Source organism: Tepidicaulis marinus (assembly GCF_000739695.1).
GTDB lineage: Bacteria > Pseudomonadota > Alphaproteobacteria > Parvibaculales > Parvibaculaceae > Tepidicaulis > Tepidicaulis marinus.
Genome location: NZ_BBIO01000002.1, coordinates 56,044 through 280,112 on the forward strand (window position 1 = coordinate 56,044; position 224,069 = coordinate 280,112).

The window sequence follows — 224,069 nt, forward strand, 5'->3', positions numbered from 1 at the left end:
TGTTGCCGAGCAGAATATCCGCACCGGTGCCGCGCACTTGCTCCGTATAAAGCGCTTTGACGGTTGCCGCCGTCCCCACCGGCATGAAGGCGGGCGTGCGGATGACCCCGCGCGACGTATGCACGGCGCCAAGGCGCGCCTTACCGTCTGTGGCGCGAAGGTCGAAACGGAACTCACTCATCGTCTTGTTCTTTCGGCATCAGCAAGCAGGCATCCCCATAAGAATAGAAACGGTACTGCGCGCCGATGGCATGGGCATAGGCCGCTTTCATTTCTTCCGTTTCCCGGAAGGCGGAAACGAGCATGAAAAGCGTCGATTTGGGAAGGTGGAAATTCGTCATGAGAATATCCACGGCTTTGAAACGGTAGCCGGGCGTAATGAAGATATCCGTCTCGCCGGACCAGGCGGCAAGGTGGCCATCTTCACTTGCCGCCGATTCCAGCAGCCGCAAGGAGGTCGTGCCGACCGAAACGATGCGTCCGCCTCTCGCACGCGCCTCATTGAGCTTGGCGGCGGTCTCAGCGCTGACCTCGCCCCATTCGGCATGCATTTTATGAGCGTCCGTATCCTCCGCCGTCACCGGCAGGAACGTGCCTGCGCCGACATGCAAGGTGACGCGGGCGCTCTCCACGCCGCGCCCCGCGAGCGCGTCGAGCAGCGCTGGGGTGAAGTGCAGCCCCGCCGTTGGCGCGGCGACGGCGCCCGGCCGGTCGGCAAAGAGAGTCTGGTAATCCTCCTTGTCCTCCTCATCCGTCTTGCGCTTCGAGGCAATGTAAGGCGGCAAGGGAAGTTCGCCTGCCGCGGCAATCGCCGCATCGAGTGCGGGACCGGAGGCGGAAAATTGCAGTACGGTTTCCGCCCCGTCCCGGCTTTCGGTAAGGGCATGAAACCCCGCCGTGAAATCCACACGGTCGCCGGGCCTCAGCCGTTTGGCAGGCCGGGCAAAGGCTTTCCAGCGGTCCGGCCCAAGGCGCAGATGCAGCATGATCTCGACCTGCGCTTCTGCTTCTTCGCGTTTGCGGGTACCGCGCAGGCGGGCGGGAATGACTTTCGTGTCGTTGAAGACCAAGACGTCGCCCGGCTTTAAAATTTGAGGAAGATCGCGCACGCCGGCATCTTCCAGCCGGCCTTTATCCGGGCCGACCACCAGCATCCGCGCCGCATCGCGCGGGCGCGCCGGGCGCAGCGCGATGCGCTCTTCGGGTAATTCGAAATCGAAAATGTCCACCCGCATGAGGCAGTTCTCTATTGTCTCTGTTTAAAAAAAGCGGGACACAATGAAAAAGCGGGCCGGGGCCCGCTTCCTCAGCTTCCGAAATCTCTTAGCGCCGATTAGGCGTCCGCGGCAACTTTCATCGAGACGATCTTGTCCGGATCCGGCACCGGTTCGCCGCGCTTGATGCGGTCCACATGTTCCATGCCGTCGATCACCTTGCCCCAGACCGTATATTGCCCGTCGAGGAAGGTGGCATCGTCGAAGCAGATGAAGAACTGGCTATCGGCGGAATTCGGGTCCATGGCGCGGGCCATGGAGCAGACGCCGCGCAGATGCGGCTCGCTGCTGAATTCGGCGGCCAGCTTCTTGCCGGAACCGCCGGTGCCCGTACCCGTCGGATCGCCCGTTTGGGCCATAAACCCATCGATCACGCGGTGAAAAACGATCCCGTCATAAAAGCCGTCACGGGCCAGTTCCTTGATGCGGGCGACGTGGTTCGGCGCCAGGTCCGGCCGCAAGCCGATGGTGACACGGCCCCAATCGAGATCGAGAAAGAGCGTGTTTTCAGGGTCTTTGATATCGGTCATTCAATCCTCAGAGTTTAATAATTGGCCGCGTCGGCGACATCCGCTGCGACGACCATCCGTACGATTTTATCGGGATTTGCAGGCGGCTCGCCGCGCGCGATCTTGTCGACATGCTCCATGCCTTCCACGACCTGGCCCCAAACCGTGTACTGACCGTTCAGGAAAGAGGCGCTGTCGAAGCAGATGAAGAACTGGCTATTGGCGCTATCGGGATGCTGCGAGCGGGCCATGCCGAGCGTGCCGCGCTCGAAGGGAATGCGGGAGAATTCGGCGCGCAGGTCCGGATAGTCCGACCCGCCCATGCCGGTGCCCGTCGGATCGCCCGTCTGCGCCATGAAGCCTTCGATCACGCGGTGAAAGATAATGCCGTCGTAAAACCCTTCACGCGTCAGCTTCTTGATGCGCTCGACATGTTTCGGCGCCGCATCGGGCAGAAGCTCGATCACGACCCGGCCGTCTTTCAGATCGAGATAAAGCGTGTTCTCAAGGTCCCGGGCCTGTGCCGGAAGGCTGAGAATCGCCATGCCCGCCAGGGCGAGAAAAAATGCTTTCAATCGCATATGTGCAACCTCACTTACGGTACGCCCCAGCGCCCCGGTTCTCTTAACTCAGTCGTCGTCTTCCTCGAACCGCTTGTGCAGCGCGGCGGCCACCCGTGCAGGTACGAATTTTTCCAGATCCCCGCCCATCGCGGCAATCTGCCGGACAAGCGTCGAAGAGATGATCTGCAATCCGGGCGCTGCCGTCAAAAACACGGTTTCGACATCCGGTGCCAAAATGCCGTTCATGCCGACCATCTGCGCTTCATATTCATAATCGGCAGGGCCGCGAAGTCCACGGATAATGATCTTCGCATCGGCCTTGCGCGCGGCTTCCACCACGAGGCCGCTGAAGGAGGTGACGCTGACGCGGCAGCCTGCCTCCCGGGCCATCTCGGCGGTTTCCTCCTCGATCAGCCGGGCCCGGTCTTCAAAGCTCAGCAGTGCCTTTTTCGTGGCGCTGACGCCGATGCCGACCACCACATGATCGACCAGACGGAAGGAACGGCGGATCACATCGAGATGGCCATAGGTCACCGGATCGAACGATCCCGAATAGAAGCCCACACGTTCCATAAGCACCCTCGTTTATTCTTGTTCTTCGTCTTCGTCGGAGCTTTCATCGATATGTTCCACCGAGACGACGCGCTCGTCTTTGTTCGTGCGGAAAATAACGACGCCCTGCGTGGAGCGTCCGGCAATGCGCACATCGTTGACTGGGCAGCGGATAAGCTGCCCGCGGTCGCTCACCAGCATGATCTCATCATGATCCTCGACGGGGAAACAGGCGGCCAGACGGCCGTTCCGTTTCGTCACGGCCATGGCGATGATGCCTTTGCCGCCGCGGCCCGAGGTCCGGTATTCAAGCGAGGAAGAGCGCTTGCCATAGCCGTTTTCGCTGACGGTCAAGAGGAACTGCTCCGCCGCACCGATCTCCGCATAGCGCTCGGCGCTGAGCGCCACGTCGCCTTCTCCGGCTTCATCGCCCTCTTCATCCGCCGCGATTTCCTCCGGCACGTCTTCGTCCCCGGCCGCCCGGCGCATGGCGTTCGACTGCTTGAGATAGGCGCGCGCTTCGGCAGGCGAGACGTCGAGATGCCGCAAAATGGCCATGGAGATGACCGTGTCGGAAGCATCAAGACGGATACCGCGCACGCCGGTCGAGGTGCGGCCGGAAAAGACACGCACATCCGTCACGGGGAAGCGGATGCAGCGCCCATTGGCGGAGGTCAGCACGATATCATCGTCTTCCGAACCGATCCGCACCGCGACAATCCCGTCATCGCCTTCGATCTTCATGGCGATCTTGCCATTGCGGTTGATCTGCACGAAGTCCGACAGCTTGTTCCGGCGCACATTGCCCGAGCGCGTGGCAAAGAGCACATCGAGCTCGTGCCAGGTATCCTCGTCTTCGGGCAGCGGCATGATCGTGGCGATCGTCTCACCCTGCTGCAGCGGCAGAAGATTGACGAGCGCCTTGCCGCGCGCCTGCGGCGTTGCCAGCGGCAGGCGCCAGACCTTCATCTTGTAGACCATGCCGGTCGAAGAGAAGAACAGCACGGGCGTGTGGGTGTTCGCGACGAAAAGACGGGTGACGAAATCCTCGTCCCGCGTCGACATGCCCGAGCGGCCCTTGCCGCCGCGCCGCTGCGCCCGGTAGGCGGAAAGCGGCACGCGCTTGATGTAGCCGAGATGGCTGACGGTAACGACCATATCCTCACGCTGGATAAGATCCTCGTCCTCCATTTCGTTGGAGGCGTCGGTGATCTCGGTACGGCGCGGGGTGGCGAATTCTTCGCGGACTTTCGTCAGCTCATCCCGGATGATTTCCAGCACACGGGCGCGGCTCGACAGAATTGCCAGATATTTGGCAATCTTTTCGCCCAGCGCGTTGAGCTCGTCGCCCACCTCGTCCCGGCCGAGCGCCGTCAGACGCTGCAGGCGCAGATCGAGGATCGCGCGGGCCTGGGTCTCGGAAAGGCGGAACGTGCCGTCTTCCTTGATCAAGTGCCGCGGGTCATCGATCAGGCGGATCAGCGGCGCCACGTCATGGGCGGGCCAGTCCCGGCTCATCAGGGCATCGCGCGCCGCGCCGGGATCTGGCGCCGTGCGGATGAGCTGAATGACCTCGTCGATATTTGCCACCGCAACGGCAAGGCCGACCAGCACATGGGCCCTGTCGCGCGCTTTGTTCAACTCGAACTTGGTGCGCCGCGTCACGACCGTCTGGCGGAACTCGACAAAAGCCTCGAGCAGTTCCTTGAGGTTCATCGTTTCCGGGCGGCCATGATAGAGCGCCACGGTGTTGCAGCCGAAGCTCGTTTGCAGCGGCGAGAAACGGTAAAGCTGGTTGAGCACCACGTCGGGCACCGCATCGCGGCGCAGCTCGATCACGACACGCATGCCCTGCCGGTCGGACTCATCGCGCAGATCGCCAATCCCCTCGATCCGCTTTTCGCGGACGAGTTCGGCAATCTTTTCGATCATCGAGGCTTTATTCACCTGATAGGGAATTTCGGTGATGATGATCGCCATGCGGTCCTTGCGGACTTCCTCGATCTCCACCTTGCCGCGCATGACGACGGAACCGCGGCCCAGATGATAGGCGCTGCGGATGCCCGCCCGGCCGAGAATGAGGCCGCCTGTCGGAAAGTCCGGCCCCGGCACGATTTCCATGAGCTGGTCGATGGAAAGATCCGGGTTCTCGATCAGCGCGATACAGGCATCCACCACTTCGCCCAGATTGTGGGGCGGAATATTGGTGGCCATGCCGACCGCGATACCGCCGGCACCATTGACCAGAAGGTTGGGAAATTCGGCCGGCAGAACCTTCGGTTCGCGCTCGGAATTGTCGTAGTTGTCCTGATAATCGACCGTGTCTTTGTCGATGTCGTTGAGAAGCGCATGGGCGGCTTTGGCCATGCGCACTTCCGTGTACCGCATGGCGGCGGGCGGATCGCCGTCAACCGAGCCGAAATTGCCCTGCCCGTCGATCAGCGGCAGGCGCAGCGAGAAGTCCTGCGCCATGCGCACCAGCGCGTCATAGATCGAAGAGTCGCCATGAGGATGATATTTACCGATCACGTCCCCGACCACGCGGGCGGACTTGCGGTAAGGCTTATTCCAGTCGTAGCCGTTTTCGCCCATCGAGTAGAGAATGCGCCGGTGCACGGGCTTCAGCCCGTCCCGCACGTCCGGCAGCGCACGGCTGACGATCACGCTCATCGCATAATCGAGATAGGAGCGTTTCATCTCCTCCTCGATCGCGATCGGGCTTACATCGCGCTCCGGCGGAATGCCGCCGCCAGTGCCGCCAGGGCCTCCGCCCGAACCATCGGAGCCCCCTCCATTGCCCAAATTTCCACCGCCTTCCGGGAGAGGTTCATCGCCCGGTGCTGTCGTGTCATGCGTGTCGGACAAACTTGCTTACCTTCAAAAAACTGCCCCGGAAGCAGGATGCGCCGGGGCACATAATCGAACCCAGAAACGGATAAGGACGGCTGCCCGAATCCCCTGAAATATGAGACGCGAAGAATAGCATTTCACCCCTTCAAGGGCAATGATCATATGCCCTTGAAAGGACCCCTTAAGTCCCTGACTTTCAAAGAAAAAATGCCTTCAGGAAAAGAGCCCCGCGCGCGCTCTTTGCCGCCTCGGAAACAAAGCCCGAAACGGGCGCGTTAAAACACGAAGGGCGGCTTGCGCCGCCCTTCAAAACCTTGCTTCGGAATGACCGTCAGAACGGAATTTCGTCGTCCATGTCCTGATTGAAGCTGCCGCCGCCGCTCTGGCCGCCGCCGAAATTGCCATTGTCATAACCGCCCGAGGAGCCGCCGAAATCGCCCCCGCCGGAACCGCCGCCGCTGCGCCCGTCCAGCATGGTCAGCGACGAGTTGAAGCCCTGCAGCACGACTTCCGTCGAATAGCGGTCCTGGCCGGACTGATCCTGCCATTTGCGGGTCTGCAATTGGCCTTCCAGATAGACCTTGGAGCCCTTTTTCAGATATTGCTCGGCAATCTTGCAGAGCCCCTCATTGAAGATCACAACCCGGTGCCATTCGGTGCGCTCGCGCCGCTCGCCGGTATTCTTGTCGCGCCAGCTATCGGAGGTAGCAACGCGCAGATTGCAAATCGGCCGGCCGTCCTGGGTGTGGCGGATCTCCGGATCGGCGCCCAGGTTCCCGATCAAAATGACTTTGTTGACGCTCCCGGCCATATGTTGCTTCTCCTCGTATTGCAGGCCCCGCGGGCATCGCAGCTTAAAACAGGCGGCGCGCGGAACGGAATAATCTGGACGCGACCCTAAAGGAAAGCCCAGAGCGGGGCTATAGGTTCGGCGGAAATGGTCCCGCTTTACCTGTGGACAGAATGGGCCTGGCGGCTCTTGCCAGACTCAACGCCGCGTGGCATTTGTTCTTATTATGTTCCATAAGTGGCAGGAAGGGTCAAGAAGCCGTGTCCGCCCCCTCGCGCAGGGGTGAAAAATTCCCCGATGCGCTATATGAACGGCCAGACGGTTTTCACCCGCCCCGACGCCCACACGAAGCCAGTTAGGATTTTGACGCGCCATGCAGAAGTTCATCACCGTTTCCGGCGCCCGCGAACACAATCTGAAAAACATCACCGTGCAGATCCCGCGCGACAAGCTGGTGGTGATCACGGGCCTGTCCGGGTCGGGTAAATCTTCGCTGGCGTTCGACACGATCTATGCGGAAGGCCAGCGGCGCTATGTGGAGAGCCTCTCGGCCTATGCGCGCCAGTTTTTGGAGATGATGCAGAAACCGGATGTGGACCAGATCGACGGTCTCTCCCCCGCCATTTCCATCGAGCAGAAAACCACCTCGCGCAACCCGCGCTCCACGGTCGGCACGGTGACGGAAATCTACGACTATATGCGCCTGCTTTGGGCGCGTGTCGGCATTCCCTACTCCCCGGCCACGGGCCTGCCCATCGAAAGCCAGACGGTCACGCAGATGGTGGACCGCATTATGGCGCTGCCCGAAGGCACGCGGCTTTACCTCCTCGCCCCCATCGTGCGCGGGCGCAAGGGCGAGTACCGCAAGGAATTCGCCGATCTGCAAAAACGCGGCTTCCAGCGCGTGAAGGTCGACGGGAAGTTTTATGAGATCGACGAGGTGCCGGCCCTCGACAAAAAGTACAAGCACGATATCGATGTGGTGGTGGACCGGCTGGTGGTGCGCGGCGATCTCGGCAACCGGGTAGCGGACTCCCTTGAAATCGCCCTGCCGCTGGCCGACGGCATCGCCGTCGCCGAGCTCGCCGATGCCAAGGAAGGCGAGACGCCGGAGCGCATCATCTTTTCGGAGCGTTTTGCCTGCCCCGTTTCCGGCTTCACGATCGACGAGATCGAGCCCCGGCTCTTTTCCTTCAACAATCCTTTCGGCGCCTGCCCCGCCTGTGACGGGCTCGGCACGCAATATATTATCGATGCCGATCTTGTGGTGCCTGATCCGGGATTGAGCCTGCGCCAGGGAGCCGTTGCGCCCTGGTCCCGCTCGACCTCGCCCTATTACACACAGACGCTCGACAGCCTGGCGCGCAAATACAAGTTCTCCATGACCAAGCCCTGGTCGGAGCTTCCCAAACAAGCGCAGAACGTCATCCTCTATGGGTCCGGCAATGAGGAAGTCACCTTCAATTATGACGATGGCTTGCGCTCCTATCAGACGCGCAAACCCTTCGAAGGTGTCATCCCCAATCTGGAACGGCGCTGGCGCGAGACGGACAGCAGCTGGGCGCGCGAGGAAATCGAGAAATATCAGAACGTCACGAATTGCGAGACCTGTAACGGCTACCGCCTGAAGCCGGAAGCGCTGGCCGTGAAGATCAGCGGACGCCATGTCGGTGAAGTCTCTCAGCTTTCCATCAAGGAAGCGGACAAATGGTTCGCCGAACTCGACGGCTATCTCACCGACAAGCAACTCGAAATCGCCAGCCGCGTATTGAAGGAAATCCGCGAGCGCCTTCACTTCCTCAACAATGTCGGGCTCGATTATCTCAGCCTCTCGCGCAATTCCGGCACGCTGTCGGGCGGGGAATCTCAGCGCATCCGTCTTGCCTCGCAAATCGGCTCGGGCCTCACCGGTGTGCTTTACGTGCTCGACGAGCCCTCCATCGGCCTGCATCAGCGCGACAATGACCGCCTGCTCGCCACGCTGGAACGGCTGCGCGATCTCGGTAATACCGTCATCGTCGTGGAACATGATGAAGATGCCATCCGCGCCGCCGATTATGTGCTCGATATCGGCCCTGGTGCGGGCATCCATGGCGGCCATGTCGTCGCGGAAGGCACGCCGAAAGACATCATGGCGAATACCGAAAGCCTGACGGGCCGGTATCTCACCGGCTTCGAGCAGATCGATATTCCCTCCGAGCGCCGGCCCATCTCCGATACCAGGCGTCTGAAAGTGACCGGCGCGCGGGGCAACAATTTGAAGAACGTAACGGCGGAAATTCCGCTCGGCACGTTCACCTGCGTCACCGGGGTATCGGGCGGCGGCAAGTCCACCCTTCTCATCGAGACGATCTATAAGTCCGTTGCCCGGCGGCTGACGGGTGCGCGCGAACATGCCGAACCGTTCGACCAGATCGAAGGACTGGAGTTTCTCGACAAGATTATCGATATCGACCAATCGCCGATCGGCCGCACGCCGCGCTCGAACCCGGCGACCTATACCGGCGCCTTCACCCATATCCGTGACTGGTTTGCAGGCCTGCCGGAATCGCGGGCGCGCGGTTATAAACCCGGCCGCTTCTCCTTCAATGTCAAAGGCGGGCGCTGCGAGGCGTGCCAAGGCGACGGCGTCATCAAGATCGAAATGCACTTCCTGCCGGACGTCTATGTGGAATGCGACGCCTGCCACGGGCATCGCTATAACCGCGAAACGCTGGAGGTGAAGTTCAAGGACAAATCCATCGCCGACGTTCTGGAAATGACGGTGGATGAAGCGGCCTCTTTCTTCAAAGCCGTTCCGGCGGTACGCGAGAAGATGGAAGTGCTGCAGCGTGTCGGCCTCGGCTATATCAAGGTTGGTCAACAGGCGACGACGCTGTCGGGCGGCGAAGCCCAGCGCGTCAAACTCGCCAAGGAACTTTCCCGCCGCGCCACGGGCCGCACGATCTATATTCTCGACGAGCCGACGACAGGTCTGCACTTTCATGATGTGAAAAAGCTGCTCGATGTGCTGCATGAGTTGGTCGACACCGGCAACACCGTTGTCGTCATCGAGCACAATCTGGAAGTGATCAAAACCGCCGACTGGATCCTCGATCTCGGCCCGGAGGGCGGTAATGGCGGCGGCGAGATCGTGGCTGCGGGACGCCCCGAAGAGGTGGCCGAGGAAAAACGCTCCTACACGGGCCATTACCTCAAGGAAATTCTGAAACGCCAGAAGAGCCGCGGCCCCGCCCGCAAGGCCCCGAAACGCATCGAAATGCCCATGCCTCCGCGCAAGGAAAAACCGGCGCCAAAAACCAAAGCGAAAGCCAAAACGAAAACCAAGACGGCGGAAAAACCAAAAACAGCAAAGGCACCGGTCAGGAAGACGGCGAGCAAAAAGACAGCCGCTAAAAAAACCGCCGCAAAGAAAACCGCCGGTAAAAAGAGCCCGGCAAGCAAGACCCGCCGCGCGGCCGCCGAATAAGCGGCTTGGTGCAGAATGCGAAGATGACCCCGTTCCGGCGTTGCGCCCGCGCGCCGGGCGGGCTAATCATGGCATGGGCTCTTTAGGCTGCGCGGACGTAGGGGAGCGTTGGCACAGGCTGGGTTCTGCGGCTTGCGTAATGGGGGGTAATGTGAGGGATATCAGTCGGCGCCGTTTTCTCAAATGGTTCCTGGCCGGCGCGGGCGCCTATGCGGGCATGGCCGCGCTGCCATTCACGCCCCGCTTTTCCGCGGCCCTCGCCGAACCGGGGTTGGGGCTTTATCATTTCCCGCAAGGCCTTGCCTCCGGCGATCCGCAGCCCGACGCGCTGATGCTCTGGACGCGGGTCGAAGCATTGAGCGGCGCGGATGATCCCATCGATCTTTATGTTCAGGTCTCCGAACAGGAAGACTTTTCCAATGTCGTGATCGAACAGGCTCTCCGTGCACTGTCCGAAGCAGATCACACGGTGCGCTTTTTTGCGCAAGGATTGAAACCCGATACGCGCTATTTCTACCGTTTCTTCGCCGGCCCTGATGTCACACCCTTCATTGGCCGCAGCCGCACGGCACCGGAACCGGGCAGCAAGCGGCCCGTGCGCTTTGCCATCGCCTCCTGCCAGAATTACGAGCAAGGCTATTTCAGCGCCTGGCGGCATCTCGTGCGCGAGGATAGGCGCGTGCCCGAAGAAGCGCAGATCGATTTCGTTCTGCATCTTGGCGACTTCATTTACGAGGTAACGGGCGATGTGCCGATGGACCGCACCCCTGCCCGGCTCGTGCCGAAGCTGCCCGATGGCAGCCCGCCCTGGGTGCCGGACGGCACGCGCACCTGGTGGCAGCCGGGCGCACAAGCAGCGGTGACGCTTGCCGATTACCGCCACCTTTATAAGGTCTATCTTTCCGATCCCGATTTGCAGGCGGCCCGCGCGCGCTTTCCCTTCATCTGTACCTGGGACGATCACGAATTCACCAATGATGCCTGGCAGGCCCACGACACTTACTTTGGCGAGGGAGAACCGGCACAGCGGCGCAAGGTTGCCGCCAACCGCGCCTGGTTCGAATTCATCCCCGCGATCTTAAGCGATGGACCCGGCATTGGCGGCGTTGAGAATGCCGCTACTGATTTTGTAGATGCCGCGGTCGAGGATGCGCCCTTCGAAACATATGATGACGCGTATCTGTTTGATGGTGACAACAAGACGGCACTTGAAACGCTGACCATCTACCGCGCTTTTTCCTGGGGCAGCCTTGCCGATCTCATCGTCACGGACACGCGTTCTTACCGCAGCCCGCCTGTGGTAAGCGGCGCGGTCGAAGCCCTGCTCGCCGAGGCGCCCTTGCCCCCCGTCGATATCGTCAAGACACTGGATGCCGGACGCACCGCGAATAATGGCGCGCCGCCTGAAACGATTACCTATAAGGAAACCTCCATCCCCAATCCGCGCCGCGCGGCCCCGCCCGGCACCTGCCTCGGCGCGCAGCAAAAAGCCTGGTTCAAAGAAGTGATGAAACAGTCGGGCGCGCGCTGGAAAATCTGGGCGAATTCCATTCCGGCTCTGCCGCTGCGCCTCAATCTCGGCTCCATTCCCTTCGCGGGCCTCGATACGGGCTATCTCGGCACCGATGCCTGGCAGGGCTATCCGGGTGAGTTGACAGAACTCATGGGTTATTTGCGCGAGGAAAAAATCGCCAATGTCGTTTCTTGCGCGGGCGATTATCATACCCACGCCGCAGGCCGCCTGCCCGTCGATCCCGATGCTGAGAAAACGGAATTTGCCGCCGTCGAATTCGCGGTAACGAGCATCAGTTCCGGCAATCTTTATGAAGGCGTGGAGGCCCGCTCGCGCGGCAGTGAGAGCTTGCGCCGCCTCGTTGTTTATGAAACCCCGGAAGGGCCGGTCGAGAACTGGAACAACAGTCTGGTGAACGGCGTGTTGGCGGGCCTTGCCGCCTCCGTCACCGGCAGTCCCAATGTGTCGGGCGTCTTTGCGTCGAAAAGTGCCAATCCGGGCCTCAATTTCCTCGATTCCAACAGCCATGGCTATGGGCTGGTGGATTTGACGGAAGAAGAGATTTCCGTGCGCCTCATTAATGTGGGCGATGTCAGCCGCGATGAAGGACCGGAAGGCACCGAGCTCCTGCGCACTGCACTTTTGCGTGTGCCTGCCTGGAAAGAAGGCGAAGAGCCCGCGGAATTCTCCCCCGCCATCCAAGGCGCGCCGCTTTTTCCATTCGCATGAAAGCTGACAAAGCGCCGCAGACCTGACTATCATCCCTCATAAGAAAAGAGAGGGAGCTCATGGCGTTCAACGAATATGCAGATTATGACGGGCTCGGCCTGGCGGCACTTGTCGCCAAAGGCGAGGTCAGTGCAAGCGAGCTGGCGGAAGAAGCGATCACCCGCATCGAGAAACACAATCCCACACTCAACGCCGTCGTCACCAAGCTTTACGATATGGGCCGGGACGCGGCAAAGGCTCCGGCCAAAGGCCCCTTCTCCGGCGTGCCTTTTTTGTTGAAAGATATTCTCGGCGATGTGGCGGGGGTGGAAACGCGCTCCGGCTCGCGCCTCATGCAAGGCCTGCCTGCCCCTGCTGACAGCACGCTGACACAGCGTTTCAAGGCATCAGGCGTTTCCATTCTCGGCAAAACCAATGTGCCGGAATTCGGCCTTTTGCCGATCACCGAATCCGAACTTTACGGGCCTGCGCGCAATCCCTGGAACCTGGATCATTCCACAGGTGGGTCTTCCGGCGGTTCGGGCGCGGCAGTTGCCGCCGGCATCGTGCCCATGGCGCATGCGAATGATGGCGGCGGCTCCATCCGCATTCCCGCTTCCTGCTGCGGGCTTGTCGGGCTGAAGCCGACCCGCGCGCGCAATCCGCTCGGGCCCATGCTGGGCGATATTATGAGCGGGTTGATCAGCGAGCATATCGTCTCGCGCAGCGTGCGTGACAGCGCGGCCATGCTCGATTGCACGAGCGGGCCGGAACCGGGCGATCCTTATATGGCGCCGGTGCCTGAGCGCCCCTTCCTTGAGGAAGTAAAACGGCCCGCAGGCAAACTGCGCATCGCATTTTCCACCAAGGATCTGGGCGGCAACAGCGTCCACCCTGAATGCGTGAAAGCGGTGCAGGAAACGGCAAAACTTCTCGAAGAGCTCGGTCACGAGGTTGTGGAAACGGCGCCCAATCTCAACATGGAAATGATGTCCGGCGCCTTCATGGCCGTTTGGGCCGCCGGTCTTGCCATGCAGATCGATGCGACCGCGCAATTCACAGGCAAGGTGCCGGGCGAAGAAAACCTCGAAGGGTTGACCTGGGGCCTTTACAAAGCCGGGCAAAGTATCACCGCTTCGCAATATCTCATGGCCGTGAGCGCCTTTCAGATGCTGGGGCGCGAGATGGCGCGGTTCCATGCCACCTATGATGCCTGGATGACGACCACGCTGGGCGCGCCGCCACTTCCCTTGGGCTCGGTCGATATTCATGAAACCGATCCGGAGAAAGCGTTCGCGCCCGTGCAGGCTTACGTGCCTTTCACGGCTATCGAGAATGCTACCGGCCAGCCCGCCATTTCGCTGCCGCTGCATTGGACGCCGGAAGGGCTGCCCGTCGGGGTTATGTTCGCCGGGCGCTTCGGGGAAGAAGGTTTGCTGCTGCGCCTTGCCGCGCAGCTCGAAACGGCCCGCCCCTGGAAGGAAAGAAAGCCGCAGGTCTGGAACTGACATCCGGCTGACACCGGTCTTTGGGAGGAGACGGAATGAAAAATTATGCAGACTATGACGGGCTCGGCCTTGCCGCGCTTGTTGCAAAAAAAGAGGTCACGCCGCTCGAACTCGTAGATGCCGCCATCGAGCGCATTGAAAAGCACAACCCGGCTTTGAACGCCGTTGTGCATGAAGCCTTTGATGAGGCAAGACAGACGGCGAAAGGCGCGTTGCCGGACGGCCCCTTTCAGGGCGTGCCGTTTCTCATCAAGGACCTTGGTCTGAAAGTCGCGGGCCTGCCGCGCACCGATGGCAGCCATTTCATCGGCACGCGTGTGGACAGTGAGGACAGTGAGCTCACCCGCCGCTTCCGTGCATCCGGTATCGTCATTCTGGGGAAAACCAACACCCCGGAATATGGCATCACGGGCACGACGGAATCTGCCCGGCTCGGTCCCTGCCGCTCTCCCTGGAACGAGAAGCATATTGCGGGCGGTTCTTCCGGCGGCGCGGCCTCGGCCGTGGCGAGCGGCATGGTGCCCTTGGCTCATGCAAGCGACGGGCTCGGCTCGATCCGTATTCCCGCTGCCTGCTGCGGGCTTTTCGGCATGAAGATCACCCGCGACCGCAACCCCAATGGGCCGGACGATTTCGACCGGGCCATCGGCTTCAGCGTGGATCATGTCGTCTCGCGCAGCGTGCGCGACAGCGCGGCGATGCTGGATGCGACGGGCTATCCGGAAGCTGCCTCCCCTTATGCCCCGCCGCCCAAGGCCCGCCCATATTTGGAGGAAGTGGGCGTTTCACCCGGCAAGCTGAAAATCGCCGTCTCCACGGAAACGCCGAACGGCAAGCCGATCGATCCGGAAGTTCAGCAGGCCTTCGAGAAGACGGTGGAGCTTCTCAAGTCGCTAGGCCATGAAGTGGTGGAACGCGGCCTCGGCGTCGATTACCGCCGCCTTTACCGCGCGCAAGGCATGGTCTCCGCCTCGAACTTTGCCGCAGGTATGCGCCGCCGCGTGGAACTCATCGGGCGGGAGCCGGAAGAGCACGAACTTGAAAAACTGACCTGGGCCGCTTACCGCAACGGCGCGCGCGTCACCGGTGAAATGGCGCTTTACGGCTGGCAGGAGCTGCGCCTCTTGAACCGGCAGGTCCTCTCGCTCTTTGAGGAATTCGATGTGCATCTTTCCCCGGTCATGGGCACGCCGCCGCCGGAGATCGGCTATGTCGATCCCGTCAATCTCGACCCGAAGGAAGTCAACAAACGCCAGGGCAAGGTCTTTCCCTTCACGCCGCCTTTCAACTTCACCGGTCAGCCCTCCATGTCCGTGCCGCTTTGGCAAAGCGCGTCGGGGCTTCCCATCGGCATGATGTTCACCGGGCGCTACGGCGATGAAGGCACGCTCTTCCGCCTTGCCGGGCAGCTAGAGAAGGAATGCCCCTGGAAAGACCGCCGCCCGAAACACTGGAATTAAGGGCGCCTCTTCCCTGGCATGGGGCATCAAAATTACGGCGCTTGCCCCTTTCCAGCGGTCCGGCAGAGTGCTATTTCCCGTTTATGAGCAATAAAAGCATTCAGCCCGTTCACGTTATCGGCGCCGGCATGGCAGGGTCGGAAGCTGCCTGGCAGCTTGCCAGTGCCGGCACGCCCGTCATTCTGCACGAAATGCGCCCCGTGCGCGGCACCGACGCCCATCAGACGGACGGGTTCGCCGAGCTTGTCTGCTCGAATTCTTTCCGCTCCGATGATTGGGAAAATAATGCCGTCGGGCTTTTGCACGAAGAAATGCGCCGGGCGGGCTCCATCGTCATGCAGGCCGCGGAAAAGGCGAAAGTTCCGGCGGGCGGCGCCCTCGCCGTCGACCGGGATATTTTTTCCGGCGCGGTGACGGAGGCGCTCGAGAACCATCCGCTCGTCACCGTGGAGCGCGGCGAGGTAGACCGCCTGCCACCGGAAGACTGGCACTCGGTCATCATCGCGACCGGTCCCCTCACCTCGCCCGCGCTTAGCGAAGCGGTGAAAGGCCTGACCGGCGCGGACGAGCTTGCCTTCTTCGATGCGATCGCGCCGATTATCTACAAGGACAGCATCGACTTCGACATTTGCTGGTACCAATCCCGCTATGACAAACCGGGTCCCGGCGGCACGGGCAAGGACTACATCAATTGCCCGATGAAAAAAGAGCAATATGCCGCCTTCATCGACGCGCTATTGACCGGCGATAAAACCGAATTCAAAGACTGGGAAAAGAACACGCCATATTTCGAAGGCTGCCTGCCTATCGAAGTGATGGCGGAGCGAGGACCGGAAACCTTGCGTCATGGTCCCATGAAGCCCGTCGGCCTGACGAACCCGCATAACCCGGACGTGAAGCCTTACGCCATCGTGCAGCTGCGCCAGGACAACGCGCTCGGCACGCTTTACAACATGGTCGGCTTTCAAACCAAACTGCGTCACGGTGAACAAAAGCGGGTGTTTCAGATGATCCCGGGGCTTGAGAAAGCCGAGTTTGCCCGCCTTGGCGGTCTGCACCGCAATACGTTCATCAATTCGCCGCGTGTGCTCGATGCCTCGATGCGGCTGAAAGCCGATCCGCGCTTGCGCTTTGCAGGTCAAATCACCGGCGTGGAAGGCTATGTAGAAAGTGCGGCTATGGGGCTTTTGGCCGGCCGCTTCGCAGCAGCTGAGGCGCGGGGCGCTCAGCCCGTACCGCCGCCTGTTACCTCGGCGCTCGGCGCGCTTCTCGGCCATATTACCGGCGGCGCGGAGGCGGAAACCTTCCAGCCGATGAATGTGAATTTCGGGCTTTTCCCGGAAATCGAACCGCCTAAGTCACCGGACGGCAAGAGACTGCGCGGTAAGGAAAAAGGCCGCGCCCGCAAACAGGCGCTCACCGCCCGCGCGCTGCGCGATATCGAAACCTGGCTGAAAGGTCAGGAAATGGCCGCCGCCGAATAAGTTAAAACTAAATCCGCCCGCGCCACTGTGCCGTCAAAAAACGCCATTGCAGCCGGAAGGCAGGCACCTCCACCCGTTCGCGGAAAGGATGGTCTTTCCGGGCAAGATAGCGTTTCTGATAAAGCGGCAGGACGGCGAGCGGCAAAAAGACCGGCAGACAGCTTTTGGGCACATCGCCCATATGACGGCGCATCTCATTCAGCGCCTCTTGCGAAAGCTCCGCCATCTCGCGCATCGCTTCATAAAGGCCGGGCCGCGCCACGCCGTTGAACAGGTCTTCCAGTTCCACTTCATGTTTGGCGAGCAGCGATTGCGGCAGCATCATGTAGCCTTGTGAGGCGTGATAAGGCAGCGCCCGCAAAAAACCCATATAGGCATAGGCCCGCGCACCCGCTGTGATCGCTGCGTCCAATCCGGGCTCTATTTCTTTTCCGGCGAGCAGTTTCGCGCCAACGCGCATGAGCTGTCCTTGCGTCGCCTCCACATAAGCATCGAGATCGCCGAAATCCTGAAAGAGCCCGGCTTCCAGATCGCGCGAGCGCCCGTCGATAAGGTCGATAAGATCTCCGGCGCCGAGAAGGCTTCCAGGGAGAAGTTCGGCCAAACAGGCGGCAACGTCATGGCCGCGTGTCTCGCCTTCAAAAAGATGTTCCGCCGTTTCCCGCCACCATTGCAGGCGGATTTCGCCGAGCATGGGTTCGCTGACAAGTTCGCGGACCTTGGCGATTTCCGCATTCAATCCGTAAAGCGCGGTGAGCGCCCGGCGCGGTTCTTCCGCAATGACGAGCAGGCTCAGATAGCGCTCGAAATCGAGGCTGCGCAGCTCTTCCAGAACCCGGTCGAAGGGCGTCTCGCTCACCTTTCACCTCACAAATAAAGGGGCCGCTGCAAGAGCGGCCCCTTTGCTTTACCGGCCGGGGCCGGTGCTTATCAATAGATGTTCTGTGCCGACACCATGGCAAAGAGCATCGGGATCGACAGAAGCGTGTTGGTCCGCGAGAACAGCATGGCGGTCCGGGCCGCTTTTGCTTTCGCATCGGCTTCGGCATCTACCATGCCGAGGGCGATTTTCTGGTTCGGCCAGATAACGAACCAGACGTTGAACCACATAATGGTGCCGAGCCACATGCCAATACCGATGGCAATATTCTTCTCGACGGCAAAGCCCTCGATAATGCCAAGCGTATAGGCTTCAAGCAGATAGCCGTTCATCGACGCCAGAATGATACCGGTCACGATCGTGGCCATGGCGCCCCAGCGGAACCACCACAGTGCCGCCGGCGCAATAACTTTGCCGATAGCCGGTTTCTGTTCGTCGGGAATGTTCGGCATGTTCGGGATCTGCACGAAGTTGAAATACCAGAGCAGACCGATCCACATCACCCCGCTGATGACATGCAGCCAGCGGAAAATGAATGCCCAGAAGCCGTGACCGAAATCACCGCCCCAATTTAAATACATTGCAACAAGAACCGCCGCGAGGACGAAACCGGCAATCACCGTGTTCCGAAGCGACGTGAGAATGGCAGCCATAATAGCCCTCCCCAAAAAGTTTCACACCCAAAGGCCTCAAGACCCGGCCCCCTGCCAAATGCCGGGAGTTATGCGACTCACTTCGAAGCGACTCGCAAAAACCAAAGCAACCCTAGGCGCATCAACTGCAAAAGCCAAGTAAAGCGTGGGGAGATCGGAAACTAGTCCACAGCAATGAAGGCACCGGCGACAGGCCTGTCCTCACTTGCAAGAATATTATACGTCCGGCAAGCAGCCGGCGTGATCATGACGTCGAAGGATATGCCGTGCCCGGAAAGATGCTCGCGAATCACTTTCGGTAAAAACGCCATCTGCCTGCCGCAGCCGATCAGCAGCACATCGAAATCGCTCTTCATGGCGATGAGCGGCCGGAAAACATCCGGGCCCGACACGCTCAAGTCTTGTACCGGCCAAGGCTGCATGCGGGCAGGAAGCAGAAGAATAGAGCCTTCCACCCGCTTGCCGTCCACGCGGAACCCGCCATCGCCGTAAGCATCGACGGGCGGTTGGCGGAAGGCGGGATTGGAAAATTCCATTGACGTCTCAAGCGCCCTTTTTGCCGGGCTCGGGGCTGCTTGCCGTTGCGCTCCAGTCGCGTTTGACACCGAGAAGCAGAAGGATCGGCGCCGCAACGAAGATGGAGGAATAGGTGCCGACGACAACGCCCCAGATCATGGCAAAGGTAAAACCGCGAATGACCTCGCCGCCGAACACATAGAGCGCGCCGAGCGCCAGTAAGGTCGTCAGCGCAGTCATGGTGGTGCGCGTCAGCGTTTCGTTGATCGCTTTGTCGATCAGTTCGCCCAGATCCATGCGCTTGTATTTGCGTAAATTCTCGCGCACGCGGTCGTAGACGACGACGGTGTCGTTCATGGAATACCCGACAATGGTCAGGATGGCCGCGATAATGGGCAGGCTGAATTCGATTTGCAGGAGCGAGAATATACCGATCGTCGTCACGACGTCATGCACCAGCGCCAGGACCGCACCGATGGAAAACTGCCACTCGAAGCGGAACCAGACATAAATAAGCATCAACGCGACCGCCAGTACGACCGCTGTCACGCCGGAATTGACCAGTTCGCCGCTGACCTTGGGGCCTACCACTTCGACGCGGCGGTATTGCACCTCATCGCCGAGTTCCTGTTTGACGAGCGCCACCACCTCCTGGTCGCTGCCCGGTTCACCACCCTGGCTTTGAATGCGGATCAGCACATCATTGGGCGCGCCGAAAGTTTGAACCTGCACATCCCCGAGCCCCAGCCCGTTCAGCTGGCTGCGGATCGCGCCAATATCGGCAGCTTCCGGCGTTTCGATTTCGATCATCGTGCCGCCTTTGAAGTCGATGCCGAAATTCAGCCCCTTCGTGAAGACAAGCGCGAGCGAGACCGCAACGACGAGAATCGAAAACGCATAAGCGATATTCCGATAGGCGACAAAGGGGATCGAGGTATCTTCCGGAACAAGTTTCAGTCTCATGCTCGTTCCCCTTAAACCGTAAGTGCCGACGGGCGGCGGGATTTGTACCAAAGCGCCACGAACATCCGCGTCAATGTGAATGCCGTGAAGACGGAAGTCAGAATGCCGATGCCCAGCGTTACGGCGAAGCCGCGCACGGGCCCTGCGCCGAGCTGGAACAGGATGGCCGCCGCGATAAAGGTCGTGATATTGGCATCGAGAATGGTGCCGAGCGCGCGGTTATACCCGTTCTCGATCGCCACAAGCGGTATCTTGCCCGCTTTCACCTCCTCGCGGATGCGTTCGAAAATCAGCACATTCGCATCGACCGCCATACCGATGGTCAGCACGACCCCGGCAATCCCCGGCAAGGTCAGCGTCGCGCCGAGCACCGAAAGAACGGCGCCGATCAGCATCACGTTGGTGATGAGCGCCACATTGGCAAACCAGCCGAAAAGTCCATAGGCAAGGCCCATGTAAAGAACGACCGCCGTAAACCCGATAATCGCCGCGATCTCGCCGGCGGCAACCGAGTCGGCGCCAAGGCCGGGCCCGACCGTGCGTTCTTCAAGGATAGTCAGCGGCGCGGGAAGCGCGCCTGCGCGCAGCAGGATGGCCAGATCGTTTGCCTCTTTCACCGAGAAACCGCCGCTGATTTGGCCACTGCCGCCCAGGATCGGTTCGCGGATCACCGGCGCGCTCAGCACGACATCGTCGAGAACAATAGCGAAGGGTGAGCCCACATTCTTCGTCGTGACATCGCCAAAACGGTTCGCCCCGCTCGTGTCGAGCCGGAAGGTGACGATCGGCTCATTCGTTTGCTGGTCGAAGCTTGCCTTCGCATCGACAAGGTTTTCCCCGCTCAGCATGGCCCGCCGCTCGATCAGAACGCCCTGGGGCGGATCGGTGTTTGCCAAAGGCAGGATTTGCGAACCTGCGGGCACGCGCGTGGCTTGCGCCTGCGCCGCCGTCATCGAGCGGTCGACAAGATGAAAGCTGAGTTTGGCCGTCTGTCCGAGAAGCTCCTTCAAGCGCTGGGGATCGTCGAGCCCCGGCACTTCCAGCACGATGCGGTTTTCTCCCTGGCGCTGAATGGTCGGCTCTGTGGTGCCCAGTTCGTCGATACGCCGGCGTACGATCTCGATGGATTGGGAAACCGCGGATTGCGCCATCGATGTACGCGCCGCCTCGGAAAAGGCGACGGTGATTGCATCTTCGCCTTCCGGATTGATCACGATATCCTTCTCCGGCAGCCCCCCGAAGAGATTGGTATCGACGAAGCTGGCAAGCTCTTCCAGCGCAGCGATCGACCGTTCCCGGTCCGCAGGGTCGTTCAGCGCAACCGTCACCCCTTCGCTGGTTTGGCGCACGCGGAAGCGGACCCGCGGATCGTCGATCTGGCGCAGCGTGTTGCGCACATCCGTGCGCAGCGTTTCCAGCCGCTCCTTGTAAAGCACATCCGTTTCCACTTCGAGCAGCAGGTAAGACCCGCCCTGAAGATCGAGCCCCAGAACGAGCTGGCTTTGCGGCACCCAGCCGGGAAGCCCGCTCAAGCTTTCTTTGGAGAAAAAGTTAGGGGCGGTGTAGATGAACCCCAGCACCGCAATCAGCGTGACGAGGGTAAGCTTCCAAGGAGGAAAACGAAGCATGAAACGGTCCCGTTTCTTGAGGCTGGCTCAATTAGTTGGAGTTGGCTGCCTCAGGCGCCGGCTCTGTCTTGGAGCGCACGGTGGTGATTGTGCCCTTTATGATGCGGACACGCACATTCTCAGCAATCTCCACCTGGATTTCGTCTCCTTCATTGACCTTCGTCACCTTGCCGACAATGCCGCCAGCCGTGACGATCTCGTCACCCCGGCGCACCGCATTGATCATGGCCTGGTGTTCCTTGACCCGCTTTTGCTGCGGGCGGATCATCAGAAAATAGATGATGACGAAAACCAGAATGAACGGAAAAAGCGAAATCAGCAGATCGCTGCTGCCGCCGCCGGTGCCCTGGGCATAAGCCGGGGTAATGAACATCTTTGTCTCCTGAAGGAGGCGCATGGCGCCGCTTGAAATCCTGAGGCCGGACTATACCGGCGCGCTGGCGCTTTGCAAACCCTGTCTCGGCCCGAAAACCGCCCCAAACCTTTGAAATAACGCCGCTTTCGCTGCGTTGACCATTTTCCGGCAGCGCCCTAATGTCCGCCCGTTCCAGGGCCAGCGCCATCTGGGCTGTGCCGCCTTAAGAGCGCGACAAGGGAGTTAGCCGCATGACCAAAGACCCAGAGCTCTTAGCCGTCCTGGAACGCATTGCCGTTTCCCTGGAAAAGCTGGCACCGGCGCCTGAGGCGGTGCCTTCGCTCGAGGGAGCCGATGCCTTTGTCTGGGAACCGGAAACCGGCCGGCTCTTGCCGGTCGAAACCGTCTCGCGGGTGGATATTTCGCTTTTGCGCGGCGTCGACAATGTCCGTGATATTCTTCTGGAAAACACCCGCCGCTTCACGCAGGGCCTGCCCGCCAACAACGCGCTGCTTTGGGGCGCGCGGGGCATGGGTAAAAGCTCGCTGGTGAAAGCCGCCCATGCCGAGATGAACAAGGCAAAGCCGGGCTCGCTGGCACTCATTGAAATTCACCGGGAAGACATCGGCACCCTGCCCCGCCTCATGACGGCGATCCGCGAAAGCGGCCGGCGCACGGTCATCTTCTGCGACGATCTTTCCTTCGACCATGACGACACCAGCTACAAATCGCTGAAAGCGGTGCTGGAAGGCGGCATCGAGGGACGGCCGGCCAATGTGATCTTCTATGCCACCTCGAACCGGCGCCATCTCATGCCGCGCGACATGATGGAAAACGAACGCTCGACCGCCATCAACCCGTCGGAAGCCGTGGAAGAGAAAGTCTCGCTCTCGGACCGCTTCGGCCTCTGGCTCGGTTTTCACAAATGCTCGCAGCAGGATTATCTGGAAATGGTGGCGGGTTATGCCGCGTTTCTAGAGCTGGATATCGGGCCGGAAGAATTGGAGGCAGGCGCCGTCGAATGGGCGGCGACGCGCGGCGGGCGCTCAGGGCGCGTTGCCTGGCAGTATATTCAGGATGTGGCCGGGCGGCTTGGAAAGCCGTTGATCTGATTTTTCTTCAAACCGCTTAAGCGCGCACGATGCGCTTGGGGTCCACGGGCTTCGTGCCCTTGCGCACTTCGAAATGGATCTGCGGCGTGCTCACGCTGCCCGACTGGCCGGACAGCGCAATCGTCTGGCCCTTCACCACCTTGTCCCCGCGCTTGGCGAGAATTTTGCCGTTATGGGCATAAGCCGTCATCCAGCCATCGGCATGGCGCACCAGCACGAGATTGCCATAGCCTTTCAGCTCGTTGCCGACATAGGCAACCACCCCGCTTTGGGCGGCGCGCACGGGCGTGCCTTCGGGCACGGCGATGTTGATGCCGTCATTATGAAGGCCGCCTTCCTTGGAGCCGAAGCTGGAAAGCACACGGCCTTCCGCCGGCCAGATGAAACCGCCGGCAGGCGGCGGCGGCGCGGGCAGCGGCGGTTTGACATAAGGGCGCGGGGCGCCGGGCGACACCGTACCGGTTTGTCCCGGCCGGGCCTGCGGATAGGCGGAGGCCACTTGCACGGGCGTGCCTTTAAGGCGCAGTTTCTGGCCGACTTCGATGTTGTAAGAAGAATCGAGCCCGTTCAGCCGCGCAAGTTCCTTGACCTGCATCCCATGCATTTTTGAAATGCGGTACACCGTCTCTCCGCGTTTGACGACGTGATATGTGCCGCCGGAGCGGGCGGCCGTTTGCACCGGCGGACGGCGCGGCGTGCTCACGCTCGGGCGCGGCAGGGGCGCGGGCGCATTGCGCCGGGCGCTCGATGAATAGTTTTTGGAACCGCCGCCCGGGGAGCCATTGCGGTAATCGTATTGCGCGTCCCACCAGGCAGGCTGGCTGGCGCAGCCGGAGATGAAGGCAAAACTCAGAACAAGTACAAAAAGGCGCTTGATAAGCGGTGCGCGCTGCACAAGGCCGAGCCCCGCACCGCTCTGCCGTGCCCGACTGGTCTTCATATCTGCCAGTCCCATTGCCACTTTCCGCCTCTTCAGCTCTCCCGTGCGACGCCCTCGACAAGGGGAACGAAACGCACGTCGATCATATCTTCCCGCTCGATGCCTGTCTCGGTGCGTGTCACGCGCACCAGCTTTTGCTCGCGCGGCCTGCCGGGAATATCGACCGGCAAAACCATGATGCCGCCCACCTTCAGCTGGTCCACCAGCGTCTGCGGCAATTCGGGGGCGGCGGCGGTAACCATGATCCGGTCGAACGGTGCTTGTTCCGGCCAGCCGGACGCACCATCGCCCACCTTTGTAGTAATGTTGTGCAGATTTAAGGTTTCGAAACGGTTAACGGCATCGCGCATCAGCGTCCGATAGCGCTCAATTGTGTAAACGCGGCGGCATAAACGGGACAGGATTGCTGCCTGATATCCAGAGCCCGTTCCCACTTCCAGAACCTTCATCCGGTCCCCGACCTCCAGCTTTTCCGTCATATAAGCAACCACGAAAGGCTGGGAAATCGTCTGCCCGCATTCGATGGGCAGAGCGTGGTCCTCATAGGCCTGTTTCGAGAAGGTCGTGGGTACAAAGCTGTCCCGCGCCACGCGCTCGATGGCGGAAAGCACCGCTTTGCTTTTGATGCCGCGCCTACGCAGTTCCATGATCAGCGAAATTTTCGCCGGATCGGCCGCGCCAAACCCTTCTCTTTCCTCCTCCGGCATCCTGCCCCCTAACCGAATGCCTTGAGCAGCGCGCGCCGGGAGCGGTCATGCGTCAGCGTCATGTGGAGCGGCGTGATGGAAATGAAGCCATTATAGATCGCGTGCAGGTCCGTGCCCTTGGGCGGGTTGGATTTCTTCGCTTCAAAACCGATCCAGTAATAAGGCCGGTGGCGCGCGTCGATGCGTTCTTCCACTTTGACCAGCGACTGGTCGCGCCGGCCCTGCGCCGTCACCTCGATGCCTTTGACATGATCATGGGCGACATCGGGGAAGTTGATATTGATCAGCACTTCCTTCGGCCAGCCTTCTTCCAAAAGCTGCAGGATAAGTTTCGGCGCGTGATGCTCCGCCGTCGCCCATTTGACGTTCTGCTTGCCGTCGAACCCGTAAGCCTGGCTGAGCGCGATGGAAGGAACGCCAAGAATGGTGCCTTCCATGGCGGCAGCGATCGTGCCCGAATAGGTCACATCATCGGCAATATTCTGGCCGCGGTTGACGCCGGAAAGCACAAGGTCCGGCGCTTTATCTTTCAGCACATGGCGCAGCGCCATCATCACGCTGTCGCTCGGGGTGCCGGAAACGGCGAATTTGCGCGCATTGACTTTGCGCAGCCTCAATGGATCGGCCAGCGTCAGCGAGTGCGACGCCCCGCTCTGCTCCGTTTCCGGCGCCACGATCCACACATCATCGGAAAGCTGGCGGGCGATCTTTTCCAGCGTTTTGAGGCCGGGCGCATGAATGCCGTCATCATTGCTGAGCAGGATGCGCTTGCCCGCAAGCGGCAGTTTCTTACTCGTGCGTTTTGCGTTCGCCATCAGCCGATCACCTCAAGCCCGCCCATATAGGGCTGCAGCACGGCAGGCACCGCCACCTTGCCGTCTTCCTGCTGATAATTTTCAAGGATCGCGACGAGCGTGCGGCCAACGGCAAGCCCGGAGCCGTTCAGCGTATGCACAAAGCGCGTCGCACCCTTGCCCTTCTTGTCGCCGTCGCCTGGGCGGTAGCGCGCACCCATGCGCCGGGCCTGGAAGTCGCCGCAATTCGAACAGCTCGAAATCTCCCGATAGGCATCCTGCCCCGGCAGCCAGACCTCGATGTCATAGGTCTTGCGCGCGCCAAAGCCCATATCGCCCGTGCACAGCGTCATCACCCGGTAGGGAAGTTCGAGCCGTTTCAGCACTTCCTCGGCACAGGAAAGCATACGTTCGTGTTCCTCCGCCGATTTTTCCGGCGCGGTGATGCTGACAAGCTCAACCTTGGAGAATTGATGCATACGGATCATGCCGCGCGTGTCGCGCCCCGCGGAACCTGCTTCTGAGCGGAAGCACGGGGTGAACGCCGTCATGCGCAGCGGCAATTCTTCTTCTGCCAGAATGCTTTCGCGCACCAGATTGGTGAGCGGCACTTCGGCGGTCGGCACCAGCCAATAACCGTTTTCCGTGCGGAAAGCGTCTTCGGCGAATTTCGGCAGGTTGCCCGTGCCGAACATCGCCTCATCGCGCACCAGCACGGGCGGCGCGACTTCCATATAGCCGAACTCGCTCGTATGCAGATCGAGCATGAAATTGCCGATCGCCCGCTCAAGCCGCGCCATCTGGCTTTTCAGAACGACGAAACGCGCGCCGGAGAGCTTCGCCGCCGCCTCGAAGTCCATGAAGCCCATGCCTTCGCCGAGATCGAAATGCTGTTTCGCCTCGAAGTTGAAGCGGCGCGGCTCCAGATGCTTGTGCCGCTCGACATTGTCTTCCTCGTCCTTGCCGACCGGCACATCCTCATGCGGCAGGTTGGGAATGCGCGAGAGCATGTCGTCAAGCTCGGCGGATATCCGCTTTTCTTCTTCCTCGCCCTTCTGCAGCGCCTCTTTCAGCTCGGCGACTTCCTTGATGAGCGCGTTCGCCCGCTCTTCATCGCCTTTCGCCTTGGCCGCGCCCACTTCCTTGGAGGTGGCGTTGCGCCGGGTCTGGGCTTCCTGGGTGCGGGCAATGACGTCGCGGCGCTTGGCGTCGAGCGCGATCAGTTTTTCGGCCTGGGGCTCGGCGCCCCGTTTGGCCAGAGCGGCATCGAAAGCCTGCGGATCATCGCGGATCAGCTTGATATCGAACATGGATCGTCCGCCGTGTCAGATGTGGCTTCCGGCGCGACTCGGGCCACGCCGGACAACAATGATTTGGCTGCCTGTATAAGCGTTGGGGCAAGGCCCGTCCAGCGGGGCCGCCCCCTGCCGCCAATGCTGGAGAGCTGCGGAAGGATAACCGGAAATCAGACCTTTTCGTCCTCGTATGGCTCGTCTTCCTCGTGCTCCTTACGCCGCCGCTCGATCATGGCGACGGAGAGGATCGAAATTTCATAGAGGAGCAGGGTCGGCAGGCCGAGGCCGACCTGGCTGATGATGTCCGGCGGGGTCAAAATGGCCGCCGCGGCAAACACCGCCACAATCGCGTATTTACGGCCCGAGCGCAGCTGGGCTGCGGTGACAAGCCCGGCCCGCCCCAAAAGACTAAGCACCACAGGCAGTTGGAAACAGAAGCCGAAAGCCAGGATCAAGGTCATGATCAGGCTGAGATATTCGCTCACCCGCGGCAAAAGCTCGATGGCGATTTTCCCTTCACCGCCGCTTTGCTGCATGGAAAGGAAAAAGCCGAGCGCCAGCGGCATGATCAGGAAATAGACAAGCGCCGCCCCGAGCGCGAAGAGTACCGGCGTTGCCAGAAGATAAGGCAGAAAAGCGCCGCGCTCGTTTTTATAAAGGCCGGGCGCGACGAACATATAGATCTGCGAGGCAAGCACCGGAAAGGCAAGGAACGTCGCCCCGAAAAGCGCGAGCTTGAGCTGCGTGAAGAAATATTCCTGCGGCGCAGTGAAAATCACCTTCAGATTAGCCGCATCGTCACCGGCGGCAATCTCATAGGGCAGCAGCAGGATATTGTAGATCACATCGGCAAAATAGAAGCAGATGGCAAAACCGATGGCGATGGCCACGACCGAATAAAGCAGCCGGGTGCGCAGCTCGATGAGATGCGTGATAAGCGGGGCGCGGGACGCCTCGATGTCGTCATCCGGCTCGTCGCTACGCTCACTCATAAATCGGATTTTCCGTCTAGGGGGCCGGCTTTGCGTTCGGGCTTTTCTTGAGGCACCGGCTCTGTTTCCGGCTTGGGTCCTTCATGGCCTTCATAGACCGGGGTTTCGGCGGCAGGGGCTTCGGCGGTTTTCTCCGGCTCGGATTTTTCAGAAACGCTCACGCGATCCTTGTCACCTTCTGCTTCGGCGGCGATCTTATGGGCTTCTTCCGGCGGTACGCCCTCCATGATCGCCTTGTTCACCGCATCGACCGGATCCTTAAAGCTGTCCTTTAACTTATTGACCGGGTTGGCTTTGCGGATGTCCTGCACTTCCTTGCGCAGTTCCTCCAGTTCCGCCTCGCGTGCCATATCGTCGAAAGAGCGCTGAAACTCCCGCGCCATCGCGCGGATCTTCCCGGCATATTGGCCGACAACCCGCATCATGCGCGGCAGGTCTTTCGGACCCACCACGAGAATGGCAATCACGCCTATCAGAAGAAGTTCAGACCAGCCAATATCGAACATGATGCAGATGCCGCTCCGCCCGGCGCCGCCGTGCGTGAAGGTCAGCTATTGACCTTGCTGTCCTTTTCCGCATCCGCAGCCCGCTCGCCGGCAGGCTGCTCCTGTTTGTTTTCCAGGCTTTTCGCCTCAGCCTGCTCGTCGGCTTCTTCTTCCGTCAGCCCTTTACGGAAGCTGCGAATACCTTTGGCGACATCACCCATAAGCGCGGAAATCTTGCCGCGCCCAAACAAGAGCACGACGAGCACCACAACGATGATGATCTGCCACGGACCGATCTGTCCCATTCAATAATCTCCACATACGTCTTAAGAGACGAAGCTAACTTCTTTTATCATCTCAGAATCCACTCTTCGCCGCAACGCATGACCAAGAATAGAGATTCAGTCGTCTTCACCTTCGCCCGAAGCGCTCTGGGCGACGTGATCGTCCAGCGCCTCCCCATATTCTTCATGTAAGGGGTCGTCATCGAATTCGCCATCCCCATCGCCGCCCGCATCGGAGGGAACAGGCACTTCAAAGCCCGGCGGCAGGTGCCCTTCAAGCATGCCGGAAGCTTTCAGCTCATCGAGACCGGGCAGGTCGGAAATGTTTTCAAGGCCGAAATGCACCAGAAACTCTTCCGTCGTGCCGTAAGTGACGGGGCGGCCCGGCACCCGGCGGCGGCCGCGCAGGCGCACCCAGCCGGTTTCCATCAAAACGTCCACCGTGCCCTTAGAAACGCTCACGCCGCGGATTTCCTCGATTTCCGCCCGCGTCACCGGCTGGTGATAGGCGATGATCGCAAGCGTTTCGAGCGCCGCGCGGGAAAGCTTCTTCTGCTGCTTGGCCTCCCGGCGCATCAGGAAGGAGAGGTCTTCAGCCGTGCGGAACATCCATTTATTGGCCACACGCACCAGATTGACGCCGCGCTCGGCATAAAGCGCCTGCAAATCCTCGATCAGCGCGCCGACATCCGCCCCTTCCGGCAGGCGGGCGGCAATGCTGTCCCGGTCCAGCGGCTCGGCGGCGGCGAAAAGCAGCGCCTCGACCATGCGCAATTGCTGCGCGGGGTCCTGCACGGGGAAAGCCTCGACATTGCTGTCCTCGCTCTCTCCAGCGTCCGCTTCGCCGTCCTCGTCTGCGTCCTCATCGGAGGTGTCTTCAGAGGTTTCGTCAGCTGCTTGCTCAGCGCCCTCTTCTACCTCATCAGCCGGGGCCTCGCTCACAGCTTCTTCGACCTCGGCCGCATCTTCTTCGGCGGCTTCCGTTTCCACGGCTTCCAGCTCGGCCTCGTCTTTTTTCACTTCGCTATGATCCATCATCTACTCGTTCGTGCCGGGAGCGGCGCCGGACGGCCTGCCCGCCTCATCCCCGCGCCGCCTGACATAGACGGGCTGGAACGGGCCGGTTTGCCGGATTTCCAGCTTGCCGTCCTTCACCATTTCCAAAGTCGCGCTCAAGGTGCTTGCAAGCGCGGAGCGCCGTTTCTTCCCGGTGCCGAAATCGGGCGGGAAAAAACTATCGATCCGCCCCCAATCCATCGCCGCGCCGATCAGGTTTTCCAGCCGCCGCCGCGCATCCTCAATCGCCAGGATCGGGAGTTTCTTCACCTCATAATTCTCGGTGAAGGTGCCACGTACGCGCTGCACGGAATAGGCTTTCAAAAGTTCATAAAGGTCCGCCTGCCATTCGGGCGTGCGGATCACGCGTACCCCTTCCGGCTTGCCGCGCGCGAATACATGAATGCCCATGCGGGTGCGGTTTGTGAGCTGCTCACTCGCCTTGCGCATCGCCTCCAGGCGCTGCAGCTGGAAGGCAAGACGCGCGGCCATTTCCGCGCCCGAAAGCTCGCCCTCTTCGTCTTCAGGCGGCGGCAGCAGAAGCTTCGACTTCAAGAAGGCAAGCCAGGCCGCCATCACCAGATAATCGGCGGCAAGATCGAGCTCCAGCTTCCGCGCTTCCTGAATGAATTGCAGATATTGCTCGGCGAGTTCCAGAATGGAAATCTTGGTCAGATCCACCTTCTGGTTGCGGGCCAGCGTCAGCAGAACGTCGAGCGGGCCTTCATAGCCGCTAATATCGATCACCAGCCCGTCTTCACGCTCGCTTTCGTCCGGATTGACCCGAACGGGCGCATCAAAGTCCTCCGCCGCGCCTTTATCCTCGGCGGCGGATGCTTCGGCGGCGCTCTCCTCCTCAGGCGGAGCAGCGTTGGGGTCGGTCGGCGGCTGGGTCATGTATTGGCAACTCGTTGAAGGAACCGGACGGCGGGCCGCGCCGCAGGCTGTCTGCCCTTATAACGCGCCTTGGGATTCGGGGCACGGGCTTTTGCCCCGATCCGGCAATTTCCTGTGGGCGAATTGGCGGATGCGTCTGCAAGCATCTAGGAATAGTTTCCAATAAGCGCCTGAAAGGCCTCCCAGCCTGCTTCCTCGTCGAAAGGTTGCGGCGGGCGGTAGCGGCCAAGGGCGTTTTCGGCCCGAAGCAGCGCCTTGCCGCCGAGCCGGGGCACCTCGGCCATGATGGCCTCCATCTCACCCGGGTCGCCATTGCAGTGAAGCACCATGTCGCAGCCCGCCGCAAACGAGGTCCGGGTCCGCGCGCCGAAATCCCCGCCCAGCGCCTTCATGGACAAATCATCGGACATAAGCAGCCCGTCAAAGCCGATATCGCCCCGGATCACCTCCGCGATCACCTTGGACGAGGTTGTGGCAGGGGCCTCCGCATCGATGGCGCTGTAAATGACGTGGGCGGTCATGGCGAGCGGCATGTCCGCCAGCGCCCGGAACGGCGCAAAATCGGTTACCTGCAGAACCTCCAGCGGGGCATCCACCACGGGCAGCGCCTCGTGGCTGTCCACCCCCGCCCGGCCATGGCCCGGAATATGTTTGATGATGGGCAAGACGCCGTTTTGCAGCAGTCCCTCGCAGGCCGCCCGGCCGAGGGCAATGACAGGTTCGGGCGTCAGCCCATAGGCCCTGTCGCCGATCACGTCATGAGCGCCCGGCACCGGTACATCGAGCACCGGTAGGCAATCGACCGTCACCCCGGCGCGGGCAAGCTCCCCGGCGATAAGCCGCGCGCCAAGCCGCGCCGCCTCCAGCCCTTTTTCAGGATCGGCGCTGTAAAGCGCGCCGTAGGCTGCGCCCGTTGGATAGGAACGCCAATGCGGCGGGCGCAGACGCTGCACCCGGCCCCTTTCCTGATCGATCAGGATGGGCGCATCCCGGCCCACAGCCTCCCGGTAGCTTTGGGTCAGGGCGGCCAGCTGGTCCGGATTTTCGATATTGCGGGCAAAAACGATAAAGCCCCAGGGACCGGCCTCTTTGAAAAAGGCGCGTTCCCGTTCGCTCAAAACCGGCCCCTTGGAGCCGAATATCACCGCACCGGGCGTGCTCATGCGCGCTTAGCGCTCCCGCACAAGGCAGTCGAGGCCGCGCGATTTCAGCTTGGAGCAGAGACTGTCGGCGCTCGATTTGCTGTCCAGATAGCCGATCCGAAGCCGGTAATAGACCCCCTTGTCACCAAGATCGGCCCGCTGGATATCCGCCTGCGTACCGCTCAGGAGGTCGCTATGCTGCTTCTGCAAGCTGGCGAAGCGGGATTTGGCATCCGCCTCGCTGCGAAGAGCAGCGATCTGCACCACATAATTGCCCGAAGAACCGGAGGAAGCAGCAGCAGGTGCCGGCTTGCTGGCGCTCTCCGCGGGCTTGGCCGCCGGCGTGCGCGGCGCAGCGCCGGGAATAACGGCTTCCTCGGGGCTGGAAGGTTCGGAAGCCGTTTCCTTTTCAGCGGCGGGCTTTTCTTCCGTATCCCCGTTCGGCAGCTTCATGGGCTCCTCGGCGCGGGGCAAGAGCCGTTCGACGCCCTCTTCTTCGCTTTCCGCCCCGGCGATGCGGTCATAAATACGCTTGTCCTGATGCGGAATTTCCATGCCGCCCGGGTCCTGCGGCGTCACTTTCGCCGGGCCCTGCTCGGCGCGGATCAGCGGCGGGGCGCTGCGCATCCCCTCTTTCACGCCTTGCTGATAGGCAAAGAACAGAACGCCCCCAAAGGCCGCGAGCAGCAGAATGATCCCGGCGAGCAGCAAGGGCCCGCGCCCGCGCTCTTCTTCCTCATCCGTCGCGTCATAAGTGTGGAATTCCTCGTCGGACGGATGCGGCACGAAACGGCCATGTCCTTCATCATCCCGATCGGACATCAGCGCATCTCCTCTATTGCTTCTACCCCCAATATGCCAAGGCCCGCCTCCACCACATAGGCGGCAGCGCGAATCAGAGCCAGCCTTGCAAGCGTAACACTCTTGTCATCGGCGAGGATAAATCTGAGCGAGGGATCGTCCTTGCCCTTGTTCCAGAGCCCGTGGAAGGCCGAGGCCAGCTCATAGAGGTAAAAAGCGATGCGGTGCGGTTCATGGGCCTCCGCCGCCGATTGCACCATGCGCGGGAACTGCGCCATTTGCTTGATCAGCGTCAGCTCCGCCTCATCGCGCAGGAGCGCCATATCGGCCTTGGCAAGCGCGCTGTCGGATAGGTCAATACCGCTGACCTCAGCTTGCGCATTGCGCAGCACCGAATGAATGCGCGCATGGGCATATTGCACGTAGAAAACCGGGTTCTCGCGGGACTGCTCTTTCACCTTCGCAAAGTCGAAATCGAGCGGCGCATCGTTCTTCCGGTAGAGCATCATGAAGCGCACCGCGTCCCGGCCGACTTCCTCCACCACATCGCGCAAGGTAACGAAGCTGCCCGCGCGCTTGGACATGCGCACCGGCTCGCCGTTCCGGTAGAGCTTCACGAGCTGGCAGATCTTCACATCGAGATCGGCCTTGCCGTCGGTGACGGCGGCAACCGCCGCGCTCATCCGTTTGATATAGCCGGAATGATCCGCGCCCCACACATCGATGAGATGCGCCGCGCCGCGTTTATATTTGTCGTAATGATAGGCGATGTCGGGCGCGAAATAGGTCCAGCTGCCATCCGACTTCTTCAGGGCCCGGTCCACATCGTCGCCGAACTCCGTCGACTTGAAGAGCGTTTGCGGGCGCGGTTCCCAATCTTCCGGCGTCTTGCCCTTGGGCGGCTCCAGCACGCCGGTATAGATAAGGCCTTTGCTTTCCAGATAGGCCAGCGTTTCCTCGACCGCGCCGTTTTCATGCAGCGAGCGTTCGGAATAGAAAACCTCGTGCTCGATGCCGAGCGCCGCGAGGTCCCCCCGGATCATTTCCATCATGGCCTCGATCGCCCGTTTGCGGACGATCTCCAGCCAGTCGGCTTCCGGCATGGCTTTCAGCTTATCGCCATATTCCGCCGCAAGCTCCTTACCGATAGGCACGAGATAATCGCCGGGATAAAGCCCCTCGGGAATATCGCCGATATCCTCGCCCAGCGCTTCGCGGTAGCGCAAGAAGACGCTGCGGGCCAGCACCTCGATCTGCCCGCCCGCATCGTTGATGTAATATTCCCGGCAAACCTTATAGCCGGCTTTTTCCAGCAGGTTCGCCAGCGCATCGCCGAAGACCGCGCCGCGCGTATGCCCCACATGCATGGGGCCCGTCGGGTTGGCGGAAACATATTCGACATTGACGAGTTCACCCCGCCCCGCATCCACTTCCCCGTAGGTGTTTCGCGCATTGAGAATATGTGCCACCTGGGCGCGCCAGAAGTCCGGCTGAAGCGTTAGATTGATGAAGCCGGGACCGGCCACATCGACCTTGGTGAAATGCCCGGCCGCCTCCAGCTTGGCGGCAAGCAATTCAGCCAGATCACGCGGTTTCATTCCCGCCGCCTTGGCCAGCACCATGGCGGCATTGGTGGCAAGATCGCCATGAGCTGCATCGCGCGGCGGCTCGACCGTGATCTTGGAAAAATCGAGCCCCTCGGCAAGCTTGCCCTCGGCGCTCAGCGCGCCAAGTTGATCGGTGATGATGGTCTGAAAATGCGAAAAAATATTCATGATGCTACTAGATATTTGCGGTGCGGGCGGAATGTAACGGTAGAAGCCGCGCCTTGCTAGTGCGAACTATACTGCCAATGAAAGCGGGCTTCGAAACGCCCTTCATACCCCGCATGGCGCGTCCTCAGAGCATCTGATCAGCTCATCCGCTCGTCATGCAGATCGAAGAGGCGCTTGTGCTCGCTGATGGCGAAACGGTCCGTCATGCCGGCAATGAAATCGCAGACCCGCCGCGCGGTGCGCATGCCTTTGGGCCCGTCGCACCCCTGCTGCCATTCCGGCGGCAGAAGATTGGGCTCGGCATGGAAGAGCGCAAAGAGCTCCTGCACGATCCGCCGTGCCTTGCTCATCGAGCGGTTGACCTTGTAGTGGCGGTACATGCGTTTGAAGAGAAAGCCCTTCAGCGCTGCATCGTTCTCACTCATCTCGGCGCTGAAGGCCGCAACGGGCTCGCTCGCCCCGCGCACCTCTTCCACGCTTTGCGGTTTGATCCGCGCGATGCGGGTTTTCGTTTCGCCGATCAGATCGCCCACCATCCGCCCGATCATGCCGCGCACAGCCTCGTGCTTGACGAGCTTGGGGTCGAGCCCCGGATAGGTGTCATAGACGTCCTTGAACACCGCGCCGACCAGCGGCACATCCAGCAAGTCCTCGAAGGTGAAAAGCCCGGCGCGCAATCCGTCATCAATGTCGTGGTTGTTATAGGCAATGTCGTCGGCGAGCGCCGCGATCTGCGCTTCGGCAGAAGCAAAGGTGTGAAGCTCAAGATCCTGCACTTCCGCGTATTCAACGATAGCGCGCGGCAGATCTTCAAGGCCCCGCCCATTGCCGATGAGCGGGCCGTTATGTTTGACGATCCCTTCCAGCGTTTCCCAGGTCAGATTGAGGCCGGTCCAGCGCGGATAGCGCCGCTCGAGCTTGGTGAGAATGCGCAGCGTCTGCGCGTTATGGTCGAAACCGCCATAACCTTCCATGCAGGCATCAAGCGCTTCTTCCCCGGCATGGCCGAAAGGCGTATGGCCGAGATCGTGCGCCAGCGCCAGCGCTTCGGCGAGGTCTTCATCGAGGCCCAGTACCCGGGCGACGGAGCGGGCAATCTGCGCCACCTCCAGCGAATGGGTCAGCCGCGTGCGGTAATAATCGCCCTCGTGATAGACGAAGACCTGCGTCTTGTGTTTCAGGCGGCGGAAGGCGGCGCAATGGATGATCCGGTCCCTGTCCCGCTGAAAGGCGGTGCGCGTCGCGCTTTCCGGCTCCTCAAAGAGCCGCCCCCGTGAACGGGCGGCCAGGCTCGCAAAAGGCGCGGTAGCTGCCGGATTGGATAAGGCCAAAGAAACCCCCTGCATTTTGTGCCTATTTGCCTGAACATCGCCGGATGGGAGGCAATATTTGACAAATCGGCCCTTCTTCTTACATCTGTTTAGAGTATTTCCAGGCTATAATACCAGCCATGAGTAAACCGGCCGATGCAAACCGGCAAGACCGGCAGGTGGCTAAGCCGGTAGACAAAGAAGCGGATGGATCAAATGAGCGAGAGCATGGAATTGGAACTGCCCGGTGTGGGACAGCCCATTACCCTGTCCGAACGCGCGGCAAAGCAAATCTCCAAAATCCTCTCCGGTGAGGAGCCCGGCGTGATGCTGCGCATCGCGGTGACAGGCGGGGGCTGCTCCGGCTTCCAATATGCTTTCACCTTCGACGACGAAAAACAGGATGACGATCTGGTGCTGGAGCGGGGCGGCGCGACCGTCCTCATCGACGAGCTTTCGCAGATGTATCTCGGCGGCTCGGAGATCGATTACGTGGACGATCTGATCGGCGCGGCCTTCAAGATCAACAATCCCAATGCCACGGCCAATTGCGGCTGCGGCACCTCCTTTTCGATCTGACTGCGATCGCTGAGACAAGCCCGCCCAAGCATGATAAAAAGCCCGCTGCCGCTCAGCGGGCTTTTGCTTTGGAGGTCTTATGAAAATCGCCACATTCAACGTCAATTCCATCAAGGTCCGTCTCGGCCATCTGAAAGACTGGTTGAAGGAATCCGAAGCGGATGTGGTGTGCCTGCAGGAAATCAAATGCGTCGATGACGCATTCCCTGCCGGAGAGATCGAAGACCTTGGCTATAACGTCGCCGTGCACGGCCAGAAGACCTATAATGGCGTTGCCATTCTCTCCAAATACCCGCTTGAAGATGTGACCTGCGGCCTGCCCGGCAATGACGGGGATGAACAGGCCCGTTATATCGAGGCCGTGGTGCCCGCGGGCGGCACCGTGCTGCGCGTCTGCGGGCTTTACCTGCCGAACGGCAATCCGGTCGATACGGAAAAGTTCTCTTACAAGCTGGAATGGATGGACCGGCTCATCGCCCGCGCAAAAGAGCTGCTGCTGCTCGAAGAGCCTTTCGTGATGATGGGTGATTACAACATCATTCCCCATGAAGACGATGTGCACGATCCGGACGCTTGGCGGAACGATGCGCTGTTCCGGCCGGAATCACGCGCGAAGTTTTACGAGCTGCTCAATCTCGGCCTGACGGAAGCCTTCCGCGCCTGTCATTCCGAGCCCCATAAATACACGTTTTGGGATTATCAAGCCGGGGCCTGGCAGAAGGACAATGGCATCAGGATCGACCATTTGCTTCTCTCGCCGCAAGCCGCCGACCGGCTGCGCGCCTGCGACATCGACAAGGCAATGCGCGGGAGGGAAAAGCCTTCCGACCACGTGCCGGTCTGGGCGGAGCTTGAGTTTTAGGCCTCAGCGCACCGGCTCGCCCGGAAAGACATCGCCGCCCGGCATCAGCCGCACCCCTGCCCGCAAGCGCTTATATGGCAAGAGCGTATGGTCCGCCGGGTTCGGGCCGGGGCTTGCGACCACCAGCACCTCTTCGGCAATGGGCTCGAAATCGGCGCGGAAATGCACCGAGCTTTTCACCGCGACGACGCGGTAGCTTGAAGGTTCCGCGCCAAGATGCGTAAACATCGCCTGATCCGCGCATTGCACCTTGCGCTCGGCCACAACGACATCGACCGCGCCGTGCCGCAAGAGCGCGGCCTTGCCGAGCGAGATCTGCGAGCCTGCATAAAAAGGCCCCGTCGCGGCAAAAGGCGCATCCGACAGCCGGATCACTTGCCAATCGGTATGAATGGGCTCTTCCGGCGCCCCGCCGGTTTTCGCGCCAAGCGGCAGGGAGATTGCCGCGCCTTCGCCTGCCTCATGCGCGGCGCGGGCAACTTCCGGATCGTAAATCACGCCCATCAGCGATTTTTCCAAATTGCTATCCAGTATGGTTTTCAGAAGCTCGACCGTATCGCCATTGCCGCCCGCGCCCGGATTGTCCTGAGTGTCGGCCAGGATGAAGGGGCCCGGCTTGCCCGTTTCCGTCACATAGGCAAGGGCGGCTTGCGGCGCCCAGAGCGCGCCCGCGAACCGGTCTTCCAGCGCATAGAGCCGGCGGGCAAGTTCGTCCGCAACACCGTCCGCTTCCTCTTGAGCTGCGGCATAGACAAGAACCGAGGGCCCGCAAAAGGAAATATCCGCCGGTGAAAAGCCGGTGGCGAGCGAGACGGATTTCACCGTCCCGCGTTCAAGATCGCCGAGCCCGCCGTAAATTTCTTTCGCCGGGTCCACCAGCGTGCAGGAAGCGGTGAGCGGAATAAGAAAATCGATTTTCCGGAAGGCGCACGCCGCGCGCGTTCCCTCGCGCAGCCGCGCTTCCAGCGCTTCGGCAGCACGCTGGCCGGTCTCGGCCATATCGACATGGGGATACGTCCGGTAGGTGACGAGCATGTCCGCATGGGCATGCATGGTCTCGCTTATATTCGCATGCAGATCGAGGCTGACGATAATAGGAAGCGAAGGCCCCGTCAGCGCCCGGATACGGGTGAGAAGTTCGCCTTCCCCATCTTCCAGATGCTCGCAGACCATTGCCCCGTGCAGATCGAGATAAAGCGCGTCGATGCCTTCTTCCAATGCCATTTCGAGTTTCGACAGCATGGACTGTGCAATGCGCTCGAAAGCGTCTTTCGTCACCGGACCGGAGGGCGTTGCCGAACACCATAAAAGCGGCACGAGCTCATGGCCGAGCGCTTTTGCCTGATCCATGAAACCGGAGATGGGGATATTCATGCCGCCAAACGCATTCAGCAGCGCATTGCTTTCCTGCAGCGCAGGCCAGGAATCGGCTTGCTCGAAAGCGGCAAAATCCGCCTTCATCGGCGCGAAGGTATTCGTTTCGTGCTGAAAGCCGCCAATGGCGATCTTCATGTCCCTTCTCCTTACTCTCTCGATCGTGACGCCCCCCGCCTCGCACATCGGGCAGGGCTCAGGTTAGACTAGCGCCCACACAAACTGAATATAACGAGGCCAAAGGGATCTTTATGATCAAACTCACATTCTGCCTTACCCGTAAAGACGGTATGACGCGCGAGGAGTTCCAGGATTATTGGTTGAACAGCCACGGGCCGCTGGTGCGCAAGCACGCCAAGGCACTGCATATCAAACGCTATGTGCAGTTCCATAGCCGCGATCTGCCGGACACGGACCCGCTGCGCGCCTCCCGTGCCGGATCGCTGGAAAAGGCACCGGCAACCTATGACGGGGTGGCGGAGCTTTGGTGGGAAAACCTCGATGAACTGCGCGCCGGCACGCAAACGGACGAAGGCAGGGAAGCCGGACGGGCGCTTTTGGAAGACGAAGCAAAGTTTATCGCGTTCAAGACCTCCCCGCTCTGGTTCGGCGAGGAAGAAGTGATCGTTGGTTAGCCCCGGCTCTTGCGGGCCTCAAGCCATTGGCGGGCCCGCGCTTCGCCTTGCAGGCGCACGTCGGCGCTGAAAATACCTTTGAGCTGATCCTGCAGCGCGTTCGCCTGTTCGCGCTCCTCGTCCGTGCCGAGTTTCTTGGCAAGGTTGAGATACATGGCCCCTTCGACGGGTTCCTCGGCAATGCCCTCACCCTTGGCATAGATGCGGGCAAGCTCAAGAAAGGCAGGCACATAGCCTTTCTTGGCCGATAGCAGCAGCCAGCGCATCCCTTCCACCCGGCTGCGCGGCACGCCGAGGCCGTTTCGGTGCATCTTGCCGAGATAATATTGCGCTTCCGGATTGAATTTCAGTGCCGCCTTGTCGAACCAGTCGAGCGCTTTCAAATAATCCCGTTCCAGCTCGATATCCGGAATGCCGGTCAGGTAATACTGCGCAAGGCGCACCTGCGCATCGCTATTGCCCATTTCCGCAGCCTGCGTGAAATAGGAAAAGGCCAGCGCATCCGAGGCGGGCACACCCCGCCCGTTCATATAAAGATTGCCGAGCAGATAGGCCGAAAGCGCATGGCCGTCCGCCGCGCTTGCCTTCCATTCTTCAACCGCCGTTTCCACATCGCCGGAACGGAACGCGGCAATGCCCCGCTCGAAATCGGCAGCGGCGGTGGCGGGCAGCCCGCCAAGGCCGAGCAATGCGGCAGCTAGAGTGAGCGGCAATTTGCGCATTTATGCGCCTCCTTCAACTCGGTCATCGCGCCGGGGTCAGCCCGGCAGAAAATCAGCGTAGATGAAACCTTCCCGTTCCACCACCTCTCCGGGCTGGCAAGCAATGGACTTGGTAAACATCGGTCCTGCCGTAACAACGGTATGAAACTCGCCCCGTTCCCCGCAAGGATCGACGCTTGCAGGAAGACCGGCAAGCAGAGCAGCATCGAAGCGCCGCCCGGCAACCTCTTTGGGCGCCTGCCGGGGATCGACGCAAACAAGATGCGCCTCGAGCCCGCCATCGATCATCTCGCGGGCAAGCGCGGCCGTTTCTTCGCCCCAAAGCGGAAAGACGGGGGTGAGGCCCGTACCTTTCAGCTTTTCCTCCCGGTAGGCGCGTACATCTTCCAGAAAAAGATCGCCGAAAATCATATGGGTGACGCCTTGCGCCTTCAGGGCGCTCACCGCTTCTTCCATCCGCGCTTCATAAGTCTCGTTCGGGCAGGGCCATGGAATGGAGACTTTATGACAAGGCAAGCCGAGCGCTGCGGCCTGCAGGTCCAAAAGTTCCTCACGCACGCCGTGCATGGAAACGCGCGAGAAGGTGCCCGTCACGGTGGTCAGGATGCCTGTGATGTCAAACTCGCCCGCCTGGCGCGCTTTATGAAGCGCCCAGGCGGCATCCTTTCCCGAGCTCCAGGAGACATAGGCCTTCGGTTTTTTACTCACGTCTCAAATATCCGCATAACAATGTTTCTCGGCCGCGCCGCCCGGATGGGTCACCGCGCCCTTGCGCGCCGTGCCGACAAGCTGGGCATATTTCCAAAGCGCGCCCGAAGCGTAATCGGTTTCGCGCGGTGCCCAGTTCTTCCGCCGCGCTTCCAGGACATCGTCATTGACTTCGAGATCGATGCGGCCTTTTTCGGCATCGATAGTGATCATGTCGCCGTTTTCGACCAGCGCGATGGGGCCGCCAAGGGCTGCTTCCGGCCCCACATGACCGATGCAGAAACCGCGCGTCGCGCCGGAAAAGCGTCCGTCGGTGATGAGCGCCACTTTATCCCCCATGCCCTGCCCGTAAAGCGCCGCCGTGGTGGAGAGCATTTCGCGCATACCCGGCCCGCCTCTCGGGCCTTCATAGCGGATGATCAGAACCTCGCCTTCTTCATATTGCCGGTTCTCGACCGCCTCGAAGGCTTCTTCTTCGCAGTCGAAAACCCGTGCCGGACCTCTAAACCGCAAGGTCTGCATGCCCGCGACTTTCACGATTGCCCCATCCGGCGCAAGCGTGCCCTGCAAGCCGACAACCCCGCCGGTAGGTGAAAGCGGGTTCGTCACCGGATAGATCACTTTCTGGTCTGTATTGAAGGTGACGCCTTCCAGATTTTCTTCCAGCGTCTTGCCCGTCACCGTCAGGCAGTCACCGTGCAGATAGCCGCCGTCGAGCAGCGTGCGCAGCAGCATGGGCATGCCGCCCGCCTCATACATATCCTTGGCGACATATTGCCCGCCAGGTTTGAGGTCCGCGATATAAGGCGTTTTCTTGAAAATCTCCGCGACTTCCAGAAGGTCGAAATCGATCCCCGCCTCATGAGCCATGGCAGGCAGATGCAGCCCGCCATTGGTGGAGCCGCCCGTTGCGGCAACGACGACGGCGGCATTTTCAAAGGCCTTGCGGGTGCAAATGTCGCGCGGGCGGATATTCTGCGCGATGAGGTTCATGACCGCCTTGCCCGAGGCTTCGGCATATTCGTCCCGGCTTTCATATGGCGCGGGCGCCCCGGCGGAGTTGGGCAGCGCAAGGCCTATCGCCTCTGAAACGCAGGCCATGGTGTTTGCCGTGAACTGCCCGCCGCAGGCCCCGGCACTGGGGCAAGCCACGCATTCGAGCGCCAGCAGCTCTTCATCCGGCAAATTGCCCGCCGAATGCTGACCAACCGCCTCGAACACATCGAGCACCGTCACGTCTTTATCCTTGTAGCGGCCCGGCAGAATCGAGCCGCCATACATGAAGACGCTCGGCACATTGAGCCGGAGCATGGACATCATCATGCCCGGCAAGGACTTGTCGCAGCCGGCAATGCCCACAAGCGCGTCATAACAATGACCGCGCATGGTCAGTTCCACGGAATCGGCAATGACGTCACGGCTTGCGAGCGAGGATTTCATCCCCTGATGGCCCATGGCAATGCCATCCGTCACGGTGATGGTAGTGAATTCGCGCGGTGTGCCATGAGCCTCGTTGACGCCTTTCTTCACGGCCTGGGCCTGGCGTTGCAGCGAAATGTTACAGGGCGCGGCCTCGTTCCAGCAGGTGGCGACGCCGACAAAGGGGCGGTGAATTTCTTCATCGCTCAGCCCCATTGCATAATAGTAGGAGCGGTGCGGCGCCCGCTCCGGCCCTTCCGTCACGTGACGGCTCGGCAATTTCGATTTGTCGAAACGTTTGGCATCCATGGGAGCACTCCTTTTGGCGAACCGGCAGTCTTGCGCGCGATAGTAGGCAGCAAAGGCGGGGGGAACCACCCTGTAAACGGTATTTTTCCGACTATCGGCCCGCTTCGCCTAGGGTGAAGTCTTTCTCCAATTGACCCTCGCGCGCCCCGGGGCCAAGATTTTCCCAACGCACGGGCTCACGTGCGACGCATAAGCGGAAATAAACAGGGAGAAAGCCATGAAAGCGGCCGTATTGCGCGAAGTGGGGAAACCGCTTCAAATCGAAAATGTACAGATCAACAAACCAGGCCCCCATGAAGTGCTGATCCGCACTGTGGCGGCGGGCGTCTGCCATTCCGACCTTCATTTTCTCGAAGGCAAATACCCCTATCCGCTGCCGGCCATTCTCGGCCATGAAAGCGCGGGTGTCGTCGAGCAGGTCGGGTCGGAAGTGCGCACGGTGAAACCCGGCGATCATGTCGTCACCTGTCTTTCGGCCTATTGCGGGCATTGCGAGCACTGCCTGACGGGGCACCTTTCCCGCTGCATGAGCCCCGAAACCCAGCGCCAGGCGGAAGAAGAGCAGCGCCTGAAAGCTGCCAACGACGCGGCGATGTTCCAGTTCCTCAATCTTTCGTCCTTTGCCGAGCAGATGCTCATTCACGAACATGCCTGCACGCCCATCCGCAAAGACATGCCGCTCGATCTTGCCGCCCTTATCGGCTGTTCGGTGACCACCGGCGTCGGCGCGGTCATTCACACATCAAGCGTGCGTCCGGGCGAAACGGTGGCCGTTATCGGTTGCGGCGGCATCGGCCTTGCCGCGATCAACGGCGCGGCGATTGCCGGCGCCGGGCGCATCATCGCCATCGATGCCATCGGCTCGAAGCTCAATCTTGCCAAGGAATTCGGCGCGACGGATGTGATCAACGCAAAAGACGGCGATCCGGTGCAGCAGGTGCTGGACCTGACGGGCGGCGGTGTGCATCACTCTTTCGAAGCGGTCGGCCTCAAGCAAACCGCCGAGCAGAGCTTCAAAATGCTGGGTAAAGGCGGCACCGCCAACATCATCGGCATGATCCCCGTCGGCGTGCATATCGAACTGCACGGGGCGGAGTTTCTGCAGGAAAAACGCATCCAGGGCTCCAACATGGGCTCGAACCGTTTTCCCGTGGACATGCCCCGCTATGTCGATTTTTACATGAACGGCAAACTGAAACTCGATCAGATGATTTCCCGCCGCATCAAATTGGAGGATGTGAACGAGGCCTTCGAGGAGCTTAAAAAAGGCGAGATCGCCCGCTCGGTCATCATGTTCGATCAGTAAACGGGACTCTCATCCCGGGGCAGGAAAAGGCGGCGCGGTTTCAGCGCCGCCTTTTGCATGTCCGCCGCACAACGGGCGTAAAATGCTCCGTTTCCGCCATTTTACAAATTGTAACAACGTTCTCCCGCGGCTTGAAACGGGCTGCATCCCCGCACATTTCCAAAAGGTCACCAACGGAGGACACCCATGTCTCACTCTGCAAACGCCGCCTCATCCAGCAGTCCCCTTGCAGCCATCGGCCTTGAACGGATGGACGATTGGCCGAAAGGCGCCTGGATCGCGATGATGATCGGCGGGTTCATCGTTTTCTGGCCACTCGGCCTTGCCATTCTCGGTTACATGATTTGGAGCGGAAAAATGCGCGGTTGGAAGAATAGCTGCAGACACGCGGGCAGCCGGCACCGGTCCCGCCCGACAGGCAATACTGCCTTCGATGCCTACCGGGAAGAAACCCTGAAACGGCTCGAAGAAGAGCAGCACGCCTTCGAAGAATTTCTCGACCGCCTGCGCCGCGCCAAGGACGAGAAGGAATTCGAGGACTTCATGGCCTCGCACAAAGAACAAAGTGCTTAAAACAAAAACCCCGGCAGGTCACTGCCGGGGTTAATTCGTGATCGGTACAAATTAGCTTGTGGGTGTGGACTGAGCGGAGGTAACGGGTTTAGGTGTCTTTTCATTTACATTTGCCACCGGATCTTGCGGTACAAGCGTAATATTCACCGGGCTGGTGTACTTATTATCTGCGCCAGAAGCGGAATCGATCGCCCAACCGATCCCCCCACCCAAAATCACATTACCAACCGTGGCACCTGCCACATCCGACTTGTTAAAGTAGCTTGCTTCTTGATAACCGTCTTTCAGGCAAACTATCGTAATGTCGTGTTTTGTTTTCCGAATAGTGACGGCGCCTGGTGTCGGGGACACACGCCCAATAGCGACCCCTTCCCGTTTCAGCTCACAATTCGCACCGGTCGGATTTGTGTTCACCACAATCTCCTGCGATGTGCCTTCAATGATCGACGAGCACCCCCCCCAAAAGGAAAGTCGCTGCAACAACGGCAAAAATAGTTTTCATGGAACCCCCAAGATAGAATTGGAAGTTTCAGCTTATAGATAGAAAATTACAAAGAAAACTGAATCTTTTAGCTTACTTCGTTTCTGCAATTTTTCTGAGCGCGTCCGACAGCTTGGCCTGTTTGACCAAAGCGTCTTCCCGGCGCTCGCGCTGTTCCTCGACCACATGTTCCGGCGCCTTGGATACGAACTTCTCGTTCGCCAATTTCTGATCGATTTGCTTGATGTCTTTTGCAAGCTTGTCGATTTCCTTTTTCAGCCGGTCCATTTCCGCGGCCAAGTCCATGACGCCGGCAAGCGGCAGCAGGATCGCCGCTTCATCGAAGACGATCTGCACCGAGCCCTTGGGTGCCGGGCCGTCCAGCACTTCGGCGCTTTCAAGGCGGGCAAGCCGCGTGATGATGTCTTTATGCCGCTCGAGCCGGGCAAGGCTCGTTTCATTTGCGCCGGAGATGAGCAGCGGAATTTTCGCGCCCGCCGGCACGTTCATTTCCGCCCGCACCGAACGTATATCGGTGATAAGGCGGATCACCCAATCCATCTCGCTTTGCGCGGCCTCATCGGTGAGCCCTTCCAGCGCGGGCCAGTCGGCCACGATAAGCATGCTGGCGCGCGGTGCGCCGGTCTCGCCCGTGCGCTGCCAAAGCTCTTCGGTAAGGAAGGGCATGAAGGGATGCAGCAGTTTCAAAATCTGATCGAGCACCCAGGCCGCCGTTGCCCGCGTTTCCGCTTTCGCTACGTCATCATCACCGTTCAGAAGCGGTTTTGAGAATTCCACATACCAGTCGCAGAAGACGTTCCAGACGAAACGGTAAAGCGCGCCCGCCGCCTCGTTGAAGCGGTAGCCCTCAAGCTCTTCGGTCACCTTGCGCGCGGTCTGTTCGGCCTCGCCCACGATCCAGCGGTTCAGCGTGTGCTTGACGGTACCCGGATCGAACCCTTCCTGGCGCACGCATTCGTTCATCTCGCAGAAGCGGGCGGCGTTCCAGAGCTTCGTGCCGAAATTGCGGTAGCCTTCCACCCGGCTGGTCGCAAGTTTGATGTCGCGGCCTTGCGCGGCCATCGCCGCCAGCGTGAAGCGCAGGGCATCGGCGCCGTATTCATCGACAAGGCTCAACGGGTCGATGACGTTGCCTTTCGACTTCGACATCTTCTGGCCCTTCTCGTCGCGGACAAGGGCATGGATATAGACATCGCGGAACGGCACTTCTTTCATGAAGTGCAGCCCCATCATGATCATCCGGGCAACCCAGAAAAAGATGATGTCAAAGCCCGTGACGAGCACGCTCGTCGTGTAATAGCGCTCGAGCTCCGGCGTCTTGTCCGGCCAGCCGAGCGTCGAGAAAGCCCAGAGCCCGGATGAGAACCAGGTATCGAGCACGTCCGGATCGCGCGTCAGCTCGGTTTCCTTGCCGTAATGAGCCTTGGCAAGCGAGGCGGCTTCCGCCTCGTCATAAGCAACGAAGATTTCCCCGTCCGGCCCGTACCAGGCCGGGATCTGATGCCCCCACCAAAGCTGGCGGGAAATACACCAGGGCTGAATGTTGCGCATCCATTCAAAGTAAGTCTTTTCCCAGTTCTTCGGCACGAAGCGGGTTTTGCCCTGCTCGACCGCTTCCACGGCGGGTTTGGCGAGCGTTGCCGCATCCACATACCACTGGTCCGTCAGCCAAGGCTCGATCACCACATCCGAGCGGTCGCCATAAGGCACCTGCAAGGTGTGATCGTCGATCTTTTCCAGAAGCCCGAGCTCGTCGAGATCGGCAACAATGCGCTTGCGCGCCTCGAACCGGTCGAGCCCCTGATATTTCTCCGGCACGTTTTCGTTCAGTTTCGCATGCTGATCGAAAATATTGATCATCGGCAGATCGTGGCGGCGGCCGACTTCAAAGTCGTTGAAGTCATGGGCGGGCGTGATCTTCACCGCGCCCGAACCCTGTTCCGGGTCCGCATGTTCATCGCCGACAATAGGAATGAGCCGGCCGACCAGCGGCAGCACGACGTTCTTGCCGATCAGATGCTTGTAGCGCTCGTCTTCCGGGTTCACGGCAACGGCGGTGTCCCCCAGCATGGTTTCGGGCCGCGTGGTGGCGACGGTGATGAACGTGCCCTCCTCGCCTTCTACCGGATAACGGAAGTGCCAGAGGCTGCCCTTCGTTTCCTTCTGCACGACTTCCAGGTCCGAAATCGCGGTCAGGAGTTTCGGGTCCCAGTTCACAAGCCGCTTGTCTTTGTAGATGAGGCCGTCGCGGTAAAGCTCGACGAAGACTTTCAGCACCGCCTTGGAGAGCCCCTCATCCATGGTGAAGCGCTCGCGGCTCCAATCACAGGAGGCGCCGAGGCGGCGCAGCTGATTGATGATCGTGCCGCCGGATTCGCCCTTCCACTGCCAGACGCGCTCGACAAAGGCCTCGCGGCCCATATCATGCCGCGTCACATTCGCGCCTTCCGCCGCCATTTGGCGCTCGACCACCATCTGGGTTGCGATACCCGCATGGTCGGTGCCCGGCTGCCAGAGCACGTCCTTGCCGCGCATACGCTCGAAACGGATGAGGACATCCTGCAGCGTGTTGTTGAGCGCATGCCCCATATGCAAGGAGCCCGTCACATTGGGCGGGGGAATGACTATGCTGTAGGTAGGCGCGCCCTCGCCCGCTTTGCCCGCGCCGGCGCGAAACGCCCCGCTCTCCTCCCAGGCCCGGTAAAGCCGTTCTTCGGCCTCTTGCGGTTGGTAGGTCTTGTCCAGCATGTCGTCCTCGTTGCTCAAAAAGCTGCGTGAAAAACAGGATGCGGAGCCTCATCCGCAATCATGAAAGGCGCGCCCGGTTTAGAGCACAGCCGCCCGAAGGCATCAAGCATGGCAAAGAAAAGGGCCGCCTCGCGGTAATCACGAAGCGGCCCAGAACTCTGTCATGCAGGAGTGGTTACGGCCGCCGCCGCGATACCCGTTCGATCTCCTCGCGTACCATCTGCTCGACCATTTCCGGCAGATTGGCGTCCAGCCAGTCCTTCAGCATGGGCTTGAGCATATCGGCCACCAGATCCTCCAGCGTGCGGGAATTGCCCGACGAGGTGAGAATGGAACTGGCCAGCGCGCCGAAAGCAGCAGACGCCGCGCTTTGAGCTTCATTGGAAAGCAGGCGGTCATCCGTCATTTCCCGGCGGGGCGCCGGTGCAGGTTCAGGCTCGAAAGCGACTGGCTCGGGCTCCGGCTCTTCTTCCATGAAGGCAACATCGGCTTCTTCTTCCGCCGGTTCTTCCACATCGAAAGAAACTTCAGGTTCAGGTTCAGGTTCCGGCTCTGGCTCAGGTTCCGGCTCTGGCTGAGGTTCAGGCTCGGGTTCCGGCGGCGCCTCGGGCGCCGCTTCCAGCGCTTCTGTCAGCTCCAGAATGTCTTCTTCGAAGGACTCATCGCCCGCTTCAGGCTCAGGCTCGGCCTCCGCTTCCGGCGCCGGCGCATCGCTCTTGCTACCATCCTCGGAAATGATCCGGCGAATAGACGCCAGAATCTCTTCCATGGTCGGTTCCTGACCGTCGCTATTGCTACTCATCTATCGCACCTGTCCGGTTGATCGGTTCGCCAGCTTATGGCCCTTGGTCGTTCTTGGCCATATCTCCTGCATAACATGCAGTTTGCTAACAAACGTTATGCCGGCCCCCTCTTATTCGTCCTCGATACCCCAGCCGATCCATTTATCGGCCACCTGCTCATAATTGCGCTGCGGATCATAGCGCTCGACATCGAGCCCGATCTGATCCACCGAAAGCCCCCCAATGGCGGCCAGAAGCGAGAAACCGGCGACATATTCGTTCCGCTGCGCGGAAACGAGCTGCACTTGGGAATCCAGAAGCTCCTGCTCGGCGTCCAGCACATCGAGCGTGGTGCGCGCGCCCACTTGCTCTTCCTGGCGCACACCGTCCAGCGCGATTTCGTTGGCGTTAACCTGCTCCGTGCTCGAGCGGATCACCGCTTTCGAGGCCCGGTACTGTTCCCACGCGTTCTGCACGCTCTCATCCACCTGACGCAGCGTATCGGCCACTTGCAGGCGGTTTTGCGCATGGATTTGCTTGGCCTCGCGCACCCGCGAATATTCCGCGCCCGCCTGATAAAGCGGGATCGTCAGGCGGCCCGTCACGCGGGTTTCATCCTGGCGCGCCGTCGTCGAGGACGGCTCCTCGGCATGGGTGTAACCCGCCTCGAGCGAGACTTGCGGGAAAAGTGTGCCCTTGGCCGCATCGATCGCATGATCGGCGGCCCGCTCGGCATGGCGGGCGGCCTGCAGAACCGGGTTATTGGCCCGGGCGATCTCGATGGAAGCCGCTTCGCTTTCCGGGAAAGCAGGCAAGGCGGGCGGCGGGTCGAGCGAGGCCGGCGCATGGCCGATCACCCGCTGATAGGCGGCCCGGCTCGCCGTCAGATTGGCTTCGGCTTGAATGAGATTGGACTGGGAAAGGCTGAGGCGTGCTTCGGACTGAGCCACGTCCGTGCGTGTGATCTCGCCTACATTGAAGCGGTCTTGCGCGGCCTCAAGCTGGCGGCGCAGCACGGCGACGTTCTTCTTACGCAGCTCGACAACCGCCTGGTCGCGCAATACGTCCATATAGGCCGTCACAGCATCGAGCAGCGTGTTCTGCTCGGCATTGCGCAGGTTTTCCCGGCCGGCCATGACGCTTTCCTTGGCCCGCCGCGTGCCGTAAATCGTCTGCCCGCCGCGGAACAGCGGCTGGGTGACGTTAACGGCCCCGGTAATCGGGTCCACCGTCTGTTTGCCGCCGAACTGGGGGATGGGAACGGCCGAATCCGTGTCCGTTTCCACCGTGCCGACAGTACCCGTCGCGGTGATGGTCGGCCGCCAGCCGGCCTTTGCCTGGGCAACACCTTCGTCCGTGGCGCGCAGGCGCGCGCGCTCGGCAGCGAGGGCGGGATTGCTGTTATAGGCCGCGGCCATCGCGTCATAGAGCGATTCCGCCGAGGCCGGCAGGCACCAGGCCTGACTGACCAGAAACGTTGCCCCCATAAGACCGATCAAGGGCTTGCGGCGCGTCCCTTTAAAAGTGGTTCGCATCATTCAACTCCGGACGGTAATCCCCTGCACCCTCGGATGGAAACGGAGTAGGCCGAAAGGCCTATATTCCTCAGTTTCCGAAAAAAACGTGAGTGCCACCTTAACGTTATCGAAAAGTAGTCGCGTTTGCGGACATTTAGAAGACCCGCCGCTGATAATTCGTCAGAAAACGAACCCTTCGCTGCGCTCAAAGCCCGGCAGAAGCTCGGCAGAACCGTCGAAAGCGTCCCGGAACGTCACCGTTCCGCGCCTTTTCGTGTAAATCCGCCCACGGCTACGGCCATTTTCGTGGAAAATCGTCACCAGACGGCCGTTTTCCTTGAGCTGATCGAGAAGATCCGCCGGAAGCCGCTCCACGGCGCCCTCCAGGACGATCACATCGTAAGGCCCGCCTTTGGCATATCCAGCTTCCAGGGCCCCTGTAACGACGGCGGCGTTGGTAATGCCCAGTGTGTCGAGATTGGCGGTCGCCTTGCCGGCCAGCTCCTCGTCGCTTTCCACCGCCACCACGGTTTCGGCAAGCTTTGCCAGCACGGCCGCCGAATAGCCCGTCGCCGTGCCGATATCGAGCACCACATCGTCTTCGCGGATGATTGCAAGCTCCAAGAGTTTGCCAAAGGAATAGGGCCGCATCAGAAAGCGCGGCGTCTCGCCAGCGCCCGTGACCCGCAAATCCCCGTCCAGATAGGCAACCGGGCGCAAGGCAGCGGGCACGAAAATCTCCCGGGGGACTTCCTGCGTTACGTCCAGCACACGCGGGTCCGTAACACCGCTGGTCCGCAACTGGCTATCCACCATGTTCAAACGGGCATCAGTATAGTCGGCCATGAGATTTCCTAGGAGTTGGGTCGGGCGCCGCGCCCATTGCTGCTGTCTTGGAGCGGGTTATAAAGGTCTGACACGGCAAAGACAATTCGCGATAGCCTATTCCACCCTGAGGCGCGTTTCCACATTGTCCTCAGCCAAAACTCTTGCTATATCCCCGGCCTGCCCTGAGGGTGGCCCGGCTGGACCGGGCACCCGGCGGCAAAAGAGGCCACGTGGCGGAGTGGTGACGCAGCGGATTGCAAATCCGTATACCCCGGTTCGATTCCGGGCGTGGCCTCCAAATTTCCCCTGAAATCATGCGGAAAACGCAGGCAAAGCCCGATCAGGCGTGAAATCCGTCGGCCATCACAGGCTGGCGCGTGGCAGCAACCTGCCACTGCTCTACCTCCTCCCGCGCCTCGCGCGCCGCCAAGGCGATGCCCCCCCAGCACAGGCCGAAAATCAAAAAGAGATGCCGCCAGTTATCGACATCGATGATGAGCGATTCGGCGGCATGGCCGACCAGCGCCGCCACGGCGACGAGGAGATAGGGCTGATAGGCGCCGCGCTGGCGCAGCACCGCCTTCGTGCCCCGCACCAGCGTGAGCCCGATAAAGGCAAGATAGGACAGAAACGAGAGATAGCCGCCCGCGATCAGGATGTTGAGATAGACATTATGCGGGGCAAGACCGGTGATCTCTTCCCATTGCGCCGGACCCATGCCGAGCGGCGCGGTCAGCCCCTGCTGGAGCGCATTGATCTGCCGGTCGAAACGCCCGCCCTCGCCCACATCATAAGACTGGGAAAGCGAGAAGCGCTGGGCAAAGAGATCGGAAACGGATTCGCTGGACAGCGCCCAGGCGATAATGGCCACACCGCAACCCGCCGCCAGCGCCGTCACCAGAATGAGGCGGAAGCGTTGCACCGGCGAGCGGCTGGTGATGAAGGCCAACATCATGAAGACCGCACCCGAGAGCAAAAGATTGCCCCAAGCCCCGCGCGAGAAGCTGAGAAAGATGCCAAGCACCAAAATACCCAGCACCGGCAGCAGCAAAAGATCCTTGAATGAAGTCGAAAGGCTGAGCCGGCAGGCAACGAAAAGCGTTGGCGCGACAAGGAACGCGCCATAGACGTTCGGGTCATTGAAGAAGCTCGTGACGCGCCCGAACCGCAGATAAAACTCGCCAGATGCCAAAAACCCGAAATAAGCCGCGATGCCCGTCAAAGAAGCGATGAGCGCCGCGCCCACATACCCCCACCAAATGGCGGGCAAGCGCCGCTTCGGATCGTCATAAACCATGGCGGTGAAAAAGACGAAAGAGACGATGAGATAACTCATCACCAGCATGAAATCGCGGGCGCGCTGCGGCAAAAGCGCATCGAGCGCGCCGAGCCCGTAGCCCAGCATCAAAAACAGCCAGAGCAACACCGGCCAGCCAAGCTCTTTCGGAAAGCGGATACGCAGGATGACATGCAACGCAACGGTCGCCGCCATCAGAAAATCATAAACGGCAGGCTGAGCGACTTTCGACACATCGCTCTTCAAATAAGAGCTGAAAAGAAGCAGCAGAAAAATCAGCGCGGCACTCGCCCATTCCCAAGGATTGCGCAACACCGCCTCGCGCGCCCTTGCCGAATGATCGATGTTCCAGCCGTCGCTCATCGCCCGGCCCTTTAGTAAGCGTTCTCTCCCTTGAGCAAGGCCCAAGGGGTTTTGATCAAGATGTAGAGATCGAAAAGCAGCGACCAGTTCTCGATATAATAAAGATCGTATTCGGTGCGCTTGGCGATCTTGTCATGGGTGTCGGTTTCCCCGCGCCAGCCATTGATCTGCGCCCAGCCGGTCATGCCCGGTTTCACGCGGTGACGGGCGAAGTATCCATCGACCGCCTCGCCGTAAAGATCACCCGCCGCCTTGGCAAGTACCGCATGGGGGCGCGGGCCCACCATCGACATCTCGCCTTTGATGACGGAGAAAAGCTGCGGCAATTCATCGAGGCTCGTGCGGCGCAAGAAACCGCCGACCTTCGTCACCCGGTCATCATCCGCCGTCACGAGTTTCGAGGCATTGGCATCGGCATCTTCGTGTTTCAGGCTGCGGAACTTATAGACTTCGATCAGCTCGTTATTGAATCCGAAGCGGCGCTGCTTGAAAAAAACCGGCCCCTTGCTGTCGAGTTTGATGGCTACGGCGATGACGAGAAACAGCGGCGCGGTCAGAAGCAGCGCCAGGATGCCCAGCACCCGGTCCTCGACTGTTTTGACGGCCAGATCCCAGCCGCTCATGGGCTTGTCGTAGAGGCTTTTCAGCGCCAATTCGCCAAGGCGGGAGGACTGAACTTCTTCATCCGCATCCGGCAAGGCAAGGCGGATATCGACGGGCAGCACCCAGAGTTTGGAGACAAGCTGACTGACCCGTTCCTGCGCGGCCTGGGGCAGCGCCACGATCAGAAGATCGACACGGTTGGAGCGGGCGAAGCGCAAAAGCTCATTGACGGTGCCGAGCTTCGGCAATCCGTTCACTGCACCCTCGCTGCGCTCATCCTGGCGGTCATCGAAAAAACCGCAGACTTCGATGTCCCCGCGCCCGGATTTTCGAATAAGTTGCGAAAGCCGGTCCGCGTCCTTGCCGCCGCCGACGATTACCACCCGGCGCGTCAGCCGGTGATCGCGCTGGCACTGAGCGATATAGCTTTGCGAGAGCGCGCGCGTCGCCACGAGGCCCGCCAGGCCGATAAAATACCAATCAACAAGCCAGCGCAGTGCGGAAGGGCTCGCCCCAAGCGGGAAGAACAGCGCCATGCAGGCGATACCGGCAACCGCCGACCAGGCAGAGACGAGCGGGCCGAGACCACGGTAGATATGCGCAAGCACGCGGATTTTATAGAGCGAGGAAAATTCCGCGCCCGCCGCAAAACAGAGCGTTACCGCCAAGACCAGCCAAGCAAAAGCCGATGCGCCGAAGACTTCGCCGAGCCGGTCACCGTGAAGCAGAAAAATCACCGCGCCGCCAAACGCGATGGCGCCCGCTTCACCCAGCCGCGCGGCAGTCTGGATAAAAAGCGGGGGTACGCGGGATTTGACGGGCTTGCGCCGTTCGACGCGCGGAATGGCGCCGGTGGGTTTGCCCTCCCGGTAATCGCTTTTTTTGGGGTGGTTGGAAGGCGCTGCATCCGGCGCATTTGGTATACTCATCCCTTTGCCCCCGTCAGTGCATGGCCCGGTGCTCGCGCCGGTTTGGCCGCGCGCCGCGCTTCCATCGCCGCGAGATAGACTTGCCCTACCCCTTCCGCCATGGCGTTCAGGCTGAACGTGCCGCGCACATGTGCCTGAAGACGTTGCGCTTCGGCTGCGGTTTTTTCAGACCCCTGGCCAAGCTTGTGTTTCATTGCCTCGCATAGCGCCGCAGCATCACCTGCCGGTAAGAGCCGGCCAGCCTCCGCGCCGAAAATTTCCGCCATGCCGCCAACCCGTGTCGCAATCATCGGCACGGCGGCCGCGGCCGCTTCCAGGGCAACATAAGGCAGCGACTCTTTGTATGACGGCATGATCAGGCAGCGGCCGAGCGCGAAAGCCTCGCGCGCCGGCATCGGCGCATGCCAGGAAAGGCGCGCCTCGAGACCGAGTTCCCTCGCGCGGGTTTGAAAGCGGTCTTTGTCCGCCCCCGCGCCAATCAGCGCCAAACGGCTTTGCCCGCCAAGCTGCGCCATCGCTTCCAGCAGCGTGGACACGCCTTTCAATTCGCGCATTTCCCCGAGATAGACAAAATCGGCTGCATCGGACCGTGCGGTGACCGGTACGAACTCGTCTTCCCGCAGCCCGTTGTGAACGACCGCATGGCGCGGCGGCGTGCCGCCTACTTGATGGCGGTAAGTTTCAAGTCCGTATTCGGATTCGAAAATAATCCCATCCGTGCGCGCCCAGAGCACCCGTTCGACAGCATGGAAAACAAGACCCGCCGGGCTCACCCGGCTGTAATGAAGCGCGCCGCCATGAGGCGTGTAAAACCGGAAGACCCGTTTGCCGCCCCCGGCAAGGCGCGCATAAAGCCCGCCTTTCGCGCCATGTCCATGCAGAACATCGGCGCCAAGCTCATTTGCGATCGCGCCTGCCTGACGGATTGCGCCGATATCGCCGATCCCCGGCAAGCGGCCCATCCGCACCCGGTGCAGGCCCAGCGCGCAATGATGCTCGAGCGCGAGAAGACGGTCCTCGCTCAAGGCATCGCCCGCCTCGCGCGCGCAAATCACGCCGACCATGGCGCCCGCTTCCGCCTGCGCTTCCACAAGATCGCGCACATGGCGGAAAAGCCCGCCCATGGGCGCGCGGAAGCAGTGCAGTATCCTCAATCCTTTCAAGCTGGCGGGCAGGCGCTCTGTCATCAGAAATACCGCTCCGTCACATAGATCGTATCGCCAGGGCGGATGAGTTCGTCCATTGGCAGCTCAAGCTCGATGAGCTTGCCGTCCCGTTTACGCGTGACGCGCACATAGCTTTGATCCGCGCGGTAGGTGAACCCGCCGGCAATCGCAACCGCCGTGCGCGCCGTCATCCCGTTCACATAAGGATATTGGCCGGACTGCGTCACCTCACCCAGAATGAAGAACGGACGGAACGAGATGACCTGCGCCGAGACATTCGGGTTGCGCAAAAGGCTTTCGCCCAAGACCCGTGCCACTTCCGCTTCGAGCTCCTGAATGGTCAGCCCGCGTGCCTGAATGCCGTTGACGAGCGGCATGGAGATTTGCCCGCTGCCGTCGATCGTGTATTCACCTGTCAGATCTTCCTGGCCGAACACAACAACACGGACCTGATCGCCGGAATCGAGTTGATAGGGACCGTCGTTCCCGGCAAGCGGGCGCTCGCTGATCACCCCGCCCGCAGAACAAGCCTGCAGAGCAAGTGCCATGAACGCCGTCAGAAGAAGACGCAGCATCGTTAACCCCATATCCCGCCGTACCGGCGGAGGACGGTAAAAGTCTTCGCGTTTTCGTGAACTTACCGAAGAGTGGTTAATGAATTCCAAGGCCGGCGCGGATTTGGCGCCTGCCTTCCCCTGGCGATCCTGTTGAAACCCTTGCCGAAATTGCGCGTCTGCCTATCGCTGTTAAATCTTCCGTTACCTAAACAACGTCTACTGGTGCCTTAAATGGGGACATCCGCCACATGTGGCCGGATCGACTGTGACGCTGGCTGGAGGGCCTTTTGGGGGCCGTCCTTTTCGATGGACGCATATGTCAACGCCGAGCCTATCATCCCAGGTGATCTTCGGAGACCGCCGCCGTCCGGCGGGCGGTTCGGGGGACGATACCGTCAACCCCTGGGACCTGCTGCGCGGCATCTGGGCCCGCAAGGCCGTTGTCGGCGGCACGGCGCTAGCCATTCTTCTGATCTCGGTTGCCTTCATCGCAATCATGACGCCCACTTACACCGCTGAAACTCTGCTGCGCATCGAACCGCGTGCCGGTGAAATTTCCCGCTTCGACGACCTTTCCCCATTGTCCTTGCCCGACCAGGGCGCGGTGGAAAGCGAAATTCAGGAGCTCACCTCCTATTCCATGATCGCGAGGCTAGTGAGCGAAACAGGGCTCGACAAGACAGCCGAGTTCAATCCTTCCTTGCGCAAAGAAGAAGGACTGGGGGCGCTTTTCGGCAGCGGCAAAAAGAAGAACGTGGCGCTCACCGAAATCGTCGAAGATGTCCAGGGCCGCCTCTCGATCTACCGCAAGGGCGAATCCCGCGTCATCTCCATCAATTTCACCTCGCAAGTTCCGGCCCGCGCGGCATTGGTCGCCAACCGGCTGGCGGAGCTTTACATTCAAAAACAAATCGAAACCCGTCAGGCGCTGCATGGCGAAGCTACGGGCTGGCTGCGCGAGCAGATCGACACGCTGCGCGAGGAAGTGCGCAAGTCCGAGGCGGCTGCCGAGCGTTTCCGCTCCAAGCACGGCCTCTTCATGACCGGCGAATCCTCGGACCGGGCAACCCTGCCCCAGCGCGAACTATCCGAGCTGACGAGCCAGCTGGTTCTGGCCGAAGCCACCTATTCCGAAGCCCAGGCCCGATTGAGCCTCGCGCGCGATCTGGCAGCGGGCGAGCGCGATATCGACACGGTTGGTGAAGTGCTGAACAGCGCCCTGATCCAGAACCTGCGCCAGCAGGAAGTACAGCTTCAATCGCAGATCGCCGAAATGTCGGCGACGCTCCTGCCCTCGCACCCGCGCATGCAGCAGGCCAATGCCAATCTGAAGGATTTGCAGACGCAGATTTCTCAGGAGATCAAGAAGATCAGCGGCGCGCTTGAAAACGAAGCGCAGATCGCCCGTTCCCGCGTTTCCACCATCAAGGCCAATCTGAACAAGCTGAAACGCCAGATGGGCGCGCTCAATCAAAACGAAGTGGAGCTGCGCGCGCTCGAGCGGGAAGCCGCCGCCAACCGGCAACTGCTGGAAAGTTTCCTGACCCGTTATGAAGCGGCCTCCTCGAAAGCCGAGGCCGATGCGCGCGCCGCCGATGCCCGTATCGTTTCGCTGGCAGAGCCGCCCTCTCAGCCTTCCTTCCCGCAAAAGGGCGCGCTTGGCGTGCTTGCCGTTGCCGCTTCCCTGATCGGCGGTATCGCCGCGGCCTTCATCGTGCAGGTGCTCGCGCCGGGCTTCCTGACGCCGGAGCAGCTGGAACGCACGACTGGAACGCCTTTCCTCGGCATCGTTCCCGCGCCGGGAAAACGCACCCCGCTCGGCCAGCTCACCTCCAATCTCGTTTACCGGCCGCACACGCCTTTTGCCGAAAGTTTGCGCAACCTGCTCGGTCATCTTATGACGGCGCGGGTCAACGGCCGCCCGGCTAAGAGCGTCACCATTACCTCGTGCCTGCGCGGCGAAGGGCGCACGGCGCTGGCGCTTGGCCTGGCGCGCACCATCGCCCTTGGCGGACGGAGCGTCATTCTGGTGGAAGCGGATCTTTTTACACCCTCCGTGCACCGGGCGCTCGGCGATCAGGCCCGCTGGGGCCTCAGCGAAGTGCTGACGGGCCGCGCCTCCTTTGAGCACGTCATTCACCGGGATACGATGACAGGCGCGCATATTCTGCAAGCCGGTACACCGCTCACCAACCCCACGGCGGCGCTCGGCTCGGAACGCATGATCTGGATCTTGCAGGCGCTTGCCCAGACGTATGATTATGTGATCGTGGACACCCCCGCTTTAAGCGAAAGCGGCGACGGACAAATCCTCTCCCGGCTGACCGATGTCACGATCCTTGCGGTGCAATGGCGCCGCACGGGCCGTCTTGCCGTCTCCCGCGCTGTCAAACAGCTTGCCGCGGCAACAAGCCGCCGGGTCGGCACGGTGCTCACGCAAATGAACGCCAAGGAATACCGCGCTGTGACGGGCGATGAGTCCCGCGGATAAAGCTGCCGCTCTTTCCTTCGTTTCAGTCTTTCCGGAAACCTTGAAGCTTAACGGGCGAAGACGAAAGCCCGCACACCCAGCATCCGCCAGGCCGTAACGCTGAGGATCAGCGTCAGGAGGATGCGCGAGACGGCTGTTGCGACAGCCGCGCCCAAAATGCCCCATTGCGGAATGAAGGCGATGTTGAGCACGAGGTTCGTGCTCGCGGCAATGCCGTAAGCAATTGTGGCATGCTTCTGGTGGCCGGTCATATTGAGCAAATAATCCACCGGTCCGCCCGCCGCGCGCACCAGCATGCCCGTGAGCAGCACGAGAAGCGCAGGATAAGCCGCGCCGAAATCGCCGCCGAAGAGCCCGAGCAGGAAGGGTCCCAGCACGACAAGCCCGAGCACCACACCGAGCGTTGGCCAGAAAATCATATGCGTGACGCGGGACAAGAAGCGGCGCAATGCCTCCTTGTCGCCGGATGCATGAAACTCGGCGATTTTGGGCGTTGCTAGCGCCATCACCGAAAAGAGCACGAAGCCGGCCAGGCTGTTGATGCGCACGCTGGCGTAATAGATACCGACGCTTTCCGGCGTCAGATAATGGCCGATCATCATCGTATCCATATTCTCGATGACGAGCTCGAAGCCCTGGATCATCAGGAACGGCAGCGCGATCAACAGCCAGATACGGGATTCGATGATCGGTTTCGGGCGCGGAAAATGCTTATGCAGACGCCATTTCAAAACGACGAATTGCCCGGTCGAGGCAGCAACCACGGCGCCGAATAGCGCGGCGACGGCGCTTACCCCCGTCGGGCTCATGCCGGAAAACTCCATCGTGCCGACAATGAGCAGGATGCCGAGAGGGCGGAAAATATAATGCGGCATATAGGCAAGGTTCACCCAGCCATTGGCCCGCGCCATACCGCCATGTACATCCGCCGAGGCTTGCACGGGCACACATAAAAGCCCGATCGCAAAAGGCGCTACATAGTATGAATCGATGAGCGGCGTTCCGGCGTAAAGAAACAGCCAGCCCGCTCCCATCAACAAAAGCCCGAAAGAAAAAGCCATGCGCCGGCTGGCGACAAGCACACCGCGGATGCGTTCCCAATCAGTGTGCGCCCGGTACTGCGCATGCAGTTTCATAATTGCATCGGGAAGCCCGAGCCCGGCGATGAAGCCAAGCAGCGTCACCCAGACCCAGACATAGGCAAAGACACCGTATTCGAAGACGCCCATCCAGCGCGCGAGCAGCACCTGTGAAACGAGCGCAACCGCCGCGCCGCCCACCCGGATACCCATGGCGAAAAAGGCGCCCTTGGCGACAGCGCCGAGATCGGCGTCGCCCATAAACCGGCCTACAAGTCTGGTAAGAGCGTCCAGCAGCGACGCGCCCCCTTTATGATCGCCCATTTTCTCTCGGACTGATTGCATGGCCCCGGACTGTCTGAAAATTCACTGCCAGAATGCACGGGGGGTACTTGATGAATAGTTAGGATTGCGGATTGGCCTTGCGTTTTCCCGCCCCCATATCCCTAACGGAAACGAAAGGTTTTATGAACAAAATCGAAGGGTTGTTGAGGGAGAGTGAGATCGACGCGCAATTGCAGGTCTGGAGGGAAAGCATGAAGACGGCGCTGCTGAAGCAGGCTCTTCACGCATTGAACTGGATAGGCGCCCCGTCTTGGGCGCCTGCGGCTTTGCGTGGAAACGGCGCTATATTCATGTTGCACCGCGTGCGGGCGGCACCGCTGCCGGACTTTGCGCCGAACCGCATTCTCGAAATCACCCCTGACATGCTCGACCGCGTGCTGCACCGGGTGCGCGATCTCGATTATGACATCGTCACGCTGGATGAAGCCATGCATAGGCTGCGTCACGGCGCCAAACGCCGCTTTGCCGTTTTCACGTTCGACGACGGCTATAAAGACAATCTGACCGAAGCGCTGCCGGTGTTCGAAAAACACGGCGCGCCCATGACGGTTTATGTGTCCGCCGGAATGCCGGACGGCACGATGGAAATCTGGTGGGTGGCGCTCGAGGAAATCATCCGCAAGGCGGATCATCTGGAAACCGAGCTTGGCGGCCGCAACATTTCCATGCCTGCGAAGACGGCCCGGCAGATGGAACTGGCCTTTGCGCGGCTATACTGGCCGCTGCGCGCCATGGATGAAGACGCATTGCGTGCCGCCATTCGCCAGCTTGCCGCGCAGCATGGCATCTCCGTTCCCAAAATCACCGAAGAAAGCGCCCTGAGCTGGGAGGATGTGAAAACGCTGCACGCCCATCCGCTCGTGACCATCGGCAGCCATACGGTGGACCATTTTGCACTCTGCAAAGTCAGCGAAGAGCGCGCCCGCATGGAAATGAAACGCGGCGCGGAGGCGATCGCCAGCCATACCGGTGAAATGCCCCGCCACTTCGCGTATCCCTTTGGCGATGCGAGCTCGGCTGGCGAGCGCGAATTCCGCCTTGCCCGTGAGCTTGGTTTTGAGACCGCCACGACGACGCGCAAAGGTCTGATTTTCGAGCAACACCAGGATCAGATGACGGCCCTGCCGCGCATCTCGCTGAATGGCGATTATCAGGATATCCGCCTCGTCGATGTGCTGATGAGCGGCGTGCCGTTCCCGTTTGCCCGGCTCTTCCCCTCGCTTGGCGTCGCCTGAGGCCTATTCTGCCGGACGCGCGGCCCGTTTTTTCCGCTGGCGGCGGCGGCCCCACCAGACCTCCAGCTTGCGGCGCTGGCGGCGGATGGGCGCAAAATCAACCGAGAGAATCACCAGCCCGAGCGGCACCATCCAGAAGCCCAGGACGGGCAGAAAACCGAATATGCCGCCCACCACCAGCGCAAGCCCCAAGGGCAGCCGGATGAAGGGAGAGCCCGGCAGCGGATACCGCTGCCCATTGATGGTTACATGCGCCATAATCGCAGCATAATCCCTGTTTTGAGCCTGGCCATTAAGCCCCCGGAAAATATTCAACAGATATGATCATCTGGGTGGAAAAAACAGACGAAAGAGGGCTAGCATTGCCCGGAATCCTTTGATATATGCAACCTCCATCGGCGCAAACACGCCGATCTGATCCCCGGTAGCTCAGTTGGTAGAGCAATCGGCTGTTAACCGATCGGTCGCTGGTTCGAGTCCGGCCCGGGGAGCCAATTAAAACCGGTCCTGCTTTAGAGCAGGGCCGGTTTTTGTTTTGCCAGGCGTCTTATTCCGCTGCCTCGGCGTTTTGCGCGCTCATATCGAGCCCGATAAAGCCGCCGGATTGGCGCTTCCAAAGATCGGCATAAAGCCCGCCGCGCTCCAGCAATTCCTCATGGGTGCCGGTTTCCGCAATCCGACCGTCATCCATGACGACCAGCCGGTCGAGCACCGCAATGGTCGAGAGCCGGTGGGCGATGGCGATCACGGTCTTGCCTTCCATCAGGCTGTAAAGCTGTTCCTGAATGGCCGCCTCGACTTCGGAATCCAGGGCGGAGGTCGCCTCATCCAGAATGAGGATCGGCGCGTTTTTGAGCAGCACCCGGGCAATGGCGATACGCTGGCGCTGCCCGCCGGAAAGCTTGACCCCGCGTTCACCCGCATGGGCCTCAAGCCCCCGCCGTCCCTGCTCGTCCTCAAGCTGGCCGATAAAGCCATCCGCATGCGCCTGACGGATGGCCGCTTCAATCTCTTCTTCTGTCGCATCCGGCTTGCCGTAGCAGATATTGTCTCGGATCGAGCGGTGCAGCAGCGAGGTATCCTGGGTCACCATACCGATTTTCCGGCGCAAGGATTCCTGGGTAACCTGCGAAATATCCTGTCCGTCGATGAGAATGCGCCCGCCTTCCAGATCGTGGAACCGCAGCAGCAGATTGACGAGGGTGGATTTGCCCGCGCCCGAGCGCCCGACAATGCCGACTTTCTCTCCCGGATGAATTGTCAAAGAGAGATCGTCGATCACCTTTACGCCCTGGCCGTAATTGAAGCGGATATGATCGAAGTCGATCCGCCCCGCATTCACATCAAGCTCGCGCGCGCCGGGAACATCGCGGACCGTTTGAGACTGCGCGATCGTGTTCATTCCGTCCTGCACGGTACCCACATTCTCAAAGAGCCCGGCGACCTCCCAAAGAAACCAGTCGGACATCGCGCGTATACGCATGATGAGCGCGATAGCAACCGCGATCGACCCCAAGGAGATGGCGGAAATATACCAGGCGTAAATGGCAACACCGCCAATACCGGCCAGAAGAAAGGAGTTGAGCGTTTGCAGGCAGATAGTCAGCAGCGTCACCAGACGCATTTGCGGATGCACCGTGCCCATGAATTCCTGCATGGCGCCGCGGGCATAATCCTGCTCGCGCTGGGTATGCGCGAAGAGCTTGACCGTTTGCACATTGGTATAACTGTCCACCACACGCCCCGTCATCTGGGCGCGCGCATCGGCCTGTGCCATGGAAACGCGCTGCAAGCGCGGCACGAAATAAATCAGCAAACCGATATACCCCGCCAGCCACAATATTAGCGGCACCAGCAGCCAGAGATCCGCTTGCCCCATCAGCACCATGGCGCCGGTAAAATAGACACTGACATAGACGAAGACATCCACCATCTTCATCACCGTCTCGCGAATGGCGAGCGAGGTTTGCATGACCTTTTGCGAGATACGCCCGGCAAACTCGTTCTGGAAGAAACTCATACTCTGCTGCAGCACATGGCGGTGCATGAGCCAGCGCCCGATCATCGGGTAATTGCCGAAAACGGTCTGGTGGGTAAAAAGCGACTGCAGCGCGATGAGCAGCGGAAAGCCCAACACGATCAGCGCGCCCATGCCAATAAGCTCCAGGCCGTAGTCGGCAAAGAACGTCGTGCGGTCGGCCTCGCCCAGCCAGTCCACCAACGTGCCCATGTAATTGAGAAAAACGACTTCCAGCACCGAAAGCACGGCCGTTAGAAACCCCGTCACCAAAAGCCACGGCAGGATGGGCCGCGAATAATGGCGGATGAAAGCGCCAAGCCGGCGCGGCGGTGTTTGCGGCTGTTCCGCTGGAAAAGGATCGACAAGATTTTCGAAGAAGCGGAACATGAGACCTGCAATCGGCTGGAAGCTACGCGGTTCTCCCATATAAGGACCGCAGCTCACATGTTAAAGCCCGGATTTCCGCCCTATCCTTGATTAAATTTCACCGGTATTGGGAAAAATAATCCTGATCTTCGTACCCGGCCGTTCGTTCGAAGCCTCATCCAGTTCCAGCCATTCCACATCTCCGCCCAGCGCCGCCGAAAGCCGGTCGACAATCCGGGTGCCAAGTCCGCCCCGCCCGCCCTTATAGGCATCGGTGCGGATACCGATCCCATTGTCCTCCACAACAAGCGAGAGTGTATCGCCCAAATGCTCCTGAGTGAGACGGACCTGGATATAACCGGTCATATTGTCCGGAAAAGCGTATTTAAGGGAATTGGTCACAAGCTCCGTAACGATCACGCCCAGCGTCACGGCATCCTTCGAGAGGATTTGAATATCCTCCGCGTTACACTCGATGGAAAGCGCGCCGCGGGCGGTCAGATTGGTTTTGAGATCATCGACAATCGAACAGAGGAAGGCATGGGCATCCACACTTTCGCCTTCTTCCGTAAGCCGCAGGCGGCGCTGGGCAGAGGCTATGGCAAGCACCCGCTCGCGCGCCCGGCGCAGCGCAACCGCCGCCTCGTCATTTTCCGTCTGATTGGCCTGAAGGCCAAGGAAAGAGGCAACGAGCTGCAAAGAATTACCCACGCGGTGATGGAGGTCCCGCAAAAGCGATTCCGCCCGCATGAATTCCGTTTCCAACTTGAGCTTGGCCGCTTCAAGATCCGAGGTGCGCTCGCTGACGCGCCGCTCCAGTTCCATATTGATTTCGGACAGTGCCGCCCGGCTTTCCTGCTCGGAAAGAAAACGGCTGCGGGCGACAAAGGCCGCGGCGACGGAAGAGATCGCCGTTAAAAGAAGCGCCGTAAAAATGGTGACGATCAGCCAGAAGCTGTTGGTATCGTAAACCAGTTGACGTTCGCGCAAGAGCCGGTCTTCTTCGGCAATGATGCGGGAAATTTCCGTGCGGATATTATCGAGCGTTTCCTTGCCGTGGTCTTTTTTTACGAGCGCGGTCGCCGCGCCATAATTGCCCGACAAACCGAGCTGCACCGTCTCGCGCAATTCCTGCAGCTTGATTTCCATCTGCCGGTCGAGCACGTCGAGCCGCACTTGGTGGATTGGGTTGTCCTTGGTCAGTTCCTTCAGCTCGCTCTGCGCCTCGTCCACGGCGGCAAGGGCGTTCGCATAAGGTTGAAGGTATTTACGCTCCCGCGTGACGAGGAAGCCGCTGCGCCCCGTTTCGGCATCCTGAAGAATGCCGAAAAGCCGCCGCGCCGCATTTTGCACCTCAATAGTGCGTTGCACGTCGCGCGCGGCATCGCGCCCCTCGATCGCAAGGTAAGAGGCAAGCCCTGCCGTCACCAGCAGCAGAATGAGCCCCGCCCCCAAGAACAGGGCAACCGTGTCGACGGCGCGGCCATTGATCCTGAAATAACGAAAGGGCATGAACCTTCTTCTTTTTATCCCGGGGGCGCAGATACCGTCAGCCGCCGTCTTCGGGTGTGCCTGTCCCTTGCCGCCAACGCTCCAGGCTTTGTTCAAGCAAAATGCGCACGGCCTCGGAACGGGACGGCACCCTGTTGCCGTAACGGTAATCGTCGATTTCCTTCAACTCCGAATCCGTCAGCAAAAGCTGAAGCTTAACCACCCTCTTTTCCAACCGAAGTCCCCCTTACTCCACAAGCACGGCGCGCGGCTTCGTCAACGCTTGCCAAAGCGCCGCCTTGATAGATTGATCACGATAGGGCTTCGTGACCACAAAAGCAGGCTCAAAGTCTTCACCGGTCAGCACATCGTCCGGATAGGCGGTAATGAATATCGCAACCGTATCCTGTTCGGCAGTAATTTCCTTCACCGCATCAAGGCCGGTGCCGCCGGTTCCCAGGTCATAGTCCGCCAGCAAAAGATCAGGGCGCACGCGCTCGGCAAGAGCCACGGCTTCGTTTTTCGTGCGGGCTTTGCCCAAAACCTTCACACCCTGCGCGCTTACCAGATCGGCAATCTCCTCGGCGATCAAGGGTTCGTCTTCGATAATGATGGCGGTCCCTTCCAAGGTCACGTTGGCGCGCTCGCGGGCGGTATCCAGAAAAGCTTCTGTGACCTCAAGCGATTGATTGACGATCTGCGCGGCCAGCTGAATGGGAAATCCCAAGACATCGACCATCAGCAAAACCTGCCGGCTGAGATCCTGCTCCGGCGATACGCTCTGTAAAAGGGCGGAATTGGAGAAAACCCGGGCCGATTGAGGCGCGGCATGCGCGTTGTTCCATATCTCGTAAACCGATTGGAAAAGCAGCGGCAGGCGCGCCGATTCCGGCATCGCCTCGAACGGTTCCAGGTTGATTTCTGCAAGGGCGCTGCGGGCAACCTCATCGCCAAGAAGCTGGTCATTGGTCAGTGCCCGCAAATATTGCCGCAGGATATTGACTTCCTTTGTCAGCATGATGCCGCCCCTAACCCGTCGAGCCTGTGCGCCGCGCAAAAATGGCAGAGCCGGCCCCTAGGGTCAACTAATTGAAAAACAAAAGTTTTTACGACTAACGGCACCAAAACCAGCGCCCTAAGTTGAGCAGAAACCCGGGAAGATAACGCCGGATATGATCTTTTGTTCGCATTTGTTCGTAAATGACACAATAAGCGGGTTCACAAACCGATGAGCGCGCAGAAAATCATGGTGTTAGCGAAGACCCGTTTCTTCTAGACTGACCTGTGATGTTTGGGAGGGCTTTGGTATGACCGGGTTCCAGGTTCCTGTAGACGTCACGGCGGCTGATTTGTCCGCCATGAAAGACATTCCGTGGCTGACCCGCGCCATCTTGCGAATCGCAACGCGTATCTCTGCCGGCAGCTTGACCGTGGAACTGCCGAACGGCCGCAAGATCCGCTTTTCGGGCCCCCAGCCCGGCCCCGACGCCGAACTGCATATCCGGGACTACAATTTCGCAAAATACATCGTGACGGGCGGCGATCTGGGCGCGGCGGAAGCCTATTTGCGCGGCCTCTGGGAAAGCCCCCGTATCGAGGTGTTTCTCCAGCTTTTCGCCGCCAACCGGCAGGCCCTCTCCCAAACGCGCAACGGCCTCAAACTCGCCCGCCTTATCGGGCGCATCGGCCATCTCTTGCGCCACAACAACCGGCGCAACGCCAAAAAGAATATCGAGTATCACTACGATCTCGGCAACAGCTTCTATATGCGCTGGCTGGACCCGACCATGACGTACTCCTCGGGCAAGTTCGAAACACCGAATGACGATCTCACCGCCGCCCAGCTCAATAAATACCGCTCGCTCGCCAAACGCATCGACCTGCGCCCCGAACATCATGTGCTTGAAATCGGCAGCGGCTGGGGCGGCTTTGCCGAGTTTGCCGCAAAGGAAATCGGCTGCCGCGTCACCGGCATCACCATCTCCAAGGAGCAGCTTGAATTCGCCCGCGCCCGCATGGCGCGCGAAGGGCTTCAGGACCGGGTGGAAATCCGCTATCAAGATTACCGCGACGTGCCGGAGAAATATGACCGCATCGCCTCCATCGAAATGTTCGAAGCGGTGGGCGAGCGCTATTGGCCGGCTTATTTTTCCAAGATCGGCGAATGCCTGAAACCGGGCGGCCTTGCCGGCCTGCAGATCATCACCATCGACGATAAATCCTTCCCTTCCTACCGCAGCGGCGTCGATTTCATTCAGCGCTATATCTTCCCAGGCGGCATGCTGCCTTCCATAAAAGCGCTGCGCGATGAGGTCACCTCCGCCGGGCTCGACTGGAAGGACAATCTGAATTTCGGGCTCGACTATGCAAAGACGCTCGCCCATTGGCGCGACCGTTTTCTGGAAGCCTGGCCGGAAATTCAGCCGCTGGGCTTCGATGAACGCTTCAAGCGCATGTGGGAATATTACCTGGCCTATTGCGAGGCCGGTTTCCGCGCCGGGAACATCGATGTGACCCAGCTCACCCTCGCAAAAAACTAGACTTGGCCTCACCCCGCAGGCAGCCTGCCCTTACATGGCACGCAGCGGAGCGATGAGGCAGGTATGGATTTGAAGCTCACCCCGGCAGAATATGGCCCCGGCGACGTGGAAGTGCTGCGCGAAGACACAGTCTGGCGCGAATGGGGCCGCGTGGTGATCTATGAATACCGCCACAAGCGCCATGACGGCACCTGGTCCGGCATTGTCAGGCGGGAGATGCACGCGGTGCGCAACACCGCAAGCGTGCTGCCCTGGGACCCGGCGCTCGATGCCGTGGTCCTGACCGAGCAGCTGCGGATGGTCGGCCTTTTTCAGCGGGCGGAGCGCCCCTGGGTCATCGAATGTATTGCCGGGATGATCGACGAGGGCGAAGACCCCGGCGAAACTGCCCGGCGCGAGGCGGAAGAGGAAACCGGCGCGCGCATCGGCAAACTCGTCCCCGTTATGAGCGGCTATACCTCACCCGGCGCCTGGGGCGAGAAGAGCCATCTCTTCGCGGCCACAGCCAATCTCTCCCAGGTCGGCGGATTTCACGGCCTTGCCTCGGAAAACGAAGACATCCGGGCGCTCGTCGTCCCCTTTGATGAGGCGTTTGCTGCCGTGAGCGACGGGCGCATCGAGGACGTCAAAACCGCCCTTCTTCTTCACTGGCTTGCAGTCAATAAGGACAAATTGCTGTGAGCACCGCCCAGCCTTGAAGCGGGCGGAAACGAGGGTTACTTTCGGGAAAGCAAAATCACGAAGAACCGGCCGCGCCGGCCCTCTAAGGACGATCTCATGAAAATAAAAAACGGATTGATCGATTCCATCGGCAATACCCCGCTGATCCGCCTGAAAAAAGCCTCCGAGGAAACCGGGTGCGACATTCTGGGCAAGGCGGAATTTCTGAACCCCGGTCAATCGGTCAAGGACAGGGCCGCGCTTTTCATCATCAAGGACGCGATCGCCAAGGGCACCTTGCGCCCGGGCGGCACGATCGTGGAAGGCACGGCGGGCAATACCGGCATCGGCCTGGCGCTGGTCGGCAATGCCATGGGCTTTAAAACCGTCATCGTCATTCCCGAGACCCAGTCGCAGGAAAAGAAAGACATGCTGCGCCTTTGCGGCGCCGAGCTCATCGAAGTCCCGGCGGTGCCGTACAAAGACCCCAATAATTACGTGAAATATTCCGGCCGTCTGGCCGAAGAGCTGGCTGCAAAAGAGCCCAATGGCGCGATCTGGGCGAACCAGTTCGACAATGTCGCCAACCGCCAGGGCCATATCGAAACGACGGGCCCGGAAATCTGGGACCAGACGGACGGCAAGGTGGACGGCTTCATCTGCGCCGTCGGCACCGGCGGCACGCTGGCCGGCATCGGCATGGCGCTCAAAGAGCGCAACAAGGATGTGGTGATCGGCCTTGCCGACCCGATGGGCGCCGCGCTTTACAATTATTATGCCCATGGCGAACTGAAAGCCGAAGGCAGTTCCATTACCGAGGGCATCGGCCAGGGCCGCATCACCGCCAATCTGGAAGGCGCGCCCATCGACGAGCCGTTCCAGATTCCGGATACCGAGGCCCTGCCCATCGCCTTCGATCTTCTCCAGCATGAGGGCCTTTGCATGGGCGGCTCGACGGGCATCAATGTCGCCGGCGCCATCCGCCTTGCCAAAAAGATGGGGCCCGGCCACCGGATCGTGACGATCCTCTGCGATTACGGGAACCGCTATCAAAGCAAGATGTTCAACCCGGCCTTCCTGAAAGAACAGGGTCTGCCGGTACCGCCATGGATGGACAAATGAGCGGCGCCGCTGAGACCCGCACCATCCCCGCGCTCGTGGCAACCGAGTGGCTCGCCATTCATTTGAGCGAGCCCGACGTCAAACCGGTCGATGCGTCCTGGTATCTGCCGCAAATGAACCGGGACCCGAAAGCCGAGTTCGAGGCAGCGCATATTCCCGGCGCCGTCTTCTTCGATATCGACGCCGTCAGCGACACCAAAAGCCCCTACCCGCATACGCTGCCCGCGCCTGAAGATTTTGCCGAAGCGGCGGGCAAGCTCGGCCTTTCCAATGAAGATCACATCATCGTCTATGACACGGCAGGCCTGATGAGCGCGCCGCGCGTCTGGTGGATGTTCAAGACCATGGGGCATGAAAAAGTTTCCGTGCTGAATGGCGGCTTCAAGAAATGGCAGGCCGAGCACCGCCATGTCAAAGCCGGCTGGCCGGAGAAAAAGGCGAAACGATTCACCGCGCGCCTTCGCAAGGAGAACCTGCGCACGCTGGATGAGATGCGCGGTCTTCTGGAAAGCGGCAACGCGCAAATCCTGGATGCCCGCTCCAAAGGCCGCTTTGAAGGCACGGCGCCGGAGCCGCGCCCCGGCCTTGCCTCGGGGCACATGCCCGGAAGCCTCAACCTGCCTTTCGATGCGCTGACAGCGCCGGATGGCACGGTGAAGGCGAAAAGCGAGCTGAAAGCGCTTTTCAAGCACGCAGGGCTTGCGCTTGAAAAGCCGGTCGTCACCACTTGCGGTTCGGGCGTAACGGCTGCCGCCCTCTATCTGGCGCTTACCCATTTGGGAAAAGACGACCTTGCCTTATATGATGGTTCATGGGCGGAATGGGCGGCGCAGCCGAATGCGCCGATTGAAACAGGCTGAAAATGCCAAAACGCTACCGAACGACAGTGACCCACCTTGAAATGCGCGAGGACCCGCGCGTGCATTGCCCGCCGCCATTCGGGCATTACGCGCTTTTTCGCGCCGTCGATATGCCCATCCACTTTTACCGCTACCTCTATCACGTCGTGGGCCATAATCACGTCTGGGTGCACCGCAAGAAGTTGGATGATGAAGCCCTTGCCGCCATCGTCCATTCGCCCAATGTGGAAATCTACGTACTTTATCTGGACGGCAGCCCGGCCGGATTTTTCGAGCTGGACCTGCGGCACCTGCCCCGTGCCGAGCTTTCCTTTCTCGGCATCGTGCCGGAATTTATCGGGCGCGGGCTCGGGCGTTTTCTCTTATGCGAGGCCATTCGCACGGCCTGGGACCGCAACCCGAGCAAAGTTACCATCCAGACCTGCACGCTCGATCATCCGCGCGCCCTGCCGCTTTATCAGCGCCACGGCTTCGTGCCTTACGCGCAAGAAGAAGTTGAGCTGGAAGATGACGGCGAAGGGCCGGGCTTCTGACACTTAGCCGATGATTTGGCTGAGGAAGGCTTTCGTCCGCTCGCTTTGCGGGTTCGTGAAGAAAGTTTCCGGCGGTGCGATTTCGATAATCTCGCCCTCATCCATGAAGATCATCCGATCCGCCACTTCCCGCGCAAAGCCCATTTCGTGCGTTACACAGAGCATGGTCATGCCGGACCCGGCAAGGTCCGTCATCACATCTAGCACTTCGCGGATCATTTCCGGGTCGAGCGCGGAGGTCGGCTCGTCGAAAAGCATGATCTTGGGGTTCATGCACAGCGAACGGGCAATCGCCACGCGCTGCTGCTGGCCGCCGGAAAGTTGGCCGGGAAACTTGTCCGCCTGCTCCGGGATGCGCACGCGCTCCAAGTACCCCATGGCCGTCTCTTCCGCTTCTGCCTGCGCCATCCCGCGTACATGAATGAGCGCCAGTGTGCAGTTTTCCAGCACGCTCATATGCGGGAAGAGATTGAAATCCTGAAAGACCATGCCGACTTCCCGGCGCACTTCGTCGATCCGTTTCAGGTTTTCCGTCAGCTCGATTCCGTCAATAACAATGCGGCCCTGATCGTGCGCTTCCAGCCGGTTGATGCAGCGGATCAGCGTCGATTTGCCCGAGCCAGACGGACCGGCGATGACGATGCGCTCGCCTTCCGTCACGTTCAAATTGATGTCGCGCAGAACGTGAAAATCCTCGAACCATTTATGCATGTTCTCGATCTGAATGATCGGGTCGGCGGATTGCGGCAAAACTGTCTCCTCGTTCCGGTCTAGCGGCGCTCGCCCTGGCTCAGTTGCTTTTCCATGTAGAGCGAGTAGCGCGACATGGCGAAACAGAACATCCAGAAAACGAATGCGGCAAAGACATAGCCCGTTGCCGCGGTATTAGGGGATGCCCAATTGGCATCGGTGAAATTGGCGCGAATGATCCCGAGAAAATCGAAAAGCCCGATGATCAGTACCAGCGTCGTATCTTTGAAAAGCCCGATAAACGTATTGACGATACCCGGAATGACGACGCGCAGCGCCTGCGGCAACACGATGAGCCCCATCATCTGCCAATAAGAAAGGCCAAGCGCTTTTGCCGCTTCGTATTGTCCGGAGGGCACGGCTTGCAGGCCGCCGCGCACCACTTCGGCCATGTAAGCGGAAGCAAAAAGCGCAACGCCGATAATCGCCCGGAGCAGAAGATCGAAGGTCACCCCTTCCGGTAAAAAGAGCGGTAACATCACGCTTGCCATGAAAAGCACGGTGACAAGCGGCACGCCGCGCCAGAACTCGATAAAGAGGACTGAGAGTGTGCGGATCACCGGGAGTTTGGAACGCCGGCCGAGCGCCAGCAATATGCCGAGCGGCAAAGAGGCAAGAATACCGGAAAGCGCAATCACGAGCGTGAGCAGCAACCCGCCCCAGTCGGAGGTTTCCACCACCGACAAGCCGAACTTGCCGCCATGCAACACGCCCCAGGCAAACATGGGGAAAATGAACAGCAGCGTTGCCGCCAGCCAGCCCTTATACGGCATGCGCGGGGTGAGCACGGCGGCAAGATTGAGGAAGAAGAGCAGCAGAACAAGATTGGGCCGCCAGATTTCTTCCGCCGGATAGCGGCCATAGATGAACTGGCCGAACTTCGCTTCGACAAAGGCCCAGCACGCCCCCGCGCCCTCCACCCGGCAAAGGCCGCCATCGCTTGCATACCAAACCGCATCGAGTACGGCCCAGTTGAAAAAAGGCGGCACGGTCAGCGCGATGATCGCGGCACACACGAGCGTCGTGATCGTGTTGCCAGCGCTTGAGAAAAGGTTGCGGCGCATCCAGCCGATAAGGCCCGTGGCCTTGCCCGGCGGGGGCAGCGCCGGATGGCGGCGGGTTTTGACGTAAGTTTCCATGCTCATGCCACCCCCCGCTCTTTCAGCGCAAGGCGCGCATTGTACCAATTCATGAAGAGCGAAGTGCCGAGACTGATCAGAAGATAGACCACCATGGTCATGGCGATGATCTCAACCGCCTGCCCCACCTGGCTGAGCGCGGTATTCGCAAAGACAAGCACAAGGTCCGGATAAGCGATTGCCACGGCAAGCGAGGAGTTCTTCGTCAGATTGAGATACTGGCTTGTGAGCGGCGGCACGATCACCCGCATGGCCTGGGGCAGAATGATCTTGCGCATGATAAGCCCTGAGGGAAGCCCCAGCGCCTTTGCCGCTTCCACTTGGCCTTTGGGCACGGCCTGCACGCCCGAGCGCACATTCTCCGCCACAAAGGCGCCGGTATAGATGGAAAGCGCCAGCAGCAGCGCGATGAATTCCGGGATCAGTGAAATGCCGCCTTGAAAGCCGAACCCTTCCAGCACCGGCATATCGAGGGAAAGCGGCCAGCCAAGCACCAAAAGCAGGAGGAGCGGCGGCAGCGCCGCAATGGCCAGCACCTTCCAGCCTTCAAGCGCAAATTTTTTGCGGGCAAAAAAGGCGAGCACCAGACTGGCGAAAAGCGCGGCGCAGAACGGCGCGAAGGTGCCCGCCTCCCACAAAATCCGCGGCACGAAGAGACCGCGATTATTGAGAAAGATACCGCCGCCCGGCGTCAGGCTTTCCGCTTGAGAGGGCAAAAGCTGCAGAACGACGAAATACCAGAAGAAGAGCTGCAAGAGCAGCGGGATATTGCGCAAGGTTTCGATGAAAAGCCCCGCAAGCCGCGCCACCAGCCAATTGGGGGAGAGCCGCGCGATGCCGACGGAAAACCCGATCAGCGTCGCGAGCACAATGCCGAGCACGGCAACGAGCAGCGTATTCAGCACGCCGACGAAAAAGGCGCGCAGAAAATCCGACTGGGCCGAATACTCGATCAAGCTGAAATTGATCGCAAAGCCTGCCGGGTTTTCCAGAAAGCCGAAGCCGGAGGCGATATTAGCTTTTTGCAGATTAAGGACCGTGTTCTGCACCAGCTCGAAAATCCCGAGCGCAACCAGTAAAAGCACGGCGGCCTGCATCAGCCAGCCGCGAATGCGCGGGTCCTGAAAGCTGCGTGCCAGCGCGTTGTCCCCGGACAGCCCAATAGCGCTGGAAAGCCCAATAACACTAGAAAGCCAAGACTTGATCATCGAGCCCATCCCGCACTCACCGGACCGGCATGGCATACATCAGCCCGCCCTTGGTCCAGAGCGCATTGAGGCCCCGGGGAATACCGAGCGGTGTATTCTTGCCGACATTACGCTCGAAAATCTCGCCGTAATTGCCGACCTGCGTGATGATCTGAAACGCCCAGTCGCCGCGCAGCCCGAGATTTTGCCCATAGGAATTCTCGACACCGAGCAGGCGGCGGATGGCGGGGTTGTCGCTTTTCTTCATTTCCTGCGCATTGGCGCTATTCACACCCAGCTCTTCGGCCTCGATCATCGCGTAAAGCGTCCAGCGTACAATGTCGGCCCAGCGGTCATCGCCTTGGCGCACGGCCGGCCCGAGCGGTTCTTTGGAAATAACTTCCGGCAGGATGATGTGCTCGTCCGGGTTCTTGAGCTTCAGCCGCTCCGCATAAAGGCCCGAGGCATCCGTTGTGTAAGCCTCGCAGCGCCCGGCATCGTAAGCAGCGATCACTTCGTCGGTCTTTTCAAAGACCACCATCTCGAACTCGAGCCCGTTGGTGCGGAAATAATCCGCCGCATTCAGCTCCGTCGTCGTGCCGGTATTGGCGCAGATCGTTGCCCGGTCGAGCGCCAGCACGCTGGAAACGCCGAGGTCCCGGCGCACCATGAAGCTTTGACCGTCGTAATAAGTCACCCCGGCAAAATCGAGCCCAAGAACCGTGTCCCGTGTCAGCGTCCAGGTCGTGTTGCGCGAGAGAACATCAATCTCCCCGGCCTGCAGCGCGGTAAAGCGCTCTTTGGCCGACAGCGCCCGGAAGCGGACTTTTGAGGCATCGCCGAAAATCGCAGCCGCCATGGCCCGGCAGACATCCACATCGATGCCGCGCCAATCGCCTTTGTCATCCGGATTGGAAAAGCCGGGAAGGCCTTGGCTCACCCCGCATAGAAGCTCGCCCCTGTCCCGCACCACGCGCAGCGTGCCGCCGCGGGCCGCCTCCGGCGCAAGGTTTTCCTGCTCCGCCTTGCTGAGGTCCTGCGCATCGCGGGCGGGGCCGGATGGCGCGCCCGGCAAGAACAGATAAACTAACAAGGCACCGAAAACGATGCCGAAGATCAAGGCCGGAGCCTGATTGCGCATGCCCTACCCCCGCAAAGCCCGTCTGGCGGCGAAAAGCGCCGCTTCTCTTTCTGCTTATCGATTTGACCGCTATTCTTACACCGAAGCCGCGCAAGATCATAGGCAGGGAGCCGCAAAGGCATGAAGAAAGGCGAGAAAAGACCCGAAACGCTGCTGGTGACCAGCGGCAGAAAGCCGGATGAGAATCACGGCATCATCAATCCGCCCGTCTATCACGCCTCCACCATCCTTCATCCCACGATGAAAGTGCTGAAAGAGGCAAGCCAGCCTTACACTTATGGCCGCCGCCGCACCCCCACCATCGAGGCGCTACAGGAGGCAATGTGCGAGCTGGAAGGCGGACATGGCTGCGTCATCACCCCCTCCGGCCTGTCCGCGGTTTCGACAGCGCTGCTTGCAAATCTGAAAGCCGGCGATCACTTGCTGGTGACGGATTCGGTTTACGGGCCCTCCCGCACCTTCTGCGAACAGATGCTGACCCGTTACGGTGTGGAAGTGGAGTTTTACGATCCGCTGATCGGCGCGGATATCGGCTTGCTGATGAAAGACAATACGGCCGTAGTCTTCACCGAAACGCCCGGCTCGCAAACATTTGAAGTCCAGGATCTGCCCGCCATCTCCGAGGCCGCCCATGCGAAGGGCGCCATCGTCATGCTCGACAATACTTGGGCGACGCCGCTTTTCTTCGATGCCTTTGCAAACGGCGCGGACATAAGCATTCAGGCGGCAACGAAATATATTGTCGGCCATTCCGACGCAATGATGGGCACGATCACCTGCAACGCGCGCACGTTCAAAGCCACGCTGCGCGGCCATGGCCATTTGGGCGTCACGGCAGGGCCCGACGATATTTATCTCGCGCTACGCGGCATCCGTACCATGGGCGTGCGTTTACGCCAGCATATGGAAACGGGGATCGCCCTTGCCCGCTGGCTGGAGCAGCGCCCGGAAGTAAAAGAGGTCATTCACCCCGCGCTTGAAAATCACCCCGGACACGCCATCTGGAAGCGGGACTTCAAAGGGGCGAGCGGGCTTTTCGCCGCCGTCCTGCACCCGGTGCCGGAAAAGGCGCTCGCCGCCATGCTGGACGGGCTGGAGCTTTTCGGCATGGGCTATTCCTGGGGCGGCTATGAAAGCCTGATCGTACCGGCAGAGCCCCATCGCAGCGCGACGGAATGGAAAGAGGAAGGCCCGCTTTTGCGCATCCATGCGGGACTTGAGCATATCGACGATCTGACCGCCGATCTGGACGCCGGGTTCGCGCGCCTGAATAAGGAAAAATAACATGACGCGGCGCGGCACATTTCTCTTCGGGCTTTTACTTGCGCTGTCTTTGCTGACCGGCGCACCGGCGGCACGGGCTGCCTGCGAGCCCATGACCATCTACGCCGCCGCCAGCACCACGGAAGCGGTGAAAGAAATCGCCGGACAATTCGGCATCGAAGAAGCCTGTGCGGTCACGACCGTCTTTGCCGGTTCTTCCACCCTTGCCCGCCAGATCGATCAGGGCGCGCCCGCGCAGCTTTTTCTTTCAGCCAATGAAAGATGGATGGACTGGCTGGAGGCGCGCGGTCATGCCGTACCGCAAAACCGCACACCGCTTCTCACCAACAAGCTGGTGCTGATCGTACCGAAGAACGAGAACCTTGCACCGCTCTACCTCGACGATCCGGGCAGCCTGAAAAAGCTGATCGGTGACGGCAAACTTGCGCTTGCCAACCCGGATGCCGTGCCTGCCGGTATCTATGCCAAGGAAGCGCTGCAAAGCCTCGGCCATTGGGGAGAGGTGCATCAGCAAATCGTGACAGCGGATTCGGTCCGCGTTGCACTCGCCTGGGTGGAACGCGGGGAAGCCGCCGCCGCCGCCATTTACCGCACCGACGCGCTGATCAGCGACAAGGTCACGGTTGCCGCACAATTTCCAGAGACGAGCCATTCGCCGATCACCTATCCGCTCGCCATGCTGGGCCGTGCGCCCCATCCCGACACGGCACGTTTTTTCGCTTATCTCAAAAGCTATGAGGCAGCGGAAATCTTCGCCAAATACGGGTTCTCCCGTATCGAGGATGTAAAGGAAGCCGTGCGGTGAACCTTACGCCCGCAGAACTGGAAGCGCTGCGCCTCTCGCTCCTCGTTGCGACCGTGGGCACAGCCGCCTCGCTCCTTCCCGCGCTCGGTATTGCCTGGGCACTGGCACGTTACCGCTTTCCCGGAAAAATCCTGCTTGATGGGCTCATCCATTTACCGCTCGTCCTGCCGCCCGTCGTTATCGGTTATATCCTGCTTGTCGGGCTGGGCCGGCGCGGCGTTATCGGCGCCTGGCTCTATGAAAGTTTCGGCATCACATTCGCCTTCACCTGGAAGGGCGCTGCCATCGTCGCCGCCGTGATGGGTTTTCCGCTGCTCGTGCGTGCGCTCCGTCTTTCCATCGAAACCTTGGATGACGGGCTCGTCGGCGCGGCCCGTACACTTGGCGCGGGGCCCTTGCGCGCCTTCATGACCGTCACCTTGCCGCTTATCACACCGGGGCTTCTAACCGGCGCGATCCTCGCCTTTGCCCGCGCGCTGGGCGAGTTCGGCGCGACCATCGCTTTCGTCGGCAACATTCCCGGCCAAACGCAGACCCTGCCGCTCGCGCTTTATTCGGCCCTGCAATTACCCGGCGGCGAAGAGGCCGCCTGGCGCATTGTGTTCATCTCGACACTCTTTGCCGTCCTCCTGTTGGCGCTTTCGGAAATCAGCAACCGCTTGCTGACGCGCCGGCTTACGGGAACACGGCCATGAGCGTAAGACTGGCCGCCCATATCCGCCACCGGGCAGGCGATTTCAGCCTCGATGTGGCGCTTCAGGCAGGAGCGGGCATTACCGCCTTGCTCGGCCCTTCAGGTGCCGGCAAGACCATGCTGCTCAATGCCATTGCCGGGCTCATCCGCCCCCATGAGGGCCATGTGCATTTGAACGGGCGCGCGCTTTTCAGCACCGCGGAAAAAATCTGGCAGCCGCCGGAAGCACGGCAAATCGGTTATGTCTTTCAGGATGCCAAACTCTTTCCCCATCTCAGCGTGCTGCAGAACCTGTCCTATGGCCGCGCGCGGGCAAGCGCCGTGCCCCATGCGCTGCCGTTCGATGAGGTGATCGAGCTGCTGGCGCTGGGCGCGCTTTTGGATCGCCGCCCGCATCATCTCTCCGGAGGGGAAAAACAGCGTGTCGGCATCGGCCGCGCGCTTCTTTCCGCCCCGCATCTATTGTTGATGGACGAGCCGCTCGCCAGCCTTGATCCCAAACGGCGCGGCGAGATCCTTCCCTTTCTCGATGCGCTTCACCAAAAACTCAAACTCCCGGTGCTCTATGTCACCCATAATGTGGATGAGAGCCTGCGCCTGGCGGACCGGCTCATCGTTATGGATAAGGGCCGCGTCGCTGCGCAAGGCAGCATCGAAGCGGTGCTGAATGAGGAAAATGTGCAATCGCTGCTCTTCGGCCAAGTCGGCGATGTCACGTCGGAGCCTGTGACATTCCTCAGCGGGCGCTGCCTCAGCGCCCTTGAAGATGTGGCCGAGATCGAAACCGCTTGGGGCACCTTCCTCATTCCCGCGCGCCACATCGCCAAGGGCGACATCCGCCATTTGCGCATTCAGGCGCGCGAAGTGGCGCTCGCAACCCGCAAACCGGAAGGGCTCAGCATTCAAAATGCCTTGAAGGCGCGCATCAAAAAGATCACCAGCGTCGGCAGCGGGCTCTGCGATCTTTGTCTCGTCTGCGCAGCGGACGAAAAAGCCCCGCTCCTGCGCGCCCGTATCACGCGGCGCGCGGTCTATACGCTCGGCCTTGAAGAAGGCGCAACAGTTTGGCCGCTCATCAAGACCGCGGTGCTTGCAAGGCCGGGCCCAATCACGCAATAAGAAAGAACGGATAGAAGGAGAGCGACGTGGCGGATATCGAAGTCAGAAGCGAGATCACCGGCAAGGTCTGGAAGATCGAGGTCAAAACCGGCGAACGGGTCGAGGAAGACGAGCCGATCCTCATTCTGGAATCGATGAAGATGGAAATTCCCGTCGCCGCGCCGAAAAGCGGCAAGCTCGTCAAGTTGCTCGTCGCCGAGGAAGACCCGGTCGAGGAAGATCAAGTCGTCGCCATTCTCGAAGAAGACTGATCATTCTTCTCCGAGCAGCGCTTTCATGTAAGGCGTCATAAACTTGCCGCCTGGGTCCATCTCCCCGCGCAGCTTCGTAAATTCCTGCCATTTGGGATAAAGCCCTGCAAGCTCATCGCCTTTCAGCCAGTGCAGCTTGCCCCAATGGGGCCGCCCGCCATAGCGGCGGAACACTTTTTCCACTTCCCGGAAAAGCCCTTCATAAGGTTGCTTGAAATATTGATGGACGGAGATGGTTGCGCTGTCCCGTCCGTAAAAGGGACTGAGCCAAATATCATCGCCCTTCACATAGCGGTATTCGAGCGGGAAGAGAAAATTATACCCTGCCTCGCGCATGATGCGCCCGACTTGCCTGATGCAGTCCGGCCCGTTTTCCGCCGGGACCGCAAATTCCATCTCATTGAAGCGCACGGTCCGGTCGCTCGGAAATGCATCATGGGACCAATAGACATGTCCTTTACGCGGCGCCGCAACATCCAGCGGCCTGCCCGCCCCCGCCATCAGCGCCTGAAGGCCGGCGCGTTTGACCGGGAAATGGATCGTAAGTTCACACGCCGCACGGAAGAAATCATCCGACGGCGCATCTTCCCCTTCCGGCACGCGGCGCTTTTCTTCCGCCGGCGCCGCGCTTTCGTTCAGGAGTTTCACATAGGCTTCCTCTGCGTAAGGAAACCAGAAAAACTCGAAATGCCGGTTATCCCGGGCCAGCGTGTCCATCTGAGCGAAAAGCCGGTCGAGCGGCATCCGCCCGCCTGTCTCCTCCAGCTTGTAAGCCGGGCGGCACACCATCTCTATGGCGCTCATGACACCGAGCGTGCCGAGCGACACGCGGCCCGCTTCGAAAAGCGCCGTGTTCTCATTTTCGCTGCAGGTAAGGAACTCGCCGCTTGCGGTTACAAGACGGAAGCCCGACACCGCCCCTGAAATGGAAGGCAGCTCCTTGCCTGTCCCATGCGTGCCGGTGCCGACGGCGCCCGCCAGGCTCTGCGCGTCGATATCGCCCTGATTGGCGAGCCCAAGCCCTTGATCATGCAAAAGCGGACCGAGCGCACGCAGCTTGGTCCCTGCCCTGATCCAGGCGCGGCCTGTCGCAGGATCGGCGCTTTCCACGCCTGACAGCGCGCTGAGGTCGGCAAGCGTGCCCTCTGTCGCGGCGATGGGCGTGAAAGAATGCCCCGCCCCGCACACCCGCAGCGGTCCCTGCGCAGCCCTGACGCCTGCTGCAAGCGCTGCCTCGCTCTCAGGCCTAAGGCGCGCGCGAGGCACCGCCGTCACCCAGCCCGACCAGTTTTGCCATGCTTCACGCTGCGCTTTTGCCATATCCCTCTCCCTTTGGCTTCAGCATACAAAAAACCCGGCAGCTAGGAAGCTGCCGGGTTAAAGCGTGACGCGTTAAACGCTAAGGCTTAGCGCGTGGCCAGACGGCGGATCGCCGCCGGCGTGAACATGTCCTCGGTGATCTCGTCCGCATTGAAGTTGATCATCGGTTCGTTGTTCTTCAGACCTTGGATGACGTAACGGCCAGCCGTGATGTCGTAGGTCACGTCAGACGCGTTCCAGCAAGAGGGCACATCGTAATACTGAATCATGTGACCTTCCTGGATCCGCCACAGCTCGCCGCGGGCGTCATAAAGCTCGCCCGCCGCCATGGTCCAGCTGTCTTCGTCAAAATACTTCACACGGCGCGTGTAAACGTGGCGGTGGCCATCGCGCAGATTGCCTTCCACTTCCCACACGCGGTGAAGCTCATAGCGCACCAGGTCCTGATTGATGTGCTGGGGCTGAGCGATATCGGAATAAGGAATGCCCTTCGCGCTCAGCTTGTAGCTGTTATAGGCAATGTATTTTTCTTTCTTGCCTTTCAGGTCCCACTTATAGCGGTCCGGCGCCCCGTTATAGAGGTCGAAATTGTCCGCCGTCTGCAGACCTTCCGAATAGCTCTGGGGGTTGTCATACGCAATGGTGGGCGCGCGGCGCACACGGCGCTGACCGGGGTTGTAAGACCACGCCTTACGCGGGCCCTGCACCTGGTTGATCGTGTCGTGCACGAGGATGATTTCCCCGGCACGGCGGGCAGGCTCGATCACGCTCTGCATATACATAAGCGAGATATTGTTGAGTTCCTGGATCGATTCCTTGGTCGGGTCCGTATAGGTGAAGATCACCTGGTCCTGCACGACGATCGGCGTGAACTGAGCCGACGTGGTCGGCGCCAGCGCGGCGAACTGGCGGGTCAGTTTGAAACCGCGGTAACGCAGGTTGTGGTTCCAGACCACCTCGACACCTTCCTGAGGGATCGGGAAGGGGAAGCCCAGAAGCGCGCCGTCGACGCCGTTACCATCGGCAACCAGCTTGCCGGTCACGGCATTGCGTTTCGTTGCTTCATAAACCTTTTCCGGGAACGCACAAGAACGGCGCGTCGGATAGACGTTCATCTTGTACGTGTCATACGTCTTGAGCAGCTTGAGCTGGCCGGGGGTCAGTTTGTCCGCATGCTGATCCGCATTGGCGCCGGTGATCGTCATTTTGATCGCATCATCGGCATAAGGATCGGGGTGATGATCACCGGGAGAATAAGAAACATTGGAGGGGGGCTTGGAAAGGCCGCCGGTCCATTCGGGAATGGTGCCGTCGGCATTGCCGGCTTTTTCGGCACCGATGGGGGTCAAGTCTTGGCCAAGACGTGCGGCTTCCTGTTCGGAAACGCCTGCCTGGGCGGGAAGGCTGAGAGCGAGTACAGCCAGAAGGCTAGCAGCCGAAGCGGCTGCGGATTTACAGAGCGACATCTGTAACTCCCTGATCATGGGTTTCATATGTCGCGCGCTTCATTTTTATTGGGAGGAGTTGGCGCGCAGTCGTATTTTCAGATGCCTATTCAACGAACAGGCAGAGCCAATGTGTCTAGCAAAGTGTAACTTTTTTGCAAATACAGAACTGATCAGGCGATTTCAGCGGTGAATCAACCGTCCTTGGCCTGAATTTCTTCCCACTTTTTAGCCTGGAAGGTCCGGGCCATTCCGGTCGCTTCCTTGATCTGGGTGGGCGACATCATGCGCGATACATTCTCCAGCGCCGTCGTCGCAAATTGTGCGAATCCGCCTTCCACAGCAAGGAGATAGTACATATAGGCGCGCTCCAAATCGAGCTCCAGCCCGTCGCCTTTTTCATAAAGCGTCGCCACATTATACTGCGCTTCGACCATGCCTTGCTGGGCTGCCGCCAGATACCATTTGGCCGCTTCCGCAATGTCCCGTTCCACACCCCAGCCATTGTCATAGAGCGTGCCAAGGTCCATTTGAGCGCGCGGATCTCCGCCATTCGCGCCAATCCGGTAGTATTTCAGCGCTTTTTCGATGTCGCGCTTGACCACCTTGGCATCGAAATATTCCTCGCCGAGGCGATATGCCGCACCGACATCGCCCTGTTCGACGGCCTTAGCCCACTCTTTGAACGCTTCCTTGTAAAGCCCTCGCCGGTAAAGGCGGAAACCGGTTTCCTCCGAGGGCACGGAAGTCTCCGCTTCCTCGCGCACTTCCTCGATAATTGCATCGACCGGCATATCGAGCGGCGCGGCGTCCACGGTAATTTCCGGCGCCTCTTCCGCTTTTTGCGCCAGCGCGCGCCCGCCGATCAGCACCGCAAGGAGAAGCGTCAGCGCGCTGCCCAATACCCAGAGAAGCCTGACACCCCGCTCCCGCCGTTCCCGGTTAAGCGCTACAGCTTTGACTTCCGTTCTGCGTATCATTCCCGATCCTATTTCCATCCCCAGAATTTTCCGCCCGGTGCGGCATTTATCCAAAACCACCAGCCAAGTTCCGCCGCTTTCAGTGTTGATCATGCGGCATCGGCTTCAACATGGTTACCTTCCGCCTATAGGCAGCGGTCAAACTCCAGACGCCCTGGCACCTATTATTTTTATTCTTCAGCACCTTGCCTTTATGATCGGCCTGCGGGGTCTTCCCCAGCAAGTTAATAATTCGTCACAAAGTTGTGTGCCTGCGAATAATGTGGACAGGATGCGGGCGCGGTCAAGGCGGCAGAAATGAGCGCTGACTTACTTTTGGGATTTGCCCTTTACGTGGGCGCGCTCACCGTCTGTGTCGGGGGGGTCGCCTATCTGGCCCATGAAGTAAAGGGCCGCAGCGCGCTGGGCTGGGGACTCTTCGCCTTCATCTTGCAAATTTTGGCGCTCGCCCTGCCCATTACGGCAGGCGCGCTGCTCGGCCTTTTCGACCCGCGCCTCTGGCTCACCGAGGGGCTCGGCGCCGTACCGCCCGATATTCTTTCTCTCTCAGGCGAACTGGCCATGATCGCCGGCGGCGCGGCGCTCGCCGTCCTTGCCTTCCAGTCCCAGATGCGCTGGAAAGCCTGCCCCGCCTGCCGCAGCCGCATCGGCTGGGCGAGCACGGTCTGTCCGGAATGTTTGACGCCGCAGCCCGCCTCGCCGAGGTCCCAGGTTGAAAGGCCTGAAAAACTGACAGAGTTCCGGGTCTTCCTGCCCCTGCCGCTGGCCGAGCGCCTGCGCCAATATGCGCGGGAGAGCGGCCAGCCCGGCAAAAAACAAAAACTGGGTGAAGACGCGCTTGTCGGCCGCGTCATCCGCGAGTGGGTCAGCCAAAAGCTGGATGGCTGAAAGACCTTAAAAATACTATGGACACCTTGACAGCGCCTGCCCGCGGGAACGAAATATCGGTCCTTCCCATAGGTCTGCCCGTTTCTCCGCCCGGTCCAGCTTAGACAACGCTTCCAGGAGCAATCCCGATGCCCTCATCCGCCGATCAACCCGGCGTCCCTCCAAGCCCCGGCTTTGCCGAGCTTTACACACCGAAGCTCGTGACCGTGCTGAAGGAAGGGTATGGGCTTAACGAACTGCGAGCCGATATTCTGGCCGGGCTCACCGTCGCCATCGTCGCTTTGCCCCTCTCCATGGCAATCGCCATTGCGTCCGGCACCTCTCCCGATAGAGGGCTCTATACGGCCATTATCGGCGGCTTTCTCGTTTCGCTGCTGGGCGGCAGCCGTTTTCAGATCGGCGGGCCCGCGGGCGCCTTCATCGTGCTTGTCGCTGGCACCGTGGCGCAGCACGGGATTGACGGGCTTATCCTTGCCACGTTCATCTCCGGCCTGCTGCTCGCCGCAGCGGGCTTTCTAAGGCTGGGCACTTACATCAAGTTCATTCCCTATCCCGTCACGGTCGGCTTCACCGCCGGGATCGCCGTCATCATCGCCGTAAGCCAGATCAAAGACCTGCTCGGCCTGCCCGCCGGGCAAGGCGATACCGGCTCGCTGATCGAAAAGCTCTCCGCCGCAGTAACCGCCTTGCCGGAGGTAAGCCCGGCCGCCCTTCTCATCGCCGCGCTCACCATCGCCCTCATTCTTGCTCTCAAAGCATTCCGCCCCGGCTGGCCGGGAATGCTGATCGCCATTGCCGCGGCCTCTCTGCTCGCCTTCTTCGCCGGACTGCCGGTGGAGACGATCGGCACCAAGTTCGGCGGTATTGCCCGCACGCTGCCGCTCCCCGCCTTGCCGGACCTTTCCGCGCCGCTTTTCTGGGCCGTCCTGCCCAACGCCTTCGCCTTCACGCTTTTGGGCGCGATTGAATCGCTGCTATCCGCCGTGGTCGCCGACGGTATGACGGGGCGGCGGCACCGCTCGAACTGCGAGCTTGTCGCCCAAGGCGCGGCCAATATCGGCTCGGCGCTCTTTGGCGGCATGTGCGTCACGGGCACCATCGCCCGCACCGCAACGAATGTGCGCGCCGGCGCGCGCGGGCCCGTCGCAGGCATGTGCCACGCGCTTTTTCTGCTGGCTTTCATGCTGATCGCCGCGCCGCTTGCCAGTTATATTCCGCTGGCTGCCTTGGCCGGCGTTCTGGTGCTCGTTGCCTGGAACATGATTGAAAAACATGCCATTGCGATTCTGGTGCGCACCTCGCCCGGTGACACGCTCGTTCTCAGCGCAACCTTTCTCTTCACCGTTTTCCGGGATTTGACGGAAGGCATCATTATCGGTTTTTCCATCGGCACACTGATCTTTTTGAACCGCATGGCGAAATCGATCCGCATCGAACATCACATGCCCTTTGTACCCGAAGACAAGGCCGATTGGGAAAACGGCACCCGCGCGCCCTATGACGCCAAGCTGGCATCCGATCCAGGTCTCGTCGTCTACCGGATTTCGGGCGCGTTCTTTTTCGGTTCCGCCTCAACCGTCGCCGCGGTTCTGGACCGCATTGCCGAGCGCCCGCAAACGCTCGTCCTCGATTTTTCGGATGTGCCCTTTCTCGATTCCACGGCGGCCAATACGGTCGAGAGCGCTTTGCGCAAGGCGCGCGCCAGCAAGGCCCGCATCTTCATCACCGGCACATCGGAACCGATCCGCAAGGCGCTTAACGCGCACGGCATCAAGGAGCCCGAAATCTCGTTTGCCGAAACCGTGGAGGCCGCGCTTAAAGCCAGCCGCGGCGCTTGAAATAAAGATAAGGCAGGATGGAGGAAACAACCATTAACACCAGTGAAAGCGGATAACCGGCCAGCCAATCAAGCTCCGGCATGAACTTGAAGTTCATGCCATAGATACTCGCGATCAATGTCGGCGGCAGAAACACAACCGCCGCGACGGAAAATATCTTGATGATCCCGGTCTGCTCGATATTGATCATGCCAAGCGTCGCATCGAGCAAAAAGGTGATGTTGTTCGACAGGTAAGACGCATGATCGGAGAGCGAGGAAACATCCCGCGAAACGGTTTTGAAAAGCCGTGCCGTCGTCTTGTCCAGCTTGGTCTCGCCGGGGCGCGACACGAAAGTCAAAACCCGCCCGATGGTCAAAAGACTCTCATTGGTGCGCATGGTCAGGCCCTGGGCCTGGCCGACAATGCGCAGCACATCGTTGAAATCCACATCGCCGCGCGCGCGGTCCTTGGCAAAAATCCGGGCGGAAAGCTTATCGAGTTCCTGCTGCACGCTCTCCAGAATATCGGCAATCCGGTCCACAATGGCATCGAGAAGACCGGCCAGCACATCCTCACCCGTAAAGATGTGGTTCAGTCTTTCGACCTGGCCGGCAAATTGCCGGAAGGGCAAGGGGTCGGCATAACGCACAGTCACCAGTTTTTTGCCGACAAGCACGAAGGTGATGGGCACCGATTGGGGCCTGTCGCTTTCCGAACGCGCAATAACCGTCGCCGTCATATAGGAGGCCGAGCCTTCCTGATAGAGACGGCTGGAAACTTCGATTTCCTCCATCACGGCACGGTTGGGAAGTTTGAACCCGAGCGCTTCTTCCACCACGCGGGCCTCGTCTTCCTCCGGCTCGCGAATATCGACCCAGATCGCGTCGTCAGGCAGCGCCACACCCGGCTCAAGCCCTTCATGTTCGATGCTGCCGTTCCGGCGCCTATAGACCTCAATCATCGAAAGACCTGCCTTCCGCCATCTGCCAGAGCCGCATAAAAGATCGTTCCGGCAGCCTAAAAGCAGCACGGAGCCAGCGCAAACGGGTTGATTGATGGACGGCCAGGATGGATGGCGATCCCGGCAGGACTCGAACCTGCAACCTGCTGATTAGAAGTCAGCTGCTCTATCCAGTTGAGCTACGGGACCTTTGCGCGTCAACACTGGTTAAGGGTGCGCTGCGCGGGCGGCATTAATGGGGCCGCTCAATGTGCCCACTCAATGCGTCCATTGGCCGACGCGGCCGAACTTGAAATTATCGGCATAGGCCTTGAGCTTCGGGCGGCGGGGTTTGGGCGCATAAACATCATAGGGAATGTTGTGCTTTTCCGCGTAGGCGACGGCCTCTTCCCGGCTGTCGAAGAAAAGCCGGACTTGCGAACGCATATCGCCGGAACTCGTATAGCCCATGAGCGGGTCGATCGATCTGGCCTCTTCGGGCTCATAATCGAGCACCCATTTGCGGGTTTTGGCCATGCCGGACTGCATGGCGGTTTTTGCAGGTCGATAAATTCGCGCGCGCATTCGAACATCCCTTTCAGCCGTTAAATCCGGCTCCGGACCGCGCATCGGAAGGCGCCCGGGAACCGGCTCGGTCAGCCTTGGCCTGTATCGCCCGTCCGGCCCATTTTGGCAAGCATTTCGGCACAATTTAAGGGCCACAAAGCTGCCCCAATAGGTTCGCGAGAAGATTGCGCCACTGTCACATCACCGACAAATGCCGCGCCTATTTCTGCCCCCGTAGCGGCGCTCCATCCCGGCGCCCGGTACCGCCCCCAGAGTCGAGGACAGACCATGACACGCCCCCTTCCCGCCTCCGCTTTCCGCGCCCGCCAGCCCTCCAGCCTAAACGGGGCCTTGCCAGCCCCGTCCGGCCCGCTGCCAAACGAGCGGCAAGACAGCCAGCAGGGCGACCAACGGCTGATCCATAAATCGGACCTGGTCGACCTTCTCAATGCCTGGAAATTCAACCCGCATGACCGGGCTTGCCTGCTGGAACTTGCCCCGTCTTTCGAACTCGACGGGCAGGTCTTCTATCACCTGCCCGTTGTCGAGCGGCTGCTGGCCCGGGCTTATTGGGTAGGCAATGACGCCGCCCGCAGTTTCCCCGCCGCTGCCTGAGGCACGGTGAAACGAGGTTCCTCGCGAGGCCCCGGCCGCTCAGACTTGACGGATGTACTCAGGAAAGAGTGGTCGGGGCAGCAAGATTCGAACTTGCGACCCCCTGGTCCCAAACCAGGTGCGCTACCAGACTGCGCTATGCCCCGACCGGGCAGGCCGCATCGCGGCCAACAGGCCTCACCGGCCTTCGAGGCATGAATTACACAGGTCCCATGCCCGGCGCAACCGGAATAGGCCTTAGCCGCCAAGCAATTTGAAGACGCCGGTTGCCGCCACGACCTGACGCCCTTCGCTTTCGATATGACCGCGCACGAAAACCACGTCGCCGTCCACCTGCGTGACATGGGCTGTGCCTTGCAGCCAGCCGCCCTCCTTGGCGCTGGCCAGAAACTCGGCATTGATCTTCACGGTGACCGAAGGCCGCTTCACCGCGCGGAACACCGCCGTCGCCAGAACCCCGTCCGCGAAGGTCATGAGCATGCCGCCATGCACGATGCCGCGCGAATTGCAGTGCCGGCGGCGCAGACGTAATCCATGCCAAAAGCCGTCATCCGACGTCTTGTGATAAAAGGGGCCGTTATGGCTGGAAAACGGCCCTCGGGTGCGGCTCGGCTCGAAGCCGGCCGGAGGATTGTCTTCCAGCTCCTGGCGCGCATCGCTGCCGGCTGTCGTCACGTTTCAACCCGTTTACTTACTGCTTGCTGCCCGGCCTGAAATAACAGGGCTCAATTATGGGATTCAGCGTTCAGGATTTCGGCAACGGCAAGGCCCTTTTGCCCTTCCCCGAAACGCACCCGCACCTGCTGGCCCGGCACAAGCTCGCGCAGGCCGAAACGGCGCAGCGTTTCCATATGCACGAAAATGTCCGGCGTGCCCTCACCGCGCGTGACGAAACCATAGCCCTTGGCCCGGTTGAACCATTTGACGGTGGCAATCTCATAACCGCTGACGGGCACAACCGCCGTCGAGGGCGATTTCTGCGCCGCGCGCACCGGCTCTTTCACTGCCGTCGTATCGTCGATTTCGAGGATCTTGACCGCCTGCAGGCCCTTGGGGCGCTTGGCCGCCTCGCAGGTCAGCGTGGTGCCTTCCGACAACGTGTCATGCCCCGCCGAACGCAGGCAGGATAAATGGATCATGACATCTGCTTCGCCCGTATCGGGAATTAGAAAGCCGTACCCTTTAACAGGATCGAACCATTTGACGACGCCGGTAACTTCATAAAGCGGTTCGGTACCATGAGCCGCACTCTGAATTTGTTCTTCCATCCCCACCCCGACAGCAATGTCACTCAGAACCTCGCAGCTTGCGCTATCCAATACGCGACATCGAAGCTCTTCTCACTACGGCGCAGCAAAACACTACACCGCCTCCTCCGAGTTAACTATAGCAGTGCAACAGCTCTCTTCAAAAGAAATCAAGTTTTCAGCTAGGGGTTTTTCCGTCCGGACCGGTCTATATTGTCACTTTGGCACACCCGCCGCAAAAATAGGCAAGATTGAGCACAACTTGCAGCACCGGAGGGATGCATTTAATAAGGAACAGCGCACCCTATATGACTCGATATAGAACAGATTAACTGTTATTCGGGCTGGGAACGCGTCAACAGGAACCGGGATAACCGGACGATCAGGGCGGAGAAACGGGGCATGGTAAAGGCGATCACCTTGGGACTGGGGCTTTTCGCCCTTTGGTTCCTTTTGTCCGGTTATACGATCCCCCTCATCCTCACTTTCGGCGTTCTTTCCTGCATTCTCTGCGTCTGGCTGGCTGCCCGCATGGACCTGATCGATGAAGAGGCCGTGCCGCTGCAGCTCAGCGCCGGCATTTCGAGCTATTGGGGCTGGCTGGGGCGCGAAATCGCCAAAGCCAATTGGGCAGTCGTCAAAATCATTCTCTCGCCGCGCCTCAAGCTCGACCAGCAGCTTGTCTATGTGCCCAACAGCCAGAAAAGCGACATGGGCAAGGTCATTTACGCCAATTCGATCACCCTGACACCGGGCACCATCACGGTCGAGACGGAGCCGGGTAAATTTCTGGTCCATGGCATCACGGGCGCGTTCACCGATCCTGAAGGCCTTGCCGAGATGGACCGCCGCGTTACAGCTATCGAGAGCCGTACATGATGTTTACCGCCGCTATGTTCGCGTTGGCCGTTGCCATGCTGCTCGTGCTGGTGCGCCTGTTTGCCGGTCCCACGCTTTATGACCGCGTCCTTGCGCTGAACGCGTTCGGCACCATGACGGTGCTTTTGATCGGCGTTGTGGGGTTCATGACGGAACGGCCCGACTTTCTCGACATCGCGCTGCTCTACGCGCTGATCAATTTCGTCGGCACGATCGCCATCTTGAAGTTCTTCCGCTACAAAGACCTCGGTCAGGGCTTGGCGGCAAGCGAAGAGCAGAACTCCCTTCGGGACGGAGGCTCCCAATGAACCTCTCCCTTGATCTCATTCTCGACATCGCAAGCTGGATTTCTTTCGGCCTCGGCGCTTTCTTTCTGATCGTGGGCGCCTTCGGCATGATCCGCCTGCCCGATTTCTGGTCGCGCCTGCATGCCGCCGGCGTCATCGACACGCTAGGCGCGGAACTGATCGTGCTCGGCATGCTCTTTCAGGCCGGCTTTACGATCGTCGCCGTCAAATTGCTGCTAATCGGCGCCTTCGTCTTTCTGACGAGCCCGACCGGCACCCATGCCGTCGCCAATGCTGCCTTTGTGGCGGGGTTGCGCCCGCTCGGCCTCACCCGCGACGACACGGCCGCCAAAACCGATAAAGGAGCCTGAGCCCCATGGAAGCCTTTATCGACATCGTGCTTTTCGGATTTTTGATCCTCACCGCCATCGCCATCATGCGGCTGCGTAATCTTTTCGCGGTGGTCATGCTCTCAGGCGTTTTTAGCCTGCTTTCCGCCGGGCTTTTCGTGGTGATGGACGCCGTGGATGTGGCCTTTACCGAGGCTGCGGTCGGCGCGGGCATTTCCACCGTCCTCATGCTCGGCACCATGGCCATGACCAGCCGGGAAGAAAAGCCGCCGGTCCATAACCGGCTCTTTTCCTTTGCCATTGCCGTCATCGTCGGCGCGGCGCTGATCTATGGCACGACGGACATGCCGCCTTTCGGCTCCCCCGATGCGCCGGCGCATCAGCATGTAGGCCCGGATTATATCGAACGCACACCGAAGGAAATCGGCGTGCCCAATGTCGTCACCGCCGTACTCGCCAGCTACCGGGGCTTCGATACGCTGGGCGAGGTCGCGGTGATCTTCACCGCAGGCATCGCCGTGATCGTGCTCCTGCACGGACGCACGCGGCCCGCCCGCACCGCCCGGGCGCGCAAAAAAGAAAAGGACGTCTGATGCACCACCATCTGATCCTGCGCGTCGTCTCCAAGATGCTCATTCCGCCGATCCTGCTTTATGCGCTTTATGTGCAATTTCACGGCGATTTCGGACCCGGCGGCGGTTTCCAGGCCGGGGTGATCTTCGCCGTGGCTTTCATTCTTTACGGTATCGTCTTCAGCCTCGACCATCTGCGCCGCGCCGTGCCGCCGCATATCGTGCGCCGCTTCGTGGCGCTGGGACTGCTTATTTATGCCGGTGTCGGGGTCGCCAATCTCTTTTTGGGCGGCAATTTCCTCGATTATTCCACCCTCGCCCACGACGCCAAGCACGGTCAACATTACGGCATCTTGCTGGTGGAACTCGGCGTCGGCATCACGGTGGCCGCCGTGATGATTTCCATCTTCTTCGCCTTTGCCTCCCGCCCGCCCACGATCAAGGACACGGACTGGTAATGTTCGACGATTTCTCATCCAGCTTCATCATTCAGCACTACAATTATTGGATGGTCATCGTGTTGATGATGGTCGGCCTTTACATCGTGGTCAGCCGCGGCAATCTGGTGAAGAAGATCGTCGGCCTTAATCTCTTCCAGACCGCCGTTTTCATGCTCTACATCTCGGTGGGCAAGATCATCGGCGGGACCGCACCGATCCTGACCGGCAACCCGGACGAGGTTTACTCCAACCCGCTGCCTCACGTCCTCATCCTCACCGCCATTGTGGTGGGCGTGGCAACGACGGCGCTCGGCCTTGCGCTGATCGTGCGTATCAACGAGCGCTACGGCACGATCGAAGAAGATGAGATTGCCGATATAGAACAAGAAATCGACCGGCAGGAGAGCGCCTGATGTTATCCGCAATTCTGGCGCATGCCCCTGCCTTGCAAACGGTGGTGCCGCTGATCGCCGCACCGCTCTGCGTGCTTTTCGGCCGCCGGCATCTCGCTTGGGCCATTACGCTGGCCGCGAGCCTCATCTCGGCCCTTTTCGCCGCCTATCTGCTTGCCCAGACACTGGACGGCAGCGTGATTTCCTATGAACTGGGAGGCTGGGCGCCGCCGCTTGGCATCGAATACCGGATCGATGCGGTCAACGCCTTCGTGCTTTTCATCGTCGCCAGCGTCGGCGCGCTTGTCGCCCTTTATGCGCGCGAAAGCATCGAGCAGGAAATCGACCCGGCGCTTCACGTTTATTTCTACACCGCCTTCCTGCTCTGCCTGACCGGGCTTTTGGGCGTGACGATTACGGGGGACGCCTTCAACGTTTTCGTCTTCCTCGAAATCTCCTCGCTCTCCACTTATACGCTGGTGGCGCTCGGCGCAGGCCGCGATCAACGCGCGCTCACCGCCGCTTATAATTACCTGATCATGGGGACGATCGGGGCGACCTTCTTCGTCATCGGCATCGGCTTTCTTTACATGCTGACCGGCACACTCAACATGGCCGATCTTGCCGAACGGATTGCCGCCCTCGGTGACAACCGCACCTTGCGCATCGCCTTCGTTTTCATCTTCGTGGGCATCGGGCTGAAGCTCGCCATGTTCCCGCTGCATCTCTGGCTGCCCAACGCTTATAGCTACGCGCCGTCCGTCGTGTCCGTCTTCCTGGCGGCAACGGCCACCAAGGTCGCGGTCTATGTGATGCTGCGTTTCCTCTTCACCGTCTTCGGCTTCGATTACGGCTTTCAGGCGGCAACGCTGCAGACCATCGTCGTGCCGCTCGCCGTCATTGCCATGTTCGCTTCTTCCATCGTGGCGATTTTCCAGAGCGACCTGAAACGGATGCTCGCCTATTCGAGCGTCGCGCAGATCGGCTACATCCTGCTCGGTATCTCGCTCCTCAATAAGCCGGGGCTGACGGCTGGCATCATTCACCTCTTCAACCACGCGGTGATCAAGGGTGCGCTTTTCATGGCCGTCGGCGCCTTCGTTTACCGCATCGGCTCCTCGCGTATCGAAGACCTGCGCGGCATCGGCAAGCAAATGCCCTGGATGGCTGCCGCCTTCGTTGCCGCAGGTCTCGGCCTTATCGGTGTGCCGCTGACCGCCGGTTTCATTTCCAAATGGTACCTCATTCAGGCAACGCTGGATGAAGGGGCCTGGTGGCTCGCCCTTCTCATTGTCGGCTCGTCGCTGCTTGCGGTGATTTATGTCTGGCGCGTGGTCGAGGCGATGTATCTGGCAGCGCCCGTGCAAGACGCGCCGGTGAAAAAAGCCCCCTGGTCCATGATCGTCCCGACCTGGATCATGGTGCTGGCGAGCCTTTATTTCGGCATCAATACCGAGCTGACCGGCAAAGCGGCCAGCACCGCCGCCGATCTTCTGATCCAGGCAACGCAAATAGAAAAAGCGCCGGAAACAGTTCCCGGCGCACCGGCGGCGGGAGAGTAAGAGATGGACATGAGCCCTTCCTTCGCCATTAGCCTCGCAGTCCTCCTGCCGCTTATCGGCACGGTGCTGATCGGCATGTCGGACCGCCGCCCCAACCAGCGCGAGGCGGTTTCCATTCTCACTTCGATCGCGCTTTTCTACGTCGTTGCGGGTTTCCTGCCCGATGTCATGAGCGGCGCGCGCCCGAGCGCCACCTGGTTCGAAGTGCTGCCAAGCCTTTCCCTTGCCTTCGAGATCGAGCCGCTCGGCATGCTCTTCGCGCTTGTCGCCTCGGGCCTTTGGATCGTTACGGCGCTTTATTGCATCGGCTATATGCGCGGTAACAAGGAAAGTCACCAGACGCGCTTTTACATGTGTTTCGCGCTGGCGATCTCGGCGGCCATCGGTATCGCCTTTGCCGCCAATATGTTCACGCTCTTCATCTTCTACGAAGTGCTGACGATTTCGACCTACCCGCTCGTCGCGCATAAGCAGAACGAGGCGGCGAAATCCGGCGCGCGGACCTATCTCGGCATTCTGATCGGCACGTCCATCGGCTTCCAGCTCATTGCCATCATCTGGACCTGGATCCTTGCGGGCACGCTCGACTTTAAACTCGGCGGCATTCTGGCGGGCAAGATCGACCCCACCATCCTGCCCGTCCTTCTCGGCCTTTACGCTTTCGGTATCGGCAAGGCCGCGCTTATGCCGTTTCACCGCTGGCTGCCTGCCGCCATGGTGGCGCCGACCCCGGTCAGCGCGCTCCTCCATGCCGTGGCCGTTGTGAAGGCGGGCGTCTTCACCATGCTCAAAGTGGGTGTCTATATCTTCGGCATCGACCTTCTGGCCGTCACGCAAGCCTCCGACTGGCTGATGTGGCTTGCCGCCGCATCGATCCTCATTGCCTCCACCATTGCGCTGACGAAAGACAATCTGAAAGCGCGGCTGGCTTATTCCACCGTCTCACAGCTTTCCTACATCACGCTCGGCATGGCGCTTGCCACCTCGCTCGGCGTCATGGGCGGGGCGATGCATATCGCCATGCACGCGATGGGCAAGATCACGCTCTTCATGTGCGCGGGCGCCATTTATGTCGCCACTCATAAGACAGAGATCAGCGATATGGATGGGCTGGGGCGCATCATGCCCTTCACTTTCGGCGCCTTCCTCATCGGCGCGCTTTCGATCATCGGCCTGCCGCCGCTCGGCGGGGCCTGGAGCAAATGGTATTTGATGCTGGGCGCGGCCGATGCCGGTCATCAAATCATGATCGTTGTTTTCATGGTAAGCTCGCTGCTCAATGTCGCTTATCTGCTGCCCATCGTGGCGCGGGCTTTCTTCGTGCCCGCCCCGCGCTTTGCCAGCGCCGGTGCGGCAGCAGTGCCAGTGCGCGGCGGCATTCAGGAAGCCCCGATCCTGTGCGTGCTGCCGCCGGTCATCACCGCGATCGGCTGCCTCCTCCTCTTCTTCTATGCCGGGGAAATTTACAGCCTCATCTATCCAGTCGCCTTCCCCGATCCTTCTTCCGCCGCCGTTCAAAGCTTGGCACCATAAAGGCCCCATGATGAACGCTAAGACAGACACCTCCCTTCCCGCGATCGCCCGGCTTCTTGGCCGCCTCGACGGCCGAATGCTCTTTTGGCTGCTGGTACTTGCAGGCGTCCTTCTCGCCTTGAGCGATTTCGCCTATCACCGCCATGAGATTTTCGATTTCGAGGCAGTGCCGCTTTTCTATGCCGGTTTCGCTGCCGCTTCCGTTCTTGTGCTGGTGCTGGCGGGCGGGATCTTCCGGGCACTCTTCAAGCGCGGCGAGAATTTCTACGCGCCCTTCAGCACCGACAGCGAGCCGCCTTTGAAAGCGCAGGAGCGCGATCATGCCTGATATTTTTCCCCCCGCGCTCATATTCATTGCCGCCGCCATCGTTTTGCCCGTTCTGCCCAAAGGCAATTTGCGCGCGCTGTTCCTGCTCGCCGTGCCGCTCGTCGCCGCCCATGAAATCTGGCAGCTCTCAGAAGGCGTCACCCATACATATGAGCTGCTGGGCTATTCCCTGACGCTGATGCGGGTCGATCAGCTCAGCATCGTTTTCGGGCTGATTTTTTCTTTCGCCGCCTTCCTGGCGCTTCTCTATGCCTGGCACGTCAAGGATACGGTGCAGCAGGTCACGACGCTGCTTTATGCAGGTTCGGCCATCGGCGCCGTCTTCGCGGGCGATTTCGTCACGCTCTTCATTTTTTGGGAAGGCACGGCGGTCGCCTCCGTCTTCCTCATTTGGGCGCGCGGCACCGAGGGCGCTTATTACACCGGCATGCGCTATCTGATCATTCAGATCGCCTCCGGGGTCATTCTCGTTGCCGGCATGGCGCTGCATTATCACGAAACGGGCTCGCTTGCCTTCGGCGCGCTGACGCTCGGCTCGCTTGGCACTTGGGCGATCCTCATTGCCTTCGGCATCAAGGCCGCCTTCCCGCTGCTTCACACCTGGTTGCCCGACGCCTATCCTGCCGCAACGCCGACGGGCACGGTCGTGCTTTCCATCTTCACGACGAAACTGGCGATCTATTCCCTGGCGCGCAGTTTCGCGGGCACCGAAATCCTAATCTATATCGGCACCGTCATGGTCTTCTGGCCGCTCATCTATGCCGCCGCCGAGAACGATCTGCGCCGGGTGCTTGCCTATGCGCTCAACAATCAGCTCGGTTTCATGGTGATCGCCGTCGGCATCGGCACGCCCCTGGCGCTAAACGGTGTCGCTGCGCATGCCGTTGCCCATATTCTCTATAAATCGCTGCTCTTCATGGCGATGGGCGCGGTGCTTTACCGCACGGGCACGGCCAAAGCTTCCGGTCTCGGCGGGCTTTACCGCTCCATGCCCATCACAGCATTGCTTTGCATTGTGGGCGGGCTGGCCATGTCCACACCGCTCTTTGCCGGCTTCGTCTCGAAATCGCTCATTCTTTCCTCCGTCGCCAAAGCCTATGAGCCTCTGATCTGGGCGGCGCTGCTGTTCGGCTCAGCGGGGATTTTCTATGTCGCCGGTGTGCGCCTGCCTTATCTAGCCTTTTTCGGCGAGGATAAGTTTGCCGGCGCCCCGGAGCGCCCGAAGGAAGCGCCTTGGAACATGCTGCTTGCCATGGGCCTGACGGCGGCAAGCTGCTTCGCGCTCGGCCTGATGCCTGCCACTTTCATGAGCTTTCTGCCCTATGACGTCGCCTATGACGCCTATACGCCGGATCACATTCTCACCCAGCTTCAAGTGCTCAGCTTTACCGCCATCGCCTTCTTCGCGCTTTGGCGCTTCGGCCTCATCAAACGGCCTGCGCCCGGTATTCTGGTCGATAGCGACTGGCTGAACCGGCGCCTTGCCCTGGCAATCGTCAAACTGGGTGCTTATATAAGCCGGAATATGTGGGGCCTCATGAGCCGCACGGCCACCCGCCGCCTCGATGCCTTCCTGGCCAGTATTTACCGAGCGCATGGACCGCAAGGACCGCTTGCGCGCAGCTGGCCGGCCGGTTCTATGGTATTGTGGATTGCCGTGCTCTTGGGCTTCACGCTCATTCTCAGCTTCAGCCAATCACTTTAAACGACAAGACGGGGAGAGACGCTCATGGATATGTCAGGCGAGGTTCGCATTCCCGCGCCGCGCGAAACCGTGTGGGATGCGCTCAACGATCCCTCCATTCTTCAACAGGCCATCCCCGGCGCTGAAACCGTGGAAAAAACCTCCGACACTGAGTTCGAGGCGGCAGTGAAAGCCAAGGTCGGCCCGGTCAGCGCGAAGTTTAAAGGCAAGGTCACGCTTTCCGACATCAACGCGCCCGCCGGTTACACGATTTCCGGTGAAGGCTCGGGCGGTGCAGCCGGTTTCGCCAAAGGTTCGGCCAAGGTCGATCTCGTGGAAGATGGTAGTGACACGATTGTCAAATATGAGGTGCACGCCACCGTCGGCGGCAAGCTCGCCCAGATCGGTCAGCGCCTCATAGATTCAACCGCCAAGAAAATGGCGGACGAGTTTTTTGCCAATCTGCGCAATGCCGTTGCCGGGCCCGTGGAAGCGGACCGTCCGGGCGCGCACCCGGAAAGCGACGCGGTTGCGCCTACCGATGCGCCGATGCTGCCCAATGAGGACGCAGGCATGGGCCTAGCGCCCTGGATGTGGGGCACATTGGTCATTCTCGGCGTGCTTATCGTGATTTATTTCGTGGGAACGTGAACGAAACCGCCACCTTGGCGGTTGACGCTTGCCCTGCAAGTTCCCACACTTAAGCAAAGGACAATTGCGCCGGATGCCGCACCATCCGGCCCTATTCCATCCTGCGTATATGAACCCGCTAATTCAAATGGGGAGGTGCCCATGCCCGTTGTCACCATGACGGTCAACGGCAAGTCGGTGAGCGGCGAAGTGGAAGGCCGCACGCTTCTTGTTAATTTCATCCGCGATCAACTGAACCTGACGGGCACGCATGTCGGCTGCGACACTAGTCAGTGCGGCGCTTGCGTTGTGCATATTGACGGCAAAGCCGTGAAATCCTGCGCCACCCTCGCCCTGCAGGCGGACGGCGCGGAAGTTACGACGATCGAAGGCCTTGCCGCGGGCGGCGATCTTCATCCCGTGCAGCGCGCCTTCAAGGAACATCACGGCCTGCAATGCGGCTTTTGCACGCCGGGCATGATCATGACCGCCGTCGACATGATCCGCCGTAAGCCGGAACTCGACGAAAAAACCGTCCGCGAAGAGCTGGAAGGCAATCTGTGCCGCTGCACCGGCTATCACAATATCGTCAAAGCGATCCTGGCCGCATCGGAGGAAATGCGCGCTTAGGCTCCGGCAGAGACCGGATCGCATCGCACTTGGCGGAAAATGGGAGGAGAGCCATGTCGGAATGGGGTATCGGTAAACCGGTTCGCCGGCGCGAGGACGACCGTTTCATTCGCGGGCGCGGGCAATATACGGACGACATCAACCGCCCGAACCAGACCCATGCGGTCTTCGTGCGCTCGCCCCATGCCCACGCGCTGATCCGTTCCATCGATCTTGAAGAAGCCAATGCCGCGCCCGGCGTCGTGGCCGTTTTTACCGGCAAGGATGTGGCCGAAGACGGGCTCGCCGGGCTCATTTGCGGCTGGACCGTCCATTCCAAGGACGGTTCGGAAATGAAGGCAGGCGGCCATCCCATTCTCGCCGCCGAAAAAGTGCGCTATGTCGGCGATCATGTCGCTCTCGTCATCGCGGAGACGAAGGCGCAAGCGCTGGCCGCCGCCGATCTCGTGCTCGTCGATTACGAACCGCTGCCTGCCGTCTCTTTGAAAAACAGCACCGAGCCCGGCAGCGCGCAGGTGCATGAGGAAGCCCCCGGCAATCTCTGCTTCGAATGGGAGCTTGGCGACAAGACGGCGACCGAAGAGGCTTTTTCGAAAGCCGCCCGCACCGTCAGCATCGATCTTGCCAATAACCGCCTCGTACCGAACGCCATGGAGCCGCGTGCGGCAATCGGCGATTATGATGCGGGCCGCGATGAATATACGCTCTGGACCACGAGCCAGAACCCGCATGTCGCCCGGCTTGTGCTTTCCGCCTTTGTGGGGGTAGCGCCGGAACACAAACTCCGCGTCATTGCGCCGGATGTCGGCGGCGGCTTCGGCTCGAAGATTTTTATCTATCCGGAAGAGACCGCCTGCGCCTGGGCCTCGAAGAAGATCGGCCGCCCCATCAAATGGACGGCGGACCGCTCCGAAGCATTCCTTGCGGATGCTCATGGCCGCGATCATCTGAGCCATGCGGAACTGGCGCTCGATGAAGACGGCAAATTCCTCGGGCTCAAGGTCAAAACCAAAGCCAATCTCGGCGCCTATCTTTCCACTTTCTCCGCCGCCGTGCCGACCTATCTTTACGGCACGCTTCTTTCGGGCCAATACGACATTCCCGCCATCTATGTGGAAGTCGACGGCGTTTACACAACCACCTCCCCCGTCGATGCCTATCGCGGCGCGGGCCGGCCGGAGGCGACTTACATTGTCGAGCGGATCGTGGAAACGGCGGCGCGGGAAAACGGTTTCGATCCGGCGGAAATTCGCCGCATGAATTTCGTCAAAACCTTCCCGCACCAAACCCCGGTTATCATGAATTACGACATTGGGGATTTCGAAGCCTCGCTCGATAAGGCGCTGGAAGTTGCGGACTATGCGGGCTTCCCGGATCGCAAGGAAGAAGCAGCCAAACGCGGCAAGCTGCGCGGTATCGGCTTTTCTACGTATATTGAAGCCTGCGGCATTGCGCCCTCCGCCGCTGTCGGTTCGCTCGGCGCCGGTGTCGGGCTCTGGGAGTCCGCAGAGGTGCAAGTCGCACCCACCGGCAAGATCGAAGTCTTTACCGGTTCGCACTCACATGGCCAGGGGCATGAGACGACTTTTGCCCAGCTCGTTTCCGAACGCACGGGCCTGCCGCTTGAGGATATCGAGATCATTCACGGCGACACGGGCCGCGTGCAATTCGGTATGGGCACCTATGGCTCGCGCTCCGGTGCGGTCGGCATGAGCGCCATTTTCAAAGCCATCGACAAGGTGGAAGCCAAGGCCCGCAAGATCGCCGCACAGCTTATGGAAGCAGCCGAAGACGATGTGGTGCTGGAGAACGGTGCCTTCACCGTCAAAGGCACGGATAAAAGCCTGAGCTGGCCGGAAGTAACGCTTGCCGCCTATACCGGCCACGGCTTCGATACGGCGGAGATCGAGCCCGGCCTTAAGGAAAGCGCCTTTTACGATCCGCTCAACTTCACCTTCCCTTCCGGCTGCCATATCTGCGAAATCGAGATCGACCCGGAAACCGGCGTGACGGAGATCGTCAATTTCACCGCCATCGACGATTTCGGCACCATCATCAATCCCATGATCGTCGAGGGGCAGGTGCATGGCGGGCTCGTTCAGGGTATCGGCCAGGCGCTTTACGAGCACGGCATCTACGATGAAGAAAGCGGCCAGCTCATGACCGGTTCCTTCATGGATTACTGCATGCCGCGTGCGGATAATTTCCCCGGCTTCAAACTCGGCTTCACGCCGACCGTCTGCCCCTCGAACCCGATGGGCATGAAAGGCTGCGGGGAAGCCGGCGCCATCGGCTCGCCGCCCGCCGTCATCAACGCCATTACCGATGCCCTCGGCATCAAGGACATTCCCATGCCCGCCACGCCTGCGCGGGTCTGGGCCGCCATTCAAAACAGTGCCACACCGAAAGCTGCATGAGGACGACCTCAAATGTATCAATTCGACTATCACCGCCCCGCAAGCCTGAAAGAAGCCTCCGAGCTTTTGAAGAACTGCGATGAGGCAAAAATCCTGGCCGGGGGCCAGACATTGATCCCGACGCTGAAGCAGCGCCTGGCCATGCCGAGCGATCTCGTCGATCTCGGCGCGCTGAAAGAGCTCTCCTTCATCAAGGCCGAGGGCGATGCGATCATGATCGGGGCCGCCACGCCCCATGCCGATGTCGCGGTCAATGCGGATGTGCGCAAGCACCTGCCCTCCCTTGCCAAACTCGCCGAAGGGATCGGCGATCCCGCCGTCCGCCACAAAGGCACGATCGGCGGCTCGCTCGCCAATAACGATCCTTCCGCCGATTATCCGGCAGCCGTCCTCGCCCTCGATGCGAAAATTCACACGACGAAACGGCTGATCGAGGCGGACGAGTTTTTCAAAGGCATGTTCGAAACGGCCCTCGGGGACGATGAGATCATCACCGAAATCACCTTCCCGCACCCCAAACGCGCCGCTTATGTGAAATTCCCGAACCCGGCATCCCGCTACGCCATGGTCGGCGTCTTCGTCGCCGAAACGCCCATGGGCATCCGTGTGGCCGTCACGGGCGCGGGCCAGGAAGGTGTTTTCCGGGTCAAGGAAATGGAAGAGGCGCTTGCAAAGAACTGGTCGGCGGATGCGATCAGCGGCATCAAAGTGCCGGTGGAAAACATGCTCTCCGATCTTCATGGCGACGCCGAATACCGCGCCCATCTCGTCACCGTCATCGCCAAACGCGCGGTCGCGGCGGCCATTTAAATTCGATGCATCGGCTAAAAAATACAATCGTCACCCCGGGCTTAACCCGGGGTCCATGCAGCGCCTCAAATTGCTGATATACTGTTATGGACCCCGGCATGAAAGCCGGGGTGACACTTAGAATGTGCAGCGCCTCTTTGCCAAACGGTCTTACACGGTCCCTCATGTCCCTTCCCGCCTCCATCGACGAAACGGTCAAGCTGCTTTCCACCGGCGCCTATGTGGCCGAGCGGCCGCTGGCGACCGTGCTCTACCTTGCCTTGAAGATGGGAAAGCCGCTGCTGCTGGAAGGGGAAGCCGGTGTCGGCAAAACCGAGGTCGCCAAAGTTCTGGCAAGCGCGCTGGGACGCAAGCTCATCCGCCTGCAATGTTATGAAGGGCTCGACATTTCCGCCGCCGTTTACGAGTGGAACTATCAGGCGCAGATGATCGAGATCCGCCTTGCCGAGGCTAGCGGCACGGCGCCGCGCGAGGATCTCGCCAGCGATCTTTTCTCCGAAAAATTTCTGCTGCACCGCCCGCTCCTGCAAGCGCTGGAGCCGGACACTGCCGGGCCGCCGGTCCTGCTGATCGACGAGCTCGACCGCACGGACGAGCCTTTCGAGGCTTATCTTCTCGAGCTCCTCTCCGATTTCCAGGTCACGATCCCCGAGCTCGGCACGATCAAGGCGAAAGAGCCGCCCATCGTCATCATTACATCGAACCGCACCCGCGAGATTCATGACGCGCTGAAGCGCCGCTGCCTTTATCACTGGGTGGATTACCCGTCCGAAGAGCGCGAGCTTGAAATCCTGCGCGCCCGCCTGCCTGAAGCGCCCGAAACGCTTTCGCGCGAAATCACGGCCTTCGTGCAGCGCCTGCGGGGCGAAGATCTTTATAAAAAGCCCGGCGTTGCTGAAACGCTCGACTGGGCCCGCGCGCTGATCGAGCTCGATGCCGTCTCCCTGACCGGCGAGAACATCAACGACACGCTGGGCACCGTTCTAAAATATCAGGAAGACATTGCCCGCATCGAAGGCTCGGAAGCGGCCCGGCTTCTGAGTGAGATCAAAACCCGCCTCGCGGCGGGCGAGGAAAAGGTGGGGCTTTGAGCGCCGCGCCGCCTGCCGGGCATTTTGCCGAGAATATCGTCCATTTCGGACGGGTACTGCGCCGGGCCGGGATGAGCGTCGGCCCGCGTGACATTCTCGATGCCGTGGAAGCGGTGGAATATGCGGGCTTCCACTCCAAAGCCGATTTCTACTGGACGCTTCATGCCGCCCTTGTGCGCAGCCATGAGGCCCATGAGCTTTTCTCCCAAGCCTTCCATATTTTCTGGCAGGAGCCGAAGCTGCTTGAGCGGATGATGGCGCTCGCCTTGCCTGAGCTGCGTACGCCGGAGAACAAAGAGCCCGGCGAAAAGGCGCTGCGCCGTCTCGCCGAAGCCCTGATGAGCGGCGATGAGGAGCGGCGGGAAGAAGAGCCCAATATCGAGATCGACGCCCGTGAAACGCTCTCCCGCGAGGAAGTGCTGCGTGAGCGTGATTTCGAGCAGATGAGCACGGCGGAACTGGCCGAGGCGAAAGCCGCGCTCCGCCGCCTGCGCCTGCCCGTCAAAGAGCAGCTCACCCGCCGCGCCCGGCCCGCCCTGCGCGGCCGGCAGGTCGACATGCGCCGCACCCTGCAGCAGAGCTTCCGCGGCCATGACCTCATGGAACTGCGGCGCAAAGAGCCCCACCGGCGCATGCCGCCCATCGTGGTGCTGCTCGATATTTCAGGCTCCATGTCGCTTTACGCGCGCGTCTTTCTGCATTTCCTCCACGCCATCACCCATGAATGGGACCGGGTCCATGCCTTTCTTTTCGGCACCAGACTCACCAACATTACCCGCCATCTTCACCACCGGGATATCGATGCGGCGCTGGGGGAGATTTCCAAAGCCGCCGAGGATTGGGACGGCGGCACCCGGATCGGCGAGACGCTGCGCCGCTTCAATGTGGAATGGGCCCGCCGGGTGCTGGGTCAGGGCGCTGTGGTGCTGCTCGTGACGGACGGGCTCGACCGGGAAGGCGGCGGCGGGCTGGAACCTGAAATCAAGCGCCTCGCCCGCCTCTCCCGGCGGCTTATCTGGCTCAATCCGCTCTTGCGTTATGATGCCTTCGAGCCCAAGGCCGCCGGCATCCGGGCCATGCTGCCTCATGTGGATGAATTCCGGCCCGTCCATAATCTCAATAGTTTGAGCGCCCTGGTGGACGCGCTCTCCGGCCCTTCCCATATGAAGGGCAACCGGCATTCCAGCATGAGGACCCTTCTATGAGTGACACCTTCACGGACGATCAGGTCCTGGAACAGGCCGCCGCCTGGCTGGCGGGTGGCCACAAAGTCGCCCTTGCCACGGTGATCGAGACCTGGGGCTCGGCGCCCCGGCCCGTCGGCAGCCAGCTCGTCATCCGCGACGACACGGCCTTTACCGGCTCCGTTTCCGGCGGCTGCATCGAGGGGGACGTGATCACCCGCGCCCTCGATCTGATGGAGGGGGACGCGCCCGAAATCCTCGAATATGGCGTCTCGGACGCCATGGCCTGGGAAGTCGGCCTTGCCTGCGGCGGGCGCATCCGCGTCCTGATCGAGCCGGTAAAGGGGGTCTGATGCAACGCCAAACCCTCGACGCCTTGCTGCGCGCCCGCGATGAAAAGCGTGCCGTTGTGCTGGCAACACGGTTAAGAGATGGAATCGAAAAACTTATCTATCCATATGATAATATTGAAGAAAAATGGTTAATTGAACCAGTTTCTCAAGTTGTGAAATCCGACAAATCGCGCACTGTGGAAGGCCCGGACGGCGAGTGGTTTCTCAACGTTTTCAATCCCCCGCTCCGCCTTATTTTGGTGGGCGCGGTGCATATCGCCCAGCCGCTGGCGCGCATGGCAGGCGATCTTGGCTATGACGTGGCGGTCATCGACCCGCGCGAGGCCTTTGCCAGCGAGGAACGCTTTCCGGGCGTCCGGCTGGTGCGCAGCTGGCCGGATGAAGCCATGGCGGAGCTCGCGCCCGATGCCCGCACCGCCGTCGTCACTCTCACCCATGATCCCAAACTCGACGATCCGGCCCTTCAGGTCGCCCTCAAGGCGCCTTGCTTCTATATCGGCTCGCTCGGCTCCAAGAAGACCCATGCCGCCCGGCTGGAGCGGCTCACGGTAGCCGGTTTCGACGAGGCTGCCCTTTCCCGCATCCACGGGCCGGTCGGCCTTGCCATCGGCGCGCGCAGCCCGGCGGAAATCGCCGTCTCCATCCTTGCAGAAATGACAGCGAGGCTGCGGACATGAAATTCGCCGATCTGCCCCTGGAAGAGGCCGAAGGCGCGCTCCTTGCCCATAGCCTGCGCGCCGGGACCAAAGCCTTCAAAAAGGGCCGGAAACTCAGCGCCGCCGACATTGCCGCCCTGCGAGTTGAAGGCATCGAATCCGTCTTTGCCGCCCATCTCGGCGCGGGTGAAGTGCCCGAAGATGAGGCCGCCGCAAAGCTTGCCGAAGCGCTCGGCGCCGATAGCGGGCTGCGGCCCGGCGCGCCCTTCACTGGCAGGGCCAATCTTTTCGCCGAAACGGCGGGCCTCACCCTGATCGACCGCAGCGCCATCGACAAGATCAACGCCGTTCACGAGGCGATCACGCTTGCCACCCTTGCCCCTTATGAAAGCGTGAGCGAGGGGCAGATGGTGGCGACCGTCAAGATCATCCCCTTCGCTTGCCCGAAAGAGGCGCTGGAGGAGGCTTGCGCCATCGCCCGTGAGCAAACAGCCCTCGGCCTTGCTCCTTTCCAGCCGCAGCGCTACGGCCTTCTTTCCACGCAGCTGCCGAGCCTGAAGGAAAGCCTGCTCGACAAAACCCGCCAGGTCCTGGAAGCACGCATCACGGCGCTGGAAGGCACGCTGGTGGACGAGGCCCGCCTTGCCCACGAGGTGGGCCCCCTCGCCGCGGCCCTGCAGGAAATGGCCGGGAAGGCCGACATTCTTCTCGTCTCCGGCGCCTCGGCCATTGTCGACCGGCAGGATGTGGTGCCCGCCGCGATCGAAGCAGCCGGCGGAGCGGTCCTCCATTTCGGCATGCCTGTCGATCCCGGCAATCTTTTGCTGCTGGGCGAGCTATCCGGCAAACCCGTGCTCGGCCTGCCAGGCTGTGCCCGCTCGCCCAAGCTGAACGGCGCGGACTGGGTGATGCAGCGCCTCGCCGCCAATCTGCCCGTGGCGCGCGAAGACATCACCGCCATGGGGGTCGGCGGCCTTTTGAAGGAAATCTCGAGCCGCCCGCAGCCGCGCGAAGGCGGCAAGGTGGGCAGCGCCCGCCCGCGCGTCGTAGCGCTCATTCTCGCCGCCGGGCGCTCCTCGCGCATGGGGCTTCAGAACAAGCTCCTCGCCCCCATCGAGGGCGTGCCCATGGTGGCCCGCACGGCAAATGCCGCTCTGGCCTCCGGCGCTGACACAATTATTGCCGTCACCGGCCACGAGAAAGAGGCGGTCGAGGCCGCACTTGCCGCTCACCTGCCCGCCGGAAACAAGCTCCGCCTCACCCATAATCCGGATTACCGCGAAGGCCTCAGCGCATCCTTGAAAGCCGGCATCGCCGCCGCCGAAAAGGAAGGCGCCGATGCGCTCCTCATTCTCCTCGGCGACATGCCGGATGTAAGCGCCAGTGTCATCGACCGGCTGATCGCCGCTTACGACCCGGAAGAAGGCCGCCTCATCTGCATTCCCACATTCGCCGGCAAACGCGGCAACCCTGTGCTGTGGGATGCGCGCTTCTTCGAGGAAATGCAGTCGCTGAGAGGCGATATCGGCGCCAAGCCGCTCATTGCGCAGTATGAAGAAGCGGTCTGCGAGGTGCCGGTACCGGAGGACACCATTCACCGGGACCTCGATACGCCCGAAGCGCTGGCGGCCCGGACGAAGACGTAGCAACGTGTTGCAAACTCAGATGGACTCCGGGTCAAGCCCGGGGTGACGATTTGAGTCTGCCGCACCGCCTTTGCCTTTTATAGAAGCTGTCACCCCGGCCCCCGTGCCGGGGTCCATGCAGCTTTTGCAGCCCGGCACTCACACCTTCATCACAACACCCGCATGGGCCCCAAGCTCTAGCATCCCCTCACTCAAGCTCCCCACGCCCGTTTGGAACAGCACCTCGCCTTGCGCCGGAACGCGCCGCGCCTCCCGCGTCAGATTGAAAAGGCAGCGCCGTTTCTCGCCTTCATAAGCGCGCTCGTAAATCAGTACACCGTCCGGCCCTTCCTCGAAACGGATGGCGCCCCAGGTGAGCGCCGCATCGCTTTTGCGCAAGGCGATTGCCGCGCGGGTGAAATGCAAGACGGAGGTCAGGTCTTTTTCCTGCGCCTCCACGCTGCGGGTCAAATGGCTCTCAGGCATCGGCAGCCAGGGTTTGCCGGAGGTGAAGCCCGCATGGGGCTTTCCTTCTTCCCAGGGCATCGGTGTGCGGCAGCCGTCACGCCCCTTGGCGAAGGGGAAATAGAGATCGCCCACCGGGTCTTTGATGTCCTCGCGGGCAAGATCGGCCTCGGGCAGGCCAAGCTCCTCGCCCTGATACATCAGCACCGTGCCGCGCAGCGTGAGGAGAATGAGCAGGCAAAGCTTTGCCAGCTCGTCATCCCCCGCGCCGCCGCCCCAGCGTGTCACCGTGCGGATCACATCATGGTTGGAAAAGGTCACGCAGGGCCAAAGATCGGGCACCGCCGCCAGCACGTCTTCGTAATAGGCACGGAAGGTCGCGGGCTCGAAAGACCAGCTTTCCAGGAAATGAAACGTATAGCCCGTATGCAGCTTGTCCGGCTCGCCTGCATAAAGCGGCAAGCGTTTCGGCTCTTCGGAAAACTCGCCGAAGGCCCAGCTTCCTTCGTATTCGTCCATCACGCGGCGCACCTCGCGCATCGACCGTTCGTTTTCCAGCGTATTGGCATCATGGATATGACGCTGCAGGCGCGGTGCATGGGCCCAATCGAGGAAGGTGCGTTCCTCCATCGGCAAAGGCGGATTGTCGGTCAGTTTTTCGTCATGCACGAAACTGTTCGCCACATCGAGACGGAACCCGTCCACCCCGCGCTCCAGCCAGAAGCGCAGCACGTCCATCACCGCTTTGACGACGTCTTTATTGTGAAAATTCAGCTTCGGCTGCTGGCGCAGAAACTTATGGAAGTAATATTGCCGGCGCAGCGGATGCCAGGACCAGGCGGCCCCGCCAAAGGCGCTCAGCCAATTATTCGGCACCGTGCCGTCTTCCTTCGCCTCTGCCCAGACATACCAATCTTTTTTGGCGTTATCCCGCGAAAGCAAACTTTCCTGAAACCAGGGATGCTGGTCCGAGGTGTGGCTGAGCACCTGATCGAGAATAAGTTTCAGCCCGCGCCCGTGCAGGTCTTTCACCAGCATGCCGAATTCGGCAAGCGTGCCGAATTTCGGGTCGATATCGCAATAATCCGACACGTCATAGCCATAGTCCCGGTCCGGCGAGGGATAGACCGGCGAGAGCCAGAGCGCGTCCGCTCCCAGTTTTTCCACATAATCGAGCTTGCTGCGCAAGCCCGCCAGATCGCCGATCCCGTCCCCATTCGTGTCGCAAAAGCTTCGCGGGTAGATCTGATAGACAATCGCCCCTTTCCACCAGGCTTGTTGGCCGCCCGTTACATCGTTCATTGTGACGCCTCTTCCTCCCGCTTATGATCCTGCCAGCATAATAACAATCGCACTCATGCGTAAATCGGCAAGGCTGCACAGCCTGGCCGCGAGAAAGGGAGAAGCCGTTTTGCCCCGCACCGTTCTGATTACCGACGTCACCCGTTTCATCGGCATACCCGGCACGAAAGCGCTGCTGGAGGAAGGCTATAAAGTCTTCGGCACCGATCCCGATTTCACCGATGACAGCAAACGCAGCGCCTATGAAAAGGCCTGCCCCGGCGCAACGGCGCTCTTACCGGATTCGTCTGACAATTTGGTGAAAGCTACGGTGGAAGCAGGCGGCACGCTCGATGTGCTCATCAACAACGATGCCTATCCGGCCCATCGCGCCAGCGTGGAAGAGGCAAGCGACGAGCTTCTGCGAAAAACCTTCGATATGCTCTTTTTCAAAGCCTATGCCATGGCCCGCGCCGCCGTGCCGCAAATGAAAAAGCAGGGCAGTGGCAAAATCATTTTCAACACCTCCGCCGCGCCGCTGAACGGCTTGCGCAATTATTCGGTCTATGTGTCCGCCCGCGGCGCGGCCAATGCGCTCGCCCGGACGCTGGCGCTGGAACTTGCCGCCGACAATATTCAGGTCAACGCCGTCGCTCCCAACTTCGTGGACAACCCGGATTATTTCCCGCCCGAACTTATGGCCGATCCGGACAAGGCCGCGCGCATTCTGAAGAACATTCCGATGGGCCGGCTCGGCAAGCCGGAAGAAGCCGCCTCCCTGCTTGCCTATCTTGCCAGCGAGAAGTCGAGTTTCATCACGGGACAGATCATTCCCCTTGCCGGCGGCTGGGCAAGCGCCCGTTAAAAGTGCCGGAAACGGGCCTCAACCAAGGACACGCGCATGCTTTCGGAAAATCCCGTTGAAGTGACCGCCATGGACCATCTTTATCTCTCCGTCTCGGATATCGAGCGGTCCATGCGCTTTTACGACACGGTATTCGGCATTCTGGATTTCCGGCGCGGCGACATGAAAATCGCCGGGGCACCGCATTATCACTATTTCAACAAGGTGATGCAGATTTCCATCCGCCCAGCCTCGCCGCATGCGCCGGCCCATGATCCTTATCAGCCGGGGCTGCACCATCTTTGCCTGCAAGTGAAAGACGAAGCGGCGCTGAAAGAAGCCTGGCATCAGCTAAAAGCCGCCGGGATCGAGGCAAGCGAGCCCGCCTATCACACCGATTATGCGCCGGATTATTACGCGATCTTTTTCAGCGATCCGGACGGGCTGCGCCTGGAGCTCGTCGCCCGCCGTGCGCAACGTGAGCGCATTCAAGCCGAATGGGCGCGCCTCACCCGTTTTGAAAACCCGTTTGACGCGCTGGACTGATCTCAGTTCAGCATGGCCACGGCGCGCAGTACCGGGCCGATTTCCTCATGCAGAACGAGATCGGCAATCTCGTCCATATCCGTTTCTTCCCGGTTGATGATGATCAGCCGCGCGCCGTTGCGCTTGGCCAAAATGGGAAAGCCCGCCGCCGGAAAGACCTGCAAGGACGAGCCGATGGCAAGAAAGAGATCGCAGCCCAGCGTTGCCTCATGGGCCCGCTCCATTTCCTTTTCCGGCATGGCTTGACCGAAAGAGATCGTCGCCGATTTGACGATGCCGCCGCAGTCCCGGCAATCGGGCGCGGCGCCCGAAGCCTCGAACAAAGCGCGGACCTCTTCGAGCTCATGACGCAGCCCGCAGCCGAGGCAGGTTGCATAGGTAGCATTGCCGTGCAATTCGATGATTTTGTCTTCCGGCACGCCGGAGACATGGTGCAGCCCGTCCACATTCTGCGTGATGACATGGCTCACCTTGCCCTCACCCACCCACTTGGCGATCGCCATATGGCCCTTATTGGGCGCGGCTTTCGCCATGGTTTTGTCCATTTCGAATTTGCGCCGCCAGGCTTCCGCGCGCATATCGGCTGAGGCCATGAATTCCTGGAAATCGATGGGCGCATATTTCTTCCAAAGCCCCGTCGGGCTGCGGAAATCGGGAATACCGGATTCCGTGCTGATCCCCGCCCCGGTAAAAACCACCACGCGGTAGCTTTCCTCGATTGCCCGTTTCAGTTCCTGGCTCATTGCCTCTTCCCGTCGTTTCCATTCACCGTTTCTTTTTTGACCCTGCGGGCCATTTGCTGGATCATGCAGCCAAATTCAACCTGATTATAGGATGCTCATGCGTTATCTCCATACCATGGTCCGCGTCAGCGACCTCGACGCCTCGCTCGATTTTTATTGCAACAAGCTCGGCCTGAAAAACATGGGCCGCTTCGACATCGAAGAAGGCCGGTTCTCGCTGGTCTTTCTGGCGCCGCCGGGCCAGGAAGATGCCCAAATCGAGCTGACCTATAACTGGGACCCGGAAGAGCTCGGCGAAGGGCGCAATTTCGGCCACCTCGCCTATCAGGTCGATAACATTTACGAGACCTGCCAGAAGCTGATGGATCAGGGCGTCACGATCAACCGGCCGCCGCGCGACGGGCGCATGGCCTTTGTGCGCTCGCCCGACAACATCTCCATCGAGCTTTTGCAAAAAGGCAGCCCGCTGCCGGCAAAAGAGCCCTGGGCGAGCATGGAGAACACCGGCCACTGGTAACCCCCATAAGCGGCAAGTGCGGGCCTAGCTGAACAAGCGGTTCATAAGGCGTTCAGCCAGCGGGCAACATCCTTTTCTCATCCCGCAACGATGAGTCGGAGAGATGCCCCATGAAAAAGCTCGCGCTCGTACTTGCCGGTGTTGTTGCGCTGACCGCTTTCAGCGGCGCCCCGCCCGCCCGCGCGGGCGACGTGAATATCGGCGTCTCCATCGGCTGGAACCACGGTTACGGCTATAAGAAACATCACCACAAGCGCTATTTCAAACACCACCGGCCCTATATCGCCAAGCGCCATCATTATGCGCCCAAGCGATACAAACACTATTACCGGCACTCCTATCATGGGGGCGGCTGGGGCAATCACCATTACCGTTCCTATGGCAAACGTCCCTGCCACCCCGTTTATACGGATGGCTATTGGCGCGGCCGGCCCGCGAAGCTTGGCGGCACGATGTGCTATAATGGCCGCGGGCATGGTTATGTGCTGCGCGGCAGCCGCTATCTCATCCATTTTTATTGAGGCAGAGGCGGGGCAAAGGCATGGGCCGCTTGGCAGCGCTGAAAAGTGGCCAATTGCCCCCTCCCTCAAGACCCTATAACCTTGCCCCATGTTTGAACGGCATGGACCAATGGTTTTGCTTAGAGCTTTTGCCCCGGCTATGGCGCTGGGCCTGACGCTGGCCAGCCTGACGGCCCTGCAGGCAGACGCCCAGGGCCTGCCGAACGATCCGCGCCGCCCCGGCTATCTGGAGGTGCGCGAGCGGGCCAATTACCGCGATCCGAACGAGTTTTACTGGGAAGGTTTCCGCCTCAAAAACGACGGGGAATGCGACGGCGCGGTCGACCGCCTGAAACCGCTCGCCACACGCGGGCGCGGCTTCGAGCAGGCACAGCTTGCCCTCGGTATTTGCCAGCTCCGCCTCGCCGGCATGCCGCAGGATGCAGCCACCGCGCTGCCCAATGCGGAAAAGCTGCGCGCCGATCCGGACTTTGCCCAAGGCGTGACCTGGATCGAACGGGCGGCGGAGGCGGGCACCTTCGAGGCTCAGCGCACGCTCATCGCACTTTATGTGGCGGGTGTGGGACCGACCGAAGACCCGGTTGACCTCGGCAGCTGGCTGCATCTTTATGATGTAAACCCCATGCGCCTTTCGCTGGGCGCGCAGGAAAGCGATGACGCGCTGTTGACACGCGCCCGCGCCATGCTCTCCGACAGGCAAGAACTGCTTGGCCGCGCCAGGGCCCGCCAATGGGTGCCCAGTTTCTGGACCCCCGCTCCCGTAGCAAGCACGATAGGCAAACCCGAAGAATGAAACTGCGCAATACGCCCGAGGCCTATGGGGCCGTCGCCGTAACGCTGCATTGGCTGATCGCGGCTGCCGTGCTCACCATGCTGGGTGTCGGTTTCTATATGGACTGGCTGCCGAAGGGCGACCCGCTCGTCTATCCGCTCTTTCAGTTCCACAAATCCTTGGGCCTCAGCATTCTGGTGCTCGTGGTTCTCCGGCTTGCCTGGCGCCTCGGCAACCCCGCGCCCGCGCTGCCCGCGCATATGCCGCGCTGGGAGCGGCTGGCCGCCAGCGCCACCCATTACGGCTTTTATGCCGCGCTCCTGCTCTTGCCGCTTTCCGGCTGGGTAATGGTATCGGCCTCGCCCTACAACATACCCACCCTCTATTTCGGCCTCTTCGAATGGCCGCATTTGGGCTTTGTCTCGCAGAGCCCCGATAAGGCGCTTTATGAGGACATCGCTCATGAGGTGCATGAAATTCTCGTCTGGGCGGCCATTGCGCTGATCGGCCTGCATGCGGCCGCCGCGCTGCGCCATCACTATATGCTCAAAGACACGGTTCTCACGCGCATGGCCCCCTGGATGCGCCGCACCTCATAAAGGATTGCTCATGTTCCCCGCGCGCCGCTTTGCCCGCCACCTTTCGCTTTGCCTTACACTCCTCCTGATGAACGCCGCGGCGGCACAAGCTTCCGGCTGGGTGCTCGTGAAAGAGGAAAGCACACTCACCTTCGAGGCAACGCAAGGCGGCAAGCCCTTTACCGGGCGCTTTGAAAATTTCACCGCCGACATCACGCTCGACCCGGAAAATCTGAAAACCGCCTCCATCCGTGCCGAGATCGACACAGCAAGCGTGAAGACCGGCGCAGGCGACCGCGACGGCGCGCTGCCCGGCAGCCAATGGTTCAATTCCTCGAACTTTCCCATGGCTATTTTCCAGTCGGAGAGCGTGCGCCGTGTGGACGGCAATGAGTATGTGGCCGAAGGAACGCTGACCTTGAAAGGGGTCTCCAATCCACTCGCCCTTCCCTTCACGCTGGAAATCGACGGCGACACCGCCCATGCAAAAGGCAGCGTCGTCATCGACCGTCTCGCCTTCAAGGTGGGCGAAGGGGAAATGGCAACACCCGGCATTGCCGGGCTGCAAGTCACCGTCAATGTGGACGTGACGGCCACCAGATAAGCCGCTCACAGTTCGGCAAAGTGGCTATAGACCGTCCACAGGCCGAGCAGCACGAAACCTGCGCCCGCAATCAGCTTGAGCGGCAGGCGGGCAAGATATTCCCCGGCAAAATGCCCAGCAAAAACCGCCATGGCCGTTGACGCCGTCAGCGCCGCTGCGGCCACGGTAAAAACAAGAAACGGCGAGACTTCCCGGCTAGAGGCGAACAAAACCGTAGCGAGCTGCGTTTTGTCCCCAAGCTCTGCAAGAAAGACGGCGATAAACATCGCGGCCAATTGTGACATGAATGCTCCCGAGGGCCGGAGAACGAGACGCGGCTTTACACCCGCCCGGCCCTGCACGAGCGGTAAAGCCGTCGGTCTCGCCAACCCGCAAAAGGCAATGCTTCTGCGTTGCGCACATGCCATGGCGGATATGCCCGCCAATTATGTTGACATGCGCCCCTCCTAAAAATGGAGGGCGGCTACTCCCCTAAGGTGCGCTTTGGATAGTTCAGCCAGCATGTGCGATCAAGAAGAGATTTATAAAGTGAAGTTTTTATTTGCAGTTCCAGGTAGTACATCCCATGCTCTTCAATCAAGAGCGCTCGTGAGTTTGGGGGATTAAGGAGACTCGGTATGAATTGCAGCTCTGACTGCGCGCCAGAAGGCGGGAAATACTTTAACAGCCCAAGAAAAGACGAACCGGTATCCGAAGAACTCCAAGCGCTGATAACGCGGGCAGGCCAATTAAATCCTCCTATCCTGCTCGATCCCACCTTGTCCTTCGAATACCGCATTCCCGCAGCCGGGCTCGGCTACTGGAACGCCAAGCGCCCGGCGGACGGCCGCCTGCCGCCGCGCAGCGCCGTCAATCCGGCGGAGCTTGCCAAATATCTGCCGGCCCTTGCCTTGATCGATGTAAGCGAAAATGAAAATGGCGGCATCGAGCTTTTCAGCCGCCTGGCCGGCGCCGAAGTCGAGCGGGTTTTCGGCATGATGAGCCGGCAGGACCTACGAAAACGGCTGCCGCCGGAAATATTTGCACGCTGGCAGATTATCTTCCGTGCCCTGTGGGTCGCCGAGGCGCCGCTGCGCATCACCAGCCGCATCGCCTATGAAGACAAAACCTATCTCTATATCGAGTGTCTTTTTGCCCCGCTCGCGAATAGCGACCCCAACTCCATCACATCGCTCATTTTTGCCGAATTCCGTATGGATAGCTAAAGACCGCCTCCCTTCATTTGGTTAATACCTCTTTACCAAATACTCATAGACTTCTTGACCAAAGAAATTTGCAGTTTCATGATCGAGTGGTGAGTCGGAGAGGAACGAGTATTTGTCTCAATTTGCGGAATCTTCCGTTTCATTTGAGAATGAAGCTCGTTGGGGGGAAAAATGTCATCGACATTCCAATCGACTATCGGCACAGATGCTCAGGCCGGGCTGCAGCAGGGCGACACGGACGTCCCGCAAACCCTTGAGGCGGTCATGGCACGCTGCGAAAACTTTTCGCCGCCCAGTTTCATCGATACCAAACTCGACTTCCGTTATGAAATCCCCGCCATCGGGCATAAATATTGGCTGTCGAAATGCCGTAACGGCACCTTCCCGCACCGGCGCGATATCAGCCCGGTGGAGCTTTCCGCCCAATTGCCCAATGTAGGCCTGTTCGAAATCAACCGGAACGCCGCGCCGCTCAATCTCTACTGCCGGATCGCTGGGGACAGTATCGAGCAGGTCTATGGCAAGATGCACCGGCAATTCATCCGCGAATGCCTGCCGCTCGAACAGGCAACCCGCTTCGATTGCTATGCGGCGGCCGTTCTTCTTTCCGGCGCGCCCATCCGCATCAGCGGCAAGGTGAGCCACGAAGAACGCACCTTCATGGATGCGGAGATGCTGGCCGCCCCGCTCGCCACGGATGACCAGGACCGCCTGCAGATTATCGTCTTCGCGGAATATCAGCCGGTGTCCTGAGGCCAATGGCTCGCGGCACGACTATCTAAAAATATTTTGGGAGAATTCGCCCTTCCCCGGCCCGGTTTCCGGCCTCTGCAAGAGGCCTCGTCGGTGCCGCCGGGGGAAGAAAAGTGGCACGCCCTACGGGAGTCGAACCCGTCTTTCCAGATTGAAAATCTGGCGTCCTAACCGATAGACGAAGGGCGCCCGGCGAGGGCAGCTTATAGGGGGTATTTCGCTATATTGCAAGCCGGTCCCAAGCCGAAAATGTCATTAAACCGCACTTAAATCGTCAATGTGCAGTTGGACGCCTTTCCGGCCCTGCCAATCGTCCGCTTTAAGGCGCCCGGCGACATGATAAAGCCCTCTATGGCCGTCCAGCAGCGCCTGTCCGAGCGGTCCTTCCGCCGCACGGAATGCGATTCCCTTGATCGTGCCGCCATCCTCGCCCGAGAGAATGCAGCTGACATGGTTCTGCCCGACCACCCGCGCGCGGATCAGCCGCAAACGCGGCAGCGCGAATCGTGGTTCCGTATTCCCGGCGCCGTAAGGCCCGGCCCGTTCGATCATTTCCAGCGTCGCGCGTGTCGCCGCCTTGGGCACCAGCGCGCCGTCCAGGGTCAGCCGCCGGTCACTGGCCGCCGCGTCCACGTCCGCCTCCATGCGTGCGCTCAGAAAGGCCTCCAGCGCCTCTATCTTGCCCGCCTTCACCGTCAGTCCCGCCGCCATGGCATGGCCGCCGCCATTGACGAGCAGCCCTTCTTCCAGCGCGGCGGTAACGGCGCGGCCCATATCGACGCCCGGCACCGAGCGGCCTGAGCCTTTGCCCTCGCCTTTTTCATCGACCGCGATAACGAAGCTCGGCCGGTCCCAGCGGTCCTTGATGCGGCTCGCCACAATGCCGATGACACCGGGATGCCAGCCCTCGCCATGCGCCATGATGAGCGGCGGCAAGGTGTTGCGCCGTGCTTGCTGCAAGCGCATCTCGATGCGCCCCATCGCGTCCTCCAGCACTTCCGCCTCGATCGCCTGACGCTCCTTGTTATAGCTGTCGAGCTCACCGGCGATCTGCGCCGCCTCCACCGGATCGTCCGTCGAAAGCAGCCGCGTGCCGAAATCGGCGCGCCCCACGCGTCCGCCCGCATTCACGCGGGGGCCGAGCAGAAAGCCTGCATGATACGTCGAAGGACGCCCGTCCAACCGGCTGACATCGGCAAGCGCGGCGATGCCGGGATTGGCGCGCCGCGCCATCACTTTCAGCCCTTGCGCAACGAAAGCGCGGTTGAGCCCGGTGAGCGGCACCACATCGCAGACGGTGCCGAGTGCCACCAGATCGAGCCATTGCAGAAGATCGGGCTCCGCCCGCTCGCCATCGAACCAGCCGGCCTGGCGCAGAGTGCGGTTGAGCGCCACGATGAAAAGAAATGTCACGCCGACAGCGGCAAGTTGTCCTAGCCCGCTCTCATCATCGAGACGGTTCGGATTGACGAGCGCCGTAACGGGAGGCAGCACAGGCTCGGCCTGATGGTGATCGAGAACGAGCACATGCAGGCCCGCTTCCTTTGCCTGGCCGAGCGCCTTATGCGCCATGGTGCCGCAATCGACGGTCAGCACCAGCTTCACTCCCTCCTTGCGCAGGCGCAGAAGTGCGGGCGCATTGGGGCCGTAGCCTTCTCTTATGCGGTCGGGAATGTAATAGCGCAGCGGCGCGCCCACGGCGCGGCAATAGCGGATGAGCAAGGCCGAGGATGTCGCCCCGTCCACATCATAATCGCCGAAGACGGCCATGCTCTCGCCCGACATGATGGCCTTGGCGGCGCGCTCCGCCGCCTTGTCCATATCGGTGAGAACGGATGGGTCCGGCATGTAAGCGCGGATCGAGGGATCGAGGAATTGCGGCGCCTCATCGAGCCCGACGCCGCGGCCCGCGAGCACCCGGGCAAGCAATTCGGGCAGGTCGTGCCGCTGCGCGAGGGTCAGCGCGAGCCGGTCGTCTTCAACCCGGCTCGCCCATCTTTTGCCCGTGAGCGAGCGTTCGACGCCGAGAAAGGCGGCACCTGCCGCGCCTTTTGCCTCTGGCCTGACGCCGTTCACGCCCTCTCCTTCGCAAATCAGGGTTTGACGAATTTTTCCATCTGCGTATGCGTCGCCTTGATCGAGCGGACGGTGCCCGTGGACGAACGCATCACGATCGTATGGGTAGAAACGGCTGGACCGTTGAAGTGAATGCCATCCAGCATCGAGCCGTCGGTAACGCCCGTCGCCGCGAAGATCACATCGCCCGAGGCCATTTCTTCCATATTGTATTTACGGTTGAAATCCTCGATCCCCATTCGGGCGGCGCGGGTCTTCTGTTCTTCATTGCTGGTCACCAGCCGGCCCTGCATCTGGCCGCCGATGCAGCGCAATGCTGCCGCCGCCAGCACGCCTTCCGGCGCGCCGCCAATGCCGAGATAAATGTCGATGCCGGTAGAGGCATCCGTCGTCGCGATGACGCCCGCTATGTCGCCATCGGTGATCAGCGTCACCTTCGCGCCGGCCTCGCGCACTTCGCGAATGATGTCGGCGTGGCGCGGACGGTCGAGAATGCAGGCCGTGATATGGCTGACATCAACGCCCTTGGCTTTGGCGAGCGCCTGCACGTTTTCTGTGGGGCTTCGGTCGAGATCGACCACCCCTTCGGGCAAGCCGCCGCCAATGGCAATCTTGTCCATGTAAACGTCGGGCGCATTCAGAAGGCTGCCGCCTTCGGCCATCGCCACCACGGCCATGGCGTTCGGCATGTTCTTCGCCGTCAGCGTCGTGCCTTCCAAGGGGTCGAGCGCGATATCCACCTTCGGGCCTTTGCCGGTGCCCACCTTCTCGCCGATATAAAGCATCGGCGCTTCATCGCGCTCCCCCTCGCCGATCACGACAATGCCGTCGATATCCAGCGAATTCAGTTCCTTGCGGATCGCATCCACGGCAGCCTGGTCCGCGGCTTTTTCATCGCCGCGCCCGGCCAGATATGCCGCCGCCACCGCGCCGCGTTCCGTCACGCGCGCCAGTTCCAATGCCAATGTGCGGCTCAATCCAACCGTCTTGCCTGCCATGCTAGTCCCCGTCCTTCTTCGTTATTCCTGTTCGATGCGGATAAGCAGCGGCTCGTCCACAACATCCTTATGTTTTGCCAAAAGCGCCAATGCCCGCTGCATCGTGACTTCATCCGTATCATGCGTAATGAAAACGACGGGAAGACGGTTGTCTTCCTCGGGTATGGGATCTTTGCGCTGCACGATGCGCTCGATGGAAACTTCCGCTTCCGCCAGCGCCCGCGTGATTTCGGCCATGGAGCCTGCCCGGTCCACGGCATGGACGCGCAAGTAATAGGCCCCGGTGTGATCTTTGATCGGCTTATAGCTCGCCTCCTCCAACATGGAGGCGGGAAGACCGAAAGGCTGGGCGATATTGCCGCGCGCGACATCGACGATATCGGCCACCACGGCGGAGGCCGTCGGCCCCTCGCCCGCGCCGCGTCCCTCCAGCATCACAGGCCCCACATGGCTGCCGACCACTTCCACCGCATTGAAAACCCCGGTCACGGCGGCAAGCGAGGAATTTTTGCCGACCAGGGTCGGGTGCACGCGCAGCTCCATGCGTTTGCCGTCGCGCTGGGCGATGCCAAGCAAGCGCACCTTGTAACCGAAATCGTCCGCTAGGCGAATATCGAGCGGCGTGACGGTTTCCAGCCCTTCGACATAAACCTGATCGAAATCCGGCAGCGTGCCGAAGGCAAGGCTCGCCAGAATGGTCAGCTTATGCGCGGCGTCCGTTCCGCCCACATCGAAGCTCGGATCGGCTTCGGCATAGCCGAGCTTTTGCGCATCGGCGAGCACGTCCTCATATTCCCGGCCGGACGTTTCCATCACGGTCAGGATGTAATTGCAGGTGCCGTTCAAGATACCGGAAACGCGCTCGATCCCGTTGGCCACCAGCCCCTCGCGCAGGGCCTTGATGATCGGCACGCCGCCGGCCACCGCCGCTTCGAATTGCAGTGCCACCTGGTTTTCCTCGGCCATGCGGGCAAGCGTCGTGCCGTGATGGGCGATCAGCGCCTTGTTGGCGGTAACGACATGTTTGCCGGAGGCCAGCGCCTGCTCGACGGCCAGCTTCGCCGCCCCGTCCGATCCGCCGATCAGCTCCACAAAAACGTCGCTGTCCGGATCGGCGGCCATGGCAACCGGATCGTCATACCAGCGGAAGGCATCGATATCGAAGCCGCGGTCGTGCTGACGGTGGCGCGCGCTCACCGCCACGATCTCGATCTTGCGCCCGCACAGCGCTTCGATGCGCTTTGCTTCTTCGGTCAATACTTTAACGACACCGCCGCCCACGGTTCCGAGGCCGGCAATAGCAAGTTTAAGCGGCTCCTTCATACCTGACCTGCCCGTCCTTTCTCTTGCGCGCCCGAACCTGCATAGGTGACGACGTTCGTATTGCGTTCGTACTCGGCCAGAATGCTGTCCGCATTGGCCATGAAGCGTTTCACATTGGCGGCGGCCTGGCGGACGCGCTGCTCGTTCTCCACGAGCCCGACCCGCACATAACCTTCCCCGTATTCGCCGAAACCGACGCCCGGCGCAACCGCCACATCCGCATGCTCCAGCAGCAGCGTTGCGAAAGTCAGCGCGCCATGCTCGCGGAACTTCTCGGGAATAGGCGCCCAGGCGAACATCGTTGCGGGCGGCGCGGGAATGTCCCAGCCAGCCCGGCCCATCGCCTCGACCAGCACGTCGCGCCGGCCCTGATAGACGTTGCGGATGTCCTGGATGCAGTCTTCCGGCCCGTTCAGCGCCGCCGTTGCCGCCACCTGAATGGGCGTAAAAGCGCCGTAATCGAGATAGGACTTGATGCGGGTCAGCGCGCTGATCAGCTTTTCATTGCCCACGGCAAAGCCCATGCGCCAGCCCGGCATCGCGAAGGTTTTCGAGAGCGAGGTAAACTCGACGGCAACGTCCTTTGCCCCCGGCACCTGCAGAAGCGAGGGCGGCGGCGCCGTGCCTTTGAAGTAGATTTCAGAGTAAGCCAGATCCGAAATCAGAATGAGATCGTTCTTCTTCGCCAGATCCACCACTTCCCGGTAGAAATCGAGATCGGCGACATGGGCGGTCGGGTTCGAGGGATAGTTCAGCACCAGCGCGATGGGCTTAGGCACGGAATGCTTGATCGCCCGGTGCACGGCACGCAGAAACTCCTCGCCCGGTTCCACCACCGGCATGTTACGGATCACCCCGCCGCAAATGATGAAGCCGAAGGCATGGATCGGATAGGTCGGGTTCGGCACGATGATCACGTCGCCCGGCGCGGTGATCGCCTGGGCAAGGTTCGCCAAGCCCTCTTTCGAGCCCAGCGTCGCGATAATTTCCGTTTCCGGGTTCAACGTCACCCCGAAGCGGCGCTCGTAATAAGCGGCCTGAGCTCTGCGCAGGCCCGGAATGCCGCGCGACGAAGAATAGCGGTGCGTACGCGGGTTCTGCACCGTCTCGATCAGCTTATCGACAATGTGCTTCGGTGTCGGCATATCGGGATTGCCCATGCCGAAATCGATCACATCGCAGCCTTCCGCGCGCTTCTTGGACCGGAGCCGGTTCACGACATCCAGCACATAAGGCGGCAGACGCTTTATCCTGTAAAACTCTTCATCCATCTTCGGAAATCTCCCGGCATGCGGGTATGTTCTGGCGGGCCCTTATACCGCCAAATCAGGTCCCGGGCCATGCCGTAATCTGGGGAAACGCAAACTCCGGCTTCAGCGCACATAAACTGCGGAAACCGGGCCAAATCAAGGCGTTTTGTAAGGTTTGCCGCCTATTCGATATAAATCTCGACCCGTCTGTTGCCTGCCTCACCGGCCGGCATCGTCTCGTGAAAGACGGGGCTCGACTCGCCCTGGCTCTCGATAAGGATGCGGGAGGGATCGATCCCCTGACGGGCAAGCTCGGCAGCCACCGCTTCGGCGCGGCGGGCGGCCACATCGAAATTGGCAAGTTTATGCCGGGCAAGCGGCAGATCGCTGGTACGCGAGGAGGCATGGCCGACCACGCGGAGCGCCGTGCCATACTGGTCGAGCGCAGCTTTGACCTCGGCCAGATTGGCCCGGTCATCCGCGCTCAAATCCGTTTTGCCATGGCCGAAATAAACCGTGAAGGGCGCAGCCGAGGGTCCGCCCTGGCTGGTAAAGGCAGCGGCGCCGTCGATGATCTGCGTGTCGAGCGAGGCGCCGGGGCCGGGCGGCGGCAGCGCATCGAGCGCGTCCATATTCACCGTCACGGGCTCGTCCTCACCGCCGACGACCACGGTGCCGTGGGTCTGCTGGTAGCGCGAGGAAACGACACCGCCTGCCGCTTCCAGTGCTTCAGGCGAAAGCTGGGGCGCGGAAGAACGCTCGAACTGCGTCGCCGAATAGGTTTGCGTGCCCGGCTGCGCACTAGGCTGCGTTACAGCGGGTGCCTGACGGTTTGCCAGCGAGGGTGAGGTTGCGTTGGAGACTTCCCCCTCGATCGGCGCCATTTCGGTGCGCGGATTGGCGGGCGCGCGGGCAGCGGACTGGCTGCCGGGGCGCGGCGGCACGGCTGCGCGGCGCTGAGTCTGAGGTTGCGGCTGAGCCTGGACCTGCGCAGGCTGCGGCGCGGGCGCGGCAGGCTGAGCGGTTTGCTGAGGCAGCGGCGCGGCCTCCTCGCGGGCGACATCTTCAACCGGTGTGGCGCGGGCATCGGCGGCGGCTTTCGCGGCCTCTTCCGGCGTCGGCCCGGATTGGGCGGTGCCGTTCAGCGAGCGGCGGCCCCCGCGCGGCGGCGGCGGGATCACCCCTGCCGTGTCATTGCCGGCATCGCTGGCATTGGAACGGTCCCCATTCGCGCTTTTCGGCAGCGAGGGCAGCGGCGTCGGTTCGGCAACACGCGGAGCGGAAGCAGGCGGCTCGGTGCCCCCGCGCAGCACTTCATCCGTATAGCGCGAGCGTTCCCGGTCGGCGGCCAGCCCTTCGGCGATACGCTCACGCTCGGCAGCCGAGGAAGTATCTTGCGGGCGGTCCGGCACGTCCTGAATTTCCGGGAAATCCGAATCAGTACTGGTTTGCTCGGCGGAAGCGGCAGCCGCGCTCTCGTCGCCATAAATGATGCCGGGCCGGGCCCATTCGGGCGCCGTCGAACAAGCGGCAAGCAGGCTGGCCATCGCGGCGGCGCTCAGCGCGGCGCGCGCCGTGCGGCCAAAGCGCTGCGTCATGCCGGGGTATCCGCCCCGATTATCCGCGCCGTCCTTGCTCGAAAGCATAAACCCGGTGTTCCGAAGGGCCATTAATCGCTCCTTTACAGGCGGCTACTGCCCGTGCCATTTCCTGAGACAAAGATGCCGGTCCAGTCCCTTTGAGTAAAGAGTTCCCCCCAAACCGGCCAACTCAAGGGTATAGTATACAGCGTTTCCGAATTGCTAGGCCTGAGTTTGTTTATCTGGCTGAAATTCTTCGGAAACCGGCCGCAGAGAAGTAACCCGGGTAGAGAATGCAAAGCCGTAACGGCAAAGACCGCCGCCCTCACGACGCCAAACAGGGCAAAGACGCCGGAAAAGGCCCGGGAAAGTCCCCAGGATATCCTGAGGGCGAGTCAGCGGGCAATCCGCAGAATTTGGGCGAAAACCTGCTCAAAGCCGCCATCGACTTCATGGAGCTTATGGCCGAGCGCGGGCGCACCGAGGACGGCAAGCCGCCCCAATCGGTGATGGATATCCTAGGTCCCGCGAGCGCTGCCCTTGCCGAAGCCTTCAAAAGCTACACGGTGGAAACCGCCCGCTGGGCCATCGCCGAAGAGCAACTACGTCATGACTTCTCCGATGTCAGCGAATACGCCCTCAAGCGTATGGTGGGCCTCGCAGATACCCCGCTGATCGACACCTCCAAAGACAAGCGCTTCCGCCACCCCGCCTGGCGGGAAACCCCGCTTTTCGACATTCTGGCGCAAAGCTATCTGCTCTTTTCGCAATGGTTCATCAGCGTGGTGGACGCGGCGGAAGGCCTGAACCCGCACCGCCACGACATTGCCCGTTTCTATGCGCGCCAGATTGTGGATGCGCTTTCGCCGTCCAATTTTCTTTTCACAAACCCTGAAGTCTTGCGCGCAACTGTCGAGACCAACGGCAAAAATCTGGTTGATGGGCTGCAGAATCTGCGCGCCGATTTCGCCAACGGCAATTGGCGGCTGACCCAGACGGATATGGACGCCTTCGAGATCGGGCGGAACATCGCCACGACCCCCGGCAAGGTCGTCTATCAGAACGACCTGATGCAGCTCATCCAATATGATCCGGCGACCGAGGAGGTGCATCAGCGCCCGCTCGTCATCGTGCCGCCCTGGATCAACAAGTATTACATCCTCGATCTGACGGAAGAAAAATCCTTCATTAAATGGGCCATATCAAAGGGTTACACGGTTTTCGTCATTAGTTGGGTAAACCCCGACAAAAGCCTCTCCCACAAAACTTTCGAGGACTATATGCGCGAGGGCATTCTCGAAGCCCTCGATGCCGTGGAAAAAGCGACGGGCGAGCGCGACGTCAATATGATCGGCTATTGCATCGGCGGCACGCTGCTCTCCGCCACACTGGCCTATATGGCCGCGAAGAAAGACAAGCGCGTCAAATCCGCGACCTTCTTCGCCACGCAGACGGATTTCACTGAAGCGGGCGATCTGAAAGTCTTTATCGACGAAACCCAGATAGACACCGTCAACAACCTGATGGGCGAGCGCGGCGGCATCCTGCCTGCCTCCGTCATGGCGCATACGTTCAACCTGCTGCGCCCCAACGATCTCATCTGGAACTATGTGGTCGGCAATTATCTGATGGGCCGCACCCCGCAGCCCTTTGATCTTCTGTTCTGGAATGCGGATGCCACCCGCATGCCCCAGAAGATGCATCTTTTCTATTTGAGCGAGTGCTACCTGAAAAACGGCCTGGCCGAGGGCAGCATGGAGCTTGGCGGGGAAAAACTCGACCTTTCCAAGGTCACCTGCCCCGTCTATCTGCAATCGAGCCGGGGCGACCACATCGCGCCCTACAAATCGGTCTATAAGTCCGTGCATCTTTTCGGCGGCAAAGTGACCTTCACTCTGGCCGGTTCCGGCCATATTGCCGGCGTGATCAACCCGCCCGCCGCCAAGAAGTATCAATATTGGGCCAATGCCGAGCTGCCGGAAACGGCAGATGAATGGCTCGCGGGCGCGACCGAGCACAAAGGCTCCTGGTGGCCGGACTGGGAACGCTGGCTGCGCAAGAAATCCGGCAAGAAGGTTCCCGCCCGCATTCCCGGCGACGGGGCACTCAAGGTCATCGAGGAGGCGCCCGGCTCTTATGTCCGGGTTCACGCCAAGGATTAAGGCCCTGCCCCCACATTCTGCAGGGCGATAAGCGGATTATCCCTCTAGGGCCGTTTAGCCCCTCCCCCTAATCTCCACGGGCCACATGCTACCGGCTGGAAATGGGAGACAGTTCTGGATACCGGCATTCTCTTGGTCGTCCTGGCGACCGCGCTCATGCATGCAAGCTGGAACGCCATGGTGCGCGCATCGGGCGACAAGCTCGTCTCGCTCGCCAACATGACGGCGCTCTCCGCCCTGATCGGCCTGCCCCTCATCTTCTTCGTGCCGCTGCCGTCCAGGGAAGTCTGGGGACTGCTCGCCCTCACCACCCTGCTTCACACCGGCTACAAGATCTTTCTCGTGCGCGCTTATGCCCATGGCGGGCTCGGCCATGTCTATCCGCTCGCCCGCGGCGGCGCGCCGCTTCTGGTGGCGGGCGCAGGCTTCGTGCTTCTGGGGGAGACCCTGTCCCCCGCCTCCCTTGCCGGTATGCTGCTCGTCACGCTCGGGATCATCTCTCTCGCCTTCCGCAAGAACGGCGGCACGCAGGACGAGAAGCGCGCTACGCTCTATGCGCTCATCACGGCAGGCTTCATCGCCTCTTACACCACGGTGGACGGTATCGGCGCGCGGCTTGCCGAAACCTCCTTTGCCTATGTGGCCTGGCTCTTCGTGCTGGATGGGGCGGCCTTTACGGCGCTGGCGCTCTGGCGGCGCGGACCGGGCGCCGCCTGGAGCCCGGCAACGCTTCTGCGCCAAGGCCTGCCCGGCGCGCTTCTTCAGGTCGTTGCCTATGCGCTGGTGCTCTGGGCCATGACAAAAGCTCCGCTCGGCCTCGTCTCGGCGGTCCGGGAGACAAGCGTCGTCTTTGCCGCGCTCATCTCCTCGCTCATCCTGAAAGAAAAGCTGGGGCCCATGGCAGCGGTCGCCGCCCTTGCCGTGGCCGCCGGGGTCATCCTCATCGAAGGCTGAGCGGCTTATTCGAGCCCCAATGCCTCGTCCACCCCTGCCATGATGTTGAGGCACTGCACCGCCTGACCCGAGGCACCCTTGCCCAGATTGTCGAGCTGGGCGACAAGCCGCGCCTGTCCCGTCTTTTCATTGGCAAAAACGAAGAGCTTCATCCGGTTCGTGCCGTTGAGGTCTTCCGGATCGAGATTGGCAAGGCTGGCGCTTTCCTCCAGCGAGACAACTTCGACGAAATGCGCGCCTTCATAAGCCGCCGACAGCGTTTCATGGATATTGGCCACGCTCGGCTTGCCCGGCAGCGCCCAGAGCTGCAGCGGCATTTCCACCAGCATGCCCTTGTAATAGCGCCCGACGGCGGGCGAAAAGAGCGGCGGATGCGAAAGGCCCGTATAGGTCTGCATTTCCGGCACATGCTTATGAGCGATCGTCAGCCCGTAAAGCCGGAAAGGCTGGCAGGAATAGTTCTCGCCCGCTTCATCTTCGAATTCGGCAATCGTGCCTTTGCCGCCGCCCGAATAACCGGAGACGGCATTGATCGTCACCGGCCAGTCCTTGGGCAGGAGCCCGGCCTCGACGAGCGGCCGGGTCAGCGCAATCATGCCCGTAGGGTAACAGCCCGGATTGGAAACCCGCTTTGCCCCGGAAATAAGCTGGCGCTGTTCGGGTGCCATTTCCGGAAAGCCATAGACCCAATCAGGATCGACCCGGTAAGCGGTGCTCGCATCGATCACGCCCACATCCGGGTTCTCGATCAACGAGACCGCTTCGCGCGAGGCCTCATCCGGCAGGCAGAGAATGGCGAAATCCGCTTCGTTCAGCTTCTGCGCCCGGGCCTCCCGGTCTTTGCGCCGCTCCGGATCGATCTGCAACAGGTCGATATCCGCGCGCGCGGCCAGACGCTCACGGATCTGGAGCCCCGTCGTTCCCGCCTCGCCATCGATATAGACCTTGATCATCCCGGCCTCGCTAAAATAATAAACTCAGTAAAGAAATGCGTTTCTACAGGAATATTTACCGCAAACTCAAGAACTCGGAAAGCTAGGCACCGCTAGCAATTAATTAAAATTCGAGAACCAAGTCTTAAGAGTGCCTGTGAATACTGCAGACAAACTCACACACCCTCAACACAGGTGTTCTCCCCCCATGTCGACAAAATCCGCATCCCTGCTCTCCGTTGCTTTCGCAGTAATGGAGCGCACGTTCAAGAACTTTTCCATTTCCTGGCGCATCGCCGCGCTCGTGGGCTTGGCGCTGGCCGGCCTGACGGCCATTTCCGCAACTTATTTCGCCGGCAACGCCGTTCTCAATGCAGCCGAAGACCGGCGCTGGGAAGCGGAAAAGTTGCTTGCTCATGTCAGTGACATTGAAAGCGGCGCGCTGCGCATGCGCCGCCGCGAGAAGGATTTCCTTTTGCGGATGGATGAAAGCTATCTGGCAAAATACGAGAAAGATGCCGAACAGGTAGCGGCAGCGCTCACGCAAGTTCAGGGTCTGGAAATCGCAAGCGAGCTTCAAGCACCGCTCGCCAAGCTGCGCGAGACCCTGCCCGCACACCGCACAAAGATGGCCGAGGTCGGCGCGCTTTATAAAGAAGTCGGTCTTACCGAAGAGCTGGGCCTCAGCGGCACACTACGCAAGGCCGTGCATGAGGTGGAAGAAAAACTCGACGCCGCCAATCTCGACGCGCTCACCGTCAAAATGCTGATGATGCGCCGCCATGAGAAAGACTTCATGCTGCGCGGCGATGATAAATATATCGGCCGGGTCGATGAACGGCGCAAAGAGTTCGACAGCCTTATTCAAAGCTCTTCTCTCTTTCCTGCTGAGCGCAAACGCATCAGCGCGCTGATGGACACCTATCAGCAGAACTTCAAAGCCTACGCAGCGGCGGTGAAAAAAGCCGAAGCCGGCGTTGCCGAGCTTTCCGAAATTTACGCTGTCATGGAGCCGGAATTCGAAGCGCTCTTTGCGCTGGGCCGCGCGCTTTCCGAAGAAGCGATCGAGGACGGCCACAATGTGCAAAGCACGGTTTCTACATTGATGATTGCCGTGCTGGGCCTGACCGTTCTCGGCGTTGCGCTTTCCAGCCTCTTCGTTGCCGTTGGCATTTCGCGTCCGATCAACAAGATCACCCGCGCCATGAGCACGCTTGCCGAAGGTGACAAGTCCATCGCCATTCCCGCTCTCGACCGGGGCGATGAAATCGGCGCCATGGCAAAAGCCATGGAGGTCTTCAAGAAGAACGCCATCGAAGCCGAACGCCTGGCACTCGAACAGGCCGAAGAACAGAAGAAACGGGCCGAGCGCGCCGAGGTCATTCAAAAGATCAGCGCGAATTTCGAAGGCTCCGTGAAGCAGGTTCTGGACACGCTTGCAGGTTCCGTCTCCATCATGCGCTCAAGCTCGGGCGAGCTCACCGCGCTTGCCGGTGAAACGAGCCGCAAGTCGGGCGATGTCACCCATGCCGCAGACGCCGCCGCCGCAAATGTGCAGATGGTGGCAAGCGCCACGGAAGAGCTGTCCAGCTCGATCTCGGAAATCTCCCGTCAGGTCAGCTCCACGCGCGATATCTCGGCCAAGGCCATCACCCGTGCCGAAAGCGCGGCGGAGACCGTGACACGTCTTTCGGAAGCGGCCCAGCAGATCAACGATGTCGTGACCATGATCAACGACATCGCCAATCAGACGAACCTGCTCGCGCTCAACGCCACGATCGAGGCGGCGCGCGCGGGCGAAGCGGGAAAAGGCTTTGCGGTCGTCGCCTCGGAGGTCAAAAGCCTGGCGGGCCAGACCGCCAAGGCGACCGAAGGCATTACCGGCCAGATCGCCGCGATGCAGGAAGCAACTTCGGCCACCGTCGAGGCGATCCAGCACATCACCGATATCATCACCGAAATCGGTCAGGGCACGACGGGCGTTGCCTCCGCCATCGAGGAACAGACCGCCGCCACCCAGGAAATTTCCCGCAACGTGCAGGAAGTCGCCAATGGCGTGCAAGGTGTGACGGACAATATGGCGGATGTGAATAACGCAACCCAGGAAACCGGTACCGCCGCGCAGAACGTATCGAGCGCTGCCGAGGACGTGTCCGGTCAGTCCGCCATTCTGGATACGGAGGTCAAAGACTTCCTCTCCAAACTGGCAGCCGCTTAAAGCAGGCAGCAGAGAAACAAAAAAGGGCGGCCTCTCGGGCCGCCCTTTTCGTATCCGGTAGTGGCGCGCTTAACGCTTGGAGAACTGGAAGCTCCGGCGGGCTTTCGCGCGGCCGTATTTCTTACGTTCCACAACGCGGCTGTCGCGGGTGAGGAAGCCATGCTTCTTCAGGACAGCACGCAGGCCCGGCTCGTAATAGGTCAGCGCGCGGGAAAGACCGTGGCGGATCGCCCCGGCCTGGCCCGACAGGCCGCCGCCAGTCACGGTCGCCATGATGTCGAACTGGTTTTCGCGGCCGGCCACAGTGAGCGGCTGGTTGATCACCATACGCAGCACGGGACGGGCGAAATAGCGCTCGAATTCCTTGCCGTTGATGACGATGCGGCCGGAGCCCGGTTTCACCCACACACGGGCGATGGCGTCTTTCCGGCGGCCCGTGGCGTAGGAACGGCCCTGGGCGTCGATCTTCGGCTCGGCCTGAACGGCAGCTTCGGCGGCAGCGCCGTCATTGCCCAGCGCGCCTTTGAGATCCTCAAGAGTGGTGCGTTCTTCTGTCATAGCTTACGCACTCCGCGTGTTCTTGGGGTTGAGGGAAGCGATGTCGAGCTTCGCGGGCTTTTGAGCCTCATGCGGGTGCTCGGAACCGCCATAGACATGCAGGTTGGAGAACTGCCGGCGCGAGAGCGGGCCGCCCGGAAGCATGCGCTTCACGGCAAGCTCGATCACCCGGTTCGGGTGGTCGCCGCCCAGAACTTTTTCCGGCGTGGTTTCCTTGATACCGCCGGGGTGGCCCGTGTGGCGGTAATACACCTTGTCCGTCAGTTTGCGGCCCGTCAGAGCCACTTTGTCGGCATTGATGACAATCACGTTGTCGCCGCAGTCGATATGCGGGGTGAAGGTCGGCTTGTGTTTGCCGCGCAGACGCATCGCGATGATGGACGCCAAACGCCCAAGCACCAGCCCTTCGGCGTCGATAAGCACCCAGTTTTTCTCGACTTCTGCGGTTTTGGCTGAATAGGTCTTCATGCTCAATCCCAGTCAAATCGCTTCAAGCAGGGGCATCATGCCCCGTTTGAGCCGCTTTTTATGGGAGGCGGGCCGGACAGTCAACGGAAATCGGCCTGAAAAAGCACGTAAATGCAGCAACTTAAAGACACGGTATTATAATACCGCATTTAGGGCTTTTCAGGCGGAATGGAGTAAGTCACCTGAGCATGGGCGGCGGGCCGCCCCTCCTCGCCCTCCGACCAGATCGTCACATCGCCGACCGCCAGGCGCTGGCCGAGCTTCATGATCCGTGCTTCCGCCAGAAGGTCGCCGGGCGCGGGTTTGCGCATGAAATTGATGGTGAGATTGGTCGTCACCGCCAGCGCCACCTTGCCGATATGGGCCAGAATGGCGGCATACATGGCATGATCGGCAAGCCCCATCATGGCTGGGCCGGAAATCGTGCCGCCCGGGCGCAAATTGCGTTCGGCAAAGGAAAGGCGCAGCCGCGCGCGCATCGGCCCGACTTCTTCCGTCCTTGTGCCGCGCTCGCCCTCCTGCATTTGCGGAAAAACCTCCGCCAAATAGGCATCGACCTCGGCCGCGCTCATGACCGGCTTTGTTGCTCTTGTCATTTTTTTTACCCCTTTTGCCGCTCAGCCCTTTGCACAAACAACACCTGACGCCGGGCCGCGCGGACACTATCATGGCCGAAACGGAAAAAGGGAGACGGGAAATGAGCGAAGCTGCAAAGGCGCCCGAAACGGCGATGCCGGTTCTGCTGCGCGAGGATAAAGGCGCCATCGCCACCTTGACCCTCAACCGCCCGAAAGCCCGCAACAGTCTTTCCGAGGAACTGATGCAGGCTTTGCTCGGCGAGGTGGAAAAGATCGGCGCCGACCCGGATCTCAAGGTTATTGTCCTGAAAGCCAATGGGCCGGGCTTTTGCGCCGGACACGATTTAAAAGAGCTGACCGCCGCCCGCGGAGAGGCCGACAAAGGCCGGGCCTATTACACCCACATCATGAAGCTCTGCAGCCGAATGATGCAGGCCATCGTGCAATGCCCGAAGCCGGTCATTGCCCAGGTGCATGGCATTGCAACGGCGGCAGGCTGCCAGCTCGTTGCCTCCTGCGATCTTGCCGTTGCCGCCGATGAAGCGAAGTTCGCGACACCCGGCGTCAATATCGGCCTTTTCTGCTCGACGCCCATGGTCGCCCTTTCGCGCAATGTGACCCGCAAACACGCGATGGAAATGCTGCTTCTGGGCGAAATGATCGACGCGGCGCGCGCCGCCGAATTCGGTCTCGTGAACCGCGCCGTCTCAGCAGACACGCTGGAAGCGGAAGTGGAAAAAATGGCCGCCACCATTGCCGCCAAATCGCGCCTCACGGTCGAGATCGGCAAGACCGCGTTTTACGAACAGCTCGAAAAACGCCTCGGCGATGCCTATGACTATGCAAGCGACGTGATGGTGCACAACATGCTCGCGCACGATGCGCAAGAAGGCATCGGCGCCTTCATCGAAAAACGCGATCCCGTTTGGGAAAACAGATAAGCACCGGAAACGACAACCGCCTTAAAAAACACGCGAGCCGCCCCCATGTCTCAGACCACGTATACGAGCGATTATCTCGCCGGGATTTTGAAATCCGCAAAGACCATCGCCATGGTCGGCGCCTCGCCGAAATCCATCCGCCCGAGCTATATCGTGATGAAATACCTTCAAAAGAAAGGCTACCGCGTCATCCCGGTCAATCCGGGCGTGGCGGGCCAGGAAATCCTGGGCGAGAAAGTCTATGCCTCGCTGAGCGACATTCCCGAGAAGGTGGACATGGTCGATATTTTCCGCTCGAGTGAGGCGGCCGGTCCTATCGTCGATGAAGCGATCGCCATCGGCGCGGCGTCCGTCTGGATGCAGATCGGCGTCATCAATCCTGAGGCCGCAGCAAAAGCGGAAGCGGCCGGTCTTAAAACCGTGATGGACCGGTGCCCGAAAATCGAATATTCCCGCCTCTCAGGCGAGGCCGGTTGGATGGGCATCAATTCCAACCTGGTGAGTACACGCAGACAGCACCTGCTTTAAATCAACGTCCATAAGCGCGGCATCCGCGCGATCTATAATGGGGAACCTTCCATGCCGGAATACAGTTTCGACACGCTTTCCATTCATGCCGGCGCCAAGCCGGACCCGGCCACCGGCGCGCGCACCACGCCGATCTATCAGACGACGTCCTTCGTCTTCGACGATGTGGACCATGCCGCAAGCCTCTTCAACCTGCAGCAATTCGGCAATATCTACACCCGCATCACAAACCCGACGACGGCGGTTCTGGAAGAACGCGTGGCGGCGCTGGAAGGCGGCGCGGCAGGCCTTGCCACGGCGTCGGGCCACGGCGCGCAGCTTCTCATCTTCCACACCCTGCTGCAGCCCGGCGATCACTTCGTTGCCTGCAAAAAACTTTATGGCGGCTCGATCACACAGTTCAGCCAGTCCTTCCAGAAATTTGACTGGCATGTGGACTGGGCCGAAACACCGGATGCCGCGGGCATCAAAGCCGCGATCACGCCGAAGACGAAAGCCGTCTTCATCGAAAGCCTCGCCAATCCGGGCGGCGTCATCATGGATATCGAGGCGATCGCCAAGGTCGCCCATGAGGCGGGCGTGCCGCTTATCGTCGATAACACGCTGGCCTCGCCCTATCTCTGCCAACCGATCAAGCACGGCGCGGACATCGTCGTTCATTCGGCAACGAAATTCCTCGGCGGCCATGGCAATTCGATGGGCGGCATCATTGTCGATGCGGGCACGTTCGACTGGTCGGCCAGCGACAAATATCCGAGCCTCTCGCAGCCCAACGAGGCCTATCACGGCATGAAGCTGCATGAGACCTTCGGCAATATCGCCTTCGCCATTACCTGCCGGGTGATCGGCCTGCGCGATCTGGGCCCTGCCATCTCGCCCTTCAATTCCTTCATGCTGATCACCGGCATCGAAACCCTGCCGCTGCGCATGCAGCGCCATTCGGAAAACGCGCTGAAAGTCGCCGAGTTTCTGGAAAGCCACAAGGAAGTGAGCTGGGTGTCTTATGCGGGCCTGAAGAACAGCCCTTATTACGATGCCCATCGGAAATACTGTCCGAAAGGCGCCGGCGCGGTGTTCACCTTCGGCGTGAAAGGCGGTTATGAAGCCGGCGTCAAACTCGTCAACGGCATCGAGCTCTTCAGCCACCTTGCCAATGTCGGCGACACGCGCAGCCTGATCATCCACCCCGCCTCCACCACGCACCGCCAGCTCAATGAAGCGCAGCAGGAAGCGGCGGGCGCCGGGCCGGACGTGATCCGCCTTTCCGTCGGGCTCGAAGATGCGGCCGACCTCATCGCAGATCTCGACAAGGCGCTGAAGGGGTAAGTCCCCTTCCCTTCAAAACACCGTCATGCCCCGCTTTATGCGGGGCATCCACGGGCGGCGAGAACAAGCGCTTCTTCAAGCTGTCATGGATGGCCCGGATAAACCGGGCCATGACATTTTTGAGGTGAGGAAACTCTACCGCCGCGCGCTCAGATGCAGGTGGAAGAGCGCCGCGCCGAGAACCAGCATCGCGCCGCCCTGATGGATCACTCCGAGGGGAATGGGCACGGCGGCGAGCAGCGTCCAGATGCCGAGCACCACCTGCAGCAAAATAGCCGCCATCAAAAGGTGTCCGCTCATCTTCACCGCGCGAGGCGCGCTCTTCAGCGTAAAAAGGTGATAAAGCGCAAACGCCGTGATCGCATAGGCCACCATGCGGTGATCGAACTGCACGGTGATGTGGTTCTCGAAGAAATTCACCCACCAGGGGGACAGATCGAAAAGCCCGCGCGGGATGATGCGGCCGTCCATGAGCGGCCAGGTATTATACGCATGCCCTGCCCGCAGCCCCGCCACGAAACCGCCAAGCAGCACCTGAAAAAAGATGGCGCCCGTCAGCACCGCCGCGCGCTTTGATATCCCGGTCCATGTTAGCGCCTGGCCGAGCGTGCCGCGCAGAAGATCGAGCGCCACCCAGAAAATGTAAGCGGCAATGACAAAGGCAAGGCCCAGATGCGCGGTGAGCCGGTACTGGCTCACATCCACCCGGTCCACGAGCCCGCTCATCACCATGTACCAGCCAAGCGCGCCCTGCAGCCCGCCCAGCACGAACATCGCCGCCAGCTTGGGCACCAGCTGGCGCTCGACGCGCTTCGTTGCCAGGAAGAAAACGAACGGCACAAAGAACGCAAATCCGATAAAGCGGCCGAGGAACCGGTGCCCCCATTCCCACCAATAGATGTATTGGAACTCGGCCAGGCTCATGCCCTTGTTGACGAGCTGATATTCGGGGATCTGCCGGTACTTCTCGAATTCCTCAAGCCAGTGCTCTTCGGAAAGCGGCGGGATGGCCCCCATCACCGGCTTCCATTCCGTAATCGAGAGACCGGATTCGGTCAGCCGCGTCGCCCCGCCCACGATCACCATGCAAAAGATCAGCGCCGCCACCGTGAAAAGCCAATAGGCAATGGGCCGGCGGGCGGCTATCTGCCGGGCTGTGGGCCCGCTATGGGGAAGGACGGCATCGCTCATGGCACCGGAAATAGCGCGATCGGACCGAACCAACAAGAAAAAGCGGCCTGAATAACCCGCCCCCGCCTGTGACCCGATGGCGCAGTTTCCCGAGGTGAGGCTGGCCACCCCTCCCCGGAAATGCCATATACGGGGGGAAAGCTCTCTGGCCTCTTCCAGGCCTCGCCGAACAAGGACCGCCATGCCCTCTTCCGCTTCCCGGCTTCCCATGCGCCTTAGAAAACTGATCGGCACCTTTTTGCTGATGGCCTGGATCATTGCCTACACGGTGCTGGCGGTCACGCTGGGCACGGCCTCCTTCTTCCCGCAGCATGTGGCCGTGCAGCTCGTCTATTATGTGGTGGCGGGTATCGCCTGGATCTTTCCTGTGCGCTACCTCCTCGCCTGGATGCAAAAACCGGACACACCAGCCTAAGCGCTGCTTGCACGCCTGCCGCCGCTTCTGCCACTCTGCCCCCAATCAACAACGATCCGGCGGCAAGCCGGCAACAGGGGCAACGGCATATGCGCATCGCAATCGAGAACGGCCATCTCTTCGACACGGAGAAGCTGGATTTTACCGGCGAAGCAACGCTCATCATCGAAGACGGGGTGATTGCCGGTATTGGCGAAAAAGCCGCCTCCGCCGATCTGCGCATCGACGCCAAAGGGCAATATGTCATGCCGGGCCTCATCGACGCGCATATTCACTTGCGTCTTGCGACCATGGATTTCCGCAAACTCGCCGCCTGGTCGGAAGTCGAGTTCGGCCTGCACATGGCACGGCTGGCGCGCGAAACGCTGGAACGCGGCTTTACCAGTGTGCGCGATATTGGCGGCGAGGTGGAAGGCATCATCCGCGCCATCTCCAGCGGTCTTCTGGACGGCCCGCGTATCACCCGCGCCGGGCGCATGATCTCTCAGACGGGCGGCCATGGGGACGCGGAAGGCGGCGCCCGGCCCGTGCCGGACTGCGCCTGCCAGATGCGCCACACCGCGTTCGGCATTGTCGCGGACGGCGCGGATGCGGTGCGCAAAGCTGCCCGGCACAATCTGCGCGACGGCTCGGACTTTCTGAAAATCCATGTCTCAGGCGGTGTGGCAACGCCGAGCGATCCTTTGGAATGCACCCAGTACACGGCGGAGGAAATTACCGCCGCCGTCACCGAAGCGCGCAACCGCCACACTTACGTCGCCGCTCATGCCTATACGCCGGATGCCATCAAGCTTGCCGTGGCAAACGGCGTTCATTCCATCGAGCATGGCAATCTCATCGATAAGGAAGCGGCGGAAGCCGTCGCCAAGGCGGGCGCGGTCATGGTCCCGACCCTTGCCACCTATGAAGCGATGTTCGAATTCGGCGCGGCGCTGAAACTGCCCGCCCGCAACCGGGAAAAGAACAAGGCGGTTTACGACGCGGGCCTTGCCTCGCTCGAAATCGCGCGGGAAGCCGGCGTCACGCTCGGCTTCGGCACCGACCTCATCGGGGAAACGCAGAACCGCCAGAACCGGGAATTCGCCATCCGCGCGGAAGTGGAACCGGCGCGCGACATCCTGCGCGCGGTCTATCACGTCAATCCGGTGCTTTGCCGGCTGGAGGGGAAAGCGGGCACGCTCGCGCCCGGCGCCTTTGGCGATGTTGTCATCGCCCGGCGGAACCCTTGCGAGGACATCCGGCATCTAGCCGATGCCGCCGTCTTCTCGCACATCATCAAGGACGGCAAGCCGGTCACCCGGCCTGGCGCCTAAAAGATAGGGTAATCAGTCGAGGCGGCCGAAGCTGATGAAGTTCAGCGCCAGAATGGCAACCAGGAAAATCGCAATAGCGTAAATCGCAACCATAGCGGCAGGCCCTTTCGGAGTTGAATGCTGGCCCTTGGCATAATCAGCTTCGCGCCGGAAGGCAAGGCCCCGAAAAGAAAACCGGCCCTGGGAGACCCCAGAGCCGGCTTCAAATGGTCGGAGCGGCCGGATTTGAACCGACGACCCCTTGTCCCCCAGACAAGTGCGCTACCGGGCTGCGCTACGCTCCGTCATTCCGGTAAGGGCTCAAGGGCAAAAGACGGCCTCAAGCGGGGCGGACTATAGGGATGTGGCCTTGATCCGGCAATAGCTCTTTGGCGGGAAAAAGGGCAAATCTCCCGAATTAATAGCTTTCCGTTTCCGCTTCCGGCACCCGCGCCTCTTCCAGCGCATCGCGCAGTTTTTCAAGCCGCAGGGCAATCGCCTCCAGCTCCTTGCGGGCCTTTACGGAAAGCGGCGAATTGTCGTTGGCCTCCTCGGCCACATCTTCATCGGCGCCGTTCTGCCGCTCCACGGCCTCGCGGGCGAGCTCAGCGATAGTACCGTCCACCGTGCCGCGCCCGGCCTCGGCGACAAAGCGCCCGCCCTGCTCCCGGAAGACTTTCTGCACGCCCTTGATCGTGTAGCCGTCATTGTAAAGAAGCGCGCGCACACCGCGCAGCAGGTCCACATCTTCCGGGCGGTAATAGCGCCGCCCGCCGCCGCGCTTCAGCGGCTTGATCTGGGTGAATTTGCTTTCCCAAAAGCGCAGCACGTGCTGCGGCACGTCCAGTTCGGCGGCCACTTCACTGATGGTTCGAAACGCTTCCGGCGATTTTTGATGCAAAGACACGCCTTAATATTCTCGTTTCCGGTCATTCGGCCAGGTAATCGGGCCTGACAATCGAGCCTGGCAATCGAGCCTGACAATCGGACCCGGCAAATGGGCCAGACAAGGGTTGAGGAAACTAGTCCGCCGCTTCACCGGCCTGGGCGCGCATGGCGCTCATGGCCTTATTGATTCGCTCTTTGAGCACGTGGCTCGGACGGAAAACAAGCACCCGGCGCGGCTTGATCGGCACTTCTTCCCCGGTCTTCGGGTTGCGGCCCATGCGGCCGCCCTTCTGACGAACGGAAAAGGATCCGAACGATGACAGCTTTACGGTTTCCCCGCGCGCAAGGCAGTCGGAAACTTCCTGCAGCACGGATTCCACCAGATCCGCCGACTCGTTACGCGACAGACCCACTTCCTGATAAACCGATTCACTCAGTTGCGCCCGCGTTACCGTCCGCGTCATGGCGTCCTGCTCCCTCGTTTGATAGTTGGCTATTTGATCACCAAAAAGCAGCCAATATCAAGGAGATAGTGAAGCTTCTTCAAGCAGGGATATGTTGAATTTTAAACTTACCAGCGAACCAGCGCGGAGCCCCAGGTAAAACCGCCGCCCATCGCTTCAAGCAGCACCAGGTCACCCCGCTTGATGCGCCCGTCCTTTACCGCCGCATCGAGCGCCAGCGGCACGGACGCGGCAGAGGTGTTGCCTTGTTCGCCGACGGTGATGACGACTTTTTCGGGCGCAAGGCCGATTCGCTTGGCCGTCGCATCGAGTATGCGCTTGTTCGCTTGATGCGGTACGAACCAGTCGATGTCGTCGGCGGTGAACCCCGTTGCCGCCAGCGCCTCTTCGATCGCCTCGGCGATATTCACGACCGCATGGCGGAAGACCTCCCGGCCCTCCATGCGCACATGGCCGACCGTTGAGGTTGAGCCCGGCCCGCCATCCACATAGAGCTTTTCCTTATACCGCCCGTCCGAGTGCAGATGCGCGGTCAAAACCCCCCGGTCTTCATTCGTGCCGCTCTGTTCCTCCGCTTTCAGGACGATGGCGCCCGCCCCGTCCCCGAAAAGGACGCAGGTACCCCGGTCGTCCCAATCCAGAAGCCGCGAAAAGGTCTCCGCGCCGATCACCAAAATCGCGCGGGCCTGGCCCATGGCGATGAAATTATTCGCTACCGCAACCGCATAGACGAAGCCGGAGCAGACCGCCTGGACATCGAAAGCTGCGCCGTGATGCATGCCGAGCCCGGCCTGCACCGCCGTCGCCGTCGCCGGAAAGGTATTGTCCGGCGTCGTCGTCGCCAGGATGATCATATCGAGATCGTCCGCGTTCATGCCCGCATCTTCCAGCGCCTTGCGGGACGCGGCGAGGGCCAGATCGGAGGTTTTCTCATCGTCGGCAGCGATATGGCGGCGGTGAATGCCCGTGCGCTCCACGATCCATTCATCGCTCGTATCCACCATTTTGGCGAGATCCGCGTTGGTCAGGACCTTTTCGGGAAGAAAGGACCCGCACCCGGCAACGACACTTCGAATGACACTCACGATACTGCGGCCTCTTCCCGTTCGGCAGCTTCCGACAAATCACCGGCAAGCTGCACCAGCACATCCATATCCGTCGCGATTTTCCGCACGAGATCGGCGGCGGCTACATCCAGCGCCACATCGATGGCGGAGGCAAAGCCGAGCCCGTCCGTGCCGCCATGGCTCTTTACAACCAGCCCGTTCAACCCGAGAAAGACGCCGCCATTGACGTTGCGCGGGTCCATCTTGTCGCGCAGCGTGCGGAAGACGCTATGGGCGAAGAGATAACCGATCTTGGCGAAGAAGGAGCGCTCGATGCCCTCGCGCAGATAATGCGCCACTTGCCGGGCCGTGCCTTCCGCCGTCTTCAGCGCGATATTGCCGGTAAACCCGTCCGTCACCACCACATCGACGGTGCCCTTGCCGATATCATCGCCCTCCACGAAACCGTGGAAATCGATGGGCAGTTCCAGATTGCGGAGGATCTGCGCGGCAGCTTTCACCGATTCCGTGCCTTTGACTTCTTCCTCGCCGATATTCAGCAAGCCGACGGTCGGCCGCTCCACGCCGAAAATCACGCGCGCATAAGCCTCTCCCATCACCGCGAATTGCACGAGCTGCTTGGCGTCCGGGCCGATCGTCGCGCCGAGATCGAGCACGATGCTCTCGCCCTTGATCGTCGGCCAGAGCCCGGCAATGGCAGGACGCTCGATATTCGGCATGGTGCGCAGAATCACTTTGGCCATGGCCATCAGCGCGCCGGTATTCCCGGCAGAGACGGCCACTTGCGCGCGGCCCGTTTTCACCGCGTCGATCGCCATCCACATACTGGAGGTTTTACGCCCGCGCCGCAGCGCCTGGGAGGGCTTGTCGTCCATGCCCACGGCGACTTCGGTGTGCACAAACTCGCTTGCACCGGCAACGCGCGGATTGGCGTCCAGCAACGGCTTGATTTTCGCCTCGTCCCCGAAAATCAAAAAGCGGATATTGGGATGGCGGATGTGAGCGGCCTCGGCCCCTGCAATCACGACCTCGGGCCCGCTATCCCCTCCCATACCGTCCAGGGCGATGGTTATTTCGCGCATCACGGTTGCTCTGCCTCCGTCCCCTCAAAACTGTGCCGGCGGACGCAAGGCGCGCCGCGGGCGCCCCGAACATAACCCCTCACCGGCCAGACTCAACCGTATTATATGCTTGAATTTTTTCGATTAATCGTCTTGACGGCGCAACTTGCCAAGAACCGCAAAGGGATTGTCCTCGCGTTTTCCATCCGTTTTGCCGTCATCTTCGACAACAGGACTAAATTCCGCATCTCCCTTGCGCGGATAAGGATTGATGGCAAGGCTGAGATGCTCGCTCACCAGCTCCCCCACATCGATTCCCCCGTCGTCCAGCGGGTCCGGATCATGCGCATCGTCAAGATCGACATGAATTTCGGCTTGCGGATTGACCGGCGTCAGATCGCTTTCGGGAAGAAAATACGCTTCGAAACTGTCCGAGACGCTATCTTGCAGAGGCTCCAGCGTCACCACGCAGCTTTGCGTCACCTCGGCGGTAAAATGTCCGCGCACGGAGACGCCGCTTTTGCGCCACGGTTTCACCTCGGCCTCGGCCTTGAAGGCGTCGAGGGAGACAAGCCCCAGGCGTTTGGCAAGCGCGGCGCGCTCCTTCTCATCGGCCTCGAGTTTCACCCGCACGCCTTTTGAGGGAAGATCCTGGACCTCTAGGCGGTAACTGAATTCAGGCGCGCGGCTCATAGCGTCTCCTTTGCCTCTTCCGGCGCTGCCTCTCTCACGGAAGGCTCGCTCATGGAAGGCGCTGCGCCGAAATCGGCCTTGCCGGTCATCAGCGTTTCGATGGGCTGGGTCTCGAGCCCCTCATAAACCCGGCGCACATAAGCGGCGAGCGCGCCGATCTGGCGTTCGTCCGCCCCGCCCTCGGGAAAAATGTTGCGCGACAGCGCGGCGCGCAGCGCGCCCTCATCACCGCTTTTCAGCGCGTCGCGGTAAGCGGCGCTGCGCCCGTAAAAGGCGGCGGCCATGGTTTTGATTTTCTTACCGACGGAAAGATCGCCGACGCCCATTTCGCGCAAGGACTGGTCCATATCGGCAAAGAGCAGATCGAAAAGCGCCTGCGCCTGGCGTGCCGCGGCCTCGCCCTTGCCGCTCAGCCGGTTCACCAGCAAGAAGACATGCAGCACGATCATATCGAAGCGCCCGTCCAGCGTGTCGGGCACCGCAAAATCGCGGTAGAAGCCGGGCTGGCGCGCCTGCGCCACGGCGGCGGCATAAAGCTCATGGACGCTTTGCTCGTCCGTGTTCTGTTTGAACCAGCGTTTCCAGAACATGCATACTCCTTGGAACCGGGCATTGGGGAACCGGTATCATCGGGAACCGGGGCATCCGGCGGAGGAATGGTCCTCAGCCTGGATGAGCGGCGCCATGCCCGTACCCCTGGCCGCTCCCGTCTTCTATACCGGACGGGGCCGGGAAGAAAGAGCCTGCCTTTTTGGCGCCAGCCCGTGTTAAAAGTTGAATTTAGCCGCCGCTCCCGGTAGGTCAACGGGGGCAGCGGCCGCCCTTACAGGGCGCAAACCGCAGATTCGAAGGAGTTCAGGCCTGATGCAGTCCGCTTTTCTCCCGCTTCGCCGCACTGCGCGGCGGAAGATTTTGACACCGCTTCTTATTGCCGCGCCGCTGGCTTTTAGCCTCGCGGCCTGCTCTCCGGTGATCGAGGAGCGCGGCTATAAGGCGGAGCCGGGGGATCTGGAGCAATTGCAGCCGGGCGACAGCAAGGCAGAGGTGGAAGCCCTGCTCGGCTCGCCTTCCACAGCCGCCATCGTGGACAATGAGGCCTGGTTCTACATTTCCTCCAAGGTGGAAAAGTACCTTTTCTACGAACCCGAGGAGATCGACCGTACTGTCGTCGCCATTTATTTCGACGATCAGGAAGCGGTGGAGGAAGTCGCCTATTACACGCTGGAAGACGGGCGGATCATCAATCTGGTGGACCGCAAAACCCCGACCCGCGGCAAGCAGCTCACCATCCTCGGCGAGATTTTCGGCAATCTTGGCCGCTTCAACCGGCCCGGCGGCAGCGGCGCAGTGCCCACACCAGGCCGGCGGCGCTAACTTTCCCGCCTGCGGCACGCCCGTGAAATAAAAATCGTCTCATGAAAAACCCCGCGAAGTTGCCTTCGCGGGGTTTCGTTTGCGTATGATCCGCTATTAGCTGTGCGCCAGAATGGCGAGCAGCAACAGCGCCACGATATTCGTGATCTTGATCATCGGGTTGACGGCAGGACCGGCCGTATCCTTGTAAGGATCGCCGACCGTATCGCCGGTCACCGCGGCTTTATGGGCGTCCGAGCCCTTGCCGCCATGATTGCCGTCTTCGATATATTTCTTGGCATTGTCCCATGCCCCGCCCCCGGCGGTCATGGAAAGCGCCACGAAAAGACCGGTGACGATCACCCCGAGCAGCATCGCGCCGAGCGCCGAGAAGGCGGCGGACTTATCCGCGATCTGCAGCACGATAAAGTAAAGCACGATGGGTGAGAGTACCGGCAGCAAGGACGGCACCACCATTTCCTTGATCGCCGCTTTGGTCAGAAGGTCCACGGCCGCCTTATAGTCCGGCTTTTCCGTGCCCTGCATGATGCCCGGCTTTTCGCGGAACTGGCGCCGCACTTCTTCCACGATGGCGCCGCCCGCGCGGCCGACCGCCATCATGCCCATGGCCCCGAAGAGATAGGGCAAGAGGCCGCCGACAAAGAGCCCGACCACGACGTAAGGATTGGAGAGCGAGAAGTTCGCTTCCACCCCGGCGAAGTAAGGATAAAGCTCCGGACTAGCCGTAAAGAAGGTCAAGTCCTGCGTGTAAGCGGCGAAAAGCACCAGCGCGCCGAGACCGGCCGAACCGATAGCATAACCTTTCGTCACGGCTTTCGTGGTGTTGCCCACGGCATCGAGCGCGTCGGTCGTATTGCGCACGTCCTCCGGCAGTTCCGCCATTTCCGCGATGCCGCCGGCATTGTCCGTCACCGGACCGAAGGCATCGAGCGCCACGACCATCCCTGCCAGCGCCAGCATCGTCGTCACCGCAATCGCAATGCCGAAGAGACCGGCAAGGCTGTAGGTCACGATAATGCCCACGACGATGACAAGCGCGGGAAGCGCAGTGGCTTCCATGGAAACGGCAAGCCCCTGAATGACGTTCGTGCCATGGCCCGTTTCCGACGCCTTGGCGATGGAGCGGACGGGACGGAAATTCACGCCCGTATAATATTCCGTGATCCAGATGATCAGGCCGGTAATGACCAGACCGGCTATGCCGCAAATATAAAGATCCATGCCGGTGAAGTTGCCTGTACTGGTCTCGAACGCGGTATCCAGCCCAAGCAGATGATCGGTCATGAAATAAAGCGCCACAAGCGACAGAACCGCAGAGGCCACAAAGCCCTTATAAAGAGCGCCCATGATGTTCTGGCTGGAGCCGAGACGGACGAAGAACGTACCGATGATCGAGGTGATGATGCAGGTGCCGCCGATTGCCAGCGGATAGACCATCATGTCGCCGGCGCCCGCGCCGACGAAGAAGATCGAAGCCAGCACCATCGTGGCCACCACCGTCACCGCATAGGTCTCGAACAAGTCGGCGGCCATGCCGGCGCAGTCGCCCACATTGTCGCCCACGTTATCGGCGATCGTTGCCGGGTTGCGCGGATCGTCCTCGGGAATGCCCGCTTCCACCTTACCCACAAGGTCGCCGCCGACATCCGCACCCTTGGTGAAGATACCGCCGCCGAGACGGGCGAAAATCGAAATCAGCGAGGCGCCGAAACCGAGCGCCACCAGCGCGTCCACCACGTCGCGGCTGGACGGGTCAAAGCCCAGATGCACGGTCAGCACCGAGTAATAGACAGCAACCGACAAGAGCGCGAGCCCGGCCACCAGCATACCCGTGACAGCCCCCGACTTGAAGGCGACGGAAAGCCCTGCGGCCAATGAGACGCTTGCCGCCTGCGTGGTGCGCACATTGGCACGGACCGATACGAGCATCCCGATATAACCGGCAGCGCCCGACAGAATAGCGCCAATGGCAAAGCCGATCGCGGCGAGCCAGGAAAGCTGCCAGGCAGCCAGCGCGAAGATCACTACACCCACCATGGCAATGGTGGTGTACTGACGATTGAGATATGCAGACGCGCCCTCCTGAATGGCGCCTGCGATTTCCTGCATCCGTTCATTACCAGGATCGGATGCCATCACGGAACGAATTGCCCAAAGGCCGTACACGATGGCCAGGACACCGCACCCGATGATAGCCCATAAAGCCGTGCTCATAGGATTGTCCTTATTGTTGCCTATAACTGTACGGGGAATACGCATCGCAGACGGATATAGAATCAGTCTGCGCCCCCTCTCTCCTCACAATGGAAAGGACCATGCCAAACCTGACCGCAGGTGGCAACAGGAACAGTTTTGCAGCTTGAAAGGGCTTCGCCCGCCTTCAGGGCTCAAAAATGCCGGTATCCGCTTTCGGCAAGCGGTTCGGTTCGCCCGCTCATATCTTCCAGAAGAACAGCCGGTTCGCCCGCTTCAAGATAGCCGATCCGCGTGATCGGCACGCCGGTGGATCCGGCCAGAAGTTCGAGCTTCACCCCCGCCTCCCCCGGCGCTGCAAAGACGATTTCATAATCATCGCCGCCATTCAGCACCGACGGCCACAGCGTTTCGTCTTTCTTGAGCAACTGACGCGCGGGCGCTGAAAGCGGCAAGGCGGATTGGGAAATACGGGCGCGCAGACCGCTCGCCTTGCAAAGATGAAGCAGATCGGCGCCAAGGCCGTCGGAAATATCGAGCCCGGCGGAGGCGATTCCCCTCAGCCCCGCGCCAACCGCCACGCGCGGCTGCGGCAGGCGGTAACGCTGAATGAGCGCGCGGCGCTCGCTTATGGAAAGCAGGTCGATGTCACCCCTGGCAAGTTTCAGCCCCAGCGCCGCATCGCCCAGCGTGCCGGTGACATAAACCGCATCGCCCGCCTTGGCCCCGGAGCGCCGGATGAATTCGCCATGAGGCACAGTGCCGATGGCGGTGAGCGAGAAGGTTGCAGGGCCCGGCGTCTTCACCGTGTCGCCGCCCAAAAGCTCCAGACCGTAAATGTCCTGATCCTTTTGAAGCCCCGCCGCAAAGAGCGCGATGTCTTTTTCCTCGACGCCTTCCGGCCAGGCAAGCGCCAGCAGATAGGCTTTGGGTTCGGCGCCTTTCGCCGCAAGGTCGGAGACATTGACCCGCACGAGCTTTTGCGCCACGAGGTCGTAAGGGTCCGCCGGAAGAAAATGAACGCCCGCCACAATGGCGTCCTTGGTCATGACAAGATCGTAGCCGGGCCGTGGCTGAAAGAGCGCCGCATCGTCCTTCAAGCCGAACGCGCCTTCGGTCCGTTTGGCCAAAGGCGCGAAATAGCGTTCGATAATCTCGAACTCGCCGGTGTTACCCTGTCCTGCCATTGGCGCCGGTATTGCTCCTGAATTCGCCCGCCCGCAATTCGCGGCCGAGCTTGTCGAGCAGCGCGTTCACGACTTTCGGCTCCTCGCCGTCGAAAAACGCATGGGCGATATCGATATATTCCGTGATCACGACTTTGACCGGCACATCCTTGCAGCGCTGCAACTCGTAAACGCCCGAGCGTAAAATGGCACGCAGCGTGCTGTCGATCCGCTCCAGCTTCCAGCCCGCGGCCAGATTGCCGTGAATGCGCTGGTCGATGGCGCGTTGCTCGCGCACCACGCCGCGCACCAGATCCTCGAAATGGGCTTCATGGGCGGGAAGATAGTCCGCCTCCTCGTCCATCTCGCGGCCGAGCCGGTGCAGCGCGAATTCCTCGATGATATCGTCGAGCGGGGTGCCCACCATATCCATCTGGTAAAGCGCCTGCACGGCGCCGAGCCTTGCCGCGCTGCGCGAGGCTCGTGTTTTTCCCGAGGGCGTATTTTTTTGCGGCGTCACGTCAGCTCACCGCCCGCCCAGCAAGCCGAGCTTGCCTTTGAGTTCGATCATGTCGAGGCAAGCCGCCGCCGCCCCGCCGCCTTTGTTCTTCTTGTCCACCTTGGCGCGGGCCCAGGCCTGATCACCGTTTTCCACGGTCTGAATGCCGTTGCCGAGCGCCAGCGAATGCTCGATGGTCAGGTCCATCAACGCGCGGGCGCTTTCATTGCATACCGTGTCGTAATGGGTAGTTTCGCCGCGGATCACGCAGCCAAGCGCCACGAAGCCGTCGAAGGGTTTTTCGATAACCCGGCGCGACATGGCATCGAGCGCGAATTTGACCGCGCCCGGCACTTCCAGCACGCCCGGCACCGCGATGCGCTCATACGTGCCGCCGCGCTTTTCGATTTCGGCAATCGCGCCCCGCGCCAGCTCGTCGGTAATGTCCTCATAGAAACGGGCTTCGACGATGAGGATGTGGGAAGACTTGCTCACGATGTGGCCTCGGCTTTGTTTTTCGAAGACTTCTGAAGGCGCGGATTATCCGAGATCGGCTCCTGCCCGACAATATGCAGATCGTAGCCGTCAAGGCCGACTACCTGGCGCGTCGTATCGGAAAGCAGCACCATGTTGTGAATGCCCAGATCGAGCAGGATCTGCGCGCCCACACCATATTCGCGCAACCGGCGCGGCATGGACTGGCCGTCATCATCGCCCTTATGCAGCAGCATATCCGAGACGACCGTTGCCGTCGTGTCGCGGATGAGCACGATCACGCCGCGCCCTTCTTCCTCGATGATGCGCATGGAATTTTGCAAAAGGTCGGCCCGCCCCCCATGGGTATTGAGCTTGCCTTCCGCGCCCAGCATGTCGTCGAACACATTGATCGCATGCATGCGCACCAGTACGGGTTCGGGCGTCGAGATATCGCCCTTCACCAGCGCGATATGCTCGGCATATTCCACCGTGTTGAGATAGACTTTGAGATCGAACTTGCCGCCATAACGCGTGTCGATTTCCGTTTCGATGGCCCGGTGAATGAGATTGTCGTGCTTGCGCCGGTAGGCGATGAGATCGGCGATCGTCGCGATCTTCAGCCCGTGCAATTGCGCGAACTGCACGAGATCGGGCAGGCGCGCCATGGTGCCGTCTTCATTCATGATCTCGCAGATCACGCCCGCCGGATAAAGCCCGGCCAGGCGGGCAATATCGACCGCCGCTTCCGTGTGCCCGGCACGCACCAGAACGCCGCCGTCACGGGCGACCAGCGGGAAGACGTGGCCCGGCGAAACGATATCGCGCTCGGCTTTCGTCGGGTCGATGGCGACGGAAATCGTACGCGCGCGGTCATGGGCGGAAATACCGGTCGTAATGCCCTCGCGCGCTTCGATGGAGACGGTGAAAGCCGTCTGATGGCGCGACTGATTGGTATTCGACATCAGCTGCAGATTGAGCTGCTTGGCCCGCTCGCCCGTCATGGAAAGACAGATCAGGCCGCGGCCGTATTTCGCCATGAAATTAACCGCCTCGGGCGTCGCCATCTGCGCGGGGATGACGAGATCGCCCTCGTTTTCCCGGTCCTCGGCGTCCACGAGAATGAACATTTTGCCATTCCGCGCGTCTTCGATGACGTCTTCGATGGGCGATAGAAATTCCTTATACACAGATCTTAGTCCTCTTGCCTTAGGCGGGCGACATAGCGGGCCAGCATATCAATTTCAAGATTAACTGCATCCCCCGCCTTTGCGGTGCCCCAGGTGGTGACGGCCTGGGTGTGGGGAATGATGTTGACGCCGAAGCGGTTGCCTTTCACCTCGTTCACGGTCAGCGAGGTGCCGTTAAGGGTGACGGAGCCTTTTTCGGCAATGAATTTTTTAAGGTCTTCCGGCGCTTCGAAAGTAAAGCGCACGGAATCCCCTTCCGGGCGGATGTCGAGGATTTTGCCGACGCCGTCCACATGGCCCGAAACGATATGCCCGCCAAGCTCGTCGCCGACTTTCAGCGCGCGCTCCAGATTGATGCGCTGGCCTTCTTTCCAAGTGCCGAGCGTCGTGCAGTCCAACGTCTCCTGCGAGGCTTCGACGGCGAACCAGTTCTGCCCGTTCTGCGCGCCGCGCTCGATCACGGTCAAGCACGCCCCGTCACAGGCGATGGACGCGCCAAGCTCGATGCCAGCGGCATCATATGCCGTTTCGATGACAAGGCGCGTGTCGCCTCTCTTTTCCATCGACCGCAGCCGCCCGATATCCGTGATGATGCCTGTGAACATGCTTACTCCTGCCGGCGGAAACTGAAGCGCTGCAGCGAGTCCTCGCCCAGCGCCAATACCTGACGCCGCTCCAGCACCGGCGCCTCATCCATCTTCTGCACACCGAGCGCGGCAAGGGCGGGATAGCCGTCCCCGCCAATGAGCTTGGGCGCCTGAAACCAGTCGATCCGGTCGACGAGCCCGGCTTGCACCAGCGAAGAGGCAAGCCGCGAGCCGCCTTCCACCATGAGGCGGGTAATGCCCCGCGCGCCGATTTCCTGCAAGGCGGCTTTCATATCCATGAGCCCGCCCTGCCCGCGCGGCACCTCGATCAGCTCCGCGCCGCAATCGAGAAAGGCCGCGCGCCGGTCTTCATCCCCGTCCGGCAGCGTTAAAATCCAGAGCGGCACTTTCGCCGCGCTCTGCACCAGTTTCGAGGTGAGCTGCATACGCAGCCGCCCGTCGGCCACGATGCGCACCGGCGAGTGCTGGCCAAGCCCCGGCAGGCGGCACGTCAGCGTCGGATCGTCGACGATCGCCGTCGCGCTGCCGATCATGATGGCATCGGCTTCCGCGCGCATCAGGTGCCCGCGGTTGCGCGCCGCCTCGCCCGTGATCCACTGGCTTTCCCCGTCATGGGTAGCGGTGCGCCCATCGAGCGAGCTCGCCAGCTTCAGCATCACCAGGGGGCGGCCTTCGCGCACTTTCAGAACGAAGCCTTCATTGAGGTGATAGGCGTCCTCTTCCAGAACGCCTTCCACCACCTCGATCCCGGCTTTACGGAGCATCTCGTGCCCCTTGCCGGAAACACGCGGGTCCGGGTCCGTCATGGCGCTGACGACGCGGGTCACGCCTGCCTCGATCAAGGCTTCGGCGCAAGGCGGCGTCTTGCCGTGATGGGCGCAGGGCTCGAGCGTCACATAAGCCGTTGCGCCTTTCGCCTTGCCGCCAATTTTGTTCAGCGCGTGAACTTCCGCATGGGGCCGCCCGCCCGGCTGCGTCCAGCCGCGCGCCAGAATACGCCCGCTCTCAGGCGCCACCAGCACGCAGCCGACCGCCGGGTTGGGCGCCACACGGCCCAGCCCCCGCTGCGCCAGATGCAGCGCCAGCTTCATGTATCTGATGTCGTCCGGCCCGCTCATGCCAATCCTTTGCAGCCTTCTTGCCGAAGGAGCCTTGCCGGATCAGCCTGGAATATCTTCCGGTCCGGAAAGCTCGCCAATAACGTCTTCAAAATCCTTGGCTTCGCGGAAATCCCGGTAAACGGACGCAAAGCGCACATAAGCCACATCGTCGAGGGTCCGCAGCCCCTCCATCACCATTTCGCCCAGCACCTGGGAGGGAATGTCGGATTCCCCCATGCTTTCCAAGCGCCGCACGATCCCGCTCACCATACGCTCGACCCGTTCGCTCTCAACCGGCCTTTTTCGCATGGCGATTTGCACCGAGCGCATCAGCTTGTCCCGGTCGAAGGGAACCCGGCGGCCATTGGTCTTGATGATCGTCAGCTCGCGCAGCTGCACCCGCTCGAACGTCGTAAACCGGCCGCCGCAGGCCATGCAGGCGCGCCGCCGCCTTATGGCATTGTTGTCCTCCGTCGGACGGGAATCCTTCACCTGAGTGTCTTCGTTGCCGCAATAAGGACACCGCATGGTTTTCTTCCCCTCCAACCGGGCCCAAGCTCGGGCTGAGGCCCGGCCGGCTGCCCCTTCTATCCTGCGTGATCAGTAAATCGGAAACCGCTGGCACAGGCCGAGCACGCGTTCGCGCACCGAGGCTTCGACCGCGCCGTTGCCCTCATCGCCATTTTCCGACAGCCCCGTGAGTACTTCTGAAATCAGCTCGCCCACTTCCCTGAATTCCGCCACACCGAAACCGCGCGTCGTGCCCGCCGGTGTGCCGAGCCGCACGCCCGAGGTGATCATCGGCTTTTCAGGATCGAAGGGAATGCCGTTCTTGTTGCAGGTGATATGCGCGCGCTCAAGGGCGGCTTCCGCCACCTTGCCGGTGAGTTTCTTCGGGCGCAGATCGACCAGCATCAAATGCGTGTCGGTGCCGCCGGAAACGATATCCACACCGTTTGAGGCAAGCGTTGCGGCAAGCGCGCGGGCATTGTCCACCACGGCCTGCGCATAAAGCTTGAAGGAGGGCTGCAGCGCTTCACCGAAGGCCACGGCCTTGCCCGCGATCACATGCATGAGCGGGCCGCCTTGAATGCCGGGGAAGATCGCCGAATTGATCTTCTTGCCGAGCTCTTCATTGTTGGAAAGGATCATGCCGCCGCGCGGGCCGCGCAGGGTCTTGTGCGTCGTCGTGGTGACGACATCGGCGTATGGCAGCGGGCTTGGATGCGCCCCGCCTGCGACGAGACCGGCGAAATGCGCCATATCCACCATGAGATAGGCGCCCACGGAATCGGCGATTTCACGGAAAGCCTTGAAGTCGATAACGCGCGGATAAGCCGAGCCGCCTGCAATAATGAGCTGCGGCTTGTGCTGCTTCGCAAGGGTTTCCACCTCGTCCATGTCGATCAGGTGGTCCTGCTGGCGCACGCCATATTGAACGGCGTTGAACCATTTACCGGACTGGTTCGGTGGCGCGCCATGGGTCAGGTGACCGCCCGCGGCAAGGCTCATGCCGAGAATCGTATCGCCCGGCTTGATCAGCGCCATCATGGCGCCCTGATTGGCCTGGGAGCCGGAATTGGGCTGCACGTTGACATAGGCGCAGTCGAATAGTTTCTTGGCGCGGTCGATGGCCAGCTTTTCGGCCACATCAACGAACTCGCAGCCGCCGTAATAGCGCTTGCCCGGATAGCCTTCGGCATATTTGTTGGTCATGATCGAGCCCTGGGCTTCGAGCACGGCCTGCGAGACGATGTTCTCCGAGGCAATCAGTTCGATCTGCTCGCGCTGCCGGCGCAGCTCCTGCTCGATCGCATCCAGGATTTCAGGGTCCCGCTCCGCGAGCCCTTGAGTAAAAAACGCCGTCGTCGCGCTACCGGATGCCGCGTCGCTCACCGCCATGATCTGACCTCTTGATACCAAAGGAAGACGCAAGGGCCTCTACCGGAAGATAGCTACCATATCTTGTATCTTCCGGGCCCAATATTCTGGCCTCTTAGCATATGCGCCCATGCCCGCCAAGCGCGCAGCTAAAGACTTGATGAGGAAGCCTCCATTACCCAACTGCTTTGTAAAATAGGAAGACATTCCAAGAAAACACACCGTTTGTTGTTTGTTTTCTGTTTCCAATTTTGTGAACAATCTCTACAGTTTGGGGCAATTAACCATAAATTGATCTGACGTTGCTGTATTTAATGAGTGGCATGCAATGGAAAATCTGTCGTTCTACTTGATTTTTCCTTCATCCTTGTTCATAAATCGCATCCGCTAATGGTAATTAAGTTTATTGACGTGTCGCGCAAGGCCCACAGATGACCAGCAAAACAGACCACCAGGGCATATCGCGGGCTGAAGCTTTGGAGTTGGCATCGGAAATCGTTTCCGCCTATGTCAGCAATAACGCCGTCGCCGCCGCCGAATTGCCGGCAATGATCAAGACGATGCACGACACATTGCTGTCTTTGGGCGGCAATACGGAAATCGGCAAGACGGAACTCGATCCTGCGGTACCCGTAAAGAAGTCGATCACGCCCGAATATCTAATTTGTTTGGAAGACGGCAAGCGGTTGAAAATGCTCAAGCGCTATTTGCGCTCACGGTACAACATGTCGCCGGAAGAATACCGCGCACGTTGGAACCTGCCGGCAGACTATCCCATGGTGGCGCCGAATTACGCCGCCCAGCGCTCGCAGCTTGCCAAGGAAATCGGCCTCGGCCAGGCAGCCAGCAGCGGCCGGCGCAAACGCTGACTAAGCCCGCCTGCCTGCCCACCTCTTCGATCCAGTCTAGATAAGAATACCGCCACCATCATCCCCGCCTGAAGACGGTTTATCTTTAGACGGTTTATCTTTTTTGGATTTGGCGTCCCGTTCCATTACATAGCGCAGCTTGTTGATCGCCACGCGTTCGAGTTCCGCTTGCGGCGCTTTCGACGAGCCGACGATGGAAACTTCCAGCCCCGTTTCCGCATCGATGGCGCAGACCTTCACAAAACCGCCCGACGCGGGATGGACTTCAAGATAAACCTCCCGGCTGCCTCCAGAGGCTTCGCCGGGGCGGCCCTTGCCGCTGCGATCAGGCGGCACGCTTCAAGTTGCGCTGGGTCCAGACCTTGTCCAGCGCATCCACAAGAGCTTCCATCATCTCATCGGTGTGATAAGGCGAGGGCGTGAAGCGCAGCCGCTCCGTGCCGCGCGGCACGGTCGGATAATTGATCGGCTGCACATACATGCCGTAAGTGTCGAGCAATTCGTCCGCGACTTCCTTGCACAGGACCGGGTCCCACACCATCACCGGGACGATATGACTTTCGCACATCAGAACCGGCAGCCCGCGATCCGCCAGCATGCGCTTCAGCTTTGCTGAACGTTCCTGATGCTGGCCGCGAATATTGTTGTCGCGCTTCAAATGCCGCACGCTCGCCAGAACGCCTGCCGCAATGGTGGGCGCCAGCGACGTGGAGAAGATGAAGCCCGGCGCATAGGAGCGCACCACATCCACCAGTACGGAGCTTGCCGCGATATAGCCGCCCATCACGCCGAACCCTTTGGCCAGCGTGCCTTCGATAATATCCACCTTGTCGAGTACCCCGTCCCGCTCGGCAACGCCGCCGCCATGCCGCCCGTAAAGGCCGACCGCATGCACTTCATCGAGATAGGTCAGCGCATTGTATTTGCGCGCGAGATCGCAAATCTCACCGATCGGCGCAATATCGCCATCCATGGAATAAACGGATTCGAAGGCGACGATCTTCGCCTGATTGGGGTCCGCTTGCGAGAGCAGCTCTTCCAGATGGCCGAGATCATTATGCCGCCAAACCCGCTTCGGCCCCTTACCGCGCCGGATACCCTCGATCATCGAGGCATGGTTCATCTCGTCGGAAATGATCAGGCAGTCGCCGAAGACTTTCGAGAGCGTGGCGAGCGTCGCGTCATTGGCGTTGTAGCCGGAGGTGAAAAGCAGCGCCGCTTCCTTCTGGTGCAGCGAGGCCAGCTCTTTTTCCAGTTCGACGTGGTAATGGGTCGTGCCGGCAATGTTGCGGGTGCCGCCGGAGCCGGCGCCGTGCTTGTCGAGCGCATCCTTCATGGCATCGAGCACCACCGGGTGCTGGCCCATGCCCAGATAATCGTTCGAGCACCAGACGACGATATCGCGCTTGCCCTCATCCGTATGCAGCGTGGCGCGCGGAAACGAGCCGCGATGGCGCAGAAGATCGGCAAACACACGGTAGCGCCCTTCCCGCTTGACGGTGTTCAGCGCATCGCAGAGCAAGCCCTCATAATCCATAACGTCGGTCCTCTATGTCGTACTCCGGTCCCGGCCGTTTCCGGCCTGGCCCGCCGCGTGCCCTCAGTTTCCCGCATCCAGATTGAATGGTGCTTAACGCGGGGGCCCGAGGGCGCAGCGGCCGCGGCCATTAAGGCCGCCGGACCTGAGTCTGGCCAGCCGCGAATTGTCGCAGCCGGACAGTCACTTAGCTCTTTTTACTCCCATAGGCCCCGCGCTTCCAGAACCGATTTCAGCACCTCCGGCTCGTCGGTCATCAGCCCGTCCACGCCCAAATCGATCAACCGGTGCATTTCTGCCGGGTCATCGATGGTCCAGACATGGATTTGCAGCCCCAGCGCATGGGCATGATCGACCATCCGCCGGTCGATTAGCCGCAATCCGGACTGGTAAACCGGCAATTGGGCGCAGCCTGCCGCAAAGCCGCCGAGCAAGCCTTTGAACGGGCCGAGAAAGCTTCCAAGTCTCAGCCGCGTTGCGGCGATGGGGCCCATGCTCGTGCACAGCCCCGGGCCGAGCGCCGCGCGCATGGCGGCAAGCCGGGCATCGGAAAATGAGCCGATCCCCACCCGCTCCGTCGCCCGGGCCTCCTTGAGCACGTCGATGAGCGGGGCGACCGCATTATCCGCCTTCGGATCGATATTGATTTTTACAGCCGGAAAAGCGCTCAGAAGATCTGCCATGAGCGGGATCGGTTCTTTGCCTTCCACCTTGGCGCCGCGCACCTCGTCATAGGTCATTTCAGCGATGATACCGGTCTTGTCCGTCACCCGGTCGAGCCTGTCATCGTGAAAGGCAAGCAGCACGCCGTCCTTGGTCGCATGAACATCCGTTTCGATATAACGATAGCCGAGCGAGATCGCATGCTCGAAGGCCGGCATGGTGTTTTCCGGATGCACATTCGCCCCGCCCCGGTGGGCAAAGGCCAAAAGGCCGTTCGATTCAAGATATGGAAATTTCGCTGGCCGCATGCTCCCTCCCTGCCTGGAACCGGCTTAGAAACTAGGCCCGCGCCCTCGCCGCGCCAAGCCGGAAATGAATGGCGGCGCTGCGGCGTCGGATGATGCCTACTCTGTGAGAGAAGTGGTGCGCACGCGTTTGTCGAGGCTGTAAATATCGTCGCGGAAATTCACCACGCCGTCCGCGCTCACCCAGGCGGTCAGATAAAGAAGATAGACCGGCACGGGCTCCCCCAAAGCCACATCCATGCGGTTGCCGGAGGCAACGGTGCTGTCCACCTTGCGCCGGTCCCAGCCCTCTGTCTCCTCAAGCAGCCAGGCAACCAGATCATGCACCTTATCCACCCGCACACAGCCGGAGGAATAAGCGCGCGCATTGCGCCCGAAAAGGCTCTTGGAGGGCGTGTCGTGCAGATAAACGGCATGCGGGTTCGGGAAATGAATTTTCACCGTGCCCAGCGAATTGCGCCGGCTCGGGTCCTGGCGCAGACGCAGACGCTCGGCGGCGGGCGAAGACCAGTCCACATTGTAAGGATTAAGCTCGCGCGGATTGGGCCCGTAATCGGACAGCACGCGGATGCCCATGCGTTTCAGATAGCCCGGATCGCGGATTGCCTTCGGGATAATGTCTTTCTTGGCGATGCTTTGCGGCACGTTCCAATAAGGATTGAAGGCGATGAAGGTGATCTTGCTTTCATATTCCGGCGTCTGCCGGTCGGTCTTGCCGACAATGACGCGGCGGCGCAGCTCGACGCGCCCGTCCGAGACGGCTTCGACTTCCTGGCCTGCAATATTCACGAAAACATAGCGCCGGCCGAGCGTGGCCGATTGCTCGTTGAGGCGTTTCAGGTTGACGGCAAGCTGCTTGATCCGCGTTTCCACCGGCACATTCATGGCGGCAAGCGTGCGCGTGCCGATAATGCCGTCCGGCGTCAGCCCATGGCGGCTTTGAAAGCGGCGCACCGCATCGAAAACGCTCTCATCGTAGACATTGGGATCGCCGCCGGAGGCCGCCAGATCGCCCGTCGCCACCAGCCGCTCCCGGATCAGCGCGAGGCGCGGATCGCGCATGCCTTTTTCGATCTTCTCGCCATTGGGAATGGGCTTCCAGCCGCCCCATTCCTGAATCTGCTCATACATGGACATGGCGCGCAGCAGCGGCCAGAAACCGGCATCACCCAGCGTCGGGATGGTCGAGCGGCTGACCCGGCTCTCCGTTACCTCCGCTTGCGAAGAGGTCGCCCAGGGGTCCACCCATTGCAATTTCCAGGGGTCGAAGGCCTCATTGGCGGCTTTCGCCGGGAGCGAGGCGAACGAGAAAGCTGCGGCGCATAGCAAAATGGCCACGCGCGCGGAAAACCGCGCCGCGCCCTGCCGCTTATGCCCCCAAGCTCCCAGATCCTTCACGATTGCCCACCTTGCCCAAGGAGTTAACGGTCCGTTAACGGGGCGCGGAAGTCAAACCGATTCGGCCTAAATGACCTTAAATGAGACAGAAAGCCTCACTTTCGGCGGTAACCCGCGCCTCTTGGGCTTCACGCAGCAAGGCAGATGCCAAACGCAAAGATTTCAGCCAAACTCCGGACTCACCATGGAAAGCACACCCTTTACCCTGATCGAGCCCCGCCTCATGGCCTCCTGGCCGCTCTACCTTCTGGCGAGCGCCCTGACGGTTGCCGCGCTGATGGCGGCCATCTGGCTGTGGAGCCTGAAGCGGCGCGACGTGAGCATGGTGGACGCCTTCTGGGCACCGGGCTTTGCCGTCATTCTGTGGACGCTGCTAATTCTCACGCGCAACATCACCCCTTTCACTTTGCTGCTGGTTTTCCTGACGAGCTTTTGGGCAATCCGCCTCGGCTTCTATCTGGCCGGACGCTGGCTTGCTCACGGCGAAGAAGACAGGCGCTATGCCGCCATGCGCGCCCATCACGCAGGCCGCTTTGGCCGGGTGAGCCTTTACACGGTTTTCGGCCTGCAAGCCGCGCTCATGTGGCTGATCGCCCTGCCGCTGCAATTGGCCCTTCTCACCGTGCCCAGCCCCCCGCTCGGGCTGTTCGGCATTTTGGGCACCGCGCTCTTTCTCCTCGGCTTCGCGCTCGAGGCGGCAGCGGATGCGCAATTACATGCGTTCAAGGCCAATCCTGAAAACGAGGGAAAGGTGATGGACCGGGGGCTTTGGGGCTGGAGCCGCCATCCGAATTATTTCGGCAATGCGATGCTCTGGTGGGGGCTTTTCCTGCTGGCGGCGGAAACGGAAGCGGCGCGCTGGGCATTCTTCGCGCCGGTGCTCATGACTTTCCTTCTGCTCCGGGTCTCGGGCGTGCGGCTGTTGGAAAAGACCATCGCCAAGCGGCGCCCGGACTATGAAGACTATAAGACCCGTGTAAATGCATTTGTGCCGCTCCCTCCAGGCTGGAGGAAACGGCACAAAATCTCGAACGCCGATAAACGCAGTACTTAGAGGCGGAAGCGGATCTGATCCGTCCAGAAGCGTTCAAGCTTAAACAGTGTCGAGTTCAGCATTTCCAGCTCGTCCATGCGGATATCCGCAACCTGTTCGAGCTGCTGCCAATGGCGGTCGTAGAGCGCTTCCACGACTTCGCGGATTTCGTGGCCCATTTCGGTCAGCTTCACACGCACCGAGCGGCGGTCCTGATCGGAGCGCTGGTGGTTGATGTAACCGGCCTCGACCAGCTTCTTCAAATTGTAGGAGACGTTGGACCCGAGATAGTGGCCGCGCGTGCGCAGTTCGCCCGCCGTCATTTCCTGGTTGCCAATGTTGAAAATCAAGAGCGCTTGGACGCTGTTGATTTCCGTGTTGCCCATCCGGTCCAATTCATCCTTGATCACATCCAGAAGACGGCGGTGAAGCCGCTCTACAAGCGTCAACGATTTGAGATAGACGTCATGGCTTTCGGTGGCCTCATTGCCCGCCGTGGCTTCTGCCGCGTTGCTGCTCATCGAATGCATCATCTAATCCTCAAACTACTTATCCCCGCACACCCCCCTTTTGCACAGATAAGCAGTGCCCGGGACGTACGTCTGCCATGGACAAGAGCTTAAGAGAGCTGGACTAATGAGCCCTTAAAGCAAATGTTCGCATTTTGCCTTTCGCAAAAATTTGCAGCGATTTCTGATATAAATTTCGCAATTCTGCGCGGGCGGCCCGCAAAGACATGCGGCCATGCTTAATACCGGCTAAACAAAGGGCCGCCGCCCGCCCGCAGCTGCCCCAGTTCGGCACAGCAGCGCGGCGCGGGCTTTAATGGAAAACCTTAAAGTTCACCGCGCAGCAATTTGATGATTCCGGAAAAGTCGATGCTGTCCTGCCCCGAGGCTTCGACCATCGCATAAAGCGAGGCGGCCATGGCGCCGAGCGGAGTTGCGGCATGGGCACTCTGCGCGGCCTCCTGCGCAAGGCGCAAATCCTTCAGCATCATCGCCGCGGTGAAGCCGGGCTTGTAATCATTATTGGCGGGCGATGCGGGCACCGGCCCCGGCACCGGGCAGTAAGAGGTCATGGACCAGCACTGGCCGGACGCGGTCGAGGAAATATCGAACAGCGTCTGCGCATCCAGGCCCAGCTTTTCGGCCAGCAAAAATGCCTCGCTCGTGCCGATCATGGAAATGCCGAGCAGCATATTGTTGCAGACCTTGGCAACCTGGCCGTTTCCCGCGGCGCCTGCGTGGAACACATTCTTGCCCATGATGTCGAGCAAGGGCTTGGCCTGATCGAAAGCAGCTTTCTCCCCGCCGACCATGAAGGTGAGCGTGCCGGCCTGCGCCCCGCCGACGCCGCCCGAAACGGGGGCGTCCACCATTTCCATCCCGGCCTCGCGGGCAAGGCCGATCACCTTGCGCGCGGTCGGTACATCGATGGTCGAGGAATCGATGAAGAGCGTGCCTTTCCCGGCTTGGGCCAGAAGCCCGTCCTTGCCGAGATAAACGCTTTCGACATGGGGGCCCGCAGGCAGCATCGTCACCACGGCCTCCGCGCCTTTGGCGGCATCGCCCGCCGTCGCCGCCGCTTTCGCACCCGCCGCCACCAGCGTGTCCACAGCTTCTTTGGAGAGATCGAAGACGGTCAGCTCATGGCCCGCCTTGACCAGATTGAGCGCCATGGGCCCGCCCATATTTCCAAGCCCGATAAAGCCGATCGCCGTCATCTCTTCCTCCCGCTTCCTATTGTTCCGTTTTGCGCGGCCTGACCGGAGCATAACGGTGATTGATAGCCAGCCGCGTCACCTTAAAACGTCAGCTCGTCCGCACCCAGATCCGCGAAATATGCCCGCACCATCTCATCGCTGACACCCTCCAGCGTGGCCGGGTCCCATTTCGGCGCCTGATCCTTGTCGATCACGACCGCCCGCACCCCTTCGTAAAAATCATGCCCCGCCATGAAGCGGTTCGTCAGGCGGAACTCAAGCTGCATAGCGGCGTCGAAATCGAGTTTCGCGCCGGCACGTACCTGTGCAAAGGCAACTTTGGTTGAAAGCGGGCTCTTGGCGCGGATGGTCTTCGCCGTCTCCTGCGCCCAGTCGCTGCCCGCCGCATCGAGGGAGGCGAGAATTTCCTCGACGCTTTCCCCGGCAAAATGCGTGTCAATCGCCGCGCGCACTTCGGCAAGCGGCGCACCTCCTGCAGGTTCGCTGAAACGCGCCACGACCTCGCCCGGCGCCGCATCGCCCTTGGCGAGCGCGGCCTTCAATTCTTCCAGTTTTTCGGACGGCACGAACGCATCGGCAAGGCCGGCATAAAGACAGTCCGCCGCTTTCAGCCGCGCGCCGGTCAGCGCCAGATACATGCCGACCTCACCGGGGCAGCGCGGCAGGAAATAGGTCCCGCCCACATCCGGAAAAAGGCCGATCCCCGTTTCCGGCATCGCAAAAAGCGTGCGCTCGCTCACCACCCGGTGCGCGCCGTGGATGGAAAGGCCGACGCCGCCGCCCATATCGATCCCGTCGATTAGCGCCACATAAGGCTTGGGATATTTTTTGATGAAGCGGTTGAGCCGGTACTCTTCCCGGTAAAAATCAATCTGTGTGCGGTCTTTCGCTTTGCCCCAATCATGCAGCGCGCGAATGTCCCCGCCCGCGCAAAAAGCTTTCTCGCCTGCCCCTTGCACCACAACGCAAGAGACGGCCTCGTCCGCCGCCCAGGCCTCAAGCTGAGGATGCAGCGCGCGCACCATGGCAAGCGTCAGCGCGTTCAGCGCCTTCGGCCGGTTCAGCGTCACAAACCCGGCAGCGCCTTCGCGCTCGAACAGGACTTCTTCCTCACTCATGAGAAGCCTTACTCCTTCAATAGTTCGCGCGCGATGATGACGCGCATGATCTCATTCGTGCCCTCGAGGATCTGATGGACGCGTAGGTCGCGCACATGCCGCTCCAGCGGGTAATCGTTCAGATAGCCATAGCCGCCATGGATCTGCAGCGCCTCGTTCGCCACACGGAAACCCGTGTCCGTAGCAAAACGCTTAGCCATGGCCGCGAACATCGTGGCGTCATGCGTCTTCGCATCCACCTTGACGGCGGCTTGGAGAAGCAGAAGCCGGGCGGCTTCCAGCTCCGTCGCCATATCGGCAAGTTTGAACTGCAAGGCCTGAAAATCGGCAAGCGGGCGGCCGAACTGCTCGCGCTCCTTCATATAGGTACGTGCCGTTTCAAGCGCCCCGCGCGCCGTGCCGAGAGAACAGGCGCCGATATTCAGCCGGCCCCCATCGAGCCCGCTCATGGCGATCTTGAACCCCTGGTCTTCCGCGCCCAGAAGATTGGCCGCGGGCACGCGCGCATCCTCGAAAATCACCTGCCGCGTCGGCTGGCTTTTCCAGCCCATCTTCTTTTCGTCCGCGCCGAAGGAAACGCCCGGCATGTCCTTTTCGATGATCAGGCAGGATATGCCCTTCGCGCCTTCGCCGCCCGTTCGCACCATGCAGACATAAATGTCCGAAACACCGGCGCCGGAAATGAAAGCCTTGCCGCCATTGAGAACGTATTCGTCCCCCTCCTTCACCGCCTTGGTGCGCAGCGAGGCCGCATCCGAGCCCGAGCCCGGCTCCGTCAGGCAGTAGCTTGCGATCTTTTTCATGGAGGTGAGATCGGGCAGGTATTTCTGGCGCTGCTCTTCCGTCCCGTAGGTGTCGATCATCCAGGACGCCATATTATGGATCGAGATGAAAGACGCCGTGGAAGTGCAGCCCCGCGACAGCGCCTCGAAGATCAGCGCCGCATCGAGCCGGGTGAGCGCCGAGCCCCCCACATCCTCGCGCACGTAAATCCCGGCAAAGCCGAGGCCCGCCGCCTCGCGCATCACATCCACGGGAAAATGCGAGGTTCTGTCCCATTCGGCGGCATGGGGGGCCAATTTATCGGCGGCAAATTGCGCCGCCATATCCTGAATGGCGCGCTGCTGTTCATCGAGCTCGAATTGCATGACGATCCTCCCATAACGGGTTCTTGGGCGGGTTCTGAACCGGCCTTGCAGGAAGCCGAGCCCGTTTGCAAAGGGTGATAACGCGGCTTCGAGCGGCATTGCAACCGCCTCTTGACCGGGATATGAGATGCTCCATGACAAAGAACCCGCCATCCTTCGGTTCCCCTGCGTCTTCGGGCGCGGCTTTTCCGGGAACCCGCATGCGCCGGAACCGCAAGGCGGACTGGGCGCGGCGTCTCGTCGCCGAGAACACTCTTTCGGTCAATGATCTGATCTGGCCGCTTTTCCTGCAGGAAGAGCCGGGCCGCAGCCCCATCGCCTCCATGCCGGGGGTAGACCGGCTGGGCATCGGTGAGGCAGTGAAGGCGGCGGAGGAAGCCGCCAAACTCGGCATTCCCGTGATCGCGCTCTTTCCTTACACCGACGGCACAAGCCGGAACGAGACGGGCACGCTGGCGACCGATGAGAACAATCTCGTCTGCCGCACGGTACGGGCCGTCAAAAAGGCCGTGCCGGAGGTCGGTATCCTCTGCGATGTGGCGCTCGATCCTTATACGAGCCACGGTCATGACGGGCTTTTGAAGGACGGCATCATCCTCAACGATGAAACCGTTGAAGTGCTGGTGCGCCAGGCACTGATCCAGGTGGACGCCGGCTGCGACATCATCGCCCCCTCCGACATGATGGACGGGCGCATCGGCGCCATCCGCGCCGCGCTGGAAAGCGCCGGGCACCAGGACACGCAGATCATGGCCTATGCGGCGAAATACGCCTCCGCCTTCTATGGCCCTTTCCGGGACGCCATCGGCTCGACCGCCGCCCTCAAAGGCGACAAGCGCACCTACCAAATGGACGCAGCGAATTCCGACGAAGCGCTGCGCGAAGTCGGCCTCGACATTGCCGAGGGCGCGGACATGGTCATGGTCAAGCCGGGCATGCCCTATCTCGACATCGTGACGAAAGTGAAGCAGGCCTTCGCCGTCCCGACTTTCGCCTATCAGGTGTCCGGCGAATACTCGATGCTGGCCGGAGCCTGCGACCAGGGCTGGCTCGACCGCGAGCGCGTCATCCTGGAAAGCCTGCTCGGTTTCAAACGCGCCGGCGGCGACGGGGTGCTCACCTATTTCGCGAAGGAAGCGGCGGAGCTGCTGCAGCGCTGACGCCCACCTATATCTGCGGCGTGGTGTGAGGCTGCTTGGACCCCGGGTCAAGCCCGGGGTGACATCTGGTGACTGGTGTAAGGCATTGCTCTGCAACTTACTCAGGTTGTCACCCCGGCCCCCGTGCCGGGGTCCACACTGACTATGCGCCAGGTGAGAGTGCGTGAGCGTAGCACACGTCCCTCACGCCGACAGCGTCTCCGCCTCGGCAAGCGGCATGGCCTCTTCAAGCCAATGCGGGCGCCCGTCGACGCGCAGCACCGTGTCGGTGACGAAGCCGTTGAAGCCCGTGGCCAGCGCTAGCGAATATGCGCCCATCAGCCCGACCTCGATCCAGTCGCCTTCCTCGATATCGTCCGGCACGAGGAAAGGCCCGTCCATCACATCAAGACTGTCGCAGGTCGGCCCGAACACGCGGAAGGCTTTCGGCGCGCCGGTCAGCGCCCGCCCGCCCTTGCCGAAAGCGCGGGCCGGCATGACGAAATTGCCGATATTGACCTCCGAGAGACAACCGTAAATCCCCTCATTCACATAAATCGCATCACCTTTCCGAAGATGCACCTGCAAGAGCAGCGAGCAGCCATCGGCGACGAGCGCGCGGCCCGGCTCGCAAAGGAGCGGCAGCGTGATGCCGAGTTCTTTCACGGCAGCGGCGATATCGGCCAGCATCGCTTCAAGATCCACATGCACGCCCGCATAAGGCGCGGGGAAGCCGCCGCCGATGTCGAGGAACTGAAGCGGCACATCCGCCTTTTCCATGATCTCGACGGCGCGTTTCAAAGCGCTGCGATAGGCATCCGGATCGAGACACTGGCTGCCGACATGAAAGGTGAGCCCGGCGCGCATGCCCCGCTCATGGACGATCTTGAGAAGCCGCACGGCTTCTTCCGGCGGTGCGCCGAACTTGCTCGAAAGATTATAGACGGCGCCCTTGCCATCCGTTTCAAAACGCACAGCAACCGTGACATCGCGCCCGGCGATTTCCTCGATCTTGTCGATCTCCACTTCATGATCGACGACGAAATCCGTAATGCCGTAAACATCGGCAGCGGAGTCGATCGCCCCGCGCCCTTTTACCGGGTGATTGAAATAACAATCGGCATCGGGAAGCAGCTCGCGCACCGCCGCGATCTCCGGCAGCGAGGCTGTGTCATAAGAAGTGATGCCGCCTTCGCTGAGCGCTTTCAACACGAAGGGATGGGGATTGCATTTGACCGCATAAAGAACGTCGCCGGAAAAATGCTCGACGAAGAGCCGCGCCTTTTCCCTCAACACCTCCGGCCAGACGATGAACACCGGGTAGGACGGATTGAGCCGCTCGATGATCGAGGCGACGGAGGGAAAGCTGCGGGCTTTCATCGGCGTTTCTCCCGTTCAAGTTCGTTTTATTTTTCAAGGCGCGCGATGAGGCTCGATGTATCCCAGCGCCCGCCGCCCATTTGCTGCACTTCCGAATAAAACTGATCTACAAGAGCTGCGACCGGCAAATGCGAGCCGTTGCGCCGCGCTTCTTCCAGGCAAATCGAAAGGTCCTTGCGCATCCAATCGACCGCGAAGCCGAAATCGAATGTGCCCTCGATCATGGTTTGATAGCGGTTCTCCATCTGCCAGGACTGGGCGGCGCCTTTTGAAATAACGTCGATAACGGCGGCAGGGTCCAGGCCGGCCTGTTTGGCGAAATGAATGCCTTCCGAAAGTCCCTGCACGAGCCCGGCGATACAGATCTGATTGACCATTTTGGTGAGCTGCCCCGCGCCGGGGCCGCCGAGAAGTTTGACCGAGCGGGCATAGGCATCGATCACCGGGGCGGCTTTTTCGAAATCCGCTTCGCCGCCGCCGCACATCACCGTCAGGACCCCGTTTTCCGCCCCGGCTTGGCCGCCGGAAATCGGCGCATCGATGGCGCCGATGCCTTTGGCGATGGCCGCGCCGTAAATTTCCCGGGCGACGATTGCCGAAGCCGTGGTGTGATCGACGAAAATCGCGCCGCTTTTCATACCCTCGAAAGCGCCTTCCGGGCCGAGCGTGACCGCGCGCAGATCATCGTCATTGCCGACGCAGGTGAAAACGAAATCGGCTCCTTCCGCCGCCCGCGCCGGGCTCGGGGCATTCTTGCCGCCGAATGCCTTGCTCCAAGCCTCAGCTTTTGCGCCGGTGCGGTTATAGACCGTGACCGTGTGCCCGGCCTTTTGCAGATGGCCAGCCATGGGATAGCCCATCACGCCAAGCCCGATAAACGCCGCCTTTACACCCATCAGATCCTCACTATTTCTCATCTGTCATGGCGGCGTCCCATTTTGCCGTGGGACTTATCCCCGCCTTTTGCGGCCATGGTATAGAGGGAGCGGGCAAAAACCAAAACCGGCCCTGTGAGCCAATCTCGTGAGCGAGCCGTTTGAGCCAGCCTTGGGGGGAGAGGAAACATGAAACGCGTGAAGAAAGCGGCCAAATGGACCGGCATCGTGTTTGCGGGCGCGTTTGCCCTCATCGCCCTTCTCCTGCTCGACCGGTTTTCCGCCGCCCGCCATGCCGCCCCGCAAATTCAAGGTGAAAAAGAAATAGCATCTCCCCTTGGCAGCGGCGTGACATTGAGTGCGCCCGTCACAATCCTGCGGGATAAAAACGCCGTCCCGCATATCGAAGCGCAAAGCGAAAAAGATGCGCTCTTTGCCCTGGGTTATGCCCACGGCCAGGACCGGCTCTGGCAGATGGAGCTGCTGCGCCGGGTGGGCACCGGACGGCTTGCGGAAGTCTTCGGCCCGCCCGCCCTTTCCATCGACCGGTTTTTCCGCACCCTCGGCTTTGCCCATCTGGCGGACGATACCTACGCCGCCCTGCCCGGCAGGATGAAGGAACTCCTCGATGCCTATGCCGCGGGCGTGAACGCCTCCATGAGCGGGCGGGACAAACCGCTGCCGCTCGAATTCCAGCTGCTCTTTCATGAGCCCGAACCCTGGGAACCGCGCCACTCGCTCGTCATGGTGAAAATGCTGGAGCTCGGCCTTTCGGCCAATGCCTTCGATGAAATTGCCCGCGCGCGGCTCGCCCGCGATTTGCCGCCGACAAGCTTTCAGGAATTTTTCGGCGTCGAAGAAGAACTCGCCCCTTTTCTCGTCGGCGAACTCGGCAAGCTTTTCCAAAAAGCGCCGCTGACCAAGACCGCGCGCGCCTGGCCCGATCTCGGCCCCATCGGCGCCTCCAATAATTGGGTGGTAAACGGAGAGCACACGAAAAGCGGCAAGCCGCTGCTCGCCAATGATCCCCATCTTGGCATGCTCGCCCCCTCGCTCTGGTATCTCGTGCATCTGCAAAACCCGGTGGAGGGTGAGACCCGCAATCTTGTGGGCGCGACGATCCCCGGCATTCCAAGCGTGCTGCTCGGCCGGAACGACCGCATCGCCTGGGGCCTTACGAATACGCGGCCCGACAGCCAGGACCTTTATATCGAGCGGCTCAATCCCGATAACCCGGATGAATATGAAACGCCCGATGGCTTTACCGCCTTTAAGGTGCGCGAGGAACACATCAAGGTACGCTTCGGCTCGGATGAAGTCTTGAGCGTCAGGGCGACGCGGCACGGCCCGGTACTGCCGGAGGAAACCGTGGCAGGCGCGCCCTCGCTCGAAGAAGGTCACGTCCTCGCGCTTTCCTGGCCGGCGCTTGAGCCCGGCGATCTGACGGTCGCGGCAGGATACAAGATGAGCCGGGCGGAAAATTTCACCGGCTTCCTGGAGGCGCTGCGCGATGACTATGTCAGCCCCATGCAGTCCATCGTCTATGGCGATATTGACGGGAATATCGGCTTCATCGCGCCGGCGCATATTCCGCTACGCGGGCCGGCGCACCGCACGAAAGGGCTGATGCCCGCCGAAGGCTGGCTGCGCGACAATGACTGGACGGGCATCATTCCCTTCGACGCGCTGCCGCAGCTTTACAATCCGGCAAGCGGCATCATCGCGAGCGCCAATCACAAGATCGTGGACGACAATTATCCCTATCAGCTCGCGCTCGACTGGAACGCGCCTTACCGCGCCATTCGCATTTATGAACTCCTGGAAGCGGGAGACGATTTCAGCGCGCAGGATTTCGCCGACATGCAGATGGATAATCTCTCGCTTTTTGCCGCCCGCGTGCTGCCGCTTCTTCTGGAACATTTGCCTGAGGCGCAAAAAGAAACGGCGGAAGGCAAACTGCTTGCCGCCTGGAACCATTCCCTCGATGCGGAAAAAGCCGCCCCGCTCATCTATGCCGCCTTTCTGCACGAGCTGCCGAAAACACTCTGGGCGGATGAGCTTGGTGCCTCTTTTGACAGTTACAAAAGCCCGCGTTCGGATTTTCTCTTGAGCATCTTCGAAGGCACACGCCCCAATACCCATTGGTGCGATGACACGCAAACGGAAGAAACGGAAAGCTGCGCCGCCCAAACCGGCAAGGCCTTTGAGGCGGCAATGGCGGGGCTGCGCGAGACATATGGCGAAGACCCTCAAGATTGGACCTGGGGCGCGGCGCATCCCGTGATCAACAACCACATTCCGGGCGGCAGCTTGCCCTTCCTGAAAAACTGGCTGAGCCTTGAAACGCCATCGGCGGGCGGCATACATACGCTGAACCGCGGGCAATATCGAGGCAGCGGCGCGCGGCCCTTCGCCAATATCCATGCGGCAGGTTTCCGCGCCGTCTATGATTTTGCCGATCTCGACAGCTCGCTTTACATGATCTCGACCGGCCAGTCGGGCGATCCTTATTCGCCCTTTTACGGCAATCTTCTGGAAGATTGGGCGGCGGGTCGAACCATCACCATTTCAACGCGCAAGGACGTTTATCGCAAAGGCGCGCTTGGCACGCTCACCCTGCGCCCGGCAGACGGATAAGACGCCTATTCGATCCGGCCTTCCGCCGCGATCCGGCCCGTCTTGCAATTGGGCGAGGAATCGATGGTGCATTTGTCGTAGTAAAGCCGCACCGTACCCGCCTCGTCCTGCGTCATGTGATAGCAGTCTTTGGTGTTGTAGGAGATGACGGGCGATTGATGGCACCACATGTCGCCTTCGATCCACCAGCGCCCTTCCCCGTCGAGGCTGCGCGTCGAAGAGCGCTGCTGGTGGAAAGTCTTGTAGTGGTAATAGACGAGTTCCACTTCCGAGGTGCCGTCCGGCTTCAGCTTGATGATCGTGTTGGTGAGGCGGTTGCCGCCGGGAATATCGAGTCGGCCCATTTCCAGATTGAACGTATGTCCGCTCGACTGCGCGGCGATCTGGATGCCGGTCATTTTCGTCCCCTTTTGATTGAGGATCGTCTGCTCGGCCTCGCCGCTGCTGCCTTGCGTATCGTCTCCGCTTGTACCCTCGGAGCGTCCGGCAACGGCCTGTTTGGCCTCGCCCTCAACGGGCGTCGTCTTTTCCGCCGTCTGGGGGCGTTCGGTCTTGCGCAGCGGAATGACGTCGGGCTTGGGCTTCGGTTTTTCCACGACTTCGGGTTTTTCGGCAGGCTTCGGCGCCGGGTCCACATCGGCATCGGCAAAGACCGGGTCCTGCTGCGCCCCGTCAATATCCGCCGCCGCATCCACGTCCTGGCCCGGCCCGGCCGCAAGCTGAAAGAACAGCTTGTCGCCGCCGCCCGGCCCCGGCGCGCCGAAAATACCGCCCGCCAGCATGAAGAGGATAAAGGCCAGCACATGCACCAGCGCGGAGCCGATAAGAAACCGCTTTATATTCGGCGGTGAGGATGGCGATTGTTCGGCCAAACTCATGTTACTCCTCCCGTTACACCCCCGCCCGCGCCCGGCACCCGGCCCGGGCGGCGCGTTTCTTTTATTCCTTTGCTTGCTGCGTGATCAGCATGACCTCCTTCACGCCGATATTGCGCAGGCCCTCCATGAGCTGAATGAGATCATGGGCATCCGCCGCCTGATCCGCCTTCACCGTCACGGCCTCCACCGCGAGCTTGGAGAAGCGGTTGCGCAGCATGTAGGGCGCCATTTGCGCGTCCATGGTCAGGTCCTGAAAATGCACGAAGCCGTCCGCTTCCACATAAAGGATGAGTTCTTCTTCCTGCTTCTTGTCGTCCACCTGGCCGGTGGGAAGCTCGACATCCACCGTGTCGGTCTTCTTCAGCGTGCCGGTGAGAAGAAAGAAGATCAGCAGCAGAAACACTACATTTATGAGCGGCACCACGCTTTCGATCTGGCGGCGGGGCGGGTTTTCCTCGAACTCGATCATTGCCCGCCCCCCACGCGTGTCGTGGCCACGGTGCGCGCGCCCGCCTGACGGGCCGCCTCCACCGCACTGATGAGCGGCTGCACCTGCACATCCTTCTCCGCCAGGATGGAGACCACCGCCTCCTTGTCCCCGCCGAGCGCCGCCTTGATGGCCGCCGAGAGCTCTTCGACCGGCGCGGCTTCCCCATCGACACGGAACGTACCGCCGGGGGCAACGCGCACCTCCACCACCGTCCAGTCGCTGTCGGTCTCGCTTGCCGCCTTGGGCGGGGTGATGACGCTCAACGTCTGCGTTTGCAGAAAGGTGCTTGCCAGCATGAAGAAGATCAGCAGCAAAAACACCACGTCGATCAGCGGCGTCAAAGAGACGATGCGCCGCTTGACCTCGTAGTGCCCGAAAAGATCGTCGCCGCTTCCATGTTGCATGGCTGGCCTCAGACGAGTTTCAAAATGGCGAGCATGCGGCCCGTCGCGTCACGCAGACGCAAACGCACCTGGTCCACCCGGTTCTCGAAAAGATTGAGCGCCCCGATGGCGGGAATAGCAACGGCCAGACCCACGGCGGTCGTCAGCAGCGCTTCCCAGATGCCGCCGGAAAGAATCGCCGGATCGACCCGGTTGCCCGCCGCTTCAAGCTGCTGGAACGCCTCGATCATGCCGATCACCGTGCCGAGCAAGCCGAGCAAGGGCGAAATATTGCCGATCACTTCCAGCCAGCGGAAATAGCCTTGCAGGGCGCCCAGCTCATTGCCGCCGACACGGGCCATCTCTTCGGCAGGCTGCATGCCATTGCGCTTCGCCTCGACACCGGCCAGAAGCACGCGGGCGATGGGCGAGCGGTGCTTGCGCAAAATGTCTGCCGCCTCATCGAGCTTGCCGGCCGAGGCTTTGTCCAGCGCCGGTTCCAAGAACGCTTTGCGCGACAGGCCTGCACGCCAAAACTGCACCACCTTGAGCAGAATGACCGCCAGGGAGAAAACCGAAAGAATGATCAGGATAACGACGATGGGGCCGCCCTTATCGACCAGCGGCACCAGATCGAGCAGCCCACCCCCATCGGCGGGAATGGATGCGGCGGCATCGCCCGCCGCCTGCGCCGCGCCTTCCGCGGCCTCTGCCGCCCCCTCGACGGCGCCTTCGGCCGCATTTACAGCTTCTTCAGCGTTTTCAGCGCTCGCTTCGGCGCCCGAACTCGTGACGTCGTCCACACTTTCCCCCTATGCTTGTTCTTCGCATTATGCGGTGGTAGAACCCACTTAGTAAATTAAATTTACGAAATCATGGAATGATCGGCAGGTCAACGGTCATACCTGACTATTACAGAATAACAGCAATCGCGGCGCGAAACTCATGCCCCAGAACCTGCCAGCCGATAAAAATAAAGTCAGCGCCGCGGGGCGAGCCGCGGCCGGGCCGGACGAGATTCCGAAGCCGCCCGCAGGCGAGACGGAGCTGGGGCCGGGCTATTTTCTGCAATTGCTGGAAGGTATAGGCACCTCGCTGGAACAGGCCTATGACAGCGCCAACCCGCTGCCACGCGGCCACCAGCGCCTGATCCGCCAATTGCTGCTCAAGGACGGCCAGACCCAGACGGAACTCGCTACGGCTATGCACATCCACAAAGTGTCCGTCGGGCTCTACATCAACGATCTGGTGGAAATGGGTCTGGTGGAACGCCGCCGCCACCCCAAGGACGGGCGCGCCTATTGCATCCATCTGACCGAATATCTGCACCGTTTCCGCCCGGAAGGCGAACGGGTCTTCGCCGAAATCCACGCCCATGCCATCAAGGGCCTGCCAACCGAGGAATACCGGATGTTGCTGCAGGCCATGGAGAAGATCTATCTCAACCTGCAGGGCCTGGCGCGGGCCCCTGACAAGGTAAAGCCGATTACGTCCCCAGCGCCTGATAGCCGCCCCGGTGATAAACCAGCGGGCGCCCCTCCTGTTCGGAAGAAAACGCCTTAACCCGGCCAATCAGGATGATGTGGTCGCCCGCATCATGCCTTGCATAAATATCGCATTCGAACACCGCCAGCGCCGCCTCGATGCGCGGACAGCCATTCTCCCCTTCCCGCGTGGCAACCGCCTCAAGCGAGTGATCGCCGCTCTTGGCCAGTTCGTTGGAAATGTGTTTTTGATCCTCGCTGAGAATGTTCACGGTGAAGGCATCGCACGTCTCGAAAATGGAAAGCGTGTCCGAGCCTTTGTCGAGGCACCAAAGAACCAGCGGCGGGTCCAGTGAAACCGAGGAAAAGGAATTGACCGTAATTCCAATAGGGGTTTTCCCCGGTACTTTCGTCGTCACAATGGCAACGCCGGTGGCGAACCACCCCAAGGCGTTGCGGAGGGCCCGCGGATCGTGGGTCATTAACGCTGCTCCCAACGGCTGATTTGTGATCAATTCTTAATTAGACCGGTTTTAGGAAGGTTTGCAGGCCGGTGCAATGCCTCAATCATGCCGGGCCTTTTGCGTGCCGGCGGCCTCATCCGGGCAATTTACCTAAACTCGGTATTAACCCGATTTCGCGGACAATGTGCCAAATCGGACTACCTGCGGAGCACCCGCGGGACATCCGCCGTGAGACAGGGGGACCGTCGGGGTCATGAAGTTTATCATCGGCATTGTCATCGTCGTCGTCGCTGTTTTCGGCGGTTATTGGGGCGTCGGCGGCCATTTGGGGGTACTCTGGCAGCCTTACGAATTCGTGATCATTCTGGGCGCGGCCATCGGCGCCTTCGTCATCGGCAACCCGCCTTCCGTGCTCAAGGGCCTGGGCCGGACATTCAAGATCATGCTCAAGGGGCCCCAGTACAAAAAAGACTCCTATCTGGAATTGCTCGGCCTGCAATACACGCTCTTCAAATTGGCCAAAGCCAAAGGCAGCCTGGCGCTGGAAGCGCATGTGGAGAACCCTTCGGAATCGGACATCTTCAACAGGTTCCCGGCCATTGCATCGGATCCGCGCGCGCTAGAATTCATGTGCGATTATTTGCGCCTTGTTACGCTGGGCACGGAAAACTCCCACGAAGTCGAAGCGCTGATGGATGAGGAACTGGAAACCCTCAACCAGGAAGACGAGCAGATGGTCGCCGCCATTCAGTCGCTTGCAGACGGCACGCCTGCCCTCGGTATCGTGGCCGCGGTGCTCGGCGTTATTCACACGATGGGCTCGATCGACCAGCCGCCGGAAATTCTCGGCCACCTCATCGGCGCGGCGCTTGTGGGCACGTTCTTCGGCGTGTTCTGCGCCTACGGCTTCTTCGCGCCCATGGCCATGGCGCTGAAGAATGCCTTTGAATCGGAAAACAAATTCTACCTCTCCATGAAGGCCGGCATTCTGGCGCATTTGCAAGGCTATGCGCCGGCGGTGTCGGTGGAATTTGCGCGTAAAGCCCTGATGAGCGATGTGCGCCCGACCTTTGCGGAAGTCGAAGAATCCACACAGAACAGTGCGCAGGCCGCTTAACACGACCCTTGCGCTCCGGCACACAAGGCACAGACCTGAAACAGTACGGAACGGGCGACCCAGACGGTGAACGAAGCGCAACCCATCATCAAGAAGATCAAGAAGGGCAAGCACCCGCACCATGGCGGCGCGTGGAAAATCGCCTATGCCGACTTCGTGACCGCGATGATGGCATTCTTCCTTCTGCTCTGGCTGATCTCCATGACGACGCCGGAGCAAAAGCAAGGACTGGCCGACTATTTCGCACCGGCAAATGTCAGTCGCTCGACCAGCGGCTCGGGCGGCGTCATGGGCGGCACCGCCTTCGACATCGAAGGCTCGCGCATGGCCGGCACCACCCCGCAAGTGGTGATGAACATTTCCGCTCCGCCCAAACCGAAAAATTCGTATAAGGATGAAAAGGACCGCGCCGAGTCCGCCGAGACGGTGAGTACCGTTCAGGACAAGCAGGGCCAGGAAGGCACGACCCAGGTCTTCGACGAGCAGCGCCAGCTGGCCGCCGCGACCTCGCGCGAGAAAGACGATTTCCGCTCCGCCGCCGAAAGCATCCGCCAGGCGCTGCGCGACATGCCGGATCTCGCCGAGCTTTCCAAGAACATATTGGTGGAAGAAACACCCGAAGGCCTGCAAATCCAGCTCGTCGATCAGGAAGGCCGCTCGATGTTCCCCGCCGGGATCGAGGAACCTTATGAGCGCACCCGGCGCCTCTTGGAAGAAGTTGCCAAGATCGTTCAGAAATTGCCGAACCGCATCGCCATTTCCGGCCACACCGATTCTGCGGCGAGCTATGGCGGCTCGGACAGCCAGAAATGGGATCTGACAGCCGACCGGGCCAATGCCACGCGCCGCATCCTGCAAGGGGCCGGCGTGCCGGACGACCGCATCTACGAAGTGACCGGCAAGGCCGATACGCTGCCGCTCTTCCCCGAGGACCCGAGCTTGCCCGCCAACCGGCGCATTTCCATTCTCCTCAAGCGCGAGGCGCCTGTCGTGCCGCCCGATTTCGGCAACGGACGCGGCTGATCTTCAAGGCCACTTGCTATCGGGCGCCAGTCTTCCTACTTATTTTTGAAGCAGACCGGAAAAGGAGACCCGAATGAGCGCGAGCGGCGACGAAACTTATCCCTCCCCTCATTCCGCCTCCCGCGCCAATGACGGCCAGAATGACGGTCTGGCCGACCCGTTCGACGATAGCGAATTCCGCGGCATTCTCGTTTCACGCTTTTTGGCTGTAATAGCGGACTTCCTCATTCTGACGGTACTGATCGTGTCGGCCTGGCTGCTTTTGGGCGTGCTTGGCTTTTTGACATTCGGCCTTGCATGGCTTGCATTGCAACTCGTCACGCCCGTTGTCTTTTTCGGCTATTTCACGCTGACCCTGGGCGGCGAGCATTCGGCCACACCCGGCATGCGCTTTCAGGGCATTCATGCGGAAACCTGGGACCGGCGCGCGCCCGGCCTCGTGCAAGCCTTCGTTCAGACCGTGCTTTTTTACCTGACCGTGAGCATCCTCACGCCGCTCATTCTTCTCGTGGCGCTCTTCAACCGCCGCCGGCGCTGCCTGCATGATTATCTGTCAGGCATGGTCTATGTGCGCAACCGCGAACTGATATAACCGCCCCTCGCGTCTCGCGCCGCCGTCCCATTTCCACTAGACTCGCCCCGGATCAGCGGGCAAATTGCGCGCCGCTGAAAAATGAGGCCTATGGAAACTCTACTTCCAGATAGCTGGCAGATGTGGGTGACGTTCGCTGCCATCGGCACCGCGGTCGTCTTCTACTCTATGAGCCGTTTTTCCCTGGAGCTGACGTCGCTGTTCGCCGTCGGCTTCCTGATGATTTTCTTTCATCTGTTTCCCTTCGAAAACGCGCAAGGCGAAAACCTGCTCGACAGTTCCGTATTGCTGTCCGGTTTTGCCGCGCCCGCCCTCATTTCGGTTCTGGCATTGCTTGTGGTCGGCCAGGGGCTTTTCCATTCCGGCGCGCTCGACAAACCCACCCGCATCATCGCCTCCGCCGCAGGCAGCCGCCCGCAGCTTGTCGTCATAGCCACGTTGCTGCTGATCGCCTTTGTCAGCGCCTTTTTGAACAACACCCCCGTCGCGGTGATGTTCATTCCCGTACTTGCCACCCTTGCCGCGCGGCTGCGCCACCGGCCAAGCAAGCTGATGATGCCGCTTTCCTTCGTTTGCATTCTAGGCGGCATGACAACGCTGATCGGCTCGTCCACCAACCTGCTGGCCGCCGGCATTGCCAGCCGCACGGGCGTCGGCGAAATCGGTTTTTTCGATTTTACCGGGCTCGGCGTCATGCTGGCAGGTGTCGGCCTCGTCTATGTGCTCTTTGTCGTACCGCGCATCCTGCCCGACCGGGAAGGCCTTGCGGACGAGCTGACGGGGGGCACCGGCAAGCAGTTCATCGCGCAAATTCAGATCACTTACGACCATCCCCTTGTCGGCATGGAATCGGTCGCCGGGCTTTTTCCCCCGCTCAAAGACATGACCGTGCGCATGATCCAGCGGCGCGAACATGCCTTCCTGCCGCCTTTCGAGGATGTGCGGCTGCAGCCGGGCGATACCGTCATCATCGCCGCCACCCGCCAGGCGCTGACCGAAGTGCTCAAATCGCGCAGCGGGCTTTTCGAAAACATGCTGGAGGAAAACCACCAGAACCAGAACTGGGACGGCGAGCGCGGCGAGGAAACGCCGGAACGCCCCACCGGCGATCTGACCATGGTGGAAGTCGTCGTGGCGCCCGGCTCGCGGATGATCGGACGCAATATCGAACAGATCGGCTTTCGCTATGAAACCGCCTGCATCGTGCTCGGCATTCAGCGCCGCAGCCGGATGATCCGCGCGCGCATGAGCGATATCCGCCTGGAAGACGGCGATGTCTTGCTGGTGCTGGGTAAACCGAGCGATGTCGGCGGGCTCAGGCTCAACCGCGACGTTATCCCGCTGGAATGGTCGGCGACCGAACTGCCCGACCCGAGCCGGGCCCGGCGCGCCCGGTATGTTTTCGCAGGCACCGTGCTCGCCGCCGTTTCCGGCATCGTGCCCATCGAGGTGGCGGCGGTTCTGGGCGCGGCAGCCATGATCGCCTTCGACGTCTTGAACATCCGCCAGGCTGCGCGCGCCATCGACCGGCGGATTTTTCTGCTTGTGGGGGCGGCGCTTGCCATGGGCATCGCGCTCGATGTCACGGGGGGCGCGGCCTATCTGGCCGAGGGCGTGGTTAGCCTCTTTGCCGATGCCGGACCGGCGGTCGCGCTTTCCGCCTTTTTCCTCTTCATTGCCATTGCGACAAATATTCTGACCAATAATGCAACGGCCGTGCTCTTCGTGCCCATTGCCGCCAATGCCGCCAGCCAGTTCGGCGTCGATCCCATGATCTTCATTTACATGGTGATCTTCGCCGCCAATTGCTCCTTTGCCACGCCCATGGGCTATCAGACGAACCTCTTGGTCATGGGGCCCGGCCATTACCAGTTTTCCGACTATATGCGCGCCGGCGTGCCGCTGATTCTTCTGCTCTGGATAACCTTCTCTTTGCTCGCGCCCTGGTATTATGGTCTTTAATAGACCTCTGGGAGGCCTTGGCGCGGGGCGCGGCCATGCTGCCTGTCCCGGCCACAAAAGCGGGCAAGCCACGAAAGCGGGCGAGAAAGGGACCACAGCGTATGACGCGGCATGACCAGACGCAGTTTCCGCAGTTCTACATCACGGCCCCCTCGCCCTGCCCTTATCTGAAAGGCCGGTACGAGAAAAAGGTCTTTACCCATCTGGTCGGCGAACAGGCGGGTAGCCTGAACAATATGCTCTCCCAGGCCGGGTTCCGGCGCAGCCAGGGCATTGCCTACCGCCCGGCTTGCGACGGGTGCGATGCCTGCATATCGGTGCGCATCCGTGTGAACGAGTTCTCGCCATCGCGCAACATGCGCCGCATCCTCAATGCCAATCAAAATCTCGTGCGGACGCGCAAACCGGCCCGCGCGACGGAAGAGCAATTTTCGCTGCTGCGCTCTTATTTGGATGCCCGCCATCAGCAAGGCGGCATGGCGGATATGACGGCCCTCGATTTCGTGTCCATGGTCGAGGACACCGCCGTGGACACCAATATCATCGAGTACCGCCCCCGGGCGGCCGATGCCGATAACCGGCTGATCGCAACGGCGCTCACCGACCGTCTCGAAGACGGATTGTCCATGGTCTATTCCTTTTTCGACCCGGACCTGAGCGCCCGGAGCCTTGGGACCTATCTCATTCTCGATCACATAGCGCTCGCCCGGGAGCTGGGCCTGCCTTACGTCTATCTGGGCTACTGGATCGAAGGATCGGCGAAAATGGCCTATAAGGCCCGTTTCAAGCCGCTGGAGGCGCTGACCCGCGAGGGCTGGCGGCTGATGGACTAAACCATTCCCTCTATTCTGCCGCCCCTTGCAGCGCCATTGCACCTTGCGCCGCCCTGCCTATACTGGCCGCAAACCGGCGCTGCGGGGGATTTTAAGCGCGCCGACACAACAAGTCTTCGGGGAGAGCTTGCTCTATGAAACGCCGTTCCTTTCTTGCTGGCGCCGGTCTTATGGCCGCTTCCGCCGCGACGCTGCCTGCGCCGGCCATTGCCGCGAATGTAAAACGCCTGAAAATGGTCACGACCTGGCCGAAAAACTTCCCCGGCATGGGCGTTTCCGCCGAGCGGCTGGCCGCCCGCATCAAGGCCATGACGGACGGCGAGATCGACATCAAGGTCTATGCGGCAACCGAACTCGTGCCCCCGCTGCAGGCCTTCGACACAGTGTCGAGCGGCGGCGCGGAAATCTATCACGGCGCCGAATATTACTGGCAGGGCAAGTCGCCCGCCTTCAACTTCTTCACCACCGTGCCCTTCGGCATGACGGCGAATGAAATCAACGCCTGGATCTATCATGGCGGCGGGCAGGAACTGTGGGACGAGCTTTCGGCCCAGTTCAACATCAAGCCCTTCATGGCCTCCAATACGGGCGTGCAGATGGGCGGCTGGTTCCGCAAGGAAATCAAGACGCTGGAAGACTTCAAAGGCCTGCGCATCCGCATGCCCGGCCTTGGCGGGGAAGTAATGCGCCGGCTGGGCGCTGCCGCCGTGACCATGGCGGGCAACGAGATTTATCAGGCGCTGCAAAACGGCACGATCGAGGCGACCGAATGGGTGGGGCCGTGGAACGACATGGCCTTCGGTTTCCATCAAGTGGCCGAATATTATTACTGGCCGGGTTTCCACGAGCCGGGGCCCGCCCTTGCCGTCGGGTTCAATCTCGATGTCTTCAACGGCCTTACCCCGTCTCAAAAAGCAGCCGTGGAAGCGGCCTGCGCGGCGGAGAACGATTACACGCTCGCCGAGTTCAACTATTACAACGCCAAGGCGCTGCAAACCTTGATCACCGAGCACAAGGTCAAGCTCAGCCGCTTCTCGCCGGAAATTCTGGCCGAGTTCCGCCGCCTCTCCGCAGAGGTCGTGGAAGAAGCCGGCAACACGGATGAGCTGACCAAACGCATCTATGAAAGCTACAAGGCCTCGCTCGCCCTCTCGCGCGAATGGACGAAGATCGCCGATCAGGGCTTCGTGGAAGCCCGCCAGGGTGTCGCTCTCGATTGATAGGAAACTTGCGTGCTGCGTTTAGCCACTCTCATCGACGGCTTTAACGACCGGCTGGGCCGGTTCGTTTCCTGGGCGGCGCTTGCCATGGTGCTGGTGCAGTTCATCGTCGTCATCATGCGTTATGTCTTCGGGCTCGGCTCCGTGTGGATGCAGGAATCGATTATCTATCTGCATGGCCTTCTTTTCATGCTGGCCGCCGGTTATACGCTGCTCATGGACGAGCATGTACGGGTGGATATTTTCTATCGCGAGGCAAGCCCGCGTTACAAAGCCACAGTAAACTTGCTCGGCACGGTGTTTTTTCTCTGGCCCGTCTGCTGGCTGATCTGGGACGCGGCCTGGCCTTACGTGGCGCTTTCCTGGTCCTATTTCGAAGGCTCGCAGGAAACGAGTGGCATTCCCGCCGTTTTTCTTCTCAAATCCGTCATTCTGGCCTTCACCGTGCTCGTTGCGCTGCAAGGCGTGTCCGTCATTTTGCACGCCGTCCGCACCCTGCGCGGCCTTGAAGTGCCGCGCAGCGAGCCCGCGCCGAAACTATAAGGTCAGTCCCCTTCATGAATCTCGCCGACACGCTCGATCTCATCATGTTTGCCGTTGCCTGCGGGGTGCTGCTGACGGGCTATCCCGTCGCCTTCACGCTGGGCGGCGTGGCGCTGGTGTTTGCCGGTATCGGCATCTGGCTGGGCATTTTCGATTCCGGCTACATCTTCGCCTTGCCCCAGCGCATTTTCGGCACGATGACGAACGAGACGCTGATCGCCGTGCCGCTTTTCGTTTTCATGGGCACGATGCTCGAACGTTCGAAAGTCGCCGAAGAACTCCTGGAGAATATGGGCCGTCTCTTCGGCTCCTTGCGCGGCGGGCTCGGCATTTCCGTTTCCATTGTGGGCGCGCTGCTCGCCGCCTCCACCGGCATTGTCGGCGCGACGGTCGTTACCATGGGCCTCCTCTCGCTGCCCACCATGCTGCGCCGGGGCTACAACCCCTCGCTTGCCGCTGGCTCCATCGCCGCTGCCGGAACGCTCGGGCAGATCATTCCGCCTTCCATCGTTCTCGTGCTGCTCGGCGATGTGCTTTCCAACGCCTATCAGAAAGCCCAGCTCGAACAGGGCATCTTCACGCCCGAGACCATGTCCGTCGGCGATCTTTTCGCGGGCGCCCTCATTCCGGGCCTCATGCTGGTCGGCCTTTACATCGCCTATCAGGCCTTCCGCGCGCTCATAGACCCTGCCTCCTCACCCGCCGTGCCCCATGAAGGCGAGGAAGAAGATACCGCCGCGCTGATCTTCAAGACGTTGCGCGCGCTCTTTGCGCCCGTCGCCCTCATTATTGCGGTGCTGGGCTCGATCCTTGCCGGGATCGCCACGCCCACCGAGGCTGCCGCCGTCGGCGCCATCGGCGCGGTGCTGCTGGCCGGGTACCGCCAGCAGGGGGCGTCACGGCCCGTTGTCATTGCCGCATTATCGCTGATCGGTGTGTTGCTGCTTACCGCCTTTGTCGATCTACGCGTCGCGCGCAATGAAATCAGCACCGGAGAATATGCGGCCATCACCCTCGCCTTTCTTCTCTGCGCTGCCATGGCCTGGGGCATCACCATCAGTCTTATCCGGCTTTACCGCAACGATGTGCTCCCCAGCGTCATGCAATCGACGGCGCGCATCAGTTCCATGGTCTTCGTCATTCTGATCGGCGCGGCGCTCTTCTCGCTCGTCTTCCGGGGGCTCGGCGGGGACGAGACCGTTCAGTCCTTCCTCAGTTTCGATGACGCAAGCCTGATGGGCCGGCTCTTCGGCGACATGGCGCCCATCATCGCCGTCATGGCCGTGATGTTCATTCTCGGTTTCTTTCTCGATTTCATCGAGATCACCTTCGTCGTGGTGCCGATCGTCGCGCCCATTCTGCTCGCCATGGGCTTCGACCCCGTCTGGCTCGGCGTGATGATGGCGATCAACCTGCAGACCTCGTTCCTCACCCCGCCCTTCGGCTTCGCGCTCTTTTATTTGCGCGGGGTGGCACCCGACAGCATGCGCACGGCGCAGATTTACCGGGGGGTCATTCCCTTCGTCTTGATCCAGATCGGCGCCTTGATCATCATTTCGCTTTACCCGCAGCTTGCGACCTGGCTGCCAACGATCGTTTTCGGTTAGGAGAAGAGCCATGGCTTTGCCCGATTGGCTGAAACCAGGCCGCGGCCTGCCCGCGGCGGTGCGCACCTCGCTCATCACCATCGCCGCCGTTTTGGCGCTCGGCTATTTTTTGCAATTTGCAGGGCTCTATGAAGCCGAAGACAAGCTCACCGCGACGCTTGAAGCCGGCAGCCTGCAAGACGGCATCGTGCCGCTGACCGTGACGCTGCGCCTCAACAATCACGATGAGGAAGGCGTGCTCTACGAAGCGGAGAACCCGTGCAATGTATTCCGCTGGATATTGCTCGATCCGGAGCGGGCCTTCGTGCAGTCGGAGGCGGAGGAAAACTGCCCGGATGTGCATATGGAGCAGTACATCAAGCCCAAGCATTATCTCGAACAGAGCTATACGCTGGAGATCGATGCGCGCCGTCTGAAAACCGGCGAAAGCTATGTGCTGCAAATGCGTTTCTGGGGCGAGGAGATACGCAAGGACGTGCCGCCGCTGCTTCCCTGATCCAGCCTTGAGACGCCTAGATTTTCGGCCCGAACGTTTCCCCATGCGGGAAGCCTTTAGGCGGCAGGCGCCCGGCCTGTGCCCGCGCGCCGAGCCAGTCTTTCAGCCTATCGAAGTGCCGGTTGCGCCCGCCGCGGTCGACGACGGTGAGGCCTTCTTTCAGCGTAAAGCACTTCACGTCTTTCAGCACACCGTCGCGGTATTTTTGAAGGCGCACGCCCTTGCCGCGCGTCATTTCGGGCACCTCGGAAAGCGGGAAGAGCAGCAGCTTGCGGTTCTCGCCGATCACCGCCACCGTGTCGCCTTCCACGGGCGCAAGCGCGCAGGCTTCCACATCGCCCGAGACGTTGAGCACGACCTTGCCCGGCCGGCGCAGCGCCACGACTTCGGCCTCCGGCACGATGAAACCGTGCCCGGAGCTTGAGGCGACGAGCAGTTTGCGCTCGGGATCGTGGACGAAGAAGGCCACAACGTCGTGCCCGTCATCGAGATCGATGAAGAAACGGACCGGCTGGCCATTGCCGCGCCCGCCCGGCAGCTTGTCCGCCTGGATCGTATAAAAGCGGCCGTCGGTGGCGAAAAGAATGAGTTTGTCCGTCGTCTGCGCATGGAAGACGAAGCGCTCCTTGTCGCCTTCCTTGTATTTCAGATCGCCCGTGTTTTCCGCATGGCCCTTGAGCGAACGCACCCAGCCCTTGGCCGAGCAGATGACGGTGATAGGTTCGCGTTCGACCATGGCCTCGAGCGGCACATCTTCGAGCGCAGGCGCGTCGCCGAATGTGGTGCGCCGGCGCCCGAGCGGCGTCTTCGGCCCGAATTCCTTCTTCACCTCGCGCAATTCGCCGTCGATCTGCTTCCACTGCGCCTCGTCGGATTTGAGGAGCGCGCGCAGGCGCTTGGCTTCGGCTTTGAGCGCCTTGTGCTCTTTTTTCAGCTCCATCTCTTCAAGCCTGCGCAAGGAGCGCAAACGCATGTTGAGAATGGCCTCGGCCTGCGTATCGCTGAGCTCGAAGGCGCGGATCAATTCTTTCTTCGGCTCGTCTTCCTCGCGGATGATGCGGATCACTTCATCGAGGTTGAGGAAGGCGATGATATAGCCGTCGAGAATTTCAACCCGCCGCTCGACCTTATCGAGCTGGAACCGGCTGCGCCGCACCAGCACTTCCTTGCGGTGCGCAAGCCAGGCGCTGAGCACATCGCGCAGGCTCATGACCTTGGGCACCTGCCCGCCGTCGAGCACATTCATGTTGAGCGAGATGCGGCTTTCCAGCTCCGTCGTCTTGAAGAGCGATTCCATCAGATGGAGCGGGTCGACATTGCGCGATTTCGGTTCCAGCACGACGCGGATGTCTTCGGCGGATTCATCGCGCACATCTTCCAGAAGCGGCAATTTCTTGGCCATCAAAAGCTCGGCGATCCGCTCGATGAGCTTGGCCTTTTGCACCTGGTAAGGAATTTCCGTAACGACGATCTGCCAGCCGCCGCGCGGCAAGTCCTCCAGCTCCCAGCGTGCGCGCACCCGGAACCCGCCGCGCCCCGTCGCATAGGCCTCGGCCACGCTCTCCTTGCTCTCGATCATGATGCCGCCGGTCGGAAAATCCGGGCCGGGCACGAGATCGGCGAGTTTGGCCGCCGAGGCATTGGGGAATTTGATGAGATGCAGCGCCGCGTCGCACAGCTCGGCCACATTATGGGGGGGAATGTTCGTTGCCATGCCCACGGCAATGCCCGAGGAACCGTTCGCCAGCAGGTTCGGGAAATTGGCGGGCAGAACGATGGGCTCTTTTTCTTCCCCATCGTAAGTCGCGCGGAAGTCGATCGTGTCTTCGTCGATCCCTTCCAAAAGCAGCTCGGCAACCCGCGTCAACCGCGCCTCGGTGTACCGCATGGCAGCGGCATTATCGCCGTCGATATTGCCGAAATTGCCCTGCCCGTCGACCAGCGGGTAGCGCACGGCAAAATCCTGCGCGAGGCGCACCAGCGCGTCATAGACGGCGCTGTCCCCATGGGGGTGGTATTTACCGATAACATCGCCCACCACGCGGGCCGACTTCTTGAAGCCGGAATTGGGATCGAGCTTGAGCTGGCGCATCGCGTAGAGCAGCCGCCGGTGCACGGGTTTCAGCCCGTCGCGCACATCCGGCAGCGCCCGGTGCATGATGGTGGAGAGCGCATAGGCAAGATAGCGCTCTTCCAGCGCCTCACGCAGGCGGATCTCTTCGGCGGGCGATTCGGGCGGTACGGTTACTTTCGTCATGGCGCGACTATATCATGAGGACTGGCCGGCACAGGACGCGCAGGCGCGGGATACTTGATAGACGATTCTCCCCTGAAATACAGGGGCCCGATATCACTCAGGCAGGCCCCCCAGGACCGGGCCGACCGCCGCCTGCGACCGCCTGGCGCCGCTCGAAAAGCTCCACCAGCCGCCGGCGGGCATCCGGCAAGGTGCGCTCCTGAGGCGCAAAAAGGTAGCGGTCCATAAAATGCGCGGTCAGTTTCAGCCCGTCCGCCACATCCTGCATCGAGGCGCCGCCCGCCTGCGCGCCCATCAGGAAGCCCGGCAGCGCCAGAAGCTTGCCCTTGTAAGGCAGCCCCGCCCCGCGGCTGACCGCCCGCCCGCTTTTGGGCGAAACGAAAACCAGATCCTCGCGCTCCCCCGTCGCCGCGCAGCGGCTGAGATCGAGCCCGTAGCCAAGTTCCTGCAAAAGCCCGAGCTCCCAGCGCACGAGCACGGCAGGCCAGATGTCGGCGTCGTCCATGCTTTCCAGCAGGATTTCGAGCGCCTCATAAAGCGGGGTATGAGCCTCACGCTCGGGCAGCGCACCGGCCACCGCGCAAACGGATAAAAGCCCGCTGAGCGCCATGGGCTCTTCCATGAGCATACCTGCCCGCGATTTGACGAGATCGGCGGTGAAAGTGCCCAGATGCTCCTGCAGCCGCGCCCGCCAGGTCAGGGTGAGCGAATTGCCGGGCTGCAGCACCGGCTTCATCCGCCGCGACGCGCCGCCGCGCACCAGCCCCATATGGCGGCCGTGCTCGGCGGTCAGCACCTCCAGAATGGCGGAGGTTTCGCCATGCGGGCGCACGGAAAGGACGATGCCCTGGTCGCGCCACTCCACGCTGCTCACCTCCTGATTTACCTAGTTGGCCGCAGGGTCCAGCCTGCCGCCGCTCCGACCTACCAGATAATGTGAAACAGGCTTTCAGGTCAAAATGCTGCAAAAACACCCGTCAAACATGCACGGAAAAGGTTCCTGATCCTCAAAACCCGGCTCTGTGCAGATTCATCACAGCGATCAGCAATTTTGCCACATACTAGATCCTGTGGCGCTTTTCAAAAGCGCAAAAGGCCCGCCACATCAAATAGTTAACACGCCTATTGCATGGAAGCTTTGAGCTCATTCCTTCGGGAAATCGAGCCCCATCTGCGAATAGCGTTCCGGGTCGTCACCCCACTTTTCGCGCACCTTGACGAAGATGAAAAGATGCACGCGCCGCTCCAGCATCTCTTCCAGTTCCTTACGCGCCTGGGCACCGATGGATTTCAGCGTCGCGCCCTGTTTGCCGATCAGGATCTTCTTATGCGCCTCGCGCTGCACATAGATCACCTGCTCGATGCGCGCCGAGCCGTCCTTCAACTCCTTCCAGCTTTCCGTCTCCACGGTGAGCTGATAGGGCAACTCCTGATGGAGGCGTAAAAAGAGCTTCTCGCGCGTCACTTCCGCCGCCAGATTGCGCATCGGCGCATCGGCAATCTGGTCTTCCGGGTAAAGCCAGGGGCCGGGCGGCACATGGGCGGCGAGATAAGCGCGCAGATCCGCCACCCCGTCGCCTTTTTCCGCCGAGATCATGAAGGTTTCCGCGAACGGCACTTTGGCGTTGATATCGGCGGCCAGCACCAGAAGCTCTTCGCGGCGGATGAGGTCGATCTTGTTGAGCGCCAGCAAAAGCGGGCGGCGCACATCCTGAAGGCCCTTTAAAATGGCCTCTACCTCTTCTGTCAGCCCGCGCTGGGCATCGACCAGCAACACCACGAGATCGGCATCCTCCGCCCCGCCCCAGGCAGCCTGCACCATGGCCCGGTCGAGGCGGCGGCGCGGGCGGAAAATACCGGGCGTGTCGACGAAGACGAGCTGGCTCTGCCCCTCGATCGCAATGCCGCGCAGGCGCGAGCGCGTGGTCTGCACTTTATGGGTGACGATGGCGACTTTCGAGCCGACCATCTGATTGAGCAGCGTGGACTTGCCCGCATTGGGCGCGCCGATCAGCGCCACGAAACCGGCCCGCTGGCCGTCTGCGCTCTTCAAGATCCCGCCGGTGGGCGCCTCACTCATATCCTTCAACCTTTTCACGCTTGAGCAGCTTTTCCGCCGCCATCTGTTCCGCCGCCCGTTTGGAAGAGCCGAGCCCCTTGGCAGGTTTATGCCCTTCGACGCTCACTTCCACCTCGAATGTCGGGGCATGATCCGGCCCCTTGCGCCCGGCCAGGCTGTAACGCGGCAGGCCGAAGCCGCCCGCCTGCGCCCATTCCTGCAGCACGGTTTTGGAATCGCGCGGCGGGCGCAGATCGAGCTGCAGACGCGGGCGCCAATGCCGTTCGATAAAGGCCTCGGCCGCCTCAAGCCCGCCATCGAGATAAAGCGCGCCGATCACCGCTTCGCAAACATCAGCGAGGATCGTCGCATGGCGCCGCCCGCCGGCCCGCGCCTCGCCCGCGCTCATGGCGATATATTTGCCAAAGCCTGCTTCCTGCGCCACCGCCTCGCAGGTTTCCGCCCGCACAAGCGCGTTGAGCCGCACGGCCAGATCCCCTTCCCGCTCGCCCGGAAAGGTCTCGATCAGCATCCGCGCGATCACAAGCCCAAGCACCCGGTCGCCCAGAAACTCAAGCCGCTCATAACTGCCATGGGGCCCTTCCGGCACGCTGCTCATATGGGTCAGCGCTTCGCTCAAAAGCGACGGGTTCTGAAAGCTGTGGCCCAGAACGGCGCTCAGCGGATGGGAAGAAGGCGTATCGCTGGTATCGGTGTCGTTGCGCGGCTTGCGCGGCATCTGTCAGTCAACCTCATGGAAAAGGCGGTTCCAGCGCGTGGCCGAAAACCAGTTCCAAATTTCCCAAATACGAGCGCTGCCATCGGTGGAGAAGAAAATCACTTCCGCCCGGCCGACGAGATTCTCAAACGGCACATAGCCCACTTCGCTGGGCACGCGGCTGTCGTTCGAATTGTCCCTGTTGTCGCCCATCATGAAGTAATGGCCCTCGGGGACTTTATAAACGCCGGTATTGTCGAGATAGCCATTGGCATCAGTGTCGAGTGTCGTGTAGCTGACGCCGTTCGGCAGCGTCTCGCGGTATTGCGGATAGCGGCGCAAATCGCCCGAGGGCGCTTTCTCGATGAAATCTTCCAGCCGCTCGCGCTTCACCGGCTTGCCGTTGATATGCAGGATGCCCCGGCGGACCTGAATTTCATCGCCGGGCAGCCCGATCAGGCGCTTGATGAAATCGGTTTGATTGTCGGTCGGTTTTTTGAAGACGATCACATCGCCCCGCTCCGGCTGGCTGGCGAGCACCCGCCCGTCGAAAATCGGCAGCGAGAACGGGAAGGAATGCTTGGAATAGCCGTAAGAGAATTTGGAGACGAAAAGATAATCCCCGATCAGGAGCGTCGGGATCATCGAGCCAGAGGGGATGTTGAACGGCTGGAAGAGAAAGGCGCGGATGATCAGCGCGATCACCACCGCGTAGGTCACCGTGCGCGCGGTATCGACCCACTCGCTCTCCCGGAAATTCTTTACCTTGTCTGTCATCGACATTGCCTACCGGCTCCCCCGCAAATCACCGCCCGGCGCCCGCGCGCCAAAGCGGCGCGACCATAGCATACCAGACCGGCAAGCCTAATCCTTTCCTGAGGCGGATGGACGCAGGGATCAGTCCTTAGGGACGGGCAAAGCTTCAATGATCACAAAGGCTTGGGCGAGCGGATCATCATCGGTGATGGTGAGGTGGATATGGGCGGCCATGCCCGCCGGGGTCATCGCCTCCAGCCGTTTCAGCGCGCCGCCCGTCAGCTTCATGGTGGGCTGGCCGGTGGCAAGGTTCACCACCCCCATATCCTTCCAGAAAACGCTCTGGCGGATGCCGGTGCCGAGCGCTTTGGAACAAGCTTCCTTGGCGGCAAAGCGCTTGGCGTAAGAGGCGGCGCGGTTGCGGCGGCGATCGGACTTCTTGCGTTCGATATCGGTGAAAACGCGGGTGGTGAACCGCTCGCCGTGGCGCTCCAATACCTTGGCCACCCGGCGGATGTCGATCAGGTCATTGCCCATGCCGATAATCATGAAACCTCCCGGCCCGCTTCTGCCTGCCCGCGCGCGGCCTCCATGCGGCGGCGCATTTCGCAGATAGCCGCTTCAAGGCCGATAAAAATCGCCTCGCCCACCAGAAAATGCCCGATATTCAGCTCCCGCACTTCCGCGATTGCAGCAACGGGGGCCACCGTGTCGAACGTAATGCCGTGACCGGCATGAACCTCAAGCCCCATGGAGGCGCCAAGAGAGGCGGCGCGCTGCAGGCGGGCAAGCTCACGCGCGGCTTCTTCCGTTTTTCCATCGGCAAAGGCATCGCAATAAGCGCCGGTGTGAAGTTCGACGACCGGCGCGCCGAGCCGCACCGCCGCTTCAAGCTGCGCCTCGCTTGCCTCGATGAAAAGAGAAACCCGCGAGCCTGCATCGGAAAGGCGGGCGACGAAAGGCGCCAGATGATTGTGCGCGCCAGCGGCATCAAGCCCGCCTTCGGTGGTGCGCTCCTCGCGCTTTTCCGGCACGAGGCAGCAAGCATGGGGCTTATGGCGCAGCGCGATTTGCAGCATTTCCTCGGTTGCCGCCATTTCAAGATTGAGCGGCAGGCCGATCTCAGCCGAAAGCCGCTCGATATCCTCATCGGAAATATGCCGGCGGTCCTCGCGCAGATGGGCGGTAATGCCGTCCGCCCCGGCCTTTTGCGCCAGATGCGCGGCACGCAGCGGTTCAGGATGACGCCCGCCCCGCGCGTTCCGGATCGTGGCCACATGGTCGATATTGACCCCAAGGCGCAAATTCTTGCCGCTGCCAGTCATCCTGCTCCTCGCGTATTCGGCTTATTCGGCCTCACTGGTTTATTCGGGAAGGGCCTGCCCTTGCCTTTCGGACATTTTGGCATTCCTGTGCCGTGCCCGCTGCGCCAGGGTCTCGCGGCGCTTCTTCTGATAGGCTTCCACCGCCGGTTTCGAGACGAAATAGATCGCGACGGCGGCCGGTACACCCAGAAGCACGCTGCCCAGCGACATCGGGCCGATTATCGGCAGCACCTTATCGAGAGCCTGGTTGAAGAACAGGTCCGATGACAGCGCAGTTGGATGCATATTGGCTGGCTTATCGTAGGACAACAGCCAGCGCCCCAGATCGTAAGTGCCGATCCAGATGAAGGGGAAGGTGATGGGATTGCCGACGAATGTACCGAAGGCGGAGGCGATCAGATTGCCCCGGAAAATCCAAGCCACCATGAAGCCGAGCATGAAGTGAAAGCCGACAAAGGGCGTGAAGGAGGCAAAGGCGCCCGCCGCCACACCGATGGCGATGGCATGGGGAGAGCCCGACAGCCGCCAGACCCGCCGCCAGCCATATTGAAAGGCGCGCCGCCATCCGCTGCGCGGCCAAAACCATTCGCGCAAGCGCTCGATCGGATGCAATTCTTTGCGGCGGCGGAACATCGGTCTGCGGTTCTTCCCATGGCGCCGGGCTTTTCGCCCGTTTCTGCCAATATGGCACTCAAATACTAACGCTCTATGCGCTATTTCGTCCGGCTGCCCGGCTTTACCGCAGGTATCTGCGCCAAATCGGGCGGCAATTTGTCCGCCTCGTAAGCGGGAATTTTCAATTTTGCGAGGGAGACGAGTTTCGTCCCGATCTTGGCCTTGCCGCCGGAGCGGTCGATAAGGCAGGCCCCGCCCACGACCCGGCCGCCATTTTCCCGAATGGCGGCAATGGCTTCGCGCGAGGAAAGGCCGGTGGTCACGATATCCTCGACCATCAGGCAGCGCGCGCCTTTGGGGATGGCAAAGCCCCGGCGAAGCTCGAAGCTCCCTGTCGGGCGCTCCAGAAACATCGAGGGCACGCCGAGCTGACGGCCCATTTCGTAGCCCACAATCACCCCGCCCATGGCCGGGGAGACGACGAAATCGATTTCCTTGTCGATTTCCTCGCGCACCTTGCCCGCCAGCGCCTTGCACAGCTTGGCCGCGCGCTTGGCGTCCATCAGCGCGCGGGCGCATTGAAGATAACGGGCGCTGTGGAGCCCCGAAGAGAGAATGAAATGACCGTTGAGGAGCGCGCCTGCCTTCTCGAACTCCTTGAGCACCTGAGCTTCGTTCATGTCCTCTCTCTCCTGACGCCTCGTGTTTCCGGCGGGCCGATTTGCGGACCGGATTGCGGGAGGGCCCCGCACGGCTATGGCCTGTCTCATACCCCGCCGCCCGAAAGCGGCGCAATAGAGTTAAATGCCGCGCCCGGAAGCGGCGCTTAGCCGCGGGTGACTTTATTGACCACCGAGAGGCCGCGCAGCGCACTCATGATAGAGGTGAGATGCTTGAGATCGCGCACCTCCAGCATGATCTGAAGCGTATAAAAGTCGCGGTCCCGCTGGGGTGTGGAGAGCGTATCGATATTGCCGTCATAATCGGCAATCAGCGTGGCGATGGAGCCGAGCGCGCCCACCTCGTTGCGCACCATCAGCGTGATTTTGGCGAGGAAGGCAGCTTCTTCCTCGTTTTGCACATCCCAGGTCACATCGATCCAGCGCTCCGGCTCGCTGTCGAAAGCGGCCAGCGCCTCCGAATCAATCGGATAGACCGTCACCCCTTCGCCCGGCGTCAAAATACCGACGATCCGGTCCCCGGGCAGCGGATAGGTGCCTTCGGCAAAATGCACCGCCCCGTGGGACATGCGCTTATCGAGTTTGACGAGCGGCTTCACCGCGCGCTCGCCCGACGGCAGGGCCCGCCCGCTTGCGCCCTCACCCACTTTAGGTTTGCGCACGCGCGGGTAAACCGCTTTCAAGACGTCATAGGCCTGAATGCGGCCCTCGCCGACATCGGCCAGAAGCTCCTCGATGTCCTTGCGGTCGAAGCGGCCGACAGCCCGCTCCAGCACCGCATCGCTGAACTCTTTTCCTGCCAGCTCGAAAACGCTGGAGACCATGAGGCGGCCCAGCCGGGCAAGCTCATGCTGCTGGGACTGACGGGCGGCGCGGCGGATGGCCGAGCGCGCCTTGCCGGTGGCGACAAACGCTTCCCAGGCCGGCGACGGGGTCTGCGCTTTGGAGCGGATGATTTCCACTTCATCACCGTTTTTCAGCTCGGTGCGCAGCGGCATATGGCGGCCATTGATCTTGCAGCCAACGCATGTGTCGCCAATGTCGGTATGGACCGCATAAGCGAAATCGACGGGCGTTGCCCCGCGCGGCAGCGTGATCAAAAGCCCCTTCGGCGTGAAGCAGAAAACCTGGTCGACAAAGAGCTGGAGCTTGGAATGTTCGAGCAGTTCCTCAGCCGAGCTGCCATGTTCCAGCATCTCAACAAGGTGCCGTAACCATTTGAACGTATTGGCAAATTCTTCCGAGGCTTCGGCGTGATTGCCGCGATCCTTATAGAACCAGTGCGCCGCGATGCCGTATTCGGCCACCTCGTGCAGCTTGCGGGTGCGCACTTGCACTTCCACGCGTTTGCGCTCCGGGCCGATGATCGTCGTGTGGATAGAGCGGTAGCCGTTATTCTTCGGTGTGGAGATATAGTCCTTGAAACGGCCCGGCACCATCGGCCAGGTCGTGTGCAGGATACCTACCGCCTTATAGCAATCGGCAACGTCTTCGACGATGACGCGGAAGCCGTAAATATCCGAGAGCTGCTCGAGCGAGATGGAGCGGCGCTCCATCTTCTTCCAGACCGAGAACGGTTTCTTCTCCCGCCCATAGACGACGACGTCCATGCCATGGGCCTTGAAGGTGGAGCGCAGCATCTCGCTGATCCGCTCGACGATATCGCTGCGTTCTTCCCGGATCTGGTTGAGGCGGTTGATCAGCGTGTCGCGCGCTTCGGGCTGCAGCACCTGGAAAGAGAGGTCTTCCAGCTCCTCGCGCACTTCCTGCATGCCCATGCGCCCGGCGAGCGGGGCATAGATATCCATGGTTTCCTGGGCGATGCGCTGACGTTTTTCGGGCTTGGAGATGAAATGCAGGGTGCGCATGTTATGCAGCCGGTCGGCCAGCTTGACCAGCAGCACGCGGATATCACTCGACATGGCGAGCAGGAATTTGCGGAAATTCTCCGCCTGTTTGGCGTGCTCCGAATCCCATTCGAGGCGGGAGAGCTTCGTCACCCCGTCCACGAGATTGGCGACTTCCTTGCCAAAGAGTTCCTCGATCTCGGCCACCGTCGTATCGGTATCCTCGATCGTGTCGTGGAGAAGGCCGGTAATGATCGTCGCCGTGTCGAGACGCAGCTCGGTCAGGATGCCCGCCACTTCGATGGGGTGGGAGAAATAAGGGTCGCCGGAGGCCCGCTTCTGGTTGCCGTGTTTACGCGTGCCGAACACATAGGCACGGTTCAGCGCTGCCTCATCCGCCTGCGGGTCATAGGCAACGACACGGTCAACCAATTCGTACTGGCGCAACACCTATTCTTCACCTTTCCGCCCGGCACACCAAGCTGCCGGAACAAAATACGCCGCCCAAGCCAGGAGCCGGGGCGGCGCTGTCGGCGGGAGCACCCGCTTAACCGATTGTGCTGCAGGGCCAGTGCCCCTCTTCCCTGACTTAAGGGTGCGGCACTTACTTCTGCGGTGCGTCCATCTGGCTCTGCAGAGCACGCAGCAAGTCTTCCTCGCTCATGCGGTCGCCCGCGCCCAGCGCCTCTTCGGCGCCGCCTGCGGCCTGTTCCGGCTGAGCGGCTTCCTGACCCGGCAGAAGCGCCATCGGCTCCATTTCCGGCTCGTCCGTCTCCACCCGCTTTTGCATGCTGGCGATGAAATCTTCGTAGAGCTCGGCCGGCTTGACGGTTTCCTCGGCAATCTCACGCAGGGCAACGACCGGATTTTTGTCGTTGTCGCGGTCGATCGTCAGCTCGGAACCGGCGGAAATGCTGCGGGCCCGGTGAGCAGCCAGAAGCACGAGCTCGAACCGGTTTGTGACTTTATCCACGCAATCTTCAACGGTGACACGCGCCATGCGGGCCTATCTCCTGCAATGTGAGGGATCATGTTTGCAGATTATCTAGGGGTTTGCACGCTCAAACGCAAGGGAAAACAAGCAATTAGGTGAAGAAAGGCCTGAATTACTGCCCTTTTTCACGCCCCCTCCCGTTCCGGCGCAATCCCCGCCAGATCCGCAGGGTCAAGCCGGCCAAGCAGCTCCCGCGCGGTGAGACCGAGAACCGGATGGCGCCATTCGGGCGCAATATCGGCAAGCGGCACCAGCACGAAAGCCCGCTGGGCAAGGCCGCTATGGGGCAGTTCCAAGGGCCGGGGCTTCCAGGGCTCGCCCGGCTGCGGCCCGCCGCCTGCCGGGGAAACGACAAGATCATCAAAGGCCAGAAGGTCGAGATCGATGATCCGCTCTTCCCAGCGCACCGCCCGCTCCCGGCCCAAAGCCTGCTCGATCCGGTGCAATTGCGCCAAAAGCGCTTCGGGCGGCAGCGCCGCTTCCACCTCCGCCACGGCGTTGATGAAATCGGGCTGCGCATAGGGGCCAACCGCCGGGGTGCGGTAAAATGGGGAAACGCGCACCGGCTCCAGCCCATGCAGGGGGAACTGGCCTAGCGCGGCGCGCAGCACATGGGCCGGGCTTTCATAAGCCCCTGCCATATTCGACCCGAGCGATATCAGGATCATGCCCACTCTTCCTGCGTACTTTAAACCGGCTGCATGCTTTAAACAGGCACCCATACCTGCGATAAAGCCGGGCCTGCGATAAAGCCGGGCCTCCCGACACCGGAGCCCAACCGATCAGAAGACCGACTTATGCCAAAAAAAGCCGCGCCCGCCTATACGCCCGAACCGCCGCTCGACTGCCCGCTCTGCCCGCGCCTTGTCGGCTTTCTGGACGAGCAGCGGGACAAGCACCCGGACTGGTTCAATGCGCCCGTCCCCTCTTTCGGCGACGAAGAGGCGAAGCTGTTGATCGTGGGGCTCGCTCCGGGCCTGCAAGGGGCGAACCGCACGGGCCGGCCTTTTACCGGGGATTATGCGGGCGATCTTCTCTACCCGACGCTGCTGAGCTTCGGCTGGGCCGAAGGCACGTTCAAAGCCGACCCTAATGACGGACTGAAACTGAAAGGCGCGATGATCACCAACGCGGTGCGCTGCGTACCGCCGCAGAACAAACCGACGGGCGCTGAGACCAAAACCTGCCGCGGCTTTCTCGAAGCCCGCCTTGGCGCGCTGCCGAAGCTGAAAGCCATTCTGGCGCTCGGACGCATCGCCCATGACAGCACACTGCCCGCGCTGGGGTTGAAACGCACGAGCTTCACCTTCGGCCACAACGCCGCCCATGACCTCGGCAACGGCATCACGCTTTTCGACAGCTATCATTGCTCCCGCTACAATGTGAACACGCGCCGCCTGACCGAAGAGATGTTTCACGACGTCTTCCGCTCCATCGCCGCGCATTTGGGCCGGTAGAGTTCGGTCTGCCGAAAGGCTGTATGGACCCGGGACAAGCCCGGGGTGACATTCGGTATTTGCGGATAAGCTACAGACTATCGTCTAGCTCTGTACGTCACCCCGGCCCCCGTGCCGGGGTCCATGCAGCACCAGCCACAAACGAAAGCGGCAGCAGGCAATCACTCAAAAATGCGACAAGTACCCGCCATCCACCGCAATGGTCTGGCCGGTAATGTATGAAGCGGCAGGCGAGGCAAGAAAGACCGCCACGCCCGCAATTTCTTCCGGTCGTCCCCAGCGGGCAAGCGAAGTGCGCCGGGAAAGCCAATCGGCAATTTCGGGATTTGCGCTCATCGCTGCATTCGCTTCCGTCGCAAAGAAGCCGGGCGCCACGGCATTGACCGTAATGCCATGCTCGCCAAGTTCGGCGGCAAGCGCGCGGGTGAGAGCGTCAAGCCCGCCCTTCGCCGTCGTGTAAACCGCATCGCCCTTGTTGGAGATGGGCCCTGCAATGGAGGTAATGTTGATGATGCGCCCGCCCTGCCGCGCGCGCATCAGCTTCGCCGCTTCCCGGCTGAGATGAAACGGCGCGATGAGATCGGCGCCGATCAGCCGCTCCACATCCTCCATATCAAAATCGAAAAGCCCGCGCCGGTCGCGAATGCCGACATTATTGACGAGAATGTCGAGCCCGCCCTGCTCTTCCCCAATGCCGCGCAGAACCGTTTCGACAAGCGGGCGGTCGGTCACATCGAGAAGAAGCGGCGCGGCCTTGCCGCCTTCGCTCTCGATCGCGGCGACCGCCTCTTCAAGCGCTTCCCGGCGCCGGCCATTGACGAAGACGAAAGCACCTGCCGCCGCCAGACCCTTGGCGATCTCAAAGCCGAGGCCGCGCGCGCTGCCCGTGACCAGCGCATTGCGCCCTTCCAGTGAAAACCCGGTAAGCCCCATCACCCGTACCGCTGCTCCGTCCACGGATCGCCGTCATTATGATAACCGCGCTCTTCCCAGAAACCCGGCTTATCCACTTCGGAAAACTCGATCCGCTTGATCCATTTCGCGCTTTTCCAGAAATACCAGCTCGGCACGATGGCCCGCGCGGGCGCGCCATGTTCCGCCGTCAATGGGCGGCCTTCCCAGCTATGGGCGATGAGCACATTCTCATCATCGAACATGGAAAGGCGCAAATTCGTCGTATAGCCGTCATAGGCATGAAAAATGACATGACGTGCTTCAGGCAGCGGCTTTACGACCTCGAGAATATGCCGCGCGGAAACACCCTCCCAGCGATTGTCATAGCGCGACCAGGTGGTGACGCAATGAATGTCGCTGAGAAAACTTTGTTGGGGCTGATCGAGAAAAGTCTGCCAGTCCCAGGTCACGGGATTTGCGACCGCCCCGTCTATGGCAAGCGACCAGGAGCCGGTTGAGATTTGCGGCTGAATGCCGAGATCGAGCACAGGCCATTTTTCCACCCGGTGCTGGCCGGGCGGCAAACGGTTTTCGCGCGACAGGTCTTGGCGGCCCGTCAGGTGCCGCCCCTCCGCCGCCGTCTTTTCTTTGGAGCGTATCAGCTTGTCTTTGATCTGCCCGAAGAACCCGCGCTCATCCGCACTCATGTTTTTCTCCTGCGTTCTCGCGGGGCCGATACTAGCCCGGAAACGAAAAAGACGGCCAGTCCCGAAGAACCGGCCGCCTTCTTTAACCGAAAGGACGCGCTGCTTAAAGCACGGCCAGGATGTTACGGATCGCGATAACGACGAGCACCAGCGTCGACACGGCAAACAGCGTGAAGCGCAGCGTCACTTTGTTGACCGTGATCTGCACCAGAGAATGCAGCACACGCAGACCCACATAGGCCCAGGCAAGCGTCAGGTTCAGCTCGTCCGCCACACCTGCAAGCTGCGAATAGATGATCAGCGCATAGAAGATCGTCGGCTGTTCATGCAGGTGATTGTAGTTATCCGCGGCAAAACGCGCGGGCTTCGGCAGCATGTTCAGTGAGCCGGGATGTTGCGCTTCTTGCGGATCGAGCCCCGCCGCATTCATCGCCGGGATACGGCGCGCATACATCCAGAACCAGACGATCAACGTCCAGGAAACCAGTGCGAGCACCGGCGTCAGAAAAGTCGTTTCCATGTGTCCCCTCCGCCATTCAGGCTTTGTTTTTTCCCGGCGAATGGGAAAAGTCGGAGGGCGAAAAGTCAAGAAAACAATGTGTGAGGCAGCGCGGCACCAGCGTTGACCCCGCGTCCGATCAGCCTTTTTCGCGCAAGAGCCTTGCCTTGTCGCGCTGCCAGCTACGGTCTTTTTCCGTCTGGCGTTTATCGGCCATCTTCTTGCCTTGAGCAACGCCAAGCTCGACCTTGGCGATTCCCCGCTCATTGAAATAAAGCCGGAGCGGCACGACTGTCATGCCCTGCTTGTTCACCGCATCGGAAAGCTTGGCGATCTCACGGGCATGAAGCAGCAATTTGCGCGGGCGGCGCGGGGCATGGTTGAAGCGGTTGGCCTGCAGGTATTCGGGAATATGCGCGTTGATGAGATGAACCTCGCCGTTCTTGATCTGCGCATAGGACTCACCAAGGCTCGCCGCACCGGTACGCAAGGACTTAACCTCGGTACCGGTGAGCATGATACCTGCTTCATAGGTATCCTTGATGAAGTAGTTATGGCGCGCCTTGCGGTTGTCGGCGACGATCTTGCCGCTTTCATCCTTCCGCTTCTTGGCACCGCCTGCTTTCGAAGACATATCTTCCCTATGCTGCCCGTGCTTGCTGCTTTGCCCGGCCTAACCGTTGATCAGGCCGGCATGGATCATGGCTTTGCGCACGAGCGTACGTGTTTCGTCTTTCACCGGCACGAGCGGCAGGCGCAGCTCTTCCTCGCACAGGCCGAGCAGGCTTGCCGCATATTTCACCGGGCCGGGGCTTGCCTCGACAAAGAGCGCCTTGTGAAGCGGCATCAAGCGGTCCTGCAGCAAGAGCGCATTGGCATAATCACCGGCAAGACAGGCTTCCTGAAACTCGGCGCATAGCGCAGGCGCCACATTGGCGGCGACGGAAATGCACCCCACCCCGCCATGGGCGTTGAAGCCAAGGGCCGTGCCATCTTCTCCCGAAAGCTGAATGAAGTCCGGGCCCATCAGATGGCGCTGAATGCTGACCCGCGAAAGGTCCGCCGTTGCATCCTTCACCCCGACGATCCGCTCCAGTTCGGCAAGGCGGGCCATCGTCTCCGGCTGCATGTCGATCACGCTGCGGCCGGGAATGTTGTAGATATAGATGGGGATGTCGGTTGCATCATGCACCGCCTTGAAATGGGCATAGAGCCCATCCTGGGTCGGCTTGTTGTAATAGGGCGTGACGACGAGCGCCGCATCCGCCCCTGCCTCTTCGGCATGGCGGGTAAAATCGATCGCTTCCAGCGTGCTGTTCGAGCCCGTGCCGGCCATGACGGGGATGCGCCCCTTCACCGCCTCGATACACAGCTCGATGACCCGTTTGTGCTCGTCAGGGCTCAATGTCGGCGATTCACCCGTCGTGCCCACCGGCACAAGTCCATGTGTCCCCTGTTCCACATGCCAGTCGACCAGACGCACGAAGGCTTCTTCATCGATGGCGCCGTCCTTGAACGGTGTGATAAGGGCAACGATCGATCCCTTAAACATTGCAAAGCTCCTAGAGCACGGGCGGCGGGCCTGCCGCCATGCGAAAACAAAACCGCGAAGCCCTGTGAAACCGATGTGAAATCGGTGTGAAACCGGGCTCCGCGGCGCGGAACATAGCCGCAAACACTCAGCCGGAGCAAGGAACTAGCACCTGGGCGGTACGTTATTTGTTCTTCTGCCTCTGGCGGAGAGGGGGCGGGAATTGTAGGCTGAGGGCAGGATGAGCCTCCCGGTACATGGTGGATAAGGTTCTGGGTGAACAGGGTTCTGATGGTGCGAAAATTGTCTGATCGCAATGTTTCAGCCGCGCCGCGGGCGTTTTGCGGCATTTTAGCCCTTTTTACCGGTTTAGCCTTCGGCGGCATTGCCCCCGCCAAGGCCGAAGCGCCGCCGGCCGTGCCGGTGAGCCGCCCGGCCCCGCCGCCCCCCGTCAAATATCTGCCCCCGAGCGAAGGCCAGGCATTCATCACCGCCCTCGATGCCGCCGAAAAGCGCGACTGGGCGGGCATGCTCATCGCCATGCGCGCCATCAAGGACCCGCTGACCCGCGACCTTCTGGACTGGGTGCGCTTCCAGTCCTCCAAAAGCGGGGCGAGCTTTGCCGAGATCATCCAGTTTCAGGCAGGCCATCCCGCCTGGCCCCGCCAGGAACGGCTAACGGAGCGGGCCGAGGAAGCGCTGCTCGAATTTCCCGTCGACGATAGCGATGTCATTGCCTGGTTTACCGGGCGCGAGCCCGTAACCGGCGACGGCAAGCTGCGCTATGGCCGCGCGCTGCTCGCGCAGGGTAATAATGAGGATGCTGCTTACTGGATCCAGCGGGCCTGGGCCGATCATCAGTTTTCCCGTTCCCGGGAAAAAGAGATTCTGGACCGGCATGGGCACATGCTGGGCCTGCAGGCCCATGAGGACCGGCTGCGCCGCCTCCTCTGGGAGCAGCGCTACGACGATGCAAGGCGCATGCTGCAGCTCGTCAGCGAGAATGCCCAGAAGGTGGCCGAAGCACGCCTCAGCCTGATGCGCCGCACGCGCGATGCCGACACCGCCTTCTCGCGTGTGCCGCCGCATCTGCGCGGCGATCTCGGCCTGCTTTACGATGAAGCCCGCTTCCGCCGCCGGCGCGGGGAGAACCATCAGGCCGTGCCTCTTCTCCTCACCGCGCCCACGGCGCCGCACCGGCTCGATCAGGCGGGCGACCTTTGGACCGAACGCAAGATCGCCGCGCGCGATGCGCTGGAACAGGGCAAATACAAGGAAGCCTACGATTTAGCCAAAGCCCATGGCCACGAACGCGGCCTTGCCTTTGCCGAAGGCGAGTTCATGGCGGGCTGGCTTGCCCTGCAATATCTGAACGAGCCCAAAACCGCCTTCACCCATTTCGAAACGCTCTTTAACGGTGTTTCCACGCCGATCAGCCAGGCGCGCGGCGCTTATTGGATGGGCCGGGCGGCGGATGCGATGGGCGACACCGCCAAGGCGCAGGTGCATTTCAAGGAAGCGGCCCAGCACGGCACGACGTTTTACGGTCAGCTTGCCGAAGCCGCGCTCAGCGCCGGGGCGAAGAAACCCGCAAAACTCGTGATCGCCAGTGCCGATGCCGCCCCGCGCAAGGGCGAGGCGAGCCTGATGGCGCGCCCGGTAATGAAAGCGACGCTGATGCTGTATGACGCGGATTGGACACGGATGGGCCGCGTCTTCGCCCTGCATCTGGCCGAAACACTGGAACACCCGGCCGAGCTTGCGGCGCTGGCCGAAAAGATCGGCGGCCTCGGATATCCGGAAGTCGCGGTGCGTATCGCCAAAACGGCAGCTACCCGCAACATCGTCCTGCCCGAACAGTCTTACCCGCTCGGCGTCGTGCCGAATTATCCGGCCAAGGGGCGGCCTGTGGAGCCCGCTTTCGTTTACGGCCTCTCGCGCCAGGAGAGTGAGTTCAACCCGCGCGCCGTTTCCCATGCGGGCGCGCGCGGGCTGATGCAGCTCATGCCATCGACGGCAAAAGGCGTCGCCCGGCGCGTCTCTGTGCCCTACCGCCGGGACAGATTGCTCGATGATCCGGCCTATAACGCCATGCTGGGCTCGGCGCATCTGGGTGAGCTTTTGGACGAGTTCTCCGGCTCCTACATCATGACCATCGCCGCTTACAACGCCGGTGAGCGGCGCGTGGATGAATGGGTCGACACGTTCGGAGATCCGCGCTCCACCGGCGTCGATGCGATCGACTGGATCGAGAGCATTCCTTATTCAGAAACCCGCAATTATGTGCAGCGAGTGCTGGAGAACATTCAGGTTTACCGCGCCCGCCTTGCCGGCGGTGTCGCCTCGCTCGACATCGAAAAAGACTTAAAGCGCAATCAGGGCGCGCCGATCAGCGCGCCGCCGCCGCCCCGGCGCGCCGAGCGCACGCCATTTGCCCCGCCTTCTGCCGGGGCAGGAAGCGTGCCGGGCGTTGCCGTGCCCGCCAAACCGCTGATGCAGCCGGTTCCCGGGCGGTCCCAATCTCAAAGCGTGAAACCGCAAGCTGCGGCGCCTGCGCCTGCAAAACCGCAACGCCAGAACCCGCTGCCGCTCGCCTCGCCGGAGGGCGCGGTGCAAATGGCCCCGGTAGTCGAGCCCTCGGAAAGCATGACGCCGCAAGCGGTATCCACAGCGCCCGAAATTACCGGCAGCACAGGTGCCGCCCAGCCGGAGCCTGTGAACAAACCCGCCGGGCGCATCATCCTCAAACCGCCCCCCGGTCTTGAAACGCCGCGCGCGCCCCGCCAATAGTCCAATGGCCAATAACCCAATAATTCAATAATTCAATAACAAAGAAAACAAGATGAGCTTCACGGAATTCTTCTACACGAACCAGGAAGGCATGCGCCTTTATGCGCGCGACTATGGCGACGCGCTGGCGCCGGGCGTGCCCGTTCTCTGCCTGCCCGGCCTTACCCGCAATTCCAAGGATTTCCATAAGCTTGCCGAACATCTAAGCAAGCAGCACCGTGTGCTCTGCCCCGACTTCCGCGGCCGCGGGCGCTCGGATTATTGCAAAAGCTGGACGGACTACACGCCCCAGGCGGAAACCCGCGACACGTTCGATCTGATGGCCGCGGCGGGTGTGCCCCATGCCGCGATCATCGGCACCTCGCGCGGCGGCCTCGTGGCAACGCTGATGGCCGCCCAGCGGCCCGGCGCGCTGAAAGGCGTGGTGCTGAACGATGTGGGGCCCGAAGTCGCCCGCGAAGGGATTACCCGCATCATGGGCTATGCGGGCAAGATGCCCGCCCCTGAGAGCTGGGACATTGCCGCCATCATGCTGCGGCAGATGAACGAGCGCCACTTCCCGACCATCACCGGGCCGGCCTGGCACGAGTTTGCGCATATGACCTTCCGCGATGAAAACGGCAAACCCGCGCTCGATTACGATTCCAAGATCGGCGACGGCTTGCGCATCGGCATGAAACTTCTGCGCGGCAAACTGCCCAATATGTGGACCGAGTTCAAAGCGCTCTACACCATTCCAACGCTCGTGCTGCGCGGGGAAAATTCGGATCTTCTTTCCGCCGAAACCGTCAAGCGCATGGAAGAGGTTCACCCGCGCCTGACCGCCGTTACCGTGCCCGACCGGGGCCACGCGCCCTGGCTCGATGAGCCGCAATCGCTCGCCGCCATCGATGCCTTTCTGGAAGAGCTGCACTAAAGCGCCTGCGCGGCGTTGATCAGCAAAAGGCCCAAACTGGCGGCGGCGCCCGCCACCGGCACCCAAAGCGGCACGGTGAAACCATCCGGCTTTGCGCTGGCGCTCTGCACCAGTTTCAAACGCACCAGGGCCGCGTTGACGAGCGCGAATACGGCCAAAGTCACATAACTGGTCGAGGCTGCCAGGTTTTCGACGGAAAAAAAGACCGCAAGCAACCACGCCGCGCCGGCCACCGCGGCAATCGCAATCACCGGTGTTTGCGTGCGCGGCCAGATATAATTGAACGGCCCAGGCAGCCATTTTTGATCCGCAAGGCCGTAGAGCATCCGCGAGCCCATGATCAATTGAATGAGAACGCCGTTCAATACGGCAAGCACGGCAATCAAACCAAGAAGCCTGGCATCCGATCCGGTAAGCGCCATAAAGACATCCGCAAGCGGCGCTTCCGACTGGCCAAGCGTCTCGGGAGAGAGCGTGCGGATGGCGATAACCACGATGGAGAAATAAAACACGGCCGTGACGAGCAGCGTCAGAGCAATCGCGCGCGGTAGATTGCGCGCCGGATCGCGCACTTCCTCAGCCACATTGGCCAGATCCTCGAACCCGATAAACGCATAAAAAGCCAGAAGCGCGCCCGCCCAAATGCCCGGCCAAACAAGAGACGAGGCGCCTGCCCCCCACAATGAAGAGAGCGCGCCCTGGGCGGGTAGCTCGAAAAGGGTGCCGCTGCCTGCCCAGACGACCATGAGCAGGCCGGACAGCTCGATCAAGGTGATGAGTGAAGCCACCGCGACGGATTCGCGGATGCCCCAAATGACAATACCGGCCAGCACCAGCGTAAGCAGCGTGACCGCCGCAAAATCGGGCAGATCGACGATCAGCCGCAAATAGCCGACATAGCCTGCGATAATGACCGCCGAGGAAAGCGTGCCTGTGCTCAGGACACCGAAACCGACGGCAAGCGAAAGCCAGGGCCGTTTGAACCCCTCGAAAACATAAACCGCCTCCCCTGCGCTTTTGGGAAAACGGGAGGAAAGCTCCGCATAAGAACAGGCGGTAAACCCTGCCAGCAGCGCGGCAAGCAAAAAGGCAAGCGGCGCATAGAGCCCGGCGGCACCCGCCACCTTGCCGACCAGCACATAAATGCCCGCGCCCACCGTTACGCCAACACCGTAAAGCACGGTTAAGGGCAGCGAGAGGCTGCGCTTGAGCCTATGCCTGTCTTCCGTCCCTTCCGGCATGATCTTGTCCGGCCTTCATCGTTTCACCTTCAGCATCATGCGGGCCCCGAGCTGAAACTCAAAGGGAACAGTCACCGTCTCGCAGGCATAGCCTTCCAGCCTCAGCCGCTTCATCACGCAAGGCAGATGGCTCGAAGGGCGCCCGTCGAGATTGAAGAGCGGAAAGATGCGCACTTCCCCCGCCACACGCGCAAGCTCCTTGACCGCGCGCAGGTGGAATGCGGCATCGAGATCGTCCCCATAGAGAAAGAGAAGATGCGAGCAAAGCGCAAGATGAAATGCACCATCGGCAAAGGGAAGCTTAGGCAGGGAGGCCGCGATATAGCGCTCCGGCGCGCACGCGCGGTCCGCGATGAACGCCTGCAAGGTCTCGGCTCTTAGCGTTTCAAGCGCGCTTTCGCTGCCATAGGTTTTCCAATTGAAACGCTCCTTCGCCTCACGCATCGCTTTGCGCATGGGTGCGCGCACCGCCTCGAAACGCGCGGCGATATCGGCGCTCGCCTCGGCATAAAGCGGATCGGCGGCAAGCCCCTGCCCGCCGCGCGCGCAAAGCTCCCCTGTAAAAGAGGACGGCCCCGCGCCCGCATCGAGCACGGGTCCGGCAAGCGCCGCCGCATCCAGCGCGAAAAACGCTTCATATTCCTTGAACGTGCGCCCCCAGGGAACGATCCCCGGCAGCTCGAACTTGGCATTCATTGCCCTTCCCTCCTGCAAAACCGCAAGACAGGACCGCATGACAGGGCAGCGCCAACAAAAAAGCCGCCCCGAAAGGCGGCCCGAACTTCAGATATGCGACACGCGCACGCGAAGGAGACCGCCTAAAAGGCGGCCCACCAAAGACCGGCAACGCGGAAGGCCGGACAGATCATGGTGCGTGCGTTCATCATGGGACGGAGAATAGCTGCGGCAGCGCGCTTTGCAAGGGAGAATTTCCTGGCGTTGCGGGCGCGCCTCAGATGGACCCCGGGACAAGCCCGGGGTCCACACAAAGAAAAAGGCCGCCCCCGGAGGAGCGGCCCCTGCCTTAAGGTTCCAGGGCCTTACGGCTTTTCGAGAATGTGGATGGCGGCGGCATTGCCCATGCCCACCACATGGGTCATGCCCATGCGCGCGCCTTCCACCTGGCGCTTGCCGGCCTTGCCTCTGAGATGGGTGACGATCTCATAGACATTGGCGATGCCCGTCGCGCCCAAAGGATGGCCCTTGGAAAGAAGCCCGCCGGAAACATTGACCGGGATCTTGCCGCCCAGCGCTGTGGCACCCGTGTCGATCATCTTGCCCGCTTCCCCGTCCTTGCAAAGGCCGAGATTTTCGTAGTGCAGAATTTCCGCCGTGGCGAAACAGTCATGCAGCTCGACAAGATCGAGGTCTTCCGGCCCAACGCCCGCCATCTCGTAAGCCTGTTGCGCGGCCATGCGCGTGCAGGTCGAAAAGTCCGGCATCACGAGATCGCGGTCGGTGAAGGGATCGGAGGTGAGCGCGGAAGCGCGCACTTTGATGGCCCGGTCCATAAGGCCGAGTTCCTTCACCTTCTTTTCGGAAGCGAGCACGGCGGCGGCGGAGCCGTCCACATTCACCGAGCACATGAGCTTGGTGTTGGGGTAGGAGATCATCTCCGCGCCCATCACTTCTTCAAGCGGCGTTTCCTTCTGATACATCGCCTTGTCGTTCATGGTGGAGTGATGATGGTTCTTCACCGCCACTTTGGCGAATTGCTCGAAGCTCGTGCCGTGCTTCTTGTGGTGTTCCATGCCAAGCTCGGCAAAGACCGTCGGCATGGTGCCCGAGCCCAGAAGCCCTTCGGTGGGAATGCCCTTGTCGCTGCCCCCGCCGCCGAGAAGCCCGCGGCCCATCTGTTCAACGCCGACCGCAAGCACGAGGTCATAAAGCCCCGCCTTGATGGCGATCCAGCCTTCGCGGAAGGCGGTCGCGCCCGTGGCGCAGGCATTGGCCGTATTCACCACCGGAATGCCGGTCTGGCCGATCTGATGCAGAATACGCTGGCCCACCATGCCGCTTGCCTGAAAGAGGTTGCCGCAATAAAGCGCCTGCATGTCCTTGATGCCGAGCCCGGCATCATCGAGCGCCAAGAGCGCGGCTTCCGCGCCCAGATCCGGCACCGTGCGGTCCGGGAAGCGGCCGAATTTGATCATATCCGTGCCAATGACATAAACGTCGTCTTTGCTCATGGGTTAAGCCTCCTCACGCCGCCGGTTGAAAGAAATAGGAAATATAGTGGTTGCCCTGTTTGTCGGTGCGGCCCGCATCTTTGAAGACCACATCGACATCCATCCCCATTTTAATTTTGTCGGGGTCGGGCTCGATATTGATGAGATTGCCTTTCACCGTGCCGCCGCCTTCGATATCCACCACGGCGGAAACGAAAGGCACTTCCACGCCGGGGAAGGAGCGGTAGACGATCGTGTAGGAATAGAGCTTGCCTTTATTCGGCAGCTTCACCGCTTCCATCTTATCGCGGGCAAAACATTTCGAGCAGACATGGCGCGCGCCGATAAAGACGGTGCCGCAATTGCCGCATTTGTGCCCTTCAAGATATGGCTCGCCATTCGCCGGCAGTTTGACGTAGTCCGTCACCGGGCGCAGCTCGCTCGCCGCTTCGCTCATCGCTCTCTCCCCTTGCATTTGTTCTTGTCGCCGTTCCTGCGGGCTTATCCGCCTTTGCGCGGCAGGCGCCGCTTGTTTCCGGCGGAACTTTACCACCTTCAAAAGCGCTGTCATCAGGACGTAAAAACACGTCGCGCCCGCAACGACTTAACGTGCCCTGCCCGGGCACCGCCCGGTGCATAACGGAACCAAGGCGGCAAGTCATCGTTTCTGCGGCATGATGGAAACACTCGCCGGCCAGTTCGAAACCTACCTGCCCCCCGCCGAAATCGCCCTGCGCACGGTTTCCGCTCTCGTGCTCGGCACCCTGATCGGGCTCGAACGGGAGTTGCGGCAAAAACCGGCGGGCCTGCGCACCTGCATGCTGGTGGCACTCACCTCGGCCGCCTTCGTCGTCGGCAGTATCGAGCTTTCCATGCGCCTTGCCGATGACGGGCCGGATTTCAATCTCGACCCCTTGCGCGCCATCGAGGCGATCGTGACTGGCATCGCTTTTCTCGGCGCGGGCGCCATCCTGCAATCAGGCGGGCATGTGCGCGGACTGACCACAGGTGCCAGCATTTGGCTCACCGGCGCCATCGGCCTCATCGCGGGCGCGGGCCAGGTTCTCTTCGCCCTCTTCGTCGCCCTGCTCGGCCTCTTCGTCCTTCACCTCATGGGCCGCATCGAGCACCGCTGGGTGAAAACGAAAGACGGGGAGGCGCCAACCAGCGGGGAGTAAAACTCTTTGCGATTGGCACTTTCCAACGGGCAAGTGGTCGAACCCCACTCCGCCTCCCGCTAAGATGCCGCCCCGAACAACACACTCACCAGCCGCAAGGGGAAGCGCATGTCAAAAGTCAAAACGCATATGATGTTTCAAGGCGAGGCGGAAAACGCCGTCAAACTCTATGCGTCCGTTTTCAGCGATTTTCAGATCGGGGAAATCGAGCGCTATGCCGAGGGAGAACCGGGCCCCGTGGGCGCTTTCAAAACCGCGCCCGTTTCCTTTGCAGGTCATGAGCTGATCATCTTCGACAGCCCACCCATGCACGACTTCACTTTCACCCCCTCCATCTCACTCTGTGTCGATCTTGAAACGCCGGAGGAAATCGAGGCGGCCTTCGCCAAACTGTCTGAAGGCGGCGAGGTCATGATGCCGCTGGACGATTACGGCTTCAGCCAGCGCTTCGGCTGGCTCGCCGACCGCTACGGCGTTTCCTGGCAGCTCAACTTGCCGGCCTAGCCGCGTGTGATGAACGGGACCGGGGCTCAACCGCAGGCTGGAAACAGAGAAGAAAATGTCGGGGAAAATGGCGGAGAGGATGGGATTCGAACCCACGAGACGCTTTTGACGTCTACTCCCTTAGCAGGGGAGCGCCTTCGACCACTCGGCCACCTCTCCGCCGCCGTGTATGCCCTAGCTGCCCTGCCGTTTCAAGCCGTTTCAGGCCGTTTACGCCCCGAAACCTCAGAAAATTTGGGCAAAGCCCGCCAATCAAGCCTTTGATTCTGCTGGCCGAACCGCCCGCCTCATGGCCGGGCCAGCACCTTGCGGAAGGTGAGAGAGAGCCGCCGTCCTCATATATGCACCCGAGGACATATCCCTTCAGCCATGCGATTCAGAATGTAGCAAATGCTACAAAACCATGATAAGCAGTTATGTAGCACTTGCTACGGAGGATACGCATGACTGCTCATACCCGCCTTCCCCTCACCGCCCGGCAGATAACGCTCAGCGCCTTTATGGGCGCGGTGCTTTGGCTTTTTGCCGCGCTCTTGCTGCGCTTTCTCGCCCCTCTGGGCATTTACGAGGGAATGAACACGGCGCTTCTTTACGCGCTCATCATTCCGGGCACCGTACCTTTTCTTTTTGTGGTGAAAAAAATTGCCGGGCTCGGTGACGATCAATTCGCGCTCGGTATCGCCGTTGCAACAGCGGCGGCCACGTTGCTGGACGGGCTGGCGCTTGCCTTCACCCCGGCGCTTTACGGCACATCCGTCGATCAGACGGCGGGCGCAGGCGCGGCGATCCTCTGGGGCGCGGGCGTCGGTCTCGTTCTCGGCATGATCTTCAATAAGAGCGCGGCGCGATAAAACTTAGCTCACGCTTTGCGCCGCTTATTTGCTGAAGGCCGGGAGGAGGCAAACGCCTCCCGGCTGACAGCGCCGAGCCCCACCGCGTTGAGCAGCACCATTCCTTCAATCGTCACGAAGAGCCGGGCAGCCTCTTTCTCCCGCTCCTTGGCCGACGCGCTGTCCAGTTGTCCGGCAGCCCAGGCCAGCATGCCCCGGCCGATCGCCTCGCCGGTTGCCCGGTAGAAGGCATCGCCGCGGCCCGCCAGCGCAACGATTTCCAGCCAAAGCCGCATATAGGGCCACATATCCTCCGCCAGCACGATGCCGCGCAGCTTGGTCAGCAAAGCCTCATAGGGAAGCGGTTTGCTGGCGGTCTTCTTTCCCAGAATAACCACGAGCCGGGAAGAAATGCGCTCCAGCGCCGCGCCCACGGCCTGCGACTTGTCTTTGAAATAGTAAAGCAGCATGCGGTCGCTCACCTTGGCGGCCTTGGCAAGCGGGCGCAGCTTTGCCGCTTCCAATCCTTCCGCAAGGATGAAATCGGCCAGCCGATCCACCATCGCCTCGCGCCGCTCGTCCGCCTTTACCATCGATCCATCCGTCCGCTCTTCCCGCCTACCACCTGCAAACTTACATTTGGCATAGCCGCGCGGCCTGCGCAAAACATGAGATCAAGCCCCGGAAGGGCCGAAACGCCGGCAAGCACACCGGAGCCCTTCACAATTGCATGAACGATAGGCGATTCCCGCTCGCCCTTGGCGGAAACTGTGGGTAGGTTGGCGGCCATGATGCAAGCTGCCCGCCATATGAAACAGGATGCCAAGCGCACGGTCCTTTGGCTGTCGCTTTTCGTGCTGTTTTTGAATGCGCTGCTGCCCGCCGGCTATATGCCCGGCGCGCGGGCGGAGGATGGCAGCTTCACCATCGTCATCTGTTCGGCCTCGGGGCTGAAAACGCTGACGCTGGATGCAGCGGGTAACCCCCTCTCGCAGGATGAAGACGGCGGGGCGGAAAGCACCGGCTGTCTTTACTGGACCGCGACGGCCCATTACATCGCCGCGCCCGAGATCACGCTGAGCGCGATGGCCCTGCCCGCTGCCGCACCCCTGCGTGCCCCGCAAGCGCATGATGTGGTACTGCCGCCCGCCATCGGCCCGCCGCTCGGGGCGCAGGCCCCACCCTCTTTCCTCATCTGACTGCCGATCTACCGGGGTGCTTTTGCGCGCCCGCATTGTCATTTGAGGGACCCAATGTCTAATTCATCCATGAAAGCTGCGCTCGGCGCAGCGCTTATCGCCTTCCCTGCGTTTCTTGCCGCTCCGGCTGAGGCGCATATCGTTCTGGAAACCACAAGCGCGCCTGCGGACAGTTATTTCCAGACCACGTTCCTTGCGCCTCATGGCTGCGAGGGTTCGGCCACGACGGGCCTCACCATCACGCTGCCCGAGGGTACGCTGGTCGCCAAGCCGCAGCCGAAACCCGGCTGGCAGCTTGAAATCGTCAAGAAGCCGCTGCCCGAGCCCGTGGAAGGCCCGCATGGCGCCCTCTTCGAGGAAGCCATCGAGACGATCACCTGGCGGCACGGCAAGCTGCCCGATGCGCAGTTCGATGCCTTCAAAATCCATATGCGCCTTCCGGCGGTGGACAAAGAAACCACGCTCTATTTCCCGGTGCTCCAGACCTGCGAGCAAGGCACCCGCAACTGGAACGAGATCGCGGAGGAAGGCGGCGCGCACCCTGCCTCGCCCGCCCCCGCGCTCACTCTGATGCCCGCGCAAAACGCGCATCACAACCATTAAGCCGCCGGAGAAGACACATGGTCCCGACACCCTTCGGGCTGCGCCTTGCCGGCGCCGCCGCCCTCAGCCTGTGCGCCGCCCCGGCGCTGGCCGAACACACACCGCTCACCCTGCAGGACATCACCGTCTCGGCAGAGGCCGAGCCCTCTCTCACCGTGCCGAGTTTCGAGGCGGCCGAAGAACGCCTCTCCCGCACCCCCGGCGCGGTGAAAGCCGTTCCGGCGGAAGATTACCGGGACGGGCGCGCCACGAACCTGAAAGACGTGCTGGACTTCGTGCCGGGCGTCTTCGTGCAGCCGAAATACGGCCAGGAGGATTTGCGCCTCTCGATCCGCGGCTCGGGCCTTTCGCGCAACTTCCATTTGCGCGGCATCCGCCTTCTCATTGACGGCATTCCGATCAACGAAGCCGACGGCGGGGGCGACCCGCAGGAAATCGACCCGCTGACCTTCCGCTATACGGAGGTCTACCGGGGCGCCAACGCGCTGCAATATGGTGCGGCATCGCTGGGCGGGGCGATCAATTTCGTCTCTCCCACGGGCTACAATGCGCCCTCTTACCTTTCGCGTGTGGAAATCGGCAGCTTCGGCACGAAACGCGTGCAGCTTGCCGCAGGCGGCGTTGAAGGCAAGTGGGACTATTACGCCAGCCCCACCTATTCCAGCTCCGATGGCTACCGCGATCACACCGAGCAGGATTATCTGCGCTTCTCCGGCAATCTCGGTTACCGGGTGAGCCCTCAAGTCGAAACCCGCTTCTATCTCAATCTCAATACGATCGATCAGGACATCCCAAGCTCGCTGACAAAGGCGCAGGCGCTGACCAGCCCGCAAAGCACGCAGACATCGAGCTTCACGCAGGATACGGCCCGCGACATCGATTCCATTCGCGTCGCCAACCGTACCTCGTTCTTCCTCGGCGACTGGGACGTGATGCTCGGCGCTTCTTATACGAACAAGGACCTCTTTCACCCGCTCTCTTTCGGCGTGATCGACAATTCCTATGAGAATGCCGGTCTTTATGCGCGCGGCACGCAGGAGGGCGAGCTCTTCGGCAACCGCTCGCGGATCACGCTCGGGGCCAATGTCATTGCCGGGATCAACCGGGCGCGCATCTGGCAGAATATCGGCGGCTCGCGCGGGTCCATTCAGTTCAACGATGTGGACGAGAAATCCTACAATTACGAACTTTATGGCGAGATCGAGCAATATCTCATCACCGGCATCGCTCTGATCGCCGGGGCGCAGCTCAACCATTCCATCCGCGAGCTCGACGACAATCAGCTCTCCAACGGCGATGACACGGGCCGCAAGACCTTTACGAGTTTCAACCCGAAACTCGGCGTGCTGTGGGATGTGGCGGAGGACGCGCAGCTCTTTGCCAATGTCTCCCGCTCCTCCGAGCCGCCGACCTTTTCCGAGCTCAACCCTTCTTCCGCGCCCGGCTTTGCCGATCTCGATCCGCAGGAAGCCTGGACGGCGGAAATCGGCACGCGCGGCGGCAATGAGTGGATCGGCTGGGATCTTTCGCTTTACCGCGCCTGGATCGAGAACGAGCTGCAGCTTTTCGTAACGCCGGGCAGCGGTCAGGGCGGCTTCGCGCTCAATGCCGATGAAACCATTCACCAGGGCATAGAGCTCGGGCTCAACGTCAAATTGCTGGATGGGCTTTTCGCCGCGCCGGGCGATGACAAGCTCTTCTGGCGGCAGGCTTACACGCTGAACGATTTCCATTTCGACGGCGACGCGGCCTTCGGCGACAACGAGCTGCCGGGCGCGCCGAAGCATTTCCTGCGCACCGAGCTGCGCTATGAAAACGAGGACGGCTTCTACATCGCGCCCAATGCCGAATGGGTGCCGGAGGGCTATCACGTCGACAACGCCAATACGGATGCTTTCAAGACCGAGCATTACGTCATTTACGGCGTCAAAGCCGGCTATGATTTCGGCAACGGCCTCAGCGTCTATGCCGACGGGCGCAACCTCCTCGACCGGACCTATATCTCCAACACCAATGCCCGGCCCATGGCAACGGCCGCAGACGCGCTCTACAACCCCGGTGACGGGCGCGCGCTCTATGTGGGCATGGAGATCCGTTTTTGAGCAAAAGACGCGCTCAGCACCTTGTTTGACGCGTTTATGGGCGGCTCCGGGAGATTTCGGAGCCGCCTTTTGCTTTTTTGCAGCGGTTTTTGCATTGTAGAGGCCGAAGCGCGCCCTTAAGTAACGCCAACCGGCGCCCCTTATTTCCGCCCCCAGCCTTTACAAAATCCCGGAGACGACATGATCTCGACCGCCCGGCTGACCATTCTGCTGGCGATGACGGTGGCGATGGGCCCCTTCGCCATCGACGCCTATCTGCCTTCCTTCCCGCGCATTGCCGAGGCGCTGGGCGTGGAGGTGCATGACGTGTCGCTGACGATCTCCGTCTATATGCTGGCCTTCGCCTTCGGTCAGCTTTTCGGCGGGGCGCTCTCGGACAGTTTCGGGCGGCGCTGGGTGATGCTGTCTGGCGTTGCTGTGTTTTCCCTCTCCAGCGTGCTGATCGCCCTTTCAGGCAACCTCACCGAGCTTTTGATCTGGCGCGCGGCGCAGGCTTTCGGCGCGGGCTTCACCGCCGTTTCCGTTCCCGCCATCGTGCGCGACCGGGCGACGGGCCGGGAAGCGGCAACGCTCTTTTCCCTGATCGGCCTGATCATGATCATCGCCCCTGCTATCGCGCCCACCGTCGGCAGCGCCATTCTGGCCGTTTCCAGCTGGCCGATGATCTTCATCTTTCTCGCCGCTTATTCCGCCATGATGATCGTGCTGCTCTGGTTCGGGCTTTTTGCAAAGCTTGAGACGATCAAGCGGGCGCCGCGCGATTACCGCCTGCTGCCGGCCTATCTGGCGGTGCTGAGCAATCCATCGGCGCTGCGCTTCATCATGATCATCACGCTCGGCTTTTCCTCCATGCTGATCTTCCTGACGCATGCCTCCTACATCTACCAAAAGTGGTTCGGCCTTTCCGAGTTCGGTTTCTCGGCGGTCTTCGCGGCGAATATCGCGACCATGGCGGGCTGCAATTTTCTCAACCGCTTCCTCTTAAAGCGGATGGACCCGGATCATATTCTGAAATTCTCCGTGCCCGTTCAGGCGCTCGCCATTGGCGGGCTCGTCGCCGCCGCCGCTTTCGATATCGGCCTTTGGATGTTCGTGCCTTGCATGATGGTATCCGTCGGCTCGCTCGGCATGATCGGGCCGAATGCGCAGGCCTGCGCCATGCATCATTTCGAGCATCAGGCCGGCACCGCCGCTTCGATCATGGGCTTTACGCAGTTCATGCTGGCAGGGGCAATCAGCGCCGCCTCCGCGCTCGTGCCTGAATCCCTTATCAACATCACGCTTTTCATGGGCGCCTGCGGGTTCTTATGCGCCGCCCTGGCGCTTGCCCCGGCAAAGCCGCTTCACGCGCACCCGCTCTAACTTTTACGAGCCCTTGCGCGTGCCGTGATAGCGGATCAGCCCTTCCTGGGCGACGGAGGCGGCAAGCTTGCCGTCCCGCGTGAAAATGCTGCCCCGGTTGAAGCCGCGCGCCCCTTGCGAGGTGGGCGCATCTTGCGAGTAAAGCATCCACTCGTCGACGCTGAAGGGCCGGTGAAACCACATGGCGTGATCGAGGCTCGCCGATTGCAGCTTGCCGGAAATCCAGCTCACCCCATGCGGGCGCACGCAAGTGTCGAGCAGCGTCATGTCGGAGGCATAGGCGAGCACGCATTGATGGATGCGCAAATCATCCGGCGTCGGCCGCGTCGTCTTGATCCAAACATTCTGCAGCGGCTCCATCGGCTCCGGCTTGATATAGGCTTGAGGGTCGACGGCCCGCACTTCGATGGGGCGCGGACGGGCAAAATGCGTGGCGATTTCCGGCGGCAGCCGGTCCATGATTTCCTTGCGCCGCTCGCGCTCGGTCGGCAGGTCTTCGGGCTGCGGCACATTGGGCATCTCCACCTGATGCTCGAAACCTTCTTCCATCACCTGAAAGGAACTTGCCAGGTTGAAAATCTGCTTGCCGTGCTGAATGGCGACGACGCGGCGCGTCGTAAAGCTTTTGCCGTCCCGCGCCCGGTCCACCTCATAAAGGATCGGCACTTTGGGATCGCCGGGGCGGATGAAGTAAGCATGGAGCGAATGGCAGACCCGGTCTTCGGGCACCGTGCGGTAGGCGGCGGAAAGCGCCTGCGCAATCACCTGCCCGCCGAAAACGCGCTGCCAGCTCGCATCGGGGCTGTGGCCGCGGAAAAGGTTCTGCTCGATGGCTTCAAGGTCGAGGAGCTCAATGAGATTTTCTGCTGGCAGGGTCATGACCGGCTCTCTTTCTTCATTGTTGACGCGGCGGCAAACGAATCTGGGCGGAAAATACGCGCTTAAATGGCAAGTGTCACGAAGACGTGAGGCCCGCCCGGCCAGGCAAAGCTCCGGACAAAATAAAAGGCCCGCACGCCGAAGCGTCCGGACCTGTCAAAGCAAAAACATATACGCTTACTTTCTTACTGCTGGCTGGATGTTTTCCGCCAGTCCTATGGATCCACCCTATCAGTGCTGCGAAAGCCACTCCCGTGCCTGGCGCTGAGCGTCGGCAATCTGATCCGGCGACATATCGCGGGCAATCTCGGTGCGGCAATCGCGGGCGGCGTGATTACCCCGCATGGCCGCAAGATTGAACCACTTATGTGCCGTCACATAGTCGACATCCACGCCTTTACCCGTGGCGTAGATCAGCCCCAAACTGTAGAGGGCTTCGCTCTGCCCGCCTTCGGCGGCCATTTCGCATTTCTGAAGAGCATCGATTTGTACACGAGCCATCGTGCCAGCCTCCTCGATGATGCCTCAGGCCCCCCAACTCCATTACCCCGGAAGAGCCTCTCGACAAACAAGCAGGACATCCGCCTGCAACGAGGTTAATGAAAAATCCATCGCTTGAAAATTTGGTTAACAAGGATGGATTCTTCATCTCCGGCCGAAAGTTTTTGCAAATCAGCTAACGACTGGGACTTTCATGCCACGCTCCACGGCGGGGCGGGCGGCATTGGCCGCCAGCCAGCGTGAGACGTTATTCCCATCGCCGACAATGTCGCCCTTCAGCGACTTGATCATCTCGAACCCTACGGAAACCCAGGGATAGGTCGCCATATCGGCAATCGAATAGTCCCCGGCCAGAAAATCCGTACGCCCCAATTGGTCATCCATGACTTTCAGGAGCCGGGCCGTTTCACCCATATAGCGGTCGATCGCATAAGGAATTTTTTCCGGCGCGACATTGGCGAAGTGATTGGCCTGGCCCATCATCGGGCCGATATTCGCCATCTGCCAAAACAGCCATTCAAGCACCTTGGCGCGGCCCTCCCCCTCCTTCGGCAGGAACTTGCCCGTCTTCTCGGCGAGATAAACGAGAATGGCGCCGGACTCGAACAAGGAGACACCCGTCTCCCGGTCGACAATGGCGGGGATCTTCGAATTCGGCGCGATTTTCACGAAGTCCGGTTCGAACTGTGCGCCTTTGGAAATGTCGACCGCATGCGCCTCATAAGGCAGGCCGCATTCTTCCAGCATGACGGAAACCTTGCGGCCGTTCGGCGTGGTCCAGGTATAAAGATCGATCATTCGTGCCTCCCTCTCCGGGTCTAAGGCCCGGCCGTTTATCGCAGTCAACAACTGCGCAGAAATATGGGAGGTGGCACGGCCGAACCCAAGGGCTCAGAAGCGTAAGGCGCGGACCACTTAGTATTCCACGGTCACTTCGACGTGATGGTGGCGGTGTATTCGGCAGATCAAAGGGCGCAGCGCATAAGAGCCCGCCGGCAATTCAAAGCCGACCGCGTCATCGGGAAAAAGAAAATCACCGACGACATCGCCCTGCTTGTTCACCAGCTGAAAGCCGTAGGTGCCGCCCATAACGCGCACAATCTTGCCGGCCTCGGGCAGGTCGAGCGAGCGGCCCCAAATGTTCGCCGTGCCGAACGTGTCGTTTTCCACCCGCGTGCCCGTTGCCGTAACGCGCTCAGCATGGGCAAGAGGCGCTGCGAACAAAATTGTAGCCAAAAGGCTCGACGCAAAAACCAGACCTCCGGCACCCCGCATGACATCCTCTTTCATCGCTTCTGCGCGGCGCTTACACCGCATGGATGGCGCCCGCATCAAACGCGGGCACACGCCGGACTTTAACACAGCTCCGGCAAAGCGCGAACAGGCCGCTGGCCTGACAAGCGGCCGCTCCCGGCGAGCGGAAAATGAAATGGAGAGTTGAAAGAAAAAAGCCGGCTGACGCGCCGGCGAAAAGAGGACTGAAAGATCGCACCGGCTCCGAATGCCGTAATCGGCTTGCCGCTAGGTCCATCCGGTTTGGCGATCACCGGCACCCGGACATCCGGCGCGATCTTCAGTTCTATGAGGCCGAAACGCCTTCGCCGCTACGGGCTGGGGTGTTTCGCCTTGTCTGCCGTTCCATGTTCCGCCGCATTGGAAACACCGGAGGGTCAGACTGTCCTATGCCGCTGCCGCGCCGCGCCCTAAGGCGCGGCGGGACATTGCATGGCGGCTATTACTTCTTCTTGCGCGCAACCTTACGCTTGGGAGCGGCTTTCTTCTTGGCCGCAGCCTTGCGCTTGGGAGCTGCCTTCTTCTTTGCAGCGGTCTTGCGCTTGGGAGCTGCCTTTTTCTTAGCAGCGGTTTTCTTCTTGGCAGCCGTTTTCTTTTTAGCGGCTGTCTTGCGCTTCGGAGCGGCTTTCTTCTTAGCAGCCGTTTTCTTCTTGGCTGCAGTCTTCCGCTTCGGAGCTGCTTTCTTCTTCGCGGCGGTTTTCCGCTTAGCCGCCGTTTTCTTGGCAGCGGTCTTCTTCTTGGCCGCTGTCTTGCGCTTAGCAACCGTCTTACGCTTCGGGGCCGTCTTCTTGGCCGTGCGTTTCACTGCTGCTTTTTTCTTGGCCGCCGTTTTCTTTTTGGCGGTGGTCTTCCGTTTAGCTGTAGTAGCCATTGTCCATATCGCTCCTGATGTGCCGTTTCCTGTGACGACGTAAATTTAGGACCTAACGCACATACTTTAGTGAGCGCCCCCAATTAAAGGACGCAGACACCCATACTATGGTTGTCTCCTCTTGACTCGGCAACACTTTGATGCAGGCAAGTGTTAGCGAGTCTGCAACACATTCAGAAAAATGTGTTTACAAACGGTTCACTTCAGAAGCGGAAAAACATCTTCAGTTATCGGAAGACACACCCAATTTTTCGGCGAGCAGTTCATTCACGGTTTGCGGATTCGCCTTTCCTGACGTGGATTTCATGACTTGTCCGACAAACCAGCCGATCATTTTCGGCTTCTCTTTTACCTGCTCAACTTTATCCGGATTGGCTGCGATAACCTCGTCGACGGCCTTCTCGATGGCGCCTGTATCGGTCACCTGACGAAGGCCTTTTTCTTCGACAATTTTCGCCGGATCGTCGCCGGAATCGAACATTAGCTCGAAAACTTCCTTAGCGATTCGCCCGGAGATGGTCCCATCCTGGATGAGATTGATGAGTTCGGAGAGCTGTTTTGCGCTCACAGGAGAGCTCTCGATCGTGAGCCCCGCCTTGTTGAGTGCGCCGAAAAAATCACCCGTCACCCAGTTCGCCGCAGCTTTCGGATCGCTCGTTTCGGCAACCTCTTCATAGAAGGAAGCGATGGCTTTTTCCGAGACGAGCACACTCGCGTCATAAGGCGAAAGCGCATATTCGCGGATGAAACGCTCGCGCTTTTCGTCGGGAAGTTCCGGCAGGCCCTTGGCGATTTCATCGACCCATTCCTGGCTGAAAACCAGCGGCAAAAGGTCGGGATCGGGGAAATAACGATAGTCATGCGCCTCTTCTTTCGAGCGCATGGACCGTGTTTTGCCCGTCTTGATGTCGAACAGACGCGTTTCCTGGTCCACCGTGCCGCCATCTTCGATCAAATCGATCTGCCGGCGCGCTTCATATTCGATGGCAAGGCCGACAAAACGGATCGAATTGACGTTCTTGATCTCGCAGCGCGTGCCGAAAGGCTCGCCCGGCTTGCGCACGGAGACATTCACGTCCGCGCGCATCGATCCTTGCTCCATATTGCCGTCGCAGGTACCGAGATACCGCAAAATCGCCCGCAATTTCCGCACGAAAGCCTGCGCCTCTTCAGAAGAGCGCATATCCGGCTTCGTGACGATCTCCATCAGCGCCACACCGGAACGGTTGAGATCGACAAAGCTCATCGAAGGATGCTGATCGTGCAGGCTCTTGCCCGCGTCCTGTTCCATATGCAGGCGCTCGATGCCCACAGTCTTCATTTCACCGCCCGGCAGGTCGATCAGCACCGCCCCTTCCCCGACGATCGGGTGCTTGTACTGGGAAATCTGATAGCCCTGCGGCAGGTCCGGATAGAAATAGTTCTTCCGGTCGAAGACGGAGCGCAGATTGATCTGCGCTTTGAGGCCAAGACCCGTGCGCACCGCCTGCTCGACGCATTTCTTGTTGATCACCGGCAACATGCCCGGCATCGCCGCATCGACGAGCGAGACGTTCTGGTTCGGCTCGGCGCCGAATTCCGTCGAGGCGCCGGAGAAAAGTTTCGCGTTGGAGGAAATCTGGGCGTGAACCTCGAGCCCGATCACCACTTCCCAGGCGCCCGTCGCCCCTTCGATCAGTTTGCTTGCAGCTTCTTGCGTCATGATCAGGCCCTCCACCAGGCGTCAGGCTCGGCATTGAAGCCGGCAGCCTCTTCCAGCACACCGGCGGTGCGCAGCAAAGTTTCTTCATCGAAGGCGCGGCCGATAAGCTGCAACCCGAGCGGCAATCCCCTGGCGCTCAGCCCGGCGGGCAGCGAAATGCCCGGCAGACCGGCCAAGTTCACCGTTACCGTGAAAACGTCGTTGAGATACATGGACAAGGGATCGTCCGTTTTCTCGCCAATACCGAATGCGTCCGACGGCGCGGTCGGCGTCAGCAGCACATCCACTTTCTCATAAGCCTGTTTGAAATCCTGCGCGATGAGCGTGCGGATCTTCTGCGCCTTGATGTAATAGGCATCGTAATAGCCTGCGGAGAGCACATAGGTGCCGATCAGCACGCGGCGCTTCACTTCCGCGCCGAAACCGGCTGCCCGCGTCTTCTCATACATATCCGTAATATCTTTGCCTTCCACGCGCAGCCCGTAGCGCACGCCGTCATAGCGCGCCAGGTTGGACGAGGCTTCGGCAGGCGCCACGATGTAATAGGCAGGCAGCGCATATTTCGTGTGCGGCAGCGAGACATCGACAATCTCAGCGCCAGCCGCTTTCAACCAGTCGATACCTTGGGTCCAGAGCTTTTCGATTTCCTCGGGCATGCCCTCCACGCGGTATTCGCGCGGAATGCCGACTTTGAGGCCCTTGATGTCCCCGGTCAGTGCCTTTTCGAAATCGGGTACCGGCTGATCGACGCTGGTGGAATCCTTCGGATCATATCCCGACATGGATTTCAGCATGATCGCCGCATCCCTCACCGTGCGGGTGATGGGCCCTGCCTGATCGAGCGAGGAGGCGAAGGCAACGATGCCCCAGCGCGAGCAGCGCCCGTAAGTCGGCTTGATGCCCACGGTGCCGGTAAAGGCGGCGGGCTGGCGGATCGAGCCGCCCGTATCCGTCGCCGTTGCCGCCAGCGCCGTGCGCGCGGCCACCGCAGCCGAAGAGCCGCCGGAAGAACCGCCGGGCACAAGCGCTTTATCCTCGCCCTTGCCCTTCCAGGGGTTTGTCACCGCGCCGTAATAGCTCGTCTCGTTGGAGGAGCCCATGGCAAACTCGTCATTATTGAGTTTGCCGAGCATCACCGCCCCGTCGCGCCACAGCTGGCTCGTCACGGTGGACTCATAAGTCGGTGTGAAGCCGTCCAGAATGTGGCTGCAGGCCGTGGTACGCACGCCTTCGGTGCAGAAGAGATCCTTGATGCCGAGCGGAATGCCTTCCAGCGGACCGCCCTCGCCCTTTTGCAGCCGCGCGTCGGAGGCTTTCGCCATCTCGGCGGCCTTATCAGCGGTTTCAAGCACATACGCATTGAGTGCGCGCGCGCCTTCCATCTCTTTGATGTAGGCGCCGGTCAGCTCGCTCGAGGTGATTTCCTTGGCTTTCAGCTTGTCGCGCGCTTCGGCCAGGGTGAGTTTTGTCAGATCCGTCATGCCGCGCTCCTATTCCACAACCTTGGGGACGGCAAAAAAGCCGTCATCGGCGCCCGGCGCGTTCTTCGTCACCTGGTCCTGAATATTGCCATCGGTCACGACATCCTCGCGCATCGGCAAGGCCAGGTTCTCGACGCTCGCCATCGGCTCGACATTGTCCGTATTCACTTCGCCAAGCTGCTCCACCCAATCGAGAATGGAGGACAGCTCCTTGGCAAGCGGAGCGACTTCTTCATCCGTAACGGCAATGCGCGCAAGCCGCGCAATGTGCCGGACCGTGTTCTGATCGACCGACATGGGCCTCTCTCTTTCGAAGGTTTAAGGAAACGGGCAAGATCACGCGGGAGGGGCCCCGTATCATCTTGATTTGGCGCGGAAAATAACAAAGCGGGCTGGTCCGGGCAACCGGGGCGGCACCCCGGCCTCGGCCTCGGCCTCAAGGAGTACAGCAAAACCTGCCAAATGGTGATTTACAATTCCTCACCGGAGGGCTACCGATCCTGCCATGACAGCGCAAATATTGAGCATCGAGGAGTTTGCGGCCAAAACGCGGCCCGGAAAGGCGCTTTTAGGCCTCGATCTCGGCACCCGCACCATCGGCGTCGCGCTTTCGAACGGCCTTTGGAACATCGCCAGCCCGCTTGAAACCATCAAACGCACGAAATTCACCGCCGATGCCGCCCGCCTTCTGGAGCTGATCGCGGAGAATAATGTCGGCGCGCTCATTCTGGGCCTGCCCCTTAATATGGATGGCAGCGAGGGCCCGCGCGCCCAGTCCACCCGCGCCTTCGCCCGCAACCTGGCGCAAAAGACTGAATGCCCCATCGTTTTCTGGGACGAAAGGCTTTCCACCGTCGCCGTCACCCGCACGCTGCTGGATGCCGATGCGAGCCGCAAGAGGCGCGGTGAAGTCGTCGATAAAATGGCTGCTGCCTACATCCTGCAAGGCGCCCTCGACCGCCTCGCCCGGCTTTAAGAGCCTCCCGCCCGCCTCTGGACCCGCAACAAGCGCTCTGCTAGAGCACAGCATCCCCTTGCGGCGCCCGCCCTGAAAGAAGAGCCATGGAAGCGATCCTCAACTCCCTCATTCCCGTCTTTCTGGTGATCGCGCTCGGCGCCGTCATCAAACGCATCGGCTTTCTGGATGAAGGGCTCTGGGCACCGCTCGACCGGCTGACTTATTACGTCTTCTTTCCCGCTCTGCTGCTGCACACGCTGGCGACCGCCGACCTTGCCAATTTCGACGTCTGGCCCATGGCCTATGCGCTTTGGGGCGGGCTCTTTTCCATGGTTGCAATCTTGATGGTGCTGCGGGTGACGACAAAATTCACCGGCCCGCAATTCGCCTCCGTCTTTCAGGGCGCGGCGCGCTGGAACGGTTTCGTCGCCCTTGCCGCCATCGGCCAGCTTTACGGGCCGGAAGGCGTGACCCTTGCCGCCGTCTCCTTCGCCGTGCTGGTGCCGACGGTCAACGTGCTCTCGGTGCTCATTCTCACCCGCTATGCCGGCGACACGCCGGCCGGCATGGGCACGGTGCTGAAACTTCTGTCAAAGAACCCGCTCATTCTTGCCTGCGCGGCGGGCATTGCGCTCAACGCGTCCCATATCGGCCTGCCCGGCCCGCTTGCCACCACCGCCGATATTCTAGGCAAGGCGGCGCTCACCATCGGCCTCATCGCCATCGGGGCAGGGCTTAAATGGCATGAAGCGCTCGCGCATAAATGGATCGTGCTTTTGACAAGCGCGCTGAAGCTCGCGGTGATGCCCGCGCTCATGCTCGGCTGGTGCATCTTCTTCGACGTAACGGGCCTGCCGCGCCTCGTCGTTCTTCTCTGCGGCGCGGTGCCGGGCGCAACCTCCTCTTACATTCTTGCGCGCCAGCTTGGCGGCGATGCCAGTCTGATGGCGAGCCTGATTACCGGCGGCACGATCCTGGCGGCGGTTACGATGCCACTTGTGCTCTGGCTGGCGAGCTAACCTATCTCACCCCGTCACACGCGGGCTTGACCCGAGGGGCCATTCGGCAGCTCAGCTTGTAGCCACCTTCCTGTGGACCCCGGGACAAGCCCGGGGTGACGCGTGTTGTTTGCGGCAAGGTGGTGCATGACACAGAAGCTGTCACCCCGGCCCCCGTGCCGGGGTCCATGCAGCGTCACAGGCCGCCCCCGCCCCCTCACCCTCCCACTGCCTTCGGCAGCGGGCCCCACCCTCTCCCCAAGGGGAGAGGGAATTTCACTTATAGCCCTCTCCCCTTGGGGAGAGGGTTGGGTGAGGGGGTAAGCGAGGCACGTATGGCCTAGAGAACCGGCATCGCCCGTTCGACGATCTCGCGCAGCGGCGCGCCGAGCGGCAAGGCGCCGTAAAGATCGCCGCTCTCTCCGCCGAAGCGGGAGGCGCAATAAGTTTCGCTCACTTCCTCCCCCGGCGCGGTTTTAAGCAGAATGGAGGCGGCGGCGATCTTCGCCATGTCTTCCACCACGCGGCGGGCACGCGGCTCCAGCGTGCCGATATCGCTGAAACCTTCTTTCAGTTTCGCAAGGGCAGCGTCGTAATGCCCGTTCATGCCCTTGGCGCTATCGAACTCGCCCAGCACCACCTCGAGCGCTTCGGGCTCGCGCGCCAGCGCGCGCAGCACATCGAGGCACATGACATTGCCCGAGCCTTCCCAGATCGCGTTGACCGGCATTTCGCGGTAAAGCCGGCCTGCCACGCCTTCCTCGACATAACCGTTGCCGCCAAGGCATTCCATCGCTTCATAGGCAAAGCCCGGCGCGCGCTTGCAGTTCCAGTATTTGGCAACCGGCGTCATGATGCGCCGGTAACGCGCTTCTTCTTCGCTTTCATCGGCCATGTCGAAGGCGCGTGTCACGCGGAAGGCAAGCGCCGTATTCGCTTCCACTTCCAGCGCCATGTCGGCAATGACGTTCTGCATCAAGGGCTGATCGATCAGATGTTTCTGAAAAACGCGGCGATGCGCGCAGTGATGCAGCGCTTGCGCGAGCGACTGGCGCATCATCCCCGCCGACGACACCGCGCAATCAAGGCGCGTATAGGTCGCCATCTCGATAATGTTGCGCACACCGCGTCCTTCTTCACCGATCAGCCAGCCATGGGCGCGTTTGAACTCTACTTCGGAAGAGGCATTGGAACGGTTGCCGACTTTCTCTTTCAGCCGCTGGATCTGAATGGCGTTGAGCGTGCCGTCCGGCAAAAAGCGCGGCATGAGGAAACAGGAAAGCCCGCCCGGCGCCTGCGCCAGAACAAGAAACGCATCGCACATGGGCGCGGAGAAAAACCACTTATGCCCGGTGATGAGATATTCGCTGCCCGGCCCCGCGCTTGCCTTGCCTGCAGGTTCCGCCCGCGTGGTATTGGCACGCACATCTGTGCCGCCCTGCTTCTCCGTCATGCCCATGCCGAGCGTCACCCCGGTCTTGGCCTGCATCGGCCCGAAGGCGGGGTCATAGGCACGGGAGACGATCTTGGGCAGCCATTCCTCCGCAAGGCTCGGCTGGAAAAGCAGCGCGGGCACGCTCGCATTCGTCATGGTGATGGGACAGATATGACCGGGTTCGACCTGGCACATCATGTAAAGCGCGGCCTGGCGGGCGGCATTGCGTCCGGCAGGCGCCGCCTCGCCGCGCGCTAAATGCTCCCAGGGCGAGGCGTGAATGCCTTGCGCCACGGAAATCTCCATGAGCGCGTGATAGGAGGGGTGAAACTCCACCCGGTCCTGCCGGTGGCCGAAACGGTCGAAGCCTTTGAGCACCGGCAGATAGGTATTGGCCTGCCGCCCGAGGTCGAGCACCTCCGCCTTGCCGATCTTCGCGCCGAAGGCGGTGAGCTGAGCGGCCTCATCGCCCGCCCCTTCCCGCGCCACTGATTCTTGCAGGACCCGGTCGCTGGTGAAGAGATTGTAGTCCTCAAGCGGCGGGGCCTGATTGAAAACTTCATGGGTTTCGAACCCGGTTTCCGCGGCTACTGGCCTGCTCATCTCTCGCTCCCTTATTTTTCCGGATCGGCACTTGCGCCAAACACGCTTCGAGCCTATAGAATGCCACTTTAATGAGCGCCGCCGAAACAAGTTCCGATCTGATTTTCCCCCACCGCCATCTGTTGGGCATAGAGGGGCTTTTACCTCAGGAAATCGGCTCGCTGCTCGATCTTGCCGACACTTATGTCGACCAGAACCGCCAGACCAATAAAAAGAAATCGGTCTTGAGCGGGCGCACGCAGATCAATCTCTTCTTCGAAAATTCCACCCGTACCCAGTCGAGCTTCGAACTGGCGGGCAAGCGTCTGGGCGCCGATGTCATGAATATGTCGGTTGCAAGCTCTTCCATCAAGAAGGGCGAAACGCTGATCGACACGGCGCAGACGTTGAACGCCATGCATCCTGACCTATTATGCGTGCGTCACGGCGACAGCGGGGCCGTTGCCTTGCTCGCGCGCAAAGTCGGCTGCGCGGTCGTCAATGGCGGTGATGGCTCCCACGAGCACCCCACCCAGGCACTGCTCGATGCGCTCACCATCCGGCGGCGCAAAGGCCGGCTGCAAGGGCTCACCGTGGCGATTTGCGGCGATATTCTGCATTCGCGCGTCGCCCGTTCCAATATACTGCTGCTCAACACGATGGGCGCGCGCGTGCGCGTCGTTGCCCCGCCCACGCTCCTGCCCGCCGGGATCGACCGGATGGGCGTCGAGGTCTTTCACGACATGCGCAAAGGCCTCAAGGATGTGGACATCGTGATGATGCTGCGCCTGCAATTGGAACGCATGAACGGCTCTTTCGTGCCCTCGGTGCGCGAATATTTTCATCTCTTCGGCCTCGATGAAGCCAAGCTCTCGGCCGCCAAGCCCGATGCGCTCATCATGCATCCGGGGCCGATGAACCGGGGCGTTGAAATCGACAGCGCCGTTGCCGACGACATCAACCGCTCGGTGATCCGCGAACAGGTGGAAATGGGCGTCGCCGTGCGCATGGCCGTGCTCGATGCGCTTTCGCGTAACCTGCCGAACACGCCCTATGTCAATGGAGCGGGCAGCGATGGAGCGGGCAAATGAGCCGGACTGCGTTGATCAATGCCCGCCTCGTCGATCCGGCAAGCGGCCTTGACGAACAAGGCGCGCTTCTGATCGAGGACGGCAAGATCGCCGATTTCGGCGCCGCCCTCTTTAAGGACGCCGTGCCCGAAGGGATCGAGGTGATCGATTGCGGCGGCCATGTGCTCACCCCCGGCCTGATCGACATGCATGTCTTTACCGGCGAGCCGGGCAATGAGCACCGCGAAACGCTGGGCAGCGCCACGCAGGCCGCCGCTGCAGGCGGCGTGACGACCATCATCGTCATGCCCAATACGGAACCTGCCATCGACGATGTTGCGCTTGTCGATTTCATCAAGCGCCGCGCCCGTGACACGGGGCTTGTCCATGTCCATCCCATGGCCGCGCTCACGAAGGGCCTGAAAGGCGAGCAGATGGCCGAGATGGGCCTTCTGAAGGAAGCCGGCGCTGTCGCCTTTACCGATGCCGACCACACGCTCGAAAATGCACAGGTCATGCGCCGGGCCATGTCCTATTCGACTTATCTCGATGCGCTCATCGTCAATCATGCCGCCGAGCCTTCGCTGGCGCGCGGCGGGGTGATGAATGAAGGCGAGCTGGCCAGCCGCCTCGGCCTTGCCGGTATCCCTAAAGCCGCCGAAACCATCATCATCGAACGCGATATCCGCCTCGTGGAAATGACCGGCGCGCGCTATCACGTCTCGCAGGTCTCTACCGCCGACTCCGTCGATGTCATCCGCAGGGCCAAAGCGCGCGGGCTGCCCGTCACCTGCGGCGCTTCCGCCTGCCATTTGACGCTGAACGAAAACGATGTCGGCAATTACCTGACCTTCTGCAAGCTCGACCCGCCGCTGCGCTCGGAAGACGACCGGCGAGCGGTCGTTGCCGGTGTCGCCGACGGCACGGTGGACGTCATCGTTTCCGCCCATGATCCGCAGGACCCGGAAACGAAGCGCCTGCCTTTCGCGCTTTCCGCCTTTGGTGCCGTCGGTCTTGAAACGCTGCTGCCTGCAACGCTCTCCCTCGTTCACAATGGCGATATCGAGCTTGCCGCGGCGCTGCGCGCGCTCACCTGTCATCCCGCCGATCTGCTGGGGCTGGAAACGGGCCGGCTCGGCACCGGTATGCCTGCCGATCTCACCCTCATCGATATGGGGGTGCCATGGGTGCTCGATCGGTATAAGCTCAAATCTAAATCGAAAAACTCGCCATATGACGAGCGGCGCCTGCAAGGCCGGGCCATCAGAACGATCGTTAATGGCAAGAGTGTTTATGTCCAGGGAGAGGACGTCTAATCCATGCCGGATCCGATTGACTGGGGACAGGCGCTTCCCTATTTCGCCGCCGCCTTGTTCGGCGGCTATCTTCTGGGCTCCATTCCCTTCGGCCTGATCTTCACGCGCCTTGCCGGGCTCGGCGACATCCGGCAAATCGGCTCGGGCAATATCGGCGCGACCAATGCGCTGCGCACCGGCAACCGCTGGGTCGCCGCCGCAACGCTTATCGGCGACGGCGCCAAAGGCGCGGTGGCCGTGCTTCTCGCCGCCCGTTTCGGCCCGGATACGGCGGTGCTTGCCGCTGTCGGGGCCTTTCTCGGCCATCTCTTTCCGGTCTGGCTGAAATTCAAGGGCGGCAAAGGCATCTCCACCTTTATCGGCCTGCTGCTTGCGCTTTACTGGCCCGTGGGACTGCTCTTCTGCGCCACCTGGCTCGCGGTTGCCGTGGTCTTCCGCTATTCCTCGCTCGCAGCCCTTGTCGCCGCGCTGGCGACCCCTGCCTATCTTGCCTGGCTCGACCGCTGGCAGCTTGCCGAAATGAGCCTTCTCCTTGTCGTTCTCATCTTCATTGCGCACCGCGAGAATATCGGACGCCTTCTGCGCGGTGAGGAATCGCGCATCGGCGCCAAGAAGACGGATGGCTAGGCGCGCATGGCGGCGCCCCTAAGCGACAAGGAAAAAAGCGCGCGGCTGCGGCTTGCCCGCAGCGAAAATATCGGCCCCGTTACTTTCCACGATCTTCTGCGTGTCTATGGCACGGCTGCCCGCGCGCTGGAGGCCGTGCCGGAACTGGCAAAACGCGGCGGGCGCGCCCGGCCCATCAAACTTGCAAGCCCGCGCGAGGCGGAAAGCGAACTGAAAGCCATCGCCAAGAACGGCGCCGAGCTTCTCTTTTTCGATGAAGCCGATTTCCCGCTGCTCCTTGCCGCCACCGACCCTGCCCCGCCGCTCATCATCGTCAAAGGCCATAAAAGCCTTTTTGCGCAGCCCTCCATCGCCATGGTCGGCGCGCGCAACGCCTCTGCCGCCGGGCTGCGCATGGCAAGCGACATTGCCCGTGAACTGGGTGCGGAAGGCTATGCCGTCACCTCCGGCCTTGCCCGCGGCATCGACACTGCCGCCCATAAGGCAGCGCTTGAAACCGGCACCATTGCCTTCATCGCAGGCGGCA

General features: G+C 60.9%; 223 protein-coding genes, 7 tRNA genes and 1 riboswitch (2 of these 231 only partly in view). Of the genes, 95 read left to right on the forward strand and 135 right to left on the reverse strand.

All coding sequences use genetic code 11. The features are described from left to right. From tgt to M2A_RS02380, 7 genes are all read right to left on the reverse strand, one after another. A protein-coding gene (gene tgt / locus M2A_RS02350) for a tRNA guanosine(34) transglycosylase Tgt (RefSeq protein WP_045442521.1) crosses the window boundary here: on the reverse strand, window positions 1–181 show its 5' portion. The gene continues 959 nt to the left of window position 1, outside the view; only the first 181 of its 1,140 coding nucleotides appear in the window; it begins with the start codon at window positions 179–181; its stop codon lies off the left edge, out of view. Further along, window positions 174–1,235 (reverse strand): tRNA preQ1(34) S-adenosylmethionine ribosyltransferase-isomerase QueA, encoded by a 1,062-nt coding sequence (queA, locus tag M2A_RS02355; protein ID WP_045442523.1) that lies wholly within the window; start codon window positions 1,233–1,235, stop codon window positions 174–176. Before queA ends, tgt begins: the two co-directional genes overlap by 8 nt. Before the next feature lie 98 nt (window positions 1,236–1,333). Then, window positions 1,334–1,804: a peptidylprolyl isomerase gene (locus tag M2A_RS02360; protein ID WP_045442524.1), complete on the reverse strand. Its 471-nt coding sequence runs from the start codon at window positions 1,802–1,804 to the stop codon at window positions 1,334–1,336. 14 nt (window positions 1,805–1,818) lie between these two features. Continuing rightward, window positions 1,819–2,364 (reverse strand): peptidylprolyl isomerase, encoded by a 546-nt coding sequence (locus tag M2A_RS02365; protein WP_045442527.1) that lies wholly within the window; start codon window positions 2,362–2,364, stop codon window positions 1,819–1,821. A 48-nt stretch (window positions 2,365–2,412) separates the two neighbouring features. Next, window positions 2,413–2,919, reverse strand: a complete 507-nt coding sequence (gene coaD / locus M2A_RS02370) for a pantetheine-phosphate adenylyltransferase (protein WP_045442530.1) — start codon at window positions 2,917–2,919, stop codon at window positions 2,413–2,415. A 12-nt stretch (window positions 2,920–2,931) separates the two neighbouring features. Next, on the reverse strand, window positions 2,932–5,595 hold the full coding sequence (gyrA, locus tag M2A_RS02375; RefSeq protein ID WP_439645648.1) for a DNA gyrase subunit A: 2,664 nt from the start codon (window positions 5,593–5,595) through the stop codon (window positions 2,932–2,934). Between the two features lie 484 nt (window positions 5,596–6,079). Continuing rightward, a complete protein-coding gene (locus M2A_RS02380) occupies window positions 6,080–6,559 on the reverse strand; it encodes a single-stranded DNA-binding protein (protein WP_045442531.1) in 480 nt (159 codons plus the stop codon). A gap of 352 nt (window positions 6,560–6,911) precedes the next feature. On the opposite strand from M2A_RS02380, the gene uvrA reads away from it, so the two are divergent. From uvrA to trmFO, 5 genes are all read left to right on the forward strand, one after another. Then, window positions 6,912–10,007 (forward strand): excinuclease ABC subunit UvrA, encoded by a 3,096-nt coding sequence (uvrA, locus tag M2A_RS02385; RefSeq protein WP_081875333.1) that lies wholly within the window; start codon window positions 6,912–6,914, stop codon window positions 10,005–10,007. A 151-nt stretch (window positions 10,008–10,158) separates the two neighbouring features. Then, window positions 10,159–12,249, forward strand: coding sequence for an alkaline phosphatase D family protein (locus M2A_RS02390; protein ID WP_197052816.1), 2,091 nt, complete (start codon window positions 10,159–10,161; stop codon window positions 12,247–12,249). Between the two features lie 59 nt (window positions 12,250–12,308). Further along, on the forward strand, window positions 12,309–13,736 hold the full coding sequence (locus M2A_RS02395) for an amidase (RefSeq protein ID WP_045442535.1): 1,428 nt from the start codon (window positions 12,309–12,311) through the stop codon (window positions 13,734–13,736). Window positions 13,737–13,771: 35 nt separating this feature from the next. Further along, on the forward strand, window positions 13,772–15,196 hold the full coding sequence (locus tag M2A_RS02400; protein ID WP_045442537.1) for an amidase: 1,425 nt from the start codon (window positions 13,772–13,774) through the stop codon (window positions 15,194–15,196). A gap of 83 nt (window positions 15,197–15,279) precedes the next feature. Further along, a complete protein-coding gene (gene trmFO, locus M2A_RS02405; RefSeq protein WP_045442540.1) occupies window positions 15,280–16,680 on the forward strand; it encodes a methylenetetrahydrofolate--tRNA-(uracil(54)-C(5))-methyltransferase (FADH(2)-oxidizing) TrmFO in 1,401 nt (466 codons plus the stop codon). Window positions 16,681–16,687: 7 nt separating this feature from the next. On the opposite strand, the gene M2A_RS02410 is transcribed toward trmFO, so the two are convergent. The 6 genes from M2A_RS02410 to yajC form a co-directional block, all read right to left on the reverse strand. After that, complete coding sequence (locus M2A_RS02410) at window positions 16,688–17,539, reverse strand: phytoene/squalene synthase family protein (protein ID WP_052379142.1); 852 nt, start codon at window positions 17,537–17,539, stop codon at window positions 16,688–16,690. A gap of 71 nt (window positions 17,540–17,610) precedes the next feature. Beyond that, window positions 17,611–18,213, reverse strand: a complete 603-nt coding sequence (locus tag M2A_RS02415) for a urate hydroxylase PuuD (RefSeq protein ID WP_045442542.1) — start codon at window positions 18,211–18,213, stop codon at window positions 17,611–17,613. A 161-nt stretch (window positions 18,214–18,374) separates the two neighbouring features. After that, on the reverse strand, window positions 18,375–18,749 hold the full coding sequence (locus M2A_RS02420) for an Mth938-like domain-containing protein (protein WP_045442544.1): 375 nt from the start codon (window positions 18,747–18,749) through the stop codon (window positions 18,375–18,377). 7 nt (window positions 18,750–18,756) lie between these two features. After that, entirely contained in the window at window positions 18,757–19,692 is a 936-nt protein-coding gene (gene secF / locus M2A_RS02425; RefSeq protein WP_045442546.1) for a protein translocase subunit SecF, read from the reverse strand. 11 nt (window positions 19,693–19,703) lie between these two features. Next, a complete protein-coding gene (gene secD / locus M2A_RS02430; RefSeq protein WP_045442549.1) occupies window positions 19,704–21,320 on the reverse strand; it encodes a protein translocase subunit SecD in 1,617 nt (538 codons plus the stop codon). Between the two features lie 31 nt (window positions 21,321–21,351). Further along, window positions 21,352–21,693, reverse strand: a complete 342-nt coding sequence (yajC, locus tag M2A_RS02435) for a preprotein translocase subunit YajC (protein WP_045442995.1) — start codon at window positions 21,691–21,693, stop codon at window positions 21,352–21,354. A 233-nt stretch (window positions 21,694–21,926) separates the two neighbouring features. Here yajC and M2A_RS02440 point away from each other — a divergent pair, with 233 nt between their 5' ends. Beyond that, window positions 21,927–22,787 carry an ATP-binding protein gene (locus M2A_RS02440; protein WP_045442551.1) on the forward strand — a complete coding sequence of 287 codons (861 nt, stop codon included), beginning with the start codon at window positions 21,927–21,929 and terminating at the stop codon, window positions 22,785–22,787. 16 nt (window positions 22,788–22,803) lie between these two features. On the opposite strand, the gene M2A_RS02445 is transcribed toward M2A_RS02440, so the two are convergent. The 13 genes from M2A_RS02445 to M2A_RS02505 form a co-directional block, all read right to left on the reverse strand. Further along, window positions 22,804–23,742 (reverse strand): M23 family metallopeptidase, encoded by a 939-nt coding sequence (locus tag M2A_RS02445; protein WP_052379143.1) that lies wholly within the window; start codon window positions 23,740–23,742, stop codon window positions 22,804–22,806. Window positions 23,743–23,759: 17 nt separating this feature from the next. Beyond that, window positions 23,760–24,434 (reverse strand): protein-L-isoaspartate(D-aspartate) O-methyltransferase, encoded by a 675-nt coding sequence (locus M2A_RS02450; RefSeq protein ID WP_045442554.1) that lies wholly within the window; start codon window positions 24,432–24,434, stop codon window positions 23,760–23,762. An 8-nt stretch (window positions 24,435–24,442) separates the two neighbouring features. Further along, window positions 24,443–25,249, reverse strand: coding sequence for a 5'/3'-nucleotidase SurE (surE, locus tag M2A_RS02455; protein ID WP_045442556.1), 807 nt, complete (start codon window positions 25,247–25,249; stop codon window positions 24,443–24,445). Then, entirely contained in the window at window positions 25,249–26,538 is a 1,290-nt protein-coding gene (gene serS / locus M2A_RS02460; RefSeq protein ID WP_045442559.1) for a serine--tRNA ligase, read from the reverse strand. Before serS ends, surE begins: the two co-directional genes overlap by 1 nt. A gap of 155 nt (window positions 26,539–26,693) precedes the next feature. Then, complete coding sequence (tatC, locus tag M2A_RS02465) at window positions 26,694–27,515, reverse strand: twin-arginine translocase subunit TatC (RefSeq protein ID WP_045442562.1); 822 nt, start codon at window positions 27,513–27,515, stop codon at window positions 26,694–26,696. Then, window positions 27,512–28,021, reverse strand: a complete 510-nt coding sequence (gene tatB, locus M2A_RS17080; protein WP_052379144.1) for a Sec-independent protein translocase protein TatB — start codon at window positions 28,019–28,021, stop codon at window positions 27,512–27,514. Before tatB ends, tatC begins: the two co-directional genes overlap by 4 nt. Before the next feature lie 41 nt (window positions 28,022–28,062). Continuing rightward, on the reverse strand, window positions 28,063–28,305 hold the full coding sequence (locus tag M2A_RS02475) for a twin-arginine translocase TatA/TatE family subunit (protein WP_045442564.1): 243 nt from the start codon (window positions 28,303–28,305) through the stop codon (window positions 28,063–28,065). A 96-nt stretch (window positions 28,306–28,401) separates the two neighbouring features. Continuing rightward, window positions 28,402–29,052: an SMC-Scp complex subunit ScpB gene (gene scpB, locus M2A_RS02480; protein ID WP_052379174.1), complete on the reverse strand. Its 651-nt coding sequence runs from the start codon at window positions 29,050–29,052 to the stop codon at window positions 28,402–28,404. A 270-nt stretch (window positions 29,053–29,322) separates the two neighbouring features. Then, window positions 29,323–30,237 carry a segregation and condensation protein A gene (locus M2A_RS02485; RefSeq protein ID WP_045442566.1) on the reverse strand — a complete coding sequence of 305 codons (915 nt, stop codon included), beginning with the start codon at window positions 30,235–30,237 and terminating at the stop codon, window positions 29,323–29,325. Window positions 30,238–30,383: 146 nt separating this feature from the next. Next, window positions 30,384–31,400: a beta-N-acetylhexosaminidase gene (nagZ, locus tag M2A_RS02490; RefSeq protein WP_045442569.1), complete on the reverse strand. Its 1,017-nt coding sequence runs from the start codon at window positions 31,398–31,400 to the stop codon at window positions 30,384–30,386. A 6-nt stretch (window positions 31,401–31,406) separates the two neighbouring features. Continuing rightward, a complete protein-coding gene (locus tag M2A_RS02495) occupies window positions 31,407–32,201 on the reverse strand; it encodes an SPOR domain-containing protein (protein ID WP_045442571.1) in 795 nt (264 codons plus the stop codon). Beyond that, complete coding sequence (argS, locus tag M2A_RS02500; RefSeq protein ID WP_045442574.1) at window positions 32,201–33,955, reverse strand: arginine--tRNA ligase; 1,755 nt, start codon at window positions 33,953–33,955, stop codon at window positions 32,201–32,203. The genes M2A_RS02495 and argS overlap by 1 nt, the downstream gene beginning before the upstream one ends. Before the next feature lie 137 nt (window positions 33,956–34,092). Next, a complete protein-coding gene (locus M2A_RS02505; RefSeq protein ID WP_244444362.1) occupies window positions 34,093–35,286 on the reverse strand; it encodes a deoxyguanosinetriphosphate triphosphohydrolase in 1,194 nt (397 codons plus the stop codon). A 195-nt stretch (window positions 35,287–35,481) separates the two neighbouring features. Here M2A_RS02505 and erpA point away from each other — a divergent pair, with 195 nt between their 5' ends. Together erpA and xth are read left to right on the forward strand one after the other, a co-directional pair. Then, window positions 35,482–35,844 carry an iron-sulfur cluster insertion protein ErpA gene (gene erpA / locus M2A_RS02510; RefSeq protein ID WP_081875356.1) on the forward strand — a complete coding sequence of 121 codons (363 nt, stop codon included), beginning with the start codon at window positions 35,482–35,484 and terminating at the stop codon, window positions 35,842–35,844. Window positions 35,845–35,923: 79 nt separating this feature from the next. Next, a complete protein-coding gene (gene xth, locus M2A_RS02515; protein WP_045442578.1) occupies window positions 35,924–36,706 on the forward strand; it encodes an exodeoxyribonuclease III in 783 nt (260 codons plus the stop codon). Window positions 36,707–36,709: 3 nt separating this feature from the next. Here the strand turns inward: xth and M2A_RS02520 are convergent, their stop codons facing one another. Then, window positions 36,710–38,218, reverse strand: coding sequence for a M81 family metallopeptidase (locus M2A_RS02520; RefSeq protein WP_045442581.1), 1,509 nt, complete (start codon window positions 38,216–38,218; stop codon window positions 36,710–36,712). A gap of 113 nt (window positions 38,219–38,331) precedes the next feature. Here M2A_RS02520 and M2A_RS02525 point away from each other — a divergent pair, with 113 nt between their 5' ends. Then, entirely contained in the window at window positions 38,332–38,715 is a 384-nt protein-coding gene (locus M2A_RS02525) for an EthD domain-containing protein (RefSeq protein WP_045442584.1), read from the forward strand. Here the strand turns inward: M2A_RS02525 and M2A_RS02530 are convergent. Genes M2A_RS02530 through ilvD form a run of 3 tightly spaced genes read right to left on the reverse strand, consistent with a single transcriptional unit; the run spans window position 38,712 to window position 41,873 of the window. Continuing rightward, complete coding sequence (locus M2A_RS02530) at window positions 38,712–39,437, reverse strand: tetratricopeptide repeat protein (RefSeq protein ID WP_045442587.1); 726 nt, start codon at window positions 39,435–39,437, stop codon at window positions 38,712–38,714. The genes M2A_RS02525 and M2A_RS02530 overlap by 4 nt on opposite strands. Before the next feature lie 36 nt (window positions 39,438–39,473). Then, window positions 39,474–40,145 carry a Dph6-related ATP pyrophosphatase gene (locus M2A_RS02535; protein ID WP_045442590.1) on the reverse strand — a complete coding sequence of 224 codons (672 nt, stop codon included), beginning with the start codon at window positions 40,143–40,145 and terminating at the stop codon, window positions 39,474–39,476. A gap of 3 nt (window positions 40,146–40,148) precedes the next feature. Then, a complete protein-coding gene (gene ilvD, locus M2A_RS02540) occupies window positions 40,149–41,873 on the reverse strand; it encodes a dihydroxy-acid dehydratase (RefSeq protein ID WP_045442591.1) in 1,725 nt (574 codons plus the stop codon). Window positions 41,874–42,090: 217 nt separating this feature from the next. Here ilvD and M2A_RS02545 point away from each other — a divergent pair, with 217 nt between their 5' ends. Further along, window positions 42,091–43,179 carry a Zn-dependent alcohol dehydrogenase gene (locus M2A_RS02545; RefSeq protein ID WP_045442592.1) on the forward strand — a complete coding sequence of 363 codons (1,089 nt, stop codon included), beginning with the start codon at window positions 42,091–42,093 and terminating at the stop codon, window positions 43,177–43,179. Window positions 43,180–43,365: 186 nt separating this feature from the next. Beyond that, complete coding sequence (locus M2A_RS02550; RefSeq protein WP_052379146.1) at window positions 43,366–43,752, forward strand: DUF2852 domain-containing protein; 387 nt, start codon at window positions 43,366–43,368, stop codon at window positions 43,750–43,752. Window positions 43,753–43,803: 51 nt separating this feature from the next. On the opposite strand, the gene M2A_RS17925 is transcribed toward M2A_RS02550, so the two are convergent. From M2A_RS17925 to M2A_RS02570, 5 genes are all read right to left on the reverse strand, one after another. Beyond that, entirely contained in the window at window positions 43,804–44,166 is a 363-nt protein-coding gene (locus M2A_RS17925) for a hypothetical protein (protein WP_156101657.1), read from the reverse strand. A gap of 160 nt (window positions 44,167–44,326) precedes the next feature. Then, on the reverse strand, window positions 44,327–47,002 hold the full coding sequence (locus M2A_RS02555) for a valine--tRNA ligase (protein WP_045443013.1): 2,676 nt from the start codon (window positions 47,000–47,002) through the stop codon (window positions 44,327–44,329). A gap of 175 nt (window positions 47,003–47,177) precedes the next feature. Beyond that, on the reverse strand, window positions 47,178–47,804 hold the full coding sequence (locus M2A_RS02560) for a DUF2497 domain-containing protein (RefSeq protein WP_081875335.1): 627 nt from the start codon (window positions 47,802–47,804) through the stop codon (window positions 47,178–47,180). Window positions 47,805–47,915: 111 nt separating this feature from the next. Then, window positions 47,916–49,322 carry a TolC family outer membrane protein gene (locus M2A_RS02565; RefSeq protein WP_052379147.1) on the reverse strand — a complete coding sequence of 469 codons (1,407 nt, stop codon included), beginning with the start codon at window positions 49,320–49,322 and terminating at the stop codon, window positions 47,916–47,918. A 159-nt stretch (window positions 49,323–49,481) separates the two neighbouring features. Next, a complete protein-coding gene (locus M2A_RS02570; protein WP_045442594.1) occupies window positions 49,482–50,147 on the reverse strand; it encodes a protein-L-isoaspartate O-methyltransferase family protein in 666 nt (221 codons plus the stop codon). Window positions 50,148–50,353: 206 nt separating this feature from the next. Between M2A_RS02570 and M2A_RS02575 the strand changes: the two genes are divergently transcribed. Further along, window positions 50,354–50,427, forward strand: a tRNA-Cys gene (locus M2A_RS02575). Between the two features lie 42 nt (window positions 50,428–50,469). Here M2A_RS02575 and M2A_RS02580 read toward each other — a convergent pair. The 4 genes from M2A_RS02580 to M2A_RS02595 are packed head-to-tail and all read right to left on the reverse strand — an operon-like array spanning window position 50,470 to window position 55,062. Beyond that, window positions 50,470–51,789, reverse strand: coding sequence for an O-antigen ligase family protein (locus M2A_RS02580; protein WP_045442596.1), 1,320 nt, complete (start codon window positions 51,787–51,789; stop codon window positions 50,470–50,472). 11 nt (window positions 51,790–51,800) lie between these two features. After that, a complete protein-coding gene (locus M2A_RS02585) occupies window positions 51,801–53,321 on the reverse strand; it encodes an undecaprenyl-phosphate glucose phosphotransferase (RefSeq protein WP_045442598.1) in 1,521 nt (506 codons plus the stop codon). Next, on the reverse strand, window positions 53,318–54,508 hold the full coding sequence (locus M2A_RS02590; RefSeq protein WP_045442601.1) for a glycosyltransferase family 4 protein: 1,191 nt from the start codon (window positions 54,506–54,508) through the stop codon (window positions 53,318–53,320). The genes M2A_RS02585 and M2A_RS02590 overlap by 4 nt, the downstream gene beginning before the upstream one ends. Further along, window positions 54,508–55,062 carry a polysaccharide biosynthesis/export family protein gene (locus M2A_RS02595; RefSeq protein WP_244444363.1) on the reverse strand — a complete coding sequence of 185 codons (555 nt, stop codon included), beginning with the start codon at window positions 55,060–55,062 and terminating at the stop codon, window positions 54,508–54,510. Before M2A_RS02595 ends, M2A_RS02590 begins: the two co-directional genes overlap by 1 nt. 298 nt (window positions 55,063–55,360) lie before the next feature. Between M2A_RS02595 and M2A_RS02600 the strand changes: the two genes are divergently transcribed. Beyond that, window positions 55,361–57,535: a GumC family protein gene (locus M2A_RS02600; protein WP_081875336.1), complete on the forward strand. Its 2,175-nt coding sequence runs from the start codon at window positions 55,361–55,363 to the stop codon at window positions 57,533–57,535. Between the two features lie 47 nt (window positions 57,536–57,582). On the opposite strand, the gene M2A_RS02605 is transcribed toward M2A_RS02600, so the two are convergent. Then, window positions 57,583–58,875 (reverse strand): oligosaccharide flippase family protein, encoded by a 1,293-nt coding sequence (locus tag M2A_RS02605; RefSeq protein WP_158597151.1) that lies wholly within the window; start codon window positions 58,873–58,875, stop codon window positions 57,583–57,585. Window positions 58,876–59,081: 206 nt separating this feature from the next. Here M2A_RS02605 and M2A_RS02610 point away from each other — a divergent pair, with 206 nt between their 5' ends. After that, window positions 59,082–60,194: a polysaccharide deacetylase family protein gene (locus M2A_RS02610; RefSeq protein WP_081875338.1), complete on the forward strand. Its 1,113-nt coding sequence runs from the start codon at window positions 59,082–59,084 to the stop codon at window positions 60,192–60,194. Between the two features lie 3 nt (window positions 60,195–60,197). Here M2A_RS02610 and M2A_RS02615 read toward each other — a convergent pair whose 3' ends face one another. Further along, window positions 60,198–60,452 (reverse strand): hypothetical protein, encoded by a 255-nt coding sequence (locus M2A_RS02615; protein ID WP_045442607.1) that lies wholly within the window; start codon window positions 60,450–60,452, stop codon window positions 60,198–60,200. A 160-nt stretch (window positions 60,453–60,612) separates the two neighbouring features. Between M2A_RS02615 and M2A_RS02620 the strand changes: the two genes are divergently transcribed. Beyond that, a tRNA-Asn gene (locus M2A_RS02620) sits at window positions 60,613–60,688 on the forward strand. A 53-nt stretch (window positions 60,689–60,741) separates the two neighbouring features. Here M2A_RS02620 and M2A_RS02625 read toward each other — a convergent pair. From M2A_RS02625 to M2A_RS02635, 4 genes are all read right to left on the reverse strand, one after another. Continuing rightward, a complete protein-coding gene (locus M2A_RS02625) occupies window positions 60,742–62,601 on the reverse strand; it encodes an ABC transporter ATP-binding protein (RefSeq protein WP_045442609.1) in 1,860 nt (619 codons plus the stop codon). A gap of 90 nt (window positions 62,602–62,691) precedes the next feature. Continuing rightward, window positions 62,692–64,092 (reverse strand): sensor histidine kinase, encoded by a 1,401-nt coding sequence (locus M2A_RS02630; protein ID WP_045442611.1) that lies wholly within the window; start codon window positions 64,090–64,092, stop codon window positions 62,692–62,694. A 37-nt stretch (window positions 64,093–64,129) separates the two neighbouring features. Further along, complete coding sequence (locus tag M2A_RS17930) at window positions 64,130–64,294, reverse strand: hypothetical protein (RefSeq protein ID WP_156101658.1); 165 nt, start codon at window positions 64,292–64,294, stop codon at window positions 64,130–64,132. Between the two features lie 24 nt (window positions 64,295–64,318). Next, on the reverse strand, window positions 64,319–65,089 hold the full coding sequence (locus M2A_RS02635; protein ID WP_045442614.1) for a response regulator: 771 nt from the start codon (window positions 65,087–65,089) through the stop codon (window positions 64,319–64,321). A 289-nt stretch (window positions 65,090–65,378) separates the two neighbouring features. Between M2A_RS02635 and M2A_RS02640 the strand changes: the two genes are divergently transcribed. The 5 genes from M2A_RS02640 (at window position 65,379) to M2A_RS02660 (ending at window position 69,786) form a co-directional block, all read left to right on the forward strand. Continuing rightward, the gene (locus M2A_RS02640) at window positions 65,379–66,611 is read left to right on the forward strand and encodes an SAM-dependent methyltransferase (RefSeq protein ID WP_045442617.1); all 1,233 of its coding nucleotides are present in this window, start codon (window positions 65,379–65,381) and stop codon (window positions 66,609–66,611) included. Window positions 66,612–66,674: 63 nt separating this feature from the next. Next, window positions 66,675–67,292 carry an NUDIX domain-containing protein gene (locus M2A_RS02645; protein WP_045442619.1) on the forward strand — a complete coding sequence of 206 codons (618 nt, stop codon included), beginning with the start codon at window positions 66,675–66,677 and terminating at the stop codon, window positions 67,290–67,292. 96 nt (window positions 67,293–67,388) lie between these two features. Continuing rightward, the gene (locus M2A_RS02650; RefSeq protein ID WP_045442621.1) at window positions 67,389–68,393 is read left to right on the forward strand and encodes a cysteine synthase A; all 1,005 of its coding nucleotides are present in this window, start codon (window positions 67,389–67,391) and stop codon (window positions 68,391–68,393) included. Next, window positions 68,390–69,253 carry a 3-mercaptopyruvate sulfurtransferase gene (gene sseA / locus M2A_RS02655; RefSeq protein ID WP_045442624.1) on the forward strand — a complete coding sequence of 288 codons (864 nt, stop codon included), beginning with the start codon at window positions 68,390–68,392 and terminating at the stop codon, window positions 69,251–69,253. Before M2A_RS02650 ends, sseA begins: the two co-directional genes overlap by 4 nt. Before the next feature lie 2 nt (window positions 69,254–69,255). Continuing rightward, window positions 69,256–69,786 (forward strand): GNAT family N-acetyltransferase, encoded by a 531-nt coding sequence (locus M2A_RS02660; RefSeq protein WP_045442627.1) that lies wholly within the window; start codon window positions 69,256–69,258, stop codon window positions 69,784–69,786. 3 nt (window positions 69,787–69,789) lie between these two features. Here M2A_RS02660 and M2A_RS02665 read toward each other — a convergent pair whose 3' ends face one another. From M2A_RS02665 to M2A_RS02680, 4 genes are read right to left on the reverse strand one after another with little or no spacing between them, the layout of a single operon-like run. Then, window positions 69,790–70,497 (reverse strand): amino acid ABC transporter ATP-binding protein, encoded by a 708-nt coding sequence (locus M2A_RS02665; protein WP_081875357.1) that lies wholly within the window; start codon window positions 70,495–70,497, stop codon window positions 69,790–69,792. Between the two features lie 59 nt (window positions 70,498–70,556). After that, window positions 70,557–71,681, reverse strand: coding sequence for an amino acid ABC transporter permease (locus M2A_RS02670; RefSeq protein ID WP_156101659.1), 1,125 nt, complete (start codon window positions 71,679–71,681; stop codon window positions 70,557–70,559). Next, entirely contained in the window at window positions 71,678–72,883 is a 1,206-nt protein-coding gene (locus M2A_RS02675; RefSeq protein WP_081875358.1) for an amino acid ABC transporter permease, read from the reverse strand. The genes M2A_RS02670 and M2A_RS02675 overlap by 4 nt, the downstream gene beginning before the upstream one ends. A 16-nt stretch (window positions 72,884–72,899) precedes the next feature. Beyond that, a complete protein-coding gene (locus M2A_RS02680) occupies window positions 72,900–74,003 on the reverse strand; it encodes an amino acid ABC transporter substrate-binding protein (protein ID WP_081875339.1) in 1,104 nt (367 codons plus the stop codon). A 120-nt stretch (window positions 74,004–74,123) separates the two neighbouring features. Between M2A_RS02680 and metC the strand changes: the two genes are divergently transcribed. Genes metC through M2A_RS02705 form a run of 5 tightly spaced genes read left to right on the forward strand, consistent with a single transcriptional unit; the run spans window position 74,124 to window position 78,156 of the window. After that, the gene (gene metC / locus M2A_RS02685) at window positions 74,124–75,287 is read left to right on the forward strand and encodes a cystathionine beta-lyase (RefSeq protein ID WP_045442635.1); all 1,164 of its coding nucleotides are present in this window, start codon (window positions 74,124–74,126) and stop codon (window positions 75,285–75,287) included. 1 nt (window position 75,288) lies between these two features. Further along, complete coding sequence (modA, locus tag M2A_RS02690; RefSeq protein WP_045442638.1) at window positions 75,289–76,092, forward strand: molybdate ABC transporter substrate-binding protein; 804 nt, start codon at window positions 75,289–75,291, stop codon at window positions 76,090–76,092. After that, the gene (gene modB, locus M2A_RS02695) at window positions 76,089–76,787 is read left to right on the forward strand and encodes a molybdate ABC transporter permease subunit (RefSeq protein WP_045442641.1); all 699 of its coding nucleotides are present in this window, start codon (window positions 76,089–76,091) and stop codon (window positions 76,785–76,787) included. The genes modA and modB overlap by 4 nt, the downstream gene beginning before the upstream one ends. Then, window positions 76,784–77,905: a molybdenum ABC transporter ATP-binding protein gene (gene modC / locus M2A_RS02700; protein WP_045442644.1), complete on the forward strand. Its 1,122-nt coding sequence runs from the start codon at window positions 76,784–76,786 to the stop codon at window positions 77,903–77,905. The genes modB and modC overlap by 4 nt, the downstream gene beginning before the upstream one ends. Before the next feature lie 26 nt (window positions 77,906–77,931). Beyond that, window positions 77,932–78,156 (forward strand): acyl-CoA carboxylase biotin carboxyl carrier protein subunit, encoded by a 225-nt coding sequence (locus M2A_RS02705; protein WP_045442646.1) that lies wholly within the window; start codon window positions 77,932–77,934, stop codon window positions 78,154–78,156. Here M2A_RS02705 and M2A_RS02710 read toward each other — a convergent pair whose 3' ends face one another. The 3 genes from M2A_RS02710 to M2A_RS02720 all read right to left on the reverse strand — a co-directional run bounded on the left by M2A_RS02710 (window position 78,157) and on the right by M2A_RS02720 (window position 81,901). Then, on the reverse strand, window positions 78,157–79,476 hold the full coding sequence (locus M2A_RS02710) for a D-arabinono-1,4-lactone oxidase (protein ID WP_045442648.1): 1,320 nt from the start codon (window positions 79,474–79,476) through the stop codon (window positions 78,157–78,159). Window positions 79,477–79,562: 86 nt separating this feature from the next. Then, window positions 79,563–80,942: a DUF1329 domain-containing protein gene (locus M2A_RS02715; RefSeq protein WP_045442651.1), complete on the reverse strand. Its 1,380-nt coding sequence runs from the start codon at window positions 80,940–80,942 to the stop codon at window positions 79,563–79,565. A gap of 173 nt (window positions 80,943–81,115) precedes the next feature. Next, a complete protein-coding gene (locus tag M2A_RS02720) occupies window positions 81,116–81,901 on the reverse strand; it encodes a tetratricopeptide repeat protein (RefSeq protein ID WP_158597152.1) in 786 nt (261 codons plus the stop codon). A 297-nt stretch (window positions 81,902–82,198) separates the two neighbouring features. On the opposite strand from M2A_RS02720, the gene M2A_RS02725 reads away from it, so the two are divergent. Then, a complete protein-coding gene (locus tag M2A_RS02725; protein ID WP_045442654.1) occupies window positions 82,199–82,789 on the forward strand; it encodes a hypothetical protein in 591 nt (196 codons plus the stop codon). A 128-nt stretch (window positions 82,790–82,917) separates the two neighbouring features. Further along, a complete protein-coding gene (locus M2A_RS02730; protein ID WP_045442656.1) occupies window positions 82,918–84,627 on the forward strand; it encodes a SulP family inorganic anion transporter in 1,710 nt (569 codons plus the stop codon). Here M2A_RS02730 and M2A_RS02735 read toward each other — a convergent pair. The 3 genes from M2A_RS02735 to M2A_RS02745 form a co-directional block, all read right to left on the reverse strand. Then, window positions 84,605–85,570 (reverse strand): magnesium transporter CorA family protein, encoded by a 966-nt coding sequence (locus M2A_RS02735; RefSeq protein ID WP_045442659.1) that lies wholly within the window; start codon window positions 85,568–85,570, stop codon window positions 84,605–84,607. The genes M2A_RS02730 and M2A_RS02735 overlap by 23 nt on opposite strands. 112 nt (window positions 85,571–85,682) lie before the next feature. Next, a tRNA-Arg gene (locus M2A_RS02740) sits at window positions 85,683–85,759 on the reverse strand. Between the two features lie 69 nt (window positions 85,760–85,828). Next, complete coding sequence (locus M2A_RS02745; protein WP_045442661.1) at window positions 85,829–86,134, reverse strand: ETC complex I subunit; 306 nt, start codon at window positions 86,132–86,134, stop codon at window positions 85,829–85,831. A gap of 270 nt (window positions 86,135–86,404) precedes the next feature. On the opposite strand from M2A_RS02745, the gene M2A_RS02750 reads away from it, so the two are divergent. Further along, window positions 86,405–86,731: a hypothetical protein gene (locus M2A_RS02750; RefSeq protein WP_045442663.1), complete on the forward strand. Its 327-nt coding sequence runs from the start codon at window positions 86,405–86,407 to the stop codon at window positions 86,729–86,731. A 69-nt stretch (window positions 86,732–86,800) separates the two neighbouring features. Here M2A_RS02750 and M2A_RS02755 read toward each other — a convergent pair. The 3 genes from M2A_RS02755 to M2A_RS02765 form a co-directional block, all read right to left on the reverse strand. After that, window positions 86,801–86,877: transfer RNA gene (locus M2A_RS02755), tRNA-Pro, on the reverse strand. 91 nt (window positions 86,878–86,968) lie between these two features. Then, on the reverse strand, window positions 86,969–87,406 hold the full coding sequence (locus M2A_RS02760) for a PaaI family thioesterase (protein ID WP_045442666.1): 438 nt from the start codon (window positions 87,404–87,406) through the stop codon (window positions 86,969–86,971). A 50-nt stretch (window positions 87,407–87,456) separates the two neighbouring features. Further along, the gene (locus tag M2A_RS02765) at window positions 87,457–87,999 is read right to left on the reverse strand and encodes a cold-shock protein (RefSeq protein WP_045443033.1); all 543 of its coding nucleotides are present in this window, start codon (window positions 87,997–87,999) and stop codon (window positions 87,457–87,459) included. Window positions 88,000–88,380: 381 nt separating this feature from the next. Between M2A_RS02765 and M2A_RS02770 the strand changes: the two genes are divergently transcribed. The 19 genes from M2A_RS02770 to M2A_RS02860 all read left to right on the forward strand — a co-directional run bounded on the left by M2A_RS02770 (window position 88,381) and on the right by M2A_RS02860 (window position 105,422). Next, the gene (locus M2A_RS02770) at window positions 88,381–88,857 is read left to right on the forward strand and encodes a Na+/H+ antiporter subunit E (RefSeq protein WP_045442669.1); all 477 of its coding nucleotides are present in this window, start codon (window positions 88,381–88,383) and stop codon (window positions 88,855–88,857) included. Further along, window positions 88,854–89,165 (forward strand): MrpF/PhaF family protein, encoded by a 312-nt coding sequence (locus M2A_RS02775; RefSeq protein ID WP_244444364.1) that lies wholly within the window; start codon window positions 88,854–88,856, stop codon window positions 89,163–89,165. Before M2A_RS02770 ends, M2A_RS02775 begins: the two co-directional genes overlap by 4 nt. Continuing rightward, a complete protein-coding gene (gene mnhG / locus M2A_RS02780; RefSeq protein WP_045442673.1) occupies window positions 89,162–89,515 on the forward strand; it encodes a monovalent cation/H(+) antiporter subunit G in 354 nt (117 codons plus the stop codon). The genes M2A_RS02775 and mnhG overlap by 4 nt, the downstream gene beginning before the upstream one ends. A 5-nt stretch (window positions 89,516–89,520) precedes the next feature. Then, window positions 89,521–90,087 carry a DUF4040 domain-containing protein gene (locus tag M2A_RS02785; protein ID WP_045442675.1) on the forward strand — a complete coding sequence of 189 codons (567 nt, stop codon included), beginning with the start codon at window positions 89,521–89,523 and terminating at the stop codon, window positions 90,085–90,087. Beyond that, entirely contained in the window at window positions 90,087–90,524 is a 438-nt protein-coding gene (locus tag M2A_RS02790) for a Na(+)/H(+) antiporter subunit B (protein ID WP_045442677.1), read from the forward strand. The genes M2A_RS02785 and M2A_RS02790 overlap by 1 nt, the downstream gene beginning before the upstream one ends. Beyond that, window positions 90,524–90,919, forward strand: a complete 396-nt coding sequence (locus M2A_RS02795; RefSeq protein ID WP_045442680.1) for a cation:proton antiporter subunit C — start codon at window positions 90,524–90,526, stop codon at window positions 90,917–90,919. The genes M2A_RS02790 and M2A_RS02795 overlap by 1 nt, the downstream gene beginning before the upstream one ends. Further along, complete coding sequence (locus M2A_RS02800; protein WP_045442682.1) at window positions 90,919–92,460, forward strand: monovalent cation/H+ antiporter subunit D family protein; 1,542 nt, start codon at window positions 90,919–90,921, stop codon at window positions 92,458–92,460. The genes M2A_RS02795 and M2A_RS02800 overlap by 1 nt, the downstream gene beginning before the upstream one ends. A gap of 9 nt (window positions 92,461–92,469) precedes the next feature. Further along, a complete protein-coding gene (locus M2A_RS02805) occupies window positions 92,470–93,993 on the forward strand; it encodes a monovalent cation/H+ antiporter subunit D family protein (RefSeq protein ID WP_156101660.1) in 1,524 nt (507 codons plus the stop codon). A gap of 7 nt (window positions 93,994–94,000) precedes the next feature. Further along, window positions 94,001–94,321, forward strand: coding sequence for a hypothetical protein (locus tag M2A_RS02810; RefSeq protein WP_045442701.1), 321 nt, complete (start codon window positions 94,001–94,003; stop codon window positions 94,319–94,321). Continuing rightward, window positions 94,314–96,026, forward strand: coding sequence for a Na(+)/H(+) antiporter subunit D (locus tag M2A_RS02815; RefSeq protein WP_045442703.1), 1,713 nt, complete (start codon window positions 94,314–94,316; stop codon window positions 96,024–96,026). Before M2A_RS02810 ends, M2A_RS02815 begins: the two co-directional genes overlap by 8 nt. 24 nt (window positions 96,027–96,050) lie before the next feature. Then, entirely contained in the window at window positions 96,051–96,656 is a 606-nt protein-coding gene (locus M2A_RS02820) for an SRPBCC family protein (protein WP_045442705.1), read from the forward strand. Between the two features lie 141 nt (window positions 96,657–96,797). Beyond that, on the forward strand, window positions 96,798–97,265 hold the full coding sequence (locus M2A_RS02825; protein WP_045442706.1) for a (2Fe-2S)-binding protein: 468 nt from the start codon (window positions 96,798–96,800) through the stop codon (window positions 97,263–97,265). A gap of 53 nt (window positions 97,266–97,318) precedes the next feature. Continuing rightward, on the forward strand, window positions 97,319–99,682 hold the full coding sequence (locus M2A_RS02830; RefSeq protein WP_045442707.1) for a xanthine dehydrogenase family protein molybdopterin-binding subunit: 2,364 nt from the start codon (window positions 97,319–97,321) through the stop codon (window positions 99,680–99,682). A gap of 12 nt (window positions 99,683–99,694) precedes the next feature. Next, window positions 99,695–100,492: an FAD binding domain-containing protein gene (locus M2A_RS02835; RefSeq protein WP_045442708.1), complete on the forward strand. Its 798-nt coding sequence runs from the start codon at window positions 99,695–99,697 to the stop codon at window positions 100,490–100,492. Window positions 100,493–100,656: 164 nt separating this feature from the next. Further along, window positions 100,657–101,583, forward strand: a complete 927-nt coding sequence (locus M2A_RS02840; RefSeq protein ID WP_045442710.1) for an AAA family ATPase — start codon at window positions 100,657–100,659, stop codon at window positions 101,581–101,583. Further along, window positions 101,580–102,788 (forward strand): vWA domain-containing protein, encoded by a 1,209-nt coding sequence (locus M2A_RS02845; RefSeq protein ID WP_045442712.1) that lies wholly within the window; start codon window positions 101,580–101,582, stop codon window positions 102,786–102,788. Before M2A_RS02840 ends, M2A_RS02845 begins: the two co-directional genes overlap by 4 nt. Beyond that, complete coding sequence (locus tag M2A_RS02850) at window positions 102,785–103,120, forward strand: XdhC family protein (protein ID WP_045442714.1); 336 nt, start codon at window positions 102,785–102,787, stop codon at window positions 103,118–103,120. The genes M2A_RS02845 and M2A_RS02850 overlap by 4 nt, the downstream gene beginning before the upstream one ends. Then, window positions 103,120–103,797, forward strand: a complete 678-nt coding sequence (locus tag M2A_RS02855; protein ID WP_045442717.1) for an XdhC family protein — start codon at window positions 103,120–103,122, stop codon at window positions 103,795–103,797. Before M2A_RS02850 ends, M2A_RS02855 begins: the two co-directional genes overlap by 1 nt. Then, window positions 103,794–105,422 carry an NTP transferase domain-containing protein gene (locus M2A_RS02860; protein ID WP_045442719.1) on the forward strand — a complete coding sequence of 543 codons (1,629 nt, stop codon included), beginning with the start codon at window positions 103,794–103,796 and terminating at the stop codon, window positions 105,420–105,422. The genes M2A_RS02855 and M2A_RS02860 overlap by 4 nt, the downstream gene beginning before the upstream one ends. 138 nt (window positions 105,423–105,560) lie before the next feature. On the opposite strand, the gene M2A_RS02865 is transcribed toward M2A_RS02860, so the two are convergent. Then, entirely contained in the window at window positions 105,561–107,168 is a 1,608-nt protein-coding gene (locus M2A_RS02865; protein WP_045442722.1) for an alpha-amylase family glycosyl hydrolase, read from the reverse strand. A gap of 109 nt (window positions 107,169–107,277) precedes the next feature. Between M2A_RS02865 and M2A_RS02870 the strand changes: the two genes are divergently transcribed. Further along, complete coding sequence (locus M2A_RS02870) at window positions 107,278–108,012, forward strand: SDR family oxidoreductase (RefSeq protein ID WP_052379152.1); 735 nt, start codon at window positions 107,278–107,280, stop codon at window positions 108,010–108,012. A gap of 36 nt (window positions 108,013–108,048) precedes the next feature. Further along, window positions 108,049–108,537, forward strand: a complete 489-nt coding sequence (locus M2A_RS02875) for a VOC family protein (protein WP_052379153.1) — start codon at window positions 108,049–108,051, stop codon at window positions 108,535–108,537. Between the two features lie 2 nt (window positions 108,538–108,539). On the opposite strand, the gene M2A_RS02880 is transcribed toward M2A_RS02875, so the two are convergent. Continuing rightward, window positions 108,540–109,280: an SIR2 family NAD-dependent protein deacylase gene (locus M2A_RS02880; protein WP_045442724.1), complete on the reverse strand. Its 741-nt coding sequence runs from the start codon at window positions 109,278–109,280 to the stop codon at window positions 108,540–108,542. Between the two features lie 97 nt (window positions 109,281–109,377). On the opposite strand from M2A_RS02880, the gene M2A_RS02885 reads away from it, so the two are divergent. The 5 genes from M2A_RS02885 (at window position 109,378) to M2A_RS02905 (ending at window position 112,272) form a co-directional block, all read left to right on the forward strand. Next, the gene (locus tag M2A_RS02885) at window positions 109,378–109,797 is read left to right on the forward strand and encodes a VOC family protein (protein WP_045443042.1); all 420 of its coding nucleotides are present in this window, start codon (window positions 109,378–109,380) and stop codon (window positions 109,795–109,797) included. A gap of 110 nt (window positions 109,798–109,907) precedes the next feature. Beyond that, the gene (locus M2A_RS02890) at window positions 109,908–110,318 is read left to right on the forward strand and encodes a hypothetical protein (protein ID WP_045442727.1); all 411 of its coding nucleotides are present in this window, start codon (window positions 109,908–109,910) and stop codon (window positions 110,316–110,318) included. Between the two features lie 109 nt (window positions 110,319–110,427). Then, window positions 110,428–111,111, forward strand: coding sequence for an SEL1-like repeat protein (locus tag M2A_RS02895; protein WP_156101661.1), 684 nt, complete (start codon window positions 110,428–110,430; stop codon window positions 111,109–111,111). After that, window positions 111,108–111,689 (forward strand): cytochrome b, encoded by a 582-nt coding sequence (locus M2A_RS02900; protein ID WP_045442731.1) that lies wholly within the window; start codon window positions 111,108–111,110, stop codon window positions 111,687–111,689. Before M2A_RS02895 ends, M2A_RS02900 begins: the two co-directional genes overlap by 4 nt. A 10-nt stretch (window positions 111,690–111,699) precedes the next feature. Then, entirely contained in the window at window positions 111,700–112,272 is a 573-nt protein-coding gene (locus M2A_RS02905; RefSeq protein WP_045442732.1) for a YceI family protein, read from the forward strand. 5 nt (window positions 112,273–112,277) lie between these two features. Here M2A_RS02905 and M2A_RS02910 read toward each other — a convergent pair whose 3' ends face one another. After that, the gene (locus M2A_RS02910) at window positions 112,278–112,556 is read right to left on the reverse strand and encodes a TMEM165/GDT1 family protein (protein WP_045442734.1); all 279 of its coding nucleotides are present in this window, start codon (window positions 112,554–112,556) and stop codon (window positions 112,278–112,280) included. Window positions 112,557–112,649: 93 nt separating this feature from the next. Next, a riboswitch (yybP-ykoY riboswitch) is annotated at window positions 112,650–112,759 on the reverse strand. Window positions 112,760–113,030: 271 nt separating this feature from the next. Between M2A_RS02910 and M2A_RS02915 the strand changes: the two genes are divergently transcribed. Together M2A_RS02915 and M2A_RS02920 are read left to right on the forward strand one after the other, a co-directional pair. Continuing rightward, window positions 113,031–113,477, forward strand: a complete 447-nt coding sequence (locus M2A_RS02915; protein ID WP_045442736.1) for a PAS domain-containing protein — start codon at window positions 113,031–113,033, stop codon at window positions 113,475–113,477. 171 nt (window positions 113,478–113,648) lie between these two features. Further along, window positions 113,649–114,230: a PAS domain-containing protein gene (locus M2A_RS02920; RefSeq protein ID WP_081875345.1), complete on the forward strand. Its 582-nt coding sequence runs from the start codon at window positions 113,649–113,651 to the stop codon at window positions 114,228–114,230. Window positions 114,231–114,344: 114 nt separating this feature from the next. Here M2A_RS02920 and M2A_RS02925 read toward each other — a convergent pair. The 6 genes from M2A_RS02925 to M2A_RS17085 form a co-directional block, all read right to left on the reverse strand. After that, window positions 114,345–114,419 (reverse strand) — tRNA-Glu (locus M2A_RS02925). 66 nt (window positions 114,420–114,485) lie between these two features. Continuing rightward, window positions 114,486–116,306: a single-stranded-DNA-specific exonuclease RecJ gene (gene recJ, locus M2A_RS02930; protein ID WP_045442738.1), complete on the reverse strand. Its 1,821-nt coding sequence runs from the start codon at window positions 116,304–116,306 to the stop codon at window positions 114,486–114,488. 17 nt (window positions 116,307–116,323) lie between these two features. Beyond that, entirely contained in the window at window positions 116,324–117,304 is a 981-nt protein-coding gene (gene glpX / locus M2A_RS02935) for a class II fructose-bisphosphatase (protein ID WP_045442739.1), read from the reverse strand. Between the two features lie 21 nt (window positions 117,305–117,325). Further along, entirely contained in the window at window positions 117,326–118,627 is a 1,302-nt protein-coding gene (locus M2A_RS02940; protein WP_045442740.1) for a homoserine dehydrogenase, read from the reverse strand. After that, window positions 118,624–119,898: an LL-diaminopimelate aminotransferase gene (locus M2A_RS02945; RefSeq protein ID WP_045442741.1), complete on the reverse strand. Its 1,275-nt coding sequence runs from the start codon at window positions 119,896–119,898 to the stop codon at window positions 118,624–118,626. Before M2A_RS02945 ends, M2A_RS02940 begins: the two co-directional genes overlap by 4 nt. A 161-nt stretch (window positions 119,899–120,059) precedes the next feature. Further along, the gene (locus tag M2A_RS17085; protein WP_197052817.1) at window positions 120,060–121,475 is read right to left on the reverse strand and encodes an OmpA family protein; all 1,416 of its coding nucleotides are present in this window, start codon (window positions 121,473–121,475) and stop codon (window positions 120,060–120,062) included. A 398-nt stretch (window positions 121,476–121,873) separates the two neighbouring features. Between M2A_RS17085 and M2A_RS02955 the strand changes: the two genes are divergently transcribed. Together M2A_RS02955 and M2A_RS02960 are read left to right on the forward strand one after the other, a co-directional pair. Continuing rightward, the gene (locus tag M2A_RS02955; RefSeq protein WP_244444365.1) at window positions 121,874–123,619 is read left to right on the forward strand and encodes a PHA/PHB synthase family protein; all 1,746 of its coding nucleotides are present in this window, start codon (window positions 121,874–121,876) and stop codon (window positions 123,617–123,619) included. Window positions 123,620–123,751: 132 nt separating this feature from the next. Next, complete coding sequence (locus M2A_RS02960) at window positions 123,752–124,573, forward strand: EamA family transporter (protein WP_052379157.1); 822 nt, start codon at window positions 123,752–123,754, stop codon at window positions 124,571–124,573. Window positions 124,574–124,578: 5 nt separating this feature from the next. On the opposite strand, the gene argC is transcribed toward M2A_RS02960, so the two are convergent. After that, the gene (argC, locus tag M2A_RS02965; protein ID WP_045442752.1) at window positions 124,579–125,526 is read right to left on the reverse strand and encodes an N-acetyl-gamma-glutamyl-phosphate reductase; all 948 of its coding nucleotides are present in this window, start codon (window positions 125,524–125,526) and stop codon (window positions 124,579–124,581) included. Window positions 125,527–125,713: 187 nt separating this feature from the next. Between argC and M2A_RS02970 the strand changes: the two genes are divergently transcribed. Beyond that, window positions 125,714–127,723: a methyl-accepting chemotaxis protein gene (locus tag M2A_RS02970; protein ID WP_081875347.1), complete on the forward strand. Its 2,010-nt coding sequence runs from the start codon at window positions 125,714–125,716 to the stop codon at window positions 127,721–127,723. A 69-nt stretch (window positions 127,724–127,792) separates the two neighbouring features. Here the strand turns inward: M2A_RS02970 and rpsI are convergent, their stop codons facing one another. The 3 genes from rpsI to M2A_RS02985 all read right to left on the reverse strand — a co-directional run bounded on the left by rpsI (window position 127,793) and on the right by M2A_RS02985 (window position 129,345). Further along, complete coding sequence (gene rpsI / locus M2A_RS02975) at window positions 127,793–128,281, reverse strand: 30S ribosomal protein S9 (protein ID WP_045442755.1); 489 nt, start codon at window positions 128,279–128,281, stop codon at window positions 127,793–127,795. A gap of 3 nt (window positions 128,282–128,284) precedes the next feature. Then, window positions 128,285–128,749, reverse strand: a complete 465-nt coding sequence (gene rplM / locus M2A_RS02980; RefSeq protein ID WP_045442758.1) for a 50S ribosomal protein L13 — start codon at window positions 128,747–128,749, stop codon at window positions 128,285–128,287. 149 nt (window positions 128,750–128,898) lie between these two features. After that, on the reverse strand, window positions 128,899–129,345 hold the full coding sequence (locus M2A_RS02985; RefSeq protein ID WP_045442759.1) for a PaaI family thioesterase: 447 nt from the start codon (window positions 129,343–129,345) through the stop codon (window positions 128,899–128,901). A 101-nt stretch (window positions 129,346–129,446) separates the two neighbouring features. Between M2A_RS02985 and M2A_RS02990 the strand changes: the two genes are divergently transcribed. Genes M2A_RS02990 through M2A_RS03000 form a run of 3 tightly spaced genes read left to right on the forward strand, consistent with a single transcriptional unit; the run spans window position 129,447 to window position 132,122 of the window. Next, entirely contained in the window at window positions 129,447–130,268 is an 822-nt protein-coding gene (locus M2A_RS02990) for an enoyl-CoA hydratase (protein ID WP_045442760.1), read from the forward strand. Window positions 130,269–130,313: 45 nt separating this feature from the next. Beyond that, complete coding sequence (locus tag M2A_RS02995) at window positions 130,314–130,796, forward strand: CoA-binding protein (RefSeq protein WP_045442761.1); 483 nt, start codon at window positions 130,314–130,316, stop codon at window positions 130,794–130,796. A gap of 51 nt (window positions 130,797–130,847) precedes the next feature. Next, complete coding sequence (locus M2A_RS03000) at window positions 130,848–132,122, forward strand: O-acetylhomoserine aminocarboxypropyltransferase (RefSeq protein WP_045442763.1); 1,275 nt, start codon at window positions 130,848–130,850, stop codon at window positions 132,120–132,122. Between the two features lie 135 nt (window positions 132,123–132,257). Here the strand turns inward: M2A_RS03000 and M2A_RS03005 are convergent, their stop codons facing one another. Beyond that, window positions 132,258–133,313 (reverse strand): COX15/CtaA family protein, encoded by a 1,056-nt coding sequence (locus tag M2A_RS03005; protein ID WP_045442765.1) that lies wholly within the window; start codon window positions 133,311–133,313, stop codon window positions 132,258–132,260. A gap of 181 nt (window positions 133,314–133,494) precedes the next feature. Here M2A_RS03005 and M2A_RS03010 point away from each other — a divergent pair, with 181 nt between their 5' ends. Next, window positions 133,495–133,728 (forward strand): DUF2842 domain-containing protein, encoded by a 234-nt coding sequence (locus M2A_RS03010; protein WP_045442768.1) that lies wholly within the window; start codon window positions 133,495–133,497, stop codon window positions 133,726–133,728. Window positions 133,729–133,817: 89 nt separating this feature from the next. Next, window positions 133,818–135,041 (forward strand): metal-dependent hydrolase family protein, encoded by a 1,224-nt coding sequence (locus tag M2A_RS03015; protein ID WP_045442770.1) that lies wholly within the window; start codon window positions 133,818–133,820, stop codon window positions 135,039–135,041. A 207-nt stretch (window positions 135,042–135,248) separates the two neighbouring features. Here M2A_RS03015 and M2A_RS03025 read toward each other — a convergent pair. The 7 genes from M2A_RS03025 to M2A_RS03055 all read right to left on the reverse strand — a co-directional run bounded on the left by M2A_RS03025 (window position 135,249) and on the right by M2A_RS03055 (window position 139,783). After that, window positions 135,249–135,325: transfer RNA gene (locus M2A_RS03025), tRNA-Pro, on the reverse strand. 113 nt (window positions 135,326–135,438) lie between these two features. Next, a complete protein-coding gene (locus tag M2A_RS03030; protein ID WP_052379158.1) occupies window positions 135,439–135,927 on the reverse strand; it encodes a MerR family transcriptional regulator in 489 nt (162 codons plus the stop codon). Between the two features lie 115 nt (window positions 135,928–136,042). Then, a complete protein-coding gene (locus tag M2A_RS03035; RefSeq protein ID WP_045442776.1) occupies window positions 136,043–136,372 on the reverse strand; it encodes an integration host factor subunit alpha in 330 nt (109 codons plus the stop codon). A 107-nt stretch (window positions 136,373–136,479) separates the two neighbouring features. Continuing rightward, window positions 136,480–137,457, reverse strand: coding sequence for a beta-ketoacyl-ACP synthase III (locus tag M2A_RS03040; RefSeq protein ID WP_045442778.1), 978 nt, complete (start codon window positions 137,455–137,457; stop codon window positions 136,480–136,482). Beyond that, window positions 137,454–138,524 (reverse strand): phosphate acyltransferase PlsX, encoded by a 1,071-nt coding sequence (gene plsX / locus M2A_RS03045; protein WP_045442779.1) that lies wholly within the window; start codon window positions 138,522–138,524, stop codon window positions 137,454–137,456. The genes M2A_RS03040 and plsX overlap by 4 nt, the downstream gene beginning before the upstream one ends. A 120-nt stretch (window positions 138,525–138,644) precedes the next feature. Continuing rightward, window positions 138,645–139,193: a YceD family protein gene (locus M2A_RS03050; RefSeq protein WP_045442780.1), complete on the reverse strand. Its 549-nt coding sequence runs from the start codon at window positions 139,191–139,193 to the stop codon at window positions 138,645–138,647. Then, the gene (locus M2A_RS03055; RefSeq protein ID WP_045442781.1) at window positions 139,190–139,783 is read right to left on the reverse strand and encodes a ubiquinol-cytochrome C chaperone family protein; all 594 of its coding nucleotides are present in this window, start codon (window positions 139,781–139,783) and stop codon (window positions 139,190–139,192) included. Before M2A_RS03055 ends, M2A_RS03050 begins: the two co-directional genes overlap by 4 nt. 322 nt (window positions 139,784–140,105) lie before the next feature. On the opposite strand from M2A_RS03055, the gene M2A_RS03060 reads away from it, so the two are divergent. After that, complete coding sequence (locus M2A_RS03060) at window positions 140,106–140,567, forward strand: outer membrane protein assembly factor BamE (protein WP_197052818.1); 462 nt, start codon at window positions 140,106–140,108, stop codon at window positions 140,565–140,567. A gap of 96 nt (window positions 140,568–140,663) precedes the next feature. Here the strand turns inward: M2A_RS03060 and M2A_RS03065 are convergent, their stop codons facing one another. From M2A_RS03065 to glyA, 9 genes are all read right to left on the reverse strand, one after another. After that, complete coding sequence (locus tag M2A_RS03065; protein WP_045442784.1) at window positions 140,664–142,781, reverse strand: sodium-translocating pyrophosphatase; 2,118 nt, start codon at window positions 142,779–142,781, stop codon at window positions 140,664–140,666. Window positions 142,782–142,954: 173 nt separating this feature from the next. Continuing rightward, entirely contained in the window at window positions 142,955–143,947 is a 993-nt protein-coding gene (gene thiL / locus M2A_RS03070; protein WP_045442785.1) for a thiamine-phosphate kinase, read from the reverse strand. Beyond that, the gene (nusB, locus tag M2A_RS03075) at window positions 143,931–144,446 is read right to left on the reverse strand and encodes a transcription antitermination factor NusB (RefSeq protein WP_045442787.1); all 516 of its coding nucleotides are present in this window, start codon (window positions 144,444–144,446) and stop codon (window positions 143,931–143,933) included. Before nusB ends, thiL begins: the two co-directional genes overlap by 17 nt. A 6-nt stretch (window positions 144,447–144,452) precedes the next feature. Next, entirely contained in the window at window positions 144,453–144,920 is a 468-nt protein-coding gene (locus M2A_RS03080; protein WP_045442790.1) for a 6,7-dimethyl-8-ribityllumazine synthase, read from the reverse strand. After that, complete coding sequence (gene ribB, locus M2A_RS03085) at window positions 144,917–146,089, reverse strand: 3,4-dihydroxy-2-butanone-4-phosphate synthase (RefSeq protein WP_045442792.1); 1,173 nt, start codon at window positions 146,087–146,089, stop codon at window positions 144,917–144,919. Before ribB ends, M2A_RS03080 begins: the two co-directional genes overlap by 4 nt. Window positions 146,090–146,094: 5 nt before the next feature. Next, window positions 146,095–146,694: a riboflavin synthase gene (locus M2A_RS03090; protein ID WP_045442794.1), complete on the reverse strand. Its 600-nt coding sequence runs from the start codon at window positions 146,692–146,694 to the stop codon at window positions 146,095–146,097. A 2-nt stretch (window positions 146,695–146,696) separates the two neighbouring features. Beyond that, on the reverse strand, window positions 146,697–147,815 hold the full coding sequence (gene ribD, locus M2A_RS03095) for a bifunctional diaminohydroxyphosphoribosylaminopyrimidine deaminase/5-amino-6-(5-phosphoribosylamino)uracil reductase RibD (RefSeq protein WP_052379159.1): 1,119 nt from the start codon (window positions 147,813–147,815) through the stop codon (window positions 146,697–146,699). Between the two features lie 42 nt (window positions 147,816–147,857). Then, complete coding sequence (gene nrdR / locus M2A_RS03100; protein WP_045442796.1) at window positions 147,858–148,325, reverse strand: transcriptional regulator NrdR; 468 nt, start codon at window positions 148,323–148,325, stop codon at window positions 147,858–147,860. Between the two features lie 72 nt (window positions 148,326–148,397). Further along, the gene (glyA, locus tag M2A_RS03105) at window positions 148,398–149,699 is read right to left on the reverse strand and encodes a serine hydroxymethyltransferase (RefSeq protein WP_045442798.1); all 1,302 of its coding nucleotides are present in this window, start codon (window positions 149,697–149,699) and stop codon (window positions 148,398–148,400) included. Window positions 149,700–150,109: 410 nt separating this feature from the next. On the opposite strand from glyA, the gene M2A_RS03110 reads away from it, so the two are divergent. Beyond that, window positions 150,110–150,547, forward strand: coding sequence for a Ros/MucR family transcriptional regulator (locus M2A_RS03110; protein WP_045442799.1), 438 nt, complete (start codon window positions 150,110–150,112; stop codon window positions 150,545–150,547). Window positions 150,548–150,583: 36 nt separating this feature from the next. Here M2A_RS03110 and M2A_RS03115 read toward each other — a convergent pair whose 3' ends face one another. The 4 genes from M2A_RS03115 to M2A_RS03130 form a co-directional block, all read right to left on the reverse strand. Further along, window positions 150,584–150,883 (reverse strand): DUF6898 family protein, encoded by a 300-nt coding sequence (locus M2A_RS03115; RefSeq protein WP_045442801.1) that lies wholly within the window; start codon window positions 150,881–150,883, stop codon window positions 150,584–150,586. Next, window positions 150,873–152,084 (reverse strand): 5-aminolevulinate synthase, encoded by a 1,212-nt coding sequence (hemA, locus tag M2A_RS03120; RefSeq protein WP_045442803.1) that lies wholly within the window; start codon window positions 152,082–152,084, stop codon window positions 150,873–150,875. Before hemA ends, M2A_RS03115 begins: the two co-directional genes overlap by 11 nt. A 197-nt stretch (window positions 152,085–152,281) precedes the next feature. Further along, window positions 152,282–153,055 (reverse strand): glycerophosphodiester phosphodiesterase family protein, encoded by a 774-nt coding sequence (locus M2A_RS03125; protein WP_045442805.1) that lies wholly within the window; start codon window positions 153,053–153,055, stop codon window positions 152,282–152,284. A gap of 96 nt (window positions 153,056–153,151) precedes the next feature. Further along, a complete protein-coding gene (locus tag M2A_RS03130) occupies window positions 153,152–154,450 on the reverse strand; it encodes a L,D-transpeptidase family protein (RefSeq protein ID WP_081875349.1) in 1,299 nt (432 codons plus the stop codon). Between the two features lie 184 nt (window positions 154,451–154,634). Between M2A_RS03130 and M2A_RS03135 the strand changes: the two genes are divergently transcribed. Next, window positions 154,635–155,504, forward strand: a complete 870-nt coding sequence (locus M2A_RS03135; RefSeq protein WP_197052819.1) for a DUF1295 domain-containing protein — start codon at window positions 154,635–154,637, stop codon at window positions 155,502–155,504. Here the strand turns inward: M2A_RS03135 and ldtR are convergent. The 4 genes from ldtR to M2A_RS03155 form a co-directional block, all read right to left on the reverse strand. Beyond that, complete coding sequence (ldtR, locus tag M2A_RS03140; RefSeq protein ID WP_439645649.1) at window positions 155,501–156,013, reverse strand: transcriptional regulator LdtR; 513 nt, start codon at window positions 156,011–156,013, stop codon at window positions 155,501–155,503. The two genes, M2A_RS03135 and ldtR, sit on opposite strands and share 4 nt — an antisense overlap. A 305-nt stretch (window positions 156,014–156,318) precedes the next feature. Further along, window positions 156,319–157,209: a 3-hydroxyisobutyrate dehydrogenase gene (gene mmsB / locus M2A_RS03145; RefSeq protein ID WP_045442807.1), complete on the reverse strand. Its 891-nt coding sequence runs from the start codon at window positions 157,207–157,209 to the stop codon at window positions 156,319–156,321. An 80-nt stretch (window positions 157,210–157,289) separates the two neighbouring features. Beyond that, window positions 157,290–158,327 carry an enoyl-CoA hydratase/isomerase family protein gene (locus M2A_RS03150; RefSeq protein WP_045442808.1) on the reverse strand — a complete coding sequence of 346 codons (1,038 nt, stop codon included), beginning with the start codon at window positions 158,325–158,327 and terminating at the stop codon, window positions 157,290–157,292. An 8-nt stretch (window positions 158,328–158,335) separates the two neighbouring features. Continuing rightward, window positions 158,336–159,475, reverse strand: a complete 1,140-nt coding sequence (locus M2A_RS03155) for an acyl-CoA dehydrogenase family protein (protein ID WP_045442810.1) — start codon at window positions 159,473–159,475, stop codon at window positions 158,336–158,338. A gap of 200 nt (window positions 159,476–159,675) precedes the next feature. On the opposite strand from M2A_RS03155, the gene hemB reads away from it, so the two are divergent. Next, complete coding sequence (gene hemB / locus M2A_RS03160; protein ID WP_500797410.1) at window positions 159,676–160,635, forward strand: porphobilinogen synthase; 960 nt, start codon at window positions 159,676–159,678, stop codon at window positions 160,633–160,635. A 183-nt stretch (window positions 160,636–160,818) separates the two neighbouring features. On the opposite strand, the gene M2A_RS03165 is transcribed toward hemB, so the two are convergent. Continuing rightward, window positions 160,819–161,994 carry a type III PLP-dependent enzyme gene (locus tag M2A_RS03165; protein ID WP_052379160.1) on the reverse strand — a complete coding sequence of 392 codons (1,176 nt, stop codon included), beginning with the start codon at window positions 161,992–161,994 and terminating at the stop codon, window positions 160,819–160,821. A 26-nt stretch (window positions 161,995–162,020) separates the two neighbouring features. Beyond that, a complete protein-coding gene (locus tag M2A_RS03170; RefSeq protein ID WP_045442813.1) occupies window positions 162,021–162,890 on the reverse strand; it encodes an NAD(P)-dependent oxidoreductase in 870 nt (289 codons plus the stop codon). Between the two features lie 168 nt (window positions 162,891–163,058). Between M2A_RS03170 and M2A_RS03175 the strand changes: the two genes are divergently transcribed. Continuing rightward, window positions 163,059–165,506 (forward strand): penicillin acylase family protein, encoded by a 2,448-nt coding sequence (locus M2A_RS03175; RefSeq protein WP_045442815.1) that lies wholly within the window; start codon window positions 163,059–163,061, stop codon window positions 165,504–165,506. Between the two features lie 5 nt (window positions 165,507–165,511). On the opposite strand, the gene M2A_RS03180 is transcribed toward M2A_RS03175, so the two are convergent. The 4 genes from M2A_RS03180 to M2A_RS03195 all read right to left on the reverse strand — a co-directional run bounded on the left by M2A_RS03180 (window position 165,512) and on the right by M2A_RS03195 (window position 168,060). Next, window positions 165,512–166,384 carry a hypothetical protein gene (locus M2A_RS03180; RefSeq protein ID WP_045442816.1) on the reverse strand — a complete coding sequence of 291 codons (873 nt, stop codon included), beginning with the start codon at window positions 166,382–166,384 and terminating at the stop codon, window positions 165,512–165,514. 61 nt (window positions 166,385–166,445) lie between these two features. Beyond that, a complete protein-coding gene (locus M2A_RS03185; RefSeq protein WP_045442818.1) occupies window positions 166,446–166,853 on the reverse strand; it encodes an ExbD/TolR family protein in 408 nt (135 codons plus the stop codon). Further along, window positions 166,850–167,278, reverse strand: a complete 429-nt coding sequence (locus M2A_RS03190; RefSeq protein ID WP_045442820.1) for an ExbD/TolR family protein — start codon at window positions 167,276–167,278, stop codon at window positions 166,850–166,852. Before M2A_RS03190 ends, M2A_RS03185 begins: the two co-directional genes overlap by 4 nt. Window positions 167,279–167,286: 8 nt before the next feature. Beyond that, window positions 167,287–168,060 carry a MotA/TolQ/ExbB proton channel family protein gene (locus M2A_RS03195; RefSeq protein ID WP_052379161.1) on the reverse strand — a complete coding sequence of 258 codons (774 nt, stop codon included), beginning with the start codon at window positions 168,058–168,060 and terminating at the stop codon, window positions 167,287–167,289. A gap of 142 nt (window positions 168,061–168,202) precedes the next feature. On the opposite strand from M2A_RS03195, the gene M2A_RS17705 reads away from it, so the two are divergent. Beyond that, window positions 168,203–168,820: a MarR family winged helix-turn-helix transcriptional regulator gene (locus M2A_RS17705; protein ID WP_081875351.1), complete on the forward strand. Its 618-nt coding sequence runs from the start codon at window positions 168,203–168,205 to the stop codon at window positions 168,818–168,820. Here M2A_RS17705 and M2A_RS03205 read toward each other — a convergent pair. Next, entirely contained in the window at window positions 168,744–169,223 is a 480-nt protein-coding gene (locus M2A_RS03205; protein WP_045442824.1) for a flavin reductase family protein, read from the reverse strand. The genes M2A_RS17705 and M2A_RS03205 overlap by 77 nt on opposite strands. 235 nt (window positions 169,224–169,458) lie before the next feature. Between M2A_RS03205 and motA the strand changes: the two genes are divergently transcribed. The 9 genes from motA (at window position 169,459) to M2A_RS03250 (ending at window position 178,598) form a co-directional block, all read left to right on the forward strand. Beyond that, entirely contained in the window at window positions 169,459–170,322 is an 864-nt protein-coding gene (motA, locus tag M2A_RS03210; protein ID WP_045442826.1) for a flagellar motor stator protein MotA, read from the forward strand. 66 nt (window positions 170,323–170,388) lie between these two features. Beyond that, window positions 170,389–171,345 (forward strand): flagellar motor protein MotB, encoded by a 957-nt coding sequence (locus M2A_RS03215; RefSeq protein ID WP_045442828.1) that lies wholly within the window; start codon window positions 170,389–170,391, stop codon window positions 171,343–171,345. A gap of 73 nt (window positions 171,346–171,418) precedes the next feature. Beyond that, on the forward strand, window positions 171,419–171,937 hold the full coding sequence (locus tag M2A_RS03220; RefSeq protein ID WP_052379162.1) for an RDD family protein: 519 nt from the start codon (window positions 171,419–171,421) through the stop codon (window positions 171,935–171,937). Between the two features lie 90 nt (window positions 171,938–172,027). Next, window positions 172,028–173,899: an SLC13 family permease gene (locus tag M2A_RS03225; RefSeq protein ID WP_045442830.1), complete on the forward strand. Its 1,872-nt coding sequence runs from the start codon at window positions 172,028–172,030 to the stop codon at window positions 173,897–173,899. A 101-nt stretch (window positions 173,900–174,000) separates the two neighbouring features. Next, window positions 174,001–174,732 carry an arginyltransferase gene (locus M2A_RS03230; RefSeq protein WP_045442832.1) on the forward strand — a complete coding sequence of 244 codons (732 nt, stop codon included), beginning with the start codon at window positions 174,001–174,003 and terminating at the stop codon, window positions 174,730–174,732. Window positions 174,733–174,866: 134 nt separating this feature from the next. Then, window positions 174,867–175,952 (forward strand): TRAP transporter substrate-binding protein, encoded by a 1,086-nt coding sequence (locus M2A_RS03235; protein ID WP_045442834.1) that lies wholly within the window; start codon window positions 174,867–174,869, stop codon window positions 175,950–175,952. 12 nt (window positions 175,953–175,964) lie between these two features. After that, complete coding sequence (locus tag M2A_RS03240) at window positions 175,965–176,495, forward strand: TRAP transporter small permease subunit (protein WP_045442836.1); 531 nt, start codon at window positions 175,965–175,967, stop codon at window positions 176,493–176,495. Window positions 176,496–176,509: 14 nt separating this feature from the next. After that, the gene (locus M2A_RS03245) at window positions 176,510–178,102 is read left to right on the forward strand and encodes a TRAP transporter large permease (RefSeq protein WP_045442838.1); all 1,593 of its coding nucleotides are present in this window, start codon (window positions 176,510–176,512) and stop codon (window positions 178,100–178,102) included. 10 nt (window positions 178,103–178,112) lie between these two features. Beyond that, window positions 178,113–178,598, forward strand: coding sequence for a hypothetical protein (locus M2A_RS03250; protein ID WP_045442840.1), 486 nt, complete (start codon window positions 178,113–178,115; stop codon window positions 178,596–178,598). Between the two features lie 16 nt (window positions 178,599–178,614). Here the strand turns inward: M2A_RS03250 and parC are convergent, their stop codons facing one another. From parC to folK, 12 genes are all read right to left on the reverse strand, one after another. After that, a complete protein-coding gene (gene parC / locus M2A_RS03255; protein ID WP_045442842.1) occupies window positions 178,615–180,855 on the reverse strand; it encodes a DNA topoisomerase IV subunit A in 2,241 nt (746 codons plus the stop codon). A gap of 97 nt (window positions 180,856–180,952) precedes the next feature. Next, a complete protein-coding gene (recO, locus tag M2A_RS03260; RefSeq protein WP_045442843.1) occupies window positions 180,953–181,720 on the reverse strand; it encodes a DNA repair protein RecO in 768 nt (255 codons plus the stop codon). Window positions 181,721–181,999: 279 nt separating this feature from the next. Beyond that, window positions 182,000–182,935 (reverse strand): GTPase Era, encoded by a 936-nt coding sequence (gene era / locus M2A_RS03265; RefSeq protein WP_045442845.1) that lies wholly within the window; start codon window positions 182,933–182,935, stop codon window positions 182,000–182,002. Continuing rightward, window positions 182,928–183,653 (reverse strand): ribonuclease III, encoded by a 726-nt coding sequence (rnc, locus tag M2A_RS03270; protein ID WP_045442848.1) that lies wholly within the window; start codon window positions 183,651–183,653, stop codon window positions 182,928–182,930. Before rnc ends, era begins: the two co-directional genes overlap by 8 nt. Window positions 183,654–183,656: 3 nt before the next feature. After that, window positions 183,657–184,415 (reverse strand): signal peptidase I, encoded by a 759-nt coding sequence (gene lepB, locus M2A_RS03275; RefSeq protein WP_045442850.1) that lies wholly within the window; start codon window positions 184,413–184,415, stop codon window positions 183,657–183,659. Window positions 184,416–184,529: 114 nt separating this feature from the next. Next, window positions 184,530–184,937 (reverse strand): holo-ACP synthase, encoded by a 408-nt coding sequence (gene acpS, locus M2A_RS03280; RefSeq protein WP_045442851.1) that lies wholly within the window; start codon window positions 184,935–184,937, stop codon window positions 184,530–184,532. Next, window positions 184,934–185,713 carry a pyridoxine 5'-phosphate synthase gene (locus M2A_RS03285; protein ID WP_045442853.1) on the reverse strand — a complete coding sequence of 260 codons (780 nt, stop codon included), beginning with the start codon at window positions 185,711–185,713 and terminating at the stop codon, window positions 184,934–184,936. The genes acpS and M2A_RS03285 overlap by 4 nt, the downstream gene beginning before the upstream one ends. Window positions 185,714–185,752: 39 nt before the next feature. After that, on the reverse strand, window positions 185,753–186,346 hold the full coding sequence (locus M2A_RS03290; protein ID WP_045442855.1) for a DUF2062 domain-containing protein: 594 nt from the start codon (window positions 186,344–186,346) through the stop codon (window positions 185,753–185,755). 80 nt (window positions 186,347–186,426) lie between these two features. Then, window positions 186,427–187,008, reverse strand: a complete 582-nt coding sequence (gene pyrE / locus M2A_RS03295) for an orotate phosphoribosyltransferase (protein ID WP_045442857.1) — start codon at window positions 187,006–187,008, stop codon at window positions 186,427–186,429. A gap of 146 nt (window positions 187,009–187,154) precedes the next feature. Continuing rightward, window positions 187,155–189,305: a RelA/SpoT family protein gene (locus M2A_RS03300; RefSeq protein WP_045442859.1), complete on the reverse strand. Its 2,151-nt coding sequence runs from the start codon at window positions 189,303–189,305 to the stop codon at window positions 187,155–187,157. A gap of 154 nt (window positions 189,306–189,459) precedes the next feature. Continuing rightward, window positions 189,460–189,855, reverse strand: coding sequence for a DNA-directed RNA polymerase subunit omega (gene rpoZ, locus M2A_RS03305; protein WP_045442861.1), 396 nt, complete (start codon window positions 189,853–189,855; stop codon window positions 189,460–189,462). 119 nt (window positions 189,856–189,974) lie between these two features. Next, window positions 189,975–190,517 carry a 2-amino-4-hydroxy-6-hydroxymethyldihydropteridine diphosphokinase gene (gene folK, locus M2A_RS03310; protein WP_045442863.1) on the reverse strand — a complete coding sequence of 181 codons (543 nt, stop codon included), beginning with the start codon at window positions 190,515–190,517 and terminating at the stop codon, window positions 189,975–189,977. A 129-nt stretch (window positions 190,518–190,646) separates the two neighbouring features. Between folK and M2A_RS03315 the strand changes: the two genes are divergently transcribed. Beyond that, entirely contained in the window at window positions 190,647–191,306 is a 660-nt protein-coding gene (locus M2A_RS03315; protein ID WP_045442864.1) for a uracil-DNA glycosylase, read from the forward strand. A 165-nt stretch (window positions 191,307–191,471) separates the two neighbouring features. On the opposite strand, the gene M2A_RS03320 is transcribed toward M2A_RS03315, so the two are convergent. The 5 genes from M2A_RS03320 to dapA all read right to left on the reverse strand — a co-directional run bounded on the left by M2A_RS03320 (window position 191,472) and on the right by dapA (window position 194,958). After that, the gene (locus M2A_RS03320) at window positions 191,472–192,239 is read right to left on the reverse strand and encodes an SDR family oxidoreductase (RefSeq protein WP_045442866.1); all 768 of its coding nucleotides are present in this window, start codon (window positions 192,237–192,239) and stop codon (window positions 191,472–191,474) included. Then, the gene (locus M2A_RS03325; RefSeq protein WP_045442868.1) at window positions 192,239–192,907 is read right to left on the reverse strand and encodes a sulfite oxidase-like oxidoreductase; all 669 of its coding nucleotides are present in this window, start codon (window positions 192,905–192,907) and stop codon (window positions 192,239–192,241) included. Before M2A_RS03325 ends, M2A_RS03320 begins: the two co-directional genes overlap by 1 nt. A gap of 103 nt (window positions 192,908–193,010) precedes the next feature. Continuing rightward, entirely contained in the window at window positions 193,011–193,427 is a 417-nt protein-coding gene (locus M2A_RS03330) for an MAPEG family protein (RefSeq protein ID WP_045442871.1), read from the reverse strand. A gap of 118 nt (window positions 193,428–193,545) precedes the next feature. Then, window positions 193,546–194,040 carry an SsrA-binding protein SmpB gene (gene smpB / locus M2A_RS03335; protein ID WP_045442874.1) on the reverse strand — a complete coding sequence of 165 codons (495 nt, stop codon included), beginning with the start codon at window positions 194,038–194,040 and terminating at the stop codon, window positions 193,546–193,548. 39 nt (window positions 194,041–194,079) lie between these two features. Beyond that, window positions 194,080–194,958: a 4-hydroxy-tetrahydrodipicolinate synthase gene (dapA, locus tag M2A_RS03340; RefSeq protein ID WP_045442877.1), complete on the reverse strand. Its 879-nt coding sequence runs from the start codon at window positions 194,956–194,958 to the stop codon at window positions 194,080–194,082. Between the two features lie 282 nt (window positions 194,959–195,240). Between dapA and M2A_RS03345 the strand changes: the two genes are divergently transcribed. Beyond that, window positions 195,241–197,727, forward strand: a complete 2,487-nt coding sequence (locus tag M2A_RS03345; RefSeq protein WP_197052821.1) for a lytic transglycosylase domain-containing protein — start codon at window positions 195,241–195,243, stop codon at window positions 197,725–197,727. A gap of 52 nt (window positions 197,728–197,779) precedes the next feature. Continuing rightward, the gene (locus M2A_RS03350) at window positions 197,780–198,643 is read left to right on the forward strand and encodes an alpha/beta fold hydrolase (RefSeq protein WP_045442880.1); all 864 of its coding nucleotides are present in this window, start codon (window positions 197,780–197,782) and stop codon (window positions 198,641–198,643) included. On the opposite strand, the gene M2A_RS03355 is transcribed toward M2A_RS03350, so the two are convergent. From M2A_RS03355 to M2A_RS03370, 4 genes are all read right to left on the reverse strand, one after another. Beyond that, window positions 198,640–199,884: an APC family permease gene (locus M2A_RS03355; RefSeq protein ID WP_045442883.1), complete on the reverse strand. Its 1,245-nt coding sequence runs from the start codon at window positions 199,882–199,884 to the stop codon at window positions 198,640–198,642. The two genes, M2A_RS03350 and M2A_RS03355, sit on opposite strands and share 4 nt — an antisense overlap. A 15-nt stretch (window positions 199,885–199,899) precedes the next feature. Continuing rightward, the gene (locus M2A_RS03360; RefSeq protein ID WP_045442886.1) at window positions 199,900–200,580 is read right to left on the reverse strand and encodes a class I SAM-dependent methyltransferase; all 681 of its coding nucleotides are present in this window, start codon (window positions 200,578–200,580) and stop codon (window positions 199,900–199,902) included. Between the two features lie 344 nt (window positions 200,581–200,924). Beyond that, entirely contained in the window at window positions 200,925–202,073 is a 1,149-nt protein-coding gene (locus M2A_RS03365) for a thiolase family protein (RefSeq protein WP_045442889.1), read from the reverse strand. A 13-nt stretch (window positions 202,074–202,086) separates the two neighbouring features. After that, on the reverse strand, window positions 202,087–202,509 hold the full coding sequence (locus tag M2A_RS03370; protein WP_045442892.1) for a Zn-ribbon domain-containing OB-fold protein: 423 nt from the start codon (window positions 202,507–202,509) through the stop codon (window positions 202,087–202,089). 217 nt (window positions 202,510–202,726) lie between these two features. Between M2A_RS03370 and M2A_RS03375 the strand changes: the two genes are divergently transcribed. Further along, the gene (locus tag M2A_RS03375) at window positions 202,727–203,230 is read left to right on the forward strand and encodes an MgtC/SapB family protein (protein ID WP_052379164.1); all 504 of its coding nucleotides are present in this window, start codon (window positions 202,727–202,729) and stop codon (window positions 203,228–203,230) included. Between the two features lie 108 nt (window positions 203,231–203,338). Continuing rightward, on the forward strand, window positions 203,339–203,734 hold the full coding sequence (locus M2A_RS03380; RefSeq protein ID WP_045442895.1) for a VOC family protein: 396 nt from the start codon (window positions 203,339–203,341) through the stop codon (window positions 203,732–203,734). Window positions 203,735–203,802: 68 nt separating this feature from the next. On the opposite strand, the gene M2A_RS03385 is transcribed toward M2A_RS03380, so the two are convergent. Further along, window positions 203,803–203,893 (reverse strand) — tRNA-Ser (locus tag M2A_RS03385). 284 nt (window positions 203,894–204,177) lie between these two features. Here M2A_RS03385 and M2A_RS03390 point away from each other — a divergent pair. After that, window positions 204,178–204,585, forward strand: a complete 408-nt coding sequence (locus M2A_RS03390; protein ID WP_156101663.1) for a hypothetical protein — start codon at window positions 204,178–204,180, stop codon at window positions 204,583–204,585. Window positions 204,586–204,593: 8 nt separating this feature from the next. Here the strand turns inward: M2A_RS03390 and M2A_RS17090 are convergent, their stop codons facing one another. Beyond that, the gene (locus M2A_RS17090) at window positions 204,594–205,157 is read right to left on the reverse strand and encodes a TetR/AcrR family transcriptional regulator (protein ID WP_052379165.1); all 564 of its coding nucleotides are present in this window, start codon (window positions 205,155–205,157) and stop codon (window positions 204,594–204,596) included. Window positions 205,158–205,352: 195 nt separating this feature from the next. On the opposite strand from M2A_RS17090, the gene M2A_RS03400 reads away from it, so the two are divergent. The 4 genes from M2A_RS03400 to M2A_RS03415 all read left to right on the forward strand — a co-directional run bounded on the left by M2A_RS03400 (window position 205,353) and on the right by M2A_RS03415 (window position 209,830). Beyond that, complete coding sequence (locus tag M2A_RS03400; RefSeq protein WP_052379166.1) at window positions 205,353–205,763, forward strand: DUF2946 family protein; 411 nt, start codon at window positions 205,353–205,355, stop codon at window positions 205,761–205,763. Window positions 205,764–205,817: 54 nt separating this feature from the next. Next, window positions 205,818–206,366, forward strand: a complete 549-nt coding sequence (locus tag M2A_RS03405) for a YcnI family protein (RefSeq protein WP_045442904.1) — start codon at window positions 205,818–205,820, stop codon at window positions 206,364–206,366. 17 nt (window positions 206,367–206,383) lie between these two features. Beyond that, entirely contained in the window at window positions 206,384–208,468 is a 2,085-nt protein-coding gene (locus M2A_RS03410; protein WP_052379168.1) for a TonB-dependent receptor family protein, read from the forward strand. 180 nt (window positions 208,469–208,648) lie between these two features. Beyond that, a complete protein-coding gene (locus tag M2A_RS03415; protein ID WP_045442907.1) occupies window positions 208,649–209,830 on the forward strand; it encodes a multidrug effflux MFS transporter in 1,182 nt (393 codons plus the stop codon). A gap of 3 nt (window positions 209,831–209,833) precedes the next feature. Here M2A_RS03415 and tesB read toward each other — a convergent pair whose 3' ends face one another. The 8 genes from tesB to gatC form a co-directional block, all read right to left on the reverse strand. Beyond that, window positions 209,834–210,709: an acyl-CoA thioesterase II gene (gene tesB / locus M2A_RS03420; RefSeq protein WP_045442909.1), complete on the reverse strand. Its 876-nt coding sequence runs from the start codon at window positions 210,707–210,709 to the stop codon at window positions 209,834–209,836. Window positions 210,710–210,940: 231 nt separating this feature from the next. Then, window positions 210,941–211,210, reverse strand: coding sequence for an SEL1-like repeat protein (locus M2A_RS03425; protein WP_045442912.1), 270 nt, complete (start codon window positions 211,208–211,210; stop codon window positions 210,941–210,943). Window positions 211,211–211,381: 171 nt separating this feature from the next. Then, window positions 211,382–212,008: a glutathione S-transferase N-terminal domain-containing protein gene (locus M2A_RS03430; RefSeq protein WP_045442915.1), complete on the reverse strand. Its 627-nt coding sequence runs from the start codon at window positions 212,006–212,008 to the stop codon at window positions 211,382–211,384. 117 nt (window positions 212,009–212,125) lie between these two features. Beyond that, window positions 212,126–212,434, reverse strand: coding sequence for a hypothetical protein (locus tag M2A_RS03435; protein ID WP_147446286.1), 309 nt, complete (start codon window positions 212,432–212,434; stop codon window positions 212,126–212,128). A gap of 511 nt (window positions 212,435–212,945) precedes the next feature. Further along, the gene (locus tag M2A_RS17710) at window positions 212,946–213,374 is read right to left on the reverse strand and encodes a hypothetical protein (protein ID WP_045442922.1); all 429 of its coding nucleotides are present in this window, start codon (window positions 213,372–213,374) and stop codon (window positions 212,946–212,948) included. A 223-nt stretch (window positions 213,375–213,597) separates the two neighbouring features. After that, the gene (gatB, locus tag M2A_RS03445; RefSeq protein WP_045443082.1) at window positions 213,598–215,076 is read right to left on the reverse strand and encodes an Asp-tRNA(Asn)/Glu-tRNA(Gln) amidotransferase subunit GatB; all 1,479 of its coding nucleotides are present in this window, start codon (window positions 215,074–215,076) and stop codon (window positions 213,598–213,600) included. Window positions 215,077–215,078: 2 nt separating this feature from the next. Then, window positions 215,079–216,557 carry an Asp-tRNA(Asn)/Glu-tRNA(Gln) amidotransferase subunit GatA gene (gene gatA / locus M2A_RS03450; protein WP_045442925.1) on the reverse strand — a complete coding sequence of 493 codons (1,479 nt, stop codon included), beginning with the start codon at window positions 216,555–216,557 and terminating at the stop codon, window positions 215,079–215,081. 9 nt (window positions 216,558–216,566) lie between these two features. Further along, entirely contained in the window at window positions 216,567–216,854 is a 288-nt protein-coding gene (gene gatC, locus M2A_RS03455) for an Asp-tRNA(Asn)/Glu-tRNA(Gln) amidotransferase subunit GatC (RefSeq protein WP_045442928.1), read from the reverse strand. Between the two features lie 208 nt (window positions 216,855–217,062). Between gatC and ruvX the strand changes: the two genes are divergently transcribed. Continuing rightward, complete coding sequence (gene ruvX, locus M2A_RS03460; RefSeq protein WP_045442931.1) at window positions 217,063–217,533, forward strand: Holliday junction resolvase RuvX; 471 nt, start codon at window positions 217,063–217,065, stop codon at window positions 217,531–217,533. Between the two features lie 86 nt (window positions 217,534–217,619). Next, window positions 217,620–218,534 carry an AEC family transporter gene (locus tag M2A_RS03465; protein WP_045442934.1) on the forward strand — a complete coding sequence of 305 codons (915 nt, stop codon included), beginning with the start codon at window positions 217,620–217,622 and terminating at the stop codon, window positions 218,532–218,534. Between the two features lie 319 nt (window positions 218,535–218,853). Here M2A_RS03465 and M2A_RS03470 read toward each other — a convergent pair whose 3' ends face one another. Then, window positions 218,854–220,551: an isovaleryl-CoA dehydrogenase gene (locus tag M2A_RS03470; RefSeq protein WP_045442937.1), complete on the reverse strand. Its 1,698-nt coding sequence runs from the start codon at window positions 220,549–220,551 to the stop codon at window positions 218,854–218,856. A gap of 71 nt (window positions 220,552–220,622) precedes the next feature. Between M2A_RS03470 and M2A_RS03475 the strand changes: the two genes are divergently transcribed. The 4 genes in view from M2A_RS03475 to dprA are tightly spaced (at most 6 nt apart) and all read left to right on the forward strand, a layout consistent with a single transcriptional unit that may run on beyond the window. Continuing rightward, window positions 220,623–221,621, forward strand: coding sequence for an aspartate carbamoyltransferase catalytic subunit (locus M2A_RS03475; RefSeq protein ID WP_045442940.1), 999 nt, complete (start codon window positions 220,623–220,625; stop codon window positions 221,619–221,621). Continuing rightward, window positions 221,618–222,916: a dihydroorotase gene (gene pyrC / locus M2A_RS03480; protein ID WP_045442942.1), complete on the forward strand. Its 1,299-nt coding sequence runs from the start codon at window positions 221,618–221,620 to the stop codon at window positions 222,914–222,916. Before M2A_RS03475 ends, pyrC begins: the two co-directional genes overlap by 4 nt. 3 nt (window positions 222,917–222,919) lie before the next feature. Beyond that, window positions 222,920–223,543, forward strand: coding sequence for a glycerol-3-phosphate 1-O-acyltransferase PlsY (gene plsY / locus M2A_RS03485; RefSeq protein ID WP_045442945.1), 624 nt, complete (start codon window positions 222,920–222,922; stop codon window positions 223,541–223,543). Window positions 223,544–223,549: 6 nt separating this feature from the next. Beyond that, window positions 223,550–224,069, forward strand: partial view of a DNA-processing protein DprA gene (gene dprA, locus M2A_RS03490; RefSeq protein WP_045442948.1) — the beginning only. The gene runs 608 nt beyond the window's last position; 520 of the gene's 1,128 nt are visible here — the first part of the coding sequence; its start codon is at window positions 223,550–223,552; its stop codon lies beyond the right edge, outside the window.

Excerpts from the sequence above, each read along its gene's own strand:
- queA (WP_045442523.1), bottom strand. The coding sequence starts at position 1,235 with ATGCGGGTGGACATTTTCGATTTCGAATTACCCGAAGAGCGCATCGCG.
- M2A_RS02360 (WP_045442524.1), bottom strand. The coding sequence starts at position 1,804 with ATGACCGATATCAAAGACCCTGAAAACACGCTCTTTCTCGATCTCGAT.
- M2A_RS02365 (WP_045442527.1), bottom strand. The coding sequence starts at position 2,364 with ATGCGATTGAAAGCATTTTTTCTCGCCCTGGCGGGCATGGCGATTCTC.
- coaD (WP_045442530.1), bottom strand. The coding sequence starts at position 2,919 with ATGGAACGTGTGGGCTTCTATTCGGGATCGTTCGATCCGGTGACCTAT.
- gyrA (WP_439645648.1), bottom strand. The coding sequence starts at position 5,595 with ATGAAACGCTCCTATCTCGATTATGCGATGAGCGTGATCGTCAGCCGT.
- M2A_RS02380 (WP_045442531.1), bottom strand. The coding sequence starts at position 6,559 with ATGGCCGGGAGCGTCAACAAAGTCATTTTGATCGGGAACCTGGGCGCC.
- uvrA (WP_081875333.1), top strand. The coding sequence starts at position 6,912 with ATGCAGAAGTTCATCACCGTTTCCGGCGCCCGCGAACACAATCTGAAA.
- M2A_RS02395 (WP_045442535.1), top strand. The coding sequence starts at position 12,309 with ATGGCGTTCAACGAATATGCAGATTATGACGGGCTCGGCCTGGCGGCA.
- M2A_RS02400 (WP_045442537.1), top strand. The coding sequence starts at position 13,772 with ATGAAAAATTATGCAGACTATGACGGGCTCGGCCTTGCCGCGCTTGTT.
- trmFO (WP_045442540.1), top strand. The coding sequence starts at position 15,280 with ATGAGCAATAAAAGCATTCAGCCCGTTCACGTTATCGGCGCCGGCATG.
- M2A_RS02415 (WP_045442542.1), bottom strand. The coding sequence starts at position 18,213 with ATGGCTGCCATTCTCACGTCGCTTCGGAACACGGTGATTGCCGGTTTC.
- M2A_RS02420 (WP_045442544.1), bottom strand. The coding sequence starts at position 18,749 with ATGGAATTTTCCAATCCCGCCTTCCGCCAACCGCCCGTCGATGCTTAC.
- secF (WP_045442546.1), bottom strand. The coding sequence starts at position 19,692 with ATGAGACTGAAACTTGTTCCGGAAGATACCTCGATCCCCTTTGTCGCC.
- secD (WP_045442549.1), bottom strand. The coding sequence starts at position 21,320 with ATGCTTCGTTTTCCTCCTTGGAAGCTTACCCTCGTCACGCTGATTGCG.
- yajC (WP_045442995.1), bottom strand. The coding sequence starts at position 21,693 with ATGTTCATTACCCCGGCTTATGCCCAGGGCACCGGCGGCGGCAGCAGC.
- M2A_RS02440 (WP_045442551.1), top strand. The coding sequence starts at position 21,927 with ATGACCAAAGACCCAGAGCTCTTAGCCGTCCTGGAACGCATTGCCGTT.
- M2A_RS02445 (WP_052379143.1), bottom strand. The coding sequence starts at position 23,742 with ATGGGACTGGCAGATATGAAGACCAGTCGGGCACGGCAGAGCGGTGCG.
- M2A_RS02450 (WP_045442554.1), bottom strand. The coding sequence starts at position 24,434 with ATGCCGGAGGAGGAAAGAGAAGGGTTTGGCGCGGCCGATCCGGCGAAA.
- surE (WP_045442556.1), bottom strand. The coding sequence starts at position 25,249 with ATGGCGAACGCAAAACGCACGAGTAAGAAACTGCCGCTTGCGGGCAAG.
- serS (WP_045442559.1), bottom strand. The coding sequence starts at position 26,538 with ATGTTCGATATCAAGCTGATCCGCGATGATCCGCAGGCTTTCGATGCC.
- tatC (WP_045442562.1), bottom strand. The coding sequence starts at position 27,515 with ATGAGTGAGCGTAGCGACGAGCCGGATGACGACATCGAGGCGTCCCGC.
- tatB (WP_052379144.1), bottom strand. The coding sequence starts at position 28,021 with ATGTTCGATATTGGCTGGTCTGAACTTCTTCTGATAGGCGTGATTGCC.
- M2A_RS02475 (WP_045442564.1), bottom strand. The coding sequence starts at position 28,305 with ATGGGACAGATCGGTCCGTGGCAGATCATCATCGTTGTGGTGCTCGTC.
- scpB (WP_052379174.1), bottom strand. The coding sequence starts at position 29,052 with ATGGTCGAGGCGCTGCTTTTCGCCGCCGCCGAGCCGCTGGACCGGGAC.
- M2A_RS02485 (WP_045442566.1), bottom strand. The coding sequence starts at position 30,237 with ATGACCCAGCCGCCGACCGACCCCAACGCTGCTCCGCCTGAGGAGGAG.
- nagZ (WP_045442569.1), bottom strand. The coding sequence starts at position 31,400 with ATGAGCACGCCCGGTGCGGTGATATTCGGCTCCAAGGGGCCGGTTTTG.
- M2A_RS02495 (WP_045442571.1), bottom strand. The coding sequence starts at position 32,201 with ATGTCCGATCGGGATGATGAAGGACATGGCCGTTTCGTGCCGCATCCG.
- argS (WP_045442574.1), bottom strand. The coding sequence starts at position 33,955 with ATGAATATTTTTTCGCATTTTCAGACCATCATCACCGATCAACTTGGC.
- erpA (WP_081875356.1), top strand. The coding sequence starts at position 35,482 with ATGAGCGAGAGCATGGAATTGGAACTGCCCGGTGTGGGACAGCCCATT.
- xth (WP_045442578.1), top strand. The coding sequence starts at position 35,924 with ATGAAAATCGCCACATTCAACGTCAATTCCATCAAGGTCCGTCTCGGC.
- M2A_RS02520 (WP_045442581.1), bottom strand. The coding sequence starts at position 38,218 with ATGAAGATCGCCATTGGCGGCTTTCAGCACGAAACGAATACCTTCGCG.
- M2A_RS02525 (WP_045442584.1), top strand. The coding sequence starts at position 38,332 with ATGATCAAACTCACATTCTGCCTTACCCGTAAAGACGGTATGACGCGC.
- M2A_RS02530 (WP_045442587.1), bottom strand. The coding sequence starts at position 39,437 with ATGCGCAAATTGCCGCTCACTCTAGCTGCCGCATTGCTCGGCCTTGGC.
- ilvD (WP_045442591.1), bottom strand. The coding sequence starts at position 41,873 with ATGGATGCCAAACGTTTCGACAAATCGAAATTGCCGAGCCGTCACGTG.
- M2A_RS02545 (WP_045442592.1), top strand. The coding sequence starts at position 42,091 with ATGAAAGCGGCCGTATTGCGCGAAGTGGGGAAACCGCTTCAAATCGAA.
- M2A_RS02550 (WP_052379146.1), top strand. The coding sequence starts at position 43,366 with ATGTCTCACTCTGCAAACGCCGCCTCATCCAGCAGTCCCCTTGCAGCC.
- M2A_RS02555 (WP_045443013.1), bottom strand. The coding sequence starts at position 47,002 with ATGCTGGACAAGACCTACCAACCGCAAGAGGCCGAAGAACGGCTTTAC.
- M2A_RS02560 (WP_081875335.1), bottom strand. The coding sequence starts at position 47,804 with ATGAGTAGCAATAGCGACGGTCAGGAACCGACCATGGAAGAGATTCTG.
- M2A_RS02565 (WP_052379147.1), bottom strand. The coding sequence starts at position 49,322 with ATGATGCGAACCACTTTTAAAGGGACGCGCCGCAAGCCCTTGATCGGT.
- M2A_RS02570 (WP_045442594.1), bottom strand. The coding sequence starts at position 50,147 with ATGGCCGACTATACTGATGCCCGTTTGAACATGGTGGATAGCCAGTTG.
- M2A_RS02580 (WP_045442596.1), bottom strand. The coding sequence starts at position 51,789 with ATGAGCGACGGCTGGAACATCGATCATTCGGCAAGGGCGCGCGAGGCG.
- M2A_RS02585 (WP_045442598.1), bottom strand. The coding sequence starts at position 53,321 with ATGAGTATACCAAATGCGCCGGATGCAGCGCCTTCCAACCACCCCAAA.
- M2A_RS02590 (WP_045442601.1), bottom strand. The coding sequence starts at position 54,508 with ATGACAGAGCGCCTGCCCGCCAGCTTGAAAGGATTGAGGATACTGCAC.
- M2A_RS02595 (WP_244444363.1), bottom strand. The coding sequence starts at position 55,062 with ATGCTGCGTCTTCTTCTGACGGCGTTCATGGCACTTGCTCTGCAGGCT.
- M2A_RS02600 (WP_081875336.1), top strand. The coding sequence starts at position 55,361 with ATGTCAACGCCGAGCCTATCATCCCAGGTGATCTTCGGAGACCGCCGC.
- M2A_RS02605 (WP_158597151.1), bottom strand. The coding sequence starts at position 58,875 with ATGGGCGACGCCGATCTCGGCGCTGTCGCCAAGGGCGCCTTTTTCGCC.
- M2A_RS02610 (WP_081875338.1), top strand. The coding sequence starts at position 59,082 with ATGAACAAAATCGAAGGGTTGTTGAGGGAGAGTGAGATCGACGCGCAA.
- M2A_RS02615 (WP_045442607.1), bottom strand. The coding sequence starts at position 60,452 with ATGGCGCATGTAACCATCAATGGGCAGCGGTATCCGCTGCCGGGCTCT.
- M2A_RS02625 (WP_045442609.1), bottom strand. The coding sequence starts at position 62,601 with ATGTTCCGCTTCTTCGAAAATCTTGTCGATCCTTTTCCAGCGGAACAG.
- M2A_RS02630 (WP_045442611.1), bottom strand. The coding sequence starts at position 64,092 with ATGCCCTTTCGTTATTTCAGGATCAATGGCCGCGCCGTCGACACGGTT.
- M2A_RS02635 (WP_045442614.1), bottom strand. The coding sequence starts at position 65,089 with ATGCTGACAAAGGAAGTCAATATCCTGCGGCAATATTTGCGGGCACTG.
- M2A_RS02640 (WP_045442617.1), top strand. The coding sequence starts at position 65,379 with ATGACCGGGTTCCAGGTTCCTGTAGACGTCACGGCGGCTGATTTGTCC.
- M2A_RS02645 (WP_045442619.1), top strand. The coding sequence starts at position 66,675 with ATGGATTTGAAGCTCACCCCGGCAGAATATGGCCCCGGCGACGTGGAA.
- M2A_RS02650 (WP_045442621.1), top strand. The coding sequence starts at position 67,389 with ATGAAAATAAAAAACGGATTGATCGATTCCATCGGCAATACCCCGCTG.
- sseA (WP_045442624.1), top strand. The coding sequence starts at position 68,390 with ATGAGCGGCGCCGCTGAGACCCGCACCATCCCCGCGCTCGTGGCAACC.
- M2A_RS02660 (WP_045442627.1), top strand. The coding sequence starts at position 69,256 with ATGCCAAAACGCTACCGAACGACAGTGACCCACCTTGAAATGCGCGAG.
- M2A_RS02665 (WP_081875357.1), bottom strand. The coding sequence starts at position 70,497 with ATGCATAAATGGTTCGAGGATTTTCACGTTCTGCGCGACATCAATTTG.
- M2A_RS02670 (WP_156101659.1), bottom strand. The coding sequence starts at position 71,681 with ATGAGCATGGAAACTTACGTCAAAACCCGCCGCCATCCGGCGCTGCCC.
- M2A_RS02675 (WP_081875358.1), bottom strand. The coding sequence starts at position 72,883 with ATGATCAAGTCTTGGCTTTCTAGTGTTATTGGGCTTTCCAGCGCTATT.
- M2A_RS02680 (WP_081875339.1), bottom strand. The coding sequence starts at position 74,003 with ATGCGCAATCAGGCTCCGGCCTTGATCTTCGGCATCGTTTTCGGTGCC.
- metC (WP_045442635.1), top strand. The coding sequence starts at position 74,124 with ATGAAGAAAGGCGAGAAAAGACCCGAAACGCTGCTGGTGACCAGCGGC.
- modA (WP_045442638.1), top strand. The coding sequence starts at position 75,289 with ATGACGCGGCGCGGCACATTTCTCTTCGGGCTTTTACTTGCGCTGTCT.
- modC (WP_045442644.1), top strand. The coding sequence starts at position 76,784 with ATGAGCGTAAGACTGGCCGCCCATATCCGCCACCGGGCAGGCGATTTC.
- M2A_RS02710 (WP_045442648.1), bottom strand. The coding sequence starts at position 79,476 with ATGGCAAAAGCGCAGCGTGAAGCATGGCAAAACTGGTCGGGCTGGGTG.
- M2A_RS02715 (WP_045442651.1), bottom strand. The coding sequence starts at position 80,942 with ATGTCGCTCTGTAAATCCGCAGCCGCTTCGGCTGCTAGCCTTCTGGCT.
- M2A_RS02720 (WP_158597152.1), bottom strand. The coding sequence starts at position 81,901 with ATGATACGCAGAACGGAAGTCAAAGCTGTAGCGCTTAACCGGGAACGG.
- M2A_RS02725 (WP_045442654.1), top strand. The coding sequence starts at position 82,199 with ATGAGCGCTGACTTACTTTTGGGATTTGCCCTTTACGTGGGCGCGCTC.
- M2A_RS02730 (WP_045442656.1), top strand. The coding sequence starts at position 82,918 with ATGCCCTCATCCGCCGATCAACCCGGCGTCCCTCCAAGCCCCGGCTTT.
- M2A_RS02735 (WP_045442659.1), bottom strand. The coding sequence starts at position 85,570 with ATGATTGAGGTCTATAGGCGCCGGAACGGCAGCATCGAACATGAAGGG.
- M2A_RS02745 (WP_045442661.1), bottom strand. The coding sequence starts at position 86,134 with ATGCGCGCGCGAATTTATCGACCTGCAAAAACCGCCATGCAGTCCGGC.
- M2A_RS02750 (WP_045442663.1), top strand. The coding sequence starts at position 86,405 with ATGACACGCCCCCTTCCCGCCTCCGCTTTCCGCGCCCGCCAGCCCTCC.
- M2A_RS02765 (WP_045443033.1), bottom strand. The coding sequence starts at position 87,999 with ATGGAAGAACAAATTCAGAGTGCGGCTCATGGTACCGAACCGCTTTAT.
- M2A_RS02770 (WP_045442669.1), top strand. The coding sequence starts at position 88,381 with ATGGTAAAGGCGATCACCTTGGGACTGGGGCTTTTCGCCCTTTGGTTC.
- M2A_RS02775 (WP_244444364.1), top strand. The coding sequence starts at position 88,854 with ATGATGTTTACCGCCGCTATGTTCGCGTTGGCCGTTGCCATGCTGCTC.
- mnhG (WP_045442673.1), top strand. The coding sequence starts at position 89,162 with ATGAACCTCTCCCTTGATCTCATTCTCGACATCGCAAGCTGGATTTCT.
- M2A_RS02785 (WP_045442675.1), top strand. The coding sequence starts at position 89,521 with ATGGAAGCCTTTATCGACATCGTGCTTTTCGGATTTTTGATCCTCACC.
- M2A_RS02790 (WP_045442677.1), top strand. The coding sequence starts at position 90,087 with ATGCACCACCATCTGATCCTGCGCGTCGTCTCCAAGATGCTCATTCCG.
- M2A_RS02795 (WP_045442680.1), top strand. The coding sequence starts at position 90,524 with ATGTTCGACGATTTCTCATCCAGCTTCATCATTCAGCACTACAATTAT.
- M2A_RS02800 (WP_045442682.1), top strand. The coding sequence starts at position 90,919 with ATGTTATCCGCAATTCTGGCGCATGCCCCTGCCTTGCAAACGGTGGTG.
- M2A_RS02805 (WP_156101660.1), top strand. The coding sequence starts at position 92,470 with ATGAGCCCTTCCTTCGCCATTAGCCTCGCAGTCCTCCTGCCGCTTATC.
- M2A_RS02810 (WP_045442701.1), top strand. The coding sequence starts at position 94,001 with ATGATGAACGCTAAGACAGACACCTCCCTTCCCGCGATCGCCCGGCTT.
- M2A_RS02815 (WP_045442703.1), top strand. The coding sequence starts at position 94,314 with ATGCCTGATATTTTTCCCCCCGCGCTCATATTCATTGCCGCCGCCATC.
- M2A_RS02820 (WP_045442705.1), top strand. The coding sequence starts at position 96,051 with ATGGATATGTCAGGCGAGGTTCGCATTCCCGCGCCGCGCGAAACCGTG.
- M2A_RS02825 (WP_045442706.1), top strand. The coding sequence starts at position 96,798 with ATGCCCGTTGTCACCATGACGGTCAACGGCAAGTCGGTGAGCGGCGAA.
- M2A_RS02830 (WP_045442707.1), top strand. The coding sequence starts at position 97,319 with ATGTCGGAATGGGGTATCGGTAAACCGGTTCGCCGGCGCGAGGACGAC.
- M2A_RS02835 (WP_045442708.1), top strand. The coding sequence starts at position 99,695 with ATGTATCAATTCGACTATCACCGCCCCGCAAGCCTGAAAGAAGCCTCC.
- M2A_RS02840 (WP_045442710.1), top strand. The coding sequence starts at position 100,657 with ATGTCCCTTCCCGCCTCCATCGACGAAACGGTCAAGCTGCTTTCCACC.
- M2A_RS02850 (WP_045442714.1), top strand. The coding sequence starts at position 102,785 with ATGAGTGACACCTTCACGGACGATCAGGTCCTGGAACAGGCCGCCGCC.
- M2A_RS02855 (WP_045442717.1), top strand. The coding sequence starts at position 103,120 with ATGCAACGCCAAACCCTCGACGCCTTGCTGCGCGCCCGCGATGAAAAG.
- M2A_RS02860 (WP_045442719.1), top strand. The coding sequence starts at position 103,794 with ATGAAATTCGCCGATCTGCCCCTGGAAGAGGCCGAAGGCGCGCTCCTT.
- M2A_RS02865 (WP_045442722.1), bottom strand. The coding sequence starts at position 107,168 with ATGAACGATGTAACGGGCGGCCAACAAGCCTGGTGGAAAGGGGCGATT.
- M2A_RS02875 (WP_052379153.1), top strand. The coding sequence starts at position 108,049 with ATGCTTTCGGAAAATCCCGTTGAAGTGACCGCCATGGACCATCTTTAT.
- M2A_RS02880 (WP_045442724.1), bottom strand. The coding sequence starts at position 109,280 with ATGAGCCAGGAACTGAAACGGGCAATCGAGGAAAGCTACCGCGTGGTG.
- M2A_RS02885 (WP_045443042.1), top strand. The coding sequence starts at position 109,378 with ATGCGTTATCTCCATACCATGGTCCGCGTCAGCGACCTCGACGCCTCG.
- M2A_RS02890 (WP_045442727.1), top strand. The coding sequence starts at position 109,908 with ATGAAAAAGCTCGCGCTCGTACTTGCCGGTGTTGTTGCGCTGACCGCT.
- M2A_RS02895 (WP_156101661.1), top strand. The coding sequence starts at position 110,428 with ATGGTTTTGCTTAGAGCTTTTGCCCCGGCTATGGCGCTGGGCCTGACG.
- M2A_RS02900 (WP_045442731.1), top strand. The coding sequence starts at position 111,108 with ATGAAACTGCGCAATACGCCCGAGGCCTATGGGGCCGTCGCCGTAACG.
- M2A_RS02905 (WP_045442732.1), top strand. The coding sequence starts at position 111,700 with ATGTTCCCCGCGCGCCGCTTTGCCCGCCACCTTTCGCTTTGCCTTACA.
- M2A_RS02910 (WP_045442734.1), bottom strand. The coding sequence starts at position 112,556 with ATGTCACAATTGGCCGCGATGTTTATCGCCGTCTTTCTTGCAGAGCTT.
- M2A_RS02920 (WP_081875345.1), top strand. The coding sequence starts at position 113,649 with ATGTCATCGACATTCCAATCGACTATCGGCACAGATGCTCAGGCCGGG.
- glpX (WP_045442739.1), bottom strand. The coding sequence starts at position 117,304 with ATGGCAGGCAAGACGGTTGGATTGAGCCGCACATTGGCATTGGAACTG.
- M2A_RS02940 (WP_045442740.1), bottom strand. The coding sequence starts at position 118,627 with ATGAAGGAGCCGCTTAAACTTGCTATTGCCGGCCTCGGAACCGTGGGC.
- M2A_RS02945 (WP_045442741.1), bottom strand. The coding sequence starts at position 119,898 with ATGGATGAAGAGTTTTACAGGATAAAGCGTCTGCCGCCTTATGTGCTG.
- M2A_RS17085 (WP_197052817.1), bottom strand. The coding sequence starts at position 121,475 with ATGACGCAGCGCTTTGGCCGCACGGCGCGCGCCGCGCTGAGCGCCGCC.
- argC (WP_045442752.1), bottom strand. The coding sequence starts at position 125,526 with ATGATCAAGGTCTATATCGATGGCGAGGCGGGAACGACGGGGCTCCAG.
- M2A_RS02970 (WP_081875347.1), top strand. The coding sequence starts at position 125,714 with ATGTCGACAAAATCCGCATCCCTGCTCTCCGTTGCTTTCGCAGTAATG.
- rpsI (WP_045442755.1), bottom strand. The coding sequence starts at position 128,281 with ATGACAGAAGAACGCACCACTCTTGAGGATCTCAAAGGCGCGCTGGGC.
- rplM (WP_045442758.1), bottom strand. The coding sequence starts at position 128,749 with ATGAAGACCTATTCAGCCAAAACCGCAGAAGTCGAGAAAAACTGGGTG.
- M2A_RS02985 (WP_045442759.1), bottom strand. The coding sequence starts at position 129,345 with ATGACAAGAGCAACAAAGCCGGTCATGAGCGCGGCCGAGGTCGATGCC.
- M2A_RS02990 (WP_045442760.1), top strand. The coding sequence starts at position 129,447 with ATGAGCGAAGCTGCAAAGGCGCCCGAAACGGCGATGCCGGTTCTGCTG.
- M2A_RS02995 (WP_045442761.1), top strand. The coding sequence starts at position 130,314 with ATGTCTCAGACCACGTATACGAGCGATTATCTCGCCGGGATTTTGAAA.
- M2A_RS03000 (WP_045442763.1), top strand. The coding sequence starts at position 130,848 with ATGCCGGAATACAGTTTCGACACGCTTTCCATTCATGCCGGCGCCAAG.
- M2A_RS03005 (WP_045442765.1), bottom strand. The coding sequence starts at position 133,313 with ATGAGCGATGCCGTCCTTCCCCATAGCGGGCCCACAGCCCGGCAGATA.
- M2A_RS03010 (WP_045442768.1), top strand. The coding sequence starts at position 133,495 with ATGCCCTCTTCCGCTTCCCGGCTTCCCATGCGCCTTAGAAAACTGATC.
- M2A_RS03015 (WP_045442770.1), top strand. The coding sequence starts at position 133,818 with ATGCGCATCGCAATCGAGAACGGCCATCTCTTCGACACGGAGAAGCTG.
- M2A_RS03035 (WP_045442776.1), bottom strand. The coding sequence starts at position 136,372 with ATGACGCGGACGGTAACGCGGGCGCAACTGAGTGAATCGGTTTATCAG.
- M2A_RS03050 (WP_045442780.1), bottom strand. The coding sequence starts at position 139,193 with ATGAGCCGCGCGCCTGAATTCAGTTACCGCCTAGAGGTCCAGGATCTT.
- M2A_RS03055 (WP_045442781.1), bottom strand. The coding sequence starts at position 139,783 with ATGTTCTGGAAACGCTGGTTCAAACAGAACACGGACGAGCAAAGCGTC.
- M2A_RS03065 (WP_045442784.1), bottom strand. The coding sequence starts at position 142,781 with ATGAGCACGGCTTTATGGGCTATCATCGGGTGCGGTGTCCTGGCCATC.
- thiL (WP_045442785.1), bottom strand. The coding sequence starts at position 143,947 with ATGGCAGGACAGGGTAACACCGGCGAGTTCGAGATTATCGAACGCTAT.
- M2A_RS03090 (WP_045442794.1), bottom strand. The coding sequence starts at position 146,694 with ATGTTCACAGGCATCATCACGGATATCGGGCGGCTGCGGTCGATGGAA.
- ribD (WP_052379159.1), bottom strand. The coding sequence starts at position 147,815 with ATGAGCGGGCCGGACGACATCAGATACATGAAGCTGGCGCTGCATCTG.
- nrdR (WP_045442796.1), bottom strand. The coding sequence starts at position 148,325 with ATGCGGTGTCCTTATTGCGGCAACGAAGACACTCAGGTGAAGGATTCC.
- glyA (WP_045442798.1), bottom strand. The coding sequence starts at position 149,699 with ATGGCGGTGAGCGACGCGGCATCCGGTAGCGCGACGACGGCGTTTTTT.
- M2A_RS03110 (WP_045442799.1), top strand. The coding sequence starts at position 150,110 with ATGACCAGCAAAACAGACCACCAGGGCATATCGCGGGCTGAAGCTTTG.
- hemA (WP_045442803.1), bottom strand. The coding sequence starts at position 152,084 with ATGGATTATGAGGGCTTGCTCTGCGATGCGCTGAACACCGTCAAGCGG.
- M2A_RS03125 (WP_045442805.1), bottom strand. The coding sequence starts at position 153,055 with ATGCGGCCAGCGAAATTTCCATATCTTGAATCGAACGGCCTTTTGGCC.
- M2A_RS03135 (WP_197052819.1), top strand. The coding sequence starts at position 154,635 with ATGGAAAGCACACCCTTTACCCTGATCGAGCCCCGCCTCATGGCCTCC.
- ldtR (WP_439645649.1), bottom strand. The coding sequence starts at position 156,013 with ATGCATTCGATGAGCAGCAACGCGGCAGAAGCCACGGCGGGCAATGAG.
- mmsB (WP_045442807.1), bottom strand. The coding sequence starts at position 157,209 with ATGACGGCGATCGGCTTTATCGGGCTTGGAAATATGGGCGGGCCCATG.
- M2A_RS03150 (WP_045442808.1), bottom strand. The coding sequence starts at position 158,327 with ATGAGTGAGGAAGAAGTCCTGTTCGAGCGCGAAGGCGCTGCCGGGTTT.
- M2A_RS03155 (WP_045442810.1), bottom strand. The coding sequence starts at position 159,475 with ATGCAATTCGAGCTCGATGAACAGCAGCGCGCCATTCAGGATATGGCG.
- hemB (WP_500797410.1), top strand. The coding sequence starts at position 159,676 with ATGCGCCGGAACCGCAAGGCGGACTGGGCGCGGCGTCTCGTCGCCGAG.
- M2A_RS03165 (WP_052379160.1), bottom strand. The coding sequence starts at position 161,994 with ATGAAAGCCCGCAGCTTTCCCTCCGTCGCCTCGATCATCGAGCGGCTC.
- M2A_RS03170 (WP_045442813.1), bottom strand. The coding sequence starts at position 162,890 with ATGGGTGTAAAGGCGGCGTTTATCGGGCTTGGCGTGATGGGCTATCCC.
- M2A_RS03175 (WP_045442815.1), top strand. The coding sequence starts at position 163,059 with ATGAAACGCGTGAAGAAAGCGGCCAAATGGACCGGCATCGTGTTTGCG.
- M2A_RS03180 (WP_045442816.1), bottom strand. The coding sequence starts at position 166,384 with ATGAGTTTGGCCGAACAATCGCCATCCTCACCGCCGAATATAAAGCGG.
- M2A_RS03185 (WP_045442818.1), bottom strand. The coding sequence starts at position 166,853 with ATGATCGAGTTCGAGGAAAACCCGCCCCGCCGCCAGATCGAAAGCGTG.
- M2A_RS03190 (WP_045442820.1), bottom strand. The coding sequence starts at position 167,278 with ATGCAACATGGAAGCGGCGACGATCTTTTCGGGCACTACGAGGTCAAG.
- M2A_RS17705 (WP_081875351.1), top strand. The coding sequence starts at position 168,203 with ATGCCCCAGAACCTGCCAGCCGATAAAAATAAAGTCAGCGCCGCGGGG.
- M2A_RS03205 (WP_045442824.1), bottom strand. The coding sequence starts at position 169,223 with ATGACCCACGATCCGCGGGCCCTCCGCAACGCCTTGGGGTGGTTCGCC.
- motA (WP_045442826.1), top strand. The coding sequence starts at position 169,459 with ATGAAGTTTATCATCGGCATTGTCATCGTCGTCGTCGCTGTTTTCGGC.
- M2A_RS03220 (WP_052379162.1), top strand. The coding sequence starts at position 171,419 with ATGAGCGCGAGCGGCGACGAAACTTATCCCTCCCCTCATTCCGCCTCC.
- M2A_RS03225 (WP_045442830.1), top strand. The coding sequence starts at position 172,028 with ATGGAAACTCTACTTCCAGATAGCTGGCAGATGTGGGTGACGTTCGCT.
- M2A_RS03230 (WP_045442832.1), top strand. The coding sequence starts at position 174,001 with ATGACGCGGCATGACCAGACGCAGTTTCCGCAGTTCTACATCACGGCC.
- M2A_RS03235 (WP_045442834.1), top strand. The coding sequence starts at position 174,867 with ATGAAACGCCGTTCCTTTCTTGCTGGCGCCGGTCTTATGGCCGCTTCC.
- M2A_RS03245 (WP_045442838.1), top strand. The coding sequence starts at position 176,510 with ATGAATCTCGCCGACACGCTCGATCTCATCATGTTTGCCGTTGCCTGC.
- M2A_RS03250 (WP_045442840.1), top strand. The coding sequence starts at position 178,113 with ATGGCTTTGCCCGATTGGCTGAAACCAGGCCGCGGCCTGCCCGCGGCG.
- parC (WP_045442842.1), bottom strand. The coding sequence starts at position 180,855 with ATGACGAAAGTAACCGTACCGCCCGAATCGCCCGCCGAAGAGATCCGC.
- era (WP_045442845.1), bottom strand. The coding sequence starts at position 182,935 with ATGAGTGAGGCGCCCACCGGCGGGATCTTGAAGAGCGCAGACGGCCAG.
- rnc (WP_045442848.1), bottom strand. The coding sequence starts at position 183,653 with ATGCCGCGCAAGCCGCGCAACGACACCGATACCAGCGATACGCCTTCT.
- lepB (WP_045442850.1), bottom strand. The coding sequence starts at position 184,415 with ATGTCGATGACAGACAAGGTAAAGAATTTCCGGGAGAGCGAGTGGGTC.
- acpS (WP_045442851.1), bottom strand. The coding sequence starts at position 184,937 with ATGATTATCGGCATGGGCAATGACCTGATCGACATCCGCCGGGTGGCC.
- M2A_RS03285 (WP_045442853.1), bottom strand. The coding sequence starts at position 185,713 with ATGACTGGCAGCGGCAAGAATTTGCGCCTTGGGGTCAATATCGACCAT.
- M2A_RS03290 (WP_045442855.1), bottom strand. The coding sequence starts at position 186,346 with ATGTTCCGCCGCCGCAAAGAATTGCATCCGATCGAGCGCTTGCGCGAA.
- pyrE (WP_045442857.1), bottom strand. The coding sequence starts at position 187,008 with ATGAACGAAGCTCAGGTGCTCAAGGAGTTCGAGAAGGCAGGCGCGCTC.
- rpoZ (WP_045442861.1), bottom strand. The coding sequence starts at position 189,855 with ATGGCGCGTGTCACCGTTGAAGATTGCGTGGATAAAGTCACAAACCGG.
- folK (WP_045442863.1), bottom strand. The coding sequence starts at position 190,517 with ATGATCCTGATATCGCTCGGGTCGAATATGGCAGGGGCTTATGAAAGC.
- M2A_RS03315 (WP_045442864.1), top strand. The coding sequence starts at position 190,647 with ATGCCAAAAAAAGCCGCGCCCGCCTATACGCCCGAACCGCCGCTCGAC.
- M2A_RS03320 (WP_045442866.1), bottom strand. The coding sequence starts at position 192,239 with ATGGGGCTTACCGGGTTTTCACTGGAAGGGCGCAATGCGCTGGTCACG.
- M2A_RS03325 (WP_045442868.1), bottom strand. The coding sequence starts at position 192,907 with ATGAGTGCGGATGAGCGCGGGTTCTTCGGGCAGATCAAAGACAAGCTG.
- M2A_RS03330 (WP_045442871.1), bottom strand. The coding sequence starts at position 193,427 with ATGGAAACGACTTTTCTGACGCCGGTGCTCGCACTGGTTTCCTGGACG.
- smpB (WP_045442874.1), bottom strand. The coding sequence starts at position 194,040 with ATGTCTTCGAAAGCAGGCGGTGCCAAGAAGCGGAAGGATGAAAGCGGC.
- dapA (WP_045442877.1), bottom strand. The coding sequence starts at position 194,958 with ATGTTTAAGGGATCGATCGTTGCCCTTATCACACCGTTCAAGGACGGC.
- M2A_RS03350 (WP_045442880.1), top strand. The coding sequence starts at position 197,780 with ATGAGCTTCACGGAATTCTTCTACACGAACCAGGAAGGCATGCGCCTT.
- M2A_RS03355 (WP_045442883.1), bottom strand. The coding sequence starts at position 199,884 with ATGCCGGAAGGGACGGAAGACAGGCATAGGCTCAAGCGCAGCCTCTCG.
- M2A_RS03360 (WP_045442886.1), bottom strand. The coding sequence starts at position 200,580 with ATGAATGCCAAGTTCGAGCTGCCGGGGATCGTTCCCTGGGGGCGCACG.
- M2A_RS03365 (WP_045442889.1), bottom strand. The coding sequence starts at position 202,073 with ATGAGCAAAGACGACGTTTATGTCATTGGCACGGATATGATCAAATTC.
- M2A_RS03370 (WP_045442892.1), bottom strand. The coding sequence starts at position 202,509 with ATGAGCGAAGCGGCGAGCGAGCTGCGCCCGGTGACGGACTACGTCAAA.
- M2A_RS03375 (WP_052379164.1), top strand. The coding sequence starts at position 202,727 with ATGATGGAAACACTCGCCGGCCAGTTCGAAACCTACCTGCCCCCCGCC.
- M2A_RS03380 (WP_045442895.1), top strand. The coding sequence starts at position 203,339 with ATGTCAAAAGTCAAAACGCATATGATGTTTCAAGGCGAGGCGGAAAAC.
- M2A_RS03390 (WP_156101663.1), top strand. The coding sequence starts at position 204,178 with ATGACTGCTCATACCCGCCTTCCCCTCACCGCCCGGCAGATAACGCTC.
- M2A_RS17090 (WP_052379165.1), bottom strand. The coding sequence starts at position 205,157 with ATGGTAAAGGCGGACGAGCGGCGCGAGGCGATGGTGGATCGGCTGGCC.
- M2A_RS03400 (WP_052379166.1), top strand. The coding sequence starts at position 205,353 with ATGATGCAAGCTGCCCGCCATATGAAACAGGATGCCAAGCGCACGGTC.
- M2A_RS03405 (WP_045442904.1), top strand. The coding sequence starts at position 205,818 with ATGTCTAATTCATCCATGAAAGCTGCGCTCGGCGCAGCGCTTATCGCC.
- M2A_RS03410 (WP_052379168.1), top strand. The coding sequence starts at position 206,384 with ATGGTCCCGACACCCTTCGGGCTGCGCCTTGCCGGCGCCGCCGCCCTC.
- M2A_RS03415 (WP_045442907.1), top strand. The coding sequence starts at position 208,649 with ATGATCTCGACCGCCCGGCTGACCATTCTGCTGGCGATGACGGTGGCG.
- tesB (WP_045442909.1), bottom strand. The coding sequence starts at position 210,709 with ATGACCCTGCCAGCAGAAAATCTCATTGAGCTCCTCGACCTTGAAGCC.
- M2A_RS03425 (WP_045442912.1), bottom strand. The coding sequence starts at position 211,210 with ATGGCTCGTGTACAAATCGATGCTCTTCAGAAATGCGAAATGGCCGCC.
- M2A_RS03430 (WP_045442915.1), bottom strand. The coding sequence starts at position 212,008 with ATGATCGATCTTTATACCTGGACCACGCCGAACGGCCGCAAGGTTTCC.
- M2A_RS17710 (WP_045442922.1), bottom strand. The coding sequence starts at position 213,374 with ATGGCTACTACAGCTAAACGGAAGACCACCGCCAAAAAGAAAACGGCG.
- gatB (WP_045443082.1), bottom strand. The coding sequence starts at position 215,076 with ATGACGCAAGAAGCTGCAAGCAAACTGATCGAAGGGGCGACGGGCGCC.
- gatA (WP_045442925.1), bottom strand. The coding sequence starts at position 216,557 with ATGACGGATCTGACAAAACTCACCCTGGCCGAAGCGCGCGACAAGCTG.
- gatC (WP_045442928.1), bottom strand. The coding sequence starts at position 216,854 with ATGTCGGTCGATCAGAACACGGTCCGGCACATTGCGCGGCTTGCGCGC.
- ruvX (WP_045442931.1), top strand. The coding sequence starts at position 217,063 with ATGACAGCGCAAATATTGAGCATCGAGGAGTTTGCGGCCAAAACGCGG.
- M2A_RS03465 (WP_045442934.1), top strand. The coding sequence starts at position 217,620 with ATGGAAGCGATCCTCAACTCCCTCATTCCCGTCTTTCTGGTGATCGCG.
- M2A_RS03470 (WP_045442937.1), bottom strand. The coding sequence starts at position 220,551 with ATGAGCAGGCCAGTAGCCGCGGAAACCGGGTTCGAAACCCATGAAGTT.
- M2A_RS03475 (WP_045442940.1), top strand. The coding sequence starts at position 220,623 with ATGAGCGCCGCCGAAACAAGTTCCGATCTGATTTTCCCCCACCGCCAT.
- pyrC (WP_045442942.1), top strand. The coding sequence starts at position 221,618 with ATGAGCCGGACTGCGTTGATCAATGCCCGCCTCGTCGATCCGGCAAGC.
- plsY (WP_045442945.1), top strand. The coding sequence starts at position 222,920 with ATGCCGGATCCGATTGACTGGGGACAGGCGCTTCCCTATTTCGCCGCC.